217 protein-coding genes, 10 tRNA genes and 1 other RNA gene (1 of these 228 cut by a window edge) are annotated in these 223,357 nt (G+C 66.3%); 129 read left to right on the top strand and 99 right to left on the bottom strand.

Annotated features, from left to right (window positions below; translation table 11 throughout):
* Nucleotides 1-639, top strand: partial view of an amidase gene (locus tag EA796_RS01135; protein WP_122107207.1) — the 3' end only. 1,065 nt of this gene lie to the left of the window's left edge; the window shows 639 of its 1,704 coding nt (coding positions 1,066-1,704); the start codon falls outside the window, past its left edge; it ends in the stop codon at nt 637-639.
* A 78-nt stretch (nt 640-717) separates the two neighbouring features.
* On the opposite strand, the gene gspD is transcribed toward EA796_RS01135, so the two are convergent.
* Both gspD and EA796_RS01125 read right to left on the bottom strand, forming a co-directional pair.
* Nucleotides 718-2,664, bottom strand: a complete 1,947-nt coding sequence (gene gspD, locus EA796_RS01130; protein WP_021442345.1) for a type II secretion system secretin GspD — start codon at nt 2,662-2,664, stop codon at nt 718-720.
* Between the two features lie 4 nt (nt 2,665-2,668).
* A complete protein-coding gene (locus tag EA796_RS01125; protein ID WP_371921446.1) occupies nt 2,669-3,298 on the bottom strand; it encodes a type II secretion system protein N in 630 nt (209 codons plus the stop codon).
* Between the two features lie 230 nt (nt 3,299-3,528).
* Between EA796_RS01125 and gspE the strand changes: the two genes are divergently transcribed.
* The 14 genes from gspE to argR all read left to right on the top strand — a co-directional run bounded on the left by gspE (nt 3,529) and on the right by argR (nt 15,671).
* The gene (gene gspE / locus EA796_RS01120; RefSeq protein WP_122107205.1) at nt 3,529-5,016 is read left to right on the top strand and encodes a type II secretion system ATPase GspE; all 1,488 of its coding nucleotides are present in this window, start codon (nt 3,529-3,531) and stop codon (nt 5,014-5,016) included.
* Nucleotides 5,017-6,234 (top strand): GspF family T2SS innner membrane protein variant XcpS, encoded by a 1,218-nt coding sequence (xcpS, locus tag EA796_RS01115; protein WP_122107204.1) that lies wholly within the window; start codon nt 5,017-5,019, stop codon nt 6,232-6,234.
* 3 nt (nt 6,235-6,237) lie between these two features.
* Entirely contained in the window at nt 6,238-6,663 is a 426-nt protein-coding gene (gspG, locus tag EA796_RS01110) for a type II secretion system major pseudopilin GspG (RefSeq protein WP_122107203.1), read from the top strand.
* Between the two features lie 5 nt (nt 6,664-6,668).
* Nucleotides 6,669-7,214 carry a type II secretion system minor pseudopilin GspH gene (gene gspH, locus EA796_RS01105; protein ID WP_122107202.1) on the top strand — a complete coding sequence of 182 codons (546 nt, stop codon included), beginning with the start codon at nt 6,669-6,671 and terminating at the stop codon, nt 7,212-7,214.
* Nucleotides 7,211-7,594, top strand: a complete 384-nt coding sequence (gene gspI / locus EA796_RS01100) for a type II secretion system minor pseudopilin GspI (RefSeq protein ID WP_122107201.1) — start codon at nt 7,211-7,213, stop codon at nt 7,592-7,594. The genes gspH and gspI overlap by 4 nt, the downstream gene beginning before the upstream one ends.
* On the top strand, nt 7,594-8,355 hold the full coding sequence (gene gspJ / locus EA796_RS01095) for a type II secretion system minor pseudopilin GspJ (protein WP_256679054.1): 762 nt from the start codon (nt 7,594-7,596) through the stop codon (nt 8,353-8,355). Before gspI ends, gspJ begins: the two co-directional genes overlap by 1 nt.
* Nucleotides 8,352-9,326, top strand: a complete 975-nt coding sequence (gene gspK, locus EA796_RS01090) for a type II secretion system minor pseudopilin GspK (RefSeq protein WP_122107200.1) — start codon at nt 8,352-8,354, stop codon at nt 9,324-9,326. The genes gspJ and gspK overlap by 4 nt, the downstream gene beginning before the upstream one ends.
* A complete protein-coding gene (gspL, locus tag EA796_RS01085; RefSeq protein WP_122107199.1) occupies nt 9,323-10,465 on the top strand; it encodes a type II secretion system protein GspL in 1,143 nt (380 codons plus the stop codon). The genes gspK and gspL overlap by 4 nt, the downstream gene beginning before the upstream one ends.
* A gap of 2 nt (nt 10,466-10,467) precedes the next feature.
* Complete coding sequence (locus EA796_RS01080; protein WP_122107198.1) at nt 10,468-10,992, top strand: type II secretion system protein M; 525 nt, start codon at nt 10,468-10,470, stop codon at nt 10,990-10,992.
* 453 nt (nt 10,993-11,445) lie between these two features.
* The gene (locus tag EA796_RS01075) at nt 11,446-12,225 is read left to right on the top strand and encodes an ABC transporter substrate-binding protein (RefSeq protein WP_021443530.1); all 780 of its coding nucleotides are present in this window, start codon (nt 11,446-11,448) and stop codon (nt 12,223-12,225) included.
* Nucleotides 12,226-12,390: 165 nt separating this feature from the next.
* A complete protein-coding gene (locus EA796_RS01070) occupies nt 12,391-13,080 on the top strand; it encodes an ABC transporter permease (protein WP_021443531.1) in 690 nt (229 codons plus the stop codon).
* A 10-nt stretch (nt 13,081-13,090) separates the two neighbouring features.
* Complete coding sequence (locus EA796_RS01065) at nt 13,091-13,789, top strand: ABC transporter permease (RefSeq protein ID WP_122107197.1); 699 nt, start codon at nt 13,091-13,093, stop codon at nt 13,787-13,789.
* A gap of 61 nt (nt 13,790-13,850) precedes the next feature.
* Entirely contained in the window at nt 13,851-14,615 is a 765-nt protein-coding gene (locus tag EA796_RS01060; RefSeq protein WP_021443533.1) for an ABC transporter ATP-binding protein, read from the top strand.
* A 75-nt stretch (nt 14,616-14,690) separates the two neighbouring features.
* Nucleotides 14,691-15,671, top strand: coding sequence for a transcriptional regulator ArgR (gene argR / locus EA796_RS01055; protein ID WP_122107196.1), 981 nt, complete (start codon nt 14,691-14,693; stop codon nt 15,669-15,671).
* Here the strand turns inward: argR and EA796_RS01050 are convergent.
* Nucleotides 15,668-17,365 carry a SulP family inorganic anion transporter gene (locus EA796_RS01050; RefSeq protein WP_218567619.1) on the bottom strand — a complete coding sequence of 566 codons (1,698 nt, stop codon included), beginning with the start codon at nt 17,363-17,365 and terminating at the stop codon, nt 15,668-15,670. The genes argR and EA796_RS01050 overlap by 4 nt on opposite strands.
* 415 nt (nt 17,366-17,780) lie before the next feature.
* Here EA796_RS01050 and EA796_RS01045 point away from each other — a divergent pair, with 415 nt between their 5' ends.
* The 15 genes from EA796_RS01045 (at nt 17,781) to EA796_RS00975 (ending at nt 31,685) form a co-directional block, all read left to right on the top strand.
* Nucleotides 17,781-19,001, top strand: coding sequence for an aspartate aminotransferase family protein (locus EA796_RS01045; RefSeq protein WP_122107194.1), 1,221 nt, complete (start codon nt 17,781-17,783; stop codon nt 18,999-19,001).
* A 135-nt stretch (nt 19,002-19,136) separates the two neighbouring features.
* Nucleotides 19,137-20,153, top strand: a complete 1,017-nt coding sequence (gene aruF / locus EA796_RS01040) for an arginine/ornithine succinyltransferase subunit alpha (protein ID WP_021443537.1) — start codon at nt 19,137-19,139, stop codon at nt 20,151-20,153.
* Between the two features lie 95 nt (nt 20,154-20,248).
* Nucleotides 20,249-21,265 (top strand): arginine N-succinyltransferase, encoded by a 1,017-nt coding sequence (astA, locus tag EA796_RS01035; RefSeq protein WP_021443538.1) that lies wholly within the window; start codon nt 20,249-20,251, stop codon nt 21,263-21,265.
* A 61-nt stretch (nt 21,266-21,326) separates the two neighbouring features.
* Nucleotides 21,327-22,790, top strand: coding sequence for a succinylglutamate-semialdehyde dehydrogenase (astD, locus tag EA796_RS01030; protein ID WP_122107193.1), 1,464 nt, complete (start codon nt 21,327-21,329; stop codon nt 22,788-22,790).
* Complete coding sequence (astB, locus tag EA796_RS01025) at nt 22,790-24,136, top strand: N-succinylarginine dihydrolase (protein WP_122107192.1); 1,347 nt, start codon at nt 22,790-22,792, stop codon at nt 24,134-24,136. The genes astD and astB overlap by 1 nt, the downstream gene beginning before the upstream one ends.
* A 25-nt stretch (nt 24,137-24,161) precedes the next feature.
* Complete coding sequence (locus tag EA796_RS01020) at nt 24,162-24,440, top strand: topoisomerase II (protein WP_122107191.1); 279 nt, start codon at nt 24,162-24,164, stop codon at nt 24,438-24,440.
* A gap of 17 nt (nt 24,441-24,457) precedes the next feature.
* Nucleotides 24,458-25,468 (top strand): succinylglutamate desuccinylase, encoded by a 1,011-nt coding sequence (astE, locus tag EA796_RS01015; RefSeq protein ID WP_122107190.1) that lies wholly within the window; start codon nt 24,458-24,460, stop codon nt 25,466-25,468.
* Nucleotides 25,469-25,645: 177 nt separating this feature from the next.
* On the top strand, nt 25,646-26,650 hold the full coding sequence (ltaE, locus tag EA796_RS01010) for a low-specificity L-threonine aldolase (protein WP_122107189.1): 1,005 nt from the start codon (nt 25,646-25,648) through the stop codon (nt 26,648-26,650).
* 125 nt (nt 26,651-26,775) lie between these two features.
* Nucleotides 26,776-29,400 carry an alanine--tRNA ligase gene (alaS, locus tag EA796_RS01005; RefSeq protein ID WP_122107188.1) on the top strand — a complete coding sequence of 875 codons (2,625 nt, stop codon included), beginning with the start codon at nt 26,776-26,778 and terminating at the stop codon, nt 29,398-29,400.
* A 102-nt stretch (nt 29,401-29,502) separates the two neighbouring features.
* The gene (locus EA796_RS01000; protein ID WP_021443544.1) at nt 29,503-30,741 is read left to right on the top strand and encodes an aspartate kinase; all 1,239 of its coding nucleotides are present in this window, start codon (nt 29,503-29,505) and stop codon (nt 30,739-30,741) included.
* Between the two features lie 188 nt (nt 30,742-30,929).
* Nucleotides 30,930-31,115, top strand: a complete 186-nt coding sequence (gene csrA, locus EA796_RS00995) for a carbon storage regulator CsrA (protein ID WP_003244478.1) — start codon at nt 30,930-30,932, stop codon at nt 31,113-31,115.
* Nucleotides 31,116-31,176: 61 nt separating this feature from the next.
* Nucleotides 31,177-31,267 (top strand) — tRNA-Ser (locus EA796_RS00990).
* Nucleotides 31,268-31,311: 44 nt separating this feature from the next.
* Nucleotides 31,312-31,388: transfer RNA gene (locus EA796_RS00985), tRNA-Arg, on the top strand.
* Nucleotides 31,389-31,459: 71 nt separating this feature from the next.
* Nucleotides 31,460-31,536: transfer RNA gene (locus tag EA796_RS00980), tRNA-Arg, on the top strand.
* Between the two features lie 72 nt (nt 31,537-31,608).
* Nucleotides 31,609-31,685, top strand: a tRNA-Arg gene (locus EA796_RS00975).
* 230 nt (nt 31,686-31,915) lie between these two features.
* On the opposite strand, the gene EA796_RS00970 is transcribed toward EA796_RS00975, so the two are convergent.
* The 7 genes from EA796_RS00970 to EA796_RS00940 form a co-directional block, all read right to left on the bottom strand.
* Nucleotides 31,916-32,824, bottom strand: a complete 909-nt coding sequence (locus tag EA796_RS00970) for a hypothetical protein (RefSeq protein ID WP_122107187.1) — start codon at nt 32,822-32,824, stop codon at nt 31,916-31,918.
* Between the two features lie 2 nt (nt 32,825-32,826).
* Entirely contained in the window at nt 32,827-33,789 is a 963-nt protein-coding gene (locus EA796_RS00965; RefSeq protein ID WP_122107186.1) for a hypothetical protein, read from the bottom strand.
* A 13-nt stretch (nt 33,790-33,802) separates the two neighbouring features.
* Nucleotides 33,803-35,320 carry a hypothetical protein gene (locus EA796_RS00960; RefSeq protein WP_122107185.1) on the bottom strand — a complete coding sequence of 506 codons (1,518 nt, stop codon included), beginning with the start codon at nt 35,318-35,320 and terminating at the stop codon, nt 33,803-33,805.
* Nucleotides 35,321-35,394: 74 nt separating this feature from the next.
* Nucleotides 35,395-35,703, bottom strand: coding sequence for a hypothetical protein (locus EA796_RS00955; protein WP_122107184.1), 309 nt, complete (start codon nt 35,701-35,703; stop codon nt 35,395-35,397).
* Nucleotides 35,700-37,427, bottom strand: a complete 1,728-nt coding sequence (locus tag EA796_RS00950; RefSeq protein WP_122107183.1) for a hypothetical protein — start codon at nt 37,425-37,427, stop codon at nt 35,700-35,702. The genes EA796_RS00955 and EA796_RS00950 overlap by 4 nt, the downstream gene beginning before the upstream one ends.
* Nucleotides 37,427-37,948 (bottom strand): hypothetical protein, encoded by a 522-nt coding sequence (locus EA796_RS00945; protein WP_122107182.1) that lies wholly within the window; start codon nt 37,946-37,948, stop codon nt 37,427-37,429. Before EA796_RS00945 ends, EA796_RS00950 begins: the two co-directional genes overlap by 1 nt.
* Nucleotides 37,945-41,232: a phage tail tape measure protein gene (locus EA796_RS00940; RefSeq protein WP_122107181.1), complete on the bottom strand. Its 3,288-nt coding sequence runs from the start codon at nt 41,230-41,232 to the stop codon at nt 37,945-37,947. The genes EA796_RS00945 and EA796_RS00940 overlap by 4 nt, the downstream gene beginning before the upstream one ends.
* A gap of 173 nt (nt 41,233-41,405) precedes the next feature.
* On the opposite strand from EA796_RS00940, the gene EA796_RS23190 reads away from it, so the two are divergent.
* Nucleotides 41,406-41,561, top strand: coding sequence for a hypothetical protein (locus EA796_RS23190; protein ID WP_158603082.1), 156 nt, complete (start codon nt 41,406-41,408; stop codon nt 41,559-41,561).
* Nucleotides 41,562-41,630: 69 nt separating this feature from the next.
* On the opposite strand, the gene EA796_RS00935 is transcribed toward EA796_RS23190, so the two are convergent.
* The 13 genes from EA796_RS00935 to EA796_RS00875 all read right to left on the bottom strand — a co-directional run bounded on the left by EA796_RS00935 (nt 41,631) and on the right by EA796_RS00875 (nt 49,355).
* Nucleotides 41,631-41,978: a phage tail assembly protein gene (locus EA796_RS00935; protein WP_122107180.1), complete on the bottom strand. Its 348-nt coding sequence runs from the start codon at nt 41,976-41,978 to the stop codon at nt 41,631-41,633.
* A gap of 48 nt (nt 41,979-42,026) precedes the next feature.
* Nucleotides 42,027-42,764, bottom strand: a complete 738-nt coding sequence (locus EA796_RS00930) for a hypothetical protein (protein ID WP_122107179.1) — start codon at nt 42,762-42,764, stop codon at nt 42,027-42,029.
* A gap of 3 nt (nt 42,765-42,767) precedes the next feature.
* A complete protein-coding gene (locus tag EA796_RS00925) occupies nt 42,768-42,962 on the bottom strand; it encodes a hypothetical protein (protein WP_122107178.1) in 195 nt (64 codons plus the stop codon).
* An 8-nt stretch (nt 42,963-42,970) separates the two neighbouring features.
* The gene (locus EA796_RS00920; RefSeq protein WP_122107177.1) at nt 42,971-43,438 is read right to left on the bottom strand and encodes a hypothetical protein; all 468 of its coding nucleotides are present in this window, start codon (nt 43,436-43,438) and stop codon (nt 42,971-42,973) included.
* Entirely contained in the window at nt 43,431-43,874 is a 444-nt protein-coding gene (locus EA796_RS00915) for a phage virion morphogenesis protein (protein WP_122107176.1), read from the bottom strand. The genes EA796_RS00920 and EA796_RS00915 overlap by 8 nt, the downstream gene beginning before the upstream one ends.
* Nucleotides 43,871-44,281, bottom strand: coding sequence for a gp436 family protein (locus EA796_RS00910; RefSeq protein WP_122107175.1), 411 nt, complete (start codon nt 44,279-44,281; stop codon nt 43,871-43,873). The genes EA796_RS00915 and EA796_RS00910 overlap by 4 nt, the downstream gene beginning before the upstream one ends.
* 3 nt (nt 44,282-44,284) lie before the next feature.
* Entirely contained in the window at nt 44,285-44,728 is a 444-nt protein-coding gene (locus EA796_RS00905; RefSeq protein ID WP_122107174.1) for an HI1506-related protein, read from the bottom strand.
* Between the two features lie 12 nt (nt 44,729-44,740).
* Entirely contained in the window at nt 44,741-45,658 is a 918-nt protein-coding gene (locus EA796_RS00900; RefSeq protein ID WP_122107173.1) for a Mu-like prophage major head subunit gpT family protein, read from the bottom strand.
* A gap of 1 nt (nt 45,659) precedes the next feature.
* Entirely contained in the window at nt 45,660-46,655 is a 996-nt protein-coding gene (locus EA796_RS00895) for a phage protease (RefSeq protein ID WP_122107172.1), read from the bottom strand.
* Nucleotides 46,656-46,744: 89 nt separating this feature from the next.
* On the bottom strand, nt 46,745-46,999 hold the full coding sequence (locus tag EA796_RS00890) for a bacteriocin immunity protein (protein WP_122107171.1): 255 nt from the start codon (nt 46,997-46,999) through the stop codon (nt 46,745-46,747).
* Nucleotides 47,000-47,003: 4 nt separating this feature from the next.
* Nucleotides 47,004-48,296, bottom strand: a complete 1,293-nt coding sequence (locus tag EA796_RS00885; protein ID WP_256679053.1) for an S-type pyocin domain-containing protein — start codon at nt 48,294-48,296, stop codon at nt 47,004-47,006.
* Between the two features lie 101 nt (nt 48,297-48,397).
* On the bottom strand, nt 48,398-49,177 hold the full coding sequence (locus EA796_RS00880; RefSeq protein ID WP_122107169.1) for a hypothetical protein: 780 nt from the start codon (nt 49,175-49,177) through the stop codon (nt 48,398-48,400).
* A complete protein-coding gene (locus tag EA796_RS00875; protein ID WP_122107168.1) occupies nt 49,119-49,355 on the bottom strand; it encodes a Com family DNA-binding transcriptional regulator in 237 nt (78 codons plus the stop codon). The genes EA796_RS00880 and EA796_RS00875 overlap by 59 nt, the downstream gene beginning before the upstream one ends.
* Before the next feature lie 285 nt (nt 49,356-49,640).
* Here EA796_RS00875 and EA796_RS00870 point away from each other — a divergent pair, with 285 nt between their 5' ends.
* Nucleotides 49,641-50,810 carry a RelA/SpoT domain-containing protein gene (locus tag EA796_RS00870; protein ID WP_122107167.1) on the top strand — a complete coding sequence of 390 codons (1,170 nt, stop codon included), beginning with the start codon at nt 49,641-49,643 and terminating at the stop codon, nt 50,808-50,810.
* A gap of 208 nt (nt 50,811-51,018) precedes the next feature.
* Here the strand turns inward: EA796_RS00870 and EA796_RS00865 are convergent, their stop codons facing one another.
* The 5 genes from EA796_RS00865 to EA796_RS00845 form a co-directional block, all read right to left on the bottom strand.
* Complete coding sequence (locus tag EA796_RS00865) at nt 51,019-51,390, bottom strand: molecular chaperone DnaJ (protein ID WP_122107166.1); 372 nt, start codon at nt 51,388-51,390, stop codon at nt 51,019-51,021.
* A gap of 34 nt (nt 51,391-51,424) precedes the next feature.
* Nucleotides 51,425-51,898: a hypothetical protein gene (locus EA796_RS00860; RefSeq protein ID WP_122107165.1), complete on the bottom strand. Its 474-nt coding sequence runs from the start codon at nt 51,896-51,898 to the stop codon at nt 51,425-51,427.
* Between the two features lie 64 nt (nt 51,899-51,962).
* The gene (locus tag EA796_RS00855) at nt 51,963-52,763 is read right to left on the bottom strand and encodes a phage minor head protein (protein ID WP_122107164.1); all 801 of its coding nucleotides are present in this window, start codon (nt 52,761-52,763) and stop codon (nt 51,963-51,965) included.
* A complete protein-coding gene (locus EA796_RS00850; protein WP_122107163.1) occupies nt 52,760-54,346 on the bottom strand; it encodes a DUF935 domain-containing protein in 1,587 nt (528 codons plus the stop codon). The genes EA796_RS00855 and EA796_RS00850 overlap by 4 nt, the downstream gene beginning before the upstream one ends.
* Nucleotides 54,346-55,932: a hypothetical protein gene (locus tag EA796_RS00845; RefSeq protein ID WP_122107162.1), complete on the bottom strand. Its 1,587-nt coding sequence runs from the start codon at nt 55,930-55,932 to the stop codon at nt 54,346-54,348. The genes EA796_RS00850 and EA796_RS00845 overlap by 1 nt, the downstream gene beginning before the upstream one ends.
* Nucleotides 55,933-55,991: 59 nt before the next feature.
* Between EA796_RS00845 and EA796_RS23000 the strand changes: the two genes are divergently transcribed.
* A complete protein-coding gene (locus EA796_RS23000; RefSeq protein WP_147459019.1) occupies nt 55,992-56,477 on the top strand; it encodes a hypothetical protein in 486 nt (161 codons plus the stop codon).
* A 5-nt stretch (nt 56,478-56,482) separates the two neighbouring features.
* Here EA796_RS23000 and EA796_RS00835 read toward each other — a convergent pair whose 3' ends face one another.
* The 22 genes from EA796_RS00835 to EA796_RS00725 form a co-directional block, all read right to left on the bottom strand.
* Nucleotides 56,483-56,995: a DUF3486 family protein gene (locus EA796_RS00835; RefSeq protein WP_122107160.1), complete on the bottom strand. Its 513-nt coding sequence runs from the start codon at nt 56,993-56,995 to the stop codon at nt 56,483-56,485.
* A 3-nt stretch (nt 56,996-56,998) separates the two neighbouring features.
* On the bottom strand, nt 56,999-57,301 hold the full coding sequence (locus tag EA796_RS00830) for a hypothetical protein (protein ID WP_122107159.1): 303 nt from the start codon (nt 57,299-57,301) through the stop codon (nt 56,999-57,001).
* Complete coding sequence (locus EA796_RS00825) at nt 57,294-57,611, bottom strand: hypothetical protein (protein WP_122107158.1); 318 nt, start codon at nt 57,609-57,611, stop codon at nt 57,294-57,296. The genes EA796_RS00830 and EA796_RS00825 overlap by 8 nt, the downstream gene beginning before the upstream one ends.
* Nucleotides 57,611-58,246: a DNA-packaging protein gene (locus tag EA796_RS23185; protein ID WP_158603081.1), complete on the bottom strand. Its 636-nt coding sequence runs from the start codon at nt 58,244-58,246 to the stop codon at nt 57,611-57,613. The genes EA796_RS00825 and EA796_RS23185 overlap by 1 nt, the downstream gene beginning before the upstream one ends.
* Nucleotides 58,243-58,701, bottom strand: coding sequence for a lysozyme (locus EA796_RS00810; protein ID WP_122107155.1), 459 nt, complete (start codon nt 58,699-58,701; stop codon nt 58,243-58,245). Before EA796_RS00810 ends, EA796_RS23185 begins: the two co-directional genes overlap by 4 nt.
* Nucleotides 58,698-59,033, bottom strand: a complete 336-nt coding sequence (locus EA796_RS00805; RefSeq protein WP_122107154.1) for a hypothetical protein — start codon at nt 59,031-59,033, stop codon at nt 58,698-58,700. The genes EA796_RS00810 and EA796_RS00805 overlap by 4 nt, the downstream gene beginning before the upstream one ends.
* A 62-nt stretch (nt 59,034-59,095) precedes the next feature.
* On the bottom strand, nt 59,096-59,977 hold the full coding sequence (locus EA796_RS00800; RefSeq protein WP_122107153.1) for a TIR domain-containing protein: 882 nt from the start codon (nt 59,975-59,977) through the stop codon (nt 59,096-59,098).
* An 82-nt stretch (nt 59,978-60,059) separates the two neighbouring features.
* The gene (locus EA796_RS00795; protein ID WP_122107152.1) at nt 60,060-60,491 is read right to left on the bottom strand and encodes a Mor transcription activator family protein; all 432 of its coding nucleotides are present in this window, start codon (nt 60,489-60,491) and stop codon (nt 60,060-60,062) included.
* Complete coding sequence (locus EA796_RS00790) at nt 60,491-60,889, bottom strand: gp16 family protein (RefSeq protein WP_122107151.1); 399 nt, start codon at nt 60,887-60,889, stop codon at nt 60,491-60,493. The genes EA796_RS00795 and EA796_RS00790 overlap by 1 nt, the downstream gene beginning before the upstream one ends.
* Nucleotides 60,886-61,170, bottom strand: a complete 285-nt coding sequence (locus EA796_RS00785) for a hypothetical protein (RefSeq protein ID WP_147459017.1) — start codon at nt 61,168-61,170, stop codon at nt 60,886-60,888. The genes EA796_RS00790 and EA796_RS00785 overlap by 4 nt, the downstream gene beginning before the upstream one ends.
* An RNA gene (locus EA796_RS00780) (hammerhead ribozyme type II) lies at nt 61,171-61,243 on the bottom strand. It lies immediately after the preceding gene.
* A complete protein-coding gene (locus EA796_RS00775) occupies nt 61,242-61,436 on the bottom strand; it encodes a hypothetical protein (RefSeq protein ID WP_122107149.1) in 195 nt (64 codons plus the stop codon). The genes EA796_RS00780 and EA796_RS00775 overlap by 2 nt, the downstream gene beginning before the upstream one ends.
* Before the next feature lie 2 nt (nt 61,437-61,438).
* Nucleotides 61,439-61,723 (bottom strand): hypothetical protein, encoded by a 285-nt coding sequence (locus EA796_RS00770; protein WP_122107148.1) that lies wholly within the window; start codon nt 61,721-61,723, stop codon nt 61,439-61,441.
* An 11-nt stretch (nt 61,724-61,734) separates the two neighbouring features.
* A complete protein-coding gene (locus EA796_RS00765) occupies nt 61,735-62,253 on the bottom strand; it encodes a host-nuclease inhibitor Gam family protein (RefSeq protein ID WP_122107147.1) in 519 nt (172 codons plus the stop codon).
* Between the two features lie 14 nt (nt 62,254-62,267).
* Nucleotides 62,268-62,573, bottom strand: a complete 306-nt coding sequence (locus EA796_RS00760) for a hypothetical protein (protein ID WP_218567618.1) — start codon at nt 62,571-62,573, stop codon at nt 62,268-62,270.
* Nucleotides 62,560-62,946 carry a hypothetical protein gene (locus EA796_RS00755; protein WP_122107146.1) on the bottom strand — a complete coding sequence of 129 codons (387 nt, stop codon included), beginning with the start codon at nt 62,944-62,946 and terminating at the stop codon, nt 62,560-62,562. The genes EA796_RS00760 and EA796_RS00755 overlap by 14 nt, the downstream gene beginning before the upstream one ends.
* Nucleotides 62,943-63,548, bottom strand: a complete 606-nt coding sequence (locus EA796_RS00750) for a hypothetical protein (RefSeq protein ID WP_122107145.1) — start codon at nt 63,546-63,548, stop codon at nt 62,943-62,945. The genes EA796_RS00755 and EA796_RS00750 overlap by 4 nt, the downstream gene beginning before the upstream one ends.
* Nucleotides 63,548-64,270: an AAA family ATPase gene (locus EA796_RS00745; protein ID WP_122107144.1), complete on the bottom strand. Its 723-nt coding sequence runs from the start codon at nt 64,268-64,270 to the stop codon at nt 63,548-63,550. Before EA796_RS00745 ends, EA796_RS00750 begins: the two co-directional genes overlap by 1 nt.
* 17 nt (nt 64,271-64,287) lie before the next feature.
* Nucleotides 64,288-66,336, bottom strand: a complete 2,049-nt coding sequence (locus EA796_RS00740) for a DNA-binding protein (RefSeq protein WP_122107143.1) — start codon at nt 66,334-66,336, stop codon at nt 64,288-64,290.
* Nucleotides 66,329-66,526: a hypothetical protein gene (locus EA796_RS00735; RefSeq protein ID WP_122107142.1), complete on the bottom strand. Its 198-nt coding sequence runs from the start codon at nt 66,524-66,526 to the stop codon at nt 66,329-66,331. Before EA796_RS00735 ends, EA796_RS00740 begins: the two co-directional genes overlap by 8 nt.
* On the bottom strand, nt 66,523-66,954 hold the full coding sequence (locus EA796_RS00730) for a hypothetical protein (RefSeq protein ID WP_122107141.1): 432 nt from the start codon (nt 66,952-66,954) through the stop codon (nt 66,523-66,525). The genes EA796_RS00735 and EA796_RS00730 overlap by 4 nt, the downstream gene beginning before the upstream one ends.
* A gap of 2 nt (nt 66,955-66,956) precedes the next feature.
* Nucleotides 66,957-67,295 carry a helix-turn-helix domain-containing protein gene (locus EA796_RS00725; protein ID WP_122107140.1) on the bottom strand — a complete coding sequence of 113 codons (339 nt, stop codon included), beginning with the start codon at nt 67,293-67,295 and terminating at the stop codon, nt 66,957-66,959.
* Nucleotides 67,296-67,455: 160 nt separating this feature from the next.
* Here EA796_RS00725 and EA796_RS00720 point away from each other — a divergent pair, with 160 nt between their 5' ends.
* Nucleotides 67,456-68,151 (top strand): S24 family peptidase, encoded by a 696-nt coding sequence (locus EA796_RS00720; protein WP_122107139.1) that lies wholly within the window; start codon nt 67,456-67,458, stop codon nt 68,149-68,151.
* Between the two features lie 362 nt (nt 68,152-68,513).
* On the opposite strand, the gene EA796_RS00715 is transcribed toward EA796_RS00720, so the two are convergent.
* Complete coding sequence (locus EA796_RS00715) at nt 68,514-69,443, bottom strand: alpha/beta fold hydrolase (protein WP_122107138.1); 930 nt, start codon at nt 69,441-69,443, stop codon at nt 68,514-68,516.
* A 115-nt stretch (nt 69,444-69,558) separates the two neighbouring features.
* On the opposite strand from EA796_RS00715, the gene EA796_RS00710 reads away from it, so the two are divergent.
* The 8 genes from EA796_RS00710 (at nt 69,559) to EA796_RS00675 (ending at nt 76,847) form a co-directional block, all read left to right on the top strand.
* Complete coding sequence (locus tag EA796_RS00710) at nt 69,559-70,392, top strand: ABC transporter substrate-binding protein (RefSeq protein ID WP_021443546.1); 834 nt, start codon at nt 69,559-69,561, stop codon at nt 70,390-70,392.
* Between the two features lie 9 nt (nt 70,393-70,401).
* Nucleotides 70,402-70,755, top strand: a complete 354-nt coding sequence (locus EA796_RS00705) for a DUF4398 domain-containing protein (protein ID WP_122107137.1) — start codon at nt 70,402-70,404, stop codon at nt 70,753-70,755.
* Nucleotides 70,755-71,567 carry an OmpA family protein gene (locus EA796_RS00700; RefSeq protein ID WP_031302982.1) on the top strand — a complete coding sequence of 271 codons (813 nt, stop codon included), beginning with the start codon at nt 70,755-70,757 and terminating at the stop codon, nt 71,565-71,567. Before EA796_RS00705 ends, EA796_RS00700 begins: the two co-directional genes overlap by 1 nt.
* 194 nt (nt 71,568-71,761) lie before the next feature.
* The gene (locus tag EA796_RS00695) at nt 71,762-73,231 is read left to right on the top strand and encodes a PLP-dependent aminotransferase family protein (protein ID WP_122107136.1); all 1,470 of its coding nucleotides are present in this window, start codon (nt 71,762-71,764) and stop codon (nt 73,229-73,231) included.
* Nucleotides 73,232-73,297: 66 nt separating this feature from the next.
* The gene (locus EA796_RS00690) at nt 73,298-75,010 is read left to right on the top strand and encodes a VWA domain-containing protein (RefSeq protein ID WP_122107135.1); all 1,713 of its coding nucleotides are present in this window, start codon (nt 73,298-73,300) and stop codon (nt 75,008-75,010) included.
* Entirely contained in the window at nt 75,007-75,579 is a 573-nt protein-coding gene (locus EA796_RS00685; RefSeq protein WP_122107134.1) for an RNA polymerase sigma factor, read from the top strand. Before EA796_RS00690 ends, EA796_RS00685 begins: the two co-directional genes overlap by 4 nt.
* Nucleotides 75,576-76,259 (top strand): hypothetical protein, encoded by a 684-nt coding sequence (locus EA796_RS00680; protein WP_122107133.1) that lies wholly within the window; start codon nt 75,576-75,578, stop codon nt 76,257-76,259. Before EA796_RS00685 ends, EA796_RS00680 begins: the two co-directional genes overlap by 4 nt.
* A 93-nt stretch (nt 76,260-76,352) precedes the next feature.
* The gene (locus EA796_RS00675) at nt 76,353-76,847 is read left to right on the top strand and encodes a hypothetical protein (RefSeq protein WP_256679051.1); all 495 of its coding nucleotides are present in this window, start codon (nt 76,353-76,355) and stop codon (nt 76,845-76,847) included.
* A gap of 52 nt (nt 76,848-76,899) precedes the next feature.
* Here EA796_RS00675 and EA796_RS00670 read toward each other — a convergent pair whose 3' ends face one another.
* The 8 genes from EA796_RS00670 to EA796_RS00635 all read right to left on the bottom strand — a co-directional run bounded on the left by EA796_RS00670 (nt 76,900) and on the right by EA796_RS00635 (nt 88,324).
* A complete protein-coding gene (locus tag EA796_RS00670; RefSeq protein ID WP_122107131.1) occupies nt 76,900-78,726 on the bottom strand; it encodes a long-chain-acyl-CoA synthetase in 1,827 nt (608 codons plus the stop codon).
* Between the two features lie 294 nt (nt 78,727-79,020).
* Entirely contained in the window at nt 79,021-79,848 is an 828-nt protein-coding gene (locus tag EA796_RS00665; protein ID WP_122107130.1) for an NAD(P)-dependent oxidoreductase, read from the bottom strand.
* A 60-nt stretch (nt 79,849-79,908) separates the two neighbouring features.
* Nucleotides 79,909-81,897, bottom strand: coding sequence for an acetyl/propionyl/methylcrotonyl-CoA carboxylase subunit alpha (locus EA796_RS00660; protein ID WP_122107129.1), 1,989 nt, complete (start codon nt 81,895-81,897; stop codon nt 79,909-79,911).
* A gap of 137 nt (nt 81,898-82,034) precedes the next feature.
* Entirely contained in the window at nt 82,035-82,832 is a 798-nt protein-coding gene (gene atuE, locus EA796_RS00655) for an isohexenylglutaconyl-CoA hydratase (RefSeq protein ID WP_122107128.1), read from the bottom strand.
* A gap of 10 nt (nt 82,833-82,842) precedes the next feature.
* Complete coding sequence (gene atuD, locus EA796_RS00650) at nt 82,843-84,003, bottom strand: citronellyl-CoA dehydrogenase (RefSeq protein ID WP_122107127.1); 1,161 nt, start codon at nt 84,001-84,003, stop codon at nt 82,843-82,845.
* 25 nt (nt 84,004-84,028) lie between these two features.
* Complete coding sequence (gene atuC, locus EA796_RS00645) at nt 84,029-85,645, bottom strand: geranyl-CoA carboxylase subunit beta (protein WP_122107126.1); 1,617 nt, start codon at nt 85,643-85,645, stop codon at nt 84,029-84,031.
* Between the two features lie 4 nt (nt 85,646-85,649).
* Complete coding sequence (locus tag EA796_RS00640; RefSeq protein WP_122107125.1) at nt 85,650-86,519, bottom strand: SDR family oxidoreductase; 870 nt, start codon at nt 86,517-86,519, stop codon at nt 85,650-85,652.
* A 17-nt stretch (nt 86,520-86,536) separates the two neighbouring features.
* Nucleotides 86,537-88,324, bottom strand: a complete 1,788-nt coding sequence (locus EA796_RS00635; protein ID WP_122107124.1) for an acyclic terpene utilization AtuA family protein — start codon at nt 88,322-88,324, stop codon at nt 86,537-86,539.
* Between the two features lie 241 nt (nt 88,325-88,565).
* Between EA796_RS00635 and EA796_RS00630 the strand changes: the two genes are divergently transcribed.
* The 3 genes from EA796_RS00630 to EA796_RS00620 all read left to right on the top strand — a co-directional run bounded on the left by EA796_RS00630 (nt 88,566) and on the right by EA796_RS00620 (nt 90,966).
* The gene (locus tag EA796_RS00630; protein ID WP_122107123.1) at nt 88,566-89,189 is read left to right on the top strand and encodes a TetR/AcrR family transcriptional regulator; all 624 of its coding nucleotides are present in this window, start codon (nt 88,566-88,568) and stop codon (nt 89,187-89,189) included.
* 100 nt (nt 89,190-89,289) lie between these two features.
* Complete coding sequence (locus EA796_RS00625; RefSeq protein WP_122107122.1) at nt 89,290-90,072, top strand: ABC transporter substrate-binding protein; 783 nt, start codon at nt 89,290-89,292, stop codon at nt 90,070-90,072.
* Nucleotides 90,073-90,210: 138 nt separating this feature from the next.
* Nucleotides 90,211-90,966 carry an ABC transporter substrate-binding protein gene (locus EA796_RS00620; protein ID WP_256217983.1) on the top strand — a complete coding sequence of 252 codons (756 nt, stop codon included), beginning with the start codon at nt 90,211-90,213 and terminating at the stop codon, nt 90,964-90,966.
* Here the strand turns inward: EA796_RS00620 and EA796_RS00615 are convergent.
* From EA796_RS00615 to EA796_RS00595, 5 genes are read right to left on the bottom strand one after another with little or no spacing between them, the layout of a single operon-like run.
* Nucleotides 90,917-91,675 (bottom strand): CPBP family intramembrane glutamic endopeptidase, encoded by a 759-nt coding sequence (locus EA796_RS00615; RefSeq protein WP_122107121.1) that lies wholly within the window; start codon nt 91,673-91,675, stop codon nt 90,917-90,919. The genes EA796_RS00620 and EA796_RS00615 overlap by 50 nt on opposite strands.
* 29 nt (nt 91,676-91,704) lie before the next feature.
* On the bottom strand, nt 91,705-93,087 hold the full coding sequence (locus EA796_RS00610) for a hypothetical protein (RefSeq protein WP_122107120.1): 1,383 nt from the start codon (nt 93,085-93,087) through the stop codon (nt 91,705-91,707).
* On the bottom strand, nt 93,071-93,238 hold the full coding sequence (locus EA796_RS00605; RefSeq protein WP_021444814.1) for a DUF2897 family protein: 168 nt from the start codon (nt 93,236-93,238) through the stop codon (nt 93,071-93,073). Before EA796_RS00605 ends, EA796_RS00610 begins: the two co-directional genes overlap by 17 nt.
* 55 nt (nt 93,239-93,293) lie before the next feature.
* Nucleotides 93,294-94,091, bottom strand: coding sequence for an ethanolamine ammonia-lyase subunit EutC (gene eutC / locus EA796_RS00600; protein ID WP_122107119.1), 798 nt, complete (start codon nt 94,089-94,091; stop codon nt 93,294-93,296).
* Nucleotides 94,091-95,485, bottom strand: coding sequence for an ethanolamine ammonia-lyase subunit EutB (locus EA796_RS00595; RefSeq protein ID WP_122107118.1), 1,395 nt, complete (start codon nt 95,483-95,485; stop codon nt 94,091-94,093). The genes eutC and EA796_RS00595 overlap by 1 nt, the downstream gene beginning before the upstream one ends.
* Before the next feature lie 199 nt (nt 95,486-95,684).
* Between EA796_RS00595 and fusA the strand changes: the two genes are divergently transcribed.
* From fusA to EA796_RS00575, 4 genes are all read left to right on the top strand, one after another.
* A complete protein-coding gene (gene fusA / locus EA796_RS00590) occupies nt 95,685-97,724 on the top strand; it encodes an elongation factor G (RefSeq protein WP_122107117.1) in 2,040 nt (679 codons plus the stop codon).
* Between the two features lie 192 nt (nt 97,725-97,916).
* Nucleotides 97,917-98,618, top strand: coding sequence for an orotidine-5'-phosphate decarboxylase (gene pyrF / locus EA796_RS00585; RefSeq protein WP_021442191.1), 702 nt, complete (start codon nt 97,917-97,919; stop codon nt 98,616-98,618).
* A 151-nt stretch (nt 98,619-98,769) separates the two neighbouring features.
* On the top strand, nt 98,770-99,531 hold the full coding sequence (locus EA796_RS00580; RefSeq protein WP_122107116.1) for an SDR family oxidoreductase: 762 nt from the start codon (nt 98,770-98,772) through the stop codon (nt 99,529-99,531).
* 116 nt (nt 99,532-99,647) lie between these two features.
* On the top strand, nt 99,648-100,550 hold the full coding sequence (locus EA796_RS00575; RefSeq protein WP_021442189.1) for a bile acid:sodium symporter family protein: 903 nt from the start codon (nt 99,648-99,650) through the stop codon (nt 100,548-100,550).
* An 84-nt stretch (nt 100,551-100,634) separates the two neighbouring features.
* Here EA796_RS00575 and EA796_RS00570 read toward each other — a convergent pair whose 3' ends face one another.
* Both EA796_RS00570 and EA796_RS00565 read right to left on the bottom strand, forming a co-directional pair.
* On the bottom strand, nt 100,635-101,825 hold the full coding sequence (locus EA796_RS00570) for a benzoate/H(+) symporter BenE family transporter (protein WP_122107115.1): 1,191 nt from the start codon (nt 101,823-101,825) through the stop codon (nt 100,635-100,637).
* A complete protein-coding gene (locus EA796_RS00565) occupies nt 101,825-102,436 on the bottom strand; it encodes a LysE family translocator (protein WP_122107114.1) in 612 nt (203 codons plus the stop codon). Before EA796_RS00565 ends, EA796_RS00570 begins: the two co-directional genes overlap by 1 nt.
* A 145-nt stretch (nt 102,437-102,581) precedes the next feature.
* Between EA796_RS00565 and EA796_RS00560 the strand changes: the two genes are divergently transcribed.
* Nucleotides 102,582-103,232: a hypothetical protein gene (locus EA796_RS00560; protein ID WP_122107113.1), complete on the top strand. Its 651-nt coding sequence runs from the start codon at nt 102,582-102,584 to the stop codon at nt 103,230-103,232.
* A gap of 165 nt (nt 103,233-103,397) precedes the next feature.
* On the opposite strand, the gene EA796_RS00555 is transcribed toward EA796_RS00560, so the two are convergent.
* On the bottom strand, nt 103,398-104,537 hold the full coding sequence (locus tag EA796_RS00555; protein ID WP_122107112.1) for an alkane 1-monooxygenase: 1,140 nt from the start codon (nt 104,535-104,537) through the stop codon (nt 103,398-103,400).
* 232 nt (nt 104,538-104,769) lie between these two features.
* On the opposite strand from EA796_RS00555, the gene EA796_RS00550 reads away from it, so the two are divergent.
* From EA796_RS00550 to ligA, 4 genes are all read left to right on the top strand, one after another.
* Nucleotides 104,770-105,429, top strand: a complete 660-nt coding sequence (locus tag EA796_RS00550; protein ID WP_021442184.1) for a GntR family transcriptional regulator — start codon at nt 104,770-104,772, stop codon at nt 105,427-105,429.
* A 6-nt stretch (nt 105,430-105,435) separates the two neighbouring features.
* Nucleotides 105,436-108,924, top strand: coding sequence for a chromosome segregation protein SMC (gene smc / locus EA796_RS00545; RefSeq protein WP_122107111.1), 3,489 nt, complete (start codon nt 105,436-105,438; stop codon nt 108,922-108,924).
* Nucleotides 108,925-109,127: 203 nt separating this feature from the next.
* Complete coding sequence (gene zipA, locus EA796_RS00540; protein ID WP_021442182.1) at nt 109,128-109,955, top strand: cell division protein ZipA; 828 nt, start codon at nt 109,128-109,130, stop codon at nt 109,953-109,955.
* Nucleotides 109,956-110,013: 58 nt separating this feature from the next.
* Nucleotides 110,014-112,455 (top strand): NAD-dependent DNA ligase LigA, encoded by a 2,442-nt coding sequence (gene ligA, locus EA796_RS00535; protein WP_122107110.1) that lies wholly within the window; start codon nt 110,014-110,016, stop codon nt 112,453-112,455.
* Nucleotides 112,456-112,661: 206 nt separating this feature from the next.
* On the opposite strand, the gene EA796_RS00530 is transcribed toward ligA, so the two are convergent.
* Nucleotides 112,662-113,504 carry an AraC family transcriptional regulator gene (locus EA796_RS00530; RefSeq protein WP_122107109.1) on the bottom strand — a complete coding sequence of 281 codons (843 nt, stop codon included), beginning with the start codon at nt 113,502-113,504 and terminating at the stop codon, nt 112,662-112,664.
* Nucleotides 113,505-113,939: 435 nt separating this feature from the next.
* Here EA796_RS00530 and EA796_RS00525 point away from each other — a divergent pair, with 435 nt between their 5' ends.
* The 14 genes from EA796_RS00525 (at nt 113,940) to EA796_RS00460 (ending at nt 127,039) form a co-directional block, all read left to right on the top strand.
* Entirely contained in the window at nt 113,940-114,131 is a 192-nt protein-coding gene (locus EA796_RS00525) for a Flp family type IVb pilin (RefSeq protein ID WP_122107108.1), read from the top strand.
* Between the two features lie 28 nt (nt 114,132-114,159).
* The gene (locus tag EA796_RS00520) at nt 114,160-114,675 is read left to right on the top strand and encodes a prepilin peptidase (protein WP_122107107.1); all 516 of its coding nucleotides are present in this window, start codon (nt 114,160-114,162) and stop codon (nt 114,673-114,675) included.
* An 11-nt stretch (nt 114,676-114,686) separates the two neighbouring features.
* The gene (locus tag EA796_RS00515) at nt 114,687-116,012 is read left to right on the top strand and encodes an AAA family ATPase (protein WP_122107106.1); all 1,326 of its coding nucleotides are present in this window, start codon (nt 114,687-114,689) and stop codon (nt 116,010-116,012) included.
* A 16-nt stretch (nt 116,013-116,028) separates the two neighbouring features.
* Nucleotides 116,029-116,841, top strand: a complete 813-nt coding sequence (gene cpaB, locus EA796_RS00510; protein ID WP_122107105.1) for a Flp pilus assembly protein CpaB — start codon at nt 116,029-116,031, stop codon at nt 116,839-116,841.
* A gap of 314 nt (nt 116,842-117,155) precedes the next feature.
* Entirely contained in the window at nt 117,156-118,568 is a 1,413-nt protein-coding gene (locus EA796_RS00505; protein ID WP_256679050.1) for a type II and III secretion system protein family protein, read from the top strand.
* A gap of 72 nt (nt 118,569-118,640) precedes the next feature.
* Nucleotides 118,641-118,913, top strand: coding sequence for a hypothetical protein (locus EA796_RS00500; protein WP_122107103.1), 273 nt, complete (start codon nt 118,641-118,643; stop codon nt 118,911-118,913).
* An 11-nt stretch (nt 118,914-118,924) separates the two neighbouring features.
* A complete protein-coding gene (locus EA796_RS00495; RefSeq protein ID WP_122107102.1) occupies nt 118,925-120,265 on the top strand; it encodes a TadE/TadG family type IV pilus assembly protein in 1,341 nt (446 codons plus the stop codon).
* A 120-nt stretch (nt 120,266-120,385) separates the two neighbouring features.
* Entirely contained in the window at nt 120,386-120,853 is a 468-nt protein-coding gene (locus tag EA796_RS00490) for a TadE/TadG family type IV pilus assembly protein (protein WP_122107101.1), read from the top strand.
* Between the two features lie 8 nt (nt 120,854-120,861).
* Nucleotides 120,862-121,365 (top strand): TadE/TadG family type IV pilus assembly protein, encoded by a 504-nt coding sequence (locus EA796_RS00485; RefSeq protein ID WP_122107655.1) that lies wholly within the window; start codon nt 120,862-120,864, stop codon nt 121,363-121,365.
* Nucleotides 121,359-122,582, top strand: a complete 1,224-nt coding sequence (locus EA796_RS00480) for an AAA family ATPase (protein ID WP_122107100.1) — start codon at nt 121,359-121,361, stop codon at nt 122,580-122,582. Before EA796_RS00485 ends, EA796_RS00480 begins: the two co-directional genes overlap by 7 nt.
* A gap of 5 nt (nt 122,583-122,587) precedes the next feature.
* The gene (locus tag EA796_RS00475) at nt 122,588-124,024 is read left to right on the top strand and encodes a CpaF family protein (RefSeq protein ID WP_122107099.1); all 1,437 of its coding nucleotides are present in this window, start codon (nt 122,588-122,590) and stop codon (nt 124,022-124,024) included.
* Complete coding sequence (locus tag EA796_RS00470; protein ID WP_122107098.1) at nt 124,021-125,007, top strand: type II secretion system F family protein; 987 nt, start codon at nt 124,021-124,023, stop codon at nt 125,005-125,007. The genes EA796_RS00475 and EA796_RS00470 overlap by 4 nt, the downstream gene beginning before the upstream one ends.
* Before the next feature lie 24 nt (nt 125,008-125,031).
* On the top strand, nt 125,032-126,000 hold the full coding sequence (locus tag EA796_RS00465) for a type II secretion system F family protein (RefSeq protein WP_122107097.1): 969 nt from the start codon (nt 125,032-125,034) through the stop codon (nt 125,998-126,000).
* A 1-nt stretch (nt 126,001) separates the two neighbouring features.
* The gene (locus tag EA796_RS00460; protein WP_122107096.1) at nt 126,002-127,039 is read left to right on the top strand and encodes a lipopolysaccharide assembly protein LapB; all 1,038 of its coding nucleotides are present in this window, start codon (nt 126,002-126,004) and stop codon (nt 127,037-127,039) included.
* 281 nt (nt 127,040-127,320) lie between these two features.
* On the opposite strand, the gene EA796_RS00455 is transcribed toward EA796_RS00460, so the two are convergent.
* The 5 genes from EA796_RS00455 to EA796_RS00435 all read right to left on the bottom strand — a co-directional run bounded on the left by EA796_RS00455 (nt 127,321) and on the right by EA796_RS00435 (nt 130,077).
* A complete protein-coding gene (locus EA796_RS00455; protein ID WP_122107095.1) occupies nt 127,321-127,689 on the bottom strand; it encodes a glutathione S-transferase N-terminal domain-containing protein in 369 nt (122 codons plus the stop codon).
* A gap of 70 nt (nt 127,690-127,759) precedes the next feature.
* Nucleotides 127,760-128,305: a GTP cyclohydrolase I FolE gene (gene folE, locus EA796_RS00450; protein ID WP_021445284.1), complete on the bottom strand. Its 546-nt coding sequence runs from the start codon at nt 128,303-128,305 to the stop codon at nt 127,760-127,762.
* A gap of 92 nt (nt 128,306-128,397) precedes the next feature.
* Nucleotides 128,398-128,955 carry a Smr/MutS family protein gene (locus EA796_RS00445; RefSeq protein ID WP_122107094.1) on the bottom strand — a complete coding sequence of 186 codons (558 nt, stop codon included), beginning with the start codon at nt 128,953-128,955 and terminating at the stop codon, nt 128,398-128,400.
* 123 nt (nt 128,956-129,078) lie between these two features.
* Complete coding sequence (locus tag EA796_RS00440; RefSeq protein WP_122107093.1) at nt 129,079-129,399, bottom strand: hypothetical protein; 321 nt, start codon at nt 129,397-129,399, stop codon at nt 129,079-129,081.
* Nucleotides 129,400-129,480: 81 nt separating this feature from the next.
* Nucleotides 129,481-130,077 carry a cysteine hydrolase family protein gene (locus EA796_RS00435; RefSeq protein ID WP_122107092.1) on the bottom strand — a complete coding sequence of 199 codons (597 nt, stop codon included), beginning with the start codon at nt 130,075-130,077 and terminating at the stop codon, nt 129,481-129,483.
* A gap of 155 nt (nt 130,078-130,232) precedes the next feature.
* Between EA796_RS00435 and EA796_RS23380 the strand changes: the two genes are divergently transcribed.
* A complete protein-coding gene (locus tag EA796_RS23380; protein WP_256679049.1) occupies nt 130,233-130,367 on the top strand; it encodes a hypothetical protein in 135 nt (44 codons plus the stop codon).
* A gap of 101 nt (nt 130,368-130,468) precedes the next feature.
* On the opposite strand, the gene nhaD is transcribed toward EA796_RS23380, so the two are convergent.
* A complete protein-coding gene (gene nhaD, locus EA796_RS00430) occupies nt 130,469-131,701 on the bottom strand; it encodes a sodium:proton antiporter NhaD (protein ID WP_256679048.1) in 1,233 nt (410 codons plus the stop codon).
* A gap of 232 nt (nt 131,702-131,933) precedes the next feature.
* Here nhaD and prmB point away from each other — a divergent pair, with 232 nt between their 5' ends.
* On the top strand, nt 131,934-132,854 hold the full coding sequence (gene prmB, locus EA796_RS00425) for a 50S ribosomal protein L3 N(5)-glutamine methyltransferase (protein WP_021444178.1): 921 nt from the start codon (nt 131,934-131,936) through the stop codon (nt 132,852-132,854).
* A 117-nt stretch (nt 132,855-132,971) separates the two neighbouring features.
* Here prmB and EA796_RS00420 read toward each other — a convergent pair whose 3' ends face one another.
* Both EA796_RS00420 and EA796_RS00415 read right to left on the bottom strand, forming a co-directional pair.
* Nucleotides 132,972-133,775 (bottom strand): hypothetical protein, encoded by an 804-nt coding sequence (locus EA796_RS00420; RefSeq protein ID WP_122107090.1) that lies wholly within the window; start codon nt 133,773-133,775, stop codon nt 132,972-132,974.
* A 43-nt stretch (nt 133,776-133,818) separates the two neighbouring features.
* Complete coding sequence (locus EA796_RS00415) at nt 133,819-134,811, bottom strand: alpha/beta hydrolase (protein WP_122107089.1); 993 nt, start codon at nt 134,809-134,811, stop codon at nt 133,819-133,821.
* 123 nt (nt 134,812-134,934) lie between these two features.
* Here EA796_RS00415 and aroC point away from each other — a divergent pair, with 123 nt between their 5' ends.
* The 5 genes from aroC to EA796_RS00390 all read left to right on the top strand — a co-directional run bounded on the left by aroC (nt 134,935) and on the right by EA796_RS00390 (nt 138,603).
* Nucleotides 134,935-136,026 (top strand): chorismate synthase, encoded by a 1,092-nt coding sequence (gene aroC / locus EA796_RS00410; protein WP_122107088.1) that lies wholly within the window; start codon nt 134,935-134,937, stop codon nt 136,024-136,026.
* A gap of 88 nt (nt 136,027-136,114) precedes the next feature.
* The gene (locus EA796_RS00405) at nt 136,115-137,278 is read left to right on the top strand and encodes an MFS transporter (RefSeq protein WP_122107087.1); all 1,164 of its coding nucleotides are present in this window, start codon (nt 136,115-136,117) and stop codon (nt 137,276-137,278) included.
* A complete protein-coding gene (locus EA796_RS00400) occupies nt 137,275-137,814 on the top strand; it encodes an acireductone dioxygenase (protein WP_122107086.1) in 540 nt (179 codons plus the stop codon). Before EA796_RS00405 ends, EA796_RS00400 begins: the two co-directional genes overlap by 4 nt.
* Nucleotides 137,815-137,857: 43 nt before the next feature.
* Complete coding sequence (locus EA796_RS00395; protein ID WP_122107085.1) at nt 137,858-138,049, top strand: PLDc N-terminal domain-containing protein; 192 nt, start codon at nt 137,858-137,860, stop codon at nt 138,047-138,049.
* On the top strand, nt 138,049-138,603 hold the full coding sequence (locus EA796_RS00390; RefSeq protein WP_256679047.1) for a histidine phosphatase family protein: 555 nt from the start codon (nt 138,049-138,051) through the stop codon (nt 138,601-138,603). The genes EA796_RS00395 and EA796_RS00390 overlap by 1 nt, the downstream gene beginning before the upstream one ends.
* Before the next feature lie 19 nt (nt 138,604-138,622).
* Here the strand turns inward: EA796_RS00390 and EA796_RS00385 are convergent, their stop codons facing one another.
* The 3 genes from EA796_RS00385 to EA796_RS00375 form a co-directional block, all read right to left on the bottom strand.
* Nucleotides 138,623-139,120 (bottom strand): methylated-DNA--[protein]-cysteine S-methyltransferase, encoded by a 498-nt coding sequence (locus tag EA796_RS00385; protein ID WP_122107083.1) that lies wholly within the window; start codon nt 139,118-139,120, stop codon nt 138,623-138,625.
* A gap of 5 nt (nt 139,121-139,125) precedes the next feature.
* Nucleotides 139,126-140,004 carry a DNA-3-methyladenine glycosylase gene (locus tag EA796_RS00380; protein WP_122107082.1) on the bottom strand — a complete coding sequence of 293 codons (879 nt, stop codon included), beginning with the start codon at nt 140,002-140,004 and terminating at the stop codon, nt 139,126-139,128.
* Between the two features lie 117 nt (nt 140,005-140,121).
* Nucleotides 140,122-141,147, bottom strand: a complete 1,026-nt coding sequence (locus tag EA796_RS00375) for an AraC family transcriptional regulator (RefSeq protein ID WP_218567622.1) — start codon at nt 141,145-141,147, stop codon at nt 140,122-140,124.
* Between the two features lie 102 nt (nt 141,148-141,249).
* Here EA796_RS00375 and EA796_RS00370 point away from each other — a divergent pair, with 102 nt between their 5' ends.
* From EA796_RS00370 to EA796_RS00350, 5 genes are all read left to right on the top strand, one after another.
* Nucleotides 141,250-142,725: an NAD(P)/FAD-dependent oxidoreductase gene (locus EA796_RS00370; protein ID WP_178082516.1), complete on the top strand. Its 1,476-nt coding sequence runs from the start codon at nt 141,250-141,252 to the stop codon at nt 142,723-142,725.
* Nucleotides 142,709-143,638, top strand: coding sequence for an alpha/beta hydrolase (locus EA796_RS00365; RefSeq protein WP_122107080.1), 930 nt, complete (start codon nt 142,709-142,711; stop codon nt 143,636-143,638). Before EA796_RS00370 ends, EA796_RS00365 begins: the two co-directional genes overlap by 17 nt.
* Complete coding sequence (locus EA796_RS00360; protein ID WP_122107079.1) at nt 143,638-144,399, top strand: SDR family oxidoreductase; 762 nt, start codon at nt 143,638-143,640, stop codon at nt 144,397-144,399. Before EA796_RS00365 ends, EA796_RS00360 begins: the two co-directional genes overlap by 1 nt.
* Before the next feature lie 266 nt (nt 144,400-144,665).
* On the top strand, nt 144,666-145,010 hold the full coding sequence (locus EA796_RS00355; RefSeq protein WP_021442273.1) for a ribonuclease E inhibitor RraB: 345 nt from the start codon (nt 144,666-144,668) through the stop codon (nt 145,008-145,010).
* 103 nt (nt 145,011-145,113) lie between these two features.
* Complete coding sequence (locus tag EA796_RS00350) at nt 145,114-145,821, top strand: type 1 glutamine amidotransferase (protein WP_122107078.1); 708 nt, start codon at nt 145,114-145,116, stop codon at nt 145,819-145,821.
* Nucleotides 145,822-145,921: 100 nt separating this feature from the next.
* Here the strand turns inward: EA796_RS00350 and EA796_RS00345 are convergent, their stop codons facing one another.
* The 4 genes from EA796_RS00345 to acnA form a co-directional block, all read right to left on the bottom strand.
* A complete protein-coding gene (locus tag EA796_RS00345) occupies nt 145,922-146,461 on the bottom strand; it encodes a DinB family protein (protein WP_122107077.1) in 540 nt (179 codons plus the stop codon).
* 25 nt (nt 146,462-146,486) lie between these two features.
* Nucleotides 146,487-147,188: an SDR family oxidoreductase gene (locus EA796_RS00340; protein WP_122107076.1), complete on the bottom strand. Its 702-nt coding sequence runs from the start codon at nt 147,186-147,188 to the stop codon at nt 146,487-146,489.
* 260 nt (nt 147,189-147,448) lie between these two features.
* Entirely contained in the window at nt 147,449-149,014 is a 1,566-nt protein-coding gene (locus EA796_RS00335; protein ID WP_021442269.1) for a PAS domain-containing methyl-accepting chemotaxis protein, read from the bottom strand.
* 143 nt (nt 149,015-149,157) lie between these two features.
* Nucleotides 149,158-151,899: an aconitate hydratase AcnA gene (gene acnA / locus EA796_RS00330; RefSeq protein ID WP_122107075.1), complete on the bottom strand. Its 2,742-nt coding sequence runs from the start codon at nt 151,897-151,899 to the stop codon at nt 149,158-149,160.
* Between the two features lie 192 nt (nt 151,900-152,091).
* Between acnA and rlmM the strand changes: the two genes are divergently transcribed.
* Complete coding sequence (rlmM, locus tag EA796_RS00325; protein WP_122107074.1) at nt 152,092-153,147, top strand: 23S rRNA (cytidine(2498)-2'-O)-methyltransferase RlmM; 1,056 nt, start codon at nt 152,092-152,094, stop codon at nt 153,145-153,147.
* 91 nt (nt 153,148-153,238) lie between these two features.
* On the opposite strand, the gene EA796_RS00320 is transcribed toward rlmM, so the two are convergent.
* Entirely contained in the window at nt 153,239-153,436 is a 198-nt protein-coding gene (locus EA796_RS00320) for a hypothetical protein (protein ID WP_122107073.1), read from the bottom strand.
* 281 nt (nt 153,437-153,717) lie between these two features.
* Here EA796_RS00320 and tusA point away from each other — a divergent pair, with 281 nt between their 5' ends.
* On the top strand, nt 153,718-153,957 hold the full coding sequence (gene tusA, locus EA796_RS00315) for a sulfurtransferase TusA (RefSeq protein WP_031302689.1): 240 nt from the start codon (nt 153,718-153,720) through the stop codon (nt 153,955-153,957).
* A gap of 22 nt (nt 153,958-153,979) precedes the next feature.
* On the opposite strand, the gene EA796_RS00310 is transcribed toward tusA, so the two are convergent.
* Both EA796_RS00310 and EA796_RS00305 read right to left on the bottom strand, forming a co-directional pair.
* Nucleotides 153,980-155,047, bottom strand: a complete 1,068-nt coding sequence (locus EA796_RS00310; RefSeq protein WP_122107072.1) for a DUF3080 domain-containing protein — start codon at nt 155,045-155,047, stop codon at nt 153,980-153,982.
* 36 nt (nt 155,048-155,083) lie between these two features.
* Nucleotides 155,084-156,457: an MATE family efflux transporter gene (locus EA796_RS00305; protein WP_122107071.1), complete on the bottom strand. Its 1,374-nt coding sequence runs from the start codon at nt 156,455-156,457 to the stop codon at nt 155,084-155,086.
* A 149-nt stretch (nt 156,458-156,606) separates the two neighbouring features.
* Between EA796_RS00305 and pdxB the strand changes: the two genes are divergently transcribed.
* The 3 genes from pdxB (at nt 156,607) to EA796_RS00290 (ending at nt 158,845) form a co-directional block, all read left to right on the top strand.
* Entirely contained in the window at nt 156,607-157,737 is a 1,131-nt protein-coding gene (pdxB, locus tag EA796_RS00300; protein WP_122107070.1) for a 4-phosphoerythronate dehydrogenase PdxB, read from the top strand.
* Nucleotides 157,738-157,904: 167 nt separating this feature from the next.
* The gene (locus EA796_RS00295) at nt 157,905-158,390 is read left to right on the top strand and encodes a glutathione peroxidase (protein ID WP_122107069.1); all 486 of its coding nucleotides are present in this window, start codon (nt 157,905-157,907) and stop codon (nt 158,388-158,390) included.
* Nucleotides 158,387-158,845 carry a MarR family winged helix-turn-helix transcriptional regulator gene (locus EA796_RS00290; RefSeq protein ID WP_021444510.1) on the top strand — a complete coding sequence of 153 codons (459 nt, stop codon included), beginning with the start codon at nt 158,387-158,389 and terminating at the stop codon, nt 158,843-158,845. Before EA796_RS00295 ends, EA796_RS00290 begins: the two co-directional genes overlap by 4 nt.
* Before the next feature lie 43 nt (nt 158,846-158,888).
* Here the strand turns inward: EA796_RS00290 and EA796_RS00285 are convergent, their stop codons facing one another.
* Complete coding sequence (locus tag EA796_RS00285; RefSeq protein WP_122107068.1) at nt 158,889-161,210, bottom strand: response regulator; 2,322 nt, start codon at nt 161,208-161,210, stop codon at nt 158,889-158,891.
* 106 nt (nt 161,211-161,316) lie between these two features.
* Between EA796_RS00285 and EA796_RS00280 the strand changes: the two genes are divergently transcribed.
* Nucleotides 161,317-162,207 carry an ATP-binding protein gene (locus tag EA796_RS00280; protein WP_122107067.1) on the top strand — a complete coding sequence of 297 codons (891 nt, stop codon included), beginning with the start codon at nt 161,317-161,319 and terminating at the stop codon, nt 162,205-162,207.
* Nucleotides 162,204-162,686, top strand: a complete 483-nt coding sequence (locus EA796_RS00275) for a GAF domain-containing protein (protein ID WP_122107066.1) — start codon at nt 162,204-162,206, stop codon at nt 162,684-162,686. Before EA796_RS00280 ends, EA796_RS00275 begins: the two co-directional genes overlap by 4 nt.
* An 89-nt stretch (nt 162,687-162,775) precedes the next feature.
* Here the strand turns inward: EA796_RS00275 and EA796_RS00270 are convergent, their stop codons facing one another.
* Together EA796_RS00270 and EA796_RS00265 are read right to left on the bottom strand one after the other, a co-directional pair.
* Nucleotides 162,776-163,432: a glutathione S-transferase family protein gene (locus EA796_RS00270; protein WP_122107065.1), complete on the bottom strand. Its 657-nt coding sequence runs from the start codon at nt 163,430-163,432 to the stop codon at nt 162,776-162,778.
* Between the two features lie 40 nt (nt 163,433-163,472).
* Nucleotides 163,473-164,240 (bottom strand): hypothetical protein, encoded by a 768-nt coding sequence (locus tag EA796_RS00265; protein ID WP_256679043.1) that lies wholly within the window; start codon nt 164,238-164,240, stop codon nt 163,473-163,475.
* A 222-nt stretch (nt 164,241-164,462) separates the two neighbouring features.
* Here EA796_RS00265 and EA796_RS00260 point away from each other — a divergent pair.
* The 4 genes from EA796_RS00260 (at nt 164,463) to EA796_RS00245 (ending at nt 164,858) form a co-directional block, all read left to right on the top strand.
* Nucleotides 164,463-164,538: transfer RNA gene (locus EA796_RS00260), tRNA-Glu, on the top strand.
* A 27-nt stretch (nt 164,539-164,565) separates the two neighbouring features.
* Nucleotides 164,566-164,641 (top strand) — tRNA-Gly (locus EA796_RS00255).
* A gap of 44 nt (nt 164,642-164,685) precedes the next feature.
* Nucleotides 164,686-164,761: transfer RNA gene (locus EA796_RS00250), tRNA-Glu, on the top strand.
* Between the two features lie 21 nt (nt 164,762-164,782).
* Nucleotides 164,783-164,858: transfer RNA gene (locus tag EA796_RS00245), tRNA-Gly, on the top strand.
* A 98-nt stretch (nt 164,859-164,956) separates the two neighbouring features.
* On the opposite strand, the gene EA796_RS00240 is transcribed toward EA796_RS00245, so the two are convergent.
* Nucleotides 164,957-165,364, bottom strand: a complete 408-nt coding sequence (locus tag EA796_RS00240; protein WP_021441642.1) for a PA2817 family protein — start codon at nt 165,362-165,364, stop codon at nt 164,957-164,959.
* A 153-nt stretch (nt 165,365-165,517) separates the two neighbouring features.
* The gene (locus EA796_RS00235; protein WP_122107064.1) at nt 165,518-167,965 is read right to left on the bottom strand and encodes an acyl-CoA dehydrogenase; all 2,448 of its coding nucleotides are present in this window, start codon (nt 167,963-167,965) and stop codon (nt 165,518-165,520) included.
* Between the two features lie 143 nt (nt 167,966-168,108).
* On the opposite strand from EA796_RS00235, the gene EA796_RS00230 reads away from it, so the two are divergent.
* From EA796_RS00230 to EA796_RS00210, 5 genes are all read left to right on the top strand, one after another.
* Nucleotides 168,109-168,771 carry a transglutaminase family protein gene (locus EA796_RS00230; protein ID WP_122107063.1) on the top strand — a complete coding sequence of 221 codons (663 nt, stop codon included), beginning with the start codon at nt 168,109-168,111 and terminating at the stop codon, nt 168,769-168,771.
* 157 nt (nt 168,772-168,928) lie between these two features.
* Complete coding sequence (locus EA796_RS00225; protein WP_122107062.1) at nt 168,929-169,861, top strand: ABC transporter ATP-binding protein; 933 nt, start codon at nt 168,929-168,931, stop codon at nt 169,859-169,861.
* The gene (locus tag EA796_RS00220) at nt 169,858-170,652 is read left to right on the top strand and encodes an ABC transporter permease (RefSeq protein WP_021442092.1); all 795 of its coding nucleotides are present in this window, start codon (nt 169,858-169,860) and stop codon (nt 170,650-170,652) included. Before EA796_RS00225 ends, EA796_RS00220 begins: the two co-directional genes overlap by 4 nt.
* A gap of 149 nt (nt 170,653-170,801) precedes the next feature.
* Nucleotides 170,802-171,818: an efflux RND transporter periplasmic adaptor subunit gene (locus EA796_RS00215; protein ID WP_021442091.1), complete on the top strand. Its 1,017-nt coding sequence runs from the start codon at nt 170,802-170,804 to the stop codon at nt 171,816-171,818.
* A gap of 2 nt (nt 171,819-171,820) precedes the next feature.
* Complete coding sequence (locus EA796_RS00210; protein WP_122107061.1) at nt 171,821-174,889, top strand: efflux RND transporter permease subunit; 3,069 nt, start codon at nt 171,821-171,823, stop codon at nt 174,887-174,889.
* Nucleotides 174,890-174,981: 92 nt separating this feature from the next.
* Here the strand turns inward: EA796_RS00210 and EA796_RS00205 are convergent, their stop codons facing one another.
* The 6 genes from EA796_RS00205 to EA796_RS00180 form a co-directional block, all read right to left on the bottom strand.
* Nucleotides 174,982-175,647 carry a response regulator transcription factor gene (locus tag EA796_RS00205; RefSeq protein WP_021442089.1) on the bottom strand — a complete coding sequence of 222 codons (666 nt, stop codon included), beginning with the start codon at nt 175,645-175,647 and terminating at the stop codon, nt 174,982-174,984.
* Between the two features lie 23 nt (nt 175,648-175,670).
* Nucleotides 175,671-176,249, bottom strand: coding sequence for a PQQ-dependent catabolism-associated CXXCW motif protein (locus EA796_RS00200; protein WP_122107060.1), 579 nt, complete (start codon nt 176,247-176,249; stop codon nt 175,671-175,673).
* A gap of 129 nt (nt 176,250-176,378) precedes the next feature.
* Complete coding sequence (locus tag EA796_RS00195; protein WP_122107059.1) at nt 176,379-177,170, bottom strand: ABC transporter permease; 792 nt, start codon at nt 177,168-177,170, stop codon at nt 176,379-176,381.
* Entirely contained in the window at nt 177,167-177,982 is an 816-nt protein-coding gene (locus EA796_RS00190) for an ABC transporter ATP-binding protein (RefSeq protein WP_122107058.1), read from the bottom strand. The genes EA796_RS00195 and EA796_RS00190 overlap by 4 nt, the downstream gene beginning before the upstream one ends.
* Nucleotides 177,979-178,944, bottom strand: coding sequence for a YVTN family beta-propeller repeat protein (locus EA796_RS00185; protein ID WP_122107057.1), 966 nt, complete (start codon nt 178,942-178,944; stop codon nt 177,979-177,981). Before EA796_RS00185 ends, EA796_RS00190 begins: the two co-directional genes overlap by 4 nt.
* A gap of 70 nt (nt 178,945-179,014) precedes the next feature.
* Nucleotides 179,015-180,190, bottom strand: a complete 1,176-nt coding sequence (locus EA796_RS00180) for an ABC transporter substrate-binding protein (protein ID WP_122107056.1) — start codon at nt 180,188-180,190, stop codon at nt 179,015-179,017.
* A gap of 158 nt (nt 180,191-180,348) precedes the next feature.
* On the opposite strand from EA796_RS00180, the gene EA796_RS00175 reads away from it, so the two are divergent.
* The 8 genes from EA796_RS00175 (at nt 180,349) to EA796_RS00140 (ending at nt 190,387) form a co-directional block, all read left to right on the top strand.
* The gene (locus EA796_RS00175) at nt 180,349-180,786 is read left to right on the top strand and encodes a copper-binding protein (protein WP_122107055.1); all 438 of its coding nucleotides are present in this window, start codon (nt 180,349-180,351) and stop codon (nt 180,784-180,786) included.
* A gap of 207 nt (nt 180,787-180,993) precedes the next feature.
* Nucleotides 180,994-181,500: a YbhB/YbcL family Raf kinase inhibitor-like protein gene (locus EA796_RS00170; protein WP_122107652.1), complete on the top strand. Its 507-nt coding sequence runs from the start codon at nt 180,994-180,996 to the stop codon at nt 181,498-181,500.
* A 300-nt stretch (nt 181,501-181,800) separates the two neighbouring features.
* On the top strand, nt 181,801-186,087 hold the full coding sequence (locus EA796_RS00165) for an AMP-binding protein (protein ID WP_256679042.1): 4,287 nt from the start codon (nt 181,801-181,803) through the stop codon (nt 186,085-186,087).
* Between the two features lie 99 nt (nt 186,088-186,186).
* Entirely contained in the window at nt 186,187-186,990 is an 804-nt protein-coding gene (locus EA796_RS00160) for a helix-turn-helix transcriptional regulator (RefSeq protein WP_122107054.1), read from the top strand.
* Nucleotides 186,991-187,199: 209 nt separating this feature from the next.
* On the top strand, nt 187,200-187,619 hold the full coding sequence (gene pedF, locus EA796_RS00155) for a cytochrome c-550 PedF (RefSeq protein WP_021443425.1): 420 nt from the start codon (nt 187,200-187,202) through the stop codon (nt 187,617-187,619).
* A gap of 148 nt (nt 187,620-187,767) precedes the next feature.
* Nucleotides 187,768-188,640: an ABC transporter substrate-binding protein gene (locus EA796_RS00150; RefSeq protein WP_122107053.1), complete on the top strand. Its 873-nt coding sequence runs from the start codon at nt 187,768-187,770 to the stop codon at nt 188,638-188,640.
* A 21-nt stretch (nt 188,641-188,661) separates the two neighbouring features.
* Nucleotides 188,662-189,411, top strand: coding sequence for a quinoprotein dehydrogenase-associated SoxYZ-like carrier (locus EA796_RS00145; protein ID WP_122107052.1), 750 nt, complete (start codon nt 188,662-188,664; stop codon nt 189,409-189,411).
* A gap of 52 nt (nt 189,412-189,463) precedes the next feature.
* A complete protein-coding gene (locus EA796_RS00140) occupies nt 189,464-190,387 on the top strand; it encodes a quinoprotein relay system zinc metallohydrolase 1 (protein ID WP_122107051.1) in 924 nt (307 codons plus the stop codon).
* 29 nt (nt 190,388-190,416) lie between these two features.
* On the opposite strand, the gene EA796_RS00135 is transcribed toward EA796_RS00140, so the two are convergent.
* The gene (locus tag EA796_RS00135) at nt 190,417-190,803 is read right to left on the bottom strand and encodes a hypothetical protein (RefSeq protein WP_122107050.1); all 387 of its coding nucleotides are present in this window, start codon (nt 190,801-190,803) and stop codon (nt 190,417-190,419) included.
* Between the two features lie 217 nt (nt 190,804-191,020).
* Between EA796_RS00135 and EA796_RS00130 the strand changes: the two genes are divergently transcribed.
* From EA796_RS00130 to EA796_RS00075, 12 genes are all read left to right on the top strand, one after another.
* Nucleotides 191,021-192,796, top strand: coding sequence for a methanol/ethanol family PQQ-dependent dehydrogenase (locus EA796_RS00130; protein WP_122107049.1), 1,776 nt, complete (start codon nt 191,021-191,023; stop codon nt 192,794-192,796).
* A 307-nt stretch (nt 192,797-193,103) separates the two neighbouring features.
* Complete coding sequence (locus tag EA796_RS00125; protein ID WP_122107048.1) at nt 193,104-194,624, top strand: aldehyde dehydrogenase family protein; 1,521 nt, start codon at nt 193,104-193,106, stop codon at nt 194,622-194,624.
* A 291-nt stretch (nt 194,625-194,915) separates the two neighbouring features.
* Nucleotides 194,916-194,987, top strand: a complete 72-nt coding sequence (gene pqqA, locus EA796_RS00120) for a pyrroloquinoline quinone precursor peptide PqqA (protein ID WP_003243383.1) — start codon at nt 194,916-194,918, stop codon at nt 194,985-194,987.
* Between the two features lie 48 nt (nt 194,988-195,035).
* Nucleotides 195,036-195,950: a pyrroloquinoline quinone biosynthesis protein PqqB gene (gene pqqB, locus EA796_RS00115; RefSeq protein WP_122107047.1), complete on the top strand. Its 915-nt coding sequence runs from the start codon at nt 195,036-195,038 to the stop codon at nt 195,948-195,950.
* 28 nt (nt 195,951-195,978) lie between these two features.
* Complete coding sequence (gene pqqC / locus EA796_RS00110) at nt 195,979-196,731, top strand: pyrroloquinoline-quinone synthase PqqC (protein WP_122107046.1); 753 nt, start codon at nt 195,979-195,981, stop codon at nt 196,729-196,731.
* 85 nt (nt 196,732-196,816) lie between these two features.
* Entirely contained in the window at nt 196,817-197,095 is a 279-nt protein-coding gene (pqqD, locus tag EA796_RS00105) for a pyrroloquinoline quinone biosynthesis peptide chaperone PqqD (RefSeq protein WP_021446380.1), read from the top strand.
* Nucleotides 197,067-198,221, top strand: a complete 1,155-nt coding sequence (gene pqqE / locus EA796_RS00100) for a pyrroloquinoline quinone biosynthesis protein PqqE (protein ID WP_122107045.1) — start codon at nt 197,067-197,069, stop codon at nt 198,219-198,221. The genes pqqD and pqqE overlap by 29 nt, the downstream gene beginning before the upstream one ends.
* Nucleotides 198,209-200,155: a S9 family peptidase gene (locus EA796_RS00095; protein ID WP_122107044.1), complete on the top strand. Its 1,947-nt coding sequence runs from the start codon at nt 198,209-198,211 to the stop codon at nt 200,153-200,155. The genes pqqE and EA796_RS00095 overlap by 13 nt, the downstream gene beginning before the upstream one ends.
* A 77-nt stretch (nt 200,156-200,232) precedes the next feature.
* Entirely contained in the window at nt 200,233-201,396 is a 1,164-nt protein-coding gene (gene ercA, locus EA796_RS00090; protein ID WP_122107043.1) for an alcohol dehydrogenase-like regulatory protein ErcA, read from the top strand.
* Nucleotides 201,380-203,104, top strand: coding sequence for a NahK/ErcS family hybrid sensor histidine kinase/response regulator (locus tag EA796_RS00085; protein WP_122107042.1), 1,725 nt, complete (start codon nt 201,380-201,382; stop codon nt 203,102-203,104). The genes ercA and EA796_RS00085 overlap by 17 nt, the downstream gene beginning before the upstream one ends.
* Before the next feature lie 87 nt (nt 203,105-203,191).
* Nucleotides 203,192-203,593: a PA2779 family protein gene (locus EA796_RS00080; RefSeq protein ID WP_021441980.1), complete on the top strand. Its 402-nt coding sequence runs from the start codon at nt 203,192-203,194 to the stop codon at nt 203,591-203,593.
* The gene (locus EA796_RS00075; RefSeq protein ID WP_122107041.1) at nt 203,578-204,531 is read left to right on the top strand and encodes a PA2778 family cysteine peptidase; all 954 of its coding nucleotides are present in this window, start codon (nt 203,578-203,580) and stop codon (nt 204,529-204,531) included. Before EA796_RS00080 ends, EA796_RS00075 begins: the two co-directional genes overlap by 16 nt.
* Nucleotides 204,532-204,579: 48 nt before the next feature.
* On the opposite strand, the gene EA796_RS00070 is transcribed toward EA796_RS00075, so the two are convergent.
* Complete coding sequence (locus tag EA796_RS00070; RefSeq protein WP_122107040.1) at nt 204,580-205,863, bottom strand: FAD-binding oxidoreductase; 1,284 nt, start codon at nt 205,861-205,863, stop codon at nt 204,580-204,582.
* 185 nt (nt 205,864-206,048) lie between these two features.
* Between EA796_RS00070 and EA796_RS00065 the strand changes: the two genes are divergently transcribed.
* The 13 genes from EA796_RS00065 to recD all read left to right on the top strand — a co-directional run bounded on the left by EA796_RS00065 (nt 206,049) and on the right by recD (nt 223,162).
* A tRNA-Val gene (locus EA796_RS00065) sits at nt 206,049-206,125 on the top strand.
* A 281-nt stretch (nt 206,126-206,406) separates the two neighbouring features.
* Entirely contained in the window at nt 206,407-208,329 is a 1,923-nt protein-coding gene (gene thrS, locus EA796_RS00060; RefSeq protein ID WP_122107039.1) for a threonine--tRNA ligase, read from the top strand.
* Nucleotides 208,329-208,880, top strand: coding sequence for a translation initiation factor IF-3 (gene infC, locus EA796_RS00055; RefSeq protein ID WP_177342863.1), 552 nt, complete (start codon nt 208,329-208,331; stop codon nt 208,878-208,880). Before thrS ends, infC begins: the two co-directional genes overlap by 1 nt.
* 60 nt (nt 208,881-208,940) lie before the next feature.
* Nucleotides 208,941-209,135 carry a 50S ribosomal protein L35 gene (gene rpmI, locus EA796_RS00050; protein WP_031302581.1) on the top strand — a complete coding sequence of 65 codons (195 nt, stop codon included), beginning with the start codon at nt 208,941-208,943 and terminating at the stop codon, nt 209,133-209,135.
* A 29-nt stretch (nt 209,136-209,164) separates the two neighbouring features.
* Nucleotides 209,165-209,521, top strand: a complete 357-nt coding sequence (rplT, locus tag EA796_RS00045) for a 50S ribosomal protein L20 (RefSeq protein WP_003243409.1) — start codon at nt 209,165-209,167, stop codon at nt 209,519-209,521.
* 95 nt (nt 209,522-209,616) lie between these two features.
* Entirely contained in the window at nt 209,617-210,633 is a 1,017-nt protein-coding gene (gene pheS, locus EA796_RS00040; protein WP_122107038.1) for a phenylalanine--tRNA ligase subunit alpha, read from the top strand.
* A gap of 42 nt (nt 210,634-210,675) precedes the next feature.
* Nucleotides 210,676-213,054 (top strand): phenylalanine--tRNA ligase subunit beta, encoded by a 2,379-nt coding sequence (gene pheT, locus EA796_RS00035; RefSeq protein ID WP_122107037.1) that lies wholly within the window; start codon nt 210,676-210,678, stop codon nt 213,052-213,054.
* Between the two features lie 3 nt (nt 213,055-213,057).
* Nucleotides 213,058-213,360: an integration host factor subunit alpha gene (gene ihfA, locus EA796_RS00030; protein WP_003243414.1), complete on the top strand. Its 303-nt coding sequence runs from the start codon at nt 213,058-213,060 to the stop codon at nt 213,358-213,360.
* Complete coding sequence (locus tag EA796_RS00025) at nt 213,341-213,697, top strand: MerR family transcriptional regulator (RefSeq protein WP_021441988.1); 357 nt, start codon at nt 213,341-213,343, stop codon at nt 213,695-213,697. The genes ihfA and EA796_RS00025 overlap by 20 nt, the downstream gene beginning before the upstream one ends.
* A gap of 76 nt (nt 213,698-213,773) precedes the next feature.
* Nucleotides 213,774-213,850: transfer RNA gene (locus EA796_RS00020), tRNA-Pro, on the top strand.
* Nucleotides 213,851-214,092: 242 nt separating this feature from the next.
* Nucleotides 214,093-217,509, top strand: coding sequence for an exodeoxyribonuclease V subunit gamma (recC, locus tag EA796_RS00015; protein WP_122107036.1), 3,417 nt, complete (start codon nt 214,093-214,095; stop codon nt 217,507-217,509).
* Nucleotides 217,506-221,138 (top strand): exodeoxyribonuclease V subunit beta, encoded by a 3,633-nt coding sequence (recB, locus tag EA796_RS00010; protein ID WP_122107035.1) that lies wholly within the window; start codon nt 217,506-217,508, stop codon nt 221,136-221,138. Before recC ends, recB begins: the two co-directional genes overlap by 4 nt.
* Nucleotides 221,135-223,162, top strand: coding sequence for an exodeoxyribonuclease V subunit alpha (gene recD / locus EA796_RS00005; protein WP_122107034.1), 2,028 nt, complete (start codon nt 221,135-221,137; stop codon nt 223,160-223,162). The genes recB and recD overlap by 4 nt, the downstream gene beginning before the upstream one ends.
* The last annotated feature ends 195 nt before the right edge of the window (nt 223,163-223,357 follow it).

Genomic DNA, 223,357 nt, shown 5'->3' with positions numbered 1-223,357 from the left:
CCGACCGTATTCAATCGCGGCATCGTCACCCCGGAATTCCTCCACGACGAGCTGTGGGAGCTGTCGGGTTGGGCCTTCGACGATTTCCTGCGCGCCAACGGCGACCCCAAGCTCAACCGCCTGGCGGACGTCGACGGCCCGCAGATCTTCCCGCACGACCCGGGCACGCTGCCCAACCGCGAGGGCGACCTGGCCGCCGGCATGGACGAGTACGTCAATATGGCCAAGCGCGGCATCCGCTCCTGGGATCAGATTCCCACCGTGCCGGATGGCCTGCGCGGCCTGGAGCAGACTCGCAATCTGGATCTGGAGGACTGGATGGACGGCCTCAAGCTCGATGCGGTGCTGTTTCCCACCGTGGCCGACGTCGGTCCGGCCGATGCCGACGTGAATCCCGTCTCTGCCGATATCGCCTGGAGCAACGGCGTGTGGGTGGCCAACGGCAACCTCGCCATCCGTCACCTGGGCGTGCCGACGGTCACCGTGCCAATGGGGGTGATGGCCGATATCGGCATGCCGGTGGGGCTGACCTTCGCCGGCCGCGCCTACGACGACTCGGCCTTGCTGCGCCTGGCCGCGGCCTATGAGGCCACCGGCAGCAAACGCCTGATCCCGCCGCGCACGCCGCCGCTGGGGTGAGTGGGGGCTTGGGAGGGCTTTGCCGCGACTGTCGCCGCTAAAGCGCCTCCCATGGCTTTATCCCCGTAACCAACTCGCTTACTGGCGCAGATCCACCGCCGGCGCGCCCTGGCCGTCGAACAGCTGCGCCGGGTTGCGCGGCAGGATGCTCGGGCGGCCTTCGTCGGCGCTGCCGAGGATGCGGATGTCGCTGTATTTCTTGCCCGACAGCGCGGCCAGGCCGGCGCCGTCGCGCACCACGGTGGGCCGCAGAAAGACCATCAGGTTGCGTTTGATGTGGGATTCGCGGGTGGAGCGGAACAGCCCGCCGAGCAGGGGGATGTCGCCGAGCAGCGGCACCTTGGACACCGATTCGGTGACGTCGTCCTGGATCAGCCCGCCGAGCACTATGACCTGGCCGTCGTCGGCGAGGATGGTGCTCTTGATCGAGCGCTTGTTGGTCACCAGGTCCACGGCCTGGGCGTTGAGCCCGGTGCTGGGGGCGATGGAGGAGATTTCCTGCTCGATCTCCAGGCGCAGGGTGGCGCCTTCGTTGATGTGCGGGGTGACCTTGAGGGTGACGCCGATGTCCTTGCGCTCGATGGTGGTGAAGGGGTTGTTGGCCCCGGCCGCATCGGTGGTGTAGGAACCGGTCTGGAACGGCACGTTCTGCCCGACCAGGATTTCCGCCTTCTGGTTGTCCAGGGTCAGCAGGCTGGGGGTGGACAGCAGGTTGCTCTTGCTGTTGGCCGACAGCGCGGTGACCAGCGCGCCGAAGTTGTCGCTGCCAATGCCGATGATGGCGCCGTCGGGCAGGGTGGTGTTTTCCGGCACCTCGCCGCTCTGCAGGATCTGCAGCACGGTGCCCACCGACAGCCCGGTGCCGGAGAAGTTGACCCCGCCCAGGCCGCCGGTGCCGCCGCTGCCACTGCGCGCATCCACCGCCCACTGCACGCCGAGGGCGTCGGTGATGTCGCCGGAGACTTCGACGATGGCCGCCTCGACCATCACCTGGGCGCGCGGGATGTCGAGCTGGCGCACGATGTCTTCGAGGGTGGCGACCAGATCGGGCTCGGCCAGCAGCACCAGGGCATTGAGGCTCTCGTCGGCGCGGATGAGGATGTTCGACGGCTTGCCGGCGGTCTCGCCATCCTGCTGGTTCTTCAGCCCTTCGGAGATTTCCCCGAGGGTCTCGGCCAGCGATTTGGCGTCGTTGTGGCGCAGGCGGATCACCCGGGTGTTGGCCGAGCGGCTGGTGGGGGTGTCCAGTGACTGGGCCAGGTTGGCCAGCTTGGCGCGGGCGTCCGGCGGGCCGAGCAGGATCAGGCGGTTGGTGCGCGCGTCGGCCACCACCTGGGTGGCGCTGGCGCCCTTGGCCTGGCCGCGGGCGATGGCGGTATTGAGCACTTCGGCGGCGTCCATCACCCAGGCGTGCTGCAGGTTGATCACGCTGTAGTCGCGGGCTCCGGTCTGGTCGAGCTGGCGCATCAGATCCTGGATGCGCGCGATGTTGGCGCTGCGGTCGCTGATGATCAGCGCGTTGGAAGAGGTGACGGCGGCCAGGTGGCCGTACTGCGGCACCAGCGGGCGGATCAGCGGGATCAGCTCGGCCACCGGTGCGTGCTGCACCTGGATCAGGCGGGTTTCCAGGCGATCGGGTGCCGGGCGGCCTTCGCCGGCTTCGGCCTTGGCCTCGGCGTTGGGCACGATGCGCGCCTGGTCGCCCTGGGTCAGTACGCTGAAACCGTGGGTGGCCATCACCGAGAGGAACAGCTGGTAGACCTCGGTCAGATTGAGCGGGGTGTTGGACACCACGTTGACCTGGCCCTTGACCCGTGGGTCGACGACGAAGGTCTGCCCGGTGATGGCGGCGACCTGATCGATGAATTCGCGGATGTCGGCGCCCTTGAGGTTGATGGTCCAGCTTTCGTCCTGCTGGTTGGCGCTGGCCGGCACCTGTTCGATCTGCGCCAGCAGGGGCAGGGGGGCGGCGGCCAGGCCGGCGGCGAGTAGGGCGAGGGTCAGTCGGCTGCGGATGGCATGCATCGGTTCATTCGCTTTCCATGGGCTGATCGGAGGGCGTTTCTTCGGGCAGGGTGCCGGCGGCTTCCATCTGCTCGCGCAGCGCCTGCATGCGCTGGCGCAGTTGTTCGAGGTTGTCCTGCTCCAGCTGGTCGAGTTGATCGAGGGCGGCGTCGGCCGTTTCGGCCGGCGGCGTGTAGACATACTGGCCGCTCTGCTGGCGGGGGAAGGCGAGGCTCTCGCGGCGGCCGTTGCGCAGCAGTTCGACGCGGTCGGCGTAGACCGCATCCAGGCGCACGCCGTTGTCCACCTCCATGCCCACGGCGTAGCGCTGGGCACTCTGGCCCTGGCGCTGGATCAGCGCGCTGGAGCGTTGCGGGTCGCTGTGGACGAAGCTGCCGAGCAGGGTCAGTTGCAGGTTGGTGGCCGGCGGCGGGCCGCTGTCGGCCTGTTTGGCGCTGCCGAACAGCTGGGCGAGGGGCGCCTGGCTGGGTTGTTCCAGGCGGCTGGCGGCTTGGCTCGGCGGCTGCAGCGCGGGGCCGCGCACCAGGCGCAGCAACTCGGCGCTTTGCCAGGCCAGGCTGACGCTGAGGGCGATCAGCACGAGCATGCCGAGCACGCTCGGGGCGTTGTCCTTGAGGCGCTGGGGGAGGGCCAAATGCATTACTCCGGAAACGACGTTCTAATTCTTTTTATGTGCTATGCGTCGCGGGCCGATCATAACAGCCTGCGCGGCGTTGACATCCCCTATATGGGGTGGGTGTGCTGTATTGGGCGATGTGTTAAAGATAGCCCAATAACCATGACAAAAAAGACCGCCGTAGAGGGGCAAACAGTCAGATTGGGCTGTAATACTCAAGGTAAGGTTCTGTTTTTAAGGTTCATCGCATGAACGCTTCGCTGCTCGAGACTCCCCTGCGCCGTCTGCCCTTCAGTTTCGCCAAACGTCACGGCGTGGTGTTCGTGCTGCACGAGGGGCGCGCCTGCCTGGTGTATCGGGCCGATTGCGAGCCGGTGGCGCTGGCCGAGGCGCAGCGTTTCGCCGGACGCAGCCTGCCGCTGCGCCCGCTCGCCGCCGGCGAGTTCGCCCTGGCCCTGGGCGCGGCCTACCAGCACGACTCGGCGTCCATGCAGCTGGCCGAGGACATTGGCGGCAGCCTCGACCTGGCCTCGCTGGCCGAGCAGGTGCCGGAGACCGAAGACCTGCTGGAGCAGGAAGACGACGCGCCGATCATCCGCCTGATCAACGCCATCCTCGGCGAGGCGATCAAGGAAAACGCCTCCGACATCCACCTGGAAACCTTCGAGAAGCGCCTGGTGGTGCGCTTTCGCGTCGACGGCATCCTGCGCGAAGTGCTCGAACCCAAGCGCGAGCTGGCGGCGCTGCTGGTGTCGCGGGTCAAGGTCATGGCACGCCTGGACATCGCCGAGAAGCGCGTGCCGCAGGACGGGCGTATCTCGCTCAAGGTCGGCGGGCGCGAGGTGGACATCCGCGTCTCCACGCTGCCCTCGGCCAACGGCGAGCGGGTGGTGCTGCGTCTGCTCGACAAGCAGGCCGGGCGCCTATCGTTGCAGCACCTGGGGATGCGCGCCGAGGACCGCGCGCTGATGGAAGACACGGTGCGCAAGCCGCACGGCATCCTGCTGGTCACCGGCCCCACCGGCTCGGGCAAGACCACCACGCTGTACGCCAGCCTGGTCAGCCTCAACGACCACACGCGCAACATCCTCACCGTCGAGGACCCCATCGAATACCACCTCGAAGGCATCGGCCAGACCCAGGTCAACACCAAGGTGGACATGACCTTCGCCCGCGGCCTGCGCGCCATCCTGCGCCAGGACCCGGACGTGGTGATGGTCGGCGAGATCCGCGACAAGGAAACTGCCGAGATCGCCGTGCAGGCCTCGCTGACCGGCCACCTGGTGCTGTCCACCCTGCACACCAACAGCGCCATCGGCGCCATCACCCGCCTGGTGGACATGGGCGTGGAGCCCTTTCTGCTGTCGTCCTCCCTGCTCGGCGTGCTGGCCCAGCGCCTGGTGCGGGTGCTGTGCCCGGCGTGCAAGGAACCTTATGCCGCCGATGCGGCCGAATGCGCGCTGCTCGGCGTGCCGGCCGCATCGGCGCCGACCCTGTACCACGCGCGCGGCTGCGCCGAGTGCCACCAGCAGGGCTACCGCGGGCGTACCGGCATCTACGAGCTGGTGGTGTTCGACGAAGCCATGCGCACGCTGATCCACAGCCGCGCCTCCGAGCAGGACATGACCCGCCACGCCCGCCGCCTGGGCCCGAGCATCCGCGACGACGGGCGGCGCAAGGTGCTGGAAGGGGTGACCACGGTCGAGGAAGTGCTGCGCGTGACCCGGGAGGAGTAAGTGGCCGCCTTCGAATACATCGCCCTGGACGGGCGCGGCCGCCAGCAGAAAGGCGTGCTGGAGGCCGACAGCGCGCGCCAGGTGCGCCAGCTGTTGCGCGAACGCCAGCTGGCGCCGCTGGAGGTCAAGGCCACGCGCAACCGCGAGCAGGCCAGCGGCGGCGCGCGCCTGGGCTTCGCCCGCGGCCTGTCGGCGCGCGACCTGGCGCTGGTCACCCGGCAGCTGGCGACCCTGGTGCAGGCGGCGCTGCCGATCGAGGAGGCGCTGCGTGCGGCCGCCGCGCAAGCCACCAGCGCACGCATTCAGGCCATGCTGCTGGCGGTGCGCGCGCGGGTGCTGGAAGGCCACAGCCTGGCCGCCAGCCTGAAGGAATTTCCCGCCGCCTTTCCCGAGCTGTACCGCGCCACCGTGGCCGCCGGCGAGCACGCCGGGCACCTCGGCCCGGTGCTGGAACAGCTGGCCGACTACACCGAGCAGCGCCAGCAGTCGCGGCAAAAGATCCAGCTGGCGCTGCTCTACCCGCTGATCCTGATGTGTGCGTCCTTGCTCATCGTCGGTTTCCTGCTCGGCTACGTGGTGCCGGACGTGGTCAAGGTCTTCGTCGATTCCGGGCAGACCCTGCCGGCGCTGACCCGCGGGCTGATCGCCTTGAGCGACTGGGTCAAGGCCTGGGGCGCGGCGACGCTGGTGCTGCTGGCGCTGGCGATCGTCGCCCTGCGTTGGGCGCTGCGCGACGAGGCGTTCAAGCTGCGCTGGCACGCGTTTCTGCTGCGCGTGCCGCTGCTGGGCCGGCTGGGACGCGCCACCGACTGCGCGCGTTTCGCCTCCACCCTGGCGATTCTCACCCAGAGTGGCGTGCCGCTGGTGGAGGCGCTGGCGATTGCCGGCGAGGTGATCGGCAACCGGGTGATCCGAGGCGAGGTGCTGGTGGCGGCGCAGAAGGTGCGCGAGGGCGGCAGCCTGACCCGTTCGCTGGAGGCCACCGGGCAGTTTCCGCCGATGATGCTGCACATGATCGCCAGCGGCGAACGCTCCGGCGAGCTGGATCAGATGCTGGCGCGCACGGCGAAGAATCAGGAGAACGACCTCGGCGCGCAGATCGCCCTGCTGGTGGGCTTGTTCGAGCCGTTCATGCTGGTATTCATGGGGGCGGTGGTGCTGGTCATAGTCCTGGCCATCCTGCTGCCGATTCTTTCGTTGAACCAAATGGTGGGTTAGCAGGTGAGTAGAAAACAGTCGGGTTTCACCCTGATCGAGATCATGGTGGTGGTGGTCATTCTCGGCATCCTCGCGGCGCTGGTGGTGCCGCAGGTGATGAGCAGGCCCGATCAGGCCAAGGTCACCGCGGCGCAGAACGACATCCGCGCCATCGGCGCGGCGCTGGACATGTACAAGCTGGACAACCACAACTACCCCAGCACCCAGCAGGGCATCGAGGCGCTGGTGAGCAAGCCCGGCGGCAACCCGCCGGCGAAGAACTGGAACAAGGAGGGCTACCTCAAGCGCCTGCCGGTCGACCCCTGGGGCAATCCCTACCAGTACCTGGCGCCGGGCACCAAGGGCGCCTTCGACCTCTATTCGTTCGGCGCCGACGGCAAGCAGGGCGGCAGCGACCTGGACGCGGACATCGGCAACTGGGATCTCTGATCGCCATGCAGCGCGTACCGGCGGGCTCGGCCAGGCGGGCGAGGGGCTTCACCCTGATCGAGCTGCTGGTGGTGCTGGTCATCCTCGGCAGCCTGATCGGCCTGGCGGTGCTCGGCACCGGGCTGGCCGGGCCGAGCCGCGAGCTGCGCGGCGAGGCTGAGCGTCTGGCCGGCCTGATCGGCGTGCTGGCCGACGAGGCGGTGCTGGATAACCGCGAGTACGGCCTGAGTTTTACCCGCGAGGGCTACCGGGTGCTGCGTTACGATTCGCGACGCGGCGAGTGGCAGGCGCTGGATCGCCAGGCGCATCGCCTGCCGGACTGGGCCGAGCTGACTCTTGAGGTGGAGGGCGAGGGGGAGGGCGAGGCCTTGCGCCTGCCCGGCGCGGCCAGCGCCCTGGCGCCGCAACTGCTGATTCTCTCCAGCGGCGAGCTCACGCCTTTTCGCCTGCGCCTGGCCGAGCGCCGCCGCGACGGCCTGCAGCTGCAGCTGTCCAGCGACGGCTTCGGCCTGCCGCGTATCGAGGAGCTGGCGGCAGGGCGCGCCGGATGAAGCGCGCGCGCGGTTTCACCCTGCTCGAGGTGCTGGTGGCGCTGGCCATCTTCGCCCTGGTCGCCGCCAGCGTGCTGACTGCCAGCGCGCGCAGCGTGCGCACCGCCGCGCAACTGGAGGCCAAGACCCTGGCCATGTGGGTGGCCGACAACCGCCTTACCGAACTGCAGCTGGCCGAGGCGCCGCCGGCCGACGGCCGCGACCAGGGCCAGGTGGAGTTCGCCGGGCGCCGCTGGCTGTGGCAGAGCGAGATCCAGGCCACCAGCGAGCCGAGCATGCGCCGGGTGACCCTGTGGGTCGCCGCCGAGCAGCGTGGCGCCGCGGGCGATCTGCGCGAGCGCGCACTGGTCAGCCTCAGCGGCTTTCTGGGGGCGCCGTGATGAAGCGCATGGCCCGTAGGAGCGAGCTCTGCTCGCGAAACGGCCTCAATCTGGATGCGCGAGCAGAGCTCGCTCCTACAGCTCGACCGCAGCGCGGCTTTACCCTGCTCGAATTGCTGATCGCCATCGCCATCTTCGCCATTCTCGGGTTGGCCACCTACCGCATGCTTGACAGCGTGCTCAGCGCCGACGCCGCCACCCGCAACCACGAGCAGCAGCTGCGCGAGCTGGTGCGGGCGATGGCCGCCTTCGAGCGCGACGTACTGCAGGTGGCGGTGCGGCCGATCCGCGATGGCTTCGGCGACCCGCAGCCGGCGCTGCGCAGCGAGCCGAGCGATGCCTCGGCGCTGGAGTTGACCCGCGCCGGCTGGCGCAATCCGCTCGGTCAGCCGCGCGCCGAGCTGCAGCGGGTGCGCTGGCAGCTCAGCGGCGAACAGTGGCAGCGCCGTTACTGGCGCGTGCTGGACCAGGCCCAGGACAGCCAGCCGCAGGTGCAGCAGGCGCTCGACGGGGTGCAGGCGCTGAGCCTGCGCTACCTCGACGACGAGGGCCAGTGGCACGCCGATTGGCCGCCGCCCAATGCCGCTGGCGACAGCCTGCTCACCGGCCTGCCGCGCGCCCTCGAACTGCGCCTGGAGCATCGTCGCCATGGCGAGCTGCGGCGCCTGCTGCGCCTGCCGGACGCGCCGCTGCAGAGCGCCGTGCCTGCCCCCGGCGATGGAGAGGGCGACCCCGCTGAGCCTGAGGAGCCGCAGCCATGAAACCTCAACGCGGCGTGGCACTGATCACCGTGCTGCTGGTGGTGGCGCTGGTCACCGTGGTCTGCGCCGGGCTGATCGCCCGCCAGCAGCTGTCGATCCGCAGCAGCGCCAACCAGTTGCACGTGCGCCAGGCCTGGCACTACGCGCTGGGCGGCGAGACGCTGGCCAAGGCCATCCTCCAGCGCGACTTGCGCCAGGGCGATCCGCGCCAGCCGGTCGATCACCTGGGCGAACCCTGGGCGCAGCCGCTGACACCCTTCGCGCTGGACGAGGGCGGCGAGCTGCGCGTGCGCATCGTCGATCCCAGCGGCCGCTTCAACCTCAACAGCCTGGTGCGCCAGGGCCAGCCCGACGAGCTGGCGCTGCTGCGCCTGCGCCGCCTGCTGCTGCGCCTGGAGATCGCCAAGCCCTACGCCGAACGCTTGCTCGACTGGCTCGATGGCGACGGCGAACCCAGCGGTGGCCAGGGCGCCGAGGACGGCCAGTATCTGCTGGCCGCGCCGCCTTATCGCGCGGCCAACCGCCAGCTCGCCGACGTCTCCGAGCTGCGCCTGCTGCTGGAGATGGACGAGGCCGACTACCGCCGCCTGCTGCCCTTCGTCAGCGCTCTGCCGGGCGAGGCGCTGCTCAACGTCAACAGCGCCAGCGCCGTGGTGCTGTCCAGCCTGGCCGACGGCCTCAGCCCGGATGCCGCGCTGGCGCTGGTGGCGGCGCGCGGCCGTGAGGCTTTTGCCAGCCCAGCGGCCTTCGCCGCCCAGCCGGCCCTGGCCGGCCTCGGCGAGCAGGCGCTGCAGGGCCTGGCGGTGGGCAGCCAGTTCTTCGAGGTGTTCAGCGAGGTGAGCCTCGGCGAGCGCCGCGTGGTGTTGCGCAGCCTGTTGCAGCGCGGCAATGATGGCCAGGTCAGTGTCCTGGCGCGTGATCTGGGGCAGGGCGGTACGCCGCCGTTGCCCGTCGAGGAAGCACAACGATGAATCAGCTATGGATCTTCCTGCCGCCGGAGGCCTGTCAGGGCCTGTCGGCGGAGCTGCCGGTGCAGTGGGTGACCTTCACCGAATGTCGCACGCTGAGCCTGGGCGAGGCGCTGCGCGAGCTGCCGGCGGCCTGGGAACTGGTGCTGCCGGTGGAGACGGTGACCGCCTGCGCCGTGCAGTTGCCGACGCAGAAGGCGCGCTGGCTGCGCCAGGCGCTGCCGTTCGCGGTGGAGGAACTGCTTGCCGAGGATGTCGAGCAGATGCACCTGGCCCTGGGCGAGCAACTGGCCGACGGTCGCCACCGGGTCTATGCGCTGCGCGCCGACTGGCTGCGCCAGTGCCTGGCGCTGTGCGCGGCGCAGCCGCCGCAGGCGATCCGCGTCGATGCCGACCTGCTGCCGCGCCAGGGCAGTCAGCTGCTCTGGCTGGAGTCGCGCTGGCTGCTCGGCGGCGAGGCGCCGCTGCGCCTGGCGCTGCAGGCCGAGAGCTGGCCTGCGCTGGCGCCGCGTTGCCCGGCGCCGCATATCGCCAGCGCGCCGGCCGAGCAGGCGCTGCCCGAGCCGGTCGACGAGGTGCACCTGCTGCAGCAGCCGCAACAGTGGCTGGTGCGCCAGGGCGCGGGCGTCGACCTGGCCCAGGGCGAGTTCGCCTTGCACCAGGCGGGCGACGGCTGGCGGCGCTGGCGCCCGCTGGCCGGGGTGCTGGCGCTCTGCCTGTTGCTGCAGTGGGGCTTCAACCTGGTCCAGGGTTGGTACCTGCAGCGCCAGGCCGACCAGTACGCGCTGGCCAGCGAGGCGCTGTACCGCGAGCTGTTTCCCGAGGATCGCAAGCTGGTCAACCTGCGCGCGCAGCTGGATCAGCACCTGGCCGATGCCGCCGGCAGCGGCGACAGCCCGCTGCTCGGCCTGCTCGGCGAGGTGGCGCGGGCACTGCCGGCAGGCGGCGCGGCGCGGGTACAGGTCAATCAGCTCGATTACAGCGCCAGTCGCGCCGATCTCGCCCTGCAGCTGCAGGCGCCGGATTTCGCCGAGCTGGAAAGCCTGCGCGAACGCCTGGAACAGGCCGGGCTCGAGGTGCAGATGGGCTCGGCCAGCCGCGAGGCGGACGGCGTCAGCGCGCGTCTGGTGATAGGAGGATGAGCATGGCCAGTTGGCGTCAGTTCAATCAGGGGTTGCAGCTGCAGTGGCAGCGTTCCAGTCTGGCGCTGCGCTGGCAGGCGCTGGGGCCGCGCGACCGCCTGGCGTTGCTGGCGCTGGGTGCCTTCCTGGCGCTGGTGCTGGGCTATCTGCTGCTGTGGCAGCCGGTGGCGCGCGACGCCCAGGCGGCGCGCAGCGCCTTCGAGGAGCAGCGCAGCCTGCATGCATACCTGCAGAGCCGTGCGCCGGAGCTGCGCGGACGCCAGCTGCAGCCGCGCGCCAGCCTCGACCCGGCGCGCCTGCAGGGGCTGGTCACCGCCTCGGCGGCGGAGCAGGGCCTGGCCATCGAGCGCCTGGATGCTGAGGGCCAGGGCGCGGTGCAGGTCAGCCTGCAGCCGGCGCCGTTCGAGCAGTTGTTGCGCTGGCTGCAGGCGCTGGAAGGGCAGGGTGTGCGCATCGAGGAGGCCGGCATGGAGCGTCGCGACGAGGGACGGGTGGCGGCGCGGTTGGGTTTGCGGGTTGGCCCCTGAGGGGGCGCCAGGTGGGTGGTGCGTATGGCGCACCCTACGCGTTGCGGTAACAGGGTGCGTCGGGATGGGGCGTTAGGGAACGTTCGGGCCCCGTTGCGGTGCCGCACGGGCCGCCGCTGCGCCATTGCCTGGGCGCTGCAGGCCCGGTGAATCGGGGGTTTCATGGAATGGGGCGCGATTATTGCTTAAGTATTTGGTTTGCGATTCTTTTCGTGATGCACGTTTAGGCCTGCCTGTCAATACGCCTGCCCGGCGCCTCCAGGGCTTCTGTAATTAGTTGTCGCATTGAGGAAATATCGCCTCAGCCCCTGTCGCTAGAATGCCGCTCACCCAGCCAAGGCCCTTTGCCCGCTCGCTTGCGCGGCAAAGACCAGCAGTCTTTCTACAATTCATTCAAAGGCCAGGGCCAACCCCACTGCCATCGATGCCATTCCCATTCGAAGGAGCAAAAAAATGAAGAAGATCGCACTTCTCGGCGCGCTGGCGCTGTCCCTGTTGTCGCCGCTGGCCATGGCCGATGATGCCAAACCGCTGCGTATCGGCATCGAGGCGGCGTACCCGCCCTTCGCCTTCAAGACCCCGGATGGCGCCATCAGCGGCTTCGACTACGACATCGGCCAGGCCCTGTGCGAAGAGATGCAGGTCAAGTGCCAGTGGATCGAGCAGGAGTTCGATGGCCTGATCCCGGCGCTCAAGGTGCGCAAGTTCGACGCCGTGCTGTCGTCCATGTCGATCACCGAAGACCGCCTGAAGTCGGTGGACTTTTCCAAGAAGTACTATCACACCCCGGCCAAGCTGGCGATGAAGGCCGGCACCGAGTTGAAGGATCCGTTGGTCGACCTCAAGGGCAAGAAGGTCGGCGTGCAGCGCGCCTCCATCTACGACCGTTACGCCACCGACGTCTTCGCCCCGGCCGGTATCGAGGTGGTGCGCTACAGCTCGCAGAACGAGATCTTCCTGGATATGCAGTCCGGTCGCCTGGACGCCACCCTGGCCGACTCGGTGAACATCGACGACGGCTTCCTCAAAACCGATGCCGGCAAGGGTTTCGCTTTCGTCGGCCCGGACTACACCGACACCAAGTACTTCGGCGAGGGTGCCGGTATCGCCGTGCGCAAGGGCGACAAGGCCCTGGCCGACAAGATCAGCGCTGCCATCCTGGCCATCCGCGCCAACGGCAAGTACAAGGAAGTGCAGGACAAGTACTTCGCCTTCGACGTCTACGGCGAGTAAGCGCAACGCACGGCAAGTGGCACAGGCTTCACTCGCGGTTTGTGCCGCTTCTTTCTGGCCGCCGGTCCTGGCGGCCGCCCTCTGGGCCGTCGCGGAGCCTGGCTCCCGGCAGTTTCTGTTGTGCTACCTGGCGCCGTTCGCGGCGCCCGCATGAGGTACTAGCGCATGCTTCAAGGCTACGGCTCGACCATTCTCGACGGTGCCTGGCTCACCCTGCTTCTGGCCCTGACATCGATGGCGGTGGCGATTTTTCTCGGCCTGCTCGGTGCGGCCTTTCGCCTGTCGCCGATTCGCTGGCTGGCCATGCTCGGCGAGACCTACGCCACGGTGATTCGCGGCATTCCCGACCTGGTGCTGATCCTGCTGATCTTCTACGGCGGCCAGGATCTGGTGAACCGCGTCGCGCCGCTGCTCGGCTACGACGACTACATCGACATCAATCCCTTCGTCGCCGGCGTGTTCACCATGGGCTTCATCTTCGGTGCCTACCTGTCGGAGACCTTCCGTGGCGCCTTTATGGCCATCCCTAAAGGCCAGGCCGAGGCCGGCGCGGCCTACGGCATGAGCGGGGTGCAGGTGTTCTTCCGCATCCTGGTGCCGCAGATGATCCGCTTCGCCATCCCCGGCTTCACCAACAACTGGCTGGTGCTGACCAAGGCCACGGCACTGATCTCGGTGGTCGGCCTGCAGGACATGATGTTCAAGGCCAAGAGCGCCGCCGACGCGACCCGCGAGCCGTTCACCTTCTACCTGGCGGTGGCGGCGCTGTACCTGGTGCTGACCAGTGTTTCCCTGCTGGCCCTGCGTTTCCTCGAGAAACGCTATTCGGTCGGCACCAAGGCCGCCGAGCTGTAGGAGCCGTGCCATGATCTTCGACTACAACATGATCTGGGAGAACCTGCCGCTGTACTTCAACGGCGTGCTGGTGACCCTGAAAATCCTCCTGATCTCCCTGGCCCTGGGCCTCAGCCTGGCGCTGCCGCTGGCGCTGATGCGGGTGTCCAAGTCGCCGCTGGTGAATTTTCCGGCCTGGCTCTACACCTACGTGATCCGCGGCACGCCGATGCTGGTGCAGCTGTTTCTGATCTACTACGGCCTGGCCCAGTTCGAGTTCATCCGTGACAGCTTCATGTGGCCGTATTTCTCCAGCGCCACCTTCTGCGCCTGCCTGGCCTTCGCCATCAACACCAGCGCCTACACCGCGGAAATCCTCGCCGGCAGCCTCAAGGCCACGCCGCACGGCGAGATCGAGGCGGCCAAGGCCATGGGCATGTCGCGTGCCAAGCTGTACCGGCGCATCCTGCTGCCCTCGGCCCTGCGCCGCGCGCTGCCGCAATACAGCAACGAAGTGATCATGATGCTGCACACCACCTCGCTGGCGTCCATCGTCACCCTGATCGACATCACCGGCGCGGCGCGCACGGTTAGCTCGCAGTACTACATGCCGTTCGAGGCGTTCATCACTGCCGGCCTGTTCTACCTGGTGCTGACCTTCATCCTGGTGCGCCTGTTCAAGCGCGCCGAGTTGCGCTGGCTGGCCTACCTGGCGCCGCGTAAGGCCTGAACGGCGGTCGTCAATTTCCCTGGGTCGCCGGTTCGGCGGCTGATTCAAGAGAGTGGAAACCATGTACAAACTCGAAGTTCAGGACCTGCACAAGCGCTACGGCAGCCATGAGGTGCTCAAGGGCGTCTCCCTGGCGGCCAAGGCCGGCGACGTGATCAGCATCATCGGCTCGAGCGGCTCGGGCAAGAGTACCTTCCTGCGCTGCATCAACCTGCTGGAGCAGCCGCACGGCGGCAAGATCCTGCTCAACGGCGAGGAGCTCAAGCTGGTGCCGAACAAGGAGGGGGCGCTCAAGGCCGCCGACGCCAAGCAGTTGCAGCGCATGCGCTCGCGCCTGTCGATGGTGTTCCAGCACTTCAATCTGTGGTCGCACATGAGCGCCCTGGACAACGTCATGGAGGCGCCGGTGCACGTGCTCGGCGTGGACAAGGCCGAGGCCCGCGACAAGGCCGAGCACTACCTGGCCAAGGTCGGCGTGGCCCATCGCAAGGACGCCTATCCCGCGCACATGAGCGGCGGCGAGCAGCAGCGCGTGGCCATCGCCCGCGCCCTGGCCATGGAGCCGGAGGTGATGCTGTTCGACGAGCCGACCTCGGCGCTCGACCCGGAGCTGGTCGGCGAGGTGCTCAAGGTGATGCAGGACCTGGCTCAGGAGGGGCGCACCATGGTGGTGGTGACCCACGAGATGGGCTTCGCCCGCGAGGTGTCCAACCAGCTGGTGTTCCTGCACAAGGGCGTGGTCGAGGAGCGTGGCAACCCGCGCGAAGTGCTGGTCAATCCGCAGTCCGAGCGGCTGCAGCAGTTCCTTTCCGGCAGTCTCAAGTAACCAGCGGCTACACTTCGCCCAGGGCCTGCTCTCACAGCAGCAGGCCGACGCGCAGCAGACTTTGAACAGGCTCTCATGACCCCCCATCGAATCGGCTTCCTCTACTGGCCCGGCACCAAGGCCCTGACCCTGTCGCTGGCCGAGGAGGCGTTGCGCATGGCGCAGCGTGTGCATCCGGAAGTGGTGTACGAGTTGGTGTTCCTCCAGGCCGAGCCGCTGGCCGCCGGTGACTGGCGCCTGCCCGGCGAGCCCTGGGCCGGTCATCTGGACGGTTGCGACAAGCTGTTCCTGCTCGCCGACGTGCCGCCGGCGACGGTTTCCGCCGGCCTGGCTGCCGCGCTCAAGCAGCAGGTGCGCAGCGGTTGCGTGATCGGCGGGCTGTCCGCCGGGGTCTATCCGCTGGCCCAGCTCGGCTTGCTCGACGGCTACCGCGCGGCGGTGCACTGGCGCTGGCAGGACGACTTCGCCGAGCGTTTCCCCAAGGTCATCGCCACCAGTCACCTGTTCGACTGGGACCGCGACCGCCTCAGTGCCTGCGGCGGTTTGGCGGTGCTCGATCTGCTGCTGGCGGTGCTGGCGCGCGACCATGGCGCCGAGCTGGCCGGTGCGGTCAGCGAGGAGCTGGTGGTCGAGCGCATCCGCGAGGGCGGCGAGCGCCAGCGCATCCCGCTGCAGAACCGCCTCGGCTCCAGCCACCCCAAGCTGACCCAGGCGGTGCTGCTGATGGAGGCCAATATCGAGGAGCCGCTGACCACCGACGAGATCGCCCAGCACGTGTGTGTGTCGCGCCGCCAGCTGGAGCGGATCTTCAAGCAGTACCTCAACCGCGTGCCCAGCCAGTACTACCTGGAGCTGCGCCTGAACAAGGCGCGCCAGCTGCTGATGCAGACCAGCAAGTCGATCATCCAGATCGGCCTGTCCTGCGGCTTCTCCTCGGGGCCGCATTTCTCCAGCGCCTACCGCAACTTCTTCGGCGCCACCCCGCGCGACGACCGCAACCAGCGGCGCAGCAACAGCCCCTTCGAACTCACCTCCACCCCGGTCGAGCGCGGCTAGGCGCGCTGAGCCCCTCCATCCAGTGGTCCGGGAGTGCGGGGGCTAGTCGGGGCGCACTGCTGCGCCTGGTACTGGCTGATGGCCTGCTGCGCGTTGAACAGCAGGCGCTCTTTGCCGAGCTGCTCTGCCAGGCCGGCATGCCGGACCATCTGCAGCGCATCCGGATTCAATCCTGCCAGCCACAGGCTGATGCCCTGCTGCGCAGCATGTTGTTCGGCCTCCTGCAGCATCTTCAGGGCGGTGTACTCGATGTCTGTCACCCGACTCATATCTAGGGCCAGCACCCTGGGCTGGTACTGGCTCAGCAAGGCCTTGATCCGGTCGGTGACCCCCTGGGCGTTGATGAAGAACAGGCGGCCCTCGGGGCGCACCAGCAGCAGTCCGTCGAAGAGTTCGTCGTCTGGATGTTCCTTCGACAGGGGGCGCAGCACGTCGGTGCCAGGCTTGCGGCCAATCACGTACACGTGGGGGTTGGCAGTCTGGCTGGCGAGGCCCACCAGCGATGCCACGATGGCGACCACAATACCCTGCAGCGTGCCGAACAGTAGTACGCCGACACAGGCGGTGCAGGCCCAGCGAAATTCCATGCTGCGCACCTGCAGAATCGAGCGGAACTCGGCAGGCTGGATCAGGCCGACCGAGTAAACGATCACCACGGCTGCCAGGGTGGCGTGGGGCAACAGGCCGAGCAGGGGGGCGAACAGCAGCATGGTTGCCGCAGCGCTGCCGGCGGTCACCAGCGAGGCCATCTGCGAGCGTCCGCCGGAGGCCTTGACCACCGCGGTCTGCGAGGTGCCGCCGCCGGCGGGCATGGCGCCGAACAGGGCGCCGCCCAGATTGGCGGCGCCAGTCGCCAGCAATTCGCGGTTGGCATTGATCGGCGGTTGGTCGGTTTCGGCAAAGGCGCGCCCGGCGGCAATCGACTCGGTAAAGCTCATCAGTGCGATACCCAATGCCCCAGGCAACAACTGCATCAGCAGACTGGCGTCCGGTAGCGTCAGAGATGGCAGGCCCTGCGGGATCAGGCCGACAATCGAGACGCCCTGGGCCTGTAGGCCGAGCAGCCAGGCCGCGGCGATACCGCCTGCCACCGCGACCAGTGGCGCAGGCGAGTGTGGCCACAGACGTTCCATGCCGATCAGTACCCCTAGTGTGGCAATCGCTACGGCCAGGGTGGCCAGCGAGGTCTGTGGCAGCAGGCTGACCAGGCTCAGCAGGTCGGCAAAGAAACCCTGTTTGTCCAGGTGCAGGCCCAGCAGTTTGGGTATCTGGTCGAGCACTATGACCAGACCGATGCCGGCCTTGAAGCCGGTAAGTACCGGGGTGGAGATGAAGTTGGCGATAAAGCCCAGGCGCAACGCCGCGGCCAGCATCAGCAAGGCGCCCACCAGTGCGCTGAGCGTGGCTGCCGCAACAATCAGTCTGGCGGGGTCGCCATCTGGTACGGCGAGGCCGAGTTGGGTGCCGGCCAGGATCGCCAGGGTGGTGGTCGAGCTGACGCTGAGCACGCGCGAACTGCCGAGCAGGGCGTAGATCAGCATCGGCACGAATGCGGTATACAAGCCGACGGCCACCGGAAGTCCGGCGACGGTGGCATAAGCCATGGCCTTGGGCAGCACCACGGCGGCCGCCGTGAGGCCCGCGACCAGGTCGAAGCGCCAGGTCTTGCCGAGATCGTTGAACGGTATCGTCATCTGCGGTTTTCCTCGCTTCTGGCTGCTTGGCTGAGGTGCCGATGCGTGTGCCGGCATGTTGTGGTTGCAGCGTGCTGGGCCGGGCCGGGTGGGTTTCCGGTAAACGATAGTCGAGGCGGCTGCGGGCGGGGCGCAGGAGGCTGTCGGCTCGGGAAGGGGCTGCGGCGCGTCCGGCATCCTGCTTTTTTCCCTGCGGGGGCTAGGATGTCGCTGTGCAGCGTTTAAACTGCGCCTTTCCGACGCTTTCTGTCGCTTTGACGAAAGCCCCCGGAAAACCTGGGTTGGCGCTATAAGAAGTTGTCGCATGGCGGCAATGCCGGCCCCGAATCAGTCCCTACAATCCTTGCATTCCCCGCCGCAATGGGCCGCCCGCGTGGCTTGCTGCAGGCCGGTTTTCCTTATCAGGAGAGTTTCGATGTCCGTTCAGCACGATGCGGTGCAACGCACCGATTTCGACCAGTTCATGGTTCCCAACTATGCTCCCGCAGCCTTCGTACCCGTGCGCGGCCAGGGCTCGCGAGTCTGGGATCAGAGCGGTCGAGAGCTGATCGACTTCGCCGGCGGCATCGCCGTCAACGTGCTCGGCCACTGCCACCCGGCGCTGGTCGGCGCGCTGACCGAGCAGGCCAACACCCTCTGGCACGTGTCCAACGTGTTCACCAACGAGCCGGCGCTGCGCCTGGCCAAGAAGCTGGTCGAGGCCACCTTCGCCGAGCGCGTGTTCTTCTGCAACTCCGGCGCCGAGGCCAACGAGGCCGCGTTCAAGCTGGCTCGGCGCGTGGCCCACGACCGTTTCGGCGCGGACAAGCACGAGATCATCGCCGCCACCAACAGCTTCCACGGCCGTACCCTGTTCACCGTCAGTGTCGGCGGCCAGCCCAAGTACTCCGACGGCTTCGGGCCGAAGATCCAGGGCATCACCCATGTCCCGTACAACGATCTGGAGGCGCTGAAGGCGGCCATTTCCGACAAGACCTGCGCGGTGGTGCTGGAGCCGATTCAGGGCGAGGGCGGCGTGCTGCCGGCCGACCAGGCCTACCTGGAGGGCGCCCGCGCCCTGTGCGACGCGCACAACGCGCTGCTGGTGTTCGACGAAGTGCAGAGCGGCATGGGCCGCAGCGGCGAGCTGTTCGCCTACATGCACTACGGCGTCACCCCGGACATCCTCTCCAGCGCCAAGAGCCTGGGCGGCGGCTTCCCCATCGGCGCCATGCTCACCACCAGCGAGCTGGCCAAGCACCTGACGGTCGGCACCCACGGCACCACCTACGGCGGCAACCCGCTGGCCTGTGCGGTGGCCGAGGCGGTGGTCGACGTGATCAATACCCCCGAGGTGCTGGCTGGGGTCAAGGCCAAGCACCAGCGCTTCGCCGCCAAGCTGAGCGAGCTCGGCGAGCGCTTCGGCATGTTTACCCAGGTGCGTGGCCTGGGCCTGCTGCTCGGCTGCGTGCTCAGCGACGCCTGGAAGGGCAAGGCCAAGGCGATTCTCGATGCCGCCGCCGGCGAAGGTTTGATGGTGCTGCAGGCAGGCCCCGACGTGGTGCGCTTCGCCCCCAGCCTGGTGGTGGAAGACGCCGATATCGACGAGGGCCTGGCCCGCTTCGAGCGCGCCCTGAACAAGCTGGCCAACGCCTGAGCGAGTGCCCGGCGCAGGTAGGCGCCGGGTTTCCCTCACGGATGACGATCCTGTGTGTGCCGGGGTTGATGACCCCGGCGTTCTCCGGCTGCCCGTGCGTGGCATCCGGGGCTTTTCTTGAAAAGGAGTGACCCCATGCTGGTAATGCGCCCTGCGCAAATGGCGGACCTGGCGGATGTGCAGCGGCTCGCCGCGGATAGCCCGGTGGGTGTCACTTCGCTGCCGGACGATGCCGAGCGGCTGCGCGACAAGATCGCCGCCTCGGAGGCGTCGTTCGCCGCCGAAGTCAGCTTCAACGGTGAGGAAAGCTACTTCTTCGTCCTCGAGGACAGCGCCAGCGGACGCCTGGTCGGCTGCTCGGCGATCGTCGCCTCGGCCGGCTACTCCGAACCCTTCTACAGCTTTCGCAACGAGACCTTCGTGCACAACTCGCGCGAGCTGAAGATCCACAACAAGATTCACGTGCTGTCGCTGTGTCACGACCTGACCGGCAACAGCCTGCTCACCAGCTTCTACGTCGAGCGGCCGCTGGTCAGCAGCGTGTTCGCCGAGCTCAACTCGCGCGGCCGCCTGCTGTTCATGGCCGGCCACCCCGAGCGCTTCGCCGATGCGGTGGTGGTGGAGATCGTCGGCCACAGCGACGAGCACGGCGACTCGCCGTTCTGGGACGCGGTGGGGCGCAACTTCTTCGACATGAACTACACCGAGGCCGAGCGCCTGTGCGGGCTGAAGAGCCGCACCTTCCTCGCCGAGCTGATGCCGCATTACCCCATCTACGTGCCGCTGCTGCCGGACGAGGCGCAGGAGGCCATGGGCCAGGTGCACCCGCGGGCGCAGATCACCTTCGACATCCTGATGCGCGAAGGCTTCGAGACCGACCACTACATCGACATCTTCGACGGCGGGCCGACCCTGCATGCGCGCACCTCGGGCATCCGCAGCATCGCCCAGAGCCGCCTGGTGCCGGTGAAGCTCGGCGAGGCCGAGAAGGGCGGGCGCCAGTACCTGGTGAGCAACGGCCAGTTGCAGGATTTCCGCGCCATAGTCGCCGACCTCGACTGGGTGCCGGGCAAGCCCGTATGCCTCAGCCTGGAGGCCGCCGAGGCCCTGGGCGTCGGCGAAGGCGCCAGCGTCCGGCTGGTGGCGGTTTAAACCGAAGCGGCAAGCTGCAAGCCACGAGCGGCAAGCCAGCCTGTCTTCTAACTTGTAGCTTGCCGCTTGAAGCTCTTAGCTGATCCGGAGGATCCATGATCGTTCGTCCCGTGCGCAGCGCCGATTTGCCGGCGCTGATCGACCTGGCACGCAGTACCGGCGCCGGCCTGACCACCCTGCCGGCCAACGAGGAGCGCCTGGCGCACCGGGTCGGCTGGGCCGAGAAGACCTTCCGCGGCCAGGCCGAGCGTGCCGACGCCGACTACCTGTTCGTGCTCGAGGACGACGCTGGCCGTGTCGTCGGCATCTCCGCCGTGGCCGGCGCCGTCGGCCTGCGCGAGCCCTGGTACAACTACCGGGTTGGCCTGACCGTCAGCGCCTCGCAGGAGCTGCACATCCACCGTCAGGTACCGACGCTGTTTCTGGCCAACGACCTGACCGGCAACTCCGAGCTGTGCTCGTTGTTCCTGCATGCCGAGCACCGCACCGGCCTCAACGGCCGCCTGCTGTCGAAGGCGCGCTTCTTGTTCATCGCTGAGTTCCGCGAACTGTTCGGCGACAAGGTGATCGCCGAGATGCGCGGCATGTCCGACGCCGAGGGTCGTTCGCCGTTCTGGGAGAGCCTGGGGCGGCACTTCTTCAAGATGGAGTTCAGCCAGGCGGACTACCTCACCGGGGTCGGCAACAAGGCCTTCATCGCCGAGCTGATGCCCAAGTTCCCGCTCTATACCTGCTTCCTCTCCGAGGATGCGCGCGCGGTGATCGGGCGCGTCCACCCCGACACCGAGCCGGCGCTGGCCATGCTCAAGGCTGAGGGGTTCAGCTACCAGGGCTACGTCGACATCTTCGACGCCGGCCCGGCCATCGAGGCGGAAACCGCGAAGATCCGCGCGGTGCGTGACAGCCAGAACCTGGTGCTGGCGATCGGCACCCCGGGCGACGACGCCGCGCCGTTTTTGATGCACAACCGCAAGCGCGAGGACTGCCGCATCACCGCGGCCCCGGCGCGACTGGCCGCCGGCACCCTGGTGGTCGACCCGCAGACCGCCAAGCGCCTGCAGCTGTCGGCGGGCGACCAGGTGCGCGCGGTGCCGCTGTCGGCGCGCGGCTGAGACGATTTCTTTTTGCGCAGGCCCCGCGCCTGCCGATGAACGCTGGGAGTGATAGAACAAGATGAGCACTCATTACATCGCAGGCCACTGGTACGCGGGCGAGGGCGAGCCGCTGCAGTCGCTCGACCCGGTCAGCCAGGCGGTGATCTGGCAGGGCCGTGGCGCCAGCGCGGCGCAGGTCGACCAGGCCGTGCAGGCCGCGCGCGCCGCCTTCTCGCTGTGGGCCGCGCATTCGCTGGATGGCCGTATCGCCGTGCTGGAGCGCTTCGCCGCTTGCCTGAAGACCCATGCCGACGAGCTGGCGCGCGCCATCGGCGAGGAAACCGGCAAGCCGCTGTGGGAGGCCGCCACCGAGGTGACCAGCATGGTCAACAAGGTCGCCATCTCCATCCAGAGCTACCGAGAGCGCACCGGCGAGAAGAGCGGGCCACTGGCCGACGCCACCGCCGTGCTGCGGCACAAGCCGCATGGCGTGGTGGCGGTGTTCGGCCCCTACAACTTCCCCGGCCACCTGCCCAACGGCCACATAGTCCCGGCGCTGCTGGCGGGCAACTGCGTGCTGTTCAAACCCAGCGAGCTGACCCCCAAGGTCGCCGAGCTGACCGTCAAGTGCTGGGCCGAAGCCGGCCTGCCGGCCGGCGTGCTCAACCTGCTGCAGGGCGGCCGCGAGACCGGCGTGGCGCTGGCCGGCCATCCCGGCATCGACGGCCTGTTCTTCACCGGCTCCAGCCGCACCGGCAACCTGCTGCACGCCCAGTTCGCCGGCCGCCCGGACAAGATCCTGGCGCTGGAGATGGGCGGCAACAACCCGCTGATCGTCGACCAGGTGGCCGATATCGATGCGGCGGTCTACACCATCGTCCAGTCGGCCTTTATCAGTGCCGGGCAGCGCTGCACCTGCGCGCGCCGCCTGCTGGTGCCGCAAGGGCAGTGGGGCGATGCGTTGCTGGCGCGCCTGGTGCAGGTCGCGGCCGGGCTCAAGGTCGGTCGTTTCGACGCACAGCCGGCGCCCTTCATGGGCTCGGTGATCTCCCTGCAGGCCGCCGCGCAGTTGCTGCAGGCTCAGGCCGATCTGCTGGCCAAGGGCGCCACCGCGCTGCTGGCCATGACCCAGCCGCAGGCCGGCGCCGCGCTGCTGACCCCGGGCATCCTCGACGTCACCGCGGTGGCCGAGCGCCCGGACGAGGAGTTCTTCGGCCCGCTGCTGCAGGTGATTCGTTACGCCGACTTCGATGCCGCCATCGCCGAGGCCAACGCCACCGTCTACGGTCTGGCCGCCGGCTTGCTGTCGGACTCCAAGGCGCGCTACGAGCAGTTCTGGCTGCACAGCCGTGCCGGTATCGTCAACTGGAACAAGCAACTGACCGGCGCCGCCAGCACTGCGCCCTTCGGCGGCGTCGGTGCCTCCGGCAACCACCGCGCCAGCGCCTACTACGCCGCAGACTACTGCGCCTACCCGGTGGCCTCGCTGGAAAGCGACACCCTGGTCCTGCCCACCACCCTGACTCCGGGAGTGACTCTTTAATGACTGCCTATGAGATGAACTTCGATGGCCTGGTGGGGCCGACCCATAACTACGGCGGGCTGTCCTACGGCAACGTCGCGTCGCAGAACAACAGCCAGGCGGTCTCCAGCCCGAAGGACGCCGCCAAGCAGGGCCTGGCGAAGATGAAGGCGCTGATGGAGATGGGCTTCAAGCAGGGCGTGCTGGCCCCGCAGGAGCGTCCGGACGTCGCCGTGCTGCGCAGCCTGGGCTTTACCGGCAGCGATGCGCAGGTGATCGCCAAGGCCGCCAAGGGCGCCATGCCGCTGCTGGTTGCAAGCTGCTCGGCCTCCAGCATGTGGACGGCCAACGCCTGCACCGTCAGCCCCAGCGCCGACACCGCCGACGGTCGCGTGCACTTCACCGCCGCCAACCTCAACTGCAAGTTCCACCGCAGCATCGAGCACCCCACCACCAGCCGCGTGCTGCAGGCGATGTTCGCCAGCGAGAAGCACTTCGCCCATCACCCGGCGCTGCCGGCGGTCAGCCAGTTCGGCGACGAGGGCGCGGCTAACCACACGCGTTTCTGCAAGGGCTATGGCGAACCGGGCGTGGAGTTCTTCGTCTACGGCCGCAGCGCCTTCGATAGCCGCTATCCGGCCCCGCAGCGCTACCCGGCGCGGCAGACCCTGGAGGCCTCGCAGGCGGTGGCCCGCCTGCATGGCCTGGGCAAGGCCGGGGTGGTGTTCGCCCAGCAGAATCCGGAGGTGATCGACCAGGGCGTGTTCCACAACGACGTGATCGCGGTGGGCAACGGCGAGGTATTGTTCTATCACCAGCACGCCTTCCTCGAGACCGACAAGGTACTCGCCGCGTTGAGCGACAAGCTCGCCCGCCGCGGCGGCAATTTCCAGGCGGTGTGCGTGCCGGCCGGCACCGTGAGCGTGGAGGATGCGGTCAAGTCCTACCTGTTCAACAGCCAGCTGCTGACCCGCGAAGACGGCTCGATGCTGCTGGTGGTGCCGGAGGAGTGCCGCAACAACGCCAGCGTCTGGCGCTACCTGGAGCAGCTGACCGCCAGCAACGGGCCGATCCGCGAGGTCAAGGTGTTCGACCTCAAGCAGAGTATGCAGAACGGCGGTGGCCCGGCCTGCCTGCGCCTGCGCGTGGCGCTCAAGGAGCAGGAGCTGGCCGCGGTCAATCCGGGCGTGGTGATGAGTCCCGAGCTGCACGACATCCTGGTGGCCTGGGTCGACAAGCACTACCGCGACCGCCTCAGCGAAGCCGACCTGGCCGATCCGCAATTGCTGATCGAATGCCGCACGGCATTGGATGAACTGACGCAGATCCTTAAACTGGGCTCGGTCTATCCTTTCCAGATGACCTGAACCTCGCCCCAACCTCGGAGATTTTATGAGCGACGCCCTGCAACTGATTCTCGAAGATAACGACGGCACCCAACTGGAAACCTCCTGCAGCCGCTTTGCCGTGGTCTGGCAGGGCAAGGAGCTGTGGGTCCAGGCCGTTGGCGACCAGTTGCTGATCGGCGTCGACGTGGCCGAGGGCGACAGCGAGTACGCCAACCTGCTGCTGCGCCCCCAGGCCACCAACCTGGTCAGCCTGCAGCTGGAGATGGAGCCGGCGATCGCCGACGAGGATGATCATGTTCACGGCCCGGACTGCAATCACTAAGCCCTGAGGAGTGTCTGATGCTTGCCCTCGGCAAACTGCTTGAACTGACCCTGGCCGGCCATGAGCCGTCGGCGAAGATCCAGTTGACCCCCGAGGGCACGCGTTTGCGCTGGCTGGCCGAAGGCGCGCTGGAGGTGACCCCGCCGGCGGCGCGCGACAGCGGCCTGGATCTGTTGCTGTCGGCCGGCATCCACGGTAACGAAACCGCCCCGATCGAGCTGCTCGACCGCCTGCTGCGCGGCATCGCGCGCAACGAGCTGCACCCGGCGGCGCGCATGCTCTTCCTGTTCGGCAACCCCGAGGCCATGCGCCGCGGCGAGCGTTACGTGGAGCAGGACATCAACCGCCTGTTCAATGGGCGCCACGAGCAGTCCAGCGGCTTCGAGGCGATCCGCGCCTGCGACCTGGAGCACCTGGCGGCGACCTTCTTCAGCAAGGACGGCCGCACCCGCCTGCACTACGACCTGCACACCGCCATTCGCGGCTCGAAGATCGAGCAGTTCGCCCTCTACCCCTGGCACCAGGGCCGCGCTCACTCGCGCCGCGAACTCGAGCGTCTGCGCGCCGCCGGCATCGAGGCGGTGCTGCTGCAGAACAAGGGCTCGATCACCTTCAGTTCCTACACCTATGCCCAGCTCGGCGCCGAGGCCTTCACCCTGGAGCTGGGCAAGGCGCGCGCCTTCGGCCAGAACCAGTTGGTCAACCTCGACCTGCTGGAGAACGCCCTCGTCGAACTGATCGAAGGGCGCGAACCGGCGCCGCAGGCCCAGGGCCTGGACGGCCTGCAACTGTTCGCCGTGGCACGCGAGATCATCAAGCACAGCGACAGCTTCCAGCTGCACCTGCCGGCCGATATCGAGAACTTCAGCGAACTGGAGCCCGGCTACCTGCTCGCCGAAGATATCGCCGACACCCGCTGGGTGGTGGAAGAGCAGGGCGCACGCATCATCTTCCCCAATCCCAAGGTGAAGAACGGCCTGCGCGCCGGCATCCTGATCGTGCCGGACGACGGTTCCAACCTGGCGTAGCCCGGGTGACAGCTGTAGGAGCGGCTTCAGCCGCGAACCCTGGCTGATCGCTTCGCGGCTGAAGCCGCTCCCGCATGGGGGGCGCTTTCCGGCCGATTTCGCAGCCAACTGTATCTTGTGACCGCGCGAGGCGGCCTCGTAGCATGGCCTTTTCCATGCCACTCAAGGATGTCCGCCATGCCCCTGATCGACCTGCGCAGCGATACCGTCACCCAGCCCACCGCCGGCATGCGCGCGGCCATGCTCGCCGCCGAGCTGGGCGACGATGTCTACGGCGAGGATCCCACGGTCAATCGTCTGGAGGCCTGGCTGGCTGCGGAGCTGGGCTTCGCGGCGGCGCTGTTCGTGCCCACCGGCACCATGAGCAACCTGCTCGGCCTGATGGCCCATTGCGAGCGCGGCGACGAGTACATAGTCGGCCAGCAGGCGCACACCTACAAATACGAGGGCGGCGGCGCCGCGGTGCTCGGCTCGATCCAGCCGCAACCGCTCGACGGCGAAGCCGACGGTTCGCTGGACCTGGCCAGGGTCGAGGCGGCGATCAAGCAGGACGACTTCCACTTCGCCCGCACCCGCCTGCTGGCCCTGGAAAACACCATGCAGGGCAAGGTGCTGCCGCTGGCCTATCTGGCCGCCGCCCGCGAGCTGACCCGTCGCCGCGGCCTGGCCCTGCACCTGGACGGTGCGCGGCTGTACAACGCCGCGGTCAAGCTCGGCATGCCGGCGCGGGAGATCACCCAGCACTTCGATTCGGTCTCGGTGTGCCTGTCCAAGGGCCTCGGCGCGCCGGTCGGTTCGGTGCTGTGCGGCAGCGCGGCGCTGATCGGCAAGGCGCGGCGCCTGCGCAAGATGGTCGGTGGCGGCATGCGCCAGGCCGGCGTACTGGCGGCGGCGGGGCTGTATGCGCTGCAGCACCAGGTCGAGCGTCTGGCCGCGGATCACGCCAACGCCGCGCGCCTGGGTGAAGCTTTGCTCGAGCTGGGCTACAGCGTCGAGCCGGTGCAGACCAACATGGTCTATGTGCAGCTCGGCGAGCGTGCCAGCACGGTAAAGGCCTTTATGGCCGAGCGCGGCATCGCCGTGAGCGCTGCGCCGCGCCTGCGCCTGGTCACCCATCTGGACGTCAACGCTGAGCAAATCGAGCAGGTGATCGAGGCTTTCGCCGCTTTTCGCTCGTTCTGAGTCGCAAGCGCAGCGCCGCAGCGGCGCCAGCGATCAACAAGGCACTAGCCGCGCGCGGTGGGCCCGATATAATGCGGCCCTTTGCCGGCTTTTGCCGTGGCCGCCTGTTTCCGTGGAAGACCCCTATGAAAAGCGCAGAAATCCGTGAAGCCTTCCTGAGCTTCTTCGAAGAAAAAGGGCACACCCGTGTCGCTTCCAGCTCGCTGATCCCGGCGAACGACCCGACCCTGCTGTTCACCAACGCGGGGATGAACCAGTTCAAGGACTGCTTCCTCGGCCTGGAAAAGCGCGCCTACACCCGCGCCACCACCAGCCAGAAGTGCGTACGCGCCGGCGGCAAGCACAACGACCTGGAAAACGTCGGCTACACCGCGCGCCACCACACCTTCTTCGAAATGCTGGGCAATTTCAGCTTCGGTGACTACTTCAAGCGTGATGCCATCCATTTCGCCTGGGAATTCCTCACCTCCGACAAATGGCTGAAGCTGCCCAAGGAGAAGCTCTGGGTCACCGTCTACGCCACCGACGACGAGGCCTACGACATCTGGACCCAGGAAGTTGGCATCCCGGCCGAGCGCATGATCCGCATCGGCGACAACAAGGGCGCGCCCTATGCGTCCGACAACTTCTGGGCCATGGGTGACACCGGCCCGTGCGGTCCCTGCACCGAGATATTCTTCGACCACGGTGAGCACATCTGGGGCGGCCCACCCGGCAGCCCGGAAGAGGACGGCGACCGCTACATCGAGATCTGGAACAACGTGTTCATGCAGTTCAACCGCACTGCCGACGGCGTGCTGCACCCGCTGCCGGCGCCGAGCGTGGACACCGGCATGGGCCTGGAGCGCATCAGCGCCGTGCTACAGCACGTCAACTCCAACTACGAGATCGACCTGTTCCAGAACCTGCTGGCCGCCGCGGCCAAGGCCATCGGCTGCAGCAACGACGGCCAGGCCTCGCTCAAGGTGGTGGCCGACCATATCCGCTCCTGCGGCTTCCTCATCGCCGACGGCGTCACCCCGTCCAACGAGGGCCGCGGCTACGTGCTGCGCCGCATCATTCGCCGCGCCTGCCGCCACGGCAACAAGCTCGGCGCCAAGGGCAGCTTCTTCTACCAGATCGTCGCCGCCCTGGTGGCCGAGATGGGCGAGGCCTTCCCCGAGCTCAAGCAACAGCAGGCGCATATTGAGCGCGTGCTGAAGACCGAGGAAGAGCAGTTCGCCAAGACCCTGGAGCAGGGCCTGAAGATCCTCGAGCAGGATCTGGTCGGCCTCAAGGGCAAGGTCATCCCCGGCGAAACCGTGTTCAAGCTGTACGACACCTATGGCTTCCCCTACGACCTGACCGGCGACATCGCCCGCGAGCGCGGCCTGAGCCTCGACGAGAGCGGCTTCGAGCGCGAGATGGCCGCCCAGCGCGAGCGCGCCCGTTCCGCCAGCGCCTTCGGCATGGACTACAACGCCCTGGTCAAGGTCGACAGCGACACCCGTTTCCTCGGCTACGAAGGCACCCGCGGCAGCGGCACCATTGTCGCCCTGTTCGCCGACGGCCAGGCCGTCGACAGCTTGCAGGAAGGCGAGGAGGGCGTGGTGGTGCTGGATCAGACCCCGTTCTACGCCGAATCCGGCGGCCAGGTCGGCGACTGCGGCTACCTGGAGGGTGCCGGCGTCAGCTTCGAGGTGCGCGACACCACCAAGGCCGGCGGCGCCTTCCTGCACCATGGCGTGGTCGCCAAGGGCAGCCTCAGCGTCGGCGCCTCGCTCAAGGCCGAGGTCGACGCCAGCGTGCGTCAGGCCACCGCGCTGAACCACTCGGCCACCCACCTGCTGCACGCCGCGCTGCGCCAGGTGCTCGGCGAGCACGTGCAGCAGAAGGGCTCGCTGGTCGACAGCCAGCGCCTGCGTTTCGACTTCAGCCATTTCGAGGCGATCAAGCCCGAGCAGCTCAAGGCGCTGGAAGACATAGTCAACGCCGAGATCCGCAAGAACTCCGAGGTGGAAACCGAGGAAACCGATATCGACACCGCCAAGGCCAAGGGCGCCATGGCCCTTTTCGGTGAGAAGTACGGCGATCAGGTGCGTGTGCTGAGCATGGGCGGCGACTTCTCCGTCGAGCTGTGCGGCGGCACCCACGTCTCGCGTACCGGCGATATCGGCCTGTTCAAGATCACCAGCGAAGGCGGCGTGGCCGCCGGTGTGCGCCGCATCGAGGCGGTTACCGGCGCCGCGGCGCTGGGTTACCTGAACGCGGCCGAGGAGCTGCTCAAGGAAGCCGCGGTGCTGGTCAAGGGCAGCCGCGACAACCTGCTGGACAAGCTGGCCGGCGTGCTCGAGCGCAACCGTCAGCTGGAGAAGGAGCTGGAGCAGCTCAAGGCCAAGGCCGCCAGCGCTGCCGGCAACGACCTGGCCGGCGCCGCCGTCGAGATCAAGGGCGCCAAGGTCCTGGCCGCGCGGCTCGACGGGCTGGACGGCAAGGCGCTGCTGGCGCTGGTCGACCAGCTGAAGAACAAGCTCGGCAGCGCGGTGATCCTGCTTGGCGGCGTGTTCGAGGAGAAGGTGGTGCTGGTCGCCGGCGTGACCCAGGACCTGACCGCCAAGCTCAAGGCCGGCGACCTGATGCGTCAGGCCGCCGCGGCCGTGGGCGGCAAGGGCGGCGGTCGTCCGGACATGGCCCAGGGCGGCGGCGTCGACGCCGGCAAGCTGGACGAGGCATTGGCACTGGCTGCTACTTTCGTCGAGCAGGGCCTGTAACAGGTGTGAAAGCGGGGCCCGCAGTGCGTCCGGCGGGCCTTGGCAGTGTGACCCGATGCGGGTTTAATGGGCGCCCTTCGAGGAATCAGGCGGCTTTTTGAAATGGCTTTGATCGTACAGAAGTTTGGAGGCACCTCAGTCGGCACCGTCGAGCGTATCCAGCAGGTGGCCGAGAAGGTGAAGAAGTTCCGCGAGAAGGGCGACGACATCGTCGTCGTGGTCTCCGCCATGAGCGGCGAGACCAACCGCCTGATCGACCTGGCCAAACAGGTCAGCGACGGTGACCCGGTGCCGCGCGAACTGGACGTGATGGTGTCCACCGGCGAGCAGGTGACCATCGCCCTGCTGGCCATGGCGCTGATCAAGCGCGGCGTGCCGGCAGTGTCCTACACCGGCAACCAGGTGCGTATCCTCACCGACAGCGCGCACAACAAGGCGCGCATTCTGCAGATCGACGACCAGAAGATTCGTGCCGACCTCAAGGCCGGCCGCGTCGTCGTCGTCGCCGGTTTCCAGGGTGTCGACGAGCACGGCAGCATCACCACCCTCGGTCGCGGCGGCTCCGACACCACCGGCGTGGCCCTGGCCGCGGCGCTGAAGGCCGACGAGTGCCAGATCTACACCGACGTCGATGGCGTCTACACCACCGACCCGCGTGTGGTGCCGCAGGCCCAGCGCCTGGAGAAGATCACCTTCGAGGAAATGCTGGAAATGGCCAGCCTCGGTTCCAAGGTGCTGCAGATCCGTTCGGTGGAGTTCGCCGGCAAGTACAACGTCCCGCTGCGCGTCCTGCACAGCTTCCAGGAGGGCCCGGGCACCCTCATTACCCTTGATGAAGAGGAATCCATGGAACAGCCGATCATTTCCGGCATCGCCTTCAACCGCGACGAAGCCAAGCTGACCATCCGTGGGGTGCCGGATATCCCTGGCATCGCCTTCAAGATTCTCGGCCCGGTCAGCGCCGCCAATATCGAAGTGGACATGATCGTGCAGAACGTCTCGCACGATAACACCACCGATTTCACCTTCACCGTGCACCGCAACGACTACAACAACGCCCTGACCGTGCTGCAGAAGACCGCCGACGAGCTGGGTGCCCGCGAAGTGGTCGGCGACACCAACATCGCCAAGGTCTCCATCGTCGGCGTCGGCATGCGTTCCCACGCCGGCGTCGCCAGCCGCATGTTCGAGGCGCTGGCCAAGGAAAGCATCAATATCCAGATGATCTCCACCTCGGAAATCAAGGTCTCCGTGGTGATCGAGGAGAAATATCTGGAACTGGCCGTGCGCGCACTGCACACTGCCTTCGAGCTCGACGCCCCGGCACGACAGGGCGAGTAACGCATGATCCGAAAGGCGCGGCTGGTTCCGCGCCTTTCGTCTTTTTGACTGGTGCGTCGGAACTTTCTTTCTGCGCGCTCTGGTCAATACTTGGGTGAAGGTTCCCGGGCTTGAGTTCGTTGGGGGCTGCCACCATTTTCTTTTTTGCAGACTGTTGTCCTGAAAATGAAATCCGTGAGGAGAAAGGAATGCTGATTCTGACTCGCCGGGTCGGAGAGACCCTGATGGTCGGTGACGATGTGACTGTCACCGTGTTGGGTGTGAAAGGTAATCAGGTGCGCATTGGCGTCAACGCGCCCAAAGAGGTTGCCGTGCACCGTGAAGAAATCTACCAGCGCATCCAGAAAGAGAAGGGTGACGAACCAAGCCACTAATTTTTCTACAAATTTTTGTTTGCAAACGGGGAAAACATGTTTATCATGCGCCCCGTGTTGCGGAGAGGTGGCCGAGTGGCCGAAGGCGCTCCCCTGCTAAGGGAGTACACCTCAAAAGGGTGTCGGGGGTTCGAATCCCCCCTTCTCCGCCATATTTAGTCAATTAGGCAGCACGCCTGGTCGGCGACAGCGACACGGACTCATAGCTCAGCTGGATAGAGTACTCGGCTACGAACCGAGCGGTCGGAGGTTCGAATCCTCCTGAGTCCGCCATCTTGGATGGCTTGCAGCAGTGCAAGCCATTTTGCTTCAACCAGCAGCGATCTGGTCTAAAAGCGCTAAACGGACTCATAGCTCAGCTGGATAGAGTACTCGGCTACGAACCGAGCGGTCGGAGGTTCGAATCCTCCTGAGTCCGCCATATCGAATGGCGCTGCAGCGATGCAAGCCAGTTTGTTTCAACCAGCGGTGATCTGGTCTAAAAGCGCCAAACGGACTCATAGCTCAGCTGGATAGAGTACTCGGCTACGAACCGAGCGGTCGGAGGTTCGAATCCTCCTGAGTCCGCCATACCCGAAGGGCCTTCAGCGATGCAGGCCCTTTTTTATTGGCCATTGGGGGCAAAGGCTCGCAGGCTGGGCTTTAGCCCGCCAACGGTGGTTGGCGTGGGCTAAAGCGGATCGCCGTCCTGTAAGCGCGCGGCGGATTTGGCACCGCGTTGCGCTGGTTTTGGCACTGAGCTTTGGCCAACCGCTGGGGCTCTTGCGCGCCAGATTTGGCACTGAGAGAGCCCCAGGCCTTCAGCGAACGCGAACCTCGCTGCTCATCGCGTTCACATGTAGCTCACAGGAGGTTGTGCCGACCGACTTGATGATCCAGGCATAGGGCGTCCAGTCGATCCGCGCATCTTCAGCGACACCGAGCCCAGGGATGTTAATGACCCCCTCGTATAGCAGCTCGGCATTGCCGTTGTTCCAGTTATCCAGCCAGACCTGGACAGTTGCCTCTTGTCCAGTCGCAGCGCTGGGCGTCACGCGCGCCCTGAACCAACCATCCCAGCCGGCCTGAAAGGTAAGACTGGTGTTTGCCAGCACCGTCCCCCCATTGTTCAGTACCACCTGCCAGAGACCGCCGTTGGCGTTGTCAGAGTAGCGAAGCCCAATCTGCGACGTGCCGACCTCGATACCGAACAGCGCTTGGAAACGCTGGGCGCTGGTGCTGGCGACAGGGATTTCGCCGAGCCAGCGGGCCTCTATGTAGTCAATCTCGCCACGCACGGCATGGCCGACGTTAAGAGTCGAGAAACCTGCATCGAACACCTGAGCCGGAGAGAACAGCGCCAGGCGCATGCGCCCGGTCGCCGTGGCGCCCGTTTTCAGCTTGGCTATGTCCGCCTGTACTTCCAGGGAGCCGCTACCACCCTGATTATCGACCAGGACATTAGGCATGCCCTCCACGCTCCCCGCAGGGATTCCCTTGAGGTCGAACTGGCAGAAGCCACCCAGCCCCGGCTGGTAGTTGAGACACAGAAAGGGGGTGCCGAACGCCCCCGTGCGCAGCATGTCCACGTAGTTGTCCTTTGTCAGGCCGCGCCAGGGCAACGCTGCTACCGCAGCCCGCTTGGTTACGCCTTGCTGCACTACTACCATCTGATCGCTGTCCCCAAGCGGACTGTCGGCGATGTCCAGTTCACTGATACGTTTGCTCATAGCTACTCCTCGATGAGAGGCTCATCAGCCTCGGTCAATAGGGTTTCCCCAGCTTCGGTCAGAAGCTCTGTGCCGGAAGCGGCCTCGGCAGGCGCCAGGTCGCCAAACAAGCGCCAACTGTTCATCCCCGGACGAATCAGCAGGGTTGCCACCGCGCCATTCTCGGCAAGCGCCATGCGCCTACTCGCGGGTTTCAACACCGAGACACCGCCGTCCTGCACCACACTTACTTCGCCCTCGCCGGCTTGGCATAGGAGGATTCGACCGGCACCCGGCCACGCGACCTCTGTCGCCGGCGGCACGGTAACGATGCACGCCTGCTGTAGCTCCAGCATCTGGCCCAGGTGCTCTAGCGCAAGCGTTAGGCTGCTGCCTGAAACTGTCATTACGCCCAGCCGCTGTTCGCGGGCTTGCAACTCGCCAGCCAGCCCTTCAACCGTCGCGATGGGTTGGGTGCCCTCATGGTTGCCACGCTGCACGGCGGCGCCGAATGCGGCCGCAGCGGCCCCTTGTGGGTCGGCCCCCACGTCTTCCGCAGTGGGCATCGCGTGCACGTGGTCTGCGCGGCTAGCTTCTGCGCTTGTGCCGGAATTGACGTCGCCTGCCGCCAGCGGTGCGGCATCGCTAAGCGGGGCGCCGGCATTGTCGCGAAGACTCTCCAGCGTGCCCCTGGTCACACGGGCGCTGATCGGCGTGCCGATGCTCCAGATGCGTGCCGCAGTGCCCTCCTGACCACGCCCGCCGGGCGCCACTGTCAGCACGCCGGTACTGGCATCCGCACCGATGACCCTGACAATCTCCCACACCGTTTCCTCGCCCCACTCAGCCAGCGTCAACAGGGTGTAGTCGCCAGCGTCGAAGGCACCGAGGGCCGCCGCTAGGGCGGGCGATACTTGCAGCTGGAGCGTCGAGGCAGACGCCTGCGTGGTCAGCTGCGCGGCCCAGTTGTTGTGATATAGCTGCATGGGTTACCTCGGGTCAGACATAACTGGCGGGAGAACTCAGGCGCCAAACGGCCTGACCGGTTGCCGGGCACCAGGAGCCGTATCGCCCGACGAGCGAAAGGTTGGTAGAGACGTGAACCTCGCCAGCAGCTATGCCGCTCGGCGTGATTGGCGGGTGGAACGCGTAGGCCACCGGGTCGCTCGGCCGCTGGACGCGCATGCCAATGACATGGTTCGAGTACCGCACCACCCTGATCGGCTGAAAATTGGGCACATAGCCGAAGCGCGCGAACTCCTTGGCGGCAAACTTGGCAGCGTCTGCATCTGTTGAGGCCAGGTTCAACGCGCCGAATGGGGTAACCGTCGCGTGCCTCCAGTTGAACGCATCATGCTCATAGGTCTGGCTGCTGGAGGTTGAAGCGCCATCGACCACCGATTCCAAGGTCTCGTTGACGGTGCCGAATGTCAGCGGGTTCCACTCGTGGAGCATGCTAGCCTCGCCGCTGCCAGCGACCGCCCCCAACTCCGCCTCACCGAGTCGCCAGCGCACCGTCCATTGCGTCGCCATGCTGCTGGTCAGGCCAGATTCGTCCGGCACTGGCCAGGCAATGTCGAAACTAGCCTGATAGTCCTGCCACAGTGGCGTCGCCTCCCCCTCGGCGTCGTACCACACGGCCGCGATACGGCTGAGCTGGAACGAGGCGCTGCCGCTGTAGGTCACCCCTGCACGCACACGCCAGCGCCGTAGCAAATTGCCGGCACCATCCTCCTCGTGGTGTTCGGGCCCTGGAGGATTGCCCCCCTCGCCATAGCTGCCGGGCAACACCACGAACTCGGGCTCCTGTGGAACACCATCTACCCACTCGGTGAGGTCGCCAGCCAGATAGTCGCTCGGCGCCGCCCGAACCGTAGAAACAACGGTGGACGCGGTGATGGAATGGGCCACCGCGATTGCCACGCTGGCGTCCTGGCCAGGCCCGGCGATGGACAGCTCCAGCCAGGAGAATGGCCGCCGAATATCTGGGTTGTCCCCGGTGGGCAGGCGCTGGTGCAGCATCACCGACACTCGGGAACCGTCATGCCGAATGTCATCGATCAGGGCTCGCAGCCGCAGGCCGGCGGGCACCTGCAACGGGTGCCCGCCGGCCAGGCCGAAATCGATCACCGTCACGCTGTAGCTGTACGACTCCGGCGCCGCTACGAATTCGCCGAAGCGGGCCAGCAGCAGGGTGAGCGTGAGCGGCGCTGACACGTCGTGCTGGTAGTTATCGTTCAACAGCTCGCAGCGCGCCCACCAGCGCACTCCAGCCGGGTCGGTGTAGATCCAGCCCGACAGCGCGCGGCGATGCAGCGTGAGAAACCCACCGGAGAGCATGGCCTCATTGCGCCACTGGAGGCCGGCGGCCTGGTCATCGGCCAGCTCATCCTCTGAGCGCGTAACCGCCGGGGTGCCGGGCACAAACACCCGGTAGGTCGTGCCAGGCCAATCCAGCAGCGGCGCGAACGACTGATCCGAGCCGGTGGTTTTCGTCAGGTTGATCGCATAGGGCATGCTGCTGCCATTGGGGAGTAGCAGTTGCCCACTCTGCACCAGCCCATGCCAGGGAACGCCCCATACAGGCACTGTCATGGCGTCACCGGATCGGCGAAGGCCATCACCACCTCGGCGCCGTTGGCGTCGGTGAATACCCAGGTTTTGATCGCCGGCAGAGTGAACAGGCCGTCGCTGCTCGGCACGCCGCCGGGCCAGTATTCGCGGCTCTGCTCCGTCAGCGGGCTGGCAATGCCCCCGCCTTCGGTCGGATTGCTCGCGCTGTAGTCTGCAACGGCGCGCTGGCCGCCCAGGGCGCCGCGTGGCTCGGCCGGCTTGAGTTCCTTGCGGCGTCGGGGCTGCAGCAGTGAGTTGATGTCCTTGATCAGGCTTTGGTCGCTCATGGCACCTCCGTGAGCAGCAGGTCAGTGGCTAGGTTCAGGCTGTAGCGGGCGACAGTTTCGGTCTCGACCGGGTCGCGGTGGCGCGCGGGAATGTCCGGCGTGGTCAGGCGAAGCTGGCGCGGGTAGGTCTCGCTGCCGGGTGCGGTGATCGAGTAGTTGCCGGAGAAGCCGTCGCGGCTCTCGTCGAAGGGCGGGCTGCTCACGGCGCCGCCGAGCTGGGTTGTCAGCAATGGTGGCGACGGTGGCGGCACGTCGCTCAGGTCGAAGGTGGGCCGGGCCGGTAGGATCAGCGGATCGGCCGCGACCGCCGCGCCGCCGCGCCGAATGGCCAACTCCAGGGTGGCGACCTCGCTGCCGCCGTCCATGTCCCAGCGCTCCTGCACCCGTACCACCTTGCCCTGGGCGACGGTGCCGAGGGCGGCCAGGCGCGCGGTGTGCAGGGTGTCGTATACCGCGTCGGTGATCGGCGTCTGGAACAGCACGCGGGTCTGGCGGTGGCTGGCGGCGATGCGCACTTGCTCGCAACGCAGCACGGTGTGCAGGGTGTTGTCGCGGCGGGCCGGTTCGTCCTGGTCGATGACCCAGTCGTCCAGCTCGTCGCGCACCGCCCCCGGTGGGTCGAGGTCGGCCGGCTGGTTCTCCCAGTCGCCGGCCTCGTAGGCCACCTCGTCGCTATAGCGTTCGCGCCCCGGATGTGCGCCGAAGGCGGCCTGTGAACCGACGGCGTCCAGGGTGATGTGGTAGCGCTCGGTAATGGTCTGGGTAAAGCGCTTGATCAGGGTAGAGTGGAAGCCCAGCAGGAAGGGGTCGGCGGTATAGGGGTTGTTCCAAGGGATGCCATCCAGGCACGGATTGGGGGCGCTCGGCGGCAGGGTTTCCATGGCCGTGCCCCGGCTTTGCCAGCCGCCCTGGTCGAGGGCATCGCGCAGCATGCTGCGGGTCGGCAGCTCGGTACTGTTAAGGCGCCAGACGCAGAACGATCCGGCCGGGTGGCCCCAGGTGTATCCCTGTTGGCGCTGACGCAGGCGGCTGTAGCGGTACTCCACGACCAGCTCGACCTGGTTAAGCAGTTGCCCGACATCGGCCGGTTGCACCTCGACGCTGCCGTCCAGCACGGCATCGGCGCCGAAGGTGAAATGGGCCACTGCTGCCGGCGTCCAGGGCGTCATGCGTAGGCTGCCGTCCGGCGCCGACTCCAGGTTGCCCATGAGCGTGGAGCAGCGATCCTGGGCGTACTGCCAGTGGCTTTCGATTTCGCCGAACACCGCCTCGGCGTAGTAGCCGGGCACCAGGGCGTCGATGGCCTCGATGGGCAACTGCTCGATGCGGTTCTGTAGGTCGCAGGTGCCGGTCAGGCCGACCACGCCTCGGGTGGCGTCCAGGCTCGGGCGCAGGGTTACGCCGGTAAAGCGCAGTTGCTCGCTGACCACCGCGGTGCCCTGCAGGCGCTGGCGGTAGACTTGCAGCGGCTTGCCGGTGAACACGTCCAGGTCCAGCAGGCCCGGCTGCGGGCGCAGGCTCAGGCGGGCCAGGCGCGCCGCACCTTCCTCGCGGTCGATGGCCAACTGGCCGGTCAGGCGGGCCGATACATCCAGGCCGTCGAGCAACACGCGCAGGCGCCAGCGGCTGCTGGCGGGCGGGGTGACCGTCTCGGTCTGGCCGGCCCAGGAATGTGTGGCGCCGTTGAGCGTTGCGCCGTTAAGGTTGGCGCCGTTGATCTCCATCAGCGCTCCCTCGCTTCCAGCGACCAGTCGCAGCGCTGCTGGCTTTCGTCCCAGTCGGTGACTAGGCCGTCAGTCAGAACGCTATAACGCGGCAACCAGAACACCTGGTAGCGGCCAGCACCGGGGGGCGGGGTCAGGGTGGCGAGGTCACCGTCCATGGCCACGGCCACGTCCTGCCAGCGCCCGGCCACCTCAGCCCAGGCCCAGGGGGCCACGTCCGGCCGGCGACTCGCGGCGGCAGGTAGTTGGTACTGGAGGGCCGTGCCGCTGATTGCCAGCGGCTTTACGCACCACAGCTCCAAGGGGCCGCTGTAGTCCAGGTGCTCTAGGGCCGGCTCCAGGGGGCCGCTACCGCTGGCCAGGATGCGCGTCTTGCGCCAGTGCGTCTGCTTGATGCCGGTGCCGTCGGCCATGCGCAGCTCGGCGCTGCCGCCGAACGGCTCGTAGCGCATGCGTACCGGGCCGCTGTGCGGGGTGATGGGCACGCCGCCCAGCACCATGGGGATGATGTGCTGGCTCATCGCGCCCGGCCTCCGCCGAACTTCAGGCGCGCGCGCTCAAGGTCTTGCTGGAAGCGCTGCACCTCGGTAGGCGCGCCCTCCAGGGCGTAGCTGCCACCCCAGGGCATGGCCAGGTTCAGCGGCTGGCGCTCGCCCAGGCGGTCGAGCGACTGCGGGAAGTCGGGAAAGTCAGGCAGCGAGGCGACGCGCTGCGGCAGCTCGCCGGTGCTGTTCAGGTACGCAAGGTTCGCCGCGCCCAGGCGCTGGGCGGCCCAGGCGTTGACTACGAACTCGCGGCGCGAGGCGGCCAGCAGCACGCTGTCGCTGGTGGGGCTGCCGGGGCCGTCGACCCAGCCACCGGCCGCGCGCTTGATGGGCTCCACACCCAGCACTTCGGCGGCCTTCTTGTCCGCCTCGCTCAGTGCCTGGCCATCGCTGCCCACGTAGTTGACCGGGATCACCATGTACTGCTTGAGCCGCTCGGCCAGGGCATGTGCTTGGGCCTCCAGGGCGGCGGCGCTCTGCTCGAAGCCGGTGAACTCGATGTTGATGCGCTTGAAGGCTTCGGCCTCGGCCAGCAGGCCATCCATGCGCGCCTTGATTTCGTCGACCCGGCCCTGGGCGTCGATGCGCTCGACGTCGGCCTGCAGCTCGTCCAGACGCGCGGCCTGGTCGGCAATTTGTGCCAACTCCGCTGCAATGCCGGTGAAGCCGTAGGTGTTGGCGCCGCTCTCTTTCAGCTCGCGCAGCACTCCGGCCGCCGCGCGGGCCTGGCGGATCGCTTCCTCAGAGTCGCCGCGCTGCAGTGCCTGGCGGGCGTCGGCCTTGAGCGCGGTCACGTCACCGAAGGTGGCCGGGCCGTCGTCGGCCGGCGCCTGCATGTCCTTGACCAGTTGGTCGAACTCTTTGGCCAGGTCGGCGCGCGCCTTCATCGCCGCCTGGGTTTTCTTGTTCGCCGCTTCCAACTGCTTGTTGGCCGCGTCGTAGGCGAGGATTTCCTGGCCCAGGGCGTCCTGGATGCGCTTGAGGTTGTCGGCTTTGATCTTGGCCAGGTTGTCGCTGTGGCGGCGCTCGGCGGCTTCACGCTGGGCGTGCTGGGCATCGAGGGCGGCCAGCGCCTCGCGGTATTCTCGGGCGCGGCGGGCGCTGGCCAGCGCCTCCTGGCTCACGGTGGCCGGATCGGTGTGCTGGCGGCTCTGCAGCTCGGCCTGCTTGCGGTAATGCTCCTCGGCCAGGCGCAGGCGCTCGGCGTAGGCCTGGCGCTCGTCTTCGGTGAGGCGTGCCAGGCTCTCGGCCGGCAGCAGCACGGTGCTGGCGTATTCGACCGTGCGCGTGATGGTGTCCTGCAGGGCCTGCTCGTAGTCGCGTTGGCTCTGCGTCAGCTCCTGGTTCTGTTTGTATAGGTCGTACAGCTCGGCCAGGTTGCCGGCCGTCCAGCTCACCACGCCCAGGGCCAAGCCGCCCTTGGCCAGCTTGGCTACGTCGGCCAGGGTGCGCAGTTGGGGAATCAGCGAGGTGGCGGCAGTGCCTACGGTACTCATGCCCGAGGCAGCACCTGCAGCCGCTGCGGGGGTGGAGCTCATGTGGGCTAGGAACAGGCCGAAGGGATTGCGCACCGCCAGTACCGCAGCCCTCACGGCAACCGTAGCTGCCGCGCCCGCAAGTAGGACAGCCGCTAAATTTCGCACCGACTCGGGTAGCGCGTTAAAGGTCGTAATTGCGTCACGCCCTAGCTCGATCAACGGCAGAAAAGCCGTAGCCGCCTCGCCTAGCTGCAGTTTCAGCTCCCCCCAAGTGGCATTGAACTTATCCAGCTCGGCCTGCGGGGTGTTGGCCATCTTGGCGTAGGCGGCATCGAGCGCGCCGCTGGCGTTGCCCATGGCCTCGACCTCGGCCTTGAGGCCGGCCATGTTCTGCGTCAGGGCCAGCACTGCGGTGCGCGCTTCCACGTCCGGCAGAATTTCGCTCAGGGCGGCCAGGCCCAGGTTACGGCCGGCGATATCCTCCAGGGTGGCGGTCAGGCCCTGCCATTCGATGCCCAGTTCTTCCATGGCACCTTTCGCGGCATTGCCCGGCGCGACCAGGGCGTTGATCGCCCCCTTGATCGCGGTGGTGGCCTGCGGTGTACGGATGCCAGCCTTGGTCATCAGGGCAATCGCCGCAGCCACCTCGGCGAACTCGACGCCGGCCGCCTTGGCGGTGGGCAGGGTGTCGCCGATATAGTTGGCCAGCTCGGGGAAGGTGGTCACGCCGTCGCGCACGGCCAGGAACAGCTGGTCGTAGCGCAGGCCGAGGTTGTCGATGCCCTCGCCGTAGGCGTTGACCACGGCCAGGCCGCCGCGCACGGCAGTGGCGGTATCGGTTACGCCGGCTACAGCCGCGCGGGTAGCCAGCTCCAGGGTCTGGATGCTGTTGTCCGGGCTGACGCCCGAGGAAAGAATGTCGTACAGCGCCGCCGCCGACTGTGCCGCTTCCTTGCCCATGGCCTGGCTGAGCTGGCGCACGTCTGTGCTTAGTGCCTGGAACTCGGCCTGGCTCAGGTCGGTGATGCTGTTGACCTCGCCCATGCGCTGGGCGAACTGGGCGTAGAAGCTCAACAGGTTGGCGCCCGCGTAGACCATGGCCCCCATGCCGGCTGCCGCCGCGCCTACCTGCAGGCGCACATGGCCGAGACTTTGTGCCCAGCCGTTGGTGCCTTGCTCCAGCTCGGCCACGCGCTCGCGCAGGCGCACCTTGGCCTGCGCTAGCTCGGCGCTGGTCAGTTGCCCGGTGCGGGCCAGCGTCTGGTACTGGCGCTGCAGCTGGACGATCTCGCCGCGAATCTCCCGGTGTGGGCGCACGCCCAAGGCGTCACGGGCGCCGGCTATCCGCGCCTGCTGGTCTGCCGCGCGGCTGGCCTGTGCCATATCCGCCGCCAAGCGCTTCTGTTCGTTGCTCAGTTGGTTGGTATCGACACCTGCGCTTTTCAGCGCGGCAGACAGTTGGGCCAGCTGGCCCTTCTGGCCTGCGATGGCCTGCTCCAGGCTGCGCGCCTCGGCCGTAGCCGCACGGTAGGCCTGCTGCTGGTCGCGGGTCGGCTTCTCGGCGCGAATCAGTTCGTCGCGCAGTTCCCGCACCCGCTCGCGGGTCGCATTGAGCTGGGCTTCGTTCTGGACTAGGCTTGCCTGCAGGTCGCGGAACGCGCCGAGCTGCCCCAGCGGCTGGCGCAATTGCTCGACTAGGGCCTTATAGCCGGCCTGGAACGCCTGCATGTTGCGCCGGCCCTGGTCGGCATCGACGGATACTGAGAGACGGACATCAGTCATGAAACTTGCTCACCTTGTATTGCTCGCCCTGATCGTTGTGGCTCTGGTAATGCCCAAACTGGCCTGGTGGCTCGTCGGTGCCGGTTTCTTGGTCGCGCTCGTTATGCTGTTGGTCTCAGGCCCTGCGTATGTCGCCAGCCTGTTCCTCCCGCGCCCGCCTAAGCGCTAGCCCCGTGAAAGCTCTCCCGCTGTTCGGCCTGCTGCTCTGCCTGGCCCTGTTCCCGCGTTTCACCGCCTCGGCCCTGGCGCTCACCGTGCTGGCCGCCCTGGCCATCTGCCTCGGGGCGCTGTTTCTCAGCGCCCTTTTCGCGCCGCCTCGGCCGCGCTAGTCGCTTCCTCCAACGCCGCCAGGAACGTGCCCCAGGGGTATGTCCATACCTGGGCATGCCCGTGCCGGGTCAGGGCGCTGGCGTTTCGCTCGAGCCTTCCGAGAGCCTTGCGAGGATCTGGCGCCCGGCGCTTTCGATCCGATCCCGCAGGCCGAAAAAATCCGGGTTCACCTCCCGGCAGCCCTCGAACACCCGGCGCAACTGGCTAGGCGTCAGGCCTTCGGCCTGCTCGGGTTCCAGGTCGGTCATGCTGCACAGGTCGGCCAGGCTGATTTCCTGCAGCAGGGTGTCGTCGACGGGGTCGTGGCCGCCTTCGGCTATGCGCTTCATCCAGGCGCGAATCTCGCCCACGGTCAGCTCGCGGACGGTCACCGCCAGGCCGGGCAGGTTGATGGTCTTGGTCAGGGTCATGCTCATGCGTGCAGGCTCCAAGGCCGGGCCATTGCGGCCCGGCGTGGTGGGTGGTTAAAGCCAGGTGATGCGGTAGAACGGCGACTCGCCGGCCGGCGCATCCGGGTTGGCCAGCACCTCGCCCTTGGAGAGCAACTTGCCGGGGTTCTCCGCATCGATCAGCGCCAGCTCCTCGGCGGGAGGCGCCTTCCAGCGGTAGAACTCGACGATGCAGGGGCGGTTGCTCTCGGCTTCGTTGAGGCCGTCGAACACGATGCGGTATTCCTCGCCGGCCTCCACCAGCGGCTCGATGCGTTTGGCGGCGGTGCTGACGTAGGCGATGGTCGCCGGGGTCGGCGCGGTGATCTCCGTACTGCCTTCCGGCACGCGCACACCGGCCGGCGAGATGGTCACCGCCGACAGCGGAATGTCGCTGCTGTCGCTGGTCTTGGTCAGCACGATGCTGGTCGGGCCGGGGTACTGGGTCACGCACAGCGAGCCGGGCTGCAGCACGATTTCCTCGGCGCTCACGGTCTCGGCCGGCAGCTCCACGACCTTGCCCTGCAGGGTCATGGCCATGTTCTCGTCCGTCCATTCCTGCATCTGCACGTCGAGGCTGATGCCGTCCGGGGTGTCGAGGGTGGCCAGGTTGCCGCCGCCGGGGCGGCGGTGTTGCTTCCATACCAGTTGGTTATTGCGGTGCGCGACCTTGAGCTGCTCGACGTCGCCGAGGTCGCGCATGGGCGCGTTGGGAATACTGAGGCGCTGGGCATGCGCGATGCCTACGCCCTTGAATACCTTGGGTGCTGCCATGGGTTATTCCCCCTTCACGCGTTCGCCGGCCTTCATACGGTCGACGATGATTTGGGCGTCACGCTCGGTGACGCGGATGACGGCGTCCTTGGCGTGCAGGTCGCCGGCATGGCGGTGGCCCCCCTCGCGGGTGATCTTTACCTGCACGTTGGCGGCCGGTTTGGTGCCCGCATCGGCGGGCGCGGCGGTCTTGCTCATGTGTCCTCCTAGCGGACTCGTGGGTGGTGAAACTTCACCGGCCAGGTGATGACCCAGCCGGCCGTGCCTGCGGTATCCAGGGCGGCGCTGTACAGGTTGGCGCTGCGCACGTCCTTGGCGTTGATGCTGTCCTGCAGTTCTAGGCCGCAGCGGCTGGCCGGCAACGCGGCCTGTAGCACGCTGGCTACCTGCAGCACGTTGAGGGCGCGGGCGCCTTTCTTGCCGTTGTCGCCGGCCAGCAGCACCACCACGGCCTGGGCGGTGGCGATCAGCTCGCCCCGGCCCGTCACCTCAAAGCGCAAACCCTCCAGGGCAATGCGGCAGGCGCGGTCGGCGGTGGCATAGCGCTTGAGGTCGGCCAGGGTGAACCGGCCGCCGTGCAGGGCCACTTCCACTTTTTGGGTTGCGGCCTGGTAGAGCTGCTCGGCCCATTCCTGGATGCCTTGCAGCACCTGGTCGGCGGTGTACTCAGTCACTGGCGATTTCCTCCAGGTAGTCCTCGATCAGCCCCACCACGTCGTCCAGGTCGTCGCCCTCCAGGCCGAGGAACTGGCGCTGCTCGATGCCGCGCTCGTCGTCGCCAAACTGGTGGGTAGCGGCGTAGACCAGCGGGCTGCCGATCAACACGCTGTTGCCTTCAACCTGGTGGGTGATGCTGTCCAGCAGGTGCCCCACACCCTGCAGCAGGCTTTGCCCGCTGTGCCGGGTGGCGGCGTAGTCGGTCGACCACTCCGGCCAGGGCATCCCGGCCGGGCTGGCCTTGTCGACGGCGATTCGGCGCCGCGTCTGGCTCTCGACCTCGGCGCCGATGGCCTCCAGCAGCGGCTCGGTGTCGAGCTGGGCCAACCGCTCCAGGCGTCCGGCCAGGCGCGGGTCGGCGAACAGGTCGGCACGAATACCGGCGCCGCTCACAGCAGGTCACCAAAGCGCTTGGGCTGGCTTTCAAACCAGGCCTCGCCGCTGGTTTCCTGCTCGGGCGGGGTCGGCATACCGAGGGACACGCTGCCGCCCGCAATGCGGATCAGCAGCGAAACGGCGTCCTCGTAACGCTTGCGCTTTTCCTCGGTCAGCACGCCGCCATCGGACGACATGCGGTAGAGGGCAACGTCGCAGCACAGGCGCTCCAGCACAGGCGGCACGGCCGGTAGCGGCAGGCGGTGCTTGGCGCCGACGTAGGTGTCGATTTCGGCTGTGGCATCGGCCAGGGCCTTCTCCACCACGTCGGCGTCAATGTCGCCGTCCTGGTCGCGGTCGGCGACCAGCAGCACGGCGTCCAGGCCGTACTGCTGGATCAGCGCCTCAAGGGTTGCGTAGGCCATGGCTTATGCCTCGCCGCCCTGCTGCTCGGCCCCTTGCTCGCCGGTCTGCTCATCCTGAGCGCCAGACGTGTCAGCAGGCGCGGCCGGGGTTGCAGGTTTCGCCGCAGGCTTGGCCGCTTTTTTCGCAGCGGGTTTGGCACTGGCCTTGCCCACCTTCGGCTTGGCCGGGGTTGCCTTGGTCGGCTTGGCCGGGTCTGGTTTTGCGCCGGTCTGGCCGGCATTGCTGCCGGTGTCACCAGACTCAGAGTCGCCACCTTGGCCACTGCTCTCGGGGGCCGGGCCAGGCAGCTCGCCATCGATCAGCTCGACGGTGAGCACCGGGTCGGCCTGCAGCTTCTCCAGCATGCCGTCGGTAAAGCGCTCGGCCGGGTGGTCGGTGGGCAGCCGGGGGTGGGCGATGCCACAGCGCCGGTAGCCGTCCCGCTTGGACTTGATACGAACGATCATGGCGGCGCCCCCTTAAACCAGCTCGTCGCATACGAACAACTCGGCCGTGCCGGCCCATTCGTTGCCACCGTTCTCGTCCTTGACCAGGAGCTTGCGGGCCTGCGCCTCCAGTTGCGGTGGCACGACCAGGAGCGTCGGCTTGATCTTCATTGGCCGGCCGCCGTCGGCGACGAAGCCCTGCATGGCCGCACGGGCGTTGCCGTAGTGCTCGCCAGTCAGCGGCTGCTGAGAGGCGTAGGCCATCTGCCAGAAGCCAAAGCCGGCATTGCAGCGGTAGCGCACGCCATGCACGTACTCGTCATGGGTGAACACATGGTCGCTGTTGTTCGGATCGGTCTTGCTGGTGATCTCAGGCTTGGTGCGCTCCTGGAAGATCAGCGGCTTGATCGCGCGCGTGGTGTCCAGCAGGAACCAGGCCGGGCCGGGGTCTACGGCCGGCACGTCCATGTTGCTGACCGAGGTCACGGCGCCAGTGCCATCGGCGTTCGCGTAAACCGGGTGCTCGTCGTCGAAGAAGTTCTGGCCGTCGTAGCAGGCGGTGGTAAAGCCTGCCTTGAGCAGCTCAAACACCAGCGACTCGGGGTGGTACGCGGCGGCGCGGCCCATCTCGGTGAACATCGGCATGAACACGCCGGCCAGGTCGTCCTCGACCTTGTCGCGCTCGATGGTGACGGTGCCCTCGAACTTGCGGTTTTTGATGGCGTAGCCGTGCGCGGCCATGTCCTTGAGTACCCGCGCGCCGATCCACTCGCGCAGGGTCGGGAACTGGCCCAGCCAGGGGTAAATGTTCTCGCTGGTGGAGCTGGGCACCAGGGTGGCCACCTTGGCCCACTGGGTGGTTTGCTGGGCGGCCGCCAGGGCTTTCTGGTACTCGGCGCGATAGCCGGCGAACAGCGCGGCCAGCAACGCGGGGGTAATGGACACTGCCATGTTATTGAGCCTCGCTGATGTGTTTGAGGTACTGGTCGTCGCTCATGCCGAACATCCGCGCGGCCTGCTGCTGCTCGGCGTTGAGCGCGGTTTTGTTCTGCTCGTCCACCTTGCCTTCGGGCACGACCGTGGCCGTTACCGAGGGCGCCGCCTTGACGAACTCGCGGAAGCGCTCCAGGCCGCCGCTCTCCTGGCAGGCCGCCAGGTGGTAGCCCTTGGTCGCCGGGGTGATCTTCCCGGCCTTGAGGGCCGCCTCGATCTCGGCATTGATGGCCTTGTCCAGGTCGGCCTTGTCGCGGTCAGCCAGCTTCTGCTCGGCATTGGCGGCGCGTTGCTCCAGGGCGTTGTAGTCGCCGCGCGGCACGTACTTCTCCAGCGACGGGGCTTTTTCGCTGTTGAGGGCCGTTTCCTTGGCCTCCTTCAGCGCCTTGATGGCGGCGACGGCGTCGTCTTCCGTCGCGGTTTCGGACAAGCCGAGGGCTGCCCGGATGGCTGCTGCGAGCATCGGGTGGTTCTCCGTGGTGGGTTGTTCGGCGTTGAGCGCCTTGATCAGCAGGTTGGGCTTGTTGGTCAGGCCGAAGCTGCTAAAGCGGTGGATGCGACCGGCGTCGTCGTAGATGAACACCGGCGACAGGTAGCGGTATTCGCGCTCGGCGATGGCGTTGCGGGCCTTGGCCGTCCACTCCACGCGGGCCTCGATGGCGCCGCGCTCGTTGAGGCGGTACTCGCGCGCCCAGCCGGACGCCGGGGCGTCGTCACCTTGCGGGGCTTTCAGCTCGGTGGCGTGCAGGTAGTCGAATGGCAGGTCAGCGCCAGCGGTGTGCGCCTTGGTGGCGGCCAGCACCTGAGCCGGGTCATACGTCCAGGTGCGGCCATCGCGGCCGGTCACGGTCGGGCCGGGTGGCAGCACCTCGACCCATTCGGGCACGTCGGCGCTCAGCTCGAAACAGAGGGCTGTGGAGGTGGTGCGGTTGTGTGGGGAGTTTTGTGTGTTCATGCCGCCATGGTCGGCGGCATGAGGGGAGCGGGATTAGGGGACGGGTGTCAGTAACTGATCACCAATGCGCTCATTCGATGATGAAACGACTAGACGACCTTGAAACCAGGTAGTCCGTTGGCGGCGCGCCAGGCTTTGACTGTTTGGAGAATGCCTTCGGGACTGTCATCTGCACCAGGATCGGGGTAGTAGAGCAGATCGGACCCCGCCGGGTGCTCTGCGACAGTGATAAAGTGCTCAAGTAAGCTGTCGCGCTCATCTTCTGTCCCTGCACTCTCAATCGCTCGAATCAACTCTAGAAACTCATCCTGGGTGTAATCGGAAAAGTTGCTCTTCAAGTCCATTTGGTTACCCCTTCTTATGAAGTCCAATGTGATGTTTTGGAGTCGTAACGCCTAAGTTGTCAAGATCGTACACGGCGCCACCTTCGGATATCGCTTCAATGTGATGGATCTCATAGACGCGCCTTTTCCCCGCATGTTCAGCGGAGGGAGCAACTGGGGAAAAGCCCTTTGCCATGTCCTTAGCGTTTCGCTCGTTGAATTGCCCACTCAGCACCGAGTCATTTCCAACAGCCGTCCAGAACGCTCGCCTAAAATCATCGAAGCTACTGAACCGCTTCCCTCGCAACTGATCGGCAATCTGCGAGGGAACCGGCGCACCCAGCTCCCGGCCGGCATCCGCCAGCCAGATGCCCGTTACGTCCTGCCCTTGCCCCGTCACTACGCCCGGTTCATCACGCAGACTCAGCGCGATGTATATCGGCTGGATATCGGTGCTGGGAAACCAGATGATCGCATCCTGGTACTCGGGCGGATGCACGGGGTTGACCAGAATCTGGTCGGACTTCTCGGTCGGTGGGTATACCCACACGGTCGGCAGCGCGGGGGCGCCCTCCAGTGCCGGAATACCCAGCACATCGTTCGGGTCGGCGGCGGGCGTCCAGATCAGTTCGATGCCCAGGCCTATATCGGCGACGAACTGATCGCCGCGAGGGACGGCCTCGATAACCGGTACCTTTTCCCAGCTGGCTTTGCCACCGGTGTAAAAGCCATAAATATCGACCGAACCATCGGGGAGGTGCTTGATGCTCAGGCGCGCGCGGGTTCGTCCCATGTCGAGCGCTGCATACTGTTCTTTGGTGTAGTAGGCGCTATCCGGGGAGAGGTTGTTATTGGGCAGAAGCATGGCAATACTGCCTAGCGCTGTCCCGGCCACTACACCCGCCGTAGCTGCTCCTTCTGCCAAGGCCAGTGCGATGCTGCCGCCCAGGCGTGTAGCCAAGGCTGTAGCGGATGAGGAACCACCCACCAACTTCAGCGGCGTGCCGGTGGCCGCAATAGCGCTCCCTGTACCCAGTACTGCCCATTCCCCGTAGGTTTTCAACGACTCCAAAGGGATGAAGTTGCCGGGCTGCTGATGATCGATAACGCCGTCAGGCAGATTGCAGGACTTGGCGAAAACACAGCCGGCCTGCCGAAGTTCCTGGCGCGGCATCTCTGGCTGCGCTTGCGCCACCAGAGGCCGGGCAGGTTGTCGGTCGAAGTCGCCGTTATAGGGTTCAGGCTTTGGTGCGGGCCGCTCATCTCTGTTGTTGGGCACATAGCCGCTCATTCTCGATCCCTCGAATTGGTATGGCATAAACCTCGGAATCTTACCTCCAAGCGTGGGCGCCATGCCTGCGTATTGGCGTGAGAATGTTCTGAAAATTGACCAGGCGGGCGGTTTGGGTGGGCACCTCATCAGCGCTGGGCTTGCTGGGCTAGAGCTGACTTCAACCGCCGCCGATCCGGTAACGCCTGCCCAGGCTTCGGAAACGGCAACGGCGCCTTCTTGAACCTGGCCCGCCAACTCGGCTTGATCAGGTAGATATAGCGGAACTGCAACAGGCTGCGCTTGATCGCTCGGTGCTTGTTGGCTCGCAGGAACTGGCCGCGTTGGCCCGATTTCTTGTGCGCGGTCAGCAGCATGGGGTGATAGGCCTGGCCGTCCAGCTCATAGAAGCTGGTGCGGTGGTGACCTAGGTAGAGGAAGTTCGCCGCCTGGTAGACCACACCCCAACCGCCGCAGCGCTCGTCCGCAAAACTCTGCACCCAGGCCACGCGCGGGCAGGCCCGCTTGATGAACTTGAAGGCATAGGACAGGGCGCGGCTCTCACTGTTGCGCGGCGCCACGTCGTCCAGCCACATGCGGTTCAGCTCCAGGTACTGGTCAACCTGGGTGCCGGCCACGAACTTCTGCGCGCCGGCCACCGGGTTCAGGGCATAGCCGAACTGCAGCGCGCCGCGTAGCACGCCACCGATCCAGACGCCGAGGTGAATATAACTGTTGTTCACGATGCGCCCGGAGTAGTGGTTAGCGATGATCATGCGGTTGGCCTCGGCGCGGGGGAGCTGCGCCACATAGAAGTTTCGGGAGCCGAAGCCGGCCAGGGCTTCGCTCCCGTGCAGGTATCCCACCTGGTCAGTGGTAGGTGGGGTGAACTGTCCCGGTGCGGCCGGGTGATGGGCTTTCTTGGCCATGAGCTACCTCAACGGATCGAGGCGCTCGGTGGCGCTCTGGATTCGGGTAGCTCGTGGCTATCTGGTTGATCGCCCGGCAACGCGGGCACTTGATCTGCAATTGGGTGAAGCTGGCGGCCTTGGCCAAGAGACGGCTACAGCCGCCGCAGCGGACTTCGATGGATTGCGGTTGGTGCATGGGCATGCCTTTACTGTACAAATAGCCAGCTGATAAGGTGCCCGCGCTTCGTCGACGAAGTGGGGGGCCTTTGCTGGGCTTGCAGGCGTGCTCTGCGGGTTTGGCGGCCGGTCGGGGTGCTGGAACACTGCGGCCGGTCGGCCCTTTTTCGTTTGGTATGAGCCAGCAACATGGTCGCTGTTTTGTGGGGCGTGCACCTATGTGAGGGGATTCAGTGAGTCCTGGCGAAGTGGTAGTGTTGCCGCTTCTGGCAGATCGCCACTAACGCGGCTTACGGAGTTCAGCATGATGAAGGACCTCACCCTCGAAGATTTCCTCCAGCGCAATCGCATTAGCCAAGAGGTTTGGGAGGCGTCGCAGTTAGAGTGGGACATGCTGCGTGCAATAGGCCTTGACCACGAAGCCAATCATGAGCAGTTGCGCGCCTGTGCGGAGCTGATTGCTCGGGTCATGCAGACCTTCACAGGGGTTCACTCCGTACGCTGGCGCATCAAGGATACGGAGCACCTGCTCGAAAAGATCGTCAGGAAATGCAGCGAGCAGTCGGCCAAATATCGTGAAATCTCGGTCGAAAACTATTTCTCCATTGTCACAGACCTGATTGGCGTTAGGGCGCTCCACTTGTTTAAGGACGACTGTGAGGACATCGATAAGGCTATCCGCGACGGTTGGCCGCTAGCCGAGACTCCTATCGTCTATACGCGCAAGGGTGATGATGCGCCCGAGAATCGTTTTGCCGAGGAGGCGTTCGCCCACCAGGAACATCCCAAAGGCTATCGCTCAATCCACTACATCATTTCCACTCAGCCACAGCGCAGAATGGTTTTTGCCGAAGTCCAAGTCAGGACGATATTCGAGGAGGGTTGGAGCGAAATCGACCATAAGGTTCGCTATCCGAACTTCTCTGACAATGAGCACGTCAGCTACTTCCTAGGAATATTCAACCGGCTAGCTGGGCAAGCGGATGAAATGGGAAGCTTTGTAAAGGTACTGGCCGAGGAACTGCAAAAGACAGAGGCGCGCATAGTTGCCGTACAAAAAGAACGTGCAGGAGCTCTTGAGGCTATGGAGGCAGCATTAGCCGAACTAGAAAAAGAGAAGAAGCAAAGCGCCGCCTCTGAAAAGCTTGTAAATAAGCTCAAAACAGAAATGAGCAAGCTGAAAAATAGCTCTACCCGTGAGACTGATCTTGCACATGAACTGACTGGAGCTAGAGGTCTTGCCTCTACCAGCATCTCGGATTTAGCGAAGCTTTATCAAGCGGACCGGGATAAGGTATTAAGATCGACCGAGGCGTATTTAGCTGCTAGCGAAGCAATACATGGCCCTCGTATGGCTGCCATTAAAGAGTGGACAGACAGGCAGTCACAGCTCACACAGGCTGCTTTGAGCCTTGGCTTCCCAGGTTTGCGCAATGCTACGAACAAGAAGCCCGAGGAGCAGGGGGAAGATTAGGCTCTGTCTCCTCAAACGGGGCGCGCCATACGCGTTAGACCCGCGTTAGAAACGGAATTCTAAGGTGGGCCATAGCTCGACGTGGGGCGCATCTTTCAAAGCGCCTACAGGCCCTTCCAGGGCCTAACGCCAATTGACTGCCCCCCGACGACCGGCTCCCCGCCGCCCCCTGCCAGTCGCTGGCACCTGCTCGGCGCCGGCAGATTGATCAGCCTTTGATCTCGCCCGTGCCCTTACTAGAGAAGTAGTAGCCGATGACGCCACCTATCAGGGTGGTGCAGAAGGCCATGACCTCGTGGAAATAGGGGCTTTTGGCCAGGCCGAAAATAAACACCAACGCCAACGACAGCATCACCATGATGATTGCGAGTACCGGTTGGGTGCGATGTGCCATGCGGTAGGTGATGGTGTCGGTCTTGCCCAGGCCGCCGCAGGTTCCGCAGGCCAGGCCGGCATACTGGCCTTTGCTCAGCTCATTCTTCTTTACGCAGACCGCGCAGCTCTCGCCGGCATTGCCGGTGCTGCAGGTTCCCGTGCCGGCACAGTGAGCGCATTGGTGTAGGTGATGTGCTTGCTCCATGGGGTGGTTTCCCTTCTGATTGTCGCCCGCAGTGTTATGCCCGAACTGTCTGATGCTTGAACTTAATCAGGCCGTATTCGATTGCAATCCCGGCAACTATAAACAACGGCACCATTACTTCCTGGGCTGGGACGCGCTCAATGAACGGGATCAGGCGGGAGCCAAATGACCATGCGAAAAATACGCCGCCCCAAAAAAAGAAATTCTTCGCAATAAAGGAGCCCGTCAGGTCGTAGGCCTTCGCTATGAAATATTTCTCGCGGCGTGGCAGGGGTTGCGTTTCGATCAATAATGCGGTGAGGCCGCAGACCATGCAACCGATTAGCAGAGCGACAAAGAAATCGTCAGCCGAGTAACGCCAGTTCAAAAGTCCGGCGAACCAATCAGGTATCTCAGTATCAGCGGATAGTTTGCCCATGAGGGTCAGCACCACGGCCAGCAGCATCAAAGCTGGGGTGATAGCGAAGCACAAAAAGCTTTTTTTGAAACTGCGGTAGACAAACTTCATAGCTATTCCTTGGGCCAAGCCCTTGCTGTTGGATATGGCGCTCTGTAAGCGCATACGAATCCTATCATGTGCCATTACTTTGCCCACTATCGGGACTGTGCTTTTCCGCCAGTAGCTGCCGCGCCCTGGCCAGCCTCGATACCTGGCCGGGGTTGTAGGCCCAGCCTGGCTCTATGCCGACCGGCACGCTGACTACCTGGCCGGTGCGCTGGTTGACGTACTCCTGCACGCCCAGGTCGGGTGCCTGGCTCAGGTACTCGCCCGAGGCCAACAGGCGCTCGGCCTCGCGGCGGCTGACCTGGCGCACCCAGCACTTGCAGCCCCAGCCGTTCGGGGGGAAGTGCGTTTGCCACCACGGGTCGTCCGCAGGCAGCAGGATGCCGGCCCAGCCCGCATGCTCCCGCCGGTGCTCGCGGCTTGGGCCGAGCTGATAGAGCAGGTATGGCAGTGCGGTGCTGGTGCGCTCGATACGCTGCCACTGGCCGGCGGCGTGGGCCTGGCGCAGGTTCACGTCATAGATGGTGCGCAGGCGGCGCGGGCTGCCCAGCTGCACCTCGCGCGTCTCGCCGGTTAGCGGGTCGAGCAGTTCGCCACGGCCCCACCAGCCCAGCTTTTCCAGCAGCGGCTGCAGCTCGCGCTTGAATTCGGCGAAGGCGTGGCCGCCCGCGATGGCCTCGTCCACGGCCGCGCGGAGCGCCTCCAGGATGTCCAGGCGCATGGCCTTGGCCACCGTCCAGGCCGTGGCGTGTTCCTCCTGCCAGACGTCGTGGTGGTCGAAGCCGACGCGGTAACCCTTGGCGCGCAGGTAGTCGAGCGCCTCCCTTGGCACGGGGACGGGCAGCGGCTCGCGCGTTGGCCCGCTCATAGCGGGTCGCTCGCGTCGCCCTGGGCGCGGGCCTTGAAGGCGGCCAGGGCCAGGCGCTCGATCAGGGCACTGTCGTCCATCTGGTCGAGCAGGCCGGCCAATCCGGCCTTGAAGTCATCGAAGGTCGCGGCCTTCTGTGCCAGCGCCTGCACCGGGTCGAGCACCGGGCGCATCAGCGGTACCCAGTCGGCCAGGTCGCCGGCCACCAGCTCGTCCAGCGCGTCGCGCTTCTGCTGTTCGGCGTTGAGCGCCTTGCGCTCGCCGCAGGCAAGGCAGGCGCAGGGCGGCTGCTCGCGGTTCAGGGCCGGCAGCGGCTGCGCCGCATGCTGCGCCGCATGTTGGGGGCGCAGTATCGCGGCGCCTGCCTCGGGCGCGGCCAGGCCGAACTTGTCCAGGATGGCCGAGGCTTCCACCGGCAGGCCCCGGTCGATGAACGGCCCCAGGGCATCGGCCAGGGCCTTCAAGTCCTCGGGTTCGGTGACCTGCAGGACGATGCGCGGGTAGCGTTCCTGGGGGCCGTAGTTCAGGTCGATGAAGGTGCGCACCAGGTCGCGGTTGAGGGTGGCCGCCAACTGCTTGGCGTCGGCGCGCAGGATGTCCAGGCGCACTTCGTTATGTACGTTGGCCTGGCTCTGGCTGGACCCGTCGTCGGTGGTCATGGTCTGGCCTAACACGCCCTTGCTGATCTGCTTGTCCAGCCACTCGGCCAGGCGCTCGAACAGCTCGGCGCCGCCTGCGGCGTTGGCGATCTCGACAAACTCGATCTTCATCCCGTCCGGCATGACGGCGGCGGCATCGGCGGCCAACTGGGCCACGGCGCGGCGCAGCACGGCAATGTCGTCCGGCTTGGCGCCGGGGCCGTAGCGGCCGATGCGCAGCGGCATGCCGAACAGTTCGGCAAAGCGCATCCAGTCCTTGAGGCCGAAGGCCTTGCACATGAACGACACGGCCACCAGGCGCGCCACGCCGCCGCGGATCGGCAGGCCGGACTTCAAGCGCGGCTTGTGGATGATCAGCCTGCCGGGCGGAATCTCCAGCCCTTCGCCGCCCTCGCTGCGCAGCTGCAGGCGCTGGCCGCTCACCCTGTCGAACTGGAACCAGCGCGGGTCGCGGTGCTCGTAGCGCACCGGCCAGAGCTGGCCGCCGGTCAGCTGCCAGATCGGTTCGGCCACCGAGTAGCCCTTGCCGATGGCGTCCAGCAGGTCGTCGAGCATGTCGCTGAACTCGGGCGCCTCGACCAGCTCGCGCACGGCCTCGGCCAAGTGTTCGTCGTGTTCGTCCTCACTGGCGGCCTCGACGGTAGCCGGCAGGCCGGAGACGGCCCGCTTGCGCGTGCCCAGCACGGCGGCATAGTGCGGGTCTTTCTCCTCCATTTCCTCGGCCAGGGTCAGGTAGGCGTAATGGTCGCCGGTGGCTGCTGCCTGCAGGATCGTGCGCAGGCGCGCCGGGTCGAGGGAGGCCGAGACGGACTCGGCCGTCCAGGCCTGGTAAACGCCCGTGGTGCTGGCCTGAACCAGCTCCTGGAGCAATTCGCTCTTGTGGATCGGGCGGCCCTGGGCGTCAACGATCACGGATTCAGCCATTACCACACACCTCCCACGTTGCGCCCACTGCGAAACGTGTCGTCTTCATCGAAAGAATCGTTGTTGCTCGGCCGCACAGCTTCATAGCCGTACTGCTCGATTTCCATGCGGCTGGCGAAGCGGGCCAATACGGCGGCAATGCCGGCGTCGCCGTGGCGCTTGGCGCCGCCTTTCTCGCTGGTGCGGGTCTCGGGTATGCGGGCCACGCCCTTGACCATGCGGAAGGCGCGCAGGTCGGCGATCACGTCGCGGTCGGCCGGCAGGTCGTAGAGGGTGCCGTCCTCGAGGTCGGCCTTGAAGCCGGGCATGTTGTCGCGATACCAGCCCTCGGTAAGCATCACCTGGCTAATCCGGTTGTGGCCGTACTTCACCGCCGCCGCCTCGGCCAGCGCCTGGCCGTTGCCGCGCGCATCGTTGGCGCCGGCCATGAAGTTGGGCAGGCGGTCTACCAGGTAGAACAGGATCTGTTCCTGTTGCTTGAAGGGCACGTTACGTAGCTCGACCAGGAAGGGCGGCCGCTTGCGGCTGTCCTGCTCCTGCAGCAGCGGCACAATTACCGACAGGTCGCCGCTACGCGCGAAGTCCATGCCGTAGAAGCTCCAGGCACCAGCCGGCAGTTGTGCCAAAAGCGGCGCCAACTCGCGCTCGCACCAGCCCAGGCTGTCGGCCAGGCGCAGCGGCTCGGCAATAACCTCATAACCCACCGGGTAGGCCAGGCGCAGTACCGGCACGCCGGCCCGGCTACGCTGCTCCAGCAGCGCCAGGCTGAGGTAGGTGCCGCCGCCTTGGCTGGGCACGCAGTCCAGCTCTTCCTCGGCGGCGTCGCTATAGTAGTCGTAAACGTCCTGCACCCACTCCTGTTCCTCGGTCTCGTCCCAGGCGATGCCTTTGCGCAGGCACACGCGCCGGTACAGGCCGTCGGCCACGGCTTCCTTGAAGGTGCAGCGGAACAGCTTGCCCTTGCGCTTGCCGGCCCGTATCTCCTCGATCAGTTCGTTGAACGGGTTGTCGGTGCCGTTGTGGGTGCTGATCACATGCACCTCGCCGCCCCAGATCAGCAGCGCCAGCGCCGCCTTGAGCAGCTCGGCCAGGTCGGAGTGGAACGCGGCCTCGTCGATCACCACCACGCCCTGGCGGCCACGCAGGTTGGACGGCCGGCTGGTCAGGGCAACGATGCGATAGCCCGAGGGGAAGGTGATGGTGTAGGTCTTGATGTGCTTGTCGACATCCTGGTCGTGCCAGATGCCTTCCTCGATCTCGCCCGCTGCGTAGTTGAACGCCCGCGCCCACATGGCGCAGGCCTGGATGTACTCGACGGTCATGCCCTGGTTGTAGCCCAGGTAATAGACGTTCATGCCCCCAGCCTGGGTGGAGCTGGCCGCCACCAGTACGTTGTCAGCGGCCTCGGCCCATGTCAGGCCGATACGACGGCTTTTCTCGCCGACCTTGAGCGGGGCGCGGATACCGACCCAGCGCTGCTGGTAGCCGAGGAACACCTCGGGCACGTTGACGACCTGACCGACCGAGATAATGTCGGCCAGGGGCGAGAGCTGGGGCTCATGGATTTGCTGGGGGGCTAGCTTCATATAGCCCCCTTCACGGTGCTAGCCTTCTGCTCACAACCATGGATTGCCGGAGTAGGAATATGCTGGATTGGGTTGCTGGTGCTGTAGAGAGCACAAAGGCCGCGTTTGGAATCACCAAGGCGATGGTTACCCTGCGTGATGAAGGCATGGTGCAAGAGCGGGTTTTTGAACTGAACGGCGTTCTCGCTGGATTGCAACAGCAATTGTTGCAGGGTCAGACGGAGCAAATGGAACTGCTTGAAGAACTGCAAGCCGCCAAACAGGCGCTTCGCGAGCTCCAGGAGGCGAACAGGCAAAACGAGAAGTATGAAAGGCACCAGTTTCCATCGGGTGACTTTGCTTACCAGCTCAAAGAGGAACACCGAGGCGAAGGCGCGTTGTTTTTCATCTGTAGCCACTGCCATGAGCACAATGGAAAACAAATCACCCTTCATGAGTACACCGATAGCGACGTTTCGCACCTTAAGTGCCCTAGCTGTAGAGCGACGATTCGTAAACGCCCCGACGCCCCTTATGTGGCTGCGCCCAATCCCTACGTTTATTAGGCTCGTCATGCCGCCACCCCCAGGATTTCCCGGCGAATCTCGGCCACGGTGTCGGCATTGAGGCCGCCCCTGCGGGCGATCTTCTCGACCTGCGCGGCCGCAGCCTCGGCCTTGGAGCGCACCTCGCTCTGCCACTTCTTCTGCACAACCGAGGCCCGGCCCAGCTCGGCCACGGCCTTGGCTACCTTGGGCAGGTCGAACTTGCCGTCGTCGGCCAGCAGCAGCTTGAACAGGTGCTCCTGTACCAGGCGCATGAGTGCCTCATTTACCGCGCCTTCCTCGTCGGGCGCGGCGGCCACCACGGCCTTGGCCTGCTCGCTGGCCATCTTGAGCGCGGATAGGCGCCCCTCGAAGTCCTGGCCGTAGGCGTGCAGTGCTGACTTGCCGATTCTGTAGCCACGCTCGGTCAGTTCGGCCGACAGCAGCTCGTAGCCGGAGAAGTTGTTCTCGACCAATGCCTGATCCAGCCAGGATTTTACTTCGGGCGGCAGTTGGCCAACCTTGCTACGCGGCGGCATGGCTTAGCCCCGTACCGGGCGAGCGATGCCCGGATTGCAAGGGATGGTGTACTCGGCAATATCGACGCCGTAGTGGGTCAGGCCGCACACCCATACACCGTCCGGGCGCTTGTCCAGCGTAACTAGGCTGCGGTCGGCCAGGTAGTCCAGCTCGCGGCGCACCTCATGCTGGCTGGCGTCGGTGTAGATCGCCTGGATAGTCGACACAACCAGCGTCTCGTGCGGATCGACCGGGCGCGCGTTGTTGAGGGTGAGCAGGATGTACCAGCGCATCGACTCGCGGCGAATCTTGGCGGCATCAATCATGTTTGGCTCCTTTCATCTGGACGACTTCTAGCTTGTCCCGCAGCCCGTCCAGCTTGGCTTCGATAACGGTTTGATTGCGCACGTAGTCGCTGCGGTGGACGTACTGCAGGGGCAGCTCGGCCTGGAAGCGCAGGAAGTCCCGCTCCAGTTCGGCCAGCTTGGCGATCTCTTTGTCCTGGGAGGCGAAACGCTCACCTAGGCGTTTCTCCAGCTGGCCCAGCAGCAGCTTGACCAGGCCGAACACCAAGGTGGTGAAGATGCCCAGTAGTGAGATGGCCCAGCCCACGGCCTGGGTAAAGTCCATTTGCATCAGTGGCCTCCTACGGCGTCGATCAGAGCATCCAGCTGCGTCGCTGTGCTGCGGCACTGCTCGGCGTAGCGGACGTGGTGGGCCAGGACAGCACTCTGGCTGAGGCCTGAATCGAGTTGCTCAGCGGCTCGACCGGCTTCGACTTGCGCAGCAGCTCGGCCGGAATCGGCGGGCGCGGGCACTGCGGCTCGGGCGCCGGTTGCTTCGTCATAAACGCGCACCCAGCCAGCAGTGAACACGCAAGCAGGCAGAGGCTTAGGCGGCGCGACGAGCGCCTCCCGATAGAGGTCGTTGACACGGGCTATCTCCCCAGTGAGGCGGTCGGTGGTTTGGCGGTGTTGGCGCTGTTGCTCGGCCAGGTCGGCGGCCAGCTTGTCGTTGCGGCCCTGTTCGTCCTGCAGGCGTTTTGCGGCGGCTTTGGCACTCGCCTCGGCGGCGATGGCGCGGGCCAGTTCCTGTTCCTGGTGCTCGCTCCTAAGCTCGGCCAAGGCAAGGTCGCCCGTGGCCTTTGCCGCGCTGTGGCCGGCCTGATAGGCCGCCTGTTCCAGCTGATCTATCAGCAGGTAAATGGCCGCCAGTGCGCCCACCAGGAGGGCCATAGGTAGCAGTGGGCGCAGGAGGCTGAGCCACTTCATTGCAGGCCCACCTCGCACAATTCCCGCTCGGCGGCGCGACGCTTGACCAGGCCGGCGAGTTGACGGCCCTTCGCGTACACCCAGCGGCTCAACTCGGCGCAGGCACCGGCCACGTCGCCGCCGTTGAGCTTGCGCAGCAGCGTCGAGCGCTCGAAAGCTCCGGCGCCGACGTTGTAGACGAACGAACCCAACGCGGCGCGGCGGGTGTCGGGTTGAGGCTGTTTAGCCAGGCGGTCAACGGTGCTAATTGCCTGCCCCAGCTCGGCGGCCAACAGGGCATCGCACTCGGCGTCGGTCTTGGTCTGGCCTAGCTGCACGTCCTGAGTAATGCCGTCGCAGATGGTCGGAATGCCTACCGGGTCGAGGTAGGCGACCAGGCTGCGGCCTTCGTAGTAGCCCACCAACGGCAGCGCGATGGCTAGGGCGCCAGCGATTACGCGGGCTTTCAGGCTCATGCAGCCCCCTTGCCGATGGCGGCGCGCAGCTTGGCGATAGCCGCATTGCCAACCTCGGGAGCCGAGCGGGTTACGTGGCGGGGCTTGGGAGTGGCATCGCGGCGCTGTGCGGCCGGCGGCTTCTCGCGCGCCTGTTCTTCCCGGCCGGCCTTATGGCGGCGGTAGGCGGCGACTTTCGGAAAGGCGCTTTTGACGTGTTCCTCTACCTGGGCGCGCCATTCGGCCGGGCAGCGCTCCATCAGCCACTGGCGGCGATCAAGCGACGCCTCGGCCAGTACGGCGGCAGCATAGGCGCGGGGGCTGGTGAGGGTGCTTGGGTCTAGAGTGTTCATGCCGCCATGGTCGGCGGCATGAGGCTAACGGATTAGGGGATAGCTTTCAGTGGGGCAGGAAGTTATTTGCGCCCCATCACGAGGTTCCAGTCTATTACGTGGCCTGCCTCTTGGAGTTCAAGGCTCAGCTTTGACTTCCAGCCTCCTGACTCATCCATTTCAACCCAAACAGAGCCTGCGAAATCGCTCGGAATCTCGACGTTTCCCCTCATCAGTGCGCAGACGTTCGGGCGGCCCAAGCGGCCGATGAAGTACCCCAGCTCCAGTAGAACATTCTGTCGCGCTCGGGGCTCGGGAGCCCCTCCTTTGAGAGAGCCTGTATCGTCGGGAGTCAGGAGAACTACAGCGAATGAAACATCTCCCTGCGCTTCAACTTTCTCAATAACTGTACGGCCTTTGCTTGCTTGCTCATGAAGAATGATTGGCTCAAGCCCGATGGTCTGAAGGAATCTAGCTACTGCCTCTCTTGGCCCCTCTTCACGCCCGTGCACTATGAATACTTTCTTTGATAGCGCAGCAGCTGTGCTGGACGATTTTTCGGAGGAATGCCCTTGTTCCTCACAATCAATGAGGTCTTCCCGCAGCATGCGCTGCCCTTCTTTGAGCAGTGCTACAGCCCTTTCAACGTTCTCTCTCGTGATCCGCTTGTAATCCGGAGAGGGCATTCCTGACATGAGAAAATACTCTACATGTTCTAAGCGGAATGCGTCCTTCAGGCGGTTGTAGGCAGAGGTGTCCTCACCGAAACAGCGATCCAACGTGTCCTTAATTGCAGCGATGAGAGCAGTTAGCTCCGATGAGCGGCCATGCACTAAGGTGTTGTAGTTGAACGACTCCAGCTCAGCTATGCGCTCATCGAGCCGAATGATGCCTTTCTGTATAGCTGTTGGGGTCAATACGAGCTTTGGGTTAACGGGCGTTGCCGGATTCTTTTGTCGAGCCATGCTGGAAGCCACTTGATTCCCTGTTATGACAGCTAAACGCTACCACATTCATCGCCTAGAGAGCCTCAGCGGATGCGCCCGATCAAAACAGCCCCAATTGACTATCTGAATGTGCCGGCAAGGTCTTAAGTATTAGCCAGATACGCCGGTCGCTGAGTTTAAAAGCCCTAGCCAGCTCGGCGACCACGGTATTTGCTGTCACCCCTTCGCGCACAGCCTGTTCAAACTGCCGGTGAATTTCCAAGTCACGCAGGCGGCGCAAAGCCGTGGTGCATTGGGGGATGTAGATTTTCTCGCCGCCCATATGCTGCGTCAGCTTATGGGCTGGCTCTTCACCCAAAATATCGGCAAGCGCGGCGACGCGTATCTCGCCGTTACGGTTGGCCCCCTTGGCAAACTCCCAGGTGGTGCCCCCTAGCTCCTGCACCAAGCGCAGGGCGCCGGGCAGGCCAATGACCTGGGCAATCTCGTGGATTTGCTGCGGCAGCAGCGCTTGTACCTGTTCCAGCTGCATTACAAAGCCCTCCCGTGGCGTTCGGCATCCTTGGCCAACGCGGTGATGATGCCGCCCAGTTGTTTGCTGTCGCACCACTCCAGGCGCTCGACCTGGTACATGCGTTTGGCCAGGCTGTCGGCGTACTCCCAGGGCCGACCGGCCTCGGCTAGTTGCGCCTCGATCTTGCCGACCAGCTTCGTCCGTTCCGCAGCCGGCTTCGGCTTGGCGCGGCCGGCCGATACCTTGGGTTGGAAGCCCAGGCGCTCCAGCTCGACCAGGACGCGGCCGACCTGACGCGGGGTCAGGTCTTTCGAGGACTCGGCACCGACAGTGCGCTTGAGGATGGCGCGATAGGCGTCATCGTCCAGGCCGAGCTGGCGGCGGGCGATCTGGATTTTCGTCTTGCCTGTGCTCATACCGGGTTCCTCGGGTTCATGGCTTCAAGGAAGGCGGCCGGGTCACGGCGCGCCAAGCCAGCCAGGTAACGCACGGCCAGCGTGATGGCTTCGGCCGGCTCCTCGTAGCCGCCCACCGCCTGCATCAGCGCCAGGTCGGCGCGGGTGCCCCGGTAGGTGGTCAACTTCATCGTCTCGGCGCCGACACGCTCCAGGTGCTGGGCATCCCGGTCGCGCTTGGCCTGCTGGCGGGCGGCGTCCTGCTTACGCACTGCGTCTGTTCTCGGTTTCTTCTTGCTCATGTGTGGCTGCTCATCAGTACCGGGCCACCACGCCCGGCAGACCATCCCCGGCCAGGCCGGGGCGGTTTCGCTCAATGGAGGGTGTTGGAGGGCGGGTGCCGGTAGCAGGCCGGCACGCGGTCGAGCAAAACCTGCTGCATTGCCACGCTGTACAGGTCGTTGGCGAGACGGCCGGCCTTGGTGTTGCGGGTGGATTCGCGCAGGTCTAGCGTCAAACACACTTCGCCGCCTTGCTCTTCCAGGGTGAAGGTCACCTTGTTGCTCATGCTTAAACCCCCAGTGCTCGAAAGCCCGGCACGTCGCGCTCGCCCAGCAGCTGGATATAGCGGGCGATGGCGCCGAGGTTGGCGCGGTCTTCGGCGCCGTCGACCACGCCTGGCACTCGGCTGGCGATGCTGCCGCGAGGCGCCGGGGTCGGTTCTGCGGTTTCGCGGATCACCCGGCGCACCACCTCCAGCTCGCCCACGGCCAAGGCGAACTGGCCCTCGTCGGGCGCCTGTTCGGTGAGGCGGATCAGGCCGCTGATGGTGCAGGTTGCGTAGACCTTGTTCATGGGCTCCCCCTTCATTGCACTGCTTGTTCAAACGGCACGATGGCGAAGTCCTCGACATCGCGATTGATGGTCACGCCAGGCAGACCAGCGACGGCGTCCGGCTCGTTGAGGATGGCTTCCTTGTTCACCTCTTCCTTGGTGCGGATCAGGCGCTCCAGCCCCTTGACCTTGAGCAGCTCCAGCACGGTTTCGGCGCCGCGCACGGTCACGCTCGGCGGACGGCAGCGCCATTGCACTTCGCCTGTTACTAGGTTGGCGAACTTGACCTTGTTGTTATCTGTCAGCTCGGCACGGTGCGCCTCGCACCAGCCCTGCACGCCACTCTGCAAGGTGGTAAGGCGCGTTTTCAGCTCGTCCACCGGGCCGGCAAAGCGCTCGGTGACAGCTCCGATCTCGTCATTCATTTCGGTTTCAAGGCGGGTGATTTCGCGCTGCACGTCGCCGATGGCTTTGATGTCGCTTACCACTTGGTCGCGGGTCTGCGGGATGTGTTGAGCAGCTGCGGCTTTCAGTCGTTTTTTCGGTGCCATGTGTTTGGTCTCTCTCAGTGGATGGTTTGCAGGTCGCGGTAGCTGATGGGGCGGCGCCATTCGAGGGTTACGCCCTCAAACAGCACGGTGATGCGGTCGCTGCCCGCAGAGGCGTGGCGCTGGTAGCCTTCGGTCAGGCGCTCGCGTTGCAGGCGCTCGCCGTCTTCCGGGCTGATCACCAGGCGGTTCTCGGTCGGATCGATCTGTAGCAGCCGCACGCCCTTGGCCTGCAAGTGGCGGGCGGCTGCATTGAAGTCGCGCAGGCTGGTTGCCAGCGCAGGGGTCAGGACTTTCATCGGGCGCGGCTCAGTGGTGGCCATGACGTTGCTCCTTTGCTGCACAGCGAGGGTTCTGCGGGCAGTGCTGGCAGGCGCGCCAGTGCTGCATCGCGTGTGGGTTGTGGGTCGGTGCCGGTTTTTCGCGGTGTGTTTGGCACTGCTCAGTGGTGATCACTTCCCCCAGCACCACGCAGTCAATGCGGCCGAGGATGTCCATCACGCGGCGTTCTACGCGGTCGGTGCTGGGCGACGGGTAGCGGTTCTGCAACAGCAGGGTTACGGCGGTACGGCTCATGCCGATGCGGTCGGCCGCTTTGGTGCGGTTGCTCTGCTCGACTTCACGGGCCAGCAGGGTGACGAACAACGGCGGCTGTTCACCCCAGGCGGACAGGTCTACACGGGCTGCCTGGTTCATTCCTCAACCTCCGGCTCCGGCTGGCGGTAGACGACTTTGCCCAGGTTTGGGTCGAACACCTGGCCGACCCGCTGAATCATCGGTGGGCGCGGGCCGCTGTAGCGCTGGGGTATGAGTCGATAGCGGGCGGGCTTGCCCGGTGCGCCCTTGCTCACGATCTGGACGTAACCGGCATGCACTAGCCACTGGAGATAGCGCTGCGCTGTGGTTCGGGTGGTGGGGGCTGCAATCGAGGCCTGCTTCGCCAGTTCCTCGGCGTCCAGTTCGCCCAGGATGCGCAGCGTGCGCCACATGGCCTCGGTTCCTGCACCGGCCTTGCTTGGCTGGCCGTCGCGGGTCACGGCGGGGGCTTCGGCGCCGACGTCATTGGCCAGGGCGAAGGTCTGCTCCTCAAAACGGCCGCCGCTGAGTACCGTCACATAGCCGCCTTTTATCAGCCCATGGAGGTAGGTGCGGACGGTGGCTTGGTCGACCTTTGCCTGCCGCGACACCTTGTAGCTGGTGAAGCTTTCAGCTGCTGAGCGGATGGCTTCCCACACCCGCTGCCGGTTGCTTTTGCCGCCGCGCATTTCCAGGTGAATCTGCTTACGCCCGGTCGCCATCAAGCAACCCTCCGCGCAGGAGCGGCGCCAGTGAACCAACCACGTTTGCCCCAGGTGGGCAGGTCGACTGCCTCCAGGCCGGACGCGGTGGCTTCACTGTTTACCCGGTGCAGGTTGACCGCCACCCGGCGCAGGCAGCCTTTAACGGCGCTGTTCAGGTCTTGCAGCAGGTCATCAGCCAGACGCAGGTTCGGGTAGCTGGCGGCGGCCAGGCGCTTGACGTCTGCCAGGTTGGCCGATTGGGCGGGCACCCACTCCAGCACGCGGTTATGCAGACGCTCCAGCTTGACCAAGCTGGTGGCTACGCCTTCCTCGCCGATCAATATGATGGTGCCTTGGCTGGCGTTGTAGAGGTCGGTCAGGACGTTGGCCGCTGCCTTCTCAAGCAGGTATTGCACGTCATCGACGATCAGCGGCCGGCCGCTCAGGCTGAGCTGCTCGGCGATCTGGTCAACCATCTCGCTGAGGGTGCGGGCGGGGGTGATCGCCATCTCGCGCAGGATGGCGAGCAGGAATGCCTTCTTAGTCCAGCTGTCCCGGCACTCCACGTAATAGGCGCGGTGTTGATTGGCGGCGCAGGCGGCGGCCACGGATTTGCCGAAGCCACTCGGCCCGAACATGACCACCAGCCCAGGCAGGCCCTGGGGGCGCTGCAGGGCACGGTCAATGGCGCTGGCCAGCAGGCCGACATTGGTCAACGGGACGATCTTGGAAACGCTCATAGGTGTTACTCCCCTGGTCAAGCGCGGGCCGTTGCAGGCTCCGCGAATTGGTCATACATGCGTTGAATCGAGGCGAAGTCCGGGTGGGCCGGGTAGCGCTCATGCCAGCGGGCTTCGTCATCGGTGAGGGTTTCGCCGGCCAAGAGGCGGGCGTTCAGTTGCTGCCACAGGTCGTAGCGGGCCATCGGGTCGCCCGGCACGGTGAAGGCGGCCGCCTGGGCGTCCAGGGCCAGGGCGGCGTATCGCTGTGCGCTGGCCAACTGCGCCGGCTCCAGGTTGGCGCTCGGTGCGCTGGTCGGGGCTAGCAGCTCGACGCGCTTGCCCGTGGTGGTTTCCAGCTTGTCGATGGCGCGCTTCATCTGGCCCAGCTCGCGGCGCTCCTGGGCTTGCTCGATCATGCTGCGCGGCATGTAGTCGCTGGCGTTGCCGTCGAGCAGTGCCTCGCCCAGCAGGTGGCCTTCCAGAGTGCGAACCCACACACGGGAGGCGTCGCGCACGTCGTAGGCCACCCGCACTTCCTCGCCGTGGAAGTCGCGCAAGCTATTGAGGAAGTAACGCTGGCCGGCCCAGGCGATTTCGCCGCGGCGGGTCGGGCGGATCACCTGCGGGCGCATCAGGTCTTCGACCAGCTCGGCTGGCGCCAGCATCGGTTCCCAGCCGCTGTCGAGGGCCGCTTGCCAGGCTTCGTTGGGGCTCATGTGGCGCAGGGCGCCGGTCTGCGGGTCGCGGACTTTCGCCAGGCCCCGATGCGGCCGGTTGTTGTAGGCCTCCAGCTCGTACTCGACGCCGGCAATGAACTCGGCGAAGGTCGGAATCAGCGGGGTGCTACCAGTGTCGCGCAGCTGCTTGCGGCTGATCCGATGCACGGCTGTGCCGGCGTGCTTGTCCATGGCGGCGCCGATGTAGCTCGGCAGCTTCTTGGCGGCGGTCACCCAAATGGACTGGTGGGCGCGTTCGATCAGACCACGCGCCTGGCTGTTGTAGGGCAGCGCGTGGGTCATGGTGCCGCCGAGGCGGTCGACCACTTCGCGCACGGTGTCGTTGGCGAAGCCCGACCCGTTGTCGACGTAGAACACAGCGAACATGCCGCCACGCTTCACCGCGTCGCGCAGGGCATCGAGAACGCCCACGGTCGACTCGGCTTCGCCGATGGAGTAGCCCAGTGCGCGACGGGTGCCCACGTCCAGCACGGTGGTTGTTTCCGGGCGGTACGGCTTGCCGGTGCGCGGGTTCAGTACCTCGGCATCGAACTTGTGGCCGTCGGCCGTGTACACGTCGCCGGGCAGGAGGTTGCGGGTGTCGCGGCGCTTGAACGGCTGCAGGGCTTTCAGCTCTTGCGGGCTGCGGCGACCACGCTCGCGGGCCTCGGGGCTGAGCTTGTTCAGGAAGCGGCGCACCTGGTGAATGCTGGGGCGGTCGCCCGTGCATTTCGCGGAGTATTCGGCATAGGCCGCCTCCACACTGGGCTTGGTCGGGCGCTGGTAGTGGCGCAGAAAATCGGGCGCCCAGTCCGGCACGCTCATGTCAGCCTTGCTACGGCCCGGCACCAGACCGGCCTCGCCTTCGCGGCGGTAGTCGGACAGCCAGCGCTTGAGGGTGCGCTCGGACAAACTGCGGTCGGCCGTCTTGCGGTCGTTAGCGCGCACCACGCGGTCGGCCAGGTACGGGCTGAGCTGGTTGTCACGGGCCAGACCGACCAGGGTCATGATCGCGCGCTGCTGGGTGACGGCGGCGCTCATGCGCTCGATTTCGCGCACGAAGGCCAGGCGCGCCTGCATCACTGAGCGCTGTGATTCGCTAAAGCGTGACGCGGAAAGCGCGTCACGCTGAGGCGTTTTCTGTTCGGCGGAAGGCTCGGGCTGCGGCTCGGCTTGGTTGACCAGGCGGGCCAGCAGGGCGGCCTGGGTATCGGGCGGCAGGACGGCGAAACTGTACTCGATGGCCTTGGAGCCAAGGCGGCGCTGGCCTTCCCAGCCTTCGCGGTCGGCCATCTGCCTGATATTCCGGTCAGTGGTCGGCAGCCCCGGCAAGCCAGCCAGCTCTTGGGCGGTGAACCACTTACGCATTGGGCACCTCGCCTTTGCGGGCCAGGTGGGTGCCGAGGTTGAGTGCGGCAGTGCGCAGCCATTCCTCGGCGTCACGCCAGGCGCCGGTGCTGACGCAGTCATGGCCTGCTTTGCTTTCTATAGCGACGCAGTCATAGAACTCGGTAGCCAGGCGCAGATCGTCCAGGAGGTTTTGTGGGATGCTGGTCATGTCCGGTCTCCCAAGAGCTTTTTCAGCTCGCGTGCCTTGCGGGTGGCCTCTGCGGCCTCGCGCTCCAGACGGCCCAACTCGGCATCCAGCGCCTCTCGGCCATAGGCGACCCGGCCACCACGTTGGGCAACCTGCCAGTCGGTCAGTAGATGGCAGTCGCAGGCCTGCTCCAAGAGCACGGCGCGGTAGAAAGGCAGGTTGTGATCCTGGCGGGCCGGACTGGCCCAGGCGTCGAGCATGAACTTGCTCACGTCATCGCCTGACAGTCGCGACATATGCGCGGCGACCTGGTGGCGATCCTGGCCTTTGAGAAGCTGGCCAACCATGAGGCTGACCTCGGCGGCGTAGTTGCCCTCGCCAGGGACTGCCAGCTTCGGCTGGGGAACATCGAAGATGTCTAGGGTGCGGTCATCTTTTCCGCGGCGCATGTTCATGCCTCCGTGCCCGTTTTACGGTGCGAAACAGGAACGTAACGGCTATCCTTGGCGGTGCTGCGCGGAAAGGTTTCGGCCCGGTTAGGCCGCTGGCGGCGCGGGGTGCCGTCCAGGTTCCAGCGCTCTGGCCAGAGTTCAATCGGCTGTACGTCCAGTTGTTCTGCGATGGCGCGCTCGATGCGCGGGTATGGCGCGTGCTTCACCGCACGCACCGCCCGGTCGGTAACGTCGAGCTGGCGAGCCAGTTCGGCGGGCGAGCAGCCGTGGATGCGCAGTTGGTATTTGATCCACTCCCAGCGCTGGGCCGGGTCGTGTGGCATCTCTGCAATGTTCATCAGCAACAACCATCTTGGCGGGTGGTTTTTTAAGGCCGTCTAACAGCCTGTTGCGGATAAACATACGCAGAAAAAAGAGTACATGCAATCGGATAAAAGCGTATCCGATTCTTTTTTGTGAACAGCACGCACAGAAAAAAGCGCGAGCCTAGGTAAATCAATGACTTACGCAGAATCGGATGAATCGGATGCAGCTAAGACTGAGCATCCGATTCCCCTGGGGGGAATCGGATGCTTCGGAGAAAGGCTCAAAGAGATCATGGGGAACACTGGGGCGCGCGCTTTTGCGCGCACCTGCGGTCTGTCAGAGGGCGCCATACGCAGTTATCTGAGTGGCGAGACATTCCCTACGCTCGACCGCCTGGCTCAGATCGCGCACGCTAACAAACTCGATCCCATGTGGCTCGCGTTTGGGGGGGCGGCGAAGCAAGATGAAGACGCCTATGCCTACGTCCCGCTATATGACGCCCGCTGCAGCGCTGGTAGCGGCGCCTGGAACGAGCGTTCGCGCGTCCTAGTCAACCTGTCCTTTACTCGCTATAGCCTGCGCAAGAAGGGACTGACGCCGGCCGACCTGGCATGCCTGCGCGTGGACGGTGACTCGATGCTCGGTCTGCTAGATGACGGCGACACGGTCATGATCGACCTGAGCCGCAACACGCTTGAGGGCGAGGGTGTTTATGTGGTCATGCTCGATGACCATCTCTATGCCAAGCGCCTGCAGCGCGACTTCGATGGCTCGGTGCATGTCATCAGCCACAACCGCGAGTACCGGGAGATCATTGTGCCCAAGGATCGCCTGGCCGAGCTGCACATCATTGGCCGCGTTGTATGGGCTGGCGGCTGGATGGTTTAACCCTGCCGCGCTTCGGCGCGGTGCCAAACCTCCCGCAATATCAGGCTAGCCAACCTAGCCCTGGGGCGCTCCCTGCCGCGCACCCCTTTGGCACTGCCCAGCTCGCCGAGCCCCGCACCGTCCGGGGCTTTCCGGTTTGTTCCGGCTTCTTCCGCCATCCTCCGGCCCTGTGCCAAACATCTCACCCCCTCACACGTCCGGCCCACCCTAAAAGGCCCCTAGGCTTTCCTTGGAGCGCCCGGCAACAGATAACAGAGACGTAGCCTTTATATCGATAATTTGGCTCCGTCGAAGGCGAAGCGGCAGACCCGTGGGTCTACGCCGTGTGCGCCAGTCCCGGTTGGCTTGATTTACGGGATGCCTCAGCGCCTTAGTCCCTCCAGAAAACGCCGGTAGAGCAGGGCGCTTTCCTGCGGTCGCTCCAGCATCGGCGCATGGCCGACGCCCGGCATCACTACCACGCTGGGCTGGCGCAACAACGGCCGCATCACCTCGATGCTGGACACATGCAGCACGCGGTCCTGCTCGCCCCACAGCAGCAGGGTCGGGGCCTGGATTTTCGGCAGTTCCGGCTCCAGCGGGATATAGCGCTCGACCAGTTGCTGGAATACCCGCTCGTAATGCTCGCGGTTGGCCATCGACCGTTCGGCCAGGTGGCGCCGGAGCGACTCGGGCAGGTAGGGCGGCTCGACGAAGACGAACTGCAGCAGGCGCTGGAAGTCTTGCGGCTGCCTTACCACCAGCGGGTTGGGTACGCCGCGTTCGAGCAGTTCGAAGAGTTCGCTCTTGCTCGGCGCCTCGACCCCGGCGTTGTCGAACAGCGCCAGCGAGCGCACCCGCTGCGGGTAGCGTGCGGCAAAGAGGGCGGCGATATGCCCACCCATGGAGTTGCCCAGCAGATGGGCGCGATCGATATCCAGCGCGTCGAGGATGCTCGCCAGGCGTTCGGCCTGGGTGCCGACGTCGTAGCTGCCGACGGGGCGGTCGCTGTCGCCGAAGCCGGGCAGGTCGAGGGCGATCACCCGATAGCGATTCGTCAGCTGGCGGGAAAAGCGCAGCCAGTTATCCTTGTCCGCGGCGAAGCCGTGGATCAGCACCAGGGTTTCGCCCTTTGCCGGCCCTCCCTGGTAGTAATGGATGTTAAGATCGCCGGCACGCAGCTGTTCGTGGCTCAGCCCGGCGCGCTGCTGCTCGATCAGGCGCAGGCTGGCCAGCTGGGTCGCCGGAAAGAAGTAGAGCGTCGCGGCGGCAGCGGCGAGCAGCAGTATCAGGCCGAACAGCAGTTTTTTCATGGCGCGTCCTTATAGCGAATTATTATGGCGGCGCCATTAAGCTAGCATGAACATGGATGGTTTCCCGGGCTTGCCCACCTTCCTTGTCGATCACCGCATGAACCGAGAGTAGCCAATGCCCGAGCGTTGTCTGTTTAAGTCCCTGCTGCTGTGGTGCGCCCTGGCGCTGATGCCGGCAGCCGCCCTGGCGGTGGGCAAGTGCGAGCGCCTGGTGGCGACCGGCAATCCCGAGTATCCGCCCTACCTGTGGCGCGATCCGCAGAATCCGCAGCAGCTGATCGGCGCCAACGCCGACCTGCTCAAGCACCTGGCCAAGGAGCTCGGTCTGGTGGTGGACGTGATCCACACCGGGCCCTGGTCGCGGGCGCAGGACGAGGTGCGCACCGGGCGGGTCGACCTGATCGCCGGCGCCTTCCTCACCCTGCCGCGTCTGGAGAGCATGGACTACGTGCATCCGGCCTTCTTCTTCACCCCCAGCGTGGTCTGGGTGCGCAAGGGCGAAGGTTTCCCCTACGGCAGCTGGGTCGACCTGCAGGGGCGCACCGGCGACACCCTGGTGGGCAACAGCTTCGGCCAGCAGTTCGATACCTACGCCAAGCAGCACCTGACCCTGGAGGGTGTGTCCAGCCTGACCCAGGCGTTCCAGAAGCTGCTGCTCGGGCGCACCGACTACGTGCTCTACGAGCGCTACCCGGGCCTGGCGTTGGCCGAAACCCTGGGCATGGACGACGACCTGGAGGTGCTGGAACCGCCGATCTCCAGCGAAGGTCTGTTCCTCACCCTGTCGCATAACTCGGCGTGCAACGAGCCCTGGCTGCGCGGACAGCTGGCGCGGAAAATGACAGAATTGGTCGCCGCCGGCCTGCCCGAGCAGTTGTTGCAACGCAACCTGGAGCTGTGGAAGGCCCAGCAGATGCAGCCCGACCCGGTCGGCGACGTCAATCAGTAGGAAACTCTCGTGATCAATCGACCCCTTTGCGCGCTGCTGCTGGCGCTGGGCCTGACGGCCTGCGCCAGCGATCCGGCGCCCACCGAACAACTGCGTCTGACCGAACAGGCGCTGGCCCAAGCCAAGGCCCTGGGCGTGGCCCGCGAGCAATCGGCGCCGTTGAGCCAGGCCGAAGACAAGCTGGCCCAGGCCCAGGCCGCGCTGCACGACGGTCGCCACAAGCAGGCCCGGCTGCTGGCCGAGCAGGCCGAACTGGACGCCCGCCTGGCCGAGGCCGAGCACCTCAATGGCAAGGGGCGCGAGCAACTGGCCGAGCTGAACCAGCGCATCGGTCGTCTGCGCCAGCAATTGGGGGCCATGTGATGAGCCGCTCGATGCCCATCGCCGCCCTGCTGCTGGCGGCCACCTTGCTCGGCGGTTGCGCGGCCCAGCAGCCGGCCAGCGACCAGGCCCTGGAAGCGGCGCGCACCAGCTTCCAGACGGTCAAGGAAGATCCCAACGTACTGCGTGCGGCGCCCAAGGACGTGATTCGCGCGGGCGAATCGCTGGCGCGGGCCGAGCGGCTGTCCAGCTACTGGGGCAGCGGCGCGGACGTGCGTCACTATGCCTACCTCAGCCAGCGTTATGCCGAGATCGCCCGTCAGCACAGCGAGATCGCCCTCAACCAGGAGCGCGTGGCCAAGCTCGAGCTGGAGCGTGAGCGCCTGCAGCTGACCCTGCGCGAGGCCAAGCTGCTCAGCGTGCAGCAGCACAACGGCTGGCTGGAGGAACAGATGGTCAGCCTCGCCGCCAGCGAGACCGAGCGCGGTCTGGTGATGACCCTGGGCGACATGCTGTTCGATGCCGGGCGCGCCGAACTGCAGCCGGCGGCCAACCGCACCGTGCTCAAGCTGGTGCAGTTCCTGCAGATCAACCCGCAGCGGCGGGTGCGTATCGAGGGCTATACCGACAACACCGGCAGCGCCGAGGAGAACCTCGAACTGTCGCGCGCGCGGGCGCAGAGCGTGGCCGATCTGCTGGTGGACCTGGGCATCGACGCCAAGCGCCTGCAGGTGGTCGGCTACGGCGTCGACTTCCCGGTGGCGGAGAATGCCTCGGCGCGCGGGCGGGCGCAGAACCGTCGGGTAGAGATCGTCTTCTCCGACGAGCGCGGCCAGCTCGGCGCCGAACGCTAGATCCGCCCGGCTGCACACGAACCCCGGCCTGGCCGGGGTTTTTCGTTTCTGCGCCTGTCTGGCCGCAATCGCCTGGGCATAAGGCATACAGCTGCCGTACGGATACTGTATGGCCGACACTGTTCTGAACTGTGCCAGTACACTTTCGGGTAAATCGGCTACTGTTATGGTTCAGCGACCCGAAGGAGACGGCCATGACCAATCTGTTGCTCTACCAGCGCATCGCCCAGCAGTTGGCCGAGGACATTCGTCGGGGCGTCTACCAGCCGGGCGAGCGGGTACCCTCGGTGCGCAAGATGAGCGCGCAGCTCAACGTCAGCCATGCCACCGTGCTGCAGGCCTACGCCAATCTGGAAGACCAGGGGCTGATCCGCGCGCGGCCGCAGTCCGGCTTCTACGTGCACCAGACACCGGCGCTGACCGCGCCGACCCCGGATATTGCACGGGTCGAACGCCCCGGCCTGGTCACCCGCAGCAGCATCATCAACCAGGTGCTGACCGAGTCGCGCCGCGAGGGGGTGTTCCCGCTGGGCGCCGCGGTGCCGCACGTCGACTACCTGCCGGTGCGCGCGCTGCACCAGCAACTGGCCAAGGTCACCCGTTTCCACAGCCCGCGCGCCTTCAGCTACATGTTCAGCCCCGGCTTCGAGCCGCTGCGCCGGCAGGTGGCGATCCGCATGCGCGACGCCGGGGTGGTGGTCGACCCGTCCGAGGTGGTGATCACCCATGGCTGCGTCGACGCCCTGCAGATGAGCCTGCGCGTGCTGACCCAGCCGGGCGACCTGATCGCCGCCGAGTCGCCGACCTACTACGGCCTGCTGCAGCTGGCCGACCTGCTCGGCCTCAAGGTGATCGAGATTCCCAGTGACCCGACCACCGGCATCAGCCTGGAGGCCTTGCAGCTGGCGGCCAACCAGTGGCCGATCAAGGCGCTGGTGCTCACCGCGCGGCTGTCCAACCCGCTCGGCGGCACCGTTCCCGAGGAACGCCAGCGTCAGTTGCTGCGCCTGGCCGGCGACTACGACATCCAGATCATCGAGGACGATATCTACGGCGAGCTGATGTTCGAGCAAGGGCCGACCAAGGCGCTCAAGTCGCACGATCGCGACAGCCGGGTGATCTACTGCTCGAGCTTCTCCAAGACCCTGTCGCCCGGCGTGCGCATCGGCTGGATAGTCGCCGGCAAGTACCAGGACGAGATCCAGCGCCTGCAGACCTTCACCACCCACTCGGCGTGCAGCGTGACGCAGATGGCGGTGGCCGCCTACCTGGAAAACGGCGGTTACGACCGCCACCTGCGTTTCATCCGCCAGGAGTACCGAAAGAACCTCAGCGCCTTCCAGCTGGCGGTGCAGCAGTATTTCCCCGACGGTACGCAGATGACCCGGCCCAAGGGCGGCTTCATCCTCTGGGTCAGCCTGCCGGTGCGGGTCAATACCAAGGACCTGCACGTGCGCGCGCTGCAGCAGGGCATCTCCATAGCCCCCGGGCTGATCTTCAGCAACACCGAGCAGTTCAACCATTGCGTGCGGCTGAACTGCGGCATCCCGTGGAACCGCGAGGCCGAGCGCGCGCTGATGACCCTGGGCATGCTGGCCAGCCAGCTGTGCCAGGAGGTGAGCGGCGGCTTGTCGCTGGAGCGGGCGGGCGGCATAGCGGTTTAACCCGAATCGGGCAGGGGCTGCGTCTACCTGAGCGAAGGTTCCATGCCATTGCTCAGGAGCTGCACCATGTCCGCTTATTCCGTACTGCTCGTTCGTCCGCTCGCCGCCGGTTTCGCCGCCGGTGTGTTGCTCGCCCTGGCCGCCTGCAGCGTCTCGGGCCCCGAAGCCGAGGCGCAGGGCAAGCCCGCCGCGCCGGCCGCCGCGCTGCACGACAGCCTGGCGGCGCCAGTCGCCGCCGAGGCACGTGCCGAGCTGACGCGCAAGCGCGAGAGCCTACTGCCCAACCATGTCGCCCCTGTCCCCAGCCCCATGCTCGATACCTTGCCGCCGGGCTACCGCGACGTGGCGCGCGAGCAGTACCAGACCTACGCGGACAACCCGGTATTCGCCGTGGCGGAGACGCCGGTGTCGACCTTCAGCATCGACGTGGACACCGGCAGCTACGCCAACGTGCGGCGTTTCCTCAATGGCGGGCAACTGCCGCCGAAGGATGCGGTGCGTCTGGAAGAGCTGGTCAACTACTTCCCCTACGCCTACCCGTTGCCGCAGGGCGACGCGCCTTTTGGCGTCAGCACCGAACTGGCGGTCACGCCCTGGAATCCCGACACGCGCCTGCTGCGTATCGCCATCAAGGCGTCGGACCGCAGCTTGGATGAGCTGCCGCCGGCCAACCTGGTGTTTCTGGTCGATGTCTCCGGCTCGATGCACCGCCGCGAAGGCCTGCCGCTGGTGCAGGGTACGCTCAAGCTGCTGGTCGACCAGTTGCGCCCGCAGGACCGCGTGTCGCTGGTCACCTATGCCGGCGCCAGTCAGGTGGTGCTGGACTCCACGTCCGGCGGCGACAAGGCGGCCATTCGCACGGCCATCGACCAGATGACCGCGGGCGGCTCCACCGCCGGCGAGTCGGGCATTCAACTGGCCTATCGGCAGGCGAGCAAGCACCTGATCGACGGCGGCATCAACCGCATCCTGCTGGCCACCGACGGCGACTTCAACGTCGGCATCAGCGACTTCGACAGCCTCAAGCAACTGGCCGCCGAAAAGCGCAAGAGCGGCGTGTCGCTGACCACCCTGGGCTTTGGCGTGGACAACTACAACGAGCGCCTGATGGAGCAGCTGGCCGACGCCGGCAACGGCAACTACGCCTATATCGACAACCTGCGCGAGGCGCGCAAGGTGCTGGTCGACCAGCTCGGCTCGACCCTCGCCACGGTGGCCAGCGACGTCAAGCTGCAGCTGGAATTCAACCCGGCCGAGGTCAGCGAATACCGCCTGCTGGGCTACGAGAACCGTGCGCTCAAACGCGAGGATTTCAGCAACGACAAGGTCGATGCCGGCGAGATCGGCGCAGGGCATACGGTCACCGCGCTGTACGAGATCGTGCCGGCTGGTGGCAAGGGCTGGCTGGAGCCATTGCGCTATCAGAGCAGCATTCAACCGGCTGGAAAGAGCGGCGAGCTGGCCTGGCTGCGGATTCGCTACAAGGCGCCGGGGGAAGCGAGCAGTCGCCTGCTGGAACGACCCATTGCGCGTGACGAGGCGAAACCGGTTGCGGCCGCCAGCGAGGATCTGCGTTTCGCCGCGGCCGTGGCCGCCTTCGCCCAGCAGCTCAAGGACGGCCGTTACACCGGCGACTTCGATCTGGCGCAGAGCATCGCGCTGGCCCGCTCGGGCAAGGGCGAGGATCGCTTCGGCCTGCGCGGCGAGTTCATCCAGCTGGCCGAAATCGCCCAGAGCCTGCAAACTTCCGGCTCCACTCCAGTACGAGTTCAGCAGTGAACGCACCCCTCACGGATGACGACGCCGCCCTGTTGCGGCGTTACCGCCGCGGCGACGCCGCGGCCTTCAATGCGCTGTACCAGCGCCATCGGATGGGTCTGTTCCGCTTTCTGCTCGGCCTGTGCGGCGATCACGCCCTGGCCGAGGAAGTATTCCAGGAAACCTGGATGAGCCTGGTGCGCAGCCAGAGCGAACAGCGCGAGGCGGTGCTGTTCAAGACCTGGCTGTACCAGATCGCCCGCAACCGGCTGATCGACCACTGGCGCAAGACTGGCAGGCACCAGGCCGGCCACGACGCGTACGATGAAGGCCAGCACGCCCAGGCGGACCCGCAGCCGGGCCCGGAGCAGCAGCTCGGCCTGAGCCGCGACAGCCAGCGCCTACAGGCCGCGCTGGCGGACCTGCCGGCCGACCAGCGCGAGGTGTTCCTGCTGCGCGCCCATGGCGACCTGGAACTGAACGAGATTGCCGAGTTGACCCGCACGCCGGCCGAGACGGTCAAGAGCCGTCTGCGTTATGCCCTGCAGAAACTGCGCCGGCTGCTGGCCACCGAGGAGTTGTCCGCATGACCCACGATCGCGAAACACTGGACCACGAACAGGCGCTGCTGGCGCATTTTCGTGCCCATGGCGAAGGCGAACCCTCGGCCGAGCTGGACGCACGCATCCTGGCGGCGGCAAGCGCGGCCGCGCGCGAAGCGCGCCAGCCCGATACGGCCGCGGCCAGCACTGGCTGGGCGCAGCGCCTGCATCACTGGCTGTTCGGCAGTGGCCGGCAGCGCTGGTCGGTGGCGGTAGCCGGGCTGGCCTGCGTCGGCATCGGCGTCAGCCTGACCTGGCGCACCCTGGAGCAGACTCCGGAGGCATTCGATGCCGTGCCGCCCAGCGTGGCCATGAGCCCAGCTGCGCCAGCCTCCGCGCCGATGGCGGCCAAGCGTGCTGCCGAGGGCGAGTCGGTGGCGCGCATGGCCGCTCCTGAGGAACGGATGAAGGCCGAGGTCATGGCACGCTCGGCGCCACCTGCCGCGATGGCCGACGCGCCGATGGCCAGCACCGCGGCCATAGCGCCCATGGCCGAGTTGGTGAGCCAGAGCGAGCCGCGCGAGGCCTTGCTGCGTCTGCTGGAGCTGCGGCGTACGGGCAAGCAGGCCGAGGCAAAGCGTTTGCTGGAGCAGTTGCAGGCCGATTATCCGCAACTGGATATCGAAGCCGAGCTGAGCCATCTGGCTGCCGAGCCGCTTCAGGAATGAAGGGCGAGGTAAAAGTCGTGTAAGCCGGCTTGCCAGCCAGGCACGGGCAGGGGAGCATGAGCGCATCGTCGACCGAGTTACCCTTGTCCCATGATGCGTAAGTCCCTTCCGTTGCTGCTGTGCCTGGCTTGGCTGAGCGCCTGCGAGCGTACGGCGGAGCCTGTGGCGCAGCAGCCCGAGCCTGTTCCGGCGCCGCTTGCCGCGCCGGTTGAGGCGCCTGCAGCCGAGGTTGCCAAGCCTAAGCCCGTCGAGCCGGCGTCGCCGGCCGAAGCCGCCGAAGTCAAACCAGCCGCGCCTGGCAAACCTCAGGCCGCTGCCAAGCCCAAGCCGGCCGCCGCGCCGCAGCTCAAGCCCGAACCCGAGCCGAAACCGGCGCTGGATCTGAGCGTGCCGCAGGAGCTGTTCGAGCAAGCGCTGGAGAGCGAAACCCGCGAGGAGCTCTCGCCATTGCTGCCGCCCCTGTTCGGCGACAAACCCGAGACTGTCAGCCCCTTCCAGCTCAGCGGTCGGCTGATCAGCAACGAGCGGGTGGACGACTACTGGGAGTCCATCGAAGGCGCCGAGTTGCAGTTCGAGTTCAAGCAGTAGTGCGGCCGGTGCGCGGCGCACCCTCCCTAGCGCTTGCCAGGCGTTCGAACGTTCAGAAACGGTAAGCCTGGCGCGCGATGGCCGCATGCAGCTCGTCATCCAGCGGTTGGAAGCTCGCCGTGCCGGGCAGGCGCACGTAGAGCGGCCCATCGACCCGGCTCGGGTCGTAGCCGGCCTGCTTGAGGTCGGTCTTCTTGTACTTGAAGGTGCCGGTGGTCTCCACCTCACCGAGCAGGCGCACGAACAGCGGCGCGGCGTAGGCCGGCAGTTCGCGATCCAGGTGCGCGGCCAGCGCGGCGCCGTCCAGCTCGAAGCCTGGCGCCAGGCGCAGCGCGGCCATGCCGCAGCGGCCATTGGTGCCGGTGATTTCCACGCCGTAGACCACCGCATCCTCCACCCCGGGGAAGGCGCCGAGCACGTTTTCCACCTCGGTGGTGGAGACGTTCTCGCCCTTCCAGCGGAAGGTATCGCCGAGGCGGTCGACGAACTGCGCGTGCTTGCAGCCTATGTCGCGCATCAGGTCGCCGGTGTTGAACCAGGCGTCGCCCTTCTTGAACACGTCGCGCAGAATCGCCGCCTCGCTCTTGGCCGGATCGGTGTAGCCGTCGAACGGCCACTTGGCGCTGATTTCGCTGATCAGCAGGCCGGCTTCGCCCTTGTCGGCCTTTTGCAGAAAGCCCTTCTTGCCGCGCACGGGGCGGTCGTTTTCCAGGTCGTAACGGACGATGGCGTAGGTGGCCGGGGTATAGCCGACGGTATTGTCGAAGTTGAAGACGTTGGTGAAGCCGATATTGCCTTCGCTGGAGGCATAGAACTCGGTGATCTGCTCGACGCCGAAGCGCTGCTTGAACTCGGCCCAGATCGAGGGGCGCAGGCCGTTGCCGATCATGCAGCGCAGGCTGTTGTTCCTTTCGCTATCGGTTTCCGGCTGGTTGAGCAGGTAGCGGCACAGTTCACCGATGTAACCGAAGCAGGTGGCCTGGTAACGCGCCACGTCGCTCCAGAAGGCGCTGGCGGAGAACTTGCGGCGCAGGGCGATGGCCGCACCGCCGGCCAGGGCCGCGCTCCAGCATACGGTGACGGCGTTGTTGTGGTAGCAGGGCAGGGTGAGGTAGAGCACGTCGTGCTCGTTCAGGGTCAGGCCGGAATGGCCGAAGCCGCCATAGGCCTTGATCCACTTGCCGTGGCTCATGATCGAGGCCTTGGGCAGGCCGGTGGTGCCGGAGGTGTAGATCAGAAAGCAGGCATCCTTCATGCGTACGCGCTGGCTGTCCGGCGGGTTGTCCTGGGCCTGGCCGGCGGCCAGTTGCATCAGGTTGAGCCAGCCATCTGGCGCCTGGCCGGGATCGCGCAGGCAGTCCTGGTCAGCGATCCAATAGCGTTTGGCCTGCTGATTGTGCAGTTGTGCGGCGATTTCCTCGAAGGCGCCGAGCAGTTCGTCGCCGATCACCAGAAAGCCGGGTTTGACCAGGTTGAAGCTGTGCGCCAGTACCTTGCCGCGCTGGGTGGTGTTGATCAGCGCGCCCACGGCGCCGAGTTTGCTCAGGGCGGCGAGGATCGCCAGCAGCTCCAGGCGGTTCTCCAGCATCACCGCCACCACGTCGCCATGGCCGACGCCTTCGGCCTTGAACGCCCAAGCCAGGCGGTTGGCCCAAGCATTGAAGGCGCGGTAGCTGAGCCGGCGTTGCTCGTCCAGCAGCGCCGGACGCTCGGGATGCAGCTGCGCGGCGCGCTGCAGCGCCCAGGCCAGCGACAGCTTCTTCTCGCGGTTGCGGATGCCGGCGTAGTACAGGCCGCGCAGCATGCGCGGCACGCGCGGCAGGTGCTGCGGCAGGTGGGCCAGGAAGCGGAAGGGCGAAATCAGATCGGCTTGGCTCATGGGGCTCGCACTTGGGCTGTTATGAATTGGAGGCGAGTCCTGACTCTAGTCAGCCTGGCGCGCACCAGCCATGGCCCAGGTGCGTTCAGCGGTGGGCAGATCGGCAAATACGCACCGTGTCGTAGGGTGCGCTGTGCGCACCGGGCCAGGCGCAGATTCGCGGGTCGTCTCGGTGCGCGCGGCGCACCCTACGGGGCGGCGCCTGGAGCCCGGATGCAATCCGGGTAAATCCGCGCACGGGATCCCCGGATTGCATCCGGGTTATGAAGGCGATGGTGGCGGGTGGCACCCGCCCTACGGATCGACGAACAGGTCGGGCACCAGGCTGCCGCCAGCGGGATCGAAGCGATACTGCTCGAAGTCGCTGACGCCCCGTTCACGCAGGATGTCCTCGTCGATCAGCAGGCGCCCGGTGAGGCTGCGGCCTTCGCTACTCAGGATGGCGTGGGCGGCGTCGGCCATGATGGCCGGGGTGCGCGCGCGTTTGAAGGCGTCGCGGCTGCCCAGTTCGAACTCGATGGCGGCGGTGGCGATCATGGTCTTGGGCCACAGCGAGTTGACGCTGATGCCGTACTTCTTGAATTCCTCGTTCATGCCTAGGGTGAGCATGCTCATGCCGTACTTGGTGACGGTGTAGGGGCCGTGCTGGGCGAACCACTTGGCGTCGAGGTTGAGCGGTGGCGACAGGTTGAGGATATGTCCGCCGGGGCTCTTTTTCAGATAGGGCAGCGCTGCCTGGCTGCACACCATCACCGCGCGAGTGTTGATCTGGTACATCAGGTCGAAGCGCTTGGGTTCGAGCTTCTCCACGCCCACCAGCTTGATCGCCCCGGCGTTGTTGACCAGCGCGTCGATGCCGCCGAAGTGCTCGGCGGCGCGGGCCATGGCGGCGGCCACGGCCTGTTCGTCGCGCACGTCCAGTTGCAGGGCCAGGGCCTGGCCGCCAGCGGCCTCGACCTCGGCGGCGACGCTATGGATGGTGCCTGCCAGCTTCGGGTGTGGCTCGGCGCTCTTGGCCGCGATGACGATATTGGCGCCGTCGGCGGCGGCCTTGAGGGCGATCTCGCGGCCGATGCCACGGCTGGCGCCGGTGATGAACAGGGTCTTGCCGGAAAGTGACATGGGCGTTCCTCTTGTTGTTGTAGTCGTAGGGTGGATGGATGAAGCGCCATCCACCCTGCATCAGGCTTCTGCTGCTTCGATCTCCACCAGCAACTGGCGGTTCTTGACCTGGTCGCCCTGGCTCACGCCGACGCGGCGGACGATGCCGTCGACGCCGGCCTTGAGTGGGTGTTCCATCTTCATCGCTTCCAGTACCACCAGCAGTTGCCCCTTGCTCACGCTGGCGCCCTCGGCGATCAGTACGTCGACGATGGCGCCATCCATCGGGGCCTTCACCGCGCCGCTGCTGGCGGCGTTCTGGCCACCGGCCGGCTCGTGGGTGACGTCCTGTAGCTCCAGGTTGCCGTGTTCACCGTACAGCCACAGACGCTCGCCGTCGCTGTGATAGGCCTGGCGGCGGCGCACGCCGTCCAGTTCCAGGCTCAGCCAGCGGCCGTCGCTGGCCAGCAGGCGCAGAGACAGCTGCTCCTCGCCCCGACGCACGCACAGCTGCGCCTGCGGGCCGCTGGCGATCACGTCCAGTTCCACGGCGTGCTTGTGTTCGCCCTGCTTGAGGACGAAGCGCCAGGGTGCGCTGCCGGCGCTGCGCCAGCCGGCGAGGCCGGGCTGGTGCGCGCGGGCGTCGGCCGAGGCCTGGTAGAGCAGGGCGGCGGCCACGGCCAGCTCGGCCAGGCTGGCGGTGTGCGGCTGCAGGCTGGGATCGCCTGCGAAATGTTCGGCGATAAAGGCGGTGGTGGCGTTGCCGGCGGCGAACTCCGGGTGCTTGAGCAGGTTGGCGAGAAAGCGCTGGTTGCCGTTCACCCCCAGCAGCACGCAGTTCTCCACGGCGCGCAGCAGCTTGCGCCGCGCTTCGTCGCGGGTTTCGCCGTAGGCGATGACCTTGGCCAGCATCGGGTCGTAGAAGGGTGTTACGGCCTGGCCTTCGACCAGGCCGTGATCGATGCGCACGCCGCTCAGCAATTCCGGCTCCCAGCGCAGCACCTGGCCGGTTTGCGGCAGGAAGCCGGCGGCCGAATCCTCGGCGTACAGGCGTACTTCCATGGCATGGCCGGTGAGACGGATTTCATCCTGCTGCAGCGGCAGGGGCTGGCCCTCGGCCACGCGAATCTGCCAGGCCACCAGGTCCTGGCCGGTGATCAGCTCGGTGACCGGGTGCTCCACCTGCAGGCGGGTGTTCATTTCCAGGAAGAAGAATTCGCCGCTGGCACCGAGCAGGAATTCCACGGTGCCGGCGCCGACGTAGTTGACCGAGGCCGCCGCCTTCACCGCGGCCTCGCCCATGGCGCGGCGCAGCTCGGGTGTCATCACCGGGCAGGGCGCTTCCTCGACCACCTTCTGGTGGCGGCGCTGCACCGAGCAGTCGCGCTCGCCGAGGTAGAGGATATTGCCGTGCTGGTCGCCGAAGACCTGGATCTCCACATGGCGCGGGCGGATCACCGCGCGCTCGAGGATCAGCTCGCCGGAGCCGAAGGCATTCTGCGCTTCCGAGCGGGCGGTGCGGATCTGCCCCAGCAGTTCGGCGGATTCCTGCACCAGGCGCATGCCACGGCCGCCGCCACCGGCGCTGGCCTTGATCATCAGCGGGTAGCCGATGCGCTCGGCTTCGCTGGCCAGGGTCTCGTCGTCCTGGGCGGCGCCTTCGTAGCCGGGAATGCAGGGCACGCCGGCCTCCAGCATGGCGATCTTCGACAGGCGCTTGCTGCCCATCAGATGGATGGCGGAAGCGGTCGGGCCGATAAAGACGATGCCGGCCGCCTCGCAGGCGCGGGCAAAGTCGGCGTTCTCGGAGAGAAAGCCGTAGCCGGGGTGGATGGCGTCGGCGCCAGTCTTGCGCGCGGCCTCGATGATGGCGTCGATGCGCAGGTAGGACTGGCTGACCTGAGCCGGGCCGATGCACACGGCTTCGTCGGCGATCTGCACATGGCGGGCATCGCTATCGGCCTCGGAGTACACCGCCACGGTGCGGTAGCCGAGTTCGATGGCGGTGCGCATCACCCGGCAGGCGATCTCGCCACGGTTGGCGACCAGGATCTTGTTGAAGGCTGGCATCTTTGTGCTCCTGTGGGGCGATCCCCGGATTGCTGCCGGGCTGCGCTGTTCTTGCGTAGGGTGGATCGAGCTTTATCGATCCACCGTTTGGCGGGTCTGAATTGGTGGATGTGAAAAGCGACATCCACCCTAGGGTTTCACTCTGCCCACCTGGGCTTGCGTTTCTGCACGAAGGCCAGGGTGCCTTCGACGCCCTCGGCGCCGGTGACGGCCGCGGCGAACTGTTCGGCGGCGCGGTCGAGCAGCGGGCCGAGGGCCTCGCGCTCGCTGGCCAGCAGCAGAGCCTTGGTCTGGGCGTTGGCCTGGGGCGCGCACTGGCGGATCTGCGCCAGGGTTTCGTCCAGGCGCTGCTGCAGGGCGGCGTCATCGTGCTCGCAGTAGTGCACCAGGCCCAGGCGCAACGCCTCGGCGCCGTCGAAGCGGGCGGCGGTCAGGGCCAGGCGGCGCGCCTGGGTCAGGCCGATGCGCCGCACCACGAAGGGGGCGATCTGCGCCGGGAGGATGCCCAGGGTGGTTTCCGGCAGGCCGAACTTGGCGCCGCTCGCCGCGATGGCCACGTCGGACACGCAGGCCAGGCCGAAGCCGCCGCCGAGCACGGCGCCTTCCAGCACCGCCACCAGTACCTGCGGAGCGGCCTGGGCCTCTTCCAGCAGCGCACCGAAGGCGCGGTTCAGCTCGCGGTAGGCGTCGCCGCCGCGGGCTCGGGCGCCGGCCATGTCCTTGATATCGCCGCCGGCGCAGAAGTGGCCATCGGCACCGCGCAGCACGAGGGCGCGCACGCCGGCGTCGTGGCGCACGGCCTCCAGGGTGGCGCGCAGTTCGCCGACCATGGCCAGGCTCATGGCGTTGCGGCTGTCCGGGCGGTTGAGGGTGACGTAGAGCACGCCCTCGACCTGCTCCAGCAGCAGGGTCTGGCAATTCGGCAGTTCGGCCATGGTCGCCTCCTCAGCCCTTTTTCTTGCCGGGCAGGATGCCCATCAGCTTGCAGATGATGCCGAGCATGATTTCGTCGGCACCGCCGCCGATGCTGACCAGGCGCACGTCGCGGTAGGCGCGCGACACCGGGTTGTCCCACATGAAGCCCATGCCGCCCCAGTACTGCAGGCAGGCGTCGGACACCTCGCGGCCCAGGCGGCCGGCCTTGAGCTTGGCCATGGACGCCAGCTTGGTCACGTCGCGGCCCTTCACGTACTGTTCGGTGGCCTGGTAGACCAGTGCGCGCAGGCACTCGATCTCGGTCTGCAATTCGGCCATGCGGAAGTGGATGACCTGATTGTCGATCAGCGGTTGGCCGAAGGTGTGGCGCTGCTTGCAGTAGTCGATGGTGCTGTCGACGCAGTGCTCCAGGCCCTTGATCATGTTGGCCGCGCCGAACAGGCGCTCTTCCTGGAACTGCAGCATCTGCATCATAAAGCCGGCGCCTTCGGCCCCTATACGATAGCGCTGCGGCACGCGCACGTTGTCGAAGAACACCTGGGCGGTCTCCGAGCTGCGCATGCCGAGCTTGTCCAGGTGCGGGCTGACGCTGATGCCCGGGGTCTTCATCGGCACCATGATCAGCGATTTGTTGACGTGCGGCTTGTCGTCCGAGGTGTTGGCCAGCAGGCAGATAAAGTCGGCACTCGGAGAGTTGGTGATCCACATCTTGCTGCCGTTGATGATGTAGTCGTCGCCGTCCTTGCGCGCCGTGGTCTTCAGGCCCGCCACGTCGGAGCCGGCGCCGACTTCGGAGACGCCGATGCAGCCGACCATCTCGCCGCTGATGGCCGGGCGCAGGAACTCCTCGCGCAGTTCATCGGAGCCGAAGCGTGCCAGGGCCGGGGTGCACATGTCGGTCTGCACGCCGATGGACATGGGGATGCCGCCGCAATGGATGGTGCCGAACTCCTCGGCGGCGACGATGGAGTAGCTGTAGTCCAGGCCCATGCCACCGAATTTCTCCGGCTTGGAGATGCCCAGCAGGCCCAGCTCGCCGGCCTTCTTGAAGATGTCGTGGATGGGGAAGCGGCCTTCCTTCTCCCAGGCGTCGACGTGCGGATTGATTTCCTTGTCGACGAAGTTACGGACGGTGCGGCGGAGTTCTTCGTGTTCCTGGGTGAAGATCATTGTTGTTGTGCTCCGATGATGAGGGTCAGAAACGAGCGACGCCGAAACGATTGGATTTCAGGGGCCGCAGATTGGCTTCGGCGCAGATGTCCAGCAAGAAGCCCAGCAGCTTGCGCGTATCGCGCGGGTCGATCAGGCCGTCGTCCCACAGGCTGGCGGTGCCGTACAGCGCAGTGGACTGGCTGTCGAGTTTTTGCGCGGTCACGGTTTCCAGCATATCGAGCATTTTCGGATCGGCTTCCTTGCCTTCCTTGGCGTGTTTTTCCTCGGTGACGATGCGCAGCACCTTGCCAGCCTGGGCGCCGCCCATCACGGCGGTCTTGCTGTTGGGCCAGGCGAAGATAAAGCGCGGGTCCAGCCCCCTTCCGCACATGGCGTAGTTGCCGGCCCCATAGGAGCCGCCGACCACTATGGTCAGCTTGGGCACCGTGGCGTTGGCCACGGCCTGGATCATCTTCGAGCCGTGCTTGATCACGCCGTTCTGCTCGGATTCCGTGCCGACCATGAAACCGGTGGTGTTGTGAAAGAACAGGATCGGCGTGTTGCTCTGCTCGCACAGCTGGATAAATTGCGCCGCCTTGGCCGCGCCCTGTGGGGTGATCGGGCCGTTGTTGCCGATAAAGCCGCAGGCCTGGCCTTCGATCTGCAGGTGGCCGCAGACGGTCTGGCTGTCGAACTCGTTCTTGAAGTCGAGAAACGCCGAGCCGTCGGCGATACGCGCGATGATCTCGCGCACGTCGTAGGGCTTCTTGGCGTCCGCCGGGACGATGCCGAGCAGTTCCTCGGCCGAGTACAGCGGCTCGCGCCAGGTGCGTTTCTCACGAGCCGGCAGCTGCTGGTTCCACGGCAGCATGCCGACTATCTCGCGCGCCAGGCGCACGCCATCGGCATCGTTCTCGGCCAGGTACTCGGCGGTGCCGGCGACCTGGGCGTGCATCTCGGCGCCACCGAGTTGCTCGTCGGTGGCGATCTCGCCGGTGGCGGCCTTGAGCAATGGCGGGCCGGCGAGGAACATCTTGGCCTTGCCGCGCACCACCACCACGTAGTCGGACAGGCCGGGCTGGTAGGCCCCGCCGGCGGTACTGGAGCCGTGCACCACGGTGATCTGCGGCAGGCCCATGGCGGACATGCGCGCCTGGTTGGCGAAGCCACGTGCGCCCTCGACGAAGATGTCGGCGGCGTAGTTGAGGTTGGCGCCGCCGCTCTCGGCCAGGGTCACCACCGGCAGCTTGTTTTCGAAGGCGATCTGCTGCAGGCGCAGGGATTTTTTCAGGCCCGTGGGGGAGATGGTGCCGCCCTTGATCGCGCTGTTGTTGGCGATCACCAGGCAGCGTACACCGGCGATGTAGCCGATGCCGGCGATCAGGCCACCGCCGGCCTGGCTGCCGTCCTTGTCGTCGTGCAGCTTGTAGCCGGCCAGCGAGGCCAGTTCGAGAAAGGGCGCGCCGGCATCGAGCAGCAGGTTGAGGCGTTCGCGCGGCAGCAACTGGCCGCGCTTGTCGAACTTGGCCTTGGCCTCCTGTGCCTTGTCGAGCACCTTCTGCTCGACGTCGCGAAAGGCCGCGATGGCCGCCAGCATGGCCGCGCGGTTCTGCGCGAAGGCGTCGCCATGCACGTCGATTTCCGATTGGATCACGGGCATCGCCTTACTCCTGATCTTTCAGTACATCGGGCAGGTAGGCCCGGTGGAAACCGTTGTAGGGCTCGCTGTTTCTCGCCTTGCCCAGCGTCCAGGCACGGGTGCCCTGGCTGGCTGCACCGTCTATGCGGATGGTGTTGCCGCTGATGAAGTTGGCGCCCGGGCTGAGCAGAAAAACGATGGCCGACGCCACCTCGGACTCGCTGCCGATGCGCTGCAGCGGCACGTGATCCTTGAGGTTGCGGATCATGTTCTTCATCGACTCGGGGTAGGTGTCCATACCGCTGGAGGCGATCCAGCCCGGCGCCACGGCGTTGACCCGCACGCCGGCGTGGCCCCACTCGTAGGCGGCGGTCTTGGTGAAGTTCTCCATACCCGCCCGCGCCGCCCCCGAATGGCCCATGCCCGGCATGCCGCCCCACATGTCGGCGAGCATGTTGACGATGCTGCCGCCGGTCTTGCTCATGCTCTGCAGGAAGACTTCCTTGGCCACCAGAAAACCGCCCACCAGGTTGGTGCGCACCACGGTCTCGAAACCTTTCTGGTTGATGCCAATCAGCGGCGCAGGGAACTGGCCGCCGGCGTTGTTGACCAGGTGATGGATGCGTCCGAGCTGCGCAATCACCGCGCCGACCATGGCCTTCACCGCTTCTTCGTCACGGATGTCGCAGACCTGGAAGCTGGCGCTGCCGCCGTCTTCGATGATCTCGGCGCAGGTTTTCTCCAGTTTTTCCTGCTTGCGTCCGACCAGCACCACGTGGGCGCCGAGATGGGCCAGCTCGTGGGCCACGCAGCGACCGATACCGCTGCCACCGCCGGTAACCAGGATGGTCTGGCCTGCGAAAAGGCCAGGTTTGAATACGGAGTCGTAGCTCATCGTTCTGGTTGTCCTTGTTACAGGCTGTCGGCCAGTGCGCGCGGCACCGGTACCGGGAATTCCAGCAGCTGCTGGGCGAAGGCCTTGCCCTGCGGGTCGATACGCAGGCTGGCCACGCCGCCACCGCCCAGGGCATTTTCCAGCAGGAAGTTGAGGCTGTGGCTGCCCGGCAGGTGCCAGCGGCTGACCTTGCCGGCTTGCGGATCCAGGACATGGCCCATCCATTGCGCCACGGCTTCGGGCGTCAGCGCAGCGGCGATCCACGCCAGGTACTCGGGCTTTCTCGCCATCACACCGATATTGCTGTGGTTGCCCTTGTCGCCGGAGCGGGCCACGGCCAGTTGCACCAGCGGCACCGTGACGTCGGCGCTGCCTGTGGGGGCGGGCACGGCGACTTCGGCGGCGATGTGCTCCGGATCGAACAGCTCCACCCGGGGCAGGGCGACCGGGCTGCGCTGGCCGCCGATTTCCACCGCCAGCTCGCAGGCGCTCTTGTCCACCAGGAAGCTGAACAGGCGGATCACCGGGAAGACGGTGGGGCGGCCGCCGACTATGCCGGTCAGCCCCGGCGCCATGCCGGTGGCGGCCTGGGCGATCTCGCGGGAGAACAGCACCAGGGCCTCCTTCTTGGCGTGGCGCACGGCGATCTTCACCACCACCTCGCGGCAATCCCGGCGCCGACCGTGCGGGCCGTAGGTGGCCTCGCTACCCAGCAGCTCGATGCTGACTTCCTGATAGGCGCCCCAGCCGCGCTCGGCGAACAGCGCCTCGGTCTTGGCGATGATCGCCTGGCTGACCCGCTCGGCCTTGGCCACCGCGTCGATGCCGGCGAGCAGGCAGCTGGCGGTGCAGCGGAAACCGTCCGGGTGGGTGGCGCTGACCTTGTATTGCGCGGTCGGCGGCAGGCCGCGCGCGCCCTTGAGCTCGACGCGGTCGGCGCCGACCTGGGTCAGCTCGACGGCGGTGAAATCGCAGACCACGTCCGGCAGCAGATAGGCGCGCGGGTCGCCGATCTCGTAGAGCAGCTGCTCGCCAACGGTAAAAGGCGTGACCAGGCCGCCGGAACCCTCCGGCTTGGTCACGACGAAACGGCCATCGGCCTGCACCTCGACGATGGGAAAACCGATGTGTTCGTAGTCCGGCACCGCGCGCCAGTCGGTGAAGTTACCGCCGGTGCACTGCGCGCCGCATTCGATGATGTGCCCGGCCAGCGCGGCCTGGGCCAGCTTGTCGTAATCGCTCCAGGCCCAGCCGAACTCGTGCACCAGGGCGGCGCTGACCACGGCGCTGTCGACCACGCGGCCGGTGATGACGATGTCGGCGCCTTGCTCCAGCGCGGCGACTATGCCCGGCGCACCCAGGTAGGCGTTGACCGACACGCAGAAGGGCGGCAGCGGCGCGCCGCTGAACATCTCGCGGGTGCCGGCCTTGACCAGCTCGCCGAGTTTGGGCTGCAGGTTGTCGCCGTGCAGCACGGCGATCTTCAGCTTCACCCCGGCCTGCTCGCATGCCGCCTCGAGGGCCGCGGCGCAAGCCGTGGGGTTGACCCCGCCGGCGTTGCTGATCACGCGGATCTTCTTCTGCGCGATCTCGCCCAGCAGCGGCGCGAGCACCTCGACGAAGTCGCGGGCGTAGCCCTCGTCCGGCTTCTTCATGCGGGCGCCGGCCATGATCGACATGGTCACTTCGGCTAGGTAGTCGAACACCAGGTAATCCAGCTCGGCCCCCCGCACCAGCTGGGCGGCGGCGGTGCAGGTGTCGCCCCAGAAGGCGGAAGCGCAGCCGATGCGTAGGGTTTTGCTCATGGCGATGGCCCGTCACAGGTTGGGAAGCTGAAACCAACACTACCAAGCAAGCGCTTGGTTGAAAAGTCGGAAAAGAGGGCTTTCCCGCCAAAAGTGCGGCCAAGCGCTTGCTTGGTCAGGCGCGGGGGCATAAATTTCATCGCATATATTTCATTAAGTAAGACAAGCACTTGCCGGCGGCTTGCAGAATCCGTGAAAGCAACGGGCCGCCGCAGCGCAGCCAATACCAGGAGAAGTCAGCGTGGACGAACACAAGGCCCAGGCGGTGATGCAGGAGCTGGTCAGCGGTGGCCACGTCACCGACCCGGACAGCGCCCGGGGCAAGCTGCTGCAGATGGCCGCCCACCTGTTTCGCAGCAAGGGCTTCGAGCGCACCACGGTGCGCGACCTGGCCGGCGCGGTGGGCATCCAGTCGGGCAGCATCTTTCATCACTTCAAGAGCAAGGACGAGATCCTCAAGGCGGTGATGGAGGAAACCATCCTTTACAACACCGCCTTGATGCGCGCTGCGCTGGTCGAGGCGCAGGGCACCCGCGAGCGCCTGCTGGCGCTAATCCGCTGCGAGCTGCAGTCGATCATGGGCGGCACCGGCGAGGCCATGGCGGTGCTGGTGTACGAGTGGCGCTCGCTGTCGGACGAGGGCCAGGCGCAGGTGTTGGCGCTGCGCGATACCTACGAGCAGATCTGGCTGCAGGTGCTGGGCGAAGCCCGCGAGGCCGGTTACTTCCAGGGCGATCCCTTTATCCAGCGACGTTTCCTCACCGGCGCGCTGAGCTGGACCACCACCTGGTTCCGCCCGCAGGGGCCGATGAGCCTCGATCAATTGGCCGAGGAGGCCTTGTCGCTGGTGTGCAAGGAAGGATGAAAAAACTGGTCTAGGCTCTAGGGCAACTGCCGCTGCGTCGGCTTCGAACACGGGACGTTCGCCTGATTTCCGCTCTGTGTTCCGTGACGAGAGGTCGAGTTTGCGTGCGTTAGCTGTTTGCCTGTTTGCCTGCCTGTTGCTGCACGCCTTTGCTGCCGATGCCGCGCAGCAGGTGCGCGTCGGCGGCTATCACTTCCCGCCCTATCTGTTCAAACCCGAGGCGCCGCAGCCGCGCGGCCTGGTGCCGGAGCTGCTGCAGGCGCTGAACCGCCTGCAGGACGAGTATCGCTTCGTGCTGGTGCCGACCTCGGCCACGCGGCGTTACCGCGATCTGGAAAACGGGCGCTACGACCTGATCCTGTTCGAGTCCAGCCAGTGGGGCTGGCAGGACACGCCCCATCTCGGCCTGCCGCTGGATATCGAGGATGCCGAGGTCTACGTCGCCGCCGCTGCACCGGGGCGCGGCCAGGAGTACTTCGCCGATTTCGCCGGCAAGCGCATGGCCCTGTACAGCGGCTATCACTATGGCTTCGCCGGTTACAACGCCGACCAGGACTACCTTGGGCGCACCTTCAAGGCGGTGCTGACCTATTCCCACGACAGCAACCTGCGCCTGCTGCAACGGCAGCGTGCCGATGTCGCGGTGATCACCCGTTCCTATCTGCAGCTGTACCTGGAGCGCTATCCGGAGGCGGCGGCCGGCTTGCTGGTATCCGAGCGCTTCGACCAGGTCTACCGGCACCAGGTGCTGCTGCGCCCGGACGGCCCGCTGACGCCGCAGCAGATGGCGCAGCTGCTGGAAAGATTACAGGCCGATGGCGAATTGATGAGGCTATTGCGTCGTTACCACCTGACCCTCGGCGATAAAACCGCGCCGGACTGAAAACCCTCTGGTCGCTCGGGGCGCGACTGGAGTAGGCTGCCGTTTACTAGAAGAAGGATTTTTGGGGGAGTCGATATGCGGCGCTTGCGGCAGTGGATTGGCTTGGGCTTGGCTGCGACCGGTCTGCTGTTCGCCGGCATGCTGGCCGCCGCCGAGGTGGTGCACGTCGGCGGCGCGCATTTCCCGCCCTACGTGGTCAAGTCCAACCTGCAGGAGTCCAGCGGGCTGCTGCCGCAGTTGCTGGAGGCGCTCAACCGCGAGCAGAGCGACTACCACTTCGTCATGCTGCCGACCGCCATCGTCCGCCGCTTCAGCGACCTGCAGCGCGGGCGCATCGACATGGCCATCTTCGAGAATCCCGGTTGGGGTTGGCAGGGCATCGACTTCGAGGCGGTGGACATGGGCCTGGAAGACGCCGAGCTGTTCGTCGCCCGCGACGAGGAGCTGCGCGGCCAGGACTACTTCGACCAGCTGCAGGGCAAGCGCCTGGCGCTGTACCGCGGCTATCACTACGGCTTCGCCGACTTCAACAGCGACCCGGAGTTTCTCACCAAGACCTTCAACGCCAACCTCGGCCATTCCCACGACAGCAACCTGCTGATGGTGCTGCGCGGCCGCGCCGATATCGCCCTGGTGACCCGCTCCAACCTCTACGACTTCATCAAGCGCAACCGCGAGCACGCGCGGCAGTTGCTGATCTCCGAACGCATCGACCAGGTCTACCGCCACCATGCGCTGATCCGCCCCGGCGCGCCGCTCAGTGCCGCCCGTTTCGCCGAGCTGCTCGAGGCGTTGCGCGCCAAGGGCGAGCTGGCGCGAATCTTCTCGCCCTACCGCATCGCCGTCATGCCAGCCGCAGCGGATAGCTCAGCAGCAGGATATGCAGCAGATTGACCGCGCCGTGCAGGGCGATGGCCAGGCTCAGGCGCCCGCTGTAATGCAAGGCCAGGCCGTAGCCCAGGCCGGCGATGCCCGCCACCAGGGCGAACAGCGGGCTGAACGGCAGGTGCGCGGCGCCGAATAGCGCGGCCGTCAGCAGCAGCCCCGGCCAGGCGCCCAGACGCTGGATCAGCGCGCGCTGCAGCAGGCCGCGAAACAGCAGCTCCTCGGCCAGTACCGCCATCCCCAGGTTCACCGCCAGCCACAGCAGCAGGCCGTCCGGCCATTTCGGCTGCCAGCCCACCATTCCCAGCGCCAGGGCCAGCGTGGGCACCGCCAGCAGGGTGGCGAGACAGGCCCAGCCGGCGCGCGACCGGGAGAGCGTCGGCGCGCGGCGCTGGCCCAGCCACCAGGCCAGCAAGGTAGCGCCCAGCAGCAGCTTGTCCCAGGACAGGCGCAGGGCGTAGGGCGCGGCGTCCGTGCTGATCCGTCGCGGCTCCCACAGGGGCCAGGGGCTGAAGCCCGGCAGCAGGTGGGCGGCCAGGGCGATGCCGGCGACCAGCACCGCGCTCAGCCACAGCCAGCTGGGCAGCAGGCGTTCGCCGCCGAATACGAGGCCGACGAACAGCGCGCCAAGCAGCAGACCGACAGGCTCGATAAAACCCAGGGCATGACCGAGGGCCAGGGCGAAGGCGGGCAGCAGCAGGCGTAGATGCAGGGGCATGGCACTTCCTTGTGGTGGGGGGGCGCAGTCTATTCGGCCGCGGTTGTGGCGGTAAATCCGAAGTACTGCTGCAACAGGTCGGGATCGTCGAAGTGGGCACGGCCGATAAAGGCCGTGGCGTGGCGCCCCCATTGGCGCATGGCGCCCGCCGAGCGCACCCCGGACGGCCACAGCAGCCAGCGCTCCAGGCGCTCGCTGCCCGGCACCAGGCCGTGGCGGTCGTAGAGGCTGCGCCGGCCCTGCGGGTGCGGCAGGCTGCGCAGTTCGTCCAGCGCGGCGAAGCCGTAGGTCTGCGATGGCCGCGCGGGGCGTCGGCCGTCGACCCACAGTAGGCGGTGATCGCCGCCGCGCAGCCACAGACTCGGCGCCGTGCCGCCGGCGATATCCAGGCGTAGCGCACTGCGTGCCTCGGCTTGTGCCGGCTGGCGCAAGCGCAGCGGCGAGTCCGCCGGCAGGAAGAAGGCATGCCAGCAGCCGCAGGGGTGGATGCTGTCGTAGAGCAGGGCGCGGCCACGCTCGTCGAGAGTGACGCGCCAGATCAGGCCGTCCAGCTCGCCGGCGTAGAGATCCAGGGGATGCGCCGCGGGGCGCTGGGCGAACCAGAACTGGTAGATCAGCTGCAGGTGCCAGCGGCCGTTCAGCCGGCTCCAGCCGAGCTGGCGATAGAGCCGCGGCTCGATGTCGGCGAAACGGCGTCGGCCGTCGCCGGCGAATCCCGGGCTGCCGATGCGGTCGGCGCGGCTGCGCTGCTCGATCAGCAGCTGCGGCGCATGGCGGGCGAACAGCGCCTGGCGCTGCGCGGCGTCGGGCTGCGGCAGGCCGAGGGCATCGTGCGCCAGCGCTGCGACTGGCGGCGCGGTTCTGGCCGGCGGCTGGTAGTTCAGCCACTGGGGGCCGTCGGCGGGGGCGCGCGCGGCGGCGCTTTCGGCCTGCCAGGCGGTGATGGCGCGACGGTAGACGGGCGCCGCCAGCGGATAGAGGCCGAGCCATCTGGCCCAGGGACGATAGTCGTCCTCGACGCGGGCGGCCTGGCGCAGGCGCTCGAAGGCTGCGGCGTCGGTCAGCAGGCGGGCCTGCTGGCGCTGGCGGCAGGTCTCCAGTGCCGCGCTTGGCGCGCTGCCCAGCGTCGCCTGTTCCACGGCCTGGGCGTCGCGGTCGTTGGCGGCCAGCTGCGCCAGCCACAGGCGGCGCTGTTCGGCGCTGTGCGCCTGCTCGCCCAATGCGGCGGCGAGGCGGTCGCTGCGCAGGCCGGGAAACCCCGCAATCAGGCGGTAGCGGCTGTCGCGTGCGGCAGCGCTGGCGCTCTGCCAGGCGGCGAAGGCCTGGGAGCAGCCATCATCGGTCGTCGGCTGCGCCTGCCCGGCGCAGCCGGCGAGCAGGGCCAGCAGCGCCAGGCTAGCGCTCGCGCGCATCCTTGGCATCCTGCTCGGCGTTGCGCTCACGGATGCGTTTGAGCTGCTCCTCGCTCAGCGGCAGCTTCTTCGCCGTGTCGCGCAACAGCAGCAGGCTGCCGAGGATGGAGCCCAAGGCCAGGGCCAGGATAAGCCAGGCGTACCAGGGCATGGTGAGTTCCTCTGAAGTGGCGGGAACTCCACCTTAACCTGCCGCCGGCGCCTTGTCAGGCGCGCGGCAGCACCTGCAGCGTGCTGTCGTCCTTCAGCTGTACGCCACTCAGTCGCAGGCGCAGCGCCTGGCGCGTCAGGTAGTCGAGCTTGTGCGCCGCCAGGGCGTAGGGCAGGCCTTCGGGGCGCACGTTGGAGATGCAGTTGCGCGCGCTGTCCGGGCAGCCGATGCGCGGGGCGTGGGTCAGGTACAGGCCGAGGCTGTCCGGCGAGGACAGTCCCGGGCGTTCGCCGATCATGACGATCACCAGGCGCGCGCGCAGCGCCTCGCCGATGCCGTCGCCGATGGCCACGCGACCCTGCTCGGCGAGCACCACCGGGGTATTGGCCCAGTCGGTGGCGAAGCGTTCGCGAAAGGCCAGCAGCAGCGGCAGGGCGTGGCGCTGCACGGCGATGGCCGACAGGCCGTCGGCCAGGACAATGGCCAGCTCCGGCGCCGGCAGCTCGTGCTGCAGCTGCACGCGGCAGTCGTCGTGTAGGTGGCGGCCGTGATCCGGGCGCAGCAGGTAGCTCTGGCGGTCCTCGGCGTTGCTGCGCACCTTCAGCGTACGAAACCCGGCGCCGTGCAGCTGCTGCTTGAGTTCGGCGAAGTCCAGCGGGCGGTGCACGGCGTCGCGCGCCTGGGCGTGGGCCAGGCCGAACCTGAGCACCTCGGTGGTGGGCAGGCTGCAGCCGACGCGGCCGAGGGCGATACGCGCCGAGGTGTGGGCGCGCAGCTCGTCCCAGGGGTTGGCCTGGGCCAGCTCTACCTGGGCCAGCTCTATCCCGGCCTGGGCCGGCTCGGACTCGTTCATCAGGCGGCTCCGGAAATCTGCGGCAGTTGCTTGAGCAGGTGATGGCCGCGGCCGATCTCGCGCAGGCGGCCGCCGGGTTCGGTGATGGCCATGCGCGCCAGCCAGGCGTCGAACTCGGGGGCGCGTTTCAGGCCCAGCACCTTGCGCAGGTACAGGGCATCGTGGAACGAGGTGCTCTGGTAGTTGAGCATGATGTCGTCGGCGCCGGGGATGCCCATGATGAAGTTGATCCCGGCCGCGCCGAGCAGGGTCAGCAGGTTGTCCATATCGTCCTGGTCGGCCTCGGCGTGGTTGGTGTAGCACACGTCGCAGCCCATCGGCAGGCCCAGCAGCTTGGCGCAGAAGTGATCCTCCAGGCCGGCGCGGACGATCTGCTTGCCGTCGTAGAGGTATTCCGGGCCGATGAAGCCGACCACGCTGTTGACCAGCAACGGGCGGAATTCGCGGGCCACGGCGTAGGCGCGGGCCTCGCAGGTCTGCTGGTCGACGCCATGGTGGCCGCCGGCCGACAGCGCGCTGCCCTGGCCGGTCTCGAAGTACATGCAGTGGTCGCCGAGCGTGCCGCGACCCAGCGACAGCGCCGCCTCGTGCGCCTCGCGCAGAATCGCCAGGGACACACCGAAGCCGGCGTTGGCCGCCTCGCTGCCGGCGATGGACTGGAACACCAGGTCCACCGGCGCGCCGGCCTCGATGGCCTGGATCTGCGTGGTGACGTGGGTCAGCACGCAGCTCTGCATGGGGATGTCGAAGTGCTGGCGCACCTCGTCCAGCATCTGCCACAGGCGCATCAGGGTCGGCAGCGAATCGCTCGCCGGGTTGATGCCCACGCAGGCGTCGCCGGCGCCGTAGAGCAGGCCGTCGAGCAGGCTGGCGGCGATGCCGCGCACGTCGTCGGTGGGGTGATTGGGCTGCAGGCGCACGGCCAGATGACCGGGCAGGCCCAGGGTGTTGCGAAAGCGGGTGACCACCTGGCATTTCTTCGCCACCAGGATCAGGTCCTGGTTGCGCATCAGCTTGCTCACCGCGGCGACCATCTCCGGCGTCAGCCCCGGCGCCACGGCGGCCAGGCGCGCGCTGTCGGTGCGCTCCAGCAGCAGCCAGTCGCGCAGGTCGCCCACGCTCAGGTGGCTGATCGGGGCGAAGGCGGCGTCGTCGTGGCGGTCGAGGATCAGCCGGGTGACTTCGTCCGCTTCGTAGGGGATCAGCGCCTCGTCGAGAAAGCGTTTGAGCGGCACCTCGGCCAGGGCCAGCTTGGCCGCCATGCGCTCTTCATAGGTGGCGGCGGCGAGGCCGGCCAGGTAGTCGCCGGAGCGCGCCGGGCTGGCCTTGGCCAGCAGGGTCTTGAGGTCGGCGAAGCGATAGACCAGGCGGCCGACGGTGGTCTGGTAGGGCATGGCTGCAACCCGTGCGGAGAACGACGGGATTACCGTGCAGCGGCCGTGCCAGGCGTTGCGGCGCCGCGCCGGCTGGGCTGTGGCGCCGGGACGGGCGCCGGGCTGGTGCATTGGCGATGGCGGTGCACCGCTAGGGGGCCTGGCGGGCGCCGGCGCCTGCCTATACTTCAGGCATTCCCCGCCCAGCATGGAGGCCGCCATGAGCCATCCCGCCGTCGAATCCATCCGCTGCGTGGCGTTGGTGGGCCATGCACAGAGCGGCAAGACCAGCCTGGCCGAGGCCTTGTTGCAGGCCAGCGGCGCCATCGCAACGGCCGGCAGCGTGGAGCGTGGCGACAGCCAGTGCGACTTCGATCCCCTCGAGCGCGAGTACCGCCATTCGCTGGCGTCGGCGCTGGTGCATTTCTGCTACGGCGCGGCCGAGGTCAACCTGGTCGACACCCCCGGCTCTCCCGACTTCGTCGGCCAGGCCCTGCCGGCCCTGGCCGCGGTGGACACCGCGGTGGTGCTGGTCGATGCCCAGGCCGCAGTTGTCGAGCCCAGCACCCGGCGCATGATGGCCTGGGCGGCCGAGCGTGGCCTGTGCCGCATGCTGGTGGTGAACAAGATCGACGCCGAGCGGGTCGACCTGCCCGGCCTGCTGGCCGCCCTGCGTGAGGCCTTCGGCAAGGAGGTGCTGCCGCTCAACCTGCCGGCCGACGATGCCCGCCGGGTGGTGGACTGCTTCTTCAACCCCGAGGGGCAGGCCGACTTCTCCTCGGTGGCCGAGGCCCACCAGGCGCTGGTGGACCAGGTGGTCGAGGTGGATGAGGCGCTGATGGCGCGCTACCTGGAGCAGGGCGTGATCCGCCCGGAGGAACTGCACGCGCCCTTCGAGCAGGCCCTGCGCGAGGGCCACCTGATCCCGCTGTGTTTCGTCTCGGCGCGCAGCGGCGCCGGGGTGGTCGAGCTGCTCGAGGTGCTGGAGAAGCTGGCGCCCAACCCGCTGGAGGGCAATCCGCCGGTTTTTCTCGACGAGCGCGGCAAGGCCTTCGCCACGCTGGCCGAGCCCGATCGCCATGTGTTGGCCCAGGTGTTCAAGGTGGTGATGGATCCCTTCGTCGGCAAACTCGGCATCTTCCGCCTGTACCAGGGCACGCTGCGGCGCGATGCCCAGCTGTACGTCGGTGCGCTGCGCAAGGCGGTCAAGGTCGGTCACTTGCTGCGCCCGCAGGGCCGGCGTTACGAGGAGGTGGCGCAACTGCTGCCCGGCCAGTTCGGTGCCCTGGCCAAGGTGGAGGACCTGGAGTTCGGCGCGCTGTTGCACGACTCCCACGACGAGGATGCGCTGCAGTTCAAGCCGCTGCCCCTGCCGCAGCCGATGCAGGGGCTGGCCGTCGCGGCCAAGCGCCGCGGCGACGAGCAGCGCCTCGCCGAGGTGCTGGGGCGCCTGCTGGCCGAGGATCCCTGCCTGCGCCTGGACTACCACCAGGACACCCAGGAGACGGTGCTGCGCGGCATGGGCGAGTTGCACCTGCGCTACCTGCTCGATCGCATGGCCGGCACCTACAAGCTGGAAGTGGAGACCCGCCCGCCGCGCGTGCCCTACCGCGAGACCATCAGCCGCGCGGCCGAGGGCCACTACCGGCACAAGAAGCAGAGCGGCGGCGCCGGCCAGTTCGGCGAGGTGTACCTGCGCATCGAACCACTGCCGCGTGGCGCGGGCTTCGAGTTCGTCGACCAGATCAAGGGCGGGGTTATCCCCGGGCAGTTCATTCCCTCGGTGGAGAAGGGCGTGCGCTCGGTGCTGGCCGCCGGCCCCCTGGCCGGTTGCCCGCTGGAAGACGTGCGGGTCTGCGTCCACGATGGCAAGAGCCACCCGGTGGATTCCAAGGACGTGGCCTTCCAGGCCGCCGGCCGGCGGGCGATGCTCGAGGCCCTGCGGGCCGCCGGTGGCATAGTGCTGGAGCCGCTGGTCAACATCGAGGTGGTGGCGCCGCAGGGCCGCCTGGGCGACATCACCTCCGACCTGACCAGCCGCCGCGGCCAGGTGCTCGGCACCGACTCGCTGGGCCCGGACCAACTGCTGGTGCGCGGCCTGGTTCCGCTGGCCGAGCTGGAGGGCTATGCCGGACGGCTCAAGGCGATCACCGCCGGGCAGGGGAGCTACAGCCTGGCGCTCAGCCACTACGAGCAGGTACCGGTCGAGGTACAGCAGCGCCTGGCGCGTGAATACCGGGCAACGCCGGAAGAGGACTGAGTCCCTAGCCGCTCAGATGCAACCTGGGAGACTGTTGCCAAGCGCTGCGCTTGATCCGGGCCATGAGCACAATCCGCCAAGGCTCGGCAAGGGAGGATCAACAACGCGTCATCCAGCCTATGCCGGGGCGCCGCTCCGGCGGCCTGTGTTTGCGCTACAATGCGCGGCGTTTTTGACCTGCCGAGACCCGCCATGCCCGCCTGCCAGACCCCGATCATCGTCGCCCTCGACTTCCCCAGCCGTGACGCCGCCCTGGCCCTGGCCGACCGCCTCGACCCCGCGCTGTGCCGGGTCAAGGTGGGCAAGGAGCTGTTCACCCGCTGCGGCCCGCAGGTGGTCGAGGCGCTGCAGGCCAAGGGGTTCGAGCTGTTCCTCGACCTGAAATTCCACGACATCCCCAACACCACGGCGATGGCGGTCAAGGCCGCCGCGGAGCTGGGCGTGTGGATGGTCAACGTGCACTGCTCCGGCGGCCTGCGCATGATGGCCGCCTGCCGCGAGGAACTGGACAAGCTCAGCGGGCCCAAGCCGCTGCTGATCGGCGTCACCGTGCTGACCAGCATGGAGCAGCAGGACCTGGCCGGCATCGGCCTGGACCTGCCGCCGCAGCAGCAGGTGCTGCGTCTGGCCGGCCTGGCCGCCGAAGCCGGCCTCGACGGCCTGGTCTGCTCGGCGCAGGAAGCGCAGGCGCTGAAGGTCGCGCAACCGCGCCTGCAGCTGGTCACCCCGGGTATCCGCCCGGCCGGCAGCGCCGCCGACGACCAGAAACGCATCCTCACCCCGCGTCAGGCGCTGGACGCCGGCTCCGACTACCTGGTGATCGGCCGGCCGATCAGCCAGGCCGCCGATCCGGCGCAGGCGCTGGTTGCGGTGGTGGCCGAACTCGGCGCCTGATCTGGGCGCTGCATCCATCCGACTGATAAAGGCCCGCGGGCCTTTATCAGTTCCCTGCATGATCCTGCACTCCAAAGCCTGATAGTGCTGCTCGCCGCCCGGCGCGCTGGCTAGACTCGTCGCGACTTTCAATCGCTGCGAGGAAGCAGATATGAGCATGACCTTCTCCGGGCAGGTCGCCCTGGTCACCGGCGGCGCCGCCGGCATCGGCCGCGCCACTGCCCTGGCATTCGCCGCCGAGGGCCTCAAGGTGGTGGTTTCCGACGTCGACGCCGCGGGCGGCGAGGGCACCGTCGAGCTGATTCGTGCGGCCGGCGGCGAGGCGCGTTTCGTGCGCTGCGACGTGACCCGTGACGCCGAGGTCAAGGCGCTGATGGAAGCGGTGATCGCCGCCTACGGCCGCCTCGACTACGCCTTCAACAACGCCGGCATCGAGATCGAGAAGGGCAAGCTGGCCGAGGGCAGCGAGGCCGAGTTCGACGCCATCATGGGCGTCAACGTCAAGGGCGTGTGGCTGTGCATGAAGCACCAGATTCCGCTGCTGCTGGCCCAGGGCGGCGGCGCCATCGTCAACACCGCCTCGGTGGCCGGCCTCGGCGCGGCGCCGAAGATGAGCATCTACGCCGCCTCCAAGCATGCGGTGATCGGCCTGACCAAGTCGGCGGCGGTGGAGTACGCGAAGAAGAAAATCCGCGTCAACGCCGTGTGCCCGGCGGTGATCGACACCGACATGTTCCGCCGCGCCTACGAGGCCGACCCGAAGAAGGCCGAGTTCGTCGCCACCATGCACCCGGTCGGGCGCATCGGCAAGGTCGAGGAGATCGCCACCGCCGTGCTCTACCTGTGCTGCGACAACGCGGCCTTCACCACCGGCCATGCGTTGGCGGTGGATGGCGGCGCTACCGCAATCTGAGCCTCTAACTCGGCGTTTGGCGACGCCCCTGGGCTATCGTTGGCTCGCAGGGCCACTGCGTTGGGTGGCCCTGACTGCGCAAAATCCTGCCAGGTTCAACCGGAGCGATAACCCTGATGACCGCCGATCCCCTGCTGACGCTGTTTCTCCCCGCCGCCCTGGGCATCATCATGCTCGGTCTCGGCTTGTCGCTGAGCCTGGCGGACTTCGCCCGGGTGGCGAAATTCCCCAAACCCGTGCTGATCGGCCTGGCCTGCCAGCTGCTGCTGTTGCCGCTGGCCTGCTTCTTCCTGGCCAAGGCCTTCGGCCTGGCGCCGGCGCTGGCGGTGGGGCTGATGCTGCTGGCCGCCTCGCCGGGCGGCACCACGGCCAACCTCTACAGCCACCTGGCGCATGGCGACGTGGCGCTGAACATCACCCTGACCGCGGTCAACTCGGTGGTGGCGATCCTCACCATGCCGCTGATCGTCAACCTGTCGCTGGCCTATTTCATGACCGCCGAGCAGGCCATCCCGCTGCAGTTCGCCAAGGTGGTGCAGGTGTTCGCCATCGTCCTCGGTCCGGTGGCCATCGGCATGTGGCTGCGCAGCCGCTTCCCCGGTTTCGCCGAGCGCATGCAGAAACCGGTGAAGATCGTCTCGGCGCTGTTCCTGCTGCTGATCATCCTGCTGGCGGTGGCCAAGGACTGGCGCACCTTCGTCGACTACGCCCCGGCGGTGGGCGGCGCGGCGCTGGCCTTCAACCTGCTGAGCATGGCAGTGGGCTACTGTGTGCCGCGCCTGCTCAAGCTCAACCTGCGCCAGGCGATCGCCATCGCCATGGAGATCGGCATCCACAACGGCACCCTGGCCATCGCCCTGGCGCTCAGCCCGGCGCTGCTGAACAACCCGACCATGGCCATTCCGGCGGCCATCTACAGCCTGATCATGTTCATCACCGCGGCGCTGTTCGGCCTGTGGGTCAACCGCGTGCACGGCGCCGAGCTGACAGGGCCGGTGGCGCCGGGGGAGCGGGCGTAGTGCGTAGGGTGGATGGCGCTTCATCCATCCACCACGTCTGACGCCAAGGGTGGATGAAAAGAGCGTCATCCACCCTACGCGACCTCAACGCTTGCCGGCGTTGAGAATCGCCAGGGTCAGCAGGCCGGCGACTATGCCCCAGAACGCCGAGCCGACGCCGAGCAGGCTCATGCCCGAGGCGGTGACCAGGAAGGTGATCAGCGCCGCCTCGCGCTCGTTGGGCTCGCTCATGGCCTGGGTCAGGCCGCCGATGATCGAGGCGAACAGCGCCAGCGCGGCGATGGACAGGATCAGCGCCGCCGGCAGCGCGGCGAACAGCGCCGCCAGAGTGGCGCCGAAGATCCCGGCGATGCCGTAGAACACCCCGCACCAGACCGCCGCGGTGTAGCGCTTGCGCGGGTCCTCGTGGGCTTCCGGGCCGGCGCAGATCGCTGCGCTGATCGCCGCCATATGGATGCCGTGGCTGCCGAACGGCGCCATCAGGATCGACACCAGGCCGGTGCTGGTCAGCAGCGGCGAGGCCGGCACCTCGTAGCCGTTGGCGCGCAGCACGGCCATGCCCGGCAGGTTCTGCGAGGCCATGGCGACGATGAACAGCGGAATGCCGATGCTGATGGCGGCGGCCAGGGAGAAGCTCGGCGTGGTCCACTCTGGCGTAGCCAGCTGCAGCTGGAAGCCGCTGAAATCCAGCAGGCCGAAGACCCCGGCCAGCAGGCTGCCGACGATCAGCGCGGCGAGCACCGCGTAGCGCGGCCACAGGCGCTTGCCAAGCAGGTAGGCGAGCAGCATGGCGACCACCAGCAGCGGTTGCTGCTCGGCGGCCACGCAGATTTCCAGGCCGATCTTGAACAGCACGCCGGCCAGCAGGGCGGCGGCGATGGAGGCGGGGATACGCCGCATCAGGCGGTCGAAGGTGCCGGTCAGGCCGATCAGCACGATCAGCCCCGAAGCCAGGATATAGGCGCCGATGGCCTCGCCGTAGGACACCTGCGGCAGGCTGGTGATCAGCAGCGCCGCGCCGGGGGTGGACCAGGCGATCATCACCGGCGCGCGGTAGCGCAGCGACAGCACGATGCAGCACAGCGCCATGCCGATCGACAGCGCCCAGATCCACGAGGAAATCTGCCCGCTGCTCAGGCCGGCGGCCTGGCCGGCCTGGAACATCAGCACCAGCGAGCTGGTGTAGCCGGTGAGCATGGCGATGAAGCCAGCGACCACGGCCGAGGTGGAGGTGTCCGCCAGCGGGCGCAGGCGGGCGGGGGCGGCGTCTTGCATCAGAACAGTCCCGTGTCGACGAGTATGGGGTAGAGCGAGGCGACCAAGAGTAACGCCATGCCGATATTGAAGGCGCGCAGCGCACGCGGATTGTCCAGCCAGCTGCGCAGCAGGCTGCCGGCCACGGTCCACAGGCCGACGCTGGGGCAGTTGACCAGAGCGAACAGCGCGGCGATCAGCAACACGTTGCTGACGAAGCCGTCCTGCGGCGTGTAGGTGGTGATGGCGCCGATGGCCATGATCCAGGCCTTGGGGTTGACCCACTGGAAGGCCGCCGCCTGGAGGAAGGTGAAGGGCTTGGCCGCCGGCCGGGCGCTGCCCTGCGGCGCGCCGGCCTGGGCGATCTTCCAGGCCAGGTAGAGCAGATAGGCGGCGCCGACGTAGCGCAGCACCTGGTGCAGCACCGGCAGGCGTTCGAACAGCTGGCCCAGCCCCAGCCCCACCGAAGCCACCAGCAGCATGAAGCCCAGGCTGATGCCGAGCATGTGCGGGATGCTGCGGCGCACGCCGAAATTCACCCCGGAGGCGAGCAGCATCATGTTGTTGGGCCCAGGCGTGACCGAGGTGACGAAGGCGAAGGCGACGAAGGCGAGCAAGAGTTCGGCGGTCATGGGGGTTCTCCGGTGACAGGCCATCAGCCTATGGCGCCGCCGGGGCGGCGTCGCGGTACAGCCACCTGCGGGTTGAACCGTACAGTCTGGTCAAGCGCCGCGCGCCTGGTTAGCCTCGGGGTTTTCCCGGATCAGGACAGGCCCGATGCAACCGGACAACCCCTATAGCGCGCCGCAGGCGGACCTGCTCGACGCGACACGCACCCCCCGCCTGCAGGGCTGGAGCGCGCGCCAGCTGCAGGTGCTCGGCTGGCTGGCGCTGGTCTTGGTGCTGACCAACGCCCTGATGTTTGGCTTGCTGGTGGCCAGCGGCCTGCTGGAGGAGGGCGAGGCGCAGCTGCTGCTGGCCTACACCGACTGGCTGAACCTGGCGCTGGTGCTGCTCGGCTGCTACCTGCTGCTGCGGTTCAAGGCCTTCGCCGAGGCGCGTTTCGCCGCCAGGGGGCTGGGCGTGCCGATCTGGGCGCTGGTGGCGGTGACCCTGCTGCTGGAGGCGCTCGATGCTCTGTTCGGCGAGCGCCTGTTCGCCGCCCTGGATTGGCCGACCGCGAGCTATATCGGCGTGCTCTGCCTGATGGGCGCCTGCACCGCCTGGCTCGGCGTGCGCCTGCTCAAGGTCGACTACCCCTATCCGGCGCTGCGGGTGATGGCCTGGCTCGACCTGGTCGGCGGCCTGATGCTGGTCAGCGTGCTGCTGATGCTGGTGGCCGTGCTGCCGCTGCTCGGCGCCGGCGTGGCGTTGATGCTGGTGTTCTTCAAGGGCGCCGCCGAGCTGCAGGAGCCGGCGGCGCACTAGCAGGCCGTTGAAAACGTAGGCGAGGCAGCCAGCGCAAGGAAAAAACAGGCGAAAAAGCGGAGTTTACGAGCTGTAAATGAGCATTTTGAGCCTGTTTTTAACGCCGCGATGGCAACGCAGGTAGTTTCTCAACAGCCTGCTAGCAGGTTGCCAGGCCTTCGCCGGCTAGGGCTGGGCCAGCTGCGACTGGCTCAGCTGGTGCTCCTCGCCGGCGTAGTAGGCGCGCACCCTGGGGTCCATCACCGCGCGCCACAGCGGTGGAATCAGCGCCAGGACGATCATCCCGGCATAACCGTTGGGCAGTTGCGGGCTGTCGTCGAAGTGGCGCAGCACCTGGTAGCGACGCTTGGCGTAGGCGTGGTGGTCGGAATGGCGCTGCAGGTGGAAGAGGAACAGGTTGGTCAGCAGGAAGTTGCTGTTCCACGAGTGGTGCGGGTTGGTGCGCTCGTAGCGGCCGTTGTCCAGTTTGCGCCGGTGCAGGCCGTAGTGCTCGACGTAGTTGACTACCTCCAGCAGGGTGAAGGCCATGACCGCCTGGCCGAGGAAGAACAGCGCGCCGAGCCAGCCCAGGGTCAGGGCGAAGCCGAGCAGGAACAGGGCGCTGATGGCGTACCACCAGATCAGCTCGTTGCGCCAGTGCAGGGCCGGCAGGCCGCGACGTTTGAGGCGCTCGGCCTCCAGCTTCCAGGCGTTGAGGAAGTTGTGCTTGTAGGCGTGCGGCAGGAAGGCGTACAGGCTCTGGCCGAAGCGCGAGGAGGAGGCGTCCTCGGGGGTGGAGACGTGCACGTGATGGCCGCGTACGTGCTCCACCTTGAAGCCGGCGTAGCACACCGCGGCCAGCAACAGGCCGCCGGCGCGTTGTTCCAGCTGCGGATCCTTGTGGATCAGCTCGTGCGCCACGGTGATGCCGATGGCGCCCATCACCGTGCCTACCGACAGCACCCAGCCGAGCTGGCCGAGCCAGCTCCAGGCCTGGTAGTTGACGAACACCCAGCCGCTCCAGAGCAGCATGGCCAGCAGCAGCGGTACCGTGGCCAGGCTCAGCAGGCGGTAGTAGCCCTGGGCTTCCAGGGCCGGCACCTCGCTGCTTTCCTCCGGGTTGGCCGGGTCGCGGCCGACCACGAAATCCAGCAGCGGAATCACCCCGAACACCACGGTGATCACCAGCCAGGCCCAGGCGTCGGCGTGGGCGCTGCCCAGCGACCAGTAGTAGCTGAGCGGAATGCCGAGCACCGGCACCAGCCAGATCCAGTAGCCGACCTTCTTCAGGGCGATCATCCAGGGGGAGGGCAGGCGTTCGAACATGGGCGGCTCCGGCTTGTTATCGTGGTGGGTACTGATGTCGGATTGTAGGACAATCTGTTTTCGAGGCCAGCCGTCCGGGGCCCACCTTTAGATCAGAAAGCCGCCCGCCGGGGCGCTTGGCCCGGTAACACCCTGTGTTACACTCGCCGCTCGATTTTCCGCCGCCGCCCAGCAATGGCGGGGCTCTCAGACTCGACCGCCTGCCCCTGGATCGACGCAAATAAGGAATGTCATGACGTTCAAGGCCCCGGACAGCCTCGCCGAGCAAATTGCCCACTACCTGGCCGAACGCATCATTCGCGGCGAGCTCAAGGAGCGCGAGCGCATCCAGGAGCAGAAGGTCACCCAGGCGCTCAACGTCAGCCGCGGATCGGTGCGCGAGGCGCTGCTGATTCTCGAGCGTCGCCACCTGATCGTGATCCTGCCGCGTCGCGGCGCCCAGGTCACCGAACTGACCCCGCACAAGGTGCAGAGCCTCTACGGCCTGGTGATCGAGCTGTATATCCTGCTGGCCCGCGCGGTGATCGAGCGCTGGCAGGCGGAAAGCGATCTGGCACCCTTCGTCGACATTCAGCAGCGCCTGCTGGACAGCCTGCAGCGCGGCGATATCGGCGCCTTCGTCGAGAACAGCTTCGACGTGATGCGCGCCGCCTTTCCCTTCGCCGACAACCCCTACCTGCAGGAAACCCTGGAGAACCTGCTGCCAGCCATCAGCCGCACCTATCACCTGGCGCTGGAGCGGCGCAAAGGCGAGATGGGCCAGTTCATGAATACCTTCGCCAGCCTGCTGCAGGCGATCATCGCCCGCGACCACGGCCGCGCCCGCGAGGTGCTGCTGGCTTACGGTCAGCACAACTGCCAGCTGGTGCTGGCGACCCTGGCCGAGCGCTAAGCCCCGATGCGCCTGAAAAGCATCAAGCTGGCCGGCTTCAAGTCCTTCGTCGACCCGACGACCGTCAGTTTTCCCAGCAACATGGCGGCGGTGGTCGGGCCCAACGGCTGCGGCAAGTCCAACATCATCGACGCCGTACGCTGGGTGATGGGCGAGAGTTCGGCGAAGAACCTTCGCGGCGAGTCGATGACCGACGTCATCTTCAACGGCTCCAACACGCGCAAGCCGGTGACCCAGGCCTCCATCGAGCTGATCTTCGACAACAGCGACAATTCGCTGGTGGGTGAGTACGCCGCCTTCGCCGAGATCTCCATCCGCCGCCGGGTGACCCGCGACGGGCAGAACACCTATTTCCTCAACGGCACCAAGTGCCGCCGCCGCGACATCACCGACATCTTCCTGGGAACGGGGTTAGGGCCGCGCAGCTACTCGATCATCGAGCAGGGCATGATCAGCAAGCTGATCGAGGCCAAGCCCGAGGAGCTGCGCAACTTCATCGAGGAAGCCGCCGGCATCTCCAAGTACAAGGAGCGCCGCCGCGAGACCGAGAACCGCATCCGCCGCACCCAGGAAAACCTGGCGCGCCTGACCGACCTGCGCGAGGAGCTGGAACGCCAGCTCGAACGCCTGCACCGTCAGGCCCAGGCGGCGGAGAAGTACCAGGAATACAAGGCCGAGGAACGCCAGCTCAAGGCGCAACTGCTGGCCCTGCGCTGGCAGACCCTGAACCAGCAGGTCGGCAGCCGCGAACAGGTGATCGGCGACCAGGAAGTGGCCTTCGAGGCGCTGGTGGCCGAGCAGCGCAGCGCCGACGCTGCCATCGAGCGCCTGCGCGACGGCCACCACGAACTGAGCGAGCGCTTCAACCTGGTGCAGGGGCGCTTCTACTCGGTGGGTGGCGATATCGCCCGCGTCGAGCAGAGCATCCAGCACGGCCAGCAGCGCCTGCGCCAATTGCAGGACGATTTGCGCGAGGCGGAAAAGGCGCGCCTGGAAACCGAATCCCACCTCGGCCATGACCGCACGCTGCTGGCCACCCTCGGCGAAGAGCTGGAGATGCTGTTGCCCGAGCAGGAGCTGACCGCCGCCGCCGCCGAGGAGTCCGCCGCCGGCCTGGAAGAGGCCGAGGCTGCCATGCACGGCTGGCAGGAGCAGTGGGACGGCTTCAACCAGCGCAGCGCCGAGCCGCGCCGGCAGGCCGAGGTGCAGCAGTCGCGCATCGCTCAGCTGGAGCAGAGCCTGGAACGTCTGGCCGAACGCCAGCGCCGCCTGGGCGAAGAATTGCAGCAACTGGCGGCCGACCCCGAAGATGCCGCGATCCTGGAACTGAACGAACAGCTGGCGGCTGGCGAATTGGAGCAGGAGTCGCTGCAGGCAGCCGAAGAGCAGCAGGCCGAGCGCCTGCAGCAGCTGCGCGAGGAGCTGCAGCAGGCCGGCCAGGCTCAGCAGCAGGCCCAGGGCGAATTGCAACGGCTGAACGGTCGCCTGGCTTCGCTGGAGGCCCTGCAACAGGCCGCGCTCGATCCGGGGCAGGGCGCCGGCGACTGGCTGCGCGAGCAGGGCTTGCAGCAGCGTCCGCGCCTGGCCGAAGGGCTGCGTGTGGAGGCCGGCTGGGAGCTGGCGGTGGAAACCGTGCTCGGCGCTGACCTGCAGGCGGTGCTGCTGGACGATTTCGCCGGGCTGGATTTTGCAAGCCTGGAACAGGGCGAACTGCGCCTGGCCAGCCTGGGCACCGCTGGTGGCCGTCGCGCCGGCAGCCTGCTGGACAAGATCGAGTCGAGCCATGATCTGTCGCCCTGGCTGGCCAGTGTGCGCCCGGTGGAGTCGCTGGAGCAGGCTCTGACGGCTCGCGCGCAGTTGGCCGATGGCGAAAGCCTGATCAGCCGCGACGGCTACTGGGTCGGCCGGCATTTCCTGCGCGTGCGTCGCGCCGCCGAGGCGGACAGCGGCGTGCTGGCGCGCGGCCAGGAGCTGGAACGCCTACAGCTTGAGCGCGAGGAGCGCGAAGCGGCCCTGGCGCAACTGGATGAACGCCTGCTGGCGCTGCGCGACGAGCAGCGCCGTCAGGAGGAGCTGCGCGAGCAGCAACGCCGTCAGGGCCAGGAACTGGCGCGCCAGTTGAGCGAGCTGAAGGCGCGCCTGTCCGCCAGTCAGGCCAAGGCCGAGCAGCTGGGCCTGCGTCGCCGCCGTCTGGATGGCGAGCTGCAGGAAGCCGCCGAGCAGCGCGAGATCGAGCAGGAGCAACTGGGCGAAGCGCGCCTGCAATTGCAGGATGCGCTGGACGCCATGGCGCTGGATAACGAGCAGCGCGAAAGCCTGCTGGCCAGCCGCGACAGCCTGCGCGAGCGCCTCGACCGGGTGCGCCAGGAGGCGCGCCAGCACAAGGATCACGCCCACCAGCTGGCGGTACGGGTCGGTTCGCTCAGGGCGCAGCACGACTCCACCCGCCAGGCGCTGGAGCGCCTGCAACTGCAGGCCGAACGCCTGCACGAGCGGCGCGAGCAGCTGTCGCTGAATCTGGAAGAAGGCGAGGCGCCGCTGGAGGAGCTGCGCATCAAGCTCGAGGAACTGCTCGAACGACGCATGGCGGTGGACGAAGAGTTGCGCCAGGCGCGTCTGGCCCTGGAAGACGCCGACCGCGAACTGCGCGACGCCGAGAAGCGCCGCAGCCAGGCCGAGCAGCAGGCGCAACTGCTGCGTGGTCAGCTGGAGCAGCAGCGCATGGACTGGCAGTCGCTCAACGTGCGGCGCAAGGCCCTGGCCGATCAGCTCGCCGAGGACCACTACGACCTGCACGGGGTGATTGCCACCCTGCCGGTCGACGCCACGGAGAGCGCCTGGGAAGAAGAGCTGGAGCGCATGGCCGCGCGCATCGCCCGGCTCGGGCCGATCAACCTGGCAGCCATCGACGAGTATCAGCAGCAGTCCGAGCGCAAGCGTTATCTGGATGCGCAGGACGCCGACCTGGTCGAGGCCCTGGAAACCCTGGAAAACGTCATTCGCAAGATCGACAAGGAAACGCGCAATCGTTTCAAGGACACCTTCGATCAGATCAATGGCGGTTTGCAGGCACTCTTTCCAAAAGTTTTCGGTGGCGGCAACGCTTATTTGGAACTCACCGGCGAAGATTTACTCGATACCGGTGTAACCATCATGGCGCGGCCCCCGGGCAAGAAGAACAGCACCATTCATTTGCTCTCCGGCGGAGAGAAGGCTTTGACCGCTTTGGCACTGGTGTTTTCCATCTTCCAGCTCAATCCGGCGCCGTTCTGCATGCTGGACGAAGTGGATGCGCCGCTGGACGACGCCAACGTCGGGCGCTATGCGCGCCTGGTCAAGGAAATGTCGGCGACGGTGCAGTTCATCTACATCACCCACAACAAGATCGCCATGGAAATGGCCGATCAGCTGATGGGCGTCACCATGCATGAGCCGGGCTGCTCGCGCCTGGTGGCGGTGGACGTCGAGGAGGCGCTGGCCATGGTGGAGGCATGATGTTGCCGGGCTGGCTGAACACAGGCAAAACTCCATGTGGGTGCCGGTGTAAAGTTGCCTTTCGTCGTGCTAGCTTATTGCCCACTTTTGTTACACGCGGAAAACGTCAGATAGAACATGGAGTTGGCGCCGCGTTTATAGTCGAGTCAGGGTCCGTTTGACTGGATCTTTCTTCACCAGAATTTTTAGGGGTTAGGTATTTCATGGAATTCGGTCTGCGCGAATGGCTGATCGTTATTGGCATCATCGTTATCGCTGGCATTCTGTTCGACGGCTGGCGGCGCATGCGCGGCGGCAAGGGGCGCTTGAAGTTCAAGCTCGACCGTAGTTTCGCCAACATGCCCGATGACGACGGCGACCCCGATCTGCTCAGCCCGCCGCGGGTGATCAAGCGCGACCTCGAACCGCAACTGGACGAGGACGACCTGCCATCGATGAGCGCCAAGGATCTGCCGCGTCGTCCTCGCAGCGAGCCGCAGCAGGGCGACCTCAACCTGGCGGTCGACGAGCCGGTGCCGACCCTGCTCAACCCGGTCGACGACGAAGTCGAAGCCAAGGATGCGAAGAAAACCGCCAAGCCGGCCGCCGAGGCTGCGCCGGTGGAGGAAGTGCTGGTGATCAACGTGGTCGCCCGCGACGACATCGGTTTCAAGGGCCCGGCACTGCTGCAGAACATCCTCGAAAGCGGCCTGCGTTTCGGCGAGATGGACATCTTCCACCGCCACGAGAGCATGGCCGGCAACGGCGAGGTGTTGTTCTCCATGGCCAACGCCCTCAAGCCCGGCACCTTCGACCTGGACGACATCGAAGGCTTCAGCACCCGCGCGGTGAGCTTCTTCCTCAGCCTGCCCGGCCCGCGTCATCCCAAGCAGGCCTTCGACGTGATGGTCGCCGCGGCGCGCAAGCTGGCCCACGAACTGGGCGGCGAGCTGAAGGATGACCAGCGCAGCGTGATGACCGCGCAGACCATCGAGCACTACCGCCAGCGCATCGTCGAGTTCGAGCGCCGGCAGCTGACCCACAAGCGCTGACAGCAACCGCATTGCAAAAGAGCAGCTCAGGCTGCTCTTTTCGTTTGAGAGACCGAAGATGACCGACGCCGCCCAACGGAATGCCGCCCAACGTATCACCGAACTGCGCAACGAACTGGATGCGCATAACTACCGCTACTACGTGCTGGACCAGCCGAGTATTCCCGACGCCGAGTACGACCGCCTGTTTCGCGAACTGCAGGCGCTGGAGGCCGAGCATCCCGAACTGGTGACCCCCGAATCGCCGACCCAGCGCGTCGGCGGCGAGGCGCTCGACGCCTTCGGCGAGGTGCGCCACGAGATCCCCATGCTCAGCCTGGGCAACGCCTTCGAGGAGGATGACCTGCGTGCCTTCGACCGCAGCGTGCGCAGTGGCCTGGGGCTTGCCGGCGGCGACCTGTTCGGCGGCGGCGCCGAGGTGGAGTACAGCTGTGAACCCAAGCTCGACGGCCTGGCCGTCAGCCTGCGCTACGAACACGGCCAACTGGTGCGCGGCGCCACCCGTGGCGACGGCAGCACCGGCGAGGACATCAGCGCCAACGTGCGCACCATCCGCAACGTACCGCTGCGCCTGCAGGGCGAGGGCTGGCCGCAGGTGCTGGAGGTGCGCGGCGAGGTGTACATGCCCAGGGCCGGCTTCGACGAACTCAACGCACGCCAGGCCGCGGCCGGCGCCAAGACCTTCGCCAATCCGCGCAACGCCGCGGCCGGCAGCCTGCGTCAGCTTGACCCGAGGATCACCGCCAGCCGCCCGCTGGAGTTCTGCTGCTATGGCGTCGGCCAGGTCAGCGGCGAGCTGCCGGCCACCCAGATCGGTATGCTCGAGCAGCTCAAGGCCTGGGGCATCCCCATCAGCCGCGAGCTGAAGCTGGCCAAGGGCGTGGAAGCTTGCCTGGACTACTACCGCGATATCGGCCAGCGGCGCATGGAGCTGCCTTATGACATCGACGGTGTGGTGTTCAAGGTCAACCACATCGAGGACCAGCAGCAGCTGGGCTTTCGCGCGCGCACGCCGCACTGGGCCATCGCCCACAAGTTCCCGGCGCAGGAGGAGCTCACCGAGCTGCTCGACGTCGAGTTCCAGGTCGGCCGCACCGGCGCCGTCACCCCGGTGGCGCGGCTCAAACCGGTCAAGGTGGCCGGCGTCACCGTGGCCAACGCCACCCTGCACAATATGGACGAGGTGGCGCGCCTGGGGCTGATGATCGGCGATACGGTGATCATCCGCCGCGCCGGCGACGTGATCCCCCAGGTCATGGCCGTGGTGCCGGAGCGGCGCCCGGCCGATGCCCGCCCGGTACGGGTTCCCGAGCAGTGCCCGGTATGCGGTTCGGCGGTGGAGCGCACCCAGCTGGTTAAGCGCAGCAAGGGCAAGGAGAGCGTCAGCGAGGGCTCGGTTTACCGCTGCATCGGCCGCCTGAGCTGCCAGGCGCAGCTCAAGCAGGCGATCATTCACTTCGTCTCGCGCCGCGCCATGGATATCGAGGGCCTCGGCGAGAAGAGCGTCGAGCAACTGGTGGACGAGGGCCTGGTCAGCTCGCCGGCCGACCTCTACACCCTGAGCTTCGAGCAGATCGTCGGCCTGGAAGGCTTCGCCGAGCTGTCCAGCAACAACCTGCTGGCGGCCATCGCCGATAGCCGCAAGCCGACGCTGGCGCGTTTTATCTATGCCCTGGGCATACCCGATGTCGGCGAGGAAACCGCCAAGCTGTTGGCCCGCGCCCTGGGCTCGCTGGTGCGCATCCAGCAGGCGCTGCCCGAGGTGCTGACCTGGCTGCCGGACGTGGGCCTGGAAGTGGCGCACGAGATCCACAGCTTCTTCGCCGACGCCCACAACCAGGCCGTGCTGGAGAAACTGGTCTATGACAACGACGCGCCACTCGGCGTATTGCGCGAGGATGCCGGGCTGAGCGCGGAGTTCACCGCCAGCGCGAGCCTGGCCGAGCTGCTGGGCAAACTGAATATCGCCTCGGTTGCCGCGACCGGCGCCCAGAAGCTGGTCGATGAAGCGATCAGGCGCCTTGCTGCCACCGGCGTGAGCAATGCGGAGAATGCCGTGCGCCTGGAGCATGTCATCGAACTCAGTCAGGACTGGCTGGACCTGTCGGTGCTCAAGGGGCTCAACGAAAAGGCCAAGCAGGCCGTGCGCGAATTCTTCGCCGACCCGGCCAAGGTCGCCAAGGCTCGCGCCATCGAGCAGCAGTTGCTGGATTTCGGCATGCACTGGAGTTGCGAGAAGAAGGTCGCCGAAGGCCTGCCCCTGGCCGGGCAGACCTGGGTGCTGACCGGCACCCTGGAACTGATGAGCCGCGACGTCGCCAAGGGCAAACTGGAAGGCCTGGGCGCCAAGGTAGCCGGTTCGGTGTCGGCCAAGACCCATTGCGTGGTGGCCGGCCCGGGCGCCGGTTCGAAACTGGCCAAGGCCAGCGAGCTGGGCGTGAAGGTATTGGACGAGGCGCAGTTTCTCGAACAGCTCAAGACGTACGGCGTCGAGCCCTGATTTTTTAGGAACCTGGATTGGCCGAAGGCGTAATCCGGGGCGGCCTCCCCACTCCCCCCAGGCTACGATCTGAAACAACCGTCATTCCCGCGCAGGCGGGAATCCAGTTCGTAGGATGGAGATGGTGAAGCCTTGTCCACCGGCGATTGGGTGGACAAGTCTGGGGGCATGTTCGCCCTATGCGGGCGTCATTCATCGCAGGGGGCTCAGAAGCTCAGGCTGTGCTGGGGGGGCAGAAGTTCATCGCCCCGGCCGGGTGGCGGCTCGCTTCTGCGGAAGTCGCTGGGGCAGCAGCCGAACTGTTGCTTGAATGCGCGGGCGAAGTAGGACGGATCCTGGAAGCCCACGGCATAGGCGATGCTGGTGATTGGCATCTGGCTGTTGGCCAGCAGCTCCTCGGCCTTCTCCAGGCGCTTGCGCTGCACGTACTCCGGGAAGCTCGTGCCGCAAGCCTGCTTGAACAGACGGCTGAAGCGGAACGGGGTCATGCCGCAGCGTTCGGCCAGGACCTTCTGTTCCAGATGTTCGCTGTAGTGCTGCTCGATATAGCGCATTGCCTGCTGCAGCGGTTGCTGCTGCTGATGCTGCTGGGTCAGGCGGATGCTTTCAGGCAGCAGGTTTTCGCGCGTCAGCAGTTGTTTGCTGCTGCCGGTCGGGTTGCTGCGCATCTGGCACAGCGCCAGCAGTGCCTTGAGGTAGCGGTCGCGCTCGGCGTTCAGCAACGGCAGTACCAAGAACTCCCAAACGCCGGAGCGGAAGGCCCAGACGGCCAGCTCCTCCGAGTGATGCACGGTAAGCATGGTGATGGGAATCGAGGGGGCCATGCGCTTGACCTCCATTAGGAAGCCCAGTCCCAGGGTGTCGGGGCGGTCGTAGTGCATGCAGATCATGTCCGGGCGTTGCTCGGCGCCCAGTCCGGACAGGCTCAGATCCTTCGCCTGGGCGATCCGGCAACTGTCGGCGAATACAGCGATACAGTCGGCGGCCGATCGATCGTGGGTGAGATCGAACCAGAGCAATCGCGGCGTACATGGGGGGCGAGAATTCATCGGATTTACGTCAACTTTTTGTCTAATTAATGTTGCGTAGCACTTCCCGACAGTTAACTGACTCCGTTGCTTTACAGGAATAGAGTCAGATAGCCATTGGCGCCAAGAATTTTTTCTTATAACCGTAGCGCCCTACAGCTATTAACTGCATTTGAATCCTTCCTCGTTACCGCGCCGGGCCCCGGGCCAGAGCGGCGCTAGCCCGCTGATTGACTCCTGCCAGCTGCTCTGCCCTGGATCGATGAAGGGCAGATTATTGGCGCTTATTTTTCGACATGCATGCCGCCTGCAAAAAACTACCAGCGATGCGCAAAAACCTCCTAACCCATCCCTTGGCTGCTGACTAGGGTTGAAGCAGGCGAAGCACACAGGGAGTACTGACAGGAGTACAGCGCGACGCCTTCTCCGTACCAACACTCGAGTGAGGTGGACGAAATGACTTTTCAAGCGATCAAGACTTCGGTGATGAAGTTTGTCAAAGACGAGGATGGCCTGACCATCGTGGAGTATGCGGTGGCGGGGGGGTTGATCACGGTGGCGGTTGTGCTCGCATTCACTGGTCTGGGTGGGGCGGTGAACACTAGGATCGTTGCGCTCTGCAACGCCGTTCTTGCTGGGTCCTGCTGATACAACAATTCCCAAGAGAGATGCAGCCATGTCTATAGAGCAGCTGTTTCCAATCGCTGTGCTGCTAGGGCTGCTGGGCATTGCGGTGGTGTGCGATCTTCGCCGCCACCGCATCCCCAACTTCCTGGTCTTGCTCGGCCTCGTTCTGGGGCTAGCCAGCCAGGCTTATTTCATCGGGGTTGATGGCCTGACCGACGGCATGTTGGGGTTATTGGTCGGCTTCGGGATCTTTCTCCCGCTCTACGCCTTGGGTGGTATGGCGGCCGGTGACGTCAAGCTGATGGCCATGGTTGGCAGTTTCCTGACCCCGCATTTAGCCATGTGGGCGGCGTTTTTCAGCCTGATAGCCGGTGGCCTGTGCGGCTTGCTGCTGGTGCTCGCGCGCGGCCAGGTGCAACAAACCCTGGGGCGCTACTGGCTGATGCTGCGGGCGCGGGCCTATCTGGCGCCGGCGGCGGATGAGGTGGCCGGCAAGCCCTTCCCCTTTTCTATCGCAATTCTGCTGGGGACTTTGACCATCAGTTACTTCATGTTTTTTCTTTAGGGAGTCCGGCCATGCATGCGCTGAGTCCTCTAAACGCCGAACCGCAAGGCCTCGATCCGATCCAGCGCCTGGCGCCACAGCCACGCAGCGTGGCGGAAACCGGCCTGGCGGACACCTTTCTCGGCGACCTGGTGTGCAAGCATTTGCATGATGCAGGTGTGCTGGACATGGCGCAGCTGGTGGAGCGCCTGGCGCTGACAGGCTCGGTGCTGGAAGAGGTGCTCGGCTACCAACGCAAGGACGGGCGTATCGAGGTACTCGGCCAGGCCGGCGGGCAGGGCCTGCGCTACGGCCTGACCGAGCGTGGCCGCAGCGCGGCCAAGGATGCCCTGGCGCGCAGCGGCTATATAGGTCCGGCACCCTACCCGGTGGAGCGCTACCGGGAACTGCTATCGATGCAGACGGTGCACCACAGCCGGATCGACGCCCAGGCCATGCGCGAGGCGTTCGCCGGGGTGGTGCTGCAGGACGAGTTGCTCGACCAGCTCGGCCCGGCGATGAATTCTGGCCGGGCGCTGATGATCTATGGGCCGGCCGGCACCGGCAAGACCTATATCAGCCAGCGCCTGATCAACCTGTTCCACGAGGCGGTGTGGATACCCCACGCCATCGCCATCAACGAGGCGGTAGTGGAGATCTTCGACCCCCAGCTGCACCAGCCGCTGCCGGTCGAAGCCGGCCAGCGCAGCCTGCGCCTGGACCAGGGCATCGACCGCCGCCTGCTGCGCTGCCGGCGGCCGATCCTCATCACTGGCGGCGAGCTGACCCTGGATATGCTAGAAATCCGCTTCGACCCCTACAGCCGCCTGTACCAGGCGCCGCTGCAGCTGAAGGCGAGCAACGGTATCTTCATCATCGACGACCTGGGCCGCCAGCGGGTGGCACCGGTGGATCTGTTCAACCGCTGGATCGTGCCGATGGAGGAGAAGAAGGATTACCTCAACCTCGGCGGCGGTCGCCACTGCGAGATCCCCTTCGACCTGATCCTGGTGTTCTCCACCAACCTCAACCCGCTGGAGCTGGCCGACGAGGCCTTCCTGCGGCGCATCGGCTACAAGCTGCATTTCGACCACCTGCAGGCGGATGAGTACGAACGCATCTGGCAGCAGGAGTGCGAAAAACTGGGCATCCCCTTCGACCCCGACCTGGTGGCCTACGCCATCGAGCGGCTGCACCGGGTGGAGTCTAGGCCGCTGTTGCCCTGCCACCCGCGCGACCTGCTCGGCATGGCGTTGGATCGCCAGCGCTACCTGGGCGGGGACGACTCGCAAGCCCTCACACCGAACACGCTGATCTGGGCCTGGCGCAACTACTTCGTCAGCCTCAAGGCCAGTTGAACAAGGAGGCACCGTAATGAACTCTCGCACGCTCGTGTTGATCGCCCTGTCGCTGATCCTCGGCCTGGGCGCGGCCTTCCTGGCCAACAACTGGCTGAACGCACGGCTCAACGCAGGTCCGGACGACAACCTGCAGAACGTGGTGGTGGCCACGGTGGAGATTCCCTTCGGGCAGATGGTCGAGGCCCAGCAGGTGACCCTGGTGCGCATGCCCAAGGGCACGGTACCGGACGACGCCTTCGACGCCACTGACAAGGTCACCGGCAAGATCGCCACCTTCGCCATGCTCAAGGGCGACATCGTGCGAGGCGCGCGCCTGGCCGAACACCTCGGCGGCAGCACCCTGGCCTCGCTGATCGAGAAGGATAAGCGCGCCGTCTCGGTGCGGGTCGACGATGTGGTCGGCGTTGGCGGTTTCCTGCTGCCGGGCAACCGGGTCGACGTGCTTGTGGCCAAGAAGCTTGGCAACAACAGCACTGCAGTGTCGGAAACCATTCTCGAGGACCTGCGCGTGCTGGCGGTGGACCAGACCGCCAGCACCGACAAGACCCAACCGGTGGTGGTGCGCGCGGTGACCCTGGAGATGACTGGCGAAGAGGCGGAAGCGCTGGTCAAGGCGCAGACCGAAGGCAAGCTGCAACTGGCCCTGCGCAACCCGCTGGACAATCAGAAGAAGCCGCTGCCACCGGTGCAGGAGGCGGTCGCCCAGGTGGAGGCCCCGGCGCCTGTGCCTGCGCCCAAGCCGGTGGTGCGCCGCAGCGGTGGCGGTGGCGGCGGTGTGACCGTTATCCGCGGCATCGAGGTGCAGGCGGCCAAGGCGCAGCTTTAGCTGTGAAACTTCCTCGCCCGGCGCTGACCACGGCCCCTGGCTAGGCGCCCAGCTCCTGAGGGAGAGGGAGACGGTGCCGGGAGAGGGGAGAAAACGGTTGACGGGCATGCCCGCCTCCTTCATCCGGCGCTACGCGCCACCTTCTCCCAGAGGGAGACGGGCACAAAGGAAGGCGTCGCTGCGCGACTTTTAAATGGCATCGGCTATCCGGTGCTCCTGTAACCAGGCAACGCGACATACCAAGCAAGGAGTAGGGCATGGATATCATCCGGAGACTCGGGTTATACGCGCTGTACGCACTAGGCGCCGGTTTAGTGTCGAGTGCCGCTATACAGGCGGCTGAGCCGACGCCGGCGGTCAGCGCGATGCCGGCGGCCAACGTCAGCAATATTCAGGTACCCATCTACAAGTCGCGGGTGCTGACCACCCGCGCCCCGGTGAAGAGGGTCTCGGTGGGCAACCCGGAGATCGCCGATATCCTGGTGACCAGCCCGACCCAGCTGTACCTGCTGGGGCGTTCGCTGGGTAGCACCAACGTGCTGCTCTGGGATGGCGGCAACCGCCTGATCGATAGCCTCGACCTAGAAGTGGTGCACGACCTCGGCGGGCTGAAAGGCAAGCTGTACGAGCTGTTGCCCAACGAGCGCATCGAGGTCTACAGCGCCCAGGGCGCGCTGGTGCTGCGCGGCCAGGTGAGCAGCGCGTCGGCCATGGACGCCGCGGTCAAGCTGGCCAAGACCTACACCGCACAAACCGCCAGCGTGGTGCAGGGCGAGGGCGAAGCCGCGGTGGCCGCGCCCAGCCAGTCCCTGGAGGTGATCAACCTGCTGACCGTCGGTGGCAGCCAGCAGGTGATGCTGGAGGTCAAGGTGGCGGAGATGAAGCGCGATCTGGTCAAGCGACTTGGCGTGCGTTTCCTGGCTATAGGCTCGGGTGGAAACTGGGAATTTGGCGGGTTCAACAGCAGTTCCTCTCTGGTCGACGGTTTGCTCAGCCCTAGTACCGGTTTCTTGGCCAGCTTCGCCTCCGAGAGCTTTCTCTTTGACGCCATACTGGAAGCGTCCAAGGAAAACGGCTCGGCCAAGGTGCTGGCGGAACCGACCCTGACCACCCTGACCGGGCAGCAGGCGGAGTTCATTTCCGGCGGTGAGTTTCCCATCCCCGTCTCCGATGACGATGGCATTACCATCGAGTTCAAGGAGTTCGGTGTCGGGGTCAAGTTCCTGCCGGTCGTGCTGGACTCGGAGCGCATCAATCTCAACCTCAATGTCTCGGTCAGCGAGCTGGTGGAGGCCAACAGCCTGGTAGTGGATACGGATTCCACCAGTGGTGCTTCATCGTTGCTGGTACCGGCGCTGACCAAGCGCAGCGCACAGTCCACCGTCGAACTGGGCAATGGCCAGACCATCGCCATCGCCGGCCTGATCAGCGAGAACACCCGCGACTTCGTCAGCCGCTTCCCAGGCCTGGGCGATGTCCCGGTGCTCGGCCATCTGTTCCGCAGCCAGGAATTCGTCAGCGGTGAAACCGAACTGGTGATCCTGGTGACCCCACACCTGGCCAAGCCGGTCGATGCCAGGGCCGTGCGTCTGCCCACCGAGAAGTTCGTCGAGCCGAGTGATGTGGATTTCTATCTGCTGGGCAGGACCAAGGGCCGCCAGATGGAGCGCCCGGTGCCGGTCAGCCTCGGGGTCAGCGAGGGCAGTTTCGGGCATGACCTGAATTAGCGTGCGGATGCTGTAGGAGCACCCGGTTCCTGCATGGCCAGGGCAAATTAGCAATTCAGCGGAGGCAACACCATGAAACGCATGATCGTTCTGACCCTTTTGGCCCTTGGGCCAAGCGCCTGCATGACCTATGACGAAGGCCGCGTCGGCCCCCTGGGTTCCACCGTCTACGACATCCACTACCAGCAGATCGCCGACAAGACGGTGGCGGCCTCGCCAGGCACCGAGGTCTCGGCAACCGGTACCGATGGCGCGGTGACCGAAAGGGTCATGGATGGCTACCGTGGAGTGACAGGCGATGCGGCCCAGGTCGCCCAACCCATCCAGATCAATATCGGCAACTGAGGAGCACGACCATGAAACCCCGTATTCAACGGTCGTACACCGCGACGCCGGGGCGCCAGCGGGGTGCGGTGATGGTGCTGGTGGTGATCGCCATGGCTTCCATGCTGCTGATGGGCGCCCTGGCGCTGGACGGCGGGCATATGCTGCTGAACAAGACGCGCCTGCAGAACGCCGTGGATGCTGCGGCCCTGAGCGGCGCCAAGACCTTGCAGCAGGTGATGGGCAGCGGCAATGCCTCCACGCTGGCGCGGGATGCGGCGCTCAACACCCTGTTGCTCAACGCCAGTGCTAGCGGCAACGGCGAGCTCAGCAGCGGGATTGCCGGCAGTGGTGGGGTAGGGGCATTCGCCATCGTGGAGTTGTCCAACAGCGTCTACGGACCGTTCTCCTTCCCGGGGCCGACCGATGCAGCCTATGTACGGGTGTCGGTGCCGGACTTCCCGCTGACGGGGTTCCTCTGGAACTTCGCGCAATGGTTTTCTGCCGGCAACCTGGGCGACAAGGCGGTGGCCGCCATCGCCACGGCGGGGCCCAGCCCTTCCGCCAATCCGTGCAGGATCGAGCCCATCATGGTTTGCGGCGACCCCGATCAGTATGACCCCGCGAACGGTAATTTCTGGGGCTACGGCTTCGGCGAGATGAAGGTGCTGAAGAGCGCCTCCGGCAGTACGCCGGAAATAGGTCCCGGCAATTTCCAGTTGCTGCGCCTGGACGGCGCCACAGGGGCCAACGACCTGCGCGCCGCCCTGGCCGGTGGCATCGACAAGTGCAACGTGGTCGGCGAGGAGGCTGAAACCGAACCCGGCAATACCGTGGGGCCTGTGGCCCAGGGATTGAACACCCGTCTGGGGGTGTACAGCGGAAGCATGAGCTCTGCCAATTACCCGCCTGATTGGGTCACCGATTTCACCAGCCCGCGGGTGACCTATAACGACAGCACTTCGAACGTGGAACACCAGGGCCAGGTGGTTACCTCCAGCGGTGGCGACCTGTCGGCCGGCAGTACCGATTTGTTCGACTACAACGACTGGCTGGAGGCCAGCACCGCATGCGCTGCTTCCGGCACCTGCTCGGGGGCTTACGAACGGCGAATCCTGACCCTCGTCATCGGAAATTGCGACGGAGTATCAGGCGGGCAGACCTCGGTGCCGGTGCTGGGCTTCGGCTGCTTCTACCTGCTGCAGACGGTCAGGCAGCAGGGCACCGAGGCCCAGGTGTTCGGCCAGTTCATCAAGGAGTGCGAAGGCGACGGCTATGCGGGGGCGACGCCGGCCGACGATGTCGGTCCCAACATCATCCAGTTGTACAAGACCTATTTCAGTGGCGTATCGACGCCGAGTCCCGACTCCTAGGCGATCTTTCGCCGGTCGGTGTAGCCCGGACGAAATCCGGGAGAGGCGCAAGCCTCGTGCAACCACGATGGCGGATTGCATCCGCTCAGGTGGCGAACCCAGTCACTGGGGAGGTGTTCCATGCACAGTCACTCATTCAGGCCTGGCCGGGCGCAGCAGGGCGTCGCCATGGTCGAGTTCGCCATCGCCCTGCCGCTGCTGCTGCTGCTGTTGCTGGCCATCGCCGAGTTCGGCCGCATGCTCTACCACTACAACAACCTGTTGCAGGCCAACCGCGACGCCGTGCGTTACCTGGCCTCAGAGGCCTGGAACGGCAACCTCGGCCAGGTCGTGATCGACCCGGTGATTGTGGCCAGGACCAAGAACCTCGCGGTCTATGGCATGCCCACGCCCCAGTCCGGCTACGAGGTGGTGCCGGGATTGACCACCGCCAACGTAACGGTCGGCGCGGTGGGCAGCGAGCATGTCCAGGTCAGCACCAGCTATGTGTTCCAGCCGGTGATCGGTAACAGCCTGCCGGCGCTGATTGGCAACGCCATTCCACTGAACCTGCAGTTGGTGGCCACCACCGTGATGAGGGGGCTGTGATGAAGGCGATGAATAGACGGCGCATGGGCGGGGTGTATGTGGTCGAGTTCGCCATCATCGGCCTGCTGCTGTTCACCCTGTTGTTCGGGGTGGTGGAGATGGGGCGTTTGCATTTCACCGTCAATGCCCTGGACGAAGTGGTGCGCCGTGGCGCGCGCCTGGCGGCGGTTTGCGATATCCAGGACCCGGTGATATTGCGCCGGGCGATTTTCAATGCGGCCAACGAGGCCGGCGCCAGCCGACTGATCGGTAGGCTGCAAACCGCCAACCTGACTCTGGTGTACCTGGACGAGAACGGCGCTACCGTGACCAATCCTGGCGACCTGGTCGGCGCGGGCGGTTTCAGTGCCATCCGCTATGTGCAGTTGCGGGTGGAAAGTTTTCCCCATGAATTGCTGATTCCTGGATTCGGCGGGGTGTTCACCCTGCCTGCATTCAGGTCGACCATCCCGCGCGAAAGCCTCGGCCGTCATGCTGAGGAAGGCGTAGTTCCGGAGATCACGCCATGCTGAACCTCAGAGAAGCCCCCGCGCCAACCAGTTCGCCGAGCAAGCAGGGCTTGCACCTGCTGATCAGCAGCCGCGACGCAGCTGCCTTGCAGCACCTGCAGGGCATCTGCCGGCGTACCCCCGGTCTGCAGGTCGATACCCGTCTGGTGAGCAATGGGCATACCGATCCGCTCTATGGGTTGGAAAGGAAACCCGATTTTCTCCTGTTGCGGGTCAGCCACCTGTGGCGCGAGGAGCTGGCCGCGCTGTTGCAACATCCGCCGCATGAGCGTCCGCCGCTGCTGGTATGCGGCCCGCTGGAGGAGCGCGAGGGCATTCGCCTGGCGATGCAGGCCGGTGCCCGCGACTTCCTGCCGGAGCCGGTGGTGGCCGAGGAGTTGCTGGCCACCTTGGGCCGCATGGTCACCGAGACCCGCGCCAGCAGCGGTTCCGGCGGCAAGCTGGTGGCGGTGATGAACGCCAAGGGCGGTTCCGGCGCGACGCTGCTGGCCTGCAACCTGGCCCACCAACTCAGCGCCAAGGGCGGCAATACCCTGTTGCTGGACCTCGACCTGCAGTTTGGCAGCGTCACTCATTACTTGGACGTCCATCCGGCCCATAGCCATGTCGAGGTGCTGCAACAGATCGGCGAAATGGACGGTATGGCGCTGCGCGGCTTCTGCAGCCATTTCAGCCCGTCCCTGCATGTGCTGGGCGGTCGCGAGAACGAGTTGTGCCTGCCGCAGGACGTGCAGATCGAGCAGCTCGAGGCGCTGCTGAAACTGGCGCGTAGCACCTACGACTGGGTGGTGGTGGACTTGCCGCGGCAGATCGACCACCTCACCGGCATCACCCTGGAGCAGGCCGACCGGGTCTATATCGTGGTGCAGCAGAGCCTCAGTCATCTCAAGGACGCCAGCCGCCTGGCGCGCATCCTGCGCGACGAGCTGGGCGTGCGCGGCGAGAACCTGCAGGTGGTGGTTAATCGCTACGACAAGGCCGCGCCGATCAGCCTGCGCGATATCGGTACGGCGCTGCGTTGCAGCGAGCTGCAGAAGCTACCCAACGATTTCGCCGTGGTCAGCCAGAGCCAGAACACCGGTGCGCCGCTGGATCAGTACGCGCCGCGTGCGCCCATCACGCTGGCACTGCAGGAACTGAGCAAGGACTTGCTCGGCAAGCAGGCGGGTGCCGAACAGGGTTTATTCAAGCGCGCCTTCAGCCGCTTTTTCGGGGAGTGACCGCCATGCTCAATGAACTGCGCAACCGCCTGCGCCAGCAGCCGCTCAAGGCCGTGGAGGCGTCGTCTGCCGAGCAGGGCGCCCGGGATGGGGCTGCCCAGGACATGATGGCCTGGGAGCACAGCGCACCGGCCGAACTCTACGAAACGAAGACCCATCTCAGCCCGGTGGAGACCGAATGGCGCGATAAGATCTACCAGCAGTTGCTCAAGGTCATGGACCTGTCGCTGCTGGATTCCCTGGAGCAGGTCGATGCGACGCGGCAGATCCGCGATATCTGCCTGCGCCTGATGGAGGACCACAACGCGCCGGTGAGCGCGGCCAGCCGCCAGTTGATCATCAAGCAGATCACCGACGAGGTACTCGGCCTGGGGCCGTTGGAACCCTTGCTGGCCGATCACAGCGTGTCGGACATCCTGGTCAACGGCCATGCCTCGGTGTATGTCGAGCGGCACGGCAAGCTGCAGCAGACCGACGTGCGTTTTCGCGACGACCAGCACCTGCTGAACATCATCGACCGCATCGTCTCCAGCCTGGGGCGGCGCATCGACGAGTCGTCGCCGCTGGTGGACGCGCGCCTGAAGGACGGCTCGCGGGTCAACGCCATCATCCCGCCCCTGGCCATCGACGGGCCGAGCATCTCGATTCGCCGTTTCGCCGTCGACCTGCTCAGTAGCGAGAGCCTGGTGGAGATGGGTACCTTGACCCCGGCAATCGCCCTGATGCTCAAGGCCATTGTCCGTGGTCGCCTCAACGTGCTGATCTCCGGTGGTACCGGCAGCGGCAAGACCACCATGCTCAACGTGCTGTCGAGCTTCATCCCGCACAACGAGCGCATCGTCACCATCGAGGACTCGGCCGAGCTGCAGCTGCAACAGCCTCATGTGGTGCGCCTGGAGACCCGGCCGTGCAACATCGAGGGTCGCGGCGAGGTGAACCAGCGCGAGCTGGTGCGCAACAGCCTGCGCATGCGCCCCGATCGCATCGTCATCGGCGAGGTGCGCGGCGCCGAGGCGCTGGACATGCTGACGGCGATGAACACCGGCCACGACGGCTCGCTGACCACCATCCACGCCAATACCGCGCGCGATGCCCTGGGCCGCATTGAGAACATGGTGTCGATGACCGGCGCCACCTTCCCGATCAAGGCCCTGCGCCAGCAGATCGCCTCGGCCATCGATGTGGTGATCCAGCTCGAACGCCAGGAGGACGGCAGGCGACGCCTGGTCAGCGTGCAGGAGATTAATGGCATGGAAGGCGAGATCATCACCATGACCGAGATATTCTCCTTCGTCCGTCGCGGCATCGGCGAGCACGGCGAGGTGCTCGGCGACTATCGGCCGACCGGCATGGTGCCGGCCTTCCGCGAGGTGATGGGCAAGCGCGGCATCGAGCTGCCGCTGAATATGTTCCGGCCGGAATGGATGGAGGGGCAGTCATGAACCAGATTCCCAGCGAGTTTATCCTGGCCTTTCTCGGCATGGTGTTCGCCGCGGTGTTCCTGCTCAGCCAGGGGCTGGTGATCCCGGTGTTCGGCGAGGCGGGGCAGGTGCGCAAGCGTATCCGCAATCGCCTGCACGTGCTGGAGCGGGCCAGCGACCTGCCGAATATGCAGACGGTGTTGCGGCAGAAGTACCTCAAGCGCCTGTCGCCGCTGGAGGCCTGGCTGGAGCAGTTGCCGGCCATGGAGGCGCTGGCGCAGATGGTCGAGCAGGCCGGCCATGACTATCGTGCCTATCGGGTGCTGCTGCTCGGGCTGATACTCGGCGTGGCCACGGGCCTCCTGCTGTGGCTGTTCACCCAGCTCTGGTGGCTGGCGCTGCCGGCGGCCCTGGCTGCTTGCTGGCTGCCGGTGCTGAAGATCGCCAGCGACCGCGGCAAGCGCTTCGCCCAGTTCGAGGAAGGCCTGCCGGACGCCCTGGATGCCATGTGCCGCGCCCTGCGCGCCGGCCATCCGTTCAACGAGACCCTGCAACTGGTGGCCGAGGAGCACAAGGGGCCGGTGGCCCACGAGTTCGGCCTGACCTTCGCCGATATCAACTACGGCAACGACGTGCGCCGGGCCATGCTCGGCCTGCTGGAGCGCATGCCGAGCATGACGGTGATGATGCTGGTGACCTCGGTGCTGATCCATCGCGACACCGGCGGCAACCTGACCGAGGTGCTGGAGCGTCTGAGCAGCCTGATCCGCGGTCGCTTCCGCTTCCAGCGCAAGGTCAAGACGCTGTCGGCCGAAGGGCGCATGTCGGCCTGGGTTCTGGTGGCGGTGCCCTTCGTGCTGGCTGCCGCGATCGTGTTGTCGAGCCCGACCTACCTGCCGCTACTAATCAAGGAGCCGTTGGGGCAGAAGATGGTGATGGCGGCCTTTGTCGCCATGCTGCTGGGCATCTTCTGGATCCGCAAGATCATCCGCATCCAGGTCTGAACACGGGCCGAGGAGGTATGCGTCATGGACTATCTGCTGAGTCTGCTCAATCGAGTGGTGGGCAACGAGGAGCTGGCGCGCGTGCTGTTCGTCGGCGCCATCGGCCTGAGCGCGGTGCTGGCCATGGCCACTCTGGCCATGCTGGTGCAGGGGCTGCGCGACCCGGTACAGCGACGTCTTGCCCTGATCAAGCGCGGGCACGGTGGCCTGGTCGTCGGCCAGGACACCCCTAGTAACCTGCAGCTGATGCTGGAGCAGGTGGGCCAGCGCTTCAGCTCGGAGGATCAGGGGCAGGCGTCTGCCACTCGTACCCTGTTGACCCATGCCGGCTATCGCTCGCCGGCGGCGGTGCAGACCTACTGGGCGGTGCGCCTGCTACTGCCGCTGACGCTGGTTGGGCTGACCCTGTTGGCGCTGCCGCTGATCCCCAAGCTGTCGCTGCTCGTGGGTATCGTGCTGGTGCTGGCGGCAGCGGGGGGCGGCTGGCTGGCGCCGGCTATCTATGTCGACAAGCGCAAGCAGGCGCGCATGATCCGGCTGCTGGTGGCTTTTCCCGATGCCCTGGATCTGATGGTGGTGTGCGTGGAGTCGGGGCTGGCCTTGCCCCAGGCGATCGAGCGGGTGGCCGACGAGATGGCCGTTAGCCAGCCTGAACTGGCCCTTGAGCTGGCCCTGGTCAATGCGGAGATCCGTGCCGGCATTCCCAGTACCGAGGCGCTCAAGCACTTGGCCGAGCGCACCGGGCTGGAGGATATTCGCGGCCTGGTCAGCCTGCTGGCGCAGAGCATCCGCTTCGGCACTAGCGTGGCCGATACCCTGCGCATCTACGCCGAGGAGTTCCGCGACCGACGTACCCAGAAGGCCGAGGAGGCGGCGGCGAAAATCGGCACCAAGCTGGTGTTCCCACTAATCTTGTGCCTGTGGCCGAGCTTTTTCCTGGTGGCCATCGGTCCCGCCCTCATCGGTGTACTCAAAGTCTTCGGGAAGGTATGACATGAAAAGAATAACTCTGCTGTTGGCCATGACGGCCGTGCTGTCGGGATGTCAGACCATGGGGCCGGAGCCGGCGCTGGAGACCCGCTCGGTCTATGCCGGCGATAATTCGCTGCTGTACAAGGTACGCAAGTCCAGCACCTCGGCCGACCAGGCGATGCAGATGGCGGCGATGGCCTACCAGGCGGGCGACCGCGATCAGTCGCTGTTCCAGTACCTGCGTGCTATCGAACTGGACCCGAAACGCTACGAGGCGCTGGTATGGGTCGGCCGCATCCACCGCGAGCGGGGCAACAGCCAACTGGCCGAGATGGCCTTCGCCGATGTGCTGGCGAAGGATCCGGAAAACCTCGGCGCCCTGGCGGAGATGGGTCTGCTGCAACTGGCCAAGCGTGATCACGAGGCCGCGCGGACCTTGCTGTTCCAGGCGGTGGCGCTGGATCAGCGGCGCCTGGGTAACGAGCAGAACGACTCCCCGCCCGACGTGGCCGCGCTCAAGGTAGACAGCCAGTCGCCGCTGAAGGTCTACAACGCCCTTGGCGTACTCGCCGACCTGAGTAACGACTTCCAATTGTCCGAGGCGTATTACCGTTTGGCCATGCTGATCGAGCCGCGCTCGGTGTTGGTGCAGAACAGCCTGGGCTACTCCTACTACCTGGCCGGCCAATGGCCCGAGGCCGAACGTACCTACCAGCGCGGCATCAGCTACGACTCCAGCTACAAGCCGTTATGGCGCAATTACGGGTTGCTGCTGGCACGGATGGAACGGTACGAGGAGGCACTTTCCGCCTTCGAGCAGATTGGCAAGCGTGCCCAGGCGAGCAACGAGGTCGGTTATATCTGCCTGGTGGAAGGCAAGCTGGATACCGCCGAGCAGTTCTTTCGCAGTGCGATCAGCCAATCCCCCGCGCACTACGACACAGCCTGGGAGAACCTGCGCCGGGTCGAGCAGATCCGCAAAATCCGCCTGCGCGGTGGGCTGACCGCGGATGTCGAAGCGGTCGCCGGGGTGCCCGGCGAGCAGCAGGCGCTGCCCTGAGCAACCGGGTTGCGTGGGCGCGCCAGCCTGCGGGGGAAACCCCGCCCCCTGCGGGGCAGGCGCGCCTGCGTAACCCCGCTCTAGCCTGGGGGGTGTAACCATACCCAGGGAGACCGCCCCGAATTACGCCTTCGGCTAATCCAGGCTACGAACTGATAAGAGCGAAGAGGGCGCCTAGCCTTTATTCGCGATCCTGGCGGGCACGGACTTGATCCAGCGCGAATACATTCGCTCCTACAAGGGGCTACAACCGGCCTGGATGGCCCCCCCCGCACGTCCGCTCAGCCGGCGAAGCGCTGCTCCAGATAGGCGATGATCGCCTTGGATTCGTACAGCCAGGTGCTCTGGCCGTTTTCCTCGATGCGCAGGCAGGGTACCTTGATGCGGCCACCCTGCCGTTCCAGGGCCTGGCGATGCTCGGCGTCGTGCTTGGCGTCGCGCAGTTGCACCGGCAGGTTCAGGCGGTGCAGGCGGCGCCGTACCTTGACGCAGAACGGGCAGGCGTGGAACTGGTACAGCGCCAGGTCGGCCGTGGCGCGTTCCACCTCGGCCTGCGCCGTGGCGCTGCGCTGGAGTTTACGCGGGCGGCTGATCCAGTCGACGAACACAACGATCTGGCCGAGGCCAATGCGAAGGGCCTTGAGCAACATGGTTTCTACTCCTGAAATGCCGACGGCCGTTCAGCGTCGTGAACGGCCGTCGTGGTGGGGGGGCTGCGCCTTAGCCGATCAGGCTGAGGAATTCGCTGCGGGTCGCCGGGTTTTCACGGAATTCGCCAAGCATCACCGAGGTGACCATGGACGAGTTCTGCTTCTCCACGCCGCGCATCATCATGCACATGTGCTGGGCCTCGATGACCACCGCCACGCCGAGGGCGCCGGTGACCTGTTCGATGGCCTCGGCGATCTGCCGGCTGAGGTTTTCCTGGATCTGCAGGCGGCGGGCGTACATGTCGACGATGCGCGCCACCTTGGACAGGCCGAGCACCTTGCCGTTGGGGATATAGGCGACGTGGGCCTTGCCGATGAACGGCAGCAGGTGGTGCTCGCACAGCGAGTACAGCTCGATGTTCTTGACCAGCACCATCTCGCTGTTGTCGGAGCTGAACAGCGCGCCGTTGGTCACTTCCTCCAGTGTCTGCTGGTAGCCGCGGCAGAGGTACTGCATGGCCTTGGCCGCGCGCTTGGGGGTATCCAGCAGGCCTTCGCGAGAGGCGTCCTCGCCGAGCTGGCCGAGGATCGCGGTGTAGTGTTGTTCCAGGGACATGGAAAATCCTGTTGGGTATCGAAGGGCGCAGGGTAGGGCGCCGATGGGCGCCTGGCAAGAGCGCCGGGCGCCAGAATCATGGGCCGGGCGGGTTACTCGTCGCGGCCGTCCATCATGATGCGCTTGAGGATGATGTACACCGCGCCGGTGCCGCCGTGCTTGGCCAGGCAGGAGGCGAAGCCGAGCACCTGCGGGTGCTGGCGCAGCCAGGTGTTGACGTGGCTCTTGATCATCGGCCGGCGGCCGTCCATGCGCACCGCCTTGCCATGGGTCACGCGCACGCAGCGCACCTCCAGCTTGGCGGCTTCGGCGAGGAACTCCCACAGCGTGTCGCGCGCCTTCTCCACGCTCATGCCGTGCAGGTCGAGGCTGCCGTCGAAGGGGATCTGGCCGAGCTTGAGCTTGCGCATCTGGCCTTCCTGCACGCCGTTGCCGGCCCAGTACAGCGCGTCTTCGGCGCCGACGTCGATGACAAACTGGTCGGACAGGCCGTCCACTTTGATCTCGCCCTGGCTGATGCTGGCGGCCTGGCGTAGGGTGCTGAACTGCTGGCGATCGGGCTTGGGTTTGCCGGTGTCGGCGCGGTCGTGCTTGAGCGGCTTGACGCCGCGCAGCTCGGCCTGGAATAGGGAAAAGTCGTCGTCTTGCATCGATGGCTCCGCGAAACAGACGGGCATTTTATGGCCTGCCATCCCTGACGGCCACCCTTCGGGCCGTCGCTGGGCGAGGTTAAAAAATAGCGCCAGGCTATTTTCTAGCCCGCTCGCGGCGTTTCAGTCGCGCTTTTTCAGCAGATGTGGCGACAGGGCGAGGTCGCGCGGCTGGCGCAGGCGCCGGCGGCAGCTGCGCCAGAAGGCGATGCCGGCCCACAGCAGCAGCAGGCCGAGCAGCAGCAGGACGCCGGCTTCGCCGGTGGAGTCGTTGAGCGTGCCCAGCACCGGGGCGCGCCCGGCCAGCGAGGCGATACCGGCCATCGCCAGAAGGATGCCGAAGGTGGCCAGCAGCGCGCCCAGCGCCGCACCGATACGCAGGCGCCAGTGTTTCGGCTGGCGCGGGCGCAGGCGGCGGGCATCGAAATCGTCGGACAGCTTCATGCCGATTTCCTTTGGGGTGTCGGCGCTATGACCGGACATTAGCGCCGGGGTTCCGCCATGCTGGCAGCACTGTGACGGCGGTCAGATCAGCGCCTTGGCTTGCGGCACCAGGGTGGCGAAGTTGTCGGCCAGGGCGATCATCTCGATGCGGTGCACCTGCGCGGCGGCGATCACGCTGCCATCGGGGGCCGGCAGGTCGCGGGTGGCGCAGGCGGCGTCGACCAGGGTGCAGCGATAGCCATAGTCCTTGGCGGCGCGCACCGTGGTGCTGACGCTGGAATGGGTCATGAAGCCGCAGACGATCAGGTCGAGGTGGCCGAGGGCCTGCAGGCGGTCGTGCAGTTCGGTGCCGGCGAAGGCGTTGGGCAGGCGTTTCTCCACCACGATCTCGCCGGCCAGCGGGGCGGCCTCGGGCAGATGGCGGCCGCGCGGGCCGCTGGGGTCGAGCAGGCCACCGGGAATGCCGAGGTGCTTGACGTGGACGATGGCGCTGCCGGCGGCGCGGGCGGCGGCCAGCAGGCTGGCGATCTCGGCCAGGGCGGCGTCCAGGCCGGGCAGGGCGAGCACGCCGCTGCGGTATTCTTCCTGAGCATCTATGATCAGCAGGGTCGCATTGCCCAGACTGGCCGGAGCGTGGCCACGACCGGTGAGCTGGAACATGGTTTGCGGATGGGACATCTCGGGCTCCTGGCTGATGGTGATGATGTGCCATTGTCCGCTTGCCAGAGCGCGCTGTGAACCTCTTGTGCGCCATTACTTGCTCGGCCGTGGAGCGAGGAGCAGAATCGGAACCGTCCCGAAGGACTCGGGGTCGCATGCAAAAGGAGTTGCCCATGTCGCTGTTTTCGCAATTGTCCCCGCATTTCTGGCTGCTGTTCTCCATCGCCGTGGCCATCGCCGTATTGCGCGAACTGCGCCGGCCGCCGGATAGGCCCGGCTGGTCGCGCAAGGAGCGCGAGCGCCCCTGATCAGCCGATGCCGGCGCGTTAAGCGCTGGCTATGTCCCCAAGCAGCCCTACAAACGAAAACGCCCCGCAATTTGCGGGGCGTTTGCTGTTGCGCGAGAGCCTCAGCCGCCGAGGCCGAACCACTGGAACTGCAGGTACCAGATACCCAACGAGCCGAGGAAGTTGACCAGGATCGCCGGCAGGAACTTCAGGTGCACGCCGAAGCTGTAGCTCTTGTCCAGGCTCATGGCCATCACCCCGGCGGCCGAGCCGACCACCGTCAGCGAACCGCCGATGCCCACCATCAGCGCGTTCAGCGCCCACTGGTCGAGGCCAAGCTGCGGGTTGGCCATTAGCGCCGCGGCTTCCACCGGTACGTTGTCCATCACCCCGGAGGCGACGCCCAGCACCACGTTGACCAGGGTCGGATCGAGGATCTCGAACAGGCGCGCGATGTAGGACAGCCAGCCGACGTGGTTGAGGCAGGCCACCGAGGTGATGATGCCGATGAAGAACAGCAGGGCGTTCCACTCTACCTTCTGCAGCTGCTCGTGCCAGCGCGTCTCGATGCCCATGCGGGTCAGCAGCCAGCTGTACAGGGCGACCAGGCCGAGGCCGATGCCGATGGCGAACTCGATGCCGACCTTGAGCACGATGTTGCACAGCACCGCGCCGATCACTGCGATGAAACCCACCAGCGCCAGACCGGCGCCGCCCGGCTTGAGCCGGCTCTCGCTGGCGTCGACCTTGCGGATCAGCTGCTGGCCGTCCAGCTGGCGCAGGTAGAACAGGTGCAGGGTGGCGGCGCACAGCATCCAGCCGATCAGCGCCGAGGGGATCAGCAGCAGCAGGCCGGCGATGCTGATCTTGCCGGCCAGCACCACCATCAGGCTGGTGGAGGTGCCGAGGAACCAGACCCCGGAGTTGGACGCCACCACGATGTTGCACAGCGCCACGTGGGTGTAGCGCTGGTGGCTGGAGATGCTGGTGATGGTCTTGCCGAAGATCATCGCCGTGGTGAAGTTGTTGAGAAAGGGCGACAGGGTTGCCGACAGCGCGCCGGTGGCCCAGAACATGCCGCGCGCACCCAGGCCCTTGCGCAGCAGGTAGCCGTTCAGTGCGGTGAACACGTTTCGCTCGTTGAGCAGCTCGACCACCATCCACATGAAGGCCATGAAGGCGATCAGGCCGAACAATTCCTCCTTGGTCTCGCTCTGGGCGTGGAGGAAATACTGGAAGCCGTTGGGGTCGGTGAGGGCGTAGTGGACGCCGATGACGATCAGGCCGGACATCATGAACATGGCCGGCTTGAACTTATCCATCTCCAGTTGTGCTTCAAAAACTATCAGCGTCATGCCAATAAGGAATATCGCCAGCACGAGCAAGCCCGTGAGCGAGAAGGGGTCGATGACCATTGGGGGTTCTCATTAGGAAGGGATAGGAAGGGTTAAGAAATCGTTGCAAATTATAACGATGTGACCCCTCGTCTGGCAGCAGTCGAACTACGACTTAACGGCATTTATTTATGGCCATGCGCCCCGTGCCTGCCCTGGGCTAAACTGCGTCGTTTTCACCCGGAGATCGCCCGTGACCCTCCCCGCTACCCGTTTACGCACTTTGCGCGACTACATCCGCTGGGCCGTCAGCCGTTTCCAGGCCGAGCAACTGTTCTTCGGTCATGGCACCGACAATGCCTGGGACGAGGCGCGCCAACTGGTGCTCGGTGCCTTGCACCTGCCCTGGGAAATGTCCGATGCCTACCTCGACTGCCGCCTGGAGGACGACGAGCACGCCCATCTGCAGGCGCTGCTCAAGCGCCGCATCGAGGAGCGCGTGCCCACCGCCTACCTGCTCGGCGAGGCCTGGTTCTGCGGGCTGCCCTTCGTCGTCGACGAGCGCGTGCTGGTGCCGCGCTCGCCGATTGCCGAGCTGATCGAGGCGCACTTCGCCCCCTGGCTGCCGGCTGAGCCGGCGCGGGTGCTCGACCTGTGCACCGGCTCGGGCTGCATCGGCATCGCCTGCGCCTACGAGTTTCCCGAGGCCGAGGTGGTGCTGGCCGATCTGTCGTTCGAGGCGCTGGAGGTGGCCAACCAGAACATCGAGCGGCATGGTCTGGAAGAGCGCGTCTACTGCGTGCAGGGCGACGGCTTCGCCGGGCTGCCGGGGCAGCGCTTCGACCTGATCGTCTCCAATCCACCCTACGTCGATGCCGAGGATTTCGCCGACATGCCGGCCGAGTATCAGCACGAACCGGCCATGGGCCTGGCCTGTGGCGACGACGGGCTGGACCTGGTGCGGCGCATGCTGGCCGAGGCCGCCGACCATCTCACCGAGCGCGGCCTGTTGATCGTCGAGGTGGGCAATAGCCAGGTGCATGTCGAGGCGCTGTACCCGGAGGTGGACTTCACCTGGCTGGAGTTCGCGCGCGGCGGCCACGGCGTGTTCCTGCTGGCGGCCCAGCAGTGCCGCGAGCATCAGGCGCTGTTCCGCTCGCGGGTCGAGGGCTGATTCGCACGGCTGACGACGGACAGGCGTAGGGTGGATGACGCTTTTTTCATCCACCACGATGACCTGATCGGTGGATGGGTGAAGCGCCATCCACCCTACGATGATCCGACAATGACTCTAGCGCGTGGCGATCCAGATCAGCAGCCCGGCCTGGAACAGGCAGAAGGCCACCAGGCAGCTGATGGTGAAGCGCAGGCCGCTGTCCTCGCGCCTGAATCGCGCGACCTTCTCCTCCAGCTTGCGCACCTGCACGTCCTGCTCGCGCAGGCTCTGATCGGCCTGCTGCAGCATGGCGGCGGCGTCCAGCAGCTCGATGATCTGCACCTTCTCGGTCTGCCAGTCGCCGTGCAGCGAACTGACCCGCGCCGCGCTGTAGAACGGCTTGAGCTGCAGCGGGTCGCTGTATTCGATGGCAAAGCCCTGGGCCTTCAGGGCATGGTCGCGGCGTGCGCGCGCCGCTTCGTTGAAGTTGTCCCGGGTCGGCAGGGCGCCGCCCTCGACCTGGTAATGGGCGTACTGCTTGCGCGCCCAGGCGATGCCCTGGGCCAGCAGGAAGCGCCCCAGGCCGCGGTTGGCCGGCTCCACGCTCAGGCCCTTGTCCGGGCCGAAGCGCACCTCCTTGCGTTGATGATCGGCCCAGACCTCCAGCAGGTTCTGCTCGCGGTGCAGGCGCTGCCCCGGCACTTGCAGGCTCAGGCGCAGCAGGCTGAGGTCCTTGGCATGGCGTTCGACCCGGCCGAGCTGGACGAAGCGCAGCGGCCGCGGGCCGGTGTCGCGATCCACCGGCAACGGCGCCAGGCGCAGTAGGCTGAACTGCTGGGCCGGCAGGTCGGCCCATGGATGGGGGGCGGCCGGCGCTTCGCCGCTCTGTTCGGCGTCGACCGGCGCGGTTGCGGGGGGAGAGGCGGGTTGCTCGCTCATGTGGGGGCCTGTGCGCTAAAGCTGAAACTGCTGTGTAGGCAGGTTATCGGCCGCTTTGCCTCGCACTGGAGCGAATAAAGGCGACGATTCGTTCGCCCAGGGCGCGGGCCAAGGGTAGCTGCGGATCGTCGTAGGAGGCCAGCTGTTCGTGCCAGGGCAGCGGAGTGATGCGCAGCACGTGGTTCATGCCGGGGATCAGCGCCAGCTCGGCATCCGGCTTCGCCTGCTGCAATGCCACGGCGTTGTCGAGACCGACCTGGGCGTCGTGGCTGCCCTGCACGATCAGCGCCGGAATCCGCAGCGCGGCGAAGGCCTCGGCCGGGCGCTGGCGCAGCAGGCTGATCAGGTAGGGCTGCACGCTCGGTCGCAGCAGCACCTGCAATGCCTTGGGCACCTCGGCTTGCTCCTGACCGCGGATCAGGCTGGCCAGGATCTGCCGGCTCTCGGCCAGCAGCGGCGGCGGCAGGCGCATGGCCAGCTGGGCGTCGAGCACCTGGCCGATGGGGTAGGCGGGGCCGGCGATGGACACCAGCGCCTCGGCGCCGCTGCCGGCGGCAGCCAGGCTGGCGATCAGCGCGCCTTCGCTGTGGCCGAGCAGGATCAGCCGGTCGAAGCGCGGATCGCCCTCGAGCAGGCGTCCCCAGGCCTCGGCATCGGCGACGTAGCGTTCGATGCTGAGGTCGCGTTCGTCGGGCGTGGCGGCACGGCTGGCGGCTACGCCGCGCTTGTCGTAGCGCAGGCTGGCGATGCCGTGGCGCGCCAGCAGCTGCGCCAGCTTTTTCAGCGCGTCGTTATGGCCGCCCTCGGGGTTGTTGCCGTCGCGATCGGTGGGGCCGGAGCCGGCGATCAGCAGCGCCACCGGCACCGGCTCGTCGCTCTGCGGCACCAGCAGGCTGCCGTACAGGGTGCCCTGGTCGGTGTCCAGGCTGATGGGCAGTTGTCGGGTGGTGTTGGCCTGGGCCAGGCCGGTTATCAGGGCAAGGGACAAGAGCAGGGTTCGCAGCATGATCGGGGCAGGGTGGTGGCAGACCGGCATTGGACGCCGGTCGCCGACCAAGGTTCGGGGTGAACTGCAAGGTCGCCGCGGGTATACTCGCCCACCTCGTTAAGCGGCCTGCGCAGCGGCAGGTCGGGGCTGAATTTCGCGGAGCGTCTTCCCATGTCCGGCAATACCTACGGCAAGCTGTTCACCGTCACCACCGCCGGCGAAAGCCATGGCCCGGCCCTGGTCGCCATAGTCGACGGTTGTCCGCCGGGCCTGGAGCTGTCGCTGGAGGACATGCAGCGCGATCTCGACCGGCGCAAGCCGGGCACCAGCCGCCACACCACCCAGCGCCAGGAAGACGACGTGGTGGAAATCCTCTCCGGGGTGTTCGAGGGCAAGACCACCGGTTGCGCCATCGGCCTGCTGATCCGCAACACCGACCAGAAGTCCAAGGACTACTCGGCGATCAAGAATCTGTTCCGCCCGGCCCACGCCGACTACACCTACCACCACAAGTACGGCATCCGCGACTACCGTGGCGGCGGCCGCAGCTCGGCGCGCGAGACCGCCATGCGCGTGGCCGCCGGCGCCATCGCCAAGAAATATCTGGCGACCCAGGGCATCGTGGTGCGCGGCTATATGAGCCAGCTCGGTCCCATCGAGATTCCGTTCAAGACCTGGGACAGCGTCGAGCAGAACGCCTTCTTCAGCCCCGACCCGGACAAGGTGCCCGAGCTCGAGGCCTATATGGATCAGCTGCGGCGCGACCAGGATTCGGTCGGCGCGAAGATCACCGTGGTCGCCGAAGGGGTGATGCCGGGCCTCGGCGAGCCGATCTTCGACCGCCTGGACGCCGAACTGGCCCACGCGCTGATGAGCATCAACGCGGTCAAGGGCGTGGAGATCGGTGCCGGCTTCGCCAGCGTTGCCCAGCGTGGCACCGAGCACCGCGACGAGCTGACCCCCGAAGGCTTCCTGTCGAACAACGCCGGCGGCATCCTCGGCGGCATTTCCAGCGGCCAGCCGATCGTCGCCCACCTGGCGCTCAAGCCCACCTCCAGCATCACCACGCCGGGGCGCTCGATCGACGTCGACGGCAACCCGGTGGAGGTGATCACCAAGGGTCGCCACGACCCATGCGTGGGCATTCGCGCCACCCCCATCGCCGAGGCGATGATGGCCATAGTGCTGATGGATCACCTGCTGCGTCATCGCGCGCAGAACGCCGAGGTGCGCGTCACTACCCCGGTGCTGCCGCAGCTGTGACCGCTTGCGTAGGTTGGGTTGAGCGCAGCGATACCCAACAACCGCGGCCCCGGGTGTTGCTGCGCTCGACCCGGGCTAAGACCAGGCCATGATCGCCGCGTTGCCCTACTGGCGCCTGTCCGGCTTCTACTTCTTCTACTTCGCCCTGCTCGGCGCCACGGCGCCGTTCCTCGCCCTGTACTTCGACCACCTGGGCTTCTCGCCGGCGCGCATCGGCGAGCTGGTGGCCATCCCCATGCTGATGCGCTGCCTGGCGCCGAATCTGTGGGGCTGGCTCGGCGATCACAGCGGCCAGCGCCTGCTGATCGTGCGCCTCGGCGCGCTGTGCACCCTGGTGTGCTTCGCCGGCATCTTCGTCAGCCACAGCTATGCCTGGTTGGCGCTGATCATGGCCGCGCACGCCTTCTTCTGGCATGCGGTGCTGCCGCAGTTCGAGGTCATCACCCTGGCCCACCTGCGCGAGCAGGCCGCGCGCTACAGTCAGATCCGCCTGTGGGGCAGCATCGGCTTCATCGTCGCGGTGGTCGGCCTGGGCCGGCTGTTCGAGTGGCTGAGCCTGGACGCCTACCCCTGGGCGCTGGTGCTGATCATGGCCGGCATAGTCGCCGGCAGTTTCTGGGTGCCCAACGCGCAGCCGCTATCGCGACCCGGCAGCGCCGAGCAGGGCGGTTTTCTGCGCCAGCTGCGTCGCCCCGGCATCCTCGCCTTCTACGCCAGCGTCGGCCTGATGCAACTGAGCAACGGGCCCTACTACACCTTTTTGACCCTGCACCTGGAGGCGCTCGGCTACGGGCGCGGCACCATCGGCATGCTCTGGGCCCTGGGCGTGGTGGCGGAGATTCTGCTGTTCCTGGTCATGGCGCGGCTGCTGCAGCGCTACTCGCTGCGCGCGGTGCTGCTGGCCAGCTTCCTGATCACCGCCGTGCGCTGGCTGCTGCTGGGCAACCTGGCCGACCAGCTGGCGATCCTGCTGCTGGCGCAGTGCATGCACGCCGCCACCTTCGGCGCCTTCCACGCCGCCAGCATCCACTTCATCCAGCGCAGCTTCGAAGGCGGTCAGCAGGGCCAGGGCCAGGCGCTGTACGCCACCCTGGCCGGCATCGGCGGCGCCCTCGGCGCGCTGTATGCCGGCTACAGCTGGAACAGCATCGGCCCGGCCTGGACCTTCGCCCTGGCCAGCCTGGCGGCGCTGGCCGCAGCCGTTATCATTGCCACTCGTCTGCCCCCGGAGTCCGAGCGAGAATCCCCATGACCAGCCTGAGCGTTCACCTGCAAACCTCCCCGCAGCTGCCGAACAAGGTGCTGACCCACGCCGAGGACATCGCCAGCACCCTGGCCGAGGTCGGCGTGCGCTATCGCCAGTGCCCGCCGCCGGCGGCGCTGCGCCCCGGCTGCAGCGAGCAGGAGTTCGACGCCGCCTGCGGCGCCTGGCTGCAGGATCTGCGCGGCGAGGGCGGCTACCGCCAGCACGAGCTGCTCAGCCTGGAGCGCAACCACCCGCGCAAGCTCGAACTGCGCGCGCGCTACCTCGACGAGCAGACGCAGCCGGCCGCCAGCGCCTGGCTGTTCGTCGGCGGTTTCGCCCAGCTCAGCCTGCACCTGGGCGAGTACGTCTATGTGCTGCAGGGCGAGCGCGGCGATCTGCTGGAGCTGCCGGCGGACACCCGCCACTGGTTCGACCTGGGCGAGGAGCCGCACCTGCTGCTGGTGCGCCTGAGCGCCACGGCGGAAGCGCCAAGCCTGACCGGCGACCAGATCGCCAGCCGTTTTCCGCGTCTGGGCGACTGAGTGGCTATCCTCTGAGGGCAACCCTTCACACAGGAGTGTCGTCATGGGTTACACCCTCAATGGGCTGATCGGCCTGATCATTCTGGCCCTGGATATCTGGGCCATCGTCAACGTGGTGAAAAGCAGCGCCGAAACCGGGATCAAGATTCTCTGGGTGCTGCTGATCATCTTCCTGCCCGTGCTGGGGCTGATCATCTGGGCGCTGGCCGGGCCGCGCGGCAACGTCAGGCTGTGATGCGCATCTGGCTGCTGGTGCTGCTGCTGGCGCCGCTGTGGACCTCGGCAGCGCAGCCGGCCGACGCCTGGCAGGCGCTGCGCGAGGGGCGGGCGCTGCTGATCCTGCGCCATGCCACGGCGCCGGGCGTCGGCGATCCGGCGCATTTCCAGCTGGGCAACTGCAGCACCCAACGCAACCTCAGCCAGCAGGGCCGCGAGGAGTCGCGGCGCTGGGGCGAACTGCTGCGCCGCCAGGGCATCGAGCGGCCGCGGCTGCTCAGCAGCCGCTGGTGCCGCGCGCTGGATACCGCCAGGGGCATGGGCCTGGGCCCGGTGCAGCCGCTACCGGCGCTGGACTCCTTCTTCGAGCAACGCGACGCCGCCGAGGCGCAGACCGCCGAGCTGATTCGCGCGGTCAACCTGCTGCCGCCCGGCGAGCCGCTGGTGCTGGTGTCGCATCAGGTCAATATCACCGCGCTGACCCGGGTGTTTCCCGCGTCCGGTGAGGGGCTGATCCTGGCCTTGCCGCTGCGCGCGGCGCCGCAAGTGCTGGCGCGTATCGCGCCGCCCTGAGCGTCGGTGCGCAGGGCGGTCAAAGCGCCAGTTGCGTCTGCTGCGACGGCAGCGCGCCTTCCAGTTCCAGCAGCAGTTGCTTGCGCGGCAGGCCGCCGGCGTAGCCGGTAAGGCTGCCGTCGCGACCGATCACCCGGTGGCAGGGGATGACGATGGACAGCGGGTTGGCGCCGTTGGCGGTGCCCACCGCGCGCACCGCCTGCGGCCGCGCGATGGCGGCGGCCAGGTCGCTGTAGCTGCAGGTGCGACCGTAGGGAATGCGCTGCAGGGCCTGCCATACCGCCTGCTGAAAGGACGTGCCGCGCGGCGCCAGGCGCAGCTCGAACTGGCGGCGACGGCCGGCGAAATACTCGTCCAGCTGCCGGCACACATCATCCAGCTCGCCGCCGGCCTGTCGCCAATCTTCGCCGATGCGCCAGGGGCGGCTGTCGAGCTCCATCAGCAGCAGCTGCAGGCCGTTTTCGTCGCTGGCGAGAAACAGCGGGCCGAGGGGGCTGTCGTGGTGGCGGTAGTACATGGCGTTCAGCCTCCCGAATAGTTGTGCCACAGGTGTGCGGCGGCGTAGGCACGCCAGGGCCGCCAGGCTTCGGCGCGGGCCTTGAGGCTGCGCGCATCGATGCCGCCGGCGCCCCACAGCGGCGCCTTGAGCAGGCCCAGGTCGCTGGCGGGGAAGGCGTCGGCCTCGCCGAAGGCGCGCAGGGCGATGTACTCGGCGGTCCAGGGGCCGATGCCGGGCAGGGCGCACAGACGTTCGATCAGCGCCGCGCTGCCGTCGTCGAGATTCAGTTGCAAGCTGCCGTCGTCGATGCGCGCGGCGAACTGCTGCAGGCTCTGCACCCGTTTGCCGGGCATGCCGATCGCGGCCAGGTCTGCCGTGGCGATGGCCTGCGGGCTGGGAAACAGCGTGGTGACGCCGGGGCAGCCGGGCAGGTTCAACGGCGTGCCGAGGCGCTGCACCAGGCGACCGACCAGGGTCACCGCCGCCTTGACCGTGACCTGCTGGCCGACGATGGCGCGCACCGCCTGCTCGAACGGGTCGAAGGCCACCGGCAGGCGCAGGCCGGGGTTGCGCTGCAGCAGCGGCGCGAGCAGGGCGTCGCCGCTGAGGTGCGCGGCAATCGCCTGCGGCTCGGCGTCGAGATCGAACATCCGCCGCACGCGCTGCTGCAAGGCCTCCAGGGCGATGGGCGCGGCGCTGCAGCAGCGCAGTTCGAGGGCGTTCTGCCCGGGCAGCGGTGTCACCCGCAGCCAGCCGCTGGCGCCGGCCAGGCTGAAGCTGCGGCTGTAGCTGTCCGGCGTCAGGCATTCCAGCCCCGGCAGCGCGCGCAGGGCGAAGTGGGCATGGAACTGCGGCCAGTGCCAGGGCGGCAGGTAGGGCAGGAGCAGGCTGATATTGTGCATGGCTTGCACCTTAGCCGCGTCGGGCGGCGCTGTCAGCGTGAAGATGGCTTTCAAACACGATCGAGCCCAGGTGCGTACTTTAGGCAAAGGCGGACATAGGGCGCTGATCGGTTCGCTCTACGAAATAGGCTCGCCGCGCTGGTAGCGCCCCGGCGTGGTGCCTTTCCAGCGCTTGAAGGCGTGGATGAAGTTGGACAGCTCGCCATAGCCCAGGCGTTCGGCGATTTCCTCCAGGCTCAGGCCGCCGGCGGCCAGCAGCTCCTCGGCCAGGGCCTGACGCACCTCGTCCTGCAGGGCGCGAAAGCTGCTGCCTTCGTCGATCAGGCGGCGGCGCAGGGTGCGGCTGCTCAGGTGCAGGCGGGCGGCGACCCGTTCCATGTCGCTCATCTGCCCTGGCGCCTGCAGCAACAACTGGCGCACGCGGCCGGCCAGGCCCTGGTGCCACTGGTGGCGGGTGAGGATCGCCTGGCATTGCTGCTCGCAGGCGCTGACCAGCTGCGAATTGGCCCGCGGCAGCGCAACATCAAGCAGCCCGGCGGCCAGGCCGATGCGATTGGCTGCGGCAGCAAAATGCGGCGCCAGGCCGAAGGCCTCGACGAAGGGCGCGGTCTCGGCCGGCGCCTGCTGGCGCAGTTCCAGGCAGGTCAGCGGCAGCGGGGCGCCGAGCAGTTCGCGCACTATCAGCTGGGCGCCGACCATATCGCGCTGGACGATAAAGGGCCGCAGCTCCTCGTCCAGCGCGCCGTCGTCGAAGCGCAGGCTGGCGGTGACGCCGTCCTCGTCCAGGCTGATGCGGGTGAAGGCGTAGGTCAGGCCGTGGTAGCGCAGGCCCAGTTCGGCCGCCTGGCGCGCGGTGGCGCTGCTGAGCATGGCGTAGCCCCAGGCGCCGTAGCTGGTCAGGTGGTAGCGCCGACCGGCCTGCAGGCCGAGGTCGGCGACCGCGGGCAGGGCCTGCACCAGGTTGGCGATCAGCTGCAGCTCGCGGCCGGCGTCGATCTCGCCGTGCGGGGCGGCGAGCTGCACCGCGCTCAGGCCGGTATCGCGCAGGCAGGTGTCCAGGTCCAGGCCGAGGTCGAGCCCCAGCTGGGTGAGCAACTGCATGCTGGTGATGCTGCGGCGTGCGGGCCAGGGTGGCGACATCAGGCTGTCCGAAAATCACAATCGATTGACCGACTATGCCATAACCGGCGGTGGCCGGCGCAAGTAGCATCCGCTTATCGCCACTCATTGGTCGGGGAGACCACAATGCACAACAACCCCCGCACGGGCGCGCCCTGGCGCGTGCTGATCATCGGCAGCGGCTTCGCCGGCCTGGGCCTGGCCATGCAGCTGCGCAAGGCCGGCCAGGACGACTTCCTGCTGCTGGAAAAGGCCGGCGAAGTCGGTGGCACCTGGCGCGACAACGACTATCCGGGAGCCGCCTGCGACGTGCCTTCGCACCTCTACTCGTTTTCCTTCGAGGCCAAGCACGACTGGTCGCGCAAGTACCCGCCGCAGGCGGAAATCCACGCCTATATCCTGCAGTGCGTGGACAAGTACCGGCTGCGCCCGCAGATCCGCCTCAACGCCGAGGTGCAGGGCGCCGAGTTCGACGCCGCGCGCGGGCTGTGGCGGGTCGAGTTGGTCGGCGGCGAATGCCTGGAGACCCAGGCGCTGGTCAGCGCCTGCGGCCAGCTCAACCGCCCGGCCTATCCGCAGTTGCCGGGGCTGGAGCGCTTTCGCGGCGAGGCCTTCCATTCGGCGCGCTGGCGGCATGACCTGGATCTGACCGGCAAGCGCGTGGCGGTGATCGGCACCGGCGCCTCGGCGATCCAGTTCGTCCCGCAGATCCAGCCGAAAGTGGCGCAGCTGAGCCTGTTCCAGCGTTCGGCGGCCTACGTGCTGGCCAAGCCGGATCGCGCCTATCGCGCCTGGGAAATCGCCCTGATGCGCCGCGTGCCGCTGCTGCAGCGGGTCGACCGCTTGCTCAAGTACCTGCACCACGAGGTGCGCGCGCTGGCCTTCGTCAGCCTGCCCTGGCTGATGCGCTCGATGCGCGGCCGTTTCACCCGCCACCTGGCGCGGCAGATGCCCGATGCCGGCAAGCGCGCGCAGCTGCAGCCGGACTACCCCATGGGCTGCAAGCGCATCCTGATCAGCAACGACTATTACCCGGCACTGGCCCAGGCCAATGTCGAGATCGTCGACTCGCCGATCCGCGCGGTGCGCGAGCACGCGCTGGTCAGCGCCGACGGCCGCGAGCATCCCTGCGACGTGCTGATCTATGGCACCGGCTTCACCGCCAGCGATTTCCTCGCGCCGATGCGCATTCGCGGCCTGAACGGCGTGGAGCTGAACCAGGCCTGGAAGGATGGCGCCGAGGCCTACAAGGGCATCAGCGTCAGCGGCTTTCCCAACCTGTTCCTGCTCTACGGGCCCAATACCAACCTGGGCCACAACTCCATCCTCTATATGCTGGAGAGCCAGTACCCCTACGTGCTCGGCTGCCTGCAGGCGCTGCGCGAGCAGGGGCTACGCTACCTGGACCTGCGGCCCGAGGTGCAGCGGCGCTACAACCAGCGCCTGCAGCACCTCACCCGCCGAACGATATGGGCGCAGGGCTGCAGCAGCTGGTATCAGAACGCCTCCGGCAAGCACACCAACAACTGGCCGGGCTACACCTTCACCTACCGCCACCTGACCCGCACTCCGGAGCTTGCCGACTATGACTGCGTCCGCTGATTTCACCGCCCCCGCCGCCGAACAGATGCTGTTGCGCCGCGTGCTGCGCGGCTTCCTGCGCCTGCTGTTTCGCGGTCTGGTGCGCCCGCCGATGCCGATAGCCGGGCAGCGCCTGGTGTTGCGCCTGCTCACCGCCACCACCCTGACCCCGCGCGGAGTCACGCGCAGTGCCGCGACCCTCGGCGGGCGGCCCTGCGAATGGCACCGGCCGCCGGCCAGCAGCGGCAACGTGCTGCTCTACCTGCACGGCGGCGCCTTCATGATCGGCGGGCCGGCTACCCATCGCGGCATTTGCGCCAGCCTGGCCAAGCGCGGCGGCCTGGACGTCTGCGCGCTGGACTACCGCCTGGCGCCGGAGCATCCCTATCCGGCGGCGCGCGACGACGTGGTGGCGGCTTACCGCGCGCTGCTGGACGCCGGCTACCGGCCCGAGCAGATCGCCATCGGAGGCGATTCGGCCGGCGGCAACCTGAGCCTGGTCGGCAGCCTGCGCATCGATGAACTGGGCCTGCCGGCACCGGCGGCGCTGGTGTGCTTCTCGCCGGCCACCGATTTCACCGGCGAACGCATGCACCAGCCGCCGGCCGGCGACCCGCTGATCCATCCCAGCTGGATCGAGCAGGCCGCCGCGCTGTATTGCCCGGCCGATCTGCCGCGCAACGATCCGGGTATGTCGCCGTTGTTCGCCGATCTGAGCCGCCTGCCGCCGACCCTGATCCAGGTCGGCGAGGACGAATTGCTGCTGAACGACAGCCTGCGCCTGGCCGAGCGCGCCCAGGCCGCCGGTGCCAGCGTGCGCCTGGAGCGTTATCCGGGGCTGTGGCACGTGTTCCAGGCCCATGTCGGCATGCTGCGCGCGGCGGATTACGCCATCGCCCGGGTGGTGGCCTTCCTCCGCGAACGGGGGCTGTGATGGACAACATCCTCATCAGCGGCGCCGCCTCGGGCATCGGCGCGGCCGCCGCGCGGCTGTTCCACGCCCGTGGCTGGCGGGTCGGCCTGCTCGACGTCGACGCCAAGGCCCTGGCCGCGCTGGCGGCGGAACTGGGTGGGGTCTGGCACGCCGAACTGGACGTGGTCGACGCCGGCGCGGTCAAGGTCGCCCTGGCCGACTTCTGCGCCCTGCACGACGGCCAGCTGCGCCTGCTGTTCAACGGCGCCGGCATCCTGCGCACCGGCGCCTTCGAGACCATCGAACTGGAGCAGCACGCGCGTCTGCTGCAGATCAACCTGCTCGGCGTGCTCAATTTGAGCCACGCCGCATTTCCTTATCTCAAGGCCACGCCCGGCGCGCAGGTGATCAACATGGGCTCGGCCTCGGCGGTCTACGGCGTGCCGCAGCTGGCCAGCTACTCGGCCAGCAAGTTCGCCGTGCGCGGCCTGACCGAGGCGCTGGAGCTGGAATGGCGCGCCCATGGCATCCGCGTCGGCGACCTGATGCCGCCGTTCGTCAACACGCCGATGGTCGCCAGCCAGGGCGAACCGCCGCCGGTGATGCGCCGCCTCGGCGTGCGTCTGCAGGCCGAGCAGGTCGCCGAAGCCGCCTGGCAACAGGCTCAGGGTGCTGCGGTGCACCGCCCGGTGGGCCTGCAGTTCCGCCTGCTCTACGCATTGGGGCAGATCACCCCGGGCTGGATCAATAGAGCGATCATGGCCTGGCTCAGCCGGAGCTGATGGCGGGCTGGCCAGTGGCCGCCGGTCGCCGGCTTTGTCACAAGGCCTTTCCATTGCAGGCGAATCCGGCGGCCAGCGGCTACCCTGCAAAGGACGGTTTTCAGCCTGGTGTCCTGCCGGGCAGTCGTCGATGTGCGTCAACAGACACATCAAGCAGCCTGCTTGATTCTCGGGGCGGCGCCGCCAAGGTGCCGCGACACCGCCGAAGTTGGGCGGTCGCAATGGGAAAGCGGTCAATCCATCCATCGCCTGAGAGGAGGTCGTTTATGAGCACAGCCTTCCACGAAGACGCCAGCACCTCGGTGCTGCGCCGGATGAAAGAAGGGGGGTTCGACTTCGCCCAGTTTCACCCGATCGAGTTCTACGCCATCTTTCCCGATGAGGAGCGGGCCCGCATGGCAGCCAGGAATTTTCGCGGCGAGTCGCTCAACGCCCAGGTTTCCGCCCGCGAGGACGGCGCCTGGCACCTGCAGATCAGCAAAGTGATGTACGCCACCCATGCCGGTATCGGCGCGTTTGAACATGACCTGGAGTCCATCGTCCTGCCCCTGGGCGGCAAGCTGGACGGCTGGGGCGTTACCCAGGAGGTGAAAGCGTCCGCTGCCCGTTAGGGCATTGTCTCGACAGTCCATCGGCCGGCCCGCGCGGCCGGTCGATGGCGCCAACCGTCAGCGCGCCTCGACTTGCCCGAGGCCATCGCGCAGACTGCGCGGCATGGCCGACATCCTGATCCTCACCCATATCGACTATTGCCCGCCCGCTCACCTGGCGCGGGTGCTGCAAGCGCGCGGCTGCGCCTTCGAGGTGCTGCGCGCCGACCTCGGCGAACTGCGCGGCTACGACCTGGAGCGACCCAGGGCGGTCGCGGTGATGGGCGGGCCGATGAGCGTCAACGACCCGCTGCCCTGGATCGCCGAGGAAGTCGCGGCGCTGCAGCGCTTCATCGCCCGCGACATTCCCATCGTCGGCCACTGCCTGGGCGGCCAACTGCTGGCCAAGGCCCTGGGCGCCGGCATCAGCCGCATGCCTTACACCGAAGCCGGCTGGCAGGCCATGCAGCGCCGCGTCGAGGCGGCGGACAGCCCCTGGCTGGCACACCTGCCCGAGCACTTCAGCATCTTCCAGTGGCACGGCGACACCTTCGCCCTGCCAGCGGGGGCGCAACCGCTGCTGGGCAGTCGCTGGTGCGACAACCAGGCCTTCGCCTGGGGCGACAAGGTGCTGGCCCTGCAGGGCCACCCGGAGATGACCGAAGAGCTGATCGAGCTCTGGCTCGACGACTGGGCTCACCTGCTCGACGCCAGCCAGCCCAGCCAGCAGAGCATCGCCGCGATGTGCGACAACCTGGGCGAAAAGGTGAGGGCGCTGAACCAGGTGGCCGAGGGCTTCTACGCCCACTGGCTGAAGCTGGCCGGGCTCTGAGTTCGAACCCTCTCTGCAGAGCGGATCGGCGGGCCGCTGGGCGATGCTCCGATCCCGCTGCTTATCGCGGGCGAATGACAGTTGGGCGCAGACAAGACCCTTATTCCGGCTCATCTGCAATCAACGCCAGCAGATCGGTCACCCCGATATCCACGCCTGCCTGCGACAGCAGCGTGCTGGCCTGGCCGCGGTGGTGCGTCTGGTGGTTGAACAGGTGCATCAGCAGGGCGAAGAAGTTCTTCCGCGACTCGACGCCCTTCATATTGCGATAGCTCAACGGCTGATCCAGATGCGCCTCGCGAATCTCCAGCGCCAGGGCCTCGATGCAGGCATCCAGTCGTTGCCGCAGCGCTGCCAGCGCGCGGATATCCGCCGCCAACGGCTGGTCGAGGCGTGTCGGCCCGGGCAGCGTGGCCAGCGCCTGCAGCGCCTGGTAGCCGGCCGGATGCGCGGCGAAGCGCCCCAGCCAGATCAGGTCGGCCACCGCCAGGTGGTTGAGCGTGCCCAGGATCGAGCCGAAGAACGCCCCGCGTTCCGCGCCTATCGCCTCGTCCGGCAGGCTGGCGGCGGCCCGGTACAGCTTGTCGTTCATCCAGCTGTTGTAGGTCGCCAGATGGCGGATATGGTCGACTCTCTGCATGGCTCGCACCTTTTTCTCGACTCGTTCAGAAGCGCTGGTCGGCAATCGCCGGCAGTACCAGTTCGCGTACATAGCTGGCATCCGAGAGGGTCAGCAGCGTGCGCACCAGCGCCACCACATCGTGCAGCGGGATCAGCTGGCCCTCGCCATTCAGGGCGGCCTGCTCGCGCGGCGTGTGCAAACCGTCCTGGGTATTGAGATAGCCCAGCTGCAGGCAGGTGACGGCCAGGCGCTGATCGCGAAAGCCTTCGCGCAGGCTGTCGGCGATGCCCTTTAGGGCGAACTTGCTGGCTCCGAAGGTCACCTCGGGGCGCCCGCTCTGCGGCAGGCCCGAGGTGGAGCCGGTAAGGATCAGCTGCGGCTTGGCGCCGCCGAGCAGGCGCGGCAGCAGACGCTTGAGCAGCAGCAGGGTGGCGCCGATATTGACGTCGACCATCTCCAGGATGCGTGCATCGCTGTCTTCCAGAAAGCTGTAGCCCTCGGCGAAGGCGCGTTCTTCCCAGATGCCCAGGTTGTAGAGAATGGCATCGAGCCGTGCCGGCGCCTGACGCTCGATCGCCTCGACGGCGCCCAGCGGATCGCTCAGGTCCGCCTCGATCCACTGGACAGGCTGCGCGAGATCTGCCGGCCGACTGCGGGAAACCCCGATCAGCTCGTGCTGTTCGGCCAGCCCCTCGACCAACGCTCGTCCCAGTCCCTTGCTGGCGCCTATGACCATGATGCGCATATCGCACGCTCCCTGACCGCCTGGCGGCGGATCTCCGTGGTAGACGATGACGGCCCGTTACAGTCGGGCCGGTTGGCAAACTAGTAGCGGCAGGCTGGGCGCGTCAACCGCGCCGCCCCGGCTGCCGGCCAATGCACGCCAGGGACACTGGCAAGTTGCGCTTATGTGAGCGCGGGAAGCGGGGAGGCGAGCAAGCTCGCTCCTGCGGGAAGTGGCGGGGCAGGAAGGCGCAGCGGTTGGCGCGCTGCGCCTTTTGCGGTTCAGCGGTTGAAGCGTTCGACCAGGGCGTACTGGCCCTGGGCGGTGCCGGTCAGGGCTTCGCTGAGTTTGGCGGTGCTTTGCGCTTCGCCCGCGGTCTGGTCGGCCAGTTGGGCGATGGTGGTGATGTTCTGGTTGATCTCGTCGGCCACGGCGCTCTGTTCCTCGGCGGCGGCGGCGATCTGGTTGGCCATGTCGGCGATATTGGCCACCGCGTCGCTGATGCCGGCCAGGGCCTGGTCGGCCTGGAGCACGCGCTCGACGCCTTCGTCGGCCTGCTTGCGGCCGATTTCCATGGTCATCACCGCTTCTTCGGCGGTGCGCTGCAGCTTGGCGATCAGGGCGTGGATCTGGCCGGTGGATTCGGCCGTGCGCTGAGCCAGGGAACGAACCTCGTCGGCCACCACGGCGAAGCCGCGGCCCATTTCGCCGGCGCGGGCGGCTTCGATGGCGGCGTTGAGGGCGAGCAGGTTGGTCTGGTCGGCGATGCCCTTGATCACGTCGACCACGCCGCCGATCTCGTTGCTGTCCTGGGCCAGGCGGGTGACGGTTTCGCCGGTGTCGCCCACCGATTGCGACAGGCGCTGGATGGCTTCGCGGGTTTCCGCGGCGATGCCGCGGCCTTCGCCGGTGAGGCGGTTGGCCTCCTGGGTGGCGATCGCGGTGCGCGCCACGTTGCTGGCCACTTCCAGGGTGGTGGCGGCCATTTCGTTGACCGCGGTGGCGACCTGTTCGGTTTCCTGGCGCTGGCGCTCCAGGCCGGCAGAGCTGTTGTGCGCCAGCTTGTCGGCCTCGCGGGCCTGCTGGGTGAGCTGTTCGGCGGTGTCCTGCAGGCGCGTCAGGCAGGTCTTCAGGCGTGCTTCCTGGCTGAGCATGGCCATCTCCAGGCGCGCTTCGGCGCCGCGGCTGTCGGTGTACATCTGCGCGATCAGCGGGTCGGAGGTGGTCTGTTCGGCCAGGCGCAGCAGGCGCTTGATGCCGCGGGTCTGCCAGGCGATGCCGGCCAGGCCCAGGGGGATGGAGAGTGCGGCGGCGAGGGCGAAGCCCCAGCCGCTGCCGAACCAGTGGCCGATCAGGAAGCCGATCTGGCTGACCAGGATGAACGGCAGCCAGGCCTGCATCACCGGCAGCCAGGCATCGCGTTTGGGAATGGCGGTCTTGCCGGCATTGACCCGCGCATAGAGGGCTTCGGCGCGGCGCACCTGCTCGGCGCTGGGTTTGACCCGCACCGATTCGTAGCCGACCACCTGGTTGTTCTCGGTCATCGGCGTGACGTAGGCGTTGACCCAGTAGTGGTCGCCGCTCTTGCAACGGTTCTTGACGATGCCCATCCACGGCCGGCCCTGTTTCAGGGTGCTCCACATGTGCTCGAACACCGCCGCCGGCACGTCCGGATGGCGCACGATGTTGTGCGGCGCGCGCAGCAGTTCCTCGCGGGAGAAACCGCTGATTTCGACGAAGGCGTCGTTGCAGTAGGTGATCTGGCCCTTGAGGTCGGTGGTGGAGATCAGGCGCTGCTGCGCAGGGAAGGTGCGCTCGCGCTGAGTGACCGGTTGGTTATTACGCATGGCAGGTATCCGTCGTTGTTATACCCTCTGCATCGGCCGCAAAGCGGCGAAGTTGAGGGAGAAATCCGTGGCGCGCAGTGTAAACGGATTCTGCCTGGCGTCACCTTTTCGTCGCGACCCGGGCCGTCCCTGGCCCGCTCGTTCTAGTTGGCGATCATCTGCCGCAGCACGTAATGCAGGATGCCGCCGGCCTTGAAGTATTCCACCTCGTTGAGGGTGTCGATGCGGCACAGCAGTTCGACCTCCTCGCGCTGGCCGTTTTCGCGGACGATGGCCAGCGACAGCGGCATATGCGGGTGCAGTTCGACGCCGTCGAGACCGTGGATGCCGAGCTTCTCGCGGCCGGTCAGGCCCAGGGTCTTGCGGTCGCAGCCGGGCTTGAACTGCAGCGGCAGCACGCCCATGCCCACCAGGTTGGAGCGGTGGATGCGCTCGAAGCTCTCGGCGATCACCGCCTTGACCCCCAGCAGGTTGGTACCCTTGGCCGCCCAGTCGCGGCTCGAGCCGGTGCCGTACTCCTTGCCGGCGATCACCACCAGCGGCGTGCCCGCTTCCTGGTAGCGCATGGCCGCGTCATAGATCGACAGCTTGTCGCCACTGGGAATATGCAGGGTGTTGCCACCTTCCTCGCCACCGAGCATTTCGTTCCTGATGCGGATATTGGCGAAGGTGCCGCGCATCATCACCTCGTGGTTGCCGCGGCGCGAGCCGTAGGAGTTGAAGTCCGCGGGTGCCACGCCCTGTTCGCGCAGGTAGCGCCCGGCCGGGCTGTCGGCCTTGATGTTGCCGGCCGGCGAGATGTGGTCGGTGGTCACCGAGTCGCCGAGCAGGGCGAGGATGCGCGCCTCATGGATATCGCCGATATGCGGCGGATCGCCGGCGATGTCCTCGAAGAACGGCGGGTGCTGGATATAGGTGGAGTCCGCCTGCCAGACGTAGGTGTCGGCCTGCGGCACCTCGATGGCCTGCCACTGTGCGTCGCCGGCGAAGACTTCGGCGTATTCCTTGCGGAACATGGCGGTATCGACCTTGGCGATGGCCTCGGCGATCTCCGCCTGGCTCGGCCAGATGTCCCTGAGGTACACCGGCGCGCCGTCCTTGCCGGTGCCCAGCGGCTCCTGGCTGAGGTCGAGGCGCACGCTGCCGGCCAGGGCGTAGGCCACCACCAGCGGCGGCGAGGCCAGCCAGTTGGTCTTCACCAGCGGGTGCACGCGGCCCTCGAAGTTGCGGTTGCCGGACAGCACCGAGGCGACGCTCAGGTCGGCCTGGGTGATGGCCTGTTCGATGGGCTCGCGCAGCGGCCCGGAGTTGCCGATGCAGGTGGTGCAGCCATAGCCCACCAGGTCGAAACCGAGCTTCTCCAGGTAGGGCGTCAGGCCGGCGGCGTTGAAGTACTCGGTGACCACCTTGGAGCCGGGCGCCAGCGAGCTCTTGACCCAGGGCTGGCGCTGCAGGCCTTTGTCCACGGCCTTCTTGGCCAGCAGGCCAGCGGCCATCATCACGCTGGGGTTGGAGGTGTTGGTGCAGGAGGTGATGGCGGCGATCACCACCGCGCCGTGCTTCAGGCGATAGGTCTGGCCCTCGTCCTGATAGTCCACCCCGCCACTTGGCTGGCCGCCGCCGACGGCTGTGCCGCCACCCCCTTCGTTGAGCAGGCGACCGTCTTCCTTGGCCGTGGGTTTGAGCTGCAGGCCGAGGAAATCGTTGAAGGCCTGGGCGACCTGACCGAGGGCGACGCGGTCCTGCGGGCGCTTCGGCCCGGCCAGGCTGGCTTCGACGCTGCCCAGATCGAGGCTCAGGCTATCGCTGAACAGCGGCTCGGCGCCGGGCTCGCGCCACAGGCCCTGGGCCTTGCAGTAGGCCTCGACCAGTTGCACTGTGGCTTCCGGGCGGCCGGACAGGCGCAGGTAGCCGAGGGTGATGGCGTCGACCGGGAAGAAGCCGCAAGTGGCGCCGTATTCCGGGGCCATATTGGCGATGGTGGCGCGGTCGGCCAGCGGCAGGTCGGCCAGGCCGTCGCCGTAGAATTCGACGAACTTGCCCACCACGCCCTTGCTGCGCAGCATCTGGGTGACGGTAAGCACCAGGTCGGTGGCGGTGATGCCTTCCTTGAGCCTGCCGCTGAGCTTGAAGCCGATCACCTCGGGGATCAGCATCGACACCGGCTGGCCGAGCATGGCCGCTTCCGCCTCGATGCCGCCGACGCCCCAGCCGAGCACGCCGAGGCCGTTGATCATGGTGGTGTGCGAGTCGGTGCCGACCAGGGTATCGGGGTAGGCGAGGGTGGCGCCGTCCTCCTCCTTGGTCCACACGGTGCGCGCCAGGTATTCCAGGTTGACCTGGTGGCAGATGCCGGTGCCCGGCGGCACCACGCTGAAGTTGGCGAAGGCGTGCTGGCCCCAGCGCAGGAAGGCGTAGCGCTCGCCGTTGCGCTGCATTTCCAGCTCGACGTTGTCGTGGAAGGCGCTGGAGGAGGCGTAGCGGTCGACCATCACCGAGTGGTCGATGACCAGGTCCACCGGCGATAGCGGGTTGATCCGCTGCGGGTCGCCGCCGGCCTTGGCCATGGCGTCGCGCATGGCGGCGAGGTCGACCACCGCCGGCACCCCGGTGAAGTCCTGCATCAAGACCCGCGCCGGGCGGAACTGGATCTCCCGCTCGGAGCCGCGCTTGTCCAGCCAGTCGGCCATGGCCTGCAGGTCGGCAGCGCTGACGGTGTGGCCGTCTTCGCAGCGCAGCAGGTTTTCCAGCAGCACCTTGAGCGACTTGGGCAGGCGGTCGATGTTGCCGAGGCGCTGGGCCGCCTCGGGCAGGCTGAAGTAGTGGTAGGTGGCGTCGCCGATCTTCAGTTCGCGGCGGCAGTTCAGGCTGTCGAGGGAGGGCATTGCACTTCTCCTTGAGGCCCGTACGGTCGGGCCGTTTCTGATGACTGCAGAGCGTTCAAGCTAGTTGCCTATGAGCGGTCTGGCCAGCGTTCATTCGGGATTCGCTGCTGGCAATCTGCCTAGCACTGGACAGGAAGGTGGCGTCCGCGGTTCCCGCCTCGGGTATCATGCGCGACCCAAGGAGACGTCTCGATGAATACCCTGTTTTTCCATTGCCGCCCCGGTTTCGAAGGCGAGGTCTGCGCCGAGATCGCCGAGCTGGCCGCGCGTCTGGACGTGGCCGGCTACTCCAAGGCCAAGCCCGGCGGCGCTTGCGCCGAGTTCATCTGCAGCGAGGCCGGCGATAGCGCGCGGCTGATGCGCGGCGTGCGGTTCAACAGCCTGATTTTCCCGCGCCAGTGGGCGCGCGGCGCCTTCGTCAGCCTGCCGGAGAGCGAGCGCATCGGCGTGCTGCTCGAGGCCCTGGCCGACTACCCGCAGTGCGGCAGCCTGTGGCTGGAAGTGGTGGACACCAACGAGGGCAAGGAGCTGTCGACCTTCTGCAAGAAGTTCGAGGCGCCGCTGCGCAAGGCCCTGCGGGGGGCCGGCAAGCTGGTGGACGACGCCAGCAAGCCGCGTCTGCTGCTGACCTTCAAGAGTGGCCGCGAGGTGTTCGCCGGCATCGCCGAGGCGGACAACCAGGCGATGTGGCCGATGGGCATTCCGCGGCTGAAGTTCCCCCGCGAGGCGCCGAGCCGCTCGACGCTCAAGCTGGAGGAGGCCTGGCACCACTTCATCCCGCGCCAGCAGTGGGATCAGCGCCTGGCCCCGGGCATGACCGCGGTGGATCTGGGCGCGGCGCCCGGCGGCTGGACCTGGCAGCTGGTCAACCGGGAAATCCGCGTCACCGCCGTGGACAACGGGCCGATGGCCGAGAGCCTGATGTATTCGGGTTTCGTCGTGCACCAGCGTGCCGATGGTTTCCTGTTCCGCCCGCGCCATCCGGTGCACTGGATGGTCTGCGACATAGTCGAGAAGCCGGCGCGCACCGCTGCGCTGATCGAGACCTGGCTGGGCGAGGGGCTGTGCCGCGAGGCGGTGGTCAACCTCAAGCTGCCGATGAAGCAGCGCTATGCCGAGGTGCGCCGCCTGCTCGAGCGCATCGAGGCGGGCTTCGCCGCGCGCGGGGTGAAGGTGGCGCTGGCCTGCAAGCAGCTCTATCACGACCGCGAGGAGGTCACCTGCCATCTGCGCCGGCTGGGCAAGTAGCGGCGATATCCGGCGGGGCCTCGCAGGCTGCGCCGGGCGCACCAGGGGCAGCCGACAGGTGCGCACGACCCGGGCGGCGCCGCGGCATCCATCACTCGGCTTCTGGGCGCTTTTCGGCCTGCGGCCCTTGCGCCCTGATCCAGTAGCTCTGCTTGTGCCCGCGCGCCTCGAAGGTGCGCGCCAGCGCCTCGGCGGCGGCGCGGTCGAGGCCGTCGCGGACGACGAACTCGTTGCCGTTGTCGTCCAGGCGGACCAGGCACCAGAGTTGCGGCGGTTGGCGATCGGGCATGGGCGGGGCCTCGGCTGCTTCCCCACAGATTAGCCCGGCGCCGCAGCGTCGGGCTGGTATTCAACCGAGCCCGGGCAAACGCCCGGCCCGGGCTCCCGCGGCGCCCCGGGCTCCGCCCGGAACTGGCGTGCAGGCTGTCCCTAACCCGCCGGAGCGCAGGCACTGTGCCGCAGATGCCGGGCGGGCGCCGCCCATCCAAGGTTGTGCGGGCAAGGTGACCTGGAGGTCAGCTTTGCGCGACAATGCCCGCCTGCCAGTGGAGCCCCCTTATGTCCGATGCCCTGACCCTGTCCCACGACGATCTGCTCGATGCCAGCGGCTTGAACTGCCCCGAGCCGGTGATGATGCTGCACAACAAGGTGCGCGACCTGCAGCCCGGCGGCCTGCTCAAGGTGGTGGCCACCGACCCCTCGACCCGCCGCGACATTCCCAAGTTCTGCGTGTTCCTCGGCCACGAGCTGCTCGGCCAGGCCGAGGAGGACGGCACCTACCTGTACTGGATCCGCAAGAAGGCGGAATAGGCCGGAGGTCCGCGGACCGTCGCTAGGCGTCGCCCGGGACGCCGCTCCAGCCCGCTTGCCCCGGCGCCAGTCCGCAGCTGTTCAGCAGCGCCTGCCAGGCCTTGACGTGACGCGCGGTGGCGGCGCGGAAATCCATCCACAGCGAGTCCCGTTCGCCGGCCAGGCGCTCCAGATAGGTGCCTGTCGCCGGCGGTATGCCTTCGATGCCCTGCAACTGTCGCAGCGCCGCCTGCCATTGCTGGCCGCGCTGGTCGACGGCAGCCAGGTAGGGCTGCAGGCCGCCGGCGTAGAACTTGACGAAGATGTTCTGCAGGATGCGCCCGCGCGGCGTCGCCTGGCCCAGCGGGCACAGCGGCCGGCGTTGCTGGCGTTGTTCGAGCAGCTCGCTGGCGGCGTCGAGGCTGTGGCGCAGGCTGGCCAGGCTGGTGATCAGCTGGCCGCCCTGGTCGCTGGCGTAGAGCGCGAAGAACAGCGGCTCCAGCCGTTCGGCAGGCGGCGGCAGGCGCTGAGGCAGGCCGGCGCCGATGGCCGCCAGTTGCTCCAGGGCATCCAGCGCGGCGCCGTCCTCGGCGAAGGCGACGGGCAGCGCCTGGTCGGCGAAGCGCAGGTAGCGTTCGACCTCGCGGCTGCCGTTGAGGGCATTCCAGAACACCGCCGGCAGTTGGCCGCGCTTCTCGGCAGCCAGGCGCTGCAGGGTGGTCTTCAGGCCGGCGTCGTCCTGCAGGTGCGGCAGGCAGGCGTCGATGGCGCGCAGCAGGTCACCCTCGTAACCCAGGCGCTGGCTGGGCACCAGCTGCTTGCCCAGGCTGCTGTTGCGCTGGCTGATCAGCTGCTGCAGGTGCGGGCAGCGCCGCGCGTCGATCACCAGATCGAGCAGGCCGATACGCAGCTCGGGCAGCGCCAGCAGGCGCTCGCGTCGCGGCGGCAGGCGGTACTGGCTGGCGCTGCGGCTGTCGAAGGCGACGAAACCGTCGCTCTCCAGCGCCCGATCCAGGCGCTGGAGGTAGTCGGCCTGCAGCGCCAGGCCGTTATCGGCCGGGCCGCAGGCGGCGAGCAGCAGTGGGCAGAGGAGCAGGGCGAGTCGCTTCATGCCGCCAGTGTATGGCCTCGGCGCGCCGGGTTCGACTCAGGCCGTCGCACGAATCCGTTTGCGCGCGCTGCGTGCCAGGCGCACCGCCAGCATCAGTGCGGCGCAGGTCAGGCCGACCACCAGGCCCTGCCACAGCCCGCTGGGACCGCTGGGTTCACCCAGCCAGTCGGAGAGCCCTAGCGCATAGCCCACCGGCAGGCCGATGCCCCAGTAGGCGAATAGCGTCAGCAGCATGGTGATGCGGGTGTCCTGGTAGCCGCGCAGGGCGCCGGCGGCGGTGACCTGGATGGCGTCGGAGAACTGGAACAGCGCCGAATAGACGATCAGTGTCGCCGCCACCGCGATCACCGCCTTGTCCGGGGTGTAGATCTGCGCGATCTGCTCGCGCAGCAGGAGCATCAGGCTGGCCGACAGGCAGGCGTAGCCCAGCGCCGCGCCCATGCTCACCCCGGCGGCGAAGCGCGCCTCGCGCGGCTGGCCACGGCCCAGCGCCTGGCCGACCCGCACGGTGGCGGCCATGCCCAGCGAGTAGGGGATCATGAACACCATGGAGCTGAAGTTCAGGGCGATCTGGTGGCCGGCGACCACGGTGGCGCCAAGGCCGCCGATCAGCAGGGCGATCACCGCGAAGATGCTCGATTCGGCGAACACCGCCACGCCGATCGGCACGCCGATGGCCAGCAGGCGCTTGATCACCGCCCACTGCGGTCGCTCGAAACGGGCGAACAGGGCACTGGGGCGGTAGTAGGGCGCCCAGTTCACCCAGACCAGCATGCCGATCAGCATGAACCCCATCACCAGCGCCGTGGCCCAGCCGCAGCCGACGCCGCCCATGGCCGGTAGGCCGAACTTGCCGTAGATGAAGATGTAGTTGGCCGGGATGTTCAGCAGCAGGCCGAGGATGCCCAGCACCATGCTCGGCCGGGTGTGGCCGAGGCCGTCGCTGAAGCAGCGAAGCACGTGGTACAGCGCCACCGCCGGGAAACCGCAGGCCACCGCGCGCAGGTAGCCCATGGCCGGGGTGATCAGCGCCGGCTCGATGCCCATGTAGCGCAGGATGAACTCGGCGTTCCACAACAGTGCCGCGGCGCCGCCGCCGACCGCCAGGGCCAGCCACAGTGCCTGGCGCACCAGCGGGCCGATGGCCGCCTCCTCGCCGGCGCCGAAGCGCTGCGCCACCTTGGGCGTGGTGGCCAGGAGGATGCCGGTCATCAGCAGGAACACCGGCACCCAGATGGAGTTGCCCAACGCCACGGCGGCCAGGTCCTGCGGGCTGACCCGCCCGGCCATCAGGGTGTCGACGAAGCCCATGGCGGTGTGCGCCAACTGGGCGATGATGATCGGCGTGGCCAGGACGAGCAGGCTGCGCAGCTCCGTGCGCACGCGCCCCAGGCGGTTCTCGGCAGACATGAGGGTTCTTCGGTTGGGCGGAAAACCGCGTAGTCTACGCCCTGACGCCTTGGTCAGGAAAGCGCGCCGTGCCGCTCTGCGCGGCGGCATGCGGGGCGACGCTGGCGCCGCGCTGGCATAGAATGGCGGCCTGATCCGCGGAGCCCGCCATGCATATAGTCGCCGACGAAAACATTCCCCTGCTCGACGAGTTCTTCGCCGCCTTCGGCAGTATCCGCCGGCTGCCCGGCCGGGCCATCGCGGCGGCCGATGTGCGCGACGCCGATCTCCTGCTGGTGCGCTCGGTGACCCGCGTCGACCGCGCGCTGCTGGAAGGCAGCCGCGTGCGTTTCGTCGGCACCTGCACCATCGGCACCGATCATCTGGATCTCGACTACTTCGCCGAGGCCGGCATCGCCTGGAGCAGCGCGCCGGGCTGCAACGCCCGCGGCGTGGTGGACTACGTGCTGGGCAGCGTGCTGACCCTGGCCGAGCGCGAAGGCGTCGATCCGGCCACGCGGGTCTATGGCGTGGTCGGGGCAGGGCAGGTCGGCGGGCGCCTGGTCGAGCTGCTGCGCGGCCTGGGCTGGCAGGTGTGGGTGTGCGACCCGCCGCGGCAGGCGGCCGAGGGCGGCGATTTCGTCGACCTCGAGCGGATAGTCGCCGAGTGCGAGGTGATCAGCCTGCATACGCCGCTGGACGCCGGCACCCGCCATCTGTTCGATGCCGCGCGTCTGGCAGCGCTCAAGCCCGGCGGCTGGCTGATCAACGCCAGCCGCGGCGCGGTGGTGGACAACGCCGCGCTGCGTCAGCTGCTGCCGCAGCGGCCGGATCTCAAGGCGGTGCTCGACGTCTGGGAAGGCGAGCCGCAGGCCGACGTCGAACTGGCCGCGCTGTGTCAGCTGGCCACCCCGCATATCGCCGGCTACAGCCTGGACGGCAAGCTGCGCGGCACGGCGCAGATCTACCAGGCCTGCTGCCGCGCCCTCGGCCTGCCCGAACAGGCGCGCCTGGCCGACTTGCTGCCGGCGCCCTGGCTGAGCGAGGTGACGCTGGACGGCACTGCCGACCCGGCCTGGGCGCTGGCTGTCCTGTGCCGCGCGGTGTACGACCCGCGCCGAGACGATGCGGATTTCCGCCGCAGCCTTATCGGCGACGCCGAGGCACGCCGCGCCGGCTTCGACCGTCTGCGCAAGCACTACCCGATGCGCCGCGAACTCGACGGCCTGCGCGTGCGCCTGCAGGGCGAGGCGCCCGAGCTGGCGGCGCTGGTACGGGCGTTGGGGGCTACCCTCGCATAGGGAACCGCCGGGCCGCCCAGGCCGCGCGCACCGATTGTCGAGGGCAAAGGCAGGTGGGGCCGCATGACGCACTATCCATGCGCCTTATCGTTGGGTAATTAAATTGCGCGCAATCTAATTGCTCGCTATTTTGTTCGGCACATCCCGCCCACTTCAGGACGACTCCCATGAGCAACGCACTCTTCGATATCCCGGTCACCACCATCAAGGGCGAGCAGAAGACCCTCGCCGATTTCGGCGGCAAGGCCGTGCTGGTGGTCAACACCGCCAGCAAGTGCGGTTTTACCCCGCAGTACAAGGGCCTGGAAAGCATCTGGCAGCAGTACAAGGACAAGGGCCTGGTGGTGCTGGGCTTTCCCTGCAACCAGTTCGGCAAGCAGGAGCCGGGCGACGAGGGGGCGATTTCCGAGTTCTGCGAGCTGAACTTCGGCGTCAGCTTCCCGCTGTTCAAGAAGGTCGACGTCAATGGCGCCGACGCCCATCCGCTGTTCGTCCAGCTGAAGAAGCACGCCCCCGGCCTGCTCGGCAGCCAGGGCATCAAGTGGAACTTCACCAAGTTCTTGATCGGCCAGGACGGTCAGGTGATCAAGCGCTTCGCCCCGACCACCAAGCCGGAGGAGCTCTCCAGCGAGATCGAAGCCCTGCTCAAATGACCGCTTTCGATAGCGCCCAATTGCAGCTGGACAACCAGCTGTGCTTCAAGCTCTACGCCGCCTCGCGTGCGGTGATTCGCGCCTACAAGCCGATGCTCGACGCGCTGGGCCTGACCTACCCGCAGTACCTGGCGATGCTGGTGCTCTGGGAATGGCAGGCGCAGGCGCCCGAGCAGCCGACGCTGAAGGCCCTGGGTCAGCGCCTGCAGCTGGACTCCGGCACCCTCACGCCGCTGCTCAAGCGCCTGGAGCAGATGGGCCTGGTGCAACGCCGCCGCGCCGCCCACGACGAGCGCGAGGTGCACCTGGCCTTGAGCGAGGCGGGCAGGGCGTTGCAGGCGCGGGTGGCGCCGCTCAAGGCGCAGCTGCTGTGCCAGTTCGGCGGCGAGGAGCTGGCCGAGCTGGACGGCTTGCGTCAGCGCCTGGATCGCCTGCTGAGCCGGCTCGGTACCTAGGGTGCCGCGGGGCCGCCCAGGTCCTGCGCGCCAACCGCAGTGCTCAACGCGTGACCGCGGCCGGCAGCCAGGTATCGAGCAGGGCGGCCAGCTCCTCGCGGCGGAAGGGCTTGGCCAGGTAGTCGCTCATGCCGGCGGCGCGGCAGCGTTCACGCTCGTCGGACAGCGCATTGGCGGTCAGCGCGACGATCGGCAGGTCCGGCCAGCGGCCGTTGCGGCGAATCCGCCGGCTGGCCTCATAGCCGTCCATCACCGGCATGTTGCAGTCCATCAGCACCAGGTCGACGGCCTCGCGCTCCAATAGGTCCAGGGCTTCGCCGCCATGCCCGGCGACCAGCACCTGGCAGCCCAGCTTGGCCAGCATGCCCTTGGCCACCAGCTGGTTGACCGGGTTGTCCTCCACCAGCAGCACCCGCGCCGAGCGCTCGCTCGGCGCCTGGGCGTGGGGTGTGCCGCCGGCGCTCGGCGCATCGCTGTGGAGGATATGGCGGAGCATCTGCAGCAGGCCGGCGCGCGCCAGCGGGCGGGCGATCTGCTGCAGCGGGGCGAGGCGCTGGGCCTGATCAAGGGGCAGGAAGTTGCCGTAGGCGGTGACCAGCAGCACCGGCGTGTTCAGCGTTGGTCGCAGGCCGAGCAGGCATTCCGGGCAGTCGCTGATCAGCAGGTCGGCGTCCACGCCGAGCAGGCTGGCGTCGGTGTCCAGGCGCCGGTAGTGCAGGCCCCAGGCCGGCAGCCACTGGCTGAGCACCTGGTGCAGGCCGCTGCTGGCCGGGGTGAGGGCGACGATGCGGCCGTGCAGGGTCGGTTGCGCCGCCGCCTCGGCGTGCGCCGGCAGCGGCAGCTCGGCGCAGAACTCGCTGCCGAAGCCTTCCTTCGATTGCAGGCCGAGGCTGCCGTGCATGGCCTCGCACAGGCGGCGGGTCAGCGCCAGGCCGAGGCCGGTGCCGCCGTACTCGCGGGTGATGCCCACCTCGGCCTGGGCGAACGGCTGGAAGATGCGCGCCTGGGCGTCTTCGGCGATGCCGATGCCGGTGTCGCGCACGCGGATGCGCACGCCGTCCGCGCTGCGCGATACCTGCAGGTCGACGCGGCCGAAGCGGGTGAACTTCAGCGCGTTGGACAAGAGGTTGCTGACGATCTGCCGCACCCGCGTCGGGTCGCCGACGACCTGGGCGGGCAGGTCGGGGGCGATCAGGCAGGTCAGCTCCACCGCGCCGGCGGCGTTCTGCGACAGCAGGCTGGCGGTTTCCTCGGCCAGCACGCCGAGGTCGAAGGGAATCTGCTCCAGCTCCAGCTGGCCGGCCTCGAACTTGGACAGGTCGAGGATGTCGTTGAGCAGCTCCACCAGTACCTTGCCGGAATCGTGGGCGATGCCCAGCTGCTGGCGTTGCTCGGCGCTGAGCGGGCCGTCCAGGGCCAGGGCGAGCATGCCCAGCAGGCCGTTGAGCGGGGTGCGGATCTCGTGGCTCATGTTGGCGAGGAAGGCCGAGCGGGCCTGGGCCATGTTCAGTGCGGTGGTGCGCGCCAGTTCCAGCTCGCGGTTGGACTGGCTGAGGCGGGCGTTGGCAGCCTTGAGCTCGGCGGTGCGCGCCGAGACGATGTTCTCCAGCTCGGCCAGGTACTGGGTCAGGCGATCCTCGGCGTTGCGCCGCTGCTCGATCTCCTGGGCGATGCTCGACAGCTGGCGGTTGGTGACCTCGACCAGGGTGCCGATCTCGTCGCGTTCGTGGCCCTTGGGGCAGGGCACCGGGCGATGCTGCGGGTCCTGCGGGTTGCGCTCGCTGAGCGCGCGGATCACCCCCACCAGCGGCTTGGTCAGCATGAAGTAGAACAGCACCAGGAGGATCAGCGACAGCAGCAGGCTGCGGGCGAAGCCGGTCAGCAGGGTCAGCAGCGAGCGGCGCAGGAAGTGGCTGCCGAAGGCGTAGGTGTCCACCTCCAGGCGCAGCTCGCCGAGCGCTTCGTTGGGCGCGTGGGCGACGTAGAGCGGGTCCTGGAACTGGCGCTGGGCGCCGAACAGGCTGTCGCTGAACACCCGGTAGCGGCTCTCGCTGCGCGGCCGGCTGACGCTGGCCAGCACCAGGCCGCTGTTGTCGATCAGTTCGGCGCGGGTAACCGCCGGCGAACGCAGCAGGCCGAGCACCAGTTCCTGGGCCAGTTCGGCGTCGATGTTGTAGGCGATACGGGCGGCGGGGTTGTGGCTGATTTCCAGCAGCGCGCGAATCTCGCGGTTGATGGAGGCCTCTTCGCTGGCATAATCGATCGCCACCTGGGTGACGCTGAGCAGCGTGCCGAGGATGAACGCCACCAGCACGGTCAGGCCGGCCTGTCGGAACGACAGGCGATGGGTGAGCGATATATCCATGGCGGCGGGCGTGGTCTCTGATCCGTGGCGCCTGCCAAGCATAGCCGATAGCGGCGCCGGACCGGCAGAGCCCGCAGCGTGCGGCCCTGCGCAAAAGGAGTAGAGCGTGGATTCCCGATTGCAGAGCTTTCTGGCGCGTGCCGAGCAGGTGCTGGCGCGCCTCGAACCCCTGTTGCCCGCAGTGCGGGCGGAACTGGACTGGAACCGGAGCCTGGCCGCGCGCTGGCAGCGCGACGGCCGCAGCGGTTTCCTGCAGCCCCTGGCGGTCAGCCTCGACCTCGGCTTGCACGACCTGCTTGGCATTGACGCCCAGCGCGAGCAGCTGGCGCGCAACACCCGCCAGTTCGTCGCCGGCCTGCCGGCCAACCACGCGCTGCTGTGGGGCGCGCGCGGCACCGGCAAATCGTCGCTGGTGCGCGCGCTGCTGGCCGAGCATGCGGCGGCCGGCCTGCGCCTGATCGAGATCGAACGCGATCACCTGGCTGACCTGCCGCGGGTGGTGGAGCAGCTGGCGCGCCTGCCGCAGCGTTTCGTGCTGTTCTGCGACGACCTCTCGTTCGAGGCCGGCGAGGGCGATTACCGGGTGCTCAAGAGCGTGCTCGACGGCTCGCTGGAGCGCGCGCCGGACAACGTGCTGCTGTACGCCACCTCCAACCGCCGGCACCTGATGCCGGAGAAGCAGAGCGACAACGAGAACTGGCAGATGGTCGACGGCGAGCTGCACCCCAACGAGGCGGTGGAGGACAAGATCGCCCTGTCCGACCGTTTCGGCCTGTGGCTGTCGTTCTACCCCTTCAGCCAGGAGCACTACCTCGACGTGGTGCGCCACTGGGTCGAGGTGCAGGCGGCGTCGGCCGGCCTGCGCTGGCAATGGAGCGAGGCGCTGGAGAAGGCCGCGATCCGCTGGGCCCTGGGCCGCGGCAACCGCAACGGCCGCTGCGCCTTTCAATTCGCCCGGCATTGGGTCGGGCTGCAACTCTTGGAGCAAGACGCATGATCGACCTTTCCCAGACCGGCTCCGGGCTGGACGGCTACCCCCTGCTGGCGGCGCAGCTCGACGCGCTGCTCGCCGGCGAGCGCGACTTCATCGCCAACGCCGCGCAGTTTTCCGCCTTCCTGTTCCACGAACTGGCCGACCTGAACTGGGCCGGGTTCTACCTGGCCCAGGGCGAGCAACTGGTGCTTGGCCCCTTCCAGGGCAAGGTGGCCTGCGTGCGCATTCCCTTCGGACGCGGCGTGTGCGGCGCGGCGGCGGCGAGCCGGCAGACCCAGCGGGTGGAGGACGTGCACGCCTTCGCCGGGCATATCGCCTGCGACAGCGCCTCCAATAGTGAGCTGGTGGTACCGCTGCTCAAGGACGGCCGGCTGATCGGCGTGCTGGACCTGGACAGTCCGCTGACCGGGCGTTTCAGCGAGGTCGATCAGGTCGGCATCGAGGCGTTGGCGGCGATCTTCCTGGCGGCGACAGATTGTTGAGTCGCCAGGCCGCCCCGGATTGCATCCGGGCTACGGAATACTAAGTCGGATAGTGGACTAGGGTGGACAACGCGCAGCTTGTCCACCGATCAACGCGCGCCGATCTTCTCCAGGGTGCGCAACTCGCGCGGCAGCAGCTGCTGCACCGAGGCGCGCGCCGTGATCCGGGCGTAATGTGCGGCCAGGTGCGGCCAGCGCGCCGCATCCAGCGTCTCGCCGCCGTGTTGCATATTGATCAGCTGGCAGGTGAGGGCGAGGTCGGCCATCGACAGGCGCTCGCCGACCAGGTACTCGGCGTTCCCCAGCACGCCCTCCAGATAGTCGAAATGCCCCGGCAGTTTCTCCAACGTGGCCTGCACCTTGGCCTCATCGCAGGGCTGGCCCAGGCTGGGTTTCAGCGTGCGGTTGCGAAACACGCCGAAGGTGCACAGCGGAGCGAGTTCGTAGTCGGCGTACTTTTCCAGCCAGCGCACCTGAGCGCGCTGCGCCGCGCCTTCACCGTACAGGGCCAGGCGTGCGGGGTAGCGCTCCTCCAGGTACTGGCAGATGACGCTGGAGTCGGCCAGGGTCAGGTCGCCGTCGCGAAACGCCGGGATGCGCCCCAGCGGATTGAGCTCGCGGTACCAGTCGGGCTGGCCGAACGGGGTGACCACCTCCAGCTGGTAGTCCAGGCCCTTTTCCAGCAGGCACAGGCAGAGTTTGCGGACGAAGGGGGAGAGCGGCGCCCCGTAGACGGTCAGACTCATCGGAACTCCTTATGGGGTACGGCGGATCGCTTGGCAGACGCTAGTCGTAGATATTCTTCTTCTTCCAGTCGTCGTCATCCAGGTTCTTCAGCCCTTCGGTCAGCTCGCTGGGCGCATCGGCCGAGGGCTGCACCTTGTCCAGCACCAGGGCGTTGGCGCTCGCCAGTTGCTGCTCGAAGTGCTTGAGCTGGGTCTGGTACAGCGCCGGTTCCGGTTGTTTGCGCAGGTACTGCACGCCGCGCTCGAAGGCCAGGCGCGCCTGGCCCGGCTGGTTCTGTTGCAGGGCCTGCTGGCCGAGGTTGCCGAAGAACTCGATATGCAGCTGCACCAGCATCTGGCGAATCTGCTGGAGCCAGTGCTTGCCTTCATTGGCCGGCAGCAGACCGATCTGCGCCGAGCCGGTGATCAGGGCGTGCAGGTTTTCCAGAAGGTAACGCACGTCCTTGGCCTTGGCTTCGTTGAGGATGGGTTGCGGGGCGTTGTTCACCGGGATCGACTCGCCCCGGGCCACCAGCGCCTTGAGTTCGTCGATGCGACCCTTGAGGCCGGCGTTGCCCTTGTCCAGCGGCAGCAGGCGCTCGCTCAGTTGCAGTTGCAGGCGGCTGAGCAGCAGTTTCAGCGCTGCGCTCATCAACTGGCCGGGCATCTTTTCCGAGACGTCCAGGCAGCGGCGGATACGGTCGTTGAGATCGGCTTTCTGCCGGGCTTTTTCCAGCTTGCTGTTCTCGACCATGTGATTGACGTAGGCGATCACGATCAGCAGCGCGATGCCTCCGACTATCAGCAGGGTAATCACGAGTGGGGACACTGCTTGAACCTCTCGAGTGCTGGTTTTTCGTCCGAGTGTAGTGGCTTGGCTGCAAGGCTCCTAGTGCCACGTCAATTTATGGTCTGAAGTCTTTGATTTTGAAAAATTTTTAGAGAGAGGTTGACGACCTTCTAAAGCCTCCCTAGAATGCGCGCCACTTCCAGCGCAATGCTCGAAACAGGGCGAGGGAAGCCGGAAAAGCTGTTGTAAGTTCCGGGCTGCGTCCCCTTCGTCTAGTGGCCTAGGACACCGCCCTTTCACGGCGGTAACAGGGGTTCGAGTCCCCTAGGGGACGCCACTTTCCGTGGGGAAGTGGGTTGTACATGCGGGAATAGCTCAGTTGGTAGAGCACGACCTTGCCAAGGTCGGGGTCGCGAGTTCGAGTCTCGTTTCCCGCTCCAGATTCGCCAGGCTTGCTGCGGCAGGCGGGCAACCAAGTTCCAAGGTCCCCTTCGTCTAGTGGCCTAGGACACCGCCCTTTCACGGCGGTAACAGGGGTTCGAGTCCCCTAGGGGACGCCATTTTCTGTACCAAGTTGTATTGCGGGAATAGCTCAGTTGGTAGAGCACGACCTTGCCAAGGTCGGGGTCGCGAGTTCGAGTCTCGTTTCCCGCTCCAAATAAACGAAAAAGCCGCTCAATCGAGCGGCTTTTTCGTTTCTGTCGTTCATAGTCTGCAAAAGGCCCGCCGGTCATGCCGTGCGGGCCTTTTGCGTGTCAGTGCCTGGGGCTGTCGGTGGACAGAGCCAGCAGCTGCTTTTCCTGGTTCCAGTCGAACGGCTCGTCGTTCTGCTCGGCCTCGAAGCGGCGCTCGTCGAGGGCCTGGTACAGGGCGATTTCCTCGTCGGGCATGAAGTGCAGGCAGTCGCCGCCGAAGAACCACAGCAGGTCGCGCGGCACCAGGTGGGCGATCTGCGGGTAGCGATGGAAGATCTGGCTGATCAGGTCCTGGCCCAGGTACTGGCTGGACACCGGGTCGCGCGGCAGCTCGGCGAGCAGCTCGTCGTAGCGCTCGAGAAACAGCGCGTGGCTGTCGTCCAGGACCTGCTCGGCTTCGCCCAGGGCGACCAGGATGCCGCGCAGATGGTTGAGCAGGGCGAGGTGGTGTTCGAGGTGGCTGGCCATGGTGCGATTCCTGTTGGGTAAAACGGGCGCAGGAGTATAGAGAGCCTGGCGCCCGCTGTCCCGTTTCACCGGGCCTTGGTCGCTGTATGCGTAGCCCGGATGAAATCCGGGAAATCCTGCACATCTCTCCCGGATTGCATCCGGGCTAGGGTGTTAGCGCACCTTGCCGCGGCCGAGCTTGAGCTCCTCCTTGGCGAAGTCGTCGACGTCGATCACCCGCCGGCGCGCCGCTTCGGCGGCCTGCAGGCGCTGGCCCGCCTCGCCGTCGAGCAGGCCGGTGGCGATGGCCGCGGTGATGGCATCCTGGCCGGGGGCCGGTTGCAGGCTGCCGTCCTTGAGCGCCTGCTGCAGGCGTTTGCGCGCATCGCGGCTGGCGTCGATCAGCTGCAGCGCGTGTTGCAGGGCGCCGACCGCATCCTGCTCGGCTTGCGGCCGGTAGCAGCCGGCAAGCAGCGCCTCCAGCGCCGGATCGCCGGCCGGACGGCCGAGAATCGCCGCCACTTCGGCGTCCAGCGCGTCGCTCGGGCCGCGGTGACGGCGGCCGAGGGGGAACACCAGGATCTTGAGCAGGCAGCCGAAGGCGCGATTGGGGAAGTTGGCCAGCAGCTCGGCCAGGGCCCGTTCGGCGTGGAACAGGTTTTCCTCCATGGCCCAGCGCACCAGCGGCTGCACGGCTTGCGGGTAGTCCAGGTCGTGGTAGCGCTTGAGCGCCGCCGAGCCCAGGTAGAGGTGGCTGAGCGCATCGCCCAGGCGCGCGGACAGGCGTTCGCGGCGCTTCAGCTCGCCGCCCAGCAGCATCATGCTGCTGTCGGCGCACAGGGCGAAGGCCGCGGCCAGGCGGCCGAGGGCACGGAAGTAGGCTTGGCTGAGGTTGTCGCCGGGGGCCTGGCCGAAGCGCCCCAGGCTCAGGCCGAGCAGCAGGCTGCTGGCGGCGTTGCCGACGGCGAAGCCGATATGGCGCAGCAGCAGGGCATCGAACTCGGCCAGCGCCTGGTCCTTGTCGTCGCGCCCGGCCAGGGCCATTTCCTTGAGCACGTAGGGATGGCAGCGGATGGCGCCCTGGCCGAAGATCATCAGGTTGCGCGAGAGGATGTTGGCGCCTTCCACGGTGATGGAGATCGGCGCGCCTTGCCAGGCGCGACCCAGGTAGTTGCTCGGGCCCATGATGATGCCCTTGCCGCCGTGCAGGTCCATGGCGTGGCTGACGCACTCGCGGCCGCGTTCGGTGAGGTGGTACTTGAGGATGGCCGACAGCACCGAGGGTTTCTCGCCGAGGTCGACGGCACTGGCGGTGAGGATGCGCGCGCTGTCCATCAGCCAGGTGTTGCCGCCGATACGCGCCAGTGCCTCCTGAATGCCTTCGAAGGCGGCCAGCGGCACGCCGAACTGTTCGCGGATCTGGCTGTACTGGCCGCTGACCAGGCTGGCGAGCTTGGCCGCACCGGTGCCGCCGGCGGGCAGGGAAATGGAACGGCCGACCGACAGGCAGTTCATCAGCATCATCCAGCCCTTGCCCAGGTACTCCTGGCCGCCGATCAGGTAATCGAGCGGGATGAACACGTCCTTGCCGCTGTTCGGCCCGTTCATGAAGGCAGCGCCCAGCGGCAGATGGCGACGGCCGATCTCCACCCCGGGGGTATCGGTGGGCACCAGCGCCAGGCTGATGCCGAGGTCTTCCTCTTCGCCCAGCAGGTGCTCGGGGTCATAGGCCTTGAAGGCCAGGCCGAGCAGGGTGGCCACCGGCGCCAGGGTGATGTAGCGCTTCTCCCAGTTCAGGCGCAGGCCGATGACTTCCTCGCCGTGCCACTGGCCCTTGCAGACGATGCCGGTGTCCGGCATGGCGCCGGCGTCGGAGCCGGCCAGCGGGCCGGTGAGGGCGAAGCAGGGAATGTCCTCGCCGCTGGCCAGGCGCGGCAGATGGTGCTGGCGCTGCGCATCGGTGCCGTAGTGCAGCAGCAGTTCGGCCGGGCCCAGGGAGTTGGGCACCATCACGGTGGAGGCCAGGTCGCCGCAGCGGGTGGCCAGTTTCATCGCCACCTGCGAGTGGGCGTAGGCGGAGAAGCCCTTGCCGCCGTATTGCTTGGGAATGATCAGGGCGAAGAAGCCGTGCTGCTTGATGTGCTCCCAGGCCTTTTCCGGCAGGTCCAGCTGCTGGCCGACCTGCCAGTCGTTGACCAGGGCGCAGAGTTCTTCGGTGGGGCCGTCGATAAAGGCCTGTTCCTCGTCCGTCAGCTGCGCCTTGGGGTAGGCCAGCAGCTTGTCCCAGTCGGGGCGGCCGCTGAACAGCTCGCCGTCCCACCACACGGTGCCGGCCTCAATGGCGTCACGCTCGGTATCCGACATCGGCGGCAGCACACGCTGGAACCAGGCGAACAGCGGGCCGCTGAACAGCTGGCGGCGCAGATCGACCAGCAGCACGAAGGCCGCCACGGCACCGGTGAGCGCCCACAGCAGCAGTTGCAACCAGCCCGGCACCGGGCTCAGCAGCGCCATGGCCAGCAGGTAGGCGGCGGTGATGCCCAGCGCGGGCAGGGCGGCGCTGCGGCTGTGGGCCAGGTAGGCCACGCCGAGCAGCAGGACCAGTAACCAGATAACGAGCATGTGTGTTCCTCCATGAGTGACAGCGGACGACGCCACGAGCTTAGTCGCGAATTGGCGGCAAGGCGGGGCAGCTTGGCCGGATCGCCGTTTTTATGGCGCGATCGGCGCGCTTAGACTGGGGCAAACCCTTGGGAGCACGACCCATGCAGACCTACCTGCAACCCGGCCGCTTCATTGACAGTGACCACCCTGCGCTAATCGAGTTCGCCGAGCGTTGGCGCGGCGCCGGGCGCGATCCGCGCGACCAGGCCGTGGCGCTGTACCGCGCGGTGCGCGACCAGATCCGCTACAACCCCTATGTGTTCAGCCGCGAGCCGCAGACGCTGAAGGCCAGCCACGCGCTGCTCGCCGGCGAGTCCTACTGCGTGCCCAAGGCCAACCTGCTGGCGGCCTGCGCGCGGCATTGCGGTATCCCGGCGCGCATCGGCCTGGCCGACGTGCGCAATCACCTGTCGACGCCGCGCCTGCTGCAGTTGCTGCGCAGCGAGGTGTTCGCCATGCACGGCTACACCGAGCTGTATCTGGACGGGCGCTGGGTCAAGGCCACGCCGGCCTTCAACGAGGCGCTGTGCCGGGTGTTCAAGGTGGCGCCGCTGGAGTTCGACGGTGTCCACGACAGCGTCTTCCATCCCTATAACGACAAGGGCGAGCGCTATATGGAGTACCTGGTCGATCACGGCCAGTTCGCCGACTTGCCCGAGCAGCTGTTCTTCGACCACCTGCAGCGCTGCTATCCGCATCTGTTCGCCGCCGACGCGGCATTCATGAGCGGCGACATGCAGGCCGAGGCGGCTGCTATCGACTGAATCGATAGTCAAGATCGCCAGGGCGGGCTTTTCTCCGCGCGTCGGCCTGGGTAGGGTGCAGGTCGGCATGCGCCGATGGCCGCAACAACCGGTTGCAAATCGTCGCCCCTACCCCCATCTATGCTGACTCCACCCTAGCGCGGGAAACCCCATTTTCATGAGCTCCGCCCTGACCATCCGCCAGTTGACCAAGACCTATGGCAACGGCTTCCAGGCTCTGCACGGCATCGACCTGGACGTCGCCGAAGGCGACTTCTTCGCCTTGCTCGGCCCCAACGGCGCCGGCAAGTCCACCACCATCGGCATCCTCTCCACCCTGGTGAACAAGAGCGGCGGCACGGTCGAGGTGTTCGGCCACGACCTCGACCGCGAGCCGTCGGCGCTCAAGCGCTGCCTGGGCGTGGTGCCGCAGGAATTCAACTTCAACCAGTTCGAGAAGGTGTTCGACATCGTCGTCACCCAGGCCGGCTACTACGGCATTCCGCGCAGCATCGCCAAGGCACGCGCCGAGCAGTACCTGACCCAGCTGGGGCTGTGGGACAAGCGCAACGTCGCCTCGCGCGAGCTGTCCGGTGGCATGAAGCGCCGCCTGATGATCGCCCGCGCGCTGGTGCACCAGCCGCGCCTGCTGATCCTCGACGAACCCACCGCCGGGGTGGACATCGAGCTGCGCCGCTCGATGTGGAGCTTTCTCACCGAGCTGAACCAGCAGGGCATCACCATCATCCTCACCACCCACTACCTGGAGGAGGCCGAGCAGCTGTGCCGCCACATCGGCATCATCGACCACGGCCGCATCGTCGAACACAGCAGCATGAAGGACCTGCTGAAGAAGCTGCACGTCGAGACCTTCCTGCTCGACCTCAAGGACACCCACGCGGTGGCGCCGCAGCTGCAGGGCTACCCGGCGCGGCTGCTCGACGACCACACCCTGGAGGTGCAGGTGGAGAAGAGCCAGGGCCTCAATGCGCTGTTCCAGCAGCTGGCGCAGCAGCAGGTGGAGGTGCTCAGCCTGCGCAACAAGACCAATCGCCTGGAGGAGCTGTTCGTCTCCCTGGTGGAAAAGAACCTGGCCAAGGTGGCGCCATGAATACCCAGTACCTCAACAGCGAATTCGCCGCCAACCTGGTGGCCCTGCGCACCATCGTCCACCGCGAGGTGCGCCGTTTCCTGCGCATCTGGCCGCAGACCCTGCTGCCGCCGGCGATCACCATGGTTCTGTACTTCGTCATCTTCGGCAACCTGATCGGCCGGCAGATCGGCGACATGGGCGGCTTCAGCTATATGGAGTACATAGTGCCGGGGCTGATCATGATGTCGGTGATCACCAACAGCTACGGCAACGTGGTGTCGAGCTTCTTCGGCAGCAAGTTCCAGCGCAACGTCGAGGAGCTGCTGGTGTCGCCGGTGTCGCCGCACACCATCCTCGTCGGCTTCGTCGTCGGCGGCGTGCTGCGCGGCCTGGCGGTGGGCTTCATCGTCACCCTGCTGTCGCTGTTCTTCACCCACCTGCAGGTGCACCACCTGGGCGTGACGGTGCTGGTGGTGTTGCTGACCGCGACCATCTTCTCCCTGGGCGGCTTCGTCAACGCGGTGTTCGCGCGCAACTTCGACGACATCTCGATCATCCCCACCTTCGTCCTTACCCCTTTGACCTACCTGGGCGGGGTGTTCTATTCGATCACCCTGTTGCCGCCGTTCTGGCAGGCGGTGTCGATGGGCAACCCGATCCTGCATATGGTCAACGCCTTCCGCTACGGCATCCTCGGCGTGTCGGACATCCGCATCGGCGTGGCCATCGGCTTCATGCTGCTGGCCACCGCGGTGCTGTACACCCTGTGCATTCGCCTGCTGGTCAGCGGCCGCGGCATGCGTCAGTAAGGGGTTCGCCAGAAGCGCTTGACCGCGCCTGGCGAGGCCCCAGGCTGCCAGGGATGGCAGGCCACAAAAACATAGGGAAATATCTTGCCCCGCTGTCATTGAGAGAGCAGAAGGTTAGACTCGGCTTATACATACAAGAGGGGTTGTATATGGCCGTGCTGCTGCGTTCCCTGCCTCTGCTGTTGTCGGCGCTGCTGGCCGGTCAGGTGCTGGCCGCCGATGGACCGGTGGTGGAAGTGGTGCCGGTCAAGCAGATGGCGGTGCGCGACGAGCTGATCACCTTCGGCTCGCTGCGCTCCGACGAGTCGGTGATGATCCGCCCGGAAATCGAAGGACGTCTGGCCAGTCTGCATTTTCGCGAGGGCCAGGCGGTGACCGCCGGCGACCTGCTGGTCAGCCTCGATGATGCCATCGCCCGCGCCGAACTGGCCCAGGCGCGCGCCAACCTCGACCTGGCGGAGAAGAACCACCAGCGCGCGCAGATGCTGTTCCAGCGCGGCGCCAGCAACGCCCAGGCCCTCGACGAGGCGCAGAGCCAGTTGCAGGCCGCCCGCGCCAGCCAGGCGCTGGCCCAGGCGCGGCTCGACAAGACCCAGATCAAGGCGCCCTACGACGGCGTACTCGGCCTGCGCCAGGCCAGCGTCGGCGACTACCTCAGCGCCGGGCAGAACATCGTCAACCTGGAAGTGCTCGACCCGCTGAAGGTCGACTTCCGCATCCCGCAGAAGGCCGTGGCCCAGGTACGCCTGGGGCAGACGGTGGAAATCAGCCTGGACACCTATCCGGGCGAGCGCTTCCAGGGCGAGATCTTCGCCATCAACCCGCGTCTGGACGAAGTCGGCCGCAGCCAGGCGATCCGCGCCCATATCGGCAACGACGACCGCCGTCTGCGCCCCGGCCAGTTCGTCCGCGTCTCGGTGATCCTCGCCGAGCGCCCCGAGGCGCTGGTGATTCCGGAGGAGGCGGTGATGCCGGTGGGCGAGCAGCTGCTGGTCAACCTGGTGGTGGACGGCAGCGTCGAGCAGCGCGAAGTGCGCCTGGGCAAGCGTTTCGACGGCCTGGTGGAGGTGCGCGAAGGCCTCGAAGGCGACGAGACGGTGATCAGCGCCGGCTGGCAGAAGGTACGCCCGGGCCTGGCGGTGCGCAGCAAGAGCGGGGAGCGCTAGCGGTGATCCTCTCCGATATCTGCATCCGCCGGCCGGTGTTCGCCACCGTGCTGTCGCTGATCGTGGTGCTGCTCGGGCTGATGGCCTACGACCGCCTCAGCGTGCGCGAATACCCCAATATCGACGTGCCCATCGTCACGGTGAACGTGATCTACCCCGGCGCCAGCCCGGAGATCATGGAGTCGCAGGTGGCGCAGCCGATCGAGGACGTGCTGTCCGGCATCGAGGGGCTGGATTTCGTCAGCTCCATCAGCCGCTCGGAAAATACCCAGATCACCGCCCAGTTCCGCCTCGGCAGCAATGCCGACGAGGCGGCCAACGACGTACGCGACCGTCTCGGCCGGGTGCGCGGTCTGCTGCCCGACGAGATCGACGAGCCCATAGTGCAGAAGGTCGAGGCCGACGCCCAGCCGGTGATCTGGATTGCCACCTACAGCGACCGCTACAACGCCATGGAGATCACCGACGTGCTGGAGCGGGTGATCAAGGATCGCCTGCAGACCATTCCCGGCGTGTCCGAGGTGCAGATTCGCGGCGCACGCACCTTCGCCATGCGCATCTGGCTCGACCCGGAGAAGCTCGCCGCGCACAACCTCACGGTGCAGGACGTGGAAGATGCCCTGCGCCGGCAGAACGTGGAGATTCCCGCCGGGCGCATCGAATCGCGCGAGCGCGAGTTCACCGTGCTGTCGGAAACCGACCTGAGCACGCCCGAGCAGTTCAACGAGCTGATTCTCGATGATTCGCAGGGCTACCTGCTGCGCCTGGCCGACGTCGGCCATGCCGAAATCGGCGCGCGCGACGAGCGCAGCGTGGTGCGCTTCAACGGTCGCCCGGCGGTGTCCATGGGCATGATCAAGCAGGCCACGGCCAACCCGCTGGACATCTCCGCCGGCCTCGAGGCGGCCCTGCCGGAGATCCGCGCGCTGCTGCCCGAGGGCATGCACATGACGGTGGCCAACGACAACTCGCTGTTCATCCGCGAGTCCATCGACAACGTCTTCATCACCATCTGGGAAGCGGTGGGGCTGGTCATCCTGATCATCTTCATCTTCCTCCGTTCGCTGCGCGCCACCATCATCCCGCTGGTGACCATCCCGGTGTCGCTGATCGGCGCCTTCGCCCTGATGAGCCTGATGGGCTTTTCCATCAACACCCTGACCCTGCTGGCCATGGTGCTGGCCATCGGCCTGGTGGTGGACGACGCCATCGTCATGCTGGAGAACATCCACCGCCATATCGAGGCGGGGATGAAACCCATGCAGGCGGCGTTCAAGGGCAGCCGCGAGATCGCCTTCGCGGTGATCGCCATGACCCTGACCCTGGCCGCGGTGTTCGCCCCGATCGGCTTCATGCAGGGCACCACGGGGAAACTCTTCACCGAGTTCGCCTGGACCCTGGCCGGCGCGGTGCTGGTGTCCGGTTTCGTCGCCCTGACCCTGACGCCGATGATGTGCGCGGTGCTGCTCAAGCCGCACCAGGCCGGCGAGCGCCACAGCCGGCTGTACAACCTGATCGAGAACTTCCTCAACGCTGTCACCTACAGCTACAAGCACAGTCTCGATAGTGCCCTGCGTACCTGGCCGCTGGTGCTCGGCGTGCTGCTGCTGGCCTTCGTGGTCTGCGCCTGGCTGTTCAACGGGCTGCGTTCGGAGCTGGCGCCGACCGAGGATACCGGCACCATAGTCGGGGTGTTCAACGGCCCGGACGGTGCCACCATCGACTACACCGCGCGTTACGCGCGGGAGGTGGAGGCCGCCTACGCGAGCATCGCGGAAACCAACCGCTACATGGTCATCGCCGGCTTCCCCACGGTGGCCCAGGGCATTTCCTTCATGAAGCTGGAGGACTGGGCCGAGCGCAGCCGCAGCCAGTTCGAGATCCGCAACGAGCTGCTGCCCAAGCTGCAGGATATCGCCGGCATGCGCGTGTTCCCGGTCAACCGCCCGCCGCTGGGGCAGAGCGCGCGCAACCAGCCGATCAACCTGGTGATCCGCTCGTCGATGGAGTATGCCGAGCTGCAGGGCTACGTCGAGCAGCTGCTCGAGCGGGTGCGCGATTATCCGGGACTGGAGAGCCTGGACAGCGACCTCAAACTCAACACGCCGCAGCTCAAGGTGGCGGTCAATCGCGAGCAGGCGGTGGCGGTGGGCACCGATGTGGCGCTGATCGGCCGCAGCCTGGAAAGCCTGTTCGGCAGCCGCCAGGTGACCCGCTTCAAGCAGAGCGGCGAGCAGTACGACGTGCTGGTGCAGTTGCAGGACATCGACCGCAGCAACCCGCAGGACCTCGACCGGGTCTACGTGCGCGATCGCGAGGGCGGCATGGTGCAGCTGTCCAACCTGATCTCGGTGCGCGAGACCGTGGCGCCGCGCGAACTCAACCACTTCAACCAGCTGCGTGCGGTCACCGTCACCGCCAACGTCGGCAGCGGCTACACCCTGGGCGAGGCGCTGGACCATCTGGAGGCTGCCGCGCGCGAGGTGTTCCCGCCGGATACCCAGTACGACTACACCGGCACCTCGCGCGACTTCAAGGAATCCAGCGCCGGTATCGCCTTGATCTTCGCCCTGGCCCTGGCCTTCATCTTCCTGGTGCTGGCGGCGCAGTTCGAGAGCTTCAGCGACCCCCTGATCATCCTGTTCAGCGTGCCGCTGTCGATGGCCGGCGCCTTGCTCGCCCTGACCCTGTTCGGCGGCACCCTGAACATCTACTCGCAGATCGGCCTGGTGACCCTGATCGGCCTGATCACCAAGCACGGCATCCTCATCGTCGAGTTCGCCAATCACCTGCTGCGCGAGGGCAAGGAGCTACGCGCCGCGGTGATCGAGGCGTCGGTGCAGCGCCTGCGGCCGATCCTGATGACCACCGGGGCCATGGTCCTCGGTTCGCTGCCGCTGGCCATCGCCACCGGCGCCGGCGCCGAGAGTCGCCAGCAGATCGGCCTGGTGATAGTCGGCGGGCTGCTGGTGGGCACCTTCTTCACCCTCTACGTGATTCCCACCCTGTACCTGCTGCTGCGCCGCTGGGCGCCGCTGCGGATGATCGACGAGGAGCCGGCCGTTTCGTAGCCCGGATGCCACCCGCGAGCGACCAGCCGGGCAGGAAGCGTCCCCGGATTGCCTCCGGGCCATCTGGTGTTAGGGCGTGCTGACGCCGCGGATCAGCGGCGCAGGTAGGCGGCGAAGTCGATGTCGCCGGCGGAGAGAATGGCCTGCACCCGGTTGTGCACGCCCAGCTTGCGCAGGATCGCCGAGACATGGGCCTTGACCGTGGTTTCGGCGATATCCAGGCTGTAGGCGATCTGCTTGTTCGACTCGCCCTTGGTCATGCGTTCGAGCACCAGCAGTTGCTTGCGCGTCAGCGCCTGCAGCAGCTCCGGCGGGATGCTGTGGTGGTCGGTGTGGTGGCGGTGGCCGCCGCTCTTCTGCGAGCGGATGATGTCCGGCGGCAGGTAGACGTTGCCGTCGAGGATCTGCGCGATGGCCTCGGTCATCTGCGCCCGCGGCGAGGACTTGGTGATGAAACCCACTGCGCCGTAGGTGATGGCCTGCAGCACGATCTGCTTGTCCTGCTCGGCGGAGACGATCACCACCGGGATGGTCGGCGCCTCGTTGCGCAGGTTCATCAGGCCGCCCAGGCCGTGCATGCCGGGCATGTTCAGGTCGAGCAGGATCAGGTCGAGATCGTCGTGCGCCTGGGTCAGTTCCAGGGCGCTGTCCAGGTCGGCGGTTTCCATGATCTCGCTGCCGGGGAAGCCGTCGGCGATGACGTTGTGGATGGCTTCGCGAAACAGTGGGTGGTCGTCGGCAATCAGAATCTTGTACATGGCCTTTCACCTCGTTGTTGTGATTATGGTGCGGCGTTGGGGATGAAGAAAGCGCCGGGCAGTTCGGCGGGCTGGGCGGGCACCAGGGGCAGGCCGGCCTGCTCCCAGGCGTCGATGCCGTCACGGTACCAGTACAGCTGGCGGTAGCCCAGGCGGTAGGCGCGGCGCGTGGCGTTCCAGCTCAGCCAGCAATCGGAGCGGCAGTAGAACACCAGCGGCCAGTCCGGGTCGCCCTGGCTGGCGTTGCGCAGGTGCAGCTCGAAGTAGCGCTGCCAGCGCGGCTCGAGCCGGCCGTCGCCGGTGTTGGCCAGCCACAGGCTGCCGGGCAGGTTGGCGTGTGCCTCGTCCTCGACGAAGCGACCGTTCAACCAGGTGCGGCGGTAGACGTCGATCAGGCGGGTGTGCGGCTGTTCGCGCAGCAGGCGCTGCAGGGCCGGGGTGTCGAGGGTGCGCGCGCCTTCCAGCGTGGCCGGGGTGGGGCTGCGGTATTGCGTCTGGCGATAGCCGTCGGCGGCGAACAGGGCGACTTCGGCCAGCGTCACGGGCGCTAGCAGGCTGGTGCCGAGGAGCAGCCCCGCGTGCAGGGCAAGGCAGTGTTTCATGACCGTGGGCCTCTGTTCTTTTTATGCAGGTATTAGAGGCCAGGACTGCTGCGTTGGAAATTCTACGATGGAGAGCAAAAGCAGTACCAAAGTAGTAGAAGTCGTAATGGCCAGCGGCCAGAACGTGGCTCAACCGGCCTTGCGTAGCGCCGCGTGCTGCGGGTTGAAGCTGGCCACGGCGAGCAGCGTCAGCAGCAGGGTCAGGCCGCTGCAGATCAGCAGCGCCTCGACGTGCAGGCGCAGGTAGAGGGCGTTGCGCACCAGCTCCACGGCGTGGGTGAAGGGGTTGAGCGCGCACAGCCAGTACAGCCACTCGCTGGATTCGCGCATCTTCCACAATGGGTAGAGCGCGGACGAGAGGAAGAACAGCGGAAAGATGACGAAATTCATCACCCCGGCGAAATTCTCCAGCTGACGGATGCCGTTGGACAGCAGCAAGCCCAGCGCGCTGAGCAGCAGCGCCACCAGCAGCAGCGCTGGCAGGGCGGCGAGCAGGCCCCAGGCTGGCGGCTGCACGCCGTAGACCCAGGCGATGGCGAGAAAGGCATAGACCTGCAGCAGCGAGATCAGCGCGGTGGCCAGCAGCTTGGCGGCGAGCAGGAAGGCGCGCGGCAGCGGGCTGGTGAGCAGCACGCGCATGCTGCCCATCTCGCGGTCGTAGACCATCGCCAGCGAGCCCTGCATGCCGTTGAACAGCAGGATCATGCAGGCCAGGCCGGGCACTATGTAGGTGTCGTAGGTGATGTAGGTGTCGTAGGGCTCGATGATGGCGATGCCCAGCGCCGCCCGGAAACCGGTGGCGAATACCAACAGCCACAGTAGCGGCCGCACCAGGGCGCTGAGAAAGCGCGAGCGCTGCAGGACGAAGCGCAGCCATTCGCGCAGGACGATGCCGCGCAGGCAGTACCAGTAGGCGCTCATGCTTGTGGTTCCTCGGCGAGATGTTCGCGGCTGAAGCCGCTCCTAGGGGACTGGGCGTCCAGGTTCGGCCGAATCGCCTCGCGCACATGGCCGCGGCCGAGGGCCTCGTCGCCGGTCAGGCGGGCGAAACTGGTGGCCAGGTCGTCGCCGAAATCGGCGGCCTTGCCGCGGGCCACGCGCTCGCCGCGATGCAGGATCAGCAGCTCGTCGCCAGGCTCGATCTCGTCCAGCAGGTGGGTGGTCCACAGCACGCTCAGGCCCTGCTCGCGGCACAGGTTGCGCACATGCCGGCCGAGGGCCTGGCGGCTGGCCGGATCGAGCCCGGCGCTGGCCTCGTCGAGCAGCAGCAGGCGTGGCTGATGCAGCAGGGCGCGGGCGATCTCCACGCGGCGGCGGTGGCCGCCATTGAGCGTGCGCACCTTGTCGTGACGACGCTCGGCGAGATCCTGGCGCAGCAGCTCTTCGTCGATACGCGCCTGCGCCTGGCGCCTGGGCATGCCGTGCAGGGCGGCGTGGTAGGCGAGGTTCTGCTGCACCGACAGGTCCAGATCCAGGGTGCTTTGCTGGAACACCACGCCCAGCTGGCGCAGCGCCTGGCGTGGCGCGCGGCGCAGGCTGTGACCGAAGATGCGGATATCGCCCTGCTGCAGCTCATACAGGCGGGTGAGCAGGGCGATCAGGGTGGACTTGCCGGCGCCGTTGGGGCCGAGCAGGGCAGCGAAGCGTCCGGGTGCCAGCTCGAAGGCCAGGTCGTTCAGCGCCTGGCGCGCCCCGTAGGCGAAGCCGACGCCGCTCACCTCAAGCGCATTCATGGCGTCACCACCACGCCCCAGGGGTAGCGACCGACCTTGATCGACTTGCTCACCTTGAGCGTATCGACATCGATCACCGACACATCGCCGCTCACCCCGTTGGTGGTCAGCAGGCGCTGCTGGTCCGGGGTAAAGGCCATATGCCAGACGCGCCGGCCCACCAGCAGGTAGTCGAGCACCTCGTAGCTCTGCGCATCGACCACCGCCACATGGTTGGCCGGGCCGAGAGCGACGAAGGCGTACTTGCCGTCGTCACTGAGCTTGACCCCCACCGGCTGCACCTTGTCCGGGTGCACGCCCTTGATCGCGAAGCGCAGCACCTTGAGGATCTCGCGCGCCTCGACGTCCATCACCGTGACCGTGCCGCCGATCTCGGCCGAGGCCCACAGGCGCTTGCCATCCTGGTCGAACTCGACATGGCGCGGGCGCTGGTCGACCAATGTGTTGTCCACCAGTTGCTGGGTGCTGGTGTCGATCCAGTGCAGCATGTTGGTGGTCTCGCTGGTGTTGACCGCCCACTTGCCGTCCGGGCTCACCGCCATGCCTTCGGGCTCGACGCCCACCTCGATCTGCGCCAGCACCTCGTCGCTCTGGGTGTCGACCACGGTGACCAGGGCATCGTCCTCGTTGGAGATGTACAGCCAGCGGTCGTTGCGGTGCAGGGCGAACTGCTCGGGGTCGGCGCCGGAGGGCAGCTCCTTGACGATCGTGCGGGTGGCCAGGTCCATCACCTGCACCCGGTCCGAATCGCTGGCGCAGATGTACAGCAGCTTGTTGTCGGAGGACAGCAGCAGCCCGCGCGGGCGCATGCCGACGGCCAGGGTATCGGTGACCTCCAGCGTGTCCAGGTCGATCACGCTGATGCTGTCGTCCTTCTCGTTGGACACATAGGCAGTGGCGGCCAGGGCCGAGTGGCAGACCAGGCCGAAGGCGACGGCGCAGGCGAGACGGGTAAGGCGCATGGGGTTGATCCTCTTTTTATGTCGGTTTTTGCCGGTGCGCACGGCGCACCCTAGGGTCGGGTGCGCACCATCAATTCGCGTTACCGGCCAGATCGCAGCTCACTTCCGGGCGGTCGTATCCGAGGCTGTCCATCTCGTTGCTGGGATGCAGGAAGCCGTCCTGCGGCGAGGTGCTGACCAGGGCGCGCGGGTGTACCAGCGGTATGGGTTGGCGCAGCTCGCCGTTCCACGGGCGGAAGCTCAGCTTGCGGCCCTTGAAGCCGTCCAGCGGCAGTTGTTCGTTCAGCAGCAGGCGGCGGATGGCCTGTGGGTCGGCCTCGCGCTGCTTGGTGATGGCTGTGGCCAGGCTGCGCACAGCCATCCAGGCGGCGAAGTCGCGGTCGTTCATCCAGCGTCCGGCCAGTTCCTCGAAGCGCTTCTGCAGTTGCGCGGCGCCGAAGGTCTCCACGCTCTTGTGCCAGGCGGTCGGGGTCAGGCCCTGGGTGCCGGCCACCGGGCGCGGGTACCAGGTGTTGTAGGGCAGGTACTCGCCGAAGTCGCCGCGCTCGTCGGCCACCAGCACCACGTTGTACTCGCTGGCCTGGGTGAACAGCGGCATCTCCGCCTGGGCGCTGCGGCGCTGGTCGTTGTCGAAGCTCCAGGGTTTTTCCGCGACGATTTTGTGGCCGAAGCGCTTGGCCGCACGCTTGAGCGCCTCGGCATAGGCGAGGTCGCCCTCGGTGTTGCCGGTCACCAGCAGCCAGCGCGTCCATTTGCGCACGGCGAGAAACTGCGCCAGGGCATCGGCCAGCATGGCGCGGCTGGGCAGGGTGTGCAGCAGGTTGCCCAGGCACTGTTCGCGGCGCAGGCCGTCGTCGGCGCTGCCGGCGTTGAGCAGCAGGCTGTCCGGCAGACGCTGGCTGAGCTGGCGCAGGGTCGCGGCCGGGGCGTTGACCACAAATAGGCGAATGCCTTGCGCATGCAGGTCATCGGCCGTGGTCAGTAGAGTCGCCGCATCCTCGCTCTCGGCTGCCTCGAGGCTGTAGCCCTGCTTGAGAAAACGCCCGGTGCTGTTGCTGTCGGCGATCGCCAGTTCGGCGCCGCGGCGGCCGGCGTCCAGCGGCTCGGGAATGACGTTGGACAGCAGCGGGCCGCGCGGCGGCAGGTGGGCCAGGTAGCCGATGCGCACCTGCAGGTCGCTGGCACAGGCGACGCCGGCGCAGAGCAGGGCGAGAACTAGCAGGGCGGACTGGCGAATCTGGCGCATGGGGCGGCTCCCGGTCGGATGGCCCCAGCATAGGAACAGCCCCCGCCTCGGGAAATATGCCCAAAGTACCAGCGGGGCGGTACCAAGGTAGTAAACCGCAATGGTCGCCCGCTCCCTAGCATGGTCACCAGACTCATAAAAACATCAGGTGAACCCCCATGCGCATTATCAAAGTCCTTACGCTGCCGCTGCTGCTGATCCTCAGCCTGCTCGGCGTCGACAGCCTGCACGCCGCCGGCGATATGACCCGCCGGCCGGTCGCCTTGCCCGACCTGGTGCTGGGCAGCGAGGAAAGCGACTACGCCATGTCGCACAGCGAGTACCAGCTGCAGACCGGCCAGGCCTATCAGCTCAGGATCATCGCCAGCGGGCAGAAGGAATACGCCTTCCAGGCGCCCGAGTTCGCCACGTCCATCTACCTGCGCAAGGTCGAGGCCGGCGGCGTGGAGATCAAGGCGGTGACCCTCACCGAGCTGGAGTTCGAGGACGCCGGCGAGGCGGAGATATTCTTCCTGCCGGTCAAACCGGGCAAATACCGCTTCTACGCCAAGGGCCTGGAAGGCAAGGGCATGCTCGGTTATTTCGTGGTCAAGTAGATAGGCGCCTTCGGGCGCTCCGCCACCCATGCCCGTGCCTGCCAGTGCGCTGCGTTCGCGCAGGATCAGCAGGTGGCGACCGTTTTGGGAGAAAAGTTGATTGTTTTCGGGCTAACCGGCTCGCCTGGCAATCCCTATGATCTTCGCGCCTTGTGTTTAAGCGAGATCATTCCTGTGCCTAATCTACTGTTCAAATTGGCTCTGCCAATGTCCCTTCTTTTCACTTCTGCCGTCCAGGCAGCGTCCTTCCAGCTGACCAGCAGCGATATCGCCCAGGGCAAGCCCATGAGCAATGCTCAGGAGTTCCAGGGGTTCGGCTGCAGCGGTGGCAACCAGTCGCCGCAACTGTCTTGGAGCGGTGCTCCGGAAGGTACCGAAGCGTTCGCCGTGTTCGCCTATGACCCGGATGCCCCGACCGGTAGTGGCTGGTGGCACTGGCAGGTGGTGAACATCCCCAAGGAGGTGACTTCCCTGGCTGCCGGTGCCGTGGTACCGGCCGGCAGCATCAGCATCAGGAACGATTACGGCGTCGCCGGATTCGGTGGGGCTTGCCCGCCCGAAGGCCATGGCGTGCACCGCTATCAGTTCACTGTGTTCGCGCTGTCGAAAAAGCTGGAACTGCCCGAGGACGCCTCTGGGGCACTGACTGGTTATATGGTGCGCGCCAATGCCATTGCCTCGAGCACTATCGAGGCCTTGTACGAGCGTAAATAAGCCGTTTTCAGCTGCGCTAATTACTGAGAGTGAAATTGTTACGTGTCACTTACCACGTATCAATAAAACCTTCTCAGGGCTGTAGCGGCTTTGGCTGAAGCATGAAGATAAATATCCCCCAGCCTGTGCTCGGGGATATTTTTTTTGAGTGGAAGTTAAAGGAACGTTGGTTCGCGGTGCAGGGGCTTGATGGCATGCGCTTAGATATTCCGAGCAGCCGGATAGTTCGGAGGTTTCGATAAGTAAAGCGATTTTTCGTTCTGCGCTTCGATGTCTTTAGACATTTAAAAGGGAATTGCTATGAATATGTTGGCGGATATGCCTGCGGCAAAAATAAGAATTCTGGCTTTGCATGGGCGGGGCAGTAATGGCGGCGTTACCAGGTTGCAGTTAAGAAATCTCGGAATATCCGAGGCCGAGTATGACGTGTTGTATGTCGACGGGCCAATATCGTCGGATAGACCTGGCCCGGGAATAGCAGAATTAGAAGAGCTGGTGCCCGGGCCCTGGTATTCGTGGCTTCCCGACGATGATGGGGTATGGGCGGACGGTCGGGCGCTGCGTAATGCAATATGCGATGCCGTCGAGTATGTACTTTCGATTCTGCAGAACGACGGCCCGTTTGATGCGGTGTTCGGCTTCAGCCAAGGGGGACTGATCGCAAACCTGGTCAATGGGCTGTCCGCGGACCAGGCGCTGATATCGGCCTTGCAGCAGCGCAGCATCTCTTGCCCGCTGCCAAATGGAATCCCTTTCAATGCTGCCGTCATTGCCTGTGCTGGATCTTCACTCCCGCTACCTGAGCTGCGATTGAAAGCAGAATTGGGCCCAGCGCCTCAAGCCTCTCCCCAGATCCATAGTCTTCACTTGATAGGGCGAGAAGACGACTACCGACCATGGTCGGAATCCTTCGCCGCTTCTCTGGACTCGACTGCTACCGATGTCTTCTATTTGGCGGGCGGCCACGAAATCGCCCGGCATCATGGTGAAAACGCTGAGGCTCGTGATCTGGTACGGCAATTTCTCGGCCGGTCCCGAGGCAGGGTCGATCTGCGCCCCGTTGCAACGGATAAGCTGGAATGGCAGCGGTCCAGCCCGCGGAGTTACCGGGCGATTGCGAGCGATCTGCAGATCGCGGCGGTGAAGGTGGACACGCAGGGGCTGCCCGAAACCATCGTTGGCATGCTGGCTGCCCAACCCTTCGATGCCCCTTTGTTGCGGCTGGCCAGGGAGACGGATGCAGGCAAGTGCACGACCTACGGTCAGTTGCTCTCATTCTGCCGGCCCGGAGGTGAGGGCGACCTGCGTCGCCTGGGGGTACAGGCGGGGGAGGTCGTCGCCTATCTGGCTCCGCCCGGCGGAAGTGCCGTGGCGGCAGTGGCGTTTCTGTCTATCGCCTCGCAGACCTGCGCCGTTCCGTTTTCGCCCAATATGAGCGAGGCGGATACTCTGCTGGCGCTCGAGCAGTATGGTGTCAAGCATATCGTGCTGTTTGAAGGCGTTGCCGCTCCCGGGCTGCATGCGGCCTTCGAGCGCTACGCCGATAGCGGAAAGGCGCTCCTTCATCACGCCTATCACCGCGGGGAGGCTGCTCCCGGTCTGTTCCGGTATCTCAACCCGGTCGATGATTTCCACAGCCTGCCGGCGCTAGCCAATCCACCGAGCGCCGATTGCCTGTTGTTGCGTACATCGGGAAGCACTTCCGTGCCGAAGGTGGTGCCGTTGCGACAGCGGGACCTGGTTATCAGTGCCGCCATTCTGGCGGACGGTATCGGCCTCAGTTCCAGCGACGTGACCTACAGCGTGATGCCTCTGGACCATATAGGCGGGCTCAGCGCTTCCATTCTGTGCAGTGTCGCGGTGGGCGCATCCGTCACCTGTGACGGTCTGTATAACCCGCAGGGAATGGTAGAGGCTCTCGCGGATTCCAACCCCAGGCCCACCTGGTATTCGGCTGTACCGACCATCCACAATGCCACGGTGCGGTATCTCCTGGATAACTCGGAAACCTATCTGGATCGGCATGGCCGCTGGCATGGCCATAACCTTCGGGTGATTCGCTCGGGGGCCGCAGCCCTGAAAGAGGCGGATCGCCAGGTACTCGGTGCCATCTACGGCTGCGAAGTGGTCACCACCTACAGCATGTCCGAGCAGATGCCGATTTCCCAGCCGCCCAGAAGGGGGGAACGATGGCAGCAAAACCAGGAATCGGTCGGTGTGCCGGTCATCGCTTCGTTGGCAGTGGTCGATCCGACCACGTTGCGGCCTCTGCCTTTCGGCAGTGCGGGCGAGGTGGCCATTTCTGGTTCCACTGTCTTCACCGGTTATCTGCATAATCCGACTGCCAATCAGCAATCCCGCTTCCTGCTGAAGTCGCCCGAAGACGGCCTGCTCCATACCTGGTTCTTGACCGGCGATCTGGGCGAAATCGATTCCGACGGAACACTGACGTTGCGGGGAAGATTCAAGGAACTGATCAAGCGAGGAGGTGAGCAGATCTCGCCGTTCGAAGTGGAGAGCGTACTGACGCAGCATCCATGGATCAGTACGGCGATATGTTTTTCTGTTCCATCCGATCTCTATGGAGAAGAAGTCGGTTGTGCGCTGGTCCTGACGTCATCAGTCTCGGAGAAGGTCAGTCAGCAGCAAGCCGCCAAGGAGATGAGGGACTTTCTTCGCCAGGAAGGCCTGGCCTCCTACAAGTGTCCGACCTTCTGGAAGCTTGTGGCCGAGGATGACCTACCGAAAACAGCCAGTCGAAAATACATTCGTAATGGGCTTGCGGAAGTGCTCAATGTAGGGGCTCCCCATAGCGAAACAGCGCCGGTCTCCCATGCCGCTTGCGCTGAAAGTTCGCCGACTGCTGCGCAAGGTTTCAGCGACAGGCCCAAGGTGGATTGGTCGACGCTGGCGGGTTTCAGGTTCGTGCTGGCGTGCTATGTGATGTTCATGCACATCGGTTCCGATCAATCGTGGGGGGCTTTCGCCAACCTGCGTCAGTTCCCCTGGCATGTGCATGCCTTTTTCCTGGTGGCGGGCTATTCCCTGGCAGTCTTCATGCCCGCACTGATCACACGCAAGGCATCGTTTGTCTGGACTCGCGTGTCATCGATGTATCCACTCTATGCCTTGGCGCTGCTCTTCGCGCTGATAAACCTGCTGCCGCATTGCCAGCCATCGACCTTCTCTTCCGTGTTTCACTGGAATGCCCAGCCGGGAGATATTGACCGATTGTTCTGCGAGGGTACGCCGCTTCTGCAGGACTCGTGGCTGGCGAACCTGTTCTCGACAGTGGTGATCTACCTCACAGGTCTATCGGCCACGCCGCTGTGGGGGGCGTCCTGGTTTATGGGCTTCTATCTCTGGTTCATATCCATGTACTTCCAGTGCTTGGTCGTTTTCCCGGTCCTGTATAACGCGCTCTATAAGAACCGAGGGAATACGAAGCGACTGCTGCTGCTGACCGTATCGGGATTGGGCGTTAATGTGCTGATCCTGCTGGGCTTCTGGTACGGTTATGCCGCTGACGCAACAGGCTATGGCTTCTTCGACCAACTGACGGGCGAAAAGATATCCCCTAGCATCGCGCAAATGGAAATGGCGGATAAGGACAATGCAGTGATGCTGGGCTTTTATCTGTTCGCTCCGTTTTGGATGGTCTATTTCGTGATGGGCATGTGTGCAGCGTTTCTGTATGACGCGATTCGTCCCGCCGAACAGCGCCGAGCTTACCTTTGGGGTTATGTCGCGGACACCGTCACCTTGATCGTGATCGCCCTGAGTGCGGCGCATGTACTGCAAGGCTATATTCCCCATGGCGCAGCTGTGACGCAGGCCTCCCTGGATACTTACTTCCTCCGGCCCGAAGCTGCCGATAGTTTCGCCGATCCCGGAATAGTTCACAGAATCTGGGATGAAATCAACTCGCGGTTGTTCGCTCCCATTACCTTGCTGTGGGTGTTCGCGTTAAGCACCGGCCAGGGTTTTACTGCACGGATCCTGCGTTTGAATCCTATTTCTCAAACTCTGGCGGCAACCACATACGCTTGCTTTCTGTTTCATCAGGTTGTCGGGCAGTGGTACTATGCCATCACGCGTAACGGGGAGTGGTGGAACTGGTGGGGGTATCGGAAGGACTTTTACTGGTTTAGTCCTCAACCAGTGCCGGTAGAGTGGTACGAATATTTCTACGTGGTCGGGTTGGTGGTGATTTTCGGAAAAATGGTGCAGCCCATCGAGCGATTCATCCGGCACGGTTTCAATATAGGTGTCTCCTCTCTCAGAAAAAACACTCTGGCACCTCAGCCAGTAGAGGACACGTTGACGGCGATCCTGCAAATCGTGCAGAGAACCACCGGCATGGAAGCGAAACCGGAATGGAGTCTCGAGGAGTGTGGCTTGGCATCGCTCGGGGTCGTGCAGTTCACCAATACGCTTCGAGCGGAGTTCTCCAGCTCTACCGAGAAGCTCACGTTGTCGGTGCCGGATATTATGGCGGCGCGAAATCTCCATGAAATTGCCGCTCTCGTAGATGTGGCGAGAGAGAACGGGCGACAGGAACAAGACCAACTGCTTCAGGCCACATGATAGTCAGATGTCCTAAGTGATATGCGACCCGCCCTTGCGAAAGAGCGGGTTCGTCGTTTCTACAGGTGAAGGGATGACATTTCTACTGCTGGTAACGCTATGCAGGAACTGATAAAGCTGGCGAGAGCGGCGCAGCGTGAAATCAGCGGGCTGCCGTTTTCGGTGTATTCGTCTTACAAGGAACAACGCATTCTCAATGCGCCGATTACCAAGCCGTTGCTGATATTCGTGCTGGCTGGCGTCAAGCAGTTGGGGCAGAGGGATGAAATCGTCTGCCCGACCGGCAGTTTTCTCTTTCTGTCCAACGCCTCGGATATCGATATGAGGAATATTCCCGGGGACGAATATTTCGCCGTTCTGATCGAGTTCGAATTCAGCGATTTCGATCGCTTCAAGCACAAGCGCAGTGGTAACCGGCGATATGTTCAGGGCGCTATCGACGAGGCACTGGCGAAAACGCTGCAGCAGTATATCGAGTGGTCGCTCTATGCTCCTCGGGCGTTGTGGTCGCTACGCAGAGAGGAGCTTCTGCAGCTGATCTGCCTGTCCGGCCACGACGAGGTGAGCAGCATCGTCGGGCATCCGAGTCTCAGCCACCAGTTGCACGATATCGTCAGCGAAAATATCGCCGCCGATTGGAGCGTCGGGCGCCTGGCGGAAAAGCTGGCGGTCAGCGAGTCGACCTTGCGTCGGCGATTGAACGCCGAAGGCGCGAGTATCAAGTCGATCGTGAGCAGGGCCAGGTTGGGTCAGGGACTTTTCCTGCTGCAAACGACCATGGAGCCCATCGGGCGCATCGCGGAGCGTTGTGGCTACCAGTCGCAATCGCGCTTCACCGACAAGTTCAAGCAGCAGTTCGGCCTCACCCCCTCGGAACTCAGAAAAACCCGGGAGCCGGGTTAAGGCGTCACTGGCCCGCTCTCACAGCCTGAAGAGGCGAGCGGAGCGTGGGCAACCCCAACTCCGAACAGTCAGCCCCCCACCCAAGCCCTACTACCAAGGGACTAGGACGCGACCACCAAAGCAGCATTCGGCGTCTTGCGCGGCCTTTCTAAGATGGCCCCACGAGCTCCGTACGAGCCGTCTTGCGTGCATTCGATGAGGTCCTAGTCATGAACAAGAAACTCAATTCCACCCTGGCCCTGGTGCTGCTGGCCGCATCCACCCAGCTCTGGGCGCATGGCGACGTGGTACCGCAGGCGGTCAACACCGACGGCCTGGAGCCGCTGGGCGAGGAATGGCTGGAGGAGAACCCCTACCGCGACAACCCGCGCGCCATCGAGATCGGCGCCTCGGCCTACAACCAGAATTGCGCCGCCTGCCACGGCCTGGAAGCCAAATCCGGCGGTATCGCCCCGGACCTGCGCCTGCTCGAGCTGGGCGCCATGGGTGACGAATGGTTCAAGGAGCGGGTAATCAACGGTGCGGTGCGCGATGGCCGCGTGTACATGCCGAAGATGGCCGACTTCCTCAGCCAGGAGGCCCTGTGGGCGGTGCGTACCTATCTGGAGAGCGTGCACGTCGAGGAGTAAGAGCTTGATGATAAATCTGCTGCGCTCGGCATCTCGCGCTTCGGCGGTGCTCGCAATGCTCATGTATGTCAATACACTCCGCTTGCTGCGCTCCGGCGAAACGCGACCTGCCTTCGCTCGCGACGATTTCTTCACCATCTCTAGGAGCATGCGCCGGCTGATTCTGTTGTGTGGCCTGCTGCTGTGCCTGGGCACGGCGCAGGCGCAGGTGCGCGACTTCGACCGCATCAATGAGTCCGGCACCCTGCGCGTGGCGCTGTACCAGAACTTCCCGCCGTACAGCTACGAGCAGGACGGCCAGCCCCGTGGCGTCGACTACGAGCTGGCGCAGGCGCTCGCCAAGGGCCTGGGGCTGCGGCTCGAGCTGATCTGGGCGCCGCCTGGCGAGAAGCTCGACGACGACCTGCGCGACTATATCTGGCGCGGCCGCGTCACCGCGCAGGGCGAGCTGGCCGATCTGATGCTGCGCGTGCCCTACGACCGCGAGTTTTCCTACAAACGCAACGAACTGGGCGAGCTGATCAACGAGCTGGTGGTGATGTTCGGCCCCTACCAGCGCGAGCGCTGGCAGCTGGCGCATGACCGCCGCCGCCTGGCCGAGGTGCCGAGCATCGCTGCGCTGCGCCGGCATCCGGTGGGGGTGGAGGTGGAAAGCGTGCCCTCGTTCTACCTCAGCTCGGTGCAGGGCGGCATGCTCGGCAAGCAGACCCATCACTACCCGACGCCGCAGCTGGCCTTCGCCGCCATGCGGGCCGGCGAGGTGGACGCGGTGATGGCGCTACGTGGCGAGGTGGACTGGCTGCTGCACGAAGCCGGCGACCCGCAGCTGGCGCTGGCGGAGAACGCCTACCCGGACCTGGGCCGGCAGATCTGGGAGATCGGCATGGCGGTGCATGAAAGCAATCGGCAACTGGCCTATGCGGTCGAGGAACAGCTGGAAAACCTGATTCTCGATGGCTCGCTCGAGCGTCTCTATGCGCGCTATGGGCTGCGCTACGAGAAGCCTGAACAGTACCAATAGGGCGCGAGCCGGAGGTGGGCGATGGACTGGCGGACCCTGGTGTTGCTGACCCTCTTTGCCTGGGCCTGGGAAGCGCGGGCGCAGCCGGCCGATCCGGTCACCTCGGTGATGTGGGATTACTACCACCAGCGCCTGCTGAACGGCGAGCCTTTCGTCTTCGACGACAAGGTTCGCCTCGAGGTGCCGCCTTTTGCCGAGGATGCGCGCCAGGTGCCGATCCAGATCGACGCCAGCGCCTACCGCGGCAAGGTCAAGCGCATCCTGGCCTGGGCCGAACTCAATCCCATCCCGCGTATTGTCGATTTCACCCCCGGCGCCGAGCTGGAGCCGAGCCTGGCCATCCGCATTCGCGTCGAGCAGGCCACGCCGATCCGCGCCGCGGTGCTCACCGACGATGGCCTCTGGCATGTCGGTTCGGCCCGCATCGAAGCAGCGGGCGGCGGCTGCACGGCGCCCAGCGTGGTGCGCGCCGAAACCGGTTGGGAAGAACGCCTGGGCCAGGTGCTGGGCAAGCGCTTCGTGCGCGGCGAGGGCAGCCGCCTGCGCCTGCAGGTGTCGCACCCGATGGACAACGGCCTGGTTGGCGGCATCCCCGAGTTCTATATCGAACAGGCCGAGCTGCGCGGGGAGGGCGGCCAGGTACTGGGGCGCATCGAGCTGTTTCCGGCGGTCAGCGAGAACCCGACGCTGAGCTTCGACCTGCGCGGCAATCGGCACGCCGAGCTGTGGCTGCGCGACAACAATGGCAACGAATTCCAGGCCGCGTTCTGAACACGTTCAGTAGGGTGCGCCGCGCGCACCAACCCATTCAGGGAGGGCTTACATGCGCTGGATGTTATTGCTGGGCTGCCTGCTCGCCGGTCTGGCTCAGGCGCTCGACTACCAGCTGCAACCCCGACAGATCGCCGACGGCGTCTGGCTGGTGGAGGGCAGCACCGACAATTTCGCGGCGGAAAACGGCGGCAATATCGTCAACGTCGGCTTTATCGAAACCGCCGATGGCGTGGTGGTGATCGATAGTGGCCCGTCACGTCGTTATGGTGAGGCGCTACGCCAGAGCATCGAGAAAACCACCGGCAAGCCGGTGCTGCGCGTGTTGCTGACCCACCATCACCCGGATCACGTGCTCGGCAACCAGGCTTTCGCCGATGTGCCCATCGCGGCGCTGCCTGAGACCACAAGGTTGTTGGCCGAGCAGGGCGATGCCATGGCGGAGAACATGTACCGCCTGGTGGGCGACTGGATGCGCGGCACCGAGGTGGTATTGCCCACCGAGGACCTGCACGAAGGCGCGCTGGAAATCGGCGGCCGGCGCCTGCAGCTGCTGGCGCTGCGCGGCCATACCGGCGCCGACCTGGCGATTCTCGACGAGCGCACGGGCGTGCTGTTCGCCGGCGATCTGCTGTTCTACCAGCGCGCGCTGACCACGCCGAACAGCCCCGGGCTGGACGTCTGGCTGGCCGATCTGGATCGCCTCGAAGCGCTGCCCTGGCAGCAGATCGTGCCCGGCCATGGCCCCGTCGCCACGGACGCGGCGCCCTTCGCCCAGATGCGCGACTACCTGGGCTGGCTCGATGGGCTGCTGCGCGACGGGGCGGAGCAGGGCGCGGAGATGAACGAGCTGATCCGCGCGCCCATCCCGGAGCGCTTCGCCCAGGTCAGCCTGAGTCGCTACGAGCTGATCCGCAGCGTCAGCCACCTCTACCCGCGTTACGAGCGCAACGCCATGGGGCGGGTGGATCGGTAGGGGGCGTCGCGCGCAGCGGCTGTCAGGGTTTAGAGCTCTTCGTCGTCGCGAATCAGCACGTAGCGGCGACCCTGCTCGGTTTCTTCGTGGTCGTAGACGTAATACATCACCACTTCGCCCAGGCTGGCCTGCACGGCCAGGTAGTCGCCGCTCTCGGCCATGAAGAATGCCTTGGTGGCCGGTTTGGCCAGGCACTCGATATGGGCGGTGACGAAGTGCGTGGGATCTTCCTCGCCGAAATAGTCCTCGCGCTGGCGCGCATCCCAGTCGACGGGCGGCTCGAAGGCGCCGGTGAAGATCACCTTGGCGTCGCCCAGATCCAGCTCCTCGCCGTCCGGGTCCTGCTCGTCGGGGCGATAGACAGTGCAGTCCAGGGCATCGGGATGGTTGAGGATTTCCTGGCGAGGGTGGGGCACGGGCGTCTCCGATCAATAGGTGCGGGCGGCCCAGTGTCGGGCAAAGCCCTGGCCGCCGCAATCCTCATGATTGCAGCCTGTGGGGCAGGTATTGCTACCAAGGAAGGAGGAAAATCGGCTGGGGGTGCAATTGTTGGGTGGCCGGGGCGGGCGAAGAATTTGCGGCAGACCGGGAAATTTTCCCGGCAATAACAATGAACCCGCAGAGGTAGCCGCAATGAAACACACCGGTCTTCGCCAGCCCTTGATCCTCACCGCGCTGTGCGCGGCGATGCTGTTGCCGTCCGCCGCCGCGCTGGCGGTCACCGACGCCGAGATTCTCAAGGACGCCAGCACCACCGACGAGATCGTCACCAACGGCCTCGGCCTGCAGGGCCAGCGCTACAGCCCGCTGAGCATCCTCAACGAGCAGAACGTCAAGGAGCTGCGCCCGGTGTGGACCATGTCCTTCGGCGGCGAGAAGCAGCGTGGCCAGCAGGCGCAGCCGCTGATCAAGGACGGCGTGATGTACGTTACCGCCTCCTACTCGCGGGTGTTCGCCGTCGATGCACGCACCGGCCGCGAGCTGTGGCAGTACGAAGCCCGTTTGCCGGACGATATCCGTCCCTGCTGCGACGTGATCAACCGCGGCGTCGCCCTGTACGACGACCTGGTGATCTTCGGCACCTTGGATGCCAAGCTGGTGGCGCTGAACAAGGACACCGGCAAGGTGGTCTGGCGCAAGAACGTCGCCGATCACAAGGCGGGCTACTCGATCACCGCCGCGCCGCTGGTGGTCAATGGCAAGCTGATCACCGGCGTCTCCGGCGGCGAGTTCGGCGTGGTCGGCAAGATCGAGGCCTATGACCCGAAGAACGGCGAGCTGCTGTGGAGCCGCCCGACCGTCGAAGGCCACATGGGTTACGTCTACAAGGACGGCAAGGCGGTCGAGAACGGCATCAGCGGCGGTGAGGCCGGCAAGACCTGGCCGGGCGACCTGTGGAAGACCGGCGGCGCCGCGCCCTGGCTGGGCGGCTACTACGACGCCGACACCAACCTGCTGTTCTTCGGCACCGGCAACCCGGCGCCGTGGAACTCGCACCTGCGTCCCGGCGACAACCTCTATTCGTCCTCGCGCCTGGCGCTGAACCCGGACGATGGCAGCATCCAGTGGCACTTCCAGACTACCCCGCACGACGGCTGGGACTTCGACGGCGTCAACGAGCTGATCTCCTTCGACTACCAGGAAGGCGGCAAGACCGTGAAGGCCGCTGCGACCGCCGACCGCAACGGCTTCTTCTACGTACTCGACCGCACCAACGGCAAGTTCATCCGCGGCTTCCCCTTCGTCGACAAGATCACCTGGGCCAAGGGCCTGGACAAGAACGGCCGGCCGATCTTCGACGACAGCAATCGTCCGGGTTCGCCCAGCGCCGCGGAGAAGGGCAAGAGCGTGTTCGCCGCGCCGGCCTTCCTCGGCGCGAAGAACTGGATGCCCATGGCCTACAGCCAGGACACCGGCCTGTTCTACGTGCCGTCCAACGAGTGGGGCATGGACATCTGGAACGAGGACATCGCCTACAAGAAGGGCGCGGCCTACCTGGGCGCCGGTTTCACCATCAAGCCGCTCAACGAGGACTACATCGGCGTGCTGCGCGCCATCGATCCGAAGACCGGCAAGGAAGTCTGGCGCCACGAGAACTATGCGCCGTTGTGGGGCGGGGTGCTGACCACCAAGGGCAACCTGGTGTTCACCGGCAACCCGGAAGGCTACCTGCAGGCGTTCAACGCCAAGACCGGCGAGAAGGTCTGGGAATTCCAGACCGGCTCGGGCGTGATCGGCTCGCCGGTGACCTGGGAAATGGACGGCGAGCAGTACGTCTCGGTGCTGTCCGGCTGGGGCGGTGCGGTACCGCTGTGGGGCGGCGAGGTGGCCAAGCGCGTCAAGCACCTGAACCAGGGCGGCATGCTGTGGACCTTCAAGCTGCCGAAGGAACTGGTGGCCAAGCGCTGATCGGCTGATGCGTCAGACGATGGCCGGACTCTGTCCGGCCATCGTCGTTTCTGGGGCTTGCCGCTGCATCGGGAGATTTTCCGCCGGGCGGAACGCAAGACCAGGCAGGCGGGTCTAGCCTTTAGCGTCCATAGCTCCTTATCTCGCTGCCGAAGGCCCGTGCCAGACCGCTCGCCGCTCTACTACCAAATGACTAGGCGATCTGTGCCATGGGCGCATACCGAGGTTTCCGGGGGCTTCCTAAGATCGAACCATGACTCGCTTCCCCGATTGGCAGCGGGCTCCGACAACAAGAGAGGTCAGCATCATGATTTACGCGAAACCGGGTACCCCAGGCGCCGTCGTCAGCCTCAAGCCGCGCTACGGCAACTACATCGGCGGCGAATTCGTCGCCCCGCTCAGTGGCCAGTACTTCAGCAACACCAGCCCGGTCGACGCCTCGGTGATCGCCGAATTCCCCCGTTCCAATGCCGCCGACATCGACAGGGCGCTGGACGCCGCCCATGCCGCCGCCGACGCCTGGGGCCGCACCAGCGTGCAGGAGCGCTCGCACATCCTGCTGAAGATCGCCGACCGCATCGAAGCCAACCTCGAGCTGCTGGCCGTGGCCGAGACCTGGGACAACGGCAAGGCCGTGCGCGAAACGCTGAACGCCGACGTGCCGCTGGCCGCCGATCATTTCCGCTACTTCGCCGGCTGCATCCGCGCCCAGGAAGGCAGCACCGCCGAGATCAACGACGGCACCGTGGCCTATCACTTCCACGAGCCGCTGGGCGTGGTCGGGCAGATCATCCCGTGGAACTTCCCGCTGCTGATGGCCGCCTGGAAACTCGCCCCGGCCCTGGCCGCCGGCAACTGCATCGTGCTCAAGCCCGCCGAGCAGACCCCGCTGTCGATCACCCTGCTGGCCGAGATCATCGGCGACCTGCTGCCGCCGGGCGTGCTCAATATCGTCCAGGGCTTCGGCCGCGAGGCCGGAGAGGCGCTGGCCACCAGCAAGCGCATCGCCAAGATCGCCTTCACCGGATCGACTCCTGTGGGGTCGCATATCTTGAAATGCGCCGCGGAGAACATCATCCCGAGCACAGTCGAGCTGGGCGGCAAATCGCCGAACATCTTCTTCGCCGACATCATGAACGCCGAGCCGGCCTTTATCGAGAAGGCCGCCGAAGGCCTGGTGCTGGGCTTCTTCAACCAGGGCGAGGTGTGCACCTGCCCGTCGCGGGCGCTGGTGCAGGAGTCGATCTACGACGCCTTCATGGCCGAGGTGATGAAGAAGGTCAAACAGATCAAGCGCGGCAACCCGCTGGACACCGAGACCATGGTCGGCGCCCAGGCCTCGCAGCAGCAGTTCGACAAGATCCTCTCCTACCTGGAAATCGCCCAGCAGGAAGGCGCCCAGGTGCTCACCGGCGGTGCGGCCGAGCGCCTGGACGGCGACCTGGCCAGCGGTTACTACATCCAGCCGACCCTGCTCAAGGGCACCAACCAGATGCGCGTGTTCCAGGAGGAAATCTTCGGCCCGGTGATCGGCGTGACCACCTTCAAGGACGAGGCCGAGGCGCTGGCCATTGCCAATGACACCGAGTTCGGCCTCGGCGCCGGGGTGTGGAGCCGCGACATGAACGTCGCCTACCGCATGGGCCGGGCGATCAAGGCCGGCCGCGTATGGACCAACTGCTACCACCTGTACCCGGCGCACGCCGCCTTCGGCGGTTACAAGAAGTCCGGCGTCGGCCGCGAAACCCACAAGATGATGCTCGACCACTACCAGCAGACCAAGAACCTGCTGGTCAGCTATGACATCAATCCGCTGGGCTTCTTCTAAGGCTCGCCAATCCCATAACGCGGCGCGCTCGCTCCGGCGCGCCGCCTCTTGCACGGCGACGAACCCTACCCGGGTGGATCTGCGGGCAGCCATGGCCTGAACGGCAGCAGATTCCTTATCGCGACGCGGCTTCGGCCGCGTTTTTTATTGCCGATGCGCAGCTGTCCATAGGGTGGGCTTACCTACCAATGCCAGCCGAATCTCCTCCCAAAGTACCATTTGGCCGCCTGCCCGGCGGGGGCTTAATGGGGTTGCCGGAATGCCCCGGTTCAATAACAAGAGGACCGCACCATGTGGACTAAACCCGCCTACACCGACCTGCGCATTGGCTTCGAAGTGACCATGTACTTCGCCAACCGTTGATCGCCCTTGGCCCCGGTTCGTCCGGGGCATCCCAACCGGTAACGCCCCATGCATATCCAGGTTCTCGGTTCCGCCGCCGGCGGCGGCTTTCCCCAGTGGAACTGCAACTGCCGCAACTGCCGTGGCGTACGCGCCGGCACCCTGCGCGCGCAGCCGCGCACCCAGTCGTCCATCGCCCTTTCCGATGACGGCGGCGAGTGGGTCCTGTGCAACGCCTCGCCGGATATCCGCGCCCAGCTCGAGGCCTTTCCCGCCCTGCAGCCGGCGCGCCAGCTGCGCGATACGGCGATCGCCGGCATCGTCCTGCTCGACAGCCAGATCGACCACTGCACCGGCCTGTTGACCCTGCGCGAGGGCTGCCCGCACCAAGTCTGGTGCACCGAGATGGTCCATCAGGACCTGACCAGCGGCTTTCCGCTGTTCAACATGCTCGGCCACTGGAACGGCGGCCTGCAGCACCGGCTGATCGAGCTGGACGCCGAGCCGTTCACCATCCCCGCCTGCCCGGGGCTGAGCATTACCGCCATCGCCCTGCGCAGCAGCGCGCCGCCCTATTCGCCGCACCGCGGCAATCCGCATCCGGGCGACAATATCGGCCTGTTTATCGAGGATCTGCGCACGGGGGGAACCTTGTTCTACGCCCCCGGCCTGGGTCAGGTGGACGAGCCGCTGCTGGGCTGGATGCGCCGCGCCGACTGCCTGCTGGTGGACGGCACGCTGTGGCGCGACGACGAGATGCGCCGGTGCGAGGTGGGCGACAAGCTCGGCAGCGAGATGGGCCATCTGCCGCAGAGCGGCCCGGGCGGCATGCTCGAAGTGCTGGAGGGGCTGCCGGCGGCGCGCAAGATCCTGATCCATATCAATAACACCAACCCGATTCTCGACCTGGACTCGCCCGAGCGCGCCGAGCTGGACGCCCGCGGCATCGAGGTCGCGTTCGATGGCATGAGCATCGTTTTGTAGGGTGCGCCGTGCGCACCGGGGAGTCCTGATGAGCCAACCTGCCATGACACCTGCCGAATTCGAGCAGGCGCTGCGCGCCAAGGGCGCGCTGTACCACATTCACCATCCCTACCACCGGGCCATGTACGAAGGCCGGGCCAGCCGCGAGCAGATCCAGGGCTGGGTGGCCAACCGCTTCTACTATCAGGTCAATATTCCGCTCAAGGACGCGGCGATCCTCGCCAACTGCCCGGATCGCGAGACCCGCCGCGAGTGGATCCAGCGCATCCTCGACCATGACGGTGCACCGGGTGAGGAAGGCGGTATCGAGGCCTGGTTGCGCCTGGCCGAGGCGGTCGGCCTGGAGCGCGAGCAGGTGCTGTCGCAGGAGCTGGTGCTGCCCGGGGTGCGCTTCGCCGTCGACGCCTACGTCAACTTCGCTCGCCGCGCCAGTTGGCAGGAGGCGGCCAGCAGCTCGCTGACCGAGCTGTTCGCGCCGACCATCCACCAGTCGCGCCTGGACGCCTGGCCGCAGCACTACCCGTGGATCGATGCGGCCGGCTACGACTACTTCCGCAAGCGCCTGAGCCAGGCGCGGCGCGATGTCGAGCATGGCCTGCGCATCACCCTGGAGCACTACCGCACCTTTGATGCCCAGCAGCGCATGCTGAACATCCTGCAGTTCAAGCTCGACGTGCTGTGGAGCATGCTCGACGCCATGAGCATGGCCTACGAGCTGCAGCGCCCGCCGTACCACACGGTGACCACCGAGCGCGTCTGGCATCGGGGGATCGCGCTATGAAACCCGATGTGTCGGTGCGCATGACGCACCCTGCGGTTGAGTCTTGTGTAGGGTGCGCCGTGCGCACCAGTCAGGAGCCCGAACAATGACTGCTGCCATCCTGCCCAATATCCCCGCCATCCGCCGCGGCTTTCGCCTGCAGTTCGAGCCGGCCCAGGGCTGCCATGTGCTGCTCTACCCGGAAGGCATGATCAAGCTCAACGACAGCGCCGGCGAGATCCTTCAGCAGGTCGATGGCAAGCGTTCGGTGGCCGAGATCATCGACAGCCTGCACCAGCGCTTCCCCGACGTGCCCGGCATCGACGAAGACATCCTCGCCTTTATGGAGGTGGCCCATGCTCAGTTCTGGATCGAGCTTCGCTAAAGCCGGCCATGAAGCCGGGCCGCCGCTCTGGCTGCTGGCCGAGCTGACCTACCGCTGCCCGCTGCAGTGCCCGTACTGCTCCAATCCCCTGGACTTCGCCCAGCAGGGCGCCGAACTCAGCACCGCCGAGTGGATCGAGGTGTTTCGCCAGGCCCGTGAGCTGGGCGCGGCGCAGCTGGGCTTTTCCGGCGGCGAGCCGCTGGTGCGTCAGGACCTGGCCGAGCTGATCGCAGCGGCGCGCGGCCTGGGCTACTACACCAACCTGATCACTTCCGGTATCGGCCTGACCGAAGCACGTATCGCCGAGTTCGCCGACGCCGGCCTTGACCATATCCAGATCAGCTTTCAGGCCGCCGACGAGGAGGTGAACAACCTGCTGGCCGGCTCAAAAAAGGCCTTCGCGCAGAAGCTGGCCATGGCCCGCGCGGTCAAGGCCCATGGCTACCCGATGGTGCTGAACTTCGTCACCCACCGGCACAACATCGACAGTATCGAGCGCATCATCGAGCTGTGCCTGGAGCTGGAGGCGGATTTCGTCGAGCTCGCCACCTGCCAGTTCTACGGCTGGGCAGAACTCAATCGCGCCGGCCTGCTGCCGACTCGCGCGCAGCTCGAACGCGCCGAGCGCATCACCTACCAGTGGCGCGACAAACTGGCGGCCGAGAACCACCCGTGCAAGCTGATCTTCGTCACCCCGGATTACTACGAGGAGCGCCCCAAGGCCTGCATGAACGGCTGGGGCAACCTGTTCCTCGACATCACCCCGGACGGCACGGCGCTGCCTTGCCACAGCGCGCGGCAGCTGCCGGTGCAGTTTCCCAATGTGCGCGAGCACAGCATCGAGCACATCTGGCGGCATTCCTTCGGTTTCAACCGCTTTCGCGGTGACGACTGGATGGCCGAGCCCTGCCGCAGCTGCGACGAGAAGCACAAGGATTTTGGCGGCTGCCGCTGCCAGGCCTTCCTGCTCACCGGCGACGCCAGCAACGCCGACCCGGTGTGCAGCAAGTCGGCCCACCATGGTGTGATTCTCGCTGCCCGCCAGCAGGCCGACGAAGCGCCGCTGGGGCTGGACGCCCTGCAATATCGCAACGAAAAGGCCTCGCGAATCATATGCAAGGCGTGACCGACCCCGACGATATCTGGAGCGCCGAACAGGCCGCAGCCGCCAGCGCCGACTTCGCCGAACTGCACGCCGCCCATGACGGCCTGCTGTGGGTGGCCTTCGATCCGCTGCAGGCCCGTTGCGGGCTGTTCTTCTGCCGCGATGGCGCAGTTTGCGAGCTGACCCCGCCGGGGTTTTCCGTACGCAGCCGCGTCTACGAATACGGCGGCGGCGCCTGCTGTGCCACGGAGCAGGGCGTGGCCTTCGTCAACGAGCGTGATCAGCAGATCTACCATCTGCCAATGGCGGGTATTTCCGTAGGAGCGGCTTTAGCCGCGAACCGCGGTGAGCCAAAGGGCTTCGCGGCTAAAGCCGCTCCTACGGGCCTTGAGCCTCAGGCGCTGACTGCCCGCTCTCACTGCCGTTATGGCGACCTGGCCTTCGTGCCCGCCTGGCAGGCGCTGCTGGCGGTGGAGGAGAGTCATGAGCGCGGCGCGGTGCTGCATCGCCTGGTGCGTATCGGCCTCGATGGCCAGCGCGAGGTGCTGGTCGAGGGCGCCGATTTCTACGCAGCGCCGGTGGCGGACTCCATTGGCCAACGCCTGGCCTGGATCGAGTGGGATCGCCCGCACCAACCCTGGGTCGCCACGCGCCTGTGCCAGCGCGAGTCGGACCAGCCTACTCGGGTGCTGGCCGGGCAGGCGGGTGATCGTTCTCTGCAGCAGCCACGCTTCGATGCGCAGAACCGCTTGTGGGTGTTGAGCGACAAGGCGGGCTGGTGGCAGCCCGAGTGCGTCGATCACGGCCTAGAGCTGCAAGCCGCGCCCCGCGATCATGCGCCGGCGCCCTGGCAACTGGGTGGCCGCACCTATCTGCCGCTGGAGCATGGTGAGCTGCTGCTGACCCGTTTCGAGCAGGGTGTAGGCATTCTGGTAGAGGGGCGCGGGGCCGCCCAGGTTGTGCGCACCAGCGATCTCAGCGGCAAACCAATCGGTGCGCACAGCGCACCCTACGCAGAGCGGCGGTTGGCCGAAGGGTTTACACGTTTCCGCAGCCTGGCTGCCGATAGCGAATATTTCTACTGCATCGCTGCCGCCCCGGATCGCCTGCCGGCGGTGCTTGCCATTTGCCGCAGCGATGGCGCGTTGCAGATACTGGCGGGCGGTGAGCAGCCGCTAGGTGAAGCACAGCTGTCACGGCCTCAGCCATTCAGCTGTGCGGTGGGCGAGGGCGAGCGCTGCCATGGTTTTTTCTATGCGCCCGTTGCCGCCGAATCACGCCAACCGCTGCTGATCTTCCTGCACGGCGGCCCTACCTCGGCCTGCTATCCGGTATTCGATCCGCGCATCGCCTTCTGGACGCTGCGCGGCTACGCCGTGCTCGACCTCAACTACCGCGGCAGCAGCGGCTACGGTCGCGCCTACCGGCTGCGTCTGGCGGGGCAGTGGGGGGCGCTGGAGGTCGAGGATATCCGCGCCGCCATCGACCAGTTGGCCAGCGACGGCGTTATCGATCCGGCGCAAGTGTTCGTGCGCGGCGGCAGTGCTGGCGGCTTCAGTGCGCTGCGTGCACTGGCCGAGCTGCCGCAGTTACGTGGTGGTGCCAGCCTCTACGGCGTCAGCGACCCGCTGGCACTGCGTCGGCTGACCCACAAGTTCGAGGCAGATTACCTGGACTGGCTGATCGGCGACCCGCAGCAGGATGCCGAGCGCTATCGCCGCCGCACGCCCCTGTTGCAGGCCGACCGGATCAGGGTGCCGGTGATTTTCTTCCAGGGCGCGCTGGATGCGGTGGTGGTGCCGAGCCAGACCGAAAGCATGGTCGAGGCGCTGCGTCAGAGTGGCTTGCCGGTGGAATATCACCTGTTCGCCGAGGAACGCCACGGTTTCCGTCAGGCTACCAATCTGGCCGAGGCTCTGCGCGCCGAGCATGCCTTCTATCAGCGGCTGAGCTGATCGCAGGTCGCATTGCATTAACCCGGCAATGCAGTAGGCTGATCGCCATTCCATAACAAGAAATTTCAGGCCGTTGTATGAGCCACGATTTGAGTCAGCTGCGAAAGTTCGTTTCCCCCGAGATCATCTTCGGCGCCGGCTCCCGGCATAACGTCGGCAATTACGCCAAGACCTTCGGTGCACGCAAGGTGCTGGTGGTGTCCGATCCCGGTGTGGTCGCCGCGGGCTGGGCCGGTGATATCGAGGCCAGCCTGCAGGCCCAGGGCATCGCCTACTGCCTGTACACCAGGGTCTCGCCCAACCCACGGGTGGAAGAGGTGATGGAGGGCGCCGAGCTGTATCGAAGCGAGGGCTGCAACGTCATCGTCGCGGTCGGCGGCGGCAGCCCGATGGACTGCGCCAAGGGCATCGGCATCGTCGTCGCCCATGGTCGCAGCATTCTCGAATTCGAAGGTGTGGATACCATCCGCGTGCCCAGCCCGCCGCTGATCCTGATTCCGACCACCGCCGGCACCTCGGCCGATGTCTCCCAGTTCGTGATCATCTCCAACCAGCAGGAACGGATGAAGTTCTCCATCGTCAGCAAGGCGGTGGTGCCGGACGTGTCGTTGATCGACCCGGAAACCACCCTGAGCATGGATCCCTTCCTTAGCGCCTGTACCGGCATCGACGCCCTGGTGCACGCCATCGAGGCCTTCGTCTCCACGGGCCACGGACCGCTGACCGATCCGCATGCGCTGGAAGCCATGCGTCTGATCAACGGCAACCTGGTGCAGATGATCGCCAACCCGGCGGACATCGCCCTGCGCGAGAAGATCATGCTCGGCAGCATGCAGGCCGGGCTGGCCTTCTCCAACGCCATCCTCGGGGCGGTGCATGCGATGAGCCACAGCCTCGGCGGTTTCCTCGACCTGCCGCATGGCCTGTGCAACGCGGTGCTGGTCGAGCACGTGGTGGCCTTCAACTACAGCGCGGCGCCGGAGCGTTTCAAGGTCATCGCCGAAACCCTCGGCATCGACTGTCGCGGGCTGAACCACGCGCAGATTCGCCAGCGCCTGGTCGAGCACCTGATCGCCTTCAAGCATGCCGTGGGCTTCCGCGAAACCCTCGGCTTGCATGGCGTCGGCAGCTCGGACATTCCGTTCCTTTCCAGCCATGCCATGGACGATCCGTGCATCCTTACCAACCCGCGCGAGTCGACCCAGCGCGACGTCGAGGTGGTCTATGGCGAGGCGCTCTGACGAGGCGCTGGCCGGGCTGCTGGGGCTCAGCAGCCAGTCGGCGCGCAAGAGCCACTACCCCGAGCTGCTGGCGCGCCTGGAGGAGCTGGAAACCGAGCGCAACCGCTACAAATGGCTGTTCGAGCACGCCGTGCACGGCATCTTCCAGGCCAGCCTGCAGCAGGGCGTGCTGGCGGCCAACCCGGCCATGGCGCGCATGCTTGGCTACGACGATCCGCAGCAGGTGCTGTGGTCGCTGAACGACCTGGCGCGCCACCTGTTCGTCGGCGGCTTCGACGAGCTGGCGCGGATTCGCGAGCAGCTGGGCCGCGGCGCCGCCCTGGTCGGCTACGAAACCCAGTTACGCCGGCGCGACGGCAGCGTCATCGACGTGTTGATGAACCTGCTGCTCAAGCCCGAAGGCGAGGGCCTGTTCGAGGGTTTCGTCGCCGACATCACCGAGCGCAAGCAGGCCCAGCAGCGCCTGCAACAGCTCAACGACGAACTGGAGCGCCGGGTCGCTGCACGTACCTACGAGCTGCTCGAATCCAACCGCAACCTGCAACGGCAGATCGAAGAGCGCGAGCGCATCGAGCAGGCCCTGCGCGAGGCGCGCGACGCCGCCGAGGCGGCCAACCGCAGCAAGGACAAGTACCTGGCCGCCGCCAGCCACGACCTGCTGCAGCCGCTCAACGCCGCGCGGCTGCTGATCTCCACCCTGCGTGAGCGCGAGCTGCCGAGCGCCGAGCTCAATCTGGTGGAACGCAGCCACCTGGCACTGGAAGGCGCTGAGGATCTGCTCACCGACCTGCTGGACATCTCCAAGCTGGACCAGGCGGCGATCAAGCCGGACCTCGACGTCTATCGCCTGGAGGAGCTGCTGGCGCCGCTGGCCTCGGAGTTCGACGGCGTCGCCGTGGCCCGCGGCCTGCGCCTGCGCGTGCGCATCGCCGACTGCGCGGTGCACACCGATTTTCGCCTGCTCACGCGCATCCTGCGCAACTTCCTCAGCAACGCCTGTCGCTACACCGAACGCGGCGGCGTGCTGCTCGGCGCGCGGCGGCGCGGCCAGTTTCTCGAGCTGCAGGTGTGGGACAGCGGCCGCGGCATTCCCGCCGACCAACTGGACAAGATCTTCCTCGAGTTCAACCAGCTGGACGTCGGCCGCGCCACCGAGCGCAAGGGCGTCGGCCTCGGCCTGGCCATAGTCGAGCGTATCGCGCGCATGCTCGGTTATCCGGTGCAGGTGAGTTCGCAGCCGGGGCGCGGCTCGCTGTTCAGCATCCGCGTGCCGTTGGCTGCCGAGCGCCCGCAACGGCCGGCGCAGCCCATGCCGCAGCCGCTGCTCGGCGACCCGCTGCCGGGGCGGCGCCTGCTGGTGATCGACAACGAAGAGGCGATCCTGCACAGCATGGCCGCGCTGCTCGGCCAGTGGGGCTGCGAGGTGGTCACCGCACTGGATCTGCCCGAAGCGCTGCTACGCCTGCAGGGCAGGGCGCCGGAGGTGATACTGGCGGATTTCCACCTCGATCACGGCGTGCTCGGCTGCCAGGTGATCCAGCAGCTGCGCGAGGCGTTCGCCCGGCCGATTCCGGCGCTGATCATCAGCGCCGACCGCAGCGACGCCTGCCGCCGCGACCTGCAGGCGCTGGGCGCGCCGCTGCTGAACAAGCCGGTCAAGCCGGGCAAGTTGCGAGCGGTGCTCAGCCAGTTGCTGCAGGAAGTGTGAGCGGGTGCAGATTTTCGGGGTGAACCCGGACGCCTGCCATACTGTCTATTGGCTACCTAGCCGTCTCAGGAGACAACCACAATGACAATGTCCATGCACCCCGTTCTGCGCCGTCTGGCGTTCTTCACCGCATTGCTGCACCTGCTGCTGGTGGTGCAGATACCCGTCGCCAACGCGGCCATGATCGGCACCCACGAGGTGCTCGCCGAACAGCAGCACCAGGTGGATCAGGCGCAATTGATGGCCATGCTCGACGACGAGCAGGTCAAGGACAAACTGGTGGCCATGGGCGTCGAGCGCGAGCAGGTGGAGTCGCGTATCGCCAGCCTCACCCCGGCCGAGCTGGCGCAGTTCAACCAGCAGCTGGATCAGGCGCCCGCCGGTGCCGGCGTGGTCGGCATCATCGTGCTGTTCCTGGTGATCTTCATCATCACTGATATGCTGTGCGCCACCAACATCTTCAATTTCGTCAAATGCATCAATCGCTGATTCGCCTCGCCTGTATCGCTTCAGTCGTTCTACTCGCAGCCTGCGCTCGGTCTCCGCTGTTATCGCCGGAGGCCGAGCGTTTGCCTGAGCGGGTCGAGCTGAGCGATGTGCCATTCTTCCCGCAGGACGCCTACCAGTGCGGGCCGGCGGCGTTGGCCACCATGCTCAACCAGCGCGGCGTGCTGACCACCCCTGGCGTGCTCAAGGACAAGGTCTACCTGCCCGGTCGCGAAGGCAGTCTGCAGGTGGAGATGGTTGCCGCCGCACGCAGCCACGACATGCTGGTGTATCCGCTGCAGCCGCGTCTGGAGGCGCTGCTGGCCGAGGTGGCCGCCGGCAATCCGGTGCTGGTGCTGCAGAACCTGGCGTTCGACTTCTACCCGCAATGGCACTTCGCCGTGGTGGTCGGCTACGACCGTCGCGAGCGCACGCTGATCCTGCGCTCCGGCACCACGCGGCGCCTGGTGGATGATTTCGCCAGCTTCGACCAGAGCTGGGCGCGCGGCGGGCGCTGGGCGGTGCTGGCCTTGCCGCCGGAGCAATTGCCGGCGCAGGCCGACATGCGCGCCTGGCTCAAGGCCGCCAGCGATCTGGAGCAGACCGGGCGCAAGATGGCGGCGCAGCGTGCCTATCGACGCGCCACCCAGGCCTGGCCGGAGCAGGCGCTGAGCTGGTTCGCCCTGGCCAACAGCCGCTATGCCGAAGGTGATCGCCAAGGCGCCGAGCAGGCGCTGCGCGCCAGCCTGCAACGCGAGCCGGATTTCGCCGCCGGCTGGTTCAATCTGGCCCAGTTGCTCGGCGAGCAAGGCTGCGGCGAACGCGCGCAGCAGGCCCAGGCCTGCGCGCGGCGCCTGGCCCCGGAGGATGCGCGCTTTGCCGCGCCGCTGAAGGCGAGCGTCGCAACGGGTCAATGTCAGGCCCTGCCGGCCTGTCCATAAGGCAAACGAAAACGGCGCCCAAGGGCGCCGTTTTTGTTCCTGCGGTCGTTACACGCCCAGCTTGTCGCGCAGGGTGTAGTACCAGGCGCCGAGGGCGCTGAACGGTACCTGGAACATCCGCCCGCCGGGGAAGGGGTAGTGCGGCAGGTTGGCGAAGGCGTCGAAACGCTCGGCCTGGCCGCGTAGCGCCTCGGCCAGCACCTTGCCGGCCAGGTGGGTGTAGGTCACGCCATGGCCGCTGCAACCCTGCGAATAGTAGATGTTGTCGCCGAGGCGGCCGACCTGGGGCAGGCGCGACAGGGTCAGCAGGAAGTTGCCGGTCCAGGCGAAGTCGATCTTCACGTTCTTCAGCTGGGGGAAGGTCTTGAGCATCTTCGGGCGGATGATCGCCTCGATATTGGCCGGGTCGCGCGCGCCGTAGACCACGCCGCCGCCGAAGATCAGGCGCTTGTCGCCGGACAGGCGATAGTAGTCGAGCAGGTAGTTGCAGTCCTCGACGCAGTAATCCTGCGGCAACAGGCTGGCGGCCAGTTCGTCGGACAGCGGCTCGGTGGTGATCACCTGGGTGCCGCAGGGCATCGATTTGGCCGACAGCTCCGGCATCAGATTGCCGAGGTAGGCGTTGCCCGCCACCACCACGAACTTGGCCTTGATCCGCCCTTCGGGGGTGTGCACCACCGGGTTGGCGCCGCGGTCGATGCGGGTGGCCGGGGATTGCTCGTAGATCACCCCGCCGAGCGACTCCACCGCGGCGGCCTCGCCCAGGGCCAGGTTAAGCGGATGGATATGGCCGCCGCTCATGTCGAGCATGCCGCCGACATAGTTGTCGGTGGCCACCACCTCGCGGATGCGCTTGGCGTCCATCAGTTCCAGCTGGGTATGGCCATAGCGCTCCCACAGCTTCTTCTGCGCTTCCAGGTGGCCCATCTGCTTGTCGGTGAGCGCGGCGAACACCCCGCCGTCCTTGAGGTCGCACTGGATGTCGTACTTGGCGATGCGCTCACGGATGATGCGCCCCCCCTCGAAAGCCATATGCCCGAGCAGTTGCGCCTGCTTGGGGCCGACGCTGCGCTCGATCACGTCGATGTCGCGGCTGTAGCTGTTGACGATTTGCCCGCCGTTGCGCCCGGAGGCACCGAAGCCGACCTTGGCCGCCTCGACGATGCTCACCTTGAAGCCGTTCTCCAGCAGGAACAGCGCGGTGGACAGGCCGGTATAGCCGGCGCCGACGATGCAGACGTCCGTTTCCACTTCACCTTGCAGGGCAGGGCGCTGGGGAACGGGGTTGGCAGAAGCGGCGTAGTAGGATTGTGGGTATGCCGTGTGCGCCATTTTGAACCTCTGTTCTTTATTTTTTACGAATGAGCCGATCCTACCTGAGTTGAAAATGCCCGGCTAGTGCCTGTGCAAAATATTCAACGAGCCTGGCTGAAATAAAAAATTTGGCCTATTTCAGTGAGTTAGCGAAAAAACCTGTTGACGGCCAAAAACTTCTGCGTAGAATGCGCACCCATCGAAGGCACATAGCTCAGTTGGTTAGAGCACCACCTTGACATGGTGGGGGTCGTTGGTTCGAGTCCAATTGTGCCTACCAAATCGATAAAAAGGGGTCGTTGATACGACCCCTTTTTTGTTGCTCGTCATTCGTGGCGGCAAAACTTCCGAGAATTCCGCTCGGATATTGTCTGTGGTTGCTTGTCAGCGTTCAGGCTTTCTGAAAGCATCCGCACTCTTTACTTCCAGTGACTCTGGTTCGGTTCTGGTTGGCCCTTGGGGCTCCTGCCATCGTTCGGCAGGTATACCGCCGGATCGCTTCCTGGCTCATCCCAACCCACGTGACCTTTGGTAGGGGTCACCACTAGGAGAGGAGGCGCCATGCCCATCATTACTCTTCCCGACGGCAGTCAGCGTTCGTTCGATCATCCGGTTTCCGTGCTGGAGGTCGCCCAGTCCATTGGTGCGGGCCTGGCCAAGGCCACCCTAGCCGGTAAGGTCAATGGTCGCCAGGTCGATGCTTGCGACCTGATCGAGACTGACGCGACCCTGCAGATCATCACGCCGAAGGACGAAGAGGGGCTGGAGATCATCCGCCACTCCTGCGCTCACCTGGTTGGGCATGCGGTCAAGCAGCTCTATCCGAATGCCAAGATGGTGATCGGTCCGGTCATCGATGAAGGCTTTTATTACGACATTGCCATCGACCGTCCCTTCACCCCGGAAGACATGGCGGCCATCGAAAAGCGCATGGCCGAGCTGATCGACAAGGACTACGACGTCATCAAGAAGATGACGCCGCGTGCCGAGGTCGTCGAGCTGTTCAGGGCGCGCGGCGAGGAATATAAGTTGCGCCTGATTGACGATATGCCGGACGAGCAGGCCATGGGGCTGTACTTCCATGAGGAGTACGTCGACATGTGCCGCGGTCCGCACGTCCCCAACACCCGTTTCCTCAAGGCGTTCAAGCTGACCCGTATTTCCGGCGCCTACTGGCGCGGCGACTCGAAGAACGAGCAGTTGCAGCGCATCTATGGCACCGCCTGGGCGGACAAGAAGCAGCTGGCGGCCTATATCCAGCGCATCGAAGAAGCCGAGAAGCGCGATCACCGCAAGATCGGCAAGCGCCTGGACCTATTTCATACCCAGGAAGAAGCGCCGGGCATGGTGTTCTGGCATCCCAATGGCTGGACCCTGTACCAAGTGCTCGAACAGTACATGCGTCAGGTGCAGCGCGAGCACGGTTACCTCGAGATCAAGACGCCGCAGGTGGTCGATCGCAGCCTGTGGGAGAAGTCCGGGCACTGGGCCAATTACGCCGAGAACATGTTCACCACCGAATCGGAAAGCCGCGATTACGCGATCAAGCCGATGAACTGCCCGTGCCACGTTCAGGTATTCAATCAGGGGCTGAAGAGCTATCGCGAGCTGCCGATGCGCCTGGCCGAGTTCGGTGCCTGCCACCGCAACGAGCCGTCAGGTGCGCTGCACGGCATCATGCGCGTGCGCGGCTTCACTCAGGACGACGCGCACATCTTCTGCACCGAAGAGCAGATGCAGGCCGAATCCGCCGACTTCATCAAGCTGACCCAGGCGGTCTACGCCGACTTCGGCTTCACCGACATCCAGCTCAAGCTGTCCACTCGTCCGGAAAAGCGCGTGGGTTCCGATGAGTTGTGGGATCGCGCCGAGGCGGCCCTGGCGGCGGCGCTCGACAGTGCCGGGCTGGCCTATGACCTGCAGCCGGGCGAGGGCGCCTTCTACGGGCCGAAGATCGAGTTCTCGCTGAAGGATTGCCTGGGTCGTGTGTGGCAGTGCGGTACTCTGCAGCTGGACTTCAATCTGCCGGTGCGCCTGGGCGCGGAGTACGTTTCCGAGGACAACAACCGCAAGCATCCGGTCATGCTGCACCGGGCGATCCTCGGTTCCTTCGAGCGCTTCATCGGCATCCTCATCGAGCACTACGAAGGGGCGTTCCCGGCCTGGCTGGCGCCGACCCAGGCGGTGATCATGAATATCACCGACAAGCAGGCCGATTTTGCCCGCGAAGCAGAGAAAACTCTCAACCAAAGCGGTTTTCGTGCCAAGGCTGACTTGAGAAACGAAAAGATCGGCTTTAAAATCCGCGAGCATACCTTGCTCAAGGTTCCCTATCTCTTGGTTATTGGAGATCGGGAGGTTGAGACACGATCCGTTGCTGTGCGCACCCGTGAAGGCGTCGATCTGGGCTCCATGCCCCTCGAGCAGTTCGCCGCGCAATTGCAGCAAGCGGTTTCCCGGCGTGGTCGCCAAGATTCGGAGTAATAACTATTAAGCGTGAAATGAGACAGGATAAGCGGGCCGCTCCCAAGGCGCCGATCAACGAGAACATCACCGCACGTGAGGTTCGCCTGATTGGTGCGGACGGCGAGCAGGTTGGTATTGTTTCGATTGATGAGGCATTGCGCGTGGCTGAAGAAGCCAAGCTGGATCTGGTAGAGATCTCCGCTGACGCAGTCCCGCCGGTTTGCCGCATCATGGACTACGGCAAGCACCTGTTCGAAAAGAAAAAGCAGGCTGCTATTGCGAAGAAGAATCAGCACCAGCAACAGATCAAAGAGATCAAGTTTCGTCCAGGGACGGAAGAAGGGGATTACCAGGTAAAACTACGCAACCTGGTACGTTTCCTTGAAGATGGGGACAAGGCCAAGGTATCGCTACGATTCCGCGGCCGTGAGATGGCCCACCAGGAACTGGGCATGGAGCTGTTGAAGCGGGTCGAAGCCGACCTCGCCGAACTCGGCACCGTTGAACAGCATCCTAAGCTGGAAGGACGCCAGCTGATGATGGTCATCGCTCCCAAGAAGCGTAAATAACCTCCCGGGCACTGGCAGGCCTGATGGTTATCAGTTGTTAATGAATGCGGAGTACCAAACATGCCAAAGATGAAAACTAAGAGCGGCGCTGCAAAGCGCTTCCTGAAGACTGCTTCGGGCTTTAAGCACAAGCACGCTTTCAAGAGCCACATCCTGACCAAGATGTCCACCAAACGTAAGCGTCAGCTGCGCGGCAGCTCGCTGATCGGCCCGTCGGACAAAGCTAAAGTCGAGCGCATGCTGCGCGTTCGTTAATCGGTCAAGATATTTAGAGGTAATTACTCATGGCTCGTGTTAAGCGTGGCGTTATCGCTCGTGCTCGTCACAAAAAAATCCTGAAGCTCGCCAAGGGCTACTACGGTGCGCGTTCGCGCGTGTTCCGCGTCGCCAAGCAGGCGGTGATCAAGGCAGGCCAATACGCCTACCGCGACCGTCGTCAGCGCAAGCGTCAGTTCCGTGCTCTGTGGATCGCCCGTATCAACGCCGGTGCTCGCGTCAACGGTCTGTCCTACAGCCGTCTGATCGCTGGCCTGAAAAAGGCGTCGATCGAAATCGACCGTAAGGTCCTGGCCGATCTGGCAGTGAACGAAAAAGCGGCGTTTGCTGCGATTGTCGAGAAAGCTAAGGCCGTTCTGGCTTAAGTCCCCCGACAATCACCGGGCTTGCCCGGTGGCAACGTCAAAGATAGGGGAAGAGCCTTCAAGCTCTTCCCCTATTTCGTATCTGGAGTCCGTACATGGAAAACCTGGATGCATTGGTCTCGCAAGCGCTAGAGGCCGTGCAAAACACCGCAGACGTCAACGCCCTGGAACAACTCCGGGTTCAGTATCTCGGCAAGAAGGGCGAGCTGACCGCCCTGATGCAGACCCTGGGCAAGCTGTCGGCCGAGGAGCGTCCGCAGGCTGGCGCCCTGATCAACGCCGCCAAGAACCAGGTTCAGGACGCCCTGAACGCCCGCAAATCCGTGCTTGAGCAGGCCCTGCTCGCTGAGAAGCTGGCGTCCGAGCGCATCGACGTGACCCTGCCGGGCCGCGGCCAGGCCTCCGGCGGCCTGCACCCGGTCACCCGTACCCTCGAGCGTGTCGAGCAGTTCTTCACCCATATCGGCTACAACGTCGCCGAGGGCCCGGAAGTCGAAGACGACTACCACAACTTCGAAGCCCTCAACATCCCCGGCCACCATCCGGCGCGGGCGATGCACGACACCTTCTATTTCAACGCCAACATGCTGCTGCGCACCCACACCTCGCCGGTGCAGGTGCGCACCATGGAGTCGCAGCAGCCGCCGATCCGCATCGTCTGCCCCGGCCGCGTCTACCGCTGCGACTCCGATATCACCCACTCGCCGATGTTCCACCAGGTCGAAGGCCTGCTGGTCGACGAGGGCATCAGCTTCGCCGACCTCAAGGGCACCATCGAGGAGTTCCTCCGGGTGTTCTTCGAGAAGCCGCTGGGCGTGCGTTTCCGCCCGTCCTTCTTCCCCTTCACCGAGCCCTCGGCCGAAGTCGACATGCAGTGCGTGATGTGCTCGGGCAAGGGCTGTCGCGTGTGCAAGCAGACCGGCTGGCTGGAAGTGATGGGCTGCGGCATGGTGCATCCGGACGTGCTGCGCATGAGCGGCATCGACCCGGAGAAATACTCCGGCTTCGCCTTCGGCATGGGCGTCGAGCGCCTGGCCATGCTGCGTTATGGCGTCAATGACTTGCGCCTGTTCTTCGATAACGACCTGCGGTTTCTGGCGCAATTTCGCTAGTACCGCCTTCGTCATCGAATTCGTTTAAGGAGAACAGACAGTATGAAATTCAGTGAACAGTGGCTGCGCAGCTGGGTGAACCCGGACGTCTCGCGCGACGAGCTGGTGGCCCGCCTGTCCATGGTCGGCCTGGAAGTGGACGCGGTGATCCCGGTCGCCGGCCAGTTCAGCGGCGTGGTGGTGGGCGAGATCCTCAGCGCCGAGCAGCACCCGGACGCCGACAAGCTGCGTGTGTGCCAGGTCAGCAACGGCAGCGCCAACTTCCAGGTGGTTTGCGGCGCGCCCAACGCCCGTGCCGGCATCAAGATTCCCTTCGCCATGATCGGCGCCGAACTGCCGGGCGACTTCAAGATCAAGCAAGCCAAGCTGCGCGGCGTGGAGTCCCAGGGCATGCTCTGCTCGGCCTCCGAACTGCAGATCAGCGAGGACAACAGCGGCCTGATGGAGCTGGCGGCGGATGCTCCGGTCGGCCAGGACATTCGCACCTACCTGAGCCTGGACGATGCCAGCATCGAAATCGGCCTGACCCCGAACCGCGGCGACTGCCTGTCGCTGGCCGGTCTGGCCCGCGAAGTCGGCGCCATTTACGGCGTCTCGCTCTCGGCGGCTTCCGTCGCCCCGGTCGCGGCTGTCCATGACGAAGTGCGTCCGGTCGAGGTGCTGGCGCCCAAGGCCTGCCCGCGCTACCTGGGTCGCGTCATTCGCAACGTCGACCTGTCCAAGCCGACCCCGCTGTGGATGGTCGAGCGCCTGCGTCGCTCCGATATCCGTAGCATCGACGCCGCCGTCGACATCACCAACTACGTGATGCTCGAACTTGGCCAGCCGATGCACGCCTTCGATCTGGCCGAAATCAACGGCGGCATCCGCGTGCGCATGGCGGAAGAGGGCGAGAAGCTGGTGCTGCTGGATGGTCAGGAAGTCAGCCTGCGCTCCGACACCCTGGTGATCGCCGACCACGAGCGCGCCCTGGCGATTGCCGGCGTGATGGGGGGCGAGCACAGCGGCGTGAGCGGCAAGACCCGCGACCTGTTCCTCGAGAGCGCCTTCTTCGACAATATCGCCGTGGCCGGCAAGGCGCGCTCCTATGGCCTGCACACCGATTCCTCGCATCGCTTCGAGCGCGGCGTCGACTCGCAGCTGGCGCGCAGCGCCATGGAGCGCGCCACTGCGCTGCTGCTGGAGATCGTCGGCGGGGACGCCGGCCCGATCATCGAAGTGGCCAGTGCGGCTGACCTGCCAAACGTCGCGCCGATCACTCTGCGCGCTGAGCGCATCAGCCAGATGCTTGGCCTGGACATGGACGGCGCTGAAGTCGAGCGCCTGCTCAGCGCGCTGGGCCTGGGCGTGACCGCCGAGGGCGCCGGCCATTGGCAGGTCAGCGTGCCGAGCCACCGCTTCGATATCAGCCTGGAAGTGGACCTGATCGAAGAGCTGGGTCGTCTGTATGGCTACAACCGCCTGCCGGTGCGTTACCCGCAGGCACGCCTGGCCCCGCAGGCCAAGGCCGAAGCCCGTGCCGAGCTGCCGGCCCTGCGTCGCCTGCTGGTGGCGCGTGGTTACCAGGAGGCCATCACCTACAGTTTTATCGATCCCAAGCTGTTCGAGTTGTTCAACCCGGGTGTCGTCCCGCTGCAGCTGGCCAACCCGATCTCCGCCGACATGGCCGCCATGCGCTGCTCGCTGTGGCCGGGCCTAGTCAAGGCGCTGGAGCACAACCTCAATCGCCAGCAGTCGCGCGTGCGTCTGTTCGAGAGCGGCCTGCGTTTCGTCGGCCAGCTCGAAGGTCTCAAGCAGGAAGCCATGCTGGGCGGCGTGATCAGTGGCGGCCGTCTGCCGGAAGGCTGGGCCAATAGCCGGGAGAGTGTGGACTTCTACGATCTGAAGGCCGATGTCGAGGCGCTGCTGGGCTGTGCCGGCGCTGCCGATGCCTTCAGCTTCGTGCCAGGTGAGCATCCGGCGCTGCATCCGGGTCAGACCGCGCGCATCGAGCGGGAGGGGCGTCTGGTCGGTTTCATCGGTGCCCTGCATCCGGAGCTGGCCAAGACCCTCGGTCTGGATCAGCCGGTGTTCCTCTTCGAGTTGCTGCTGACCGAGGTGGCAGTCGGGCGCATGCCGGTTTTCAGCGAGCTGTCGCGCTTCCCCGAAGTACGCCGCGACCTGGCACTGCTGGTCGATCGCGAACAGCCGGCCGAGGCCGTGCTCGCCGCCATTCGCGAGGCGGCGGGCGAGTGGCTGACAGACCTCAAGCTATTTGACGTCTATCACGGTAAAGGCATTGATCCGCTTAGAAAAAGCCTGGCAGTCGGCTTGACCTGGCAGCATCCATCGCGCACTCTTAATGACGATGAGGTGAGTACTACTACGCAAAATATCCTCACCTGCCTCGAACAAAGGTTCAACGCCACGTTAAGGAAGTAGCGTATGGGGGCTCTGACGAAAGCTGAAATGGCGGAACGTCTGTACGAAGAGCTCGGCCTGAACAAACGGGAAGCCAAGGAGCTGGTGGAGCTGTTTTTTGAAGAGATCCGCCAGGCTCTGGAGCTGAACGAACAGGTCAAGCTTTCCGGGTTCGGTAACTTCGACTTGCGCGACAAGCGCCAGCGACCCGGCCGCAACCCGAAAACAGGAGAGGAGATCCCGATCACGGCTCGCCGTGTGGTCACCTTTCGTCCAGGGCAAAAACTGAAGGCCAGGGTCGAGGCATATGCTGGAACCAAGTCATAACGACGAGCTACCGGCGATACCCGGCAAGCGCTACTTCACCATCGGCGAAGTCAGCGAGCTCTGCGCGGTCAAGCCCCATGTCCTGCGTTATTGGGAACAGGAGTTTCCACAGCTCAATCCGGTCAAGCGGCGGGGCAACCGCCGTTACTACCAGCGCCAGGACGTACTGATGATCCGGCAGATTCGCGCGTTGCTCTACGATCAGGGCTTCACCATCGGCGGGGCGCGTCAGCGCCTCTCCGGCGACGAGGCCAAGGACGACACCACCCAGTATCGTCAGTTGATCAAGCAGATGATCGTCGAGCTCGAGGACGTGCTGCATGTCCTGCGGAAATAGGGCAAAAGAAAAAGTTGCCTTAATTCAAAAGCTTAATGTATAGTTCCTCCCGCTTTCGGTAACACGTAAGCATCGTCGGGGCGTAGCGCAGCCCGGTAGCGCACTTGCATGGGGTGCAAGGGGTCGAGTGTTCGAATCACTCCGTCCCGACCAAAAAACCCTACATCAAAGCCTGGTCAGTGATGACCAGGCTTTTTTGTGTCTGCGAATTCTTTCATCCGCCTCAATACTGTCGGTGCCGATCTGCGGGGCTCGGTAACCAATCCCCCGCAACTGAATCGTGCAATGCCAGTTCCCCGCCAGTTGACGATGCTTGAAATGGCCAAACGTTCTCGGCGCACCTGGTCGCCAATTACTGGCAAACTTGCCCATCGTTATTTGCAAGGAGCCAGTCGATGCCCGCCAGCCCGGAGCTTTCCCCCGGTCTTATCGTGATCCACGGCAACCATCTGGAAGAGTTGCGCGCGTTGGCGGTGCAGTGGATGCGTCGTTATCCGCTGCGGCCGCTGGAGAACGAAGTGCTGCTGGTGCAGAGCAACGGTATCGCCCAGTGGCTCAAGCTGGCGCTGGCCGAGCGCGACGGTTGCGGTATCGCCGCGGCGTTGGACGTGGATCTACCGGCGCGTTTTCTCTGGCAGGCCTACCGCGGCGTGTTGGGCAAGGATGCGATTCCGTCGCAGTCGCCGCTGGACAAGGCGCCGCTGACCTGGCGTCTGATGCGCCTGTTGCCGGCGCTGCTGGCGGACGACGCCTTTGCCCCGTTGCGGCGTTTTCTCGCCGACGACGGCGACCTGCGCAAGCGCCACCAGTTGGCCGAGCGCCTGGCGGATCTGTTCGACCAGTACCAGGTCTATCGCGCCGACTGGCTGGCGGACTGGGCGGCGGGGCACGATCGCCTACGCACCTCGCGTGGTGGCGAGCGCTTGCTGGACGAGGCCTCGCGCTGGCAACCGGCCTTGTGGCGGGCATTGCTGGCGGATGTCGGCGCGGAGCACCTGGCGGACAGCCGCGCCGGCGTGCATCCGCGCTTCGTCGCGCGCCTGGCCGAGCTGGACGCGCCGCCGCCCGGTCTGCCGCGGCGGATCACGGTTTTCGGCATCTCCTCGTTGCCGGCCCAGGTGCTGGAGGCGCTAGCCGCCATGGCGCGCTTCAGCCAGGTGATGCTCTACGTGCACAACCCCTGCCAGCACCATTGGGGCGACATAGTCGAGGACAAGGACCTGCTGCGCCACGAGTACCGCCGCCAGCAGCGCAAGGGCAAGCCGGCCGGGCAGATCGGCCTGTTCGAGCAGGAAGAGATGCACCAGCACGCCCAACCGCTGCTGGCTGCCTGGGGCAAGCAGGGCCGCGACTACATCAACCTGCTCGATCAGTACGACGAGCCGCAGCGCTACCGCGAGGCGTTCGAGCGCATCGACCTGTTCAGTACGGCGCGCGAGGACAGCCTGCTGGGCCAACTGCAGAACGACATTCTCGACCTGCGCCCGCTGGCGGAAACCCGCACCACCTGGCCGCCGCTGGATCCGGCGCGGGACCGCTCGCTGCGCTTCCACGTCGCCCACAGCGCCCAGCGCGAGGTGGAGGTGCTGCACGACCAGTTGCTGGCATGCTTCAGCGGAGACCCGAGCCTGCGCCCGCGCGACGTGATCGTCATGGTGCCGGACGTGAACACCTACGCGCCGCACATCCAGGCGGTGTTCGGCCAGTTCGCCAGCGACGATCCGCGGCACATTCCCTTCACCCTGGCGGACCAGGGCCTGCGCGGCAAGGAGCCGCTGCTGATCGCCCTGGAACACCTGCTGCAGCTGCCGGACAGTCGCTTCAGCGTCAGCGAGGTGCTCGACCTGCTGGACGTCGCCGCCCTGCGCGCGCGCTTCGGCATCAAGGAAGAGGAGCTGCCCACCCTGCGGCGCTGGCTGGAAGGCGCCGGCATCCGCTGGGGCCTAGATGCCCGCCAGCGCGAATCCCTGGGGCTGGGTACAGGCCTGGAACAGAACACCTGGCGTTTCGGCCTGCGCCGCATGCTGCTGGGCTACGCGGTGGGCGGGGCGGGGGCCTATGCCGGCATCGAGCCCTATGACGAGATCGGCGGCCTCGACGCCGCCCTGATCGGCCCGCTGACCCGTCTGCTGGAGGCTCTCGAACGCCAACTGGAAGCGCTGCGCGAACCAGCCAGCCCGGCGCGCTGGGGCGCGCGTTTGCGCGACCTGCTGGAGGGTTTCTTCCTGCCTCAGGACGACCGCGAGGAGGTGCTGCGCACTCAGCTGCTGGATGCCCTCGACGCCTGGCTGGCGCTGTGCGAAACCGGCGGCCTGGCAGAGCCGCTGCCGCTGCCGGTGGTGCGCGAAGCCTGGCTCGGCGATCTCGATCAGGGCCGCCTGAGCCAGCGATTTCTCGCCGGCGCGGTGAACTTCTGCACCCTGATGCCGATGCGCGCCATTCCCTTCCGTCACGTCTGCCTGCTCGGCATGAACGACGGCGACTACCCGCGCAACCAGGCGCCGCTGGACTTCGACCTGATGGCCGGCGACTACCGCCCCGGCGACCGCTCGCGCCGCGAGGGCGACCGCTACCTGCTGCTGGAGGCGCTGCTGGCGGCGCGCGAGCGCCTCTATATCAGCTGGGTGGGCCGCAGCATCCGCGACAACAGCGAGCGCCCGCCGTCGGTGCTGATCGGCCAGCTGCGCGACCATCTCGGCGCCGCCTGGAGACTGCTTGGCGGCGGCGACCTGCTGCCTGCGCTGACCACCGAACATCCGCTGCAGCCCTTCAGTCGTCGCTACTTCGGCGCCGAGCCGGGGCTGTTCAGTTACGTCCACGAATGGGCCGCGCTGCATGGCCAGGCCGCGTCCGCCGTGGCCCAGGGGGCGTTGCCGGCCTGGGAGGATGGCCAGCAGATCGGCCCCGAACTGTTGCAGAGTTTCCTCCGTGATCCGGTGAAGTGCTTCTTCGCCCGCCGCCTCAAGGTGTTCCTCGATGAAGAGGAGCAGGCCCGGCTGGACAGCGAACCCTTCGCCCTCGACGCGCTGGAACGCTACCAGCTGCAGGAGCGTTTGCTGAAAGCCGCCGTGTTGACCCCGGACGGCGATGCCGAGGACGCCCTGCTGGCGGCCGCCGACCGCCTGCAGCGCAGCGGCGTGCTGCCGCTGGCCGGCTTCGGCGCGCAATACCGCGATGCCTTGCTGGCACCGTTGCCGGCGCAGCTGCAGCGTTATCAGGGGCTCTGCCTGTTGTGGCCGGAGCTGCTGGAGTCGCCGCAGCGACTGAGCTTCAGCGCCGCCGACGTGCAGCTGGACGGCTGGCTCGGCGGCCTGCGGCGCCAGGCCGACGGCAGCCTGGCGCGCCTGGAGCTGCTGCCCGGCGCCCTGGCCAATGACAAGACCTGGAAGTGGCATCGCCTGCTGCGCCCCTATGTGCTGCACGTGATCGCCGCCGCTTGCGACGCGCCCATCAGCACGCTGTTGGTGGGCGAGGACCAGGCCCTGGTCTTCGAGCCGCTGCCGACCGAGCATGCGGCGCAGCTGCTCGCCGGCTGGCTGCAAGCCTGGAATGCCGGCATGCAGGCGCCGCTGCCGGTGGCGTTGAAGACGTCGCTGGCCTGGCTGCAGGAGGAGAACGACGACAAGGCCAGAGCCGTCTACGAGGGTGGCTACAACCTCAGCGGCGAAGTGGCCGGCAGCGCCAGCCTGGCGCGGCAGTTCCCCGACTACGCGGCGCTGACCGCCGATCGCCAGTTCCCGGTCTGGAGCGAGCGACTGTACCGGCCGCTGCTGCAAAGCCAGCCGATTGCCCTCGAGGAGGATAGGCCATGAGCCCGTCACGACGTCCCCTGGCCCTGAGCTTTCCGCTGCACGGCAGCCGCCTGATCGAGGCCAGCGCCGGTACTGGCAAGACTTTCACCATTTCCGCGCTCTACCTGCGCCTGATCCTCGGCCACGGTGGCGACGCGGCCTTCCGCGAGCCCTTGCTGCCGCCGCAGATCCTGGTGGTGACTTTCACCGACGCCGCCACCCGCGAGCTGCGCGACCGTATCCGCGCACGCCTGGTGCAGGCGGCGGCGCTTTTTCGCGGCGACGGCGAGGCCGACGCGCTGCTGCACGAGCTGCGCGCGGACTTCCCCGCGGCCCGGTGGCCCGACTGTGCCCGCCGCCTGGAGTTGGCCGCGCAGTGGATGGACGAGGCGGCCGTTTCCACCATCCATGGCTGGTGCCAGCGCATGCTGCGCGAGCACGCCTTCGACAGCGGCAGCCTGTTCAGCCAGACCCTGGAGACCGACCACAGCGAACTGCTCGCCGAAGTGGTGCGCGACTACTGGCGGCAGCACTGCTATCCGCTGCAGGGCGCGGCGCTGGCGTGGGCGGCGCGTCACTGGGGCGCGCCGGCCAACCTCGGCGCGCGGCTGCGGCCGCTGCTGGGCGAGGAGGGCGCGTCCGGCGACCAACCGCTGGGCGAGCTGCTGGAGCGAGCCCTGGCCGATCGCCAGCGCGAACTGGCGGCGCTGAAGACGCCCTGGCGCACCTGGGCCGACGAGTTGCAGGCGCTGCTGGATGCGGCCGTCGCCGCCAAGCAGGTGGATGCCCGCAAGATCCAGGCGCGCTACTACAACCCCTGGCTGAGCAAGGTGCGCGACTGGGCGAGCGGCGAGGAGGATCGTCTGGAGCTCGGCACCGGCTTCGCTCGCCTGACCCCCGATGGCCTGGCCGAAGCCTGGAAGGGCGAGCCGCCGGTGCACCCCGCCCTGGAGGCCATGGCCGTGCTGCCCGAGCGCCTCGCCGCGCTCAGCGATCCGGCCGAAACCGCACTGCGCCATGCGGCGGCCTGGGTGCGCCAGCGTTTCGACCGGGAGAAGCGTCAGCGCGCGGAAATGGGCTTCGACGACATGCTCAGCCGTCTCGACGCCGCCCTGCAGGGCGACAACGGCCCGCGCCTGGCCGAGGTGATCCGTCGCCAGTTCCCGGTGGCGCTGATCGACGAATTCCAGGACACCGACCCGCTGCAGTACCGCATCTTCGACACCCTCTATCAGGTGGAGATCAATCGCGACGACTGCGGCCTGTTCATGATCGGCGACCCCAAACAGGCCATCTATTCCTTCCGCGGCGCCGACATTCACACCTACCTGCGCGCCCGGCGTGCCACCGCCGGGCGCCACTACAATCTGGAGACGAACTTCCGCTCCAGTGAGGACATGGTGGCGGCAGTGAACGGCATATTTTTGCGCGCCGAACAGCGCGAGGGCGGGGAGGGGGCCTTCCTGCTGCGCGACGACCTGCCATTTATCGACGTGAGCGCGCAGGGGCGCAAGGAGACCTGGACGCTGGACGGCCAGGCGCAACCGGCGCTGAGCCTCTGGCACCTGGCGAGCGACGAGCCGCTGGCCAAGGGTGCCTACCTCGATGCCCTGGCCGGCGCCAGTGCCGGCGAGATCGTGCGCCTGCTGGATCTGGGCCAGCAGGGTCGCGCCGGCTTCAGCGGGGCGGATGGACTGGTCGCGCTGCGCCCCAGCGATATCGCCGTGCTGGTGCGCGACTTCAACGAGGCCCAGGCCATCCGTGGCGAGCTGGCCGCCCGCGACGTGCGCAGCGTCTACCTGTCGGACAAGGATTCGGTGTTCGCCGCCCAGGAGGCCCGCGACCTGCTGCTGTGGCTGCGTGCCTGCGCCGAACCGGACCAGGACCGTCCGCTGCGCGCAGCGCTGGCCAGCGCCACCCTGGGCCTGGCGCTGGACGAACTGGAGCGGCTCAATCTCGACGAGCGCATCTGGGAGCACCGCGTCCTGCAGTTTCGCGACTATCGCCAGCGCTGGCAGCGTCAGGGCGTGCTGCCGATGCTGCGCCAGTTGCTGCAGGACTTCGCCCTGCCGCAGCGGCTGATGGGTCGCGAGGACGGCGAACGGGTGCTGACCAACCTGCTGCATCTGGCCGAGTTGCTGCAGCAGGCCGCCGCAGAACTGGACGGCGAGCTGGCGTTGATCCGCCACCTGGGCGAGCTGCTGGCCGGTGAGGGCCAGGCCGCCGAGGAGCAGGTGCTGCGCCTGGAAAGCGACGAGGCGCTGGTGCGGGTGGTGACCATCCACAAATCCAAGGGCCTGGAATACCCCCTGGTGTTCCTGCCCTTTATCTGCGCCTTCCGCCCGCTGGACGACAAGCAGCCGCTGCAGGTGCATGACGGCCAGCGTCGGCGCCTGGTGCTCAAGGCCGACGAGGACACCCTGGCGCGCGCCGAGCGCGAGCGGCTGGGCGAGGATCTGCGCCTGCTCTACGTGGCCCTGACCCGCGCGCGCCATGGCTGCTGGCTGGGCGTGGCGGACCTGAAGATCGGCAATGGCAAGAAATCGCGGCTGCACGAGTCCGCCCTCGGCTACCTGCTGGGCGGCGACGTGCCGCTGGCCGCTAGTGCGGACCTTGCCGGCTGGCTAGCGCCATTCGCAGACGCGCCGCGCAGCGTGCTGGCCCCGGTACCGCAAGCCGGCGAGCAGCGCTATCGGGCGTCGGACGACGAACAGTTCGTCCCCCGTTGGCGCACCCCGGCGCGGCGCGCCGCCGAGCACTGGTGGATCGCCTCCTACAGCGCCCTGCGCCTCGACGAGGACGCGCCGGCCAGGGTCAACCGCTACGAAGACGCCGCACCGGACAGCCTGGCCATGCAGAACGCCTGCGACGACGAGAGCTCGGAACTGGCCCTGCCGCCGCTGCCGGCCTCGGCCCAGGGGCTGCATCGCTTTCCCCGCGGCCCCAATCCCGGCACCTTCCTCCACGGGCTGCTGGAAATGGCGGCGCAGGAGGGCTTCGCCCAGCTCGCCGCAGATTCCCTCGCGCTGCGCGAGGCCCTGGCGCGGCGTTGCCAGCGGCGCGGCCTGGAAAGCTGGATCGATCCGCTGCAGCAATGGCTGCAAGGATTGCTGGTGCAGCCGCTGCCGCTTGGCGACGACGAGGCGGTCTGCCTGGCCGAGCTGTCGCAGTACCAGGCGGAGTTGGAGTTCTGGTTCGAGGCGCGGGCGGTCGACGTGCGCCGCCTGGATGAGCTGGTGCAGCGCTGCGAGCTGCCCGGCATCGCCCGGCAACCGCTGCGCGCGGACACCCTGAACGGCATGTTCAAGGGCTTTATCGACCTGGTGTTCGAGCACCAGGGGCGCTACTACGTGGCCGACTACAAGTCCAACTGGCTGGGCGTCGACGATGGCGCCTATACCCACGACGCCATGGCGGCGGCCATGGCCAGCCACCGCTACGACCTGCAGTACGTGCTCTACGTGCTGGCCCTGCACCGACAGCTGCGCCTGCGCCTGGCGGAATACGACTACGACCGTCACCTGGGCGGCGCGCTCTATCTGTTCCTCCGCGCGCCGGCACACGGCGTCTACCTGGCGCGGCCGCCGCGTGAGCTGATCGAGCAGCTCGATGCACTGTTTATGGGTGAAGCCGAGGAGGCCATGGCATGAGTCCGACCCTGTCGCCGGCGCTGCGCGAGCGCGCCGAACTCTTCGTCCTGCTGGCCGCCTGGAGCGAGCGCGGCTGGCTACGGGAATTGGACCGCGCCCTGGCGCAGTTCCTCGCTGAGCTGGACCCGGATGCCTCGCCGCTGCTGATCCTCGGCGCGGCCCTGGCCAGTCATCAACTCGGCCAGGGGCATGTCTGTCTGGATCTGGCGGCGACCCTGGCCAACCCAGACTTCACCCTGTCCCTGCCGCCGGAAGGCGAGGATGCCGAGACCGCGACGCTGCTGCCATCCCAGGTAGTGGCGGGGCTCGAACTGGAGCAGTGGCTGGCGGCCTGCGCCGGCAGTTCGCTGCTGGAGGACCCAGGCGCGCCGCTGGTGTTGGCCGGTTCCTGCCTCTATATGCGGCGTTACTGGGACTACGAGCGCCGCGTGGCGAGCAATATCGCTCAGCGCCTACAAGCAGGCTCCGCGGCGCCGGCCGATCTCTCGGCGCGTCTGGCCACGCTGTTCCCCGAACCCCTGATCCTGGCTGGCGAGCGCCTGACCGACTGGCAGAAGCTGGCCTGTGCGCTGGCGGCTCAGGGGCGCTTCACCCTGATCACCGGCGGCCCCGGTACCGGCAAGACCACCACCGTGGTGCGTCTGCTGGCGTTGCTGCAGGAGGCGGCGATGGCCGCCGGGGCACCGCTGCGTCTGAGTCTGGCGGCGCCCACCGGCAAGGCGGCGGCGCGCCTCACCGAGTCCATCGGCGGGCAGGTGGCCTCGCTGCCGGTGGCGGACGCCGTGCGGCAGCAGATTCCCAGTACGGTAACCACGCTGCATCGTCTGCTAGGCAGTCGCCCGGACAGCCGCCACTTCCGCCACGACGCCGGTAACCCGTTGCCGCTGGATGTGCTGGTGGTGGACGAGGCGTCGATGATCGACCTGGAGATGATGGCCAGCCTGCTGGACGCCCTGCCGGCTCATGCGCGGTTGATCCTGCTGGGTGACAAGGATCAGCTCGCCTCGGTGGAGGCCGGGGCGGTGCTGGGCGATCTGTGTCGGGATGCGGAGGCCGGTGGCTACAGCGCCGCGACCCGCGCCTGGCTGGAGGCGCAGACCGGCGAGCGGATGGTCGATCCGGCGCTGGTGCCCGGCGAGCAGGCGCTGGCCCAGCATATCGTCATGCTGCGCCACTCGCGGCGTTTCGCCGGCGCCTCCGGCATCGGTCGCCTGGCCCGTGCGGTGAACCAGGCCGATGCCCAGGCCGCTCGCGCTACCCTGGCAGCCGGCAGCGACGACTTGCATGTGCTGCGTCTTGCCGGCGAGCAGGACCGTGCCCTGGTGCACTTGCTGCTGGAGGGGCTGACGGACGGCGAACGCCGAGCCCAGGGCTATGCTCATTACCTGCAGGTGATGCGAGCGGAGCGGCCGGCGCCGGACGCCGATATCCAGGCCTGGGATGGCTGGGCCGGCAGGGTGCTGGCGGCCTTCGATCAGTTCCAGTTGCTTTGCGCGGTACGCAAGGGGCCTTGGGGCGTCGAAACGCTGAACCAGCGCATCGCCCAGGCGCTGCAACGTCATGGGCTGCTGGAGCAGGAGCATGGCTGGTTCGAAGGGCGACCGGTGCTGGTGACCCGCAACGATTACAGCCTGGGGTTGATGAACGGCGATATCGGTATCGCCCTGCGCCTGCCCGAGCCTCCGGAGTTCCCCGGTGCGCCGCTGCGCCAGGTGCTGCGTGTGGTGTTTCCGCGCAACGACGGCAGCGGCGCGTTGCGTCATATCCTGCCGAGCCGGTTGAGCGCGGTGGAGACGGTGTTCGCCATGACAGTGCACAAGTCCCAGGGCTCGGAGTTCGCCCACTGTGCGCTGATCCTCCCGGACAGCCTCAACCCGGTTCTGACCAAGGAACTGGTGTACACCGGCATTACCCGGGCGCGGCATTGGTTTAGCCTGGTGGAGACCCGCGCCGGCATCTTCGAGCAGGCGGTGCTGCGGCGGGTCGAGCGGCGCAGTGGTCTGCGCGAGGCCCTGGAGAGCTGAGGGCGCAATTCTTTTCAGAAAGGTGTTGACGTGCCTTCCTCAGGCGGTAGAATGCGCGCCACTTCAGTGCTGAAGCTCTTCTAAAACCTCTTGCTAATCAATAGGTTGGATTTAAAAGAGGGGTTGCAAAGCTGGGGTTGGCGTGTAGAATGCGCGCCGGTCGACAGGGTGGTGGTTGGATCCTGTCGGTGCTTC

The sequence above is a fragment of the Pseudomonas sp. AOB-7 genome (assembly GCF_003696305.1).
GTDB lineage: Bacteria > Pseudomonadota > Gammaproteobacteria > Pseudomonadales > Pseudomonadaceae > Aquipseudomonas.
The sequence above is the reverse complement of the archived record's forward strand: the minus strand, read 5'-3'. Positions and strand labels throughout refer to the sequence as shown.

Bases quoted from the DNA above. Each gene is read 5' to 3' on its own strand.
- gspH (WP_122107202.1), top strand. From the start codon at position 6,669: ATGCAGCGCGTACCGGCGGGCTCGGCCAGGCGGGCGAGGGGCTTCACC.
- cpaB (WP_122107105.1), top strand. From the start codon at position 116,029: ATGAACTCTCGCACGCTCGTGTTGATCGCCCTGTCGCTGATCCTCGGC.
- EA796_RS00710 (WP_021443546.1), top strand. From the start codon at position 69,559: ATGCCCGAGCGTTGTCTGTTTAAGTCCCTGCTGCTGTGGTGCGCCCTG.
- rpmI (WP_031302581.1), top strand. From the start codon at position 208,941: ATGCCAAAGATGAAAACTAAGAGCGGCGCTGCAAAGCGCTTCCTGAAG.
- EA796_RS00435 (WP_122107092.1), bottom strand. From the start codon at position 130,077: ATGTCCCATCCGCAAACCATGTTCCAGCTCACCGGTCGTGGCCACGCT.
- EA796_RS00770 (WP_122107148.1), bottom strand. From the start codon at position 61,723: ATGAACAAGGTCTACGCAACCTGCACCATCAGCGGCCTGATCCGCCTC.
- folE (WP_021445284.1), bottom strand. From the start codon at position 128,305: ATGTCCCTGGAACAACACTACACCGCGATCCTCGGCCAGCTCGGCGAG.
- EA796_RS00795 (WP_122107152.1), bottom strand. From the start codon at position 60,491: ATGCAGCTGGAACAGGTACAAGCGCTGCTGCCGCAGCAAATCCACGAG.
- EA796_RS00730 (WP_122107141.1), bottom strand. From the start codon at position 66,954: ATGCGCCGCGGAAAAGATGACCGCACCCTAGACATCTTCGATGTTCCC.
- EA796_RS00195 (WP_122107059.1), bottom strand. From the start codon at position 177,170: ATGAGCGCCTACTGGTACTGCCTGCGCGGCATCGTCCTGCGCGAATGG.
- EA796_RS00775 (WP_122107149.1), bottom strand. From the start codon at position 61,436: ATGAGCAACAAGGTGACCTTCACCCTGGAAGAGCAAGGCGGCGAAGTG.
- EA796_RS00370 (WP_178082516.1), top strand. From the start codon at position 141,250: ATGCACAACAACCCCCGCACGGGCGCGCCCTGGCGCGTGCTGATCATC.
- EA796_RS00800 (WP_122107153.1), bottom strand. From the start codon at position 59,977: ATGGCTCGACAAAAGAATCCGGCAACGCCCGTTAACCCAAAGCTCGTA.
- EA796_RS00205 (WP_021442089.1), bottom strand. From the start codon at position 175,647: ATGTACAAGATTCTGATTGCCGACGACCACCCACTGTTTCGCGAAGCC.
- EA796_RS00340 (WP_122107076.1), bottom strand. From the start codon at position 147,188: ATGCGCATCATGGTCATAGGCGCCAGCAAGGGACTGGGACGAGCGTTG.
- pyrF (WP_021442191.1), top strand. From the start codon at position 97,917: ATGCCCGCCTGCCAGACCCCGATCATCGTCGCCCTCGACTTCCCCAGC.
- EA796_RS00085 (WP_122107042.1), top strand. From the start codon at position 201,380: ATGGCGAGGCGCTCTGACGAGGCGCTGGCCGGGCTGCTGGGGCTCAGC.
- EA796_RS00350 (WP_122107078.1), top strand. From the start codon at position 145,114: ATGGCCGACATCCTGATCCTCACCCATATCGACTATTGCCCGCCCGCT.
- EA796_RS00890 (WP_122107171.1), bottom strand. From the start codon at position 46,999: ATGGACTTGAAGAGCAACTTTTCCGATTACACCCAGGATGAGTTTCTA.
- EA796_RS00690 (WP_122107135.1), top strand. From the start codon at position 73,298: ATGTCCGCTTATTCCGTACTGCTCGTTCGTCCGCTCGCCGCCGGTTTC.
- EA796_RS00970 (WP_122107187.1), bottom strand. From the start codon at position 32,824: ATGAGCAAACGTATCAGTGAACTGGACATCGCCGACAGTCCGCTTGGG.
- EA796_RS00605 (WP_021444814.1), bottom strand. From the start codon at position 93,238: ATGCCCTGGTACGCCTGGCTTATCCTGGCCCTGGCCTTGGGCTCCATC.
- EA796_RS00960 (WP_122107185.1), bottom strand. From the start codon at position 35,320: ATGCCCTATGCGATCAACCTGACGAAAACCACCGGCTCGGATCAGTCG.
- argR (WP_122107196.1), top strand. From the start codon at position 14,691: ATGACCCCCCATCGAATCGGCTTCCTCTACTGGCCCGGCACCAAGGCC.
- rplT (WP_003243409.1), top strand. From the start codon at position 209,165: ATGGCTCGTGTTAAGCGTGGCGTTATCGCTCGTGCTCGTCACAAAAAA.
- EA796_RS00405 (WP_122107087.1), top strand. From the start codon at position 136,115: ATGATCGCCGCGTTGCCCTACTGGCGCCTGTCCGGCTTCTACTTCTTC.
- astE (WP_122107190.1), top strand. From the start codon at position 24,458: ATGCTTGCCCTCGGCAAACTGCTTGAACTGACCCTGGCCGGCCATGAG.
- EA796_RS00235 (WP_122107064.1), bottom strand. From the start codon at position 167,965: ATGCTCGTTATCTGGTTACTGGTCCTGCTGCTCGGCGTGGCCTACCTG.
- EA796_RS00910 (WP_122107175.1), bottom strand. From the start codon at position 44,281: ATGGCCTACGCAACCCTTGAGGCGCTGATCCAGCAGTACGGCCTGGAC.
- eutC (WP_122107119.1), bottom strand. From the start codon at position 94,091: ATGAACGAGTCCGAGCCGGCCCAGGCCGGGATAGAGCTGGCCCAGGTA.
- EA796_RS00285 (WP_122107068.1), bottom strand. From the start codon at position 161,210: ATGGATATATCGCTCACCCATCGCCTGTCGTTCCGACAGGCCGGCCTG.
- pheT (WP_122107037.1), top strand. From the start codon at position 210,676: ATGAAATTCAGTGAACAGTGGCTGCGCAGCTGGGTGAACCCGGACGTC.
- EA796_RS00400 (WP_122107086.1), top strand. From the start codon at position 137,275: ATGACCAGCCTGAGCGTTCACCTGCAAACCTCCCCGCAGCTGCCGAAC.
- EA796_RS00460 (WP_122107096.1), top strand. From the start codon at position 126,002: ATGAAAAGAATAACTCTGCTGTTGGCCATGACGGCCGTGCTGTCGGGA.
- EA796_RS00525 (WP_122107108.1), top strand. From the start codon at position 113,940: ATGACTTTTCAAGCGATCAAGACTTCGGTGATGAAGTTTGTCAAAGAC.
- EA796_RS00070 (WP_122107040.1), bottom strand. From the start codon at position 205,863: ATGGCGCACACGGCATACCCACAATCCTACTACGCCGCTTCTGCCAAC.
- EA796_RS00955 (WP_122107184.1), bottom strand. From the start codon at position 35,703: ATGAGCGACCAAAGCCTGATCAAGGACATCAACTCACTGCTGCAGCCC.
- EA796_RS00240 (WP_021441642.1), bottom strand. From the start codon at position 165,364: ATGGCCAGCCACCTCGAACACCACCTCGCCCTGCTCAACCATCTGCGC.
- EA796_RS00555 (WP_122107112.1), bottom strand. From the start codon at position 104,537: ATGTTCGAACGCCTGCCCTCCCCCTGGATGATCGCCCTGAAGAAGGTC.
- EA796_RS01080 (WP_122107198.1), top strand. From the start codon at position 10,468: ATGGCCAGTTGGCGTCAGTTCAATCAGGGGTTGCAGCTGCAGTGGCAG.
- EA796_RS00080 (WP_021441980.1), top strand. From the start codon at position 203,192: ATGTCCATGCACCCCGTTCTGCGCCGTCTGGCGTTCTTCACCGCATTG.
- EA796_RS00665 (WP_122107130.1), bottom strand. From the start codon at position 79,848: ATGTCACTTTCCGGCAAGACCCTGTTCATCACCGGCGCCAGCCGTGGC.
- EA796_RS23000 (WP_147459019.1), top strand. From the start codon at position 55,992: ATGCTGGATTGGGTTGCTGGTGCTGTAGAGAGCACAAAGGCCGCGTTT.
- ercA (WP_122107043.1), top strand. From the start codon at position 200,233: ATGAGCCACGATTTGAGTCAGCTGCGAAAGTTCGTTTCCCCCGAGATC.
- ligA (WP_122107110.1), top strand. From the start codon at position 110,014: ATGACCGACGCCGCCCAACGGAATGCCGCCCAACGTATCACCGAACTG.
- EA796_RS00825 (WP_122107158.1), bottom strand. From the start codon at position 57,611: ATGCAAATGGACTTTACCCAGGCCGTGGGCTGGGCCATCTCACTACTG.
- EA796_RS00900 (WP_122107173.1), bottom strand. From the start codon at position 45,658: ATGGCAGTGTCCATTACCCCCGCGTTGCTGGCCGCGCTGTTCGCCGGC.
- EA796_RS01070 (WP_021443531.1), top strand. From the start codon at position 12,391: ATGCTTCAAGGCTACGGCTCGACCATTCTCGACGGTGCCTGGCTCACC.
- EA796_RS00415 (WP_122107089.1), bottom strand. From the start codon at position 134,811: ATGCCGGTCTGCCACCACCCTGCCCCGATCATGCTGCGAACCCTGCTC.
- EA796_RS00160 (WP_122107054.1), top strand. From the start codon at position 186,187: ATGCAGGAACTGATAAAGCTGGCGAGAGCGGCGCAGCGTGAAATCAGC.
- EA796_RS00445 (WP_122107094.1), bottom strand. From the start codon at position 128,955: ATGCAAGACGACGACTTTTCCCTATTCCAGGCCGAGCTGCGCGGCGTC.
- pqqE (WP_122107045.1), top strand. From the start codon at position 197,067: ATGCTCAGTTCTGGATCGAGCTTCGCTAAAGCCGGCCATGAAGCCGGG.
- EA796_RS01050 (WP_218567619.1), bottom strand. From the start codon at position 17,365: ATGACGATACCGTTCAACGATCTCGGCAAGACCTGGCGCTTCGACCTG.
- pqqB (WP_122107047.1), top strand. From the start codon at position 195,036: ATGCATATCCAGGTTCTCGGTTCCGCCGCCGGCGGCGGCTTTCCCCAG.
- EA796_RS00790 (WP_122107151.1), bottom strand. From the start codon at position 60,889: ATGAGCACAGGCAAGACGAAAATCCAGATCGCCCGCCGCCAGCTCGGC.
- EA796_RS01000 (WP_021443544.1), top strand. From the start codon at position 29,503: ATGGCTTTGATCGTACAGAAGTTTGGAGGCACCTCAGTCGGCACCGTC.
- aruF (WP_021443537.1), top strand. From the start codon at position 19,137: ATGCTGGTAATGCGCCCTGCGCAAATGGCGGACCTGGCGGATGTGCAG.
- EA796_RS00140 (WP_122107051.1), top strand. From the start codon at position 189,464: ATGCGCTGGATGTTATTGCTGGGCTGCCTGCTCGCCGGTCTGGCTCAG.
- EA796_RS00885 (WP_256679053.1), bottom strand. From the start codon at position 48,296: ATGCCATACCAATTCGAGGGATCGAGAATGAGCGGCTATGTGCCCAAC.
- EA796_RS00470 (WP_122107098.1), top strand. From the start codon at position 124,021: ATGAACCAGATTCCCAGCGAGTTTATCCTGGCCTTTCTCGGCATGGTG.
- EA796_RS00785 (WP_147459017.1), bottom strand. From the start codon at position 61,170: ATGAGCAAGAAGAAACCGAGAACAGACGCAGTGCGTAAGCAGGACGCC.
- EA796_RS00130 (WP_122107049.1), top strand. From the start codon at position 191,021: ATGAAACACACCGGTCTTCGCCAGCCCTTGATCCTCACCGCGCTGTGC.
- EA796_RS00310 (WP_122107072.1), bottom strand. From the start codon at position 155,047: ATGAAGCGACTCGCCCTGCTCCTCTGCCCACTGCTGCTCGCCGCCTGC.
- smc (WP_122107111.1), top strand. From the start codon at position 105,436: ATGCGCCTGAAAAGCATCAAGCTGGCCGGCTTCAAGTCCTTCGTCGAC.
- EA796_RS00495 (WP_122107102.1), top strand. From the start codon at position 118,925: ATGAAACCCCGTATTCAACGGTCGTACACCGCGACGCCGGGGCGCCAG.
- EA796_RS00865 (WP_122107166.1), bottom strand. From the start codon at position 51,390: ATGGAGCAAGCACATCACCTACACCAATGCGCTCACTGTGCCGGCACG.
- acnA (WP_122107075.1), bottom strand. From the start codon at position 151,899: ATGCCCTCCCTCGACAGCCTGAACTGCCGCCGCGAACTGAAGATCGGC.
- EA796_RS00560 (WP_122107113.1), top strand. From the start codon at position 102,582: ATGCAACCGGACAACCCCTATAGCGCGCCGCAGGCGGACCTGCTCGAC.
- EA796_RS00720 (WP_122107139.1), top strand. From the start codon at position 67,456: ATGACTTACGCAGAATCGGATGAATCGGATGCAGCTAAGACTGAGCAT.
- EA796_RS00095 (WP_122107044.1), top strand. From the start codon at position 198,209: ATGCAAGGCGTGACCGACCCCGACGATATCTGGAGCGCCGAACAGGCC.
- fusA (WP_122107117.1), top strand. From the start codon at position 95,685: ATGAGCCATCCCGCCGTCGAATCCATCCGCTGCGTGGCGTTGGTGGGC.
- EA796_RS00750 (WP_122107145.1), bottom strand. From the start codon at position 63,548: ATGGCGACCGGGCGTAAGCAGATTCACCTGGAAATGCGCGGCGGCAAA.
- EA796_RS00740 (WP_122107143.1), bottom strand. From the start codon at position 66,336: ATGCGTAAGTGGTTCACCGCCCAAGAGCTGGCTGGCTTGCCGGGGCTG.
- EA796_RS00275 (WP_122107066.1), top strand. From the start codon at position 162,204: ATGATCGACCTTTCCCAGACCGGCTCCGGGCTGGACGGCTACCCCCTG.
- EA796_RS00455 (WP_122107095.1), bottom strand. From the start codon at position 127,689: ATGTTGCTCAAGGCCCTTCGCATTGGCCTCGGCCAGATCGTTGTGTTC.
- pqqC (WP_122107046.1), top strand. From the start codon at position 195,979: ATGAGCCAACCTGCCATGACACCTGCCGAATTCGAGCAGGCGCTGCGC.
- EA796_RS00230 (WP_122107063.1), top strand. From the start codon at position 168,109: ATGCAGACCTACCTGCAACCCGGCCGCTTCATTGACAGTGACCACCCT.
- EA796_RS00180 (WP_122107056.1), bottom strand. From the start codon at position 180,190: ATGCGCCAGATTCGCCAGTCCGCCCTGCTAGTTCTCGCCCTGCTCTGC.
- EA796_RS00465 (WP_122107097.1), top strand. From the start codon at position 125,032: ATGGACTATCTGCTGAGTCTGCTCAATCGAGTGGTGGGCAACGAGGAG.
- EA796_RS00925 (WP_122107178.1), bottom strand. From the start codon at position 42,962: ATGAGCAAGACCGCCGCGCCCGCCGATGCGGGCACCAAACCGGCCGCC.
- astD (WP_122107193.1), top strand. From the start codon at position 21,327: ATGAGCACTCATTACATCGCAGGCCACTGGTACGCGGGCGAGGGCGAG.
- EA796_RS00940 (WP_122107181.1), bottom strand. From the start codon at position 41,232: ATGACTGATGTCCGTCTCTCAGTATCCGTCGATGCCGACCAGGGCCGG.
- EA796_RS00345 (WP_122107077.1), bottom strand. From the start codon at position 146,461: ATGCAGAGAGTCGACCATATCCGCCATCTGGCGACCTACAACAGCTGG.
- ltaE (WP_122107189.1), top strand. From the start codon at position 25,646: ATGCCCCTGATCGACCTGCGCAGCGATACCGTCACCCAGCCCACCGCC.
- EA796_RS00440 (WP_122107093.1), bottom strand. From the start codon at position 129,399: ATGAAGCTGTCCGACGATTTCGATGCCCGCCGCCTGCGCCCGCGCCAG.
- EA796_RS00935 (WP_122107180.1), bottom strand. From the start codon at position 41,978: ATGAGCATGACCCTGACCAAGACCATCAACCTGCCCGGCCTGGCGGTG.
- pedF (WP_021443425.1), top strand. From the start codon at position 187,200: ATGAACAAGAAACTCAATTCCACCCTGGCCCTGGTGCTGCTGGCCGCA.
- gspK (WP_122107200.1), top strand. From the start codon at position 8,352: ATGAAACCTCAACGCGGCGTGGCACTGATCACCGTGCTGCTGGTGGTG.
- EA796_RS00640 (WP_122107125.1), bottom strand. From the start codon at position 86,519: ATGAGCTACGACTCCGTATTCAAACCTGGCCTTTTCGCAGGCCAGACC.
- EA796_RS00760 (WP_218567618.1), bottom strand. From the start codon at position 62,573: ATGGCCACCACTGAGCCGCGCCCGATGAAAGTCCTGACCCCTGCGCTG.
- EA796_RS00805 (WP_122107154.1), bottom strand. From the start codon at position 59,033: ATGAACACTCTAGACCCAAGCACCCTCACCAGCCCCCGCGCCTATGCT.
- EA796_RS00860 (WP_122107165.1), bottom strand. From the start codon at position 51,898: ATGAAGTTTGTCTACCGCAGTTTCAAAAAAAGCTTTTTGTGCTTCGCT.
- EA796_RS00850 (WP_122107163.1), bottom strand. From the start codon at position 54,346: ATGGCTGAATCCGTGATCGTTGACGCCCAGGGCCGCCCGATCCACAAG.
- EA796_RS00165 (WP_256679042.1), top strand. From the start codon at position 181,801: ATGAATATGTTGGCGGATATGCCTGCGGCAAAAATAAGAATTCTGGCT.
- EA796_RS00895 (WP_122107172.1), bottom strand. From the start codon at position 46,655: ATGAACACACAAAACTCCCCACACAACCGCACCACCTCCACAGCCCTC.
- EA796_RS00360 (WP_122107079.1), top strand. From the start codon at position 143,638: ATGGACAACATCCTCATCAGCGGCGCCGCCTCGGGCATCGGCGCGGCC.
- EA796_RS00520 (WP_122107107.1), top strand. From the start codon at position 114,160: ATGTCTATAGAGCAGCTGTTTCCAATCGCTGTGCTGCTAGGGCTGCTG.
- EA796_RS00075 (WP_122107041.1), top strand. From the start codon at position 203,578: ATGCATCAATCGCTGATTCGCCTCGCCTGTATCGCTTCAGTCGTTCTA.
- EA796_RS00845 (WP_122107162.1), bottom strand. From the start codon at position 55,932: ATGAAGCTAGCCCCCCAGCAAATCCATGAGCCCCAGCTCTCGCCCCTG.
- astB (WP_122107192.1), top strand. From the start codon at position 22,790: ATGACTGCCTATGAGATGAACTTCGATGGCCTGGTGGGGCCGACCCAT.
- EA796_RS00500 (WP_122107103.1), top strand. From the start codon at position 118,641: ATGAAACGCATGATCGTTCTGACCCTTTTGGCCCTTGGGCCAAGCGCC.
- EA796_RS00270 (WP_122107065.1), bottom strand. From the start codon at position 163,432: ATGAGTCTGACCGTCTACGGGGCGCCGCTCTCCCCCTTCGTCCGCAAA.
- EA796_RS00950 (WP_122107183.1), bottom strand. From the start codon at position 37,427: ATGGAGATCAACGGCGCCAACCTTAACGGCGCAACGCTCAACGGCGCC.
- ihfA (WP_003243414.1), top strand. From the start codon at position 213,058: ATGGGGGCTCTGACGAAAGCTGAAATGGCGGAACGTCTGTACGAAGAG.
- EA796_RS00765 (WP_122107147.1), bottom strand. From the start codon at position 62,253: ATGGCACCGAAAAAACGACTGAAAGCCGCAGCTGCTCAACACATCCCG.
- nhaD (WP_256679048.1), bottom strand. From the start codon at position 131,701: ATGACGCTGATAGTTTTTGAAGCACAACTGGAGATGGATAAGTTCAAG.
- EA796_RS00880 (WP_122107169.1), bottom strand. From the start codon at position 49,177: ATGGCCAAGAAAGCCCATCACCCGGCCGCACCGGGACAGTTCACCCCA.
- EA796_RS00675 (WP_256679051.1), top strand. From the start codon at position 76,353: ATGCGTAAGTCCCTTCCGTTGCTGCTGTGCCTGGCTTGGCTGAGCGCC.
- EA796_RS00365 (WP_122107080.1), top strand. From the start codon at position 142,709: ATGACTGCGTCCGCTGATTTCACCGCCCCCGCCGCCGAACAGATGCTG.
- EA796_RS00695 (WP_122107136.1), top strand. From the start codon at position 71,762: ATGACCAATCTGTTGCTCTACCAGCGCATCGCCCAGCAGTTGGCCGAG.
- atuE (WP_122107128.1), bottom strand. From the start codon at position 82,832: ATGGCCGAACTGCCGAATTGCCAGACCCTGCTGCTGGAGCAGGTCGAG.
- EA796_RS00125 (WP_122107048.1), top strand. From the start codon at position 193,104: ATGATTTACGCGAAACCGGGTACCCCAGGCGCCGTCGTCAGCCTCAAG.
- recC (WP_122107036.1), top strand. From the start codon at position 214,093: ATGCCCGCCAGCCCGGAGCTTTCCCCCGGTCTTATCGTGATCCACGGC.
- EA796_RS00875 (WP_122107168.1), bottom strand. From the start codon at position 49,355: ATGCACCAACCGCAATCCATCGAAGTCCGCTGCGGCGGCTGTAGCCGT.
- pheS (WP_122107038.1), top strand. From the start codon at position 209,617: ATGGAAAACCTGGATGCATTGGTCTCGCAAGCGCTAGAGGCCGTGCAA.
- EA796_RS00395 (WP_122107085.1), top strand. From the start codon at position 137,858: ATGGGTTACACCCTCAATGGGCTGATCGGCCTGATCATTCTGGCCCTG.
- EA796_RS00680 (WP_122107133.1), top strand. From the start codon at position 75,576: ATGACCCACGATCGCGAAACACTGGACCACGAACAGGCGCTGCTGGCG.
- csrA (WP_003244478.1), top strand. From the start codon at position 30,930: ATGCTGATTCTGACTCGCCGGGTCGGAGAGACCCTGATGGTCGGTGAC.
- EA796_RS00475 (WP_122107099.1), top strand. From the start codon at position 122,588: ATGCTCAATGAACTGCGCAACCGCCTGCGCCAGCAGCCGCTCAAGGCC.
- EA796_RS00700 (WP_031302982.1), top strand. From the start codon at position 70,755: ATGAGCCGCTCGATGCCCATCGCCGCCCTGCTGCTGGCGGCCACCTTG.
- EA796_RS00380 (WP_122107082.1), bottom strand. From the start codon at position 140,004: ATGCACAATATCAGCCTGCTCCTGCCCTACCTGCCGCCCTGGCACTGG.
- EA796_RS00490 (WP_122107101.1), top strand. From the start codon at position 120,386: ATGCACAGTCACTCATTCAGGCCTGGCCGGGCGCAGCAGGGCGTCGCC.
- zipA (WP_021442182.1), top strand. From the start codon at position 109,128: ATGGAATTCGGTCTGCGCGAATGGCTGATCGTTATTGGCATCATCGTT.
- EA796_RS00635 (WP_122107124.1), bottom strand. From the start codon at position 88,324: ATGAGCAAAACCCTACGCATCGGCTGCGCTTCCGCCTTCTGGGGCGAC.
- EA796_RS00870 (WP_122107167.1), top strand. From the start codon at position 49,641: ATGATGAAGGACCTCACCCTCGAAGATTTCCTCCAGCGCAATCGCATT.
- EA796_RS00945 (WP_122107182.1), bottom strand. From the start codon at position 37,948: ATGAGCCAGCACATCATCCCCATGGTGCTGGGCGGCGTGCCCATCACC.
- EA796_RS00355 (WP_021442273.1), top strand. From the start codon at position 144,666: ATGAGCACAGCCTTCCACGAAGACGCCAGCACCTCGGTGCTGCGCCGG.
- EA796_RS00580 (WP_122107116.1), top strand. From the start codon at position 98,770: ATGAGCATGACCTTCTCCGGGCAGGTCGCCCTGGTCACCGGCGGCGCC.
- EA796_RS00335 (WP_021442269.1), bottom strand. From the start codon at position 149,014: ATGCGTAATAACCAACCGGTCACTCAGCGCGAGCGCACCTTCCCTGCG.
- EA796_RS00570 (WP_122107115.1), bottom strand. From the start codon at position 101,825: ATGCAAGACGCCGCCCCCGCCCGCCTGCGCCCGCTGGCGGACACCTCC.
- aroC (WP_122107088.1), top strand. From the start codon at position 134,935: ATGTCCGGCAATACCTACGGCAAGCTGTTCACCGTCACCACCGCCGGC.
- EA796_RS01060 (WP_021443533.1), top strand. From the start codon at position 13,851: ATGTACAAACTCGAAGTTCAGGACCTGCACAAGCGCTACGGCAGCCAT.
- EA796_RS00715 (WP_122107138.1), bottom strand. From the start codon at position 69,443: ATGAAAAAACTGCTGTTCGGCCTGATACTGCTGCTCGCCGCTGCCGCC.
- EA796_RS00855 (WP_122107164.1), bottom strand. From the start codon at position 52,763: ATGAGCGGGCCAACGCGCGAGCCGCTGCCCGTCCCCGTGCCAAGGGAG.
- recB (WP_122107035.1), top strand. From the start codon at position 217,506: ATGAGCCCGTCACGACGTCCCCTGGCCCTGAGCTTTCCGCTGCACGGC.
- EA796_RS00485 (WP_122107655.1), top strand. From the start codon at position 120,862: ATGAATAGACGGCGCATGGGCGGGGTGTATGTGGTCGAGTTCGCCATC.
- EA796_RS00295 (WP_122107069.1), top strand. From the start codon at position 157,905: ATGAGCAACGCACTCTTCGATATCCCGGTCACCACCATCAAGGGCGAG.
- alaS (WP_122107188.1), top strand. From the start codon at position 26,776: ATGAAAAGCGCAGAAATCCGTGAAGCCTTCCTGAGCTTCTTCGAAGAA.
- EA796_RS00670 (WP_122107131.1), bottom strand. From the start codon at position 78,726: ATGAGCCAAGCCGATCTGATTTCGCCCTTCCGCTTCCTGGCCCACCTG.
- EA796_RS00185 (WP_122107057.1), bottom strand. From the start codon at position 178,944: ATGCGCCTTACCCGTCTCGCCTGCGCCGTCGCCTTCGGCCTGGTCTGC.
- EA796_RS00595 (WP_122107118.1), bottom strand. From the start codon at position 95,485: ATGCCCTACCAGACCACCGTCGGCCGCCTGGTCTATCGCTTCGCCGAC.
- EA796_RS00660 (WP_122107129.1), bottom strand. From the start codon at position 81,897: ATGCCAGCCTTCAACAAGATCCTGGTCGCCAACCGTGGCGAGATCGCC.
- pqqD (WP_021446380.1), top strand. From the start codon at position 196,817: ATGACTGCTGCCATCCTGCCCAATATCCCCGCCATCCGCCGCGGCTTT.
- EA796_RS00200 (WP_122107060.1), bottom strand. From the start codon at position 176,249: ATGAAACACTGCCTTGCCCTGCACGCGGGGCTGCTCCTCGGCACCAGC.
- astA (WP_021443538.1), top strand. From the start codon at position 20,249: ATGATCGTTCGTCCCGTGCGCAGCGCCGATTTGCCGGCGCTGATCGAC.
- recD (WP_122107034.1), top strand. From the start codon at position 221,135: ATGAGTCCGACCCTGTCGCCGGCGCTGCGCGAGCGCGCCGAACTCTTC.
- EA796_RS00320 (WP_122107073.1), bottom strand. From the start codon at position 153,436: ATGCCCGATCGCCAACCGCCGCAACTCTGGTGCCTGGTCCGCCTGGAC.
- thrS (WP_122107039.1), top strand. From the start codon at position 206,407: ATGCCCATCATTACTCTTCCCGACGGCAGTCAGCGTTCGTTCGATCAT.
- EA796_RS00145 (WP_122107052.1), top strand. From the start codon at position 188,662: ATGGACTGGCGGACCCTGGTGTTGCTGACCCTCTTTGCCTGGGCCTGG.
- EA796_RS00530 (WP_122107109.1), bottom strand. From the start codon at position 113,504: ATGAATTCTCGCCCCCCATGTACGCCGCGATTGCTCTGGTTCGATCTC.
- EA796_RS00220 (WP_021442092.1), top strand. From the start codon at position 169,858: ATGAATACCCAGTACCTCAACAGCGAATTCGCCGCCAACCTGGTGGCC.
- EA796_RS00905 (WP_122107174.1), bottom strand. From the start codon at position 44,728: ATGATCGTTCGTATCAAGTCCAAGCGGGACGGCTACCGGCGCTGTGGC.
- EA796_RS00735 (WP_122107142.1), bottom strand. From the start codon at position 66,526: ATGACCAGCATCCCACAAAACCTCCTGGACGATCTGCGCCTGGCTACC.
- EA796_RS00745 (WP_122107144.1), bottom strand. From the start codon at position 64,270: ATGAGCGTTTCCAAGATCGTCCCGTTGACCAATGTCGGCCTGCTGGCC.
- EA796_RS00515 (WP_122107106.1), top strand. From the start codon at position 114,687: ATGCATGCGCTGAGTCCTCTAAACGCCGAACCGCAAGGCCTCGATCCG.
- EA796_RS00480 (WP_122107100.1), top strand. From the start codon at position 121,359: ATGCTGAACCTCAGAGAAGCCCCCGCGCCAACCAGTTCGCCGAGCAAG.
- gspI (WP_122107201.1), top strand. From the start codon at position 7,211: ATGAAGCGCGCGCGCGGTTTCACCCTGCTCGAGGTGCTGGTGGCGCTG.
- EA796_RS00575 (WP_021442189.1), top strand. From the start codon at position 99,648: ATGACCGCCGATCCCCTGCTGACGCTGTTTCTCCCCGCCGCCCTGGGC.
- gspL (WP_122107199.1), top strand. From the start codon at position 9,323: ATGAATCAGCTATGGATCTTCCTGCCGCCGGAGGCCTGTCAGGGCCTG.
- EA796_RS01075 (WP_021443530.1), top strand. From the start codon at position 11,446: ATGAAGAAGATCGCACTTCTCGGCGCGCTGGCGCTGTCCCTGTTGTCG.
- EA796_RS00170 (WP_122107652.1), top strand. From the start codon at position 180,994: ATGTCCCTTCTTTTCACTTCTGCCGTCCAGGCAGCGTCCTTCCAGCTG.
- EA796_RS00150 (WP_122107053.1), top strand. From the start codon at position 187,768: ATGCGCCGGCTGATTCTGTTGTGTGGCCTGCTGCTGTGCCTGGGCACG.
- EA796_RS00930 (WP_122107179.1), bottom strand. From the start codon at position 42,764: ATGGCAGCACCCAAGGTATTCAAGGGCGTAGGCATCGCGCATGCCCAG.
- EA796_RS01020 (WP_122107191.1), top strand. From the start codon at position 24,162: ATGAGCGACGCCCTGCAACTGATTCTCGAAGATAACGACGGCACCCAA.
- EA796_RS00755 (WP_122107146.1), bottom strand. From the start codon at position 62,946: ATGAACCAGGCAGCCCGTGTAGACCTGTCCGCCTGGGGTGAACAGCCG.
- EA796_RS00610 (WP_122107120.1), bottom strand. From the start codon at position 93,087: ATGCGCGCGAGCGCTAGCCTGGCGCTGCTGGCCCTGCTCGCCGGCTGC.
- EA796_RS00620 (WP_256217983.1), top strand. From the start codon at position 90,211: ATGCTGGCCGCCGCCGAGGTGGTGCACGTCGGCGGCGCGCATTTCCCG.
- rlmM (WP_122107074.1), top strand. From the start codon at position 152,092: ATGAATACCCTGTTTTTCCATTGCCGCCCCGGTTTCGAAGGCGAGGTC.
- gspD (WP_021442345.1), bottom strand. From the start codon at position 2,664: ATGCATGCCATCCGCAGCCGACTGACCCTCGCCCTACTCGCCGCCGGC.
- EA796_RS00615 (WP_122107121.1), bottom strand. From the start codon at position 91,675: ATGCCCCTGCATCTACGCCTGCTGCTGCCCGCCTTCGCCCTGGCCCTC.
- EA796_RS00290 (WP_021444510.1), top strand. From the start codon at position 158,387: ATGACCGCTTTCGATAGCGCCCAATTGCAGCTGGACAACCAGCTGTGC.
- EA796_RS01045 (WP_122107194.1), top strand. From the start codon at position 17,781: ATGTCCGTTCAGCACGATGCGGTGCAACGCACCGATTTCGACCAGTTC.
- EA796_RS00175 (WP_122107055.1), top strand. From the start codon at position 180,349: ATGCGCATTATCAAAGTCCTTACGCTGCCGCTGCTGCTGATCCTCAGC.
- EA796_RS00215 (WP_021442091.1), top strand. From the start codon at position 170,802: ATGGCCGTGCTGCTGCGTTCCCTGCCTCTGCTGTTGTCGGCGCTGCTG.
- EA796_RS00835 (WP_122107160.1), bottom strand. From the start codon at position 56,995: ATGCCGCCGCGTAGCAAGGTTGGCCAACTGCCGCCCGAAGTAAAATCC.
- EA796_RS00565 (WP_122107114.1), bottom strand. From the start codon at position 102,436: ATGACCGCCGAACTCTTGCTCGCCTTCGTCGCCTTCGCCTTCGTCACC.
- gspE (WP_122107205.1), top strand. From the start codon at position 3,529: ATGAACGCTTCGCTGCTCGAGACTCCCCTGCGCCGTCTGCCCTTCAGT.
- EA796_RS00830 (WP_122107159.1), bottom strand. From the start codon at position 57,301: ATGATTGATGCCGCCAAGATTCGCCGCGAGTCGATGCGCTGGTACATC.
- EA796_RS23380 (WP_256679049.1), top strand. From the start codon at position 130,233: ATGTCGCTGTTTTCGCAATTGTCCCCGCATTTCTGGCTGCTGTTCTCC.
- EA796_RS00420 (WP_122107090.1), bottom strand. From the start codon at position 133,775: ATGAGCGAGCAACCCGCCTCTCCCCCCGCAACCGCGCCGGTCGACGCC.
- EA796_RS00390 (WP_256679047.1), top strand. From the start codon at position 138,049: ATGCGCATCTGGCTGCTGGTGCTGCTGCTGGCGCCGCTGTGGACCTCG.
- EA796_RS00810 (WP_122107155.1), bottom strand. From the start codon at position 58,701: ATGAGCCTGAAAGCCCGCGTAATCGCTGGCGCCCTAGCCATCGCGCTG.
- EA796_RS00305 (WP_122107071.1), bottom strand. From the start codon at position 156,457: ATGTCTGCCGAGAACCGCCTGGGGCGCGTGCGCACGGAGCTGCGCAGC.
- EA796_RS00965 (WP_122107186.1), bottom strand. From the start codon at position 33,789: ATGCAGCTATATCACAACAACTGGGCCGCGCAGCTGACCACGCAGGCG.
- gspJ (WP_256679054.1), top strand. From the start codon at position 7,594: ATGAAGCGCATGGCCCGTAGGAGCGAGCTCTGCTCGCGAAACGGCCTC.
- EA796_RS00385 (WP_122107083.1), bottom strand. From the start codon at position 139,120: ATGTACTACCGCCACCACGACAGCCCCCTCGGCCCGCTGTTTCTCGCC.
- EA796_RS00725 (WP_122107140.1), bottom strand. From the start codon at position 67,295: ATGAACATTGCAGAGATGCCACACGACCCGGCCCAGCGCTGGGAGTGG.
- EA796_RS00550 (WP_021442184.1), top strand. From the start codon at position 104,770: ATGACGTTCAAGGCCCCGGACAGCCTCGCCGAGCAAATTGCCCACTAC.
- atuC (WP_122107126.1), bottom strand. From the start codon at position 85,645: ATGCCCGTGATCCAATCGGAAATCGACGTGCATGGCGACGCCTTCGCG.
- EA796_RS23185 (WP_158603081.1), bottom strand. From the start codon at position 58,246: ATGAAGTGGCTCAGCCTCCTGCGCCCACTGCTACCTATGGCCCTCCTG.
- EA796_RS00190 (WP_122107058.1), bottom strand. From the start codon at position 177,982: ATGAATGCGCTTGAGGTGAGCGGCGTCGGCTTCGCCTACGGGGCGCGC.
- atuD (WP_122107127.1), bottom strand. From the start codon at position 84,003: ATGATCTTCACCCAGGAACACGAAGAACTCCGCCGCACCGTCCGTAAC.
- pdxB (WP_122107070.1), top strand. From the start codon at position 156,607: ATGCATATAGTCGCCGACGAAAACATTCCCCTGCTCGACGAGTTCTTC.
- EA796_RS00025 (WP_021441988.1), top strand. From the start codon at position 213,341: ATGCTGGAACCAAGTCATAACGACGAGCTACCGGCGATACCCGGCAAG.
- EA796_RS00225 (WP_122107062.1), top strand. From the start codon at position 168,929: ATGAGCTCCGCCCTGACCATCCGCCAGTTGACCAAGACCTATGGCAAC.
- EA796_RS01065 (WP_122107197.1), top strand. From the start codon at position 13,091: ATGATCTTCGACTACAACATGATCTGGGAGAACCTGCCGCTGTACTTC.